This is a genomic window from Providencia sp. TYF-12, assembly GCF_041344805.1.
GTDB lineage: Bacteria > Pseudomonadota > Gammaproteobacteria > Enterobacterales > Enterobacteriaceae > Providencia > Providencia huashanensis.
In genome coordinates this window covers 2,305,165-2,535,850 of record NZ_CP166833.1, presented here as the reverse complement: position 1 = coordinate 2,535,850, position 230,686 = coordinate 2,305,165, and the positions used below count along the sequence as shown (strand labels likewise).

Sequence of the window (230,686 nt, the reverse complement as noted above, 5' to 3'; positions counted from 1 at the left end):
AAACAGAAGATGGTGAAATTTATAGTGGTGTGAGCATTGATTCAGCATGCTCATTGGGTTTTTGCGCTGAGCACGCTGCTGTCGCTGATATGTTAAAGGAAGGTAAGTCAGTAATTAAAGCTATTGTTGCTGTTGACTCATCAGGTTGTATCGTACCTCCTTGTGGACGATGCCGTGAGCTTCTTACCCAACTGTCGGATAAAAATAAAGAAACGATTGTGGGTGTGAGTGATGATGTGCAAGTGACATTAGCACAGTTAATGCCTTATGACTGGAAGGTAGCGCGTTGTTAATCTAATAAAAGAATGGTTACAAAATGAATAATGAAGTGAAGCACTATACAGCTACTGCGATGATCCGTAATGATAAAGGTGAGTTTTTATTACATGAACATCGTAAATTAGGGTTTTGGTTACCCCCCGGTGGCCATATTGAAGCGAATGAAGAACCACAGCAGGCTGTTTTTCGAGAGGTTCTTGAAGAAACGGGGTTGGAATGCAAGGTTATTGATTGTAGTTATCCTTTTAAATCAAAGGTAAAGGGTGTTCCTCCGACACAAGTATTGCCTTTACCTCTCGCGATTTTAAAAGAATTTATTGCTGATAAAACGCAAGGGGATCATTGGCATATTGATATGGTGTATTTGTGCGAATTATTGTCGCCAGCACAGCCTCCCATTGCGCCATTCAAATGGGTTGCATATGAGCAACTCGCCAAACTCAATATTCCTGAGGATGTGATTGAGTTGGCGAAAATGGTCAATGAATATTATCAACAGTGACTGGCAAGCCAACGCAAAATTAGCTCACGTTGAAAAACAACAAAGATAACCCTAACACGATAAGTAAAAGACCAATAACCTTATCCATCACAAGTTGGTAGTTAAGTACTTTATTACGTACAGTTGGGGTTGCAAAAAATAGGGCGATTAAACTAAACCAGACTAAATGGGCAAAAGAGATAAATAACCCGTAGCCTAGGTTTAACCAAACAGAGTTATTCACTTGGATGACTTGGCTATAGACAGAAACAACAAAAAACATTGTTTTGGGGTTTAACGCATTAGTTAAAAAGCCCGTTTTAAACGCGACAAAATGTGATAGCGACTGACCTTGGGAAGCACCTGTTGTTATCTTTGTTTTATTTATAAATGACTTAAAACCTATATAAACCAAATAAAAAACACCAAGAAGTTTCACCACTAAAAATAAAGTGGGTGAACTCATAATGATCACTGTAATACCGAAAATAGTGTAAAAAACATGTACTTGTACACCGATAGCAATCCCTAACGCACAAATTAACCCTGTCTTAACCCCATAGGTATAGCTACTGCGCGTCACCATAGCAAAATCGGGGCCTGGACTAATAACGGCCAAAATCGTAATAGTGGCAACAGCAATAATTTCATTCATATTAATTCCCTAAATGAGTAATAAAAACTTACTGAAAAGTCTTTGTTTTATCTTTCTAAGCTGGCTTATTATTTTTTATTATCAATAGATTGATTAAAACTAAAAAGCGATTTATCCTGACATAAATCTGTCAGTTTTTATTACCTATATGAAACTACCACCTTTAACTTCATTACGTTTTTTTGACGCTGCAGCTAAAGCAGGCAGCTTTGTTAAAGCTGCCGAAGAGTTAAATGTCACTCACAGCGCAATTAGCCGGCAAATTCGTTTATTGGAAGAACACCTTAATGTCGAGCTATTTGAGCGCAGAAACCGAGCTGTTTTTTTAACTGCAGAAGGGGCATTATTACTACAAACAACCACTTCTATATTTGAGCAATTGCGAGAAAGTGTCGAAAAAATCACCGCAAATAACACCTCTAATGTGGTAAGTTTATCTTGTGAGCCGACGATTGCGATGAAGTGGTTAATTCCTCGGTTGACTGATTTCTATCAACATTATCCAGATATTACGGTGCACTTGGTTGCCGCTGGAGGGCCTATTGATTTTACTAAAACCAATGTTGATTTAGCGCTTAGACGAAATGATTTCACATGGGATATGCACATTAGTGCGGTAAAAGTGTGCTCTGAACATATGGGGGTGGTTATTAGGCCCGAAATAGATTTTGCAGGGGGAATTGGCGACGCGACATTGTTATCAACAGCGTCGCGGCCAAATGCATGGCAAACTTGGCAGAAAATGAAAGGGGTATCTTTTCAAGGGAATAAGGTAATCACTTATGAACATTTTTATCTATGTATTCAAGCCGCATTAGCAGGGCAAGGTGTCGCATTGGCATCATTTTTGATGGTTGCTGATGAAGTTAAATCGAAGCAACTTTGTGCTCCAGATGGGTTTATGCAAGATAGCTCAGCGTATTATTTATTGTCGGTAAAACCCATCAAGCCTAAGAGTGCAGCAGATATTTTTACCCAGTGGTTAATCGACCAAGTGAATACAAGTATTAAAACAATCATAAATTAATATAGTTAACTATCAAAAAAGGATATTTTGGTTATTAATTCACCGAACCCCCCTGTCATATAAAGATTTTATGACATAACTATTTCCGTGCGTGCTATATTTCTCTGCTGGGTTTTATGTCTTATGTTGGAGCAGATAATGAGCAAAATACGGGTAGGTGTTATTTTCGGTGGTAAGTCAACGGAGCATGAAGTTTCTTTACAGTCCGCTAAAAATATTATCAATGGGCTAGATCGCAATAGGTTTGATGTATGCCTTTTAGGTATTAATAAAGAAGGGCAATGGCATGAATATAACGAAGCCGATTTCTTATTGCATGGTGATGACCCATCTCGTATTACATTAAATACACCAAAGCGTAGTATTGCGATTGTTCCAGGCAAGACTTCCGAACAATTTATTTCTTTAGAAGACGCAAAGCCGCTCCCTCAAATCGATGTTATATTTCCAATTGTCCATGGTAATTTAGGTGAGGATGGGTCTTTACAAGGCCTTTTACGTATGGCTAATTTACCCTTTGTTGGGCCTGGAGTATTAGGTTCTTCGGCTTGTATGGATAAAGACGTAACGAAAAGGTTACTAAGAGATGCGGGTTTAAAAATTGCACCCTTTGTTACCGTTTTAAACAGTGAGCGCACCACAGTTAACTATGATGAAATAGTGGCTCAGTTAAGCCTACCTCTGTTTATTAAACCCGCTAATCAAGGCTCTTCAGTGGGTATTAATAAAGTCAGTAATCTAGCTGAATTTAACCAAGCCCTCGATTTTGCATTTTTATTCGATACTAAAGTGTTAATTGAAAGCGCAGTAAAAGGCCGCGAAATTGAATGTGCAGTGTTAGGCAATGAAAACCCACTAGCAAGCCCATGCGGTGAGATTGTTTTACATGATAGCTTCTATGCGTATCACACTAAGTATATTGATGAAAATGGTGCTTCTGTGGTTGCTCCAGCTCAGCTAGATGAAGCCGTTAGTGATAAAATTCGTGAGATTGCGTTATCGGCATACAGGGCATTAAATTGTAGCGGTATGTCGCGTGTTGATGTTTTCTTAACAGAAAATAATGATGTAGTTATTAATGAAATCAATACATTGCCAGGCTTTACGAATATCAGTATGTATCCTAAGCTATGGCAACAAGGCGGTATGACATATCAGCAATTAATTAGTCGTTTGATTGAGTTAGGCATTGAAAAGTTCCAACAAACGGCGATGCTGAAAACAGCATGTGATGAAATTTAATCGTTGATTTATACTACCTCGGTAGTCTTTATGGCTACTGAGGTGATCCCAGACTACCAGCGTTAACCTATTAATCTCTCCTAAATTTGCGACTTTATATGTTCAAAAAATAGGCGGGTCTCCTTTGGCGAAGTCAGCCGAACAAACTGAATATGGCGCAAATTGATATTAGCCATATGTTTTAGGTTTCTTCTTTTATTTGGGTAGTATGTTTTTAGCTGCCATAAAATAATCGAATCACGGCTGAAAAAGGCGTTCTTCCAGCTTTCTTTATTACCTGTATTTTCCCACAGTTCTTGCCCTGAACGAATACGTGATAACGTGCGTATAATAGACTGATAAAGGGTTCGAGGTAATGAGTAATCCAGCCAAACCACCATATCAACCTCTTTCCATTTAATGGGTTGAGTCCGTGTATAGTTTCCATCGAGCACCCAGCCTGATACGGATTCATTCAAGGCTGCGCTTAGTTTCTGGTTAAGCGCTTCATCCGAAGAACCTTGCCAATTTTCCAGCCAATATAGGCTATCCAATTCGATTGAAGGCACGTTTAATAGCGATGCAAGTTGTTGGCAAAGAGTCGTTTTACCGCTGCCACTGGTACCAATGATATTAATTTTCATGCAATGTAACTGTCAGATATATTTGTGGTAAATACGTAGAGAAGGCTGACTTAATGATAAATTTAATTGCCATCCACAGCGAATAAGTAAGTTATCAGCCACTGTGGTTGCACAAAAAATATGAGGGTATTGCTGTTTATCAATAACCCATTCAAGTTGTTCAAACAAAAACTTCCCGATACCCTGATTTCGTTTTCTGGGGATAACAAAGGCAGCACCAACCCATGGAAATGCGGTGTTATCAGAAAAAAAAGTATCACTTTTCAATGCAATAAAACCACAAGGTATATCATGTTCAAAGGCGATGATCCCCATACCGACCCCTTCACGATGGCGATAGGAAGCAATATCTTGCCAAACATCACCTTTACCTAGAGGACCATAATGGGAGGGCCACTCTTGAAGGAACCACTGTACAAGCAATGGTTCCAGCTCAGGGAGGTCGTGCAAATAACGCCAATGACGTGAACTATTTACACCAGACATAGTTAATATAGCGGAACAAGGGCTCAAAACCGAATTTTTTATACAGGTCAAACCCTGCTTCTGAGGCATCAAGGAAGCAATGTTCGACACCTTGCTGGCGGCAAAATGCTAAGGCGTAATCAATAAGTTGTGAAGCATACCCATGGCCTTGGTGCTTCGGCTCAGTACCGATATCATCGAAACGAGCAAGGGTACCTTCTATGGTCACTGTCATTGAAGTCGCTGGCTCACCATTGACGAGCAATACGAGGTGAAATTGTGGCGCACCTTGCTGTAATGCATCTTCATGGTAACGAACATACTCTTTAATGACTTCATCGTGTTCTTCAGATAAATAAAATGCAGCCACGAGAGGAGCGGCCCAGAGCGATAAGTCATGATTAGCCAGTACGATATCAACTTGGTTATTGGGCAGAGTGACCTCATTCTGTTTTGCAAGGGTCAACGCCATAGCGGTTGTGACACTGTCACGTTTGTAGTTTAATGATTCAGCCTGTTGCACAATTTGTGGCAACATTTCTTCAGGGATAACTAATGTGTGGTTTTTTCTTTGTGATATAAATAAGTTATGTGCCTGCATAAATGCATGGCTGGTGGAATCAGGTTGCAGATAAATGAAATTAAACGCAGGGGAGTTTAAGGGCGTCAAGTAGCAAATGGTATGCTGTGCTATTTGAATGCTATGTTCACAAATTGAAGTCCAAAACGTTTTTTCGATCGATTGGTAGTGTCTTAAGTAATAAAGCGGAATATTCATTTGTCAGTTACCTGATGCAAAACGAGTTAATCGATATGGGCCTAAAGCAGCGTGTTTTACACCATGTAATATTTCACTTTGAGCTAACTGGCATATCAAAGGCGCTAATGTAATTGCTGCGTGCATACTGATAATATATAAACCTTCAAAATCAGCAACATTTCCAACAATTGGCATCTGATCTTTAGGCATAGGTCTCATTCCTATGAAAGTGTTATCAAGAGTTAGTGTATTACTACCTATAAATGAATTCTTGATTGTTGTAAGGGCATTTTGTGCGATATTGACTGCACTATGTATAGGCTGCTCATCAATATAATCTTCAGCGCAAACAATTTTACCAGAAGTCTCTGGGCGAAGCTCCATTGCGGGTGTTGAAATGATATGTTGAACCATTTTGACGGTATCTTGTTTCGTAAAATGGACAATAATTGAAGGAGATGCTGAAACTGGCAGCGTTATTCCTAATGAATTAATGATACCAGTTGCTCCAACTCCCGCAGTGACGACGGTTTGATCTGCGATGAAATTACCCTCGCTAGTCTTGACTCCTAAAATACGTTTATCACTAACATTTAAGGATAATACTTCGTGCTCAGGTAAGTATGTTACACCTTGTTTAATAGCAAGTTTTAACAAGGTTTGTGTGGTATTGACAGGGTCAATGCTACCTTCATCAGGGCAAAAAGCAGTAATAGCAGGTGAGATTTTTAAGTTAGGTTCCATCGCTTGCAACTCAATACGGTTTAACGCTTGGATGTTAAAACCTTGAGATTGGTGGCTATTGATGAATTCTTGGGTTTCTTTATCAGTCTTGTGCCAACTGATAGCACCAGACCAATTAATTTTTATCTCACCATGGGTTAATTTTTCCAACTGATGCCAACTCGCTAAAGCTTGCTGACGAAGCTGGCTATAACCATCTGGTCGCCCATATGAAACATTCAACCATGCGAAAGAGTGCTGTGTTACCCCTTGAGCAACATGGCCTTTATCTAGCAAAATAATTTTGCTATCACTCTCTTTTGATAAATACCATGCGAGTGTCACTCCGACAATGCCTGCACCAACGATAACAATAGTTTTTTTATGTTCAGAATGCATAAATTACCCAGACAGTCGCCATATAATGAAAACTACTATAAAGTTAAGGCAACAATTAATAAGCTATTATTTTAATTATATCCGATTAATTCATTAATGGCGCATTATTATTCGAACATTGATGCAGCATAGAAGTAAAATAGGGAAAGTAAATGAAGTACATTTTTGAGCAAGTAACGGTTTTTTCATCTAAAAAAATGGATGGCAATGCTTTGGCTGTTGTTGTAGGGGCTGACGATTTAACAGAAGAGCAAATGAATAAATTTGCAAAATGGACTAACTTAAGTGAAACCGTCTTTTTATTAAAACCAACAACACCTAAAGCGGATTACCGTGTGAGGATTTATACCACGGAAGGTGAACTCCCTTTTGCTGGGCACCCAACTTTAGGCAGTTGTTTTGTATGGCAGCAAACTTATGGTCGACCGCTAGACACCATAGTCCAAGAGTGCGGAGTGGGCTTAGTAACAATAAAACGAATAAATGGTAAGCTGGCATTTATGGCGCCACCACTAATTCGTGGTGGTGAAATAGAACAACAAGAAAAAAATAAAATTTTTAAAGCACTTGGGCTTACAGATGATGATGTCGTTGGCTGCAAGTGGCTCGATAATGGCCCTGGTTGGCTTGGTATTGAACTTAAATCTGTTGAAAAACTATTGCACATTGAACCTGACTATTCCCAATTAAAGGGATATGACATTGGATTATGTGCCATTTGCCCTGAAGGTCATGATAAACAATTAGAGGTTAGGGCATTTTGTTGTTCCATTGCCGAAGAAGACCCTGTGACGGGAAGTTTTAATGCGGTGGCTGCACAGTGGTTAATCCCTCAGGGGAAATTACCGCAACAATATACTGCTGGTCAAGGTCAGTGCATTGGGCGCAATGGGTTAATTTATGTAACCGCTGATGATGAAGGGATCTGGGTTGCCGGTGATGTTGTTAACTGTATTAGCGGGACAGTAGAACTGGATTAAGAATGCATCATAAGGTGACTGACTTTGGTCAATCACCTTATGATGTTAAATCGATTACACGCGAATAAAACGTGTCACGAAAGCGATAATAATAAGTAATGCAGAGATCATCAGTAATGAGGTGGCTAATGATAGATGAAAGGCAACAAAACCGATTGCGGCAGGGCCTGCAAGAATACCTAAATAACCTAAGGTTGAAATTGCCGGGACAGCTAGTGATTCAGGCATAGTTTTTTGTTTCCCAGCAGCGGAAAACATGACAGGAACAATATTGGATGAACCAGCACCGACTAAAGCAAAGCCGATGATCGCCAATGTTAAAGACGGTGATAAAACGGCAATAACAAAACCAGAGCAAGCAATCAAAGCCCCTAAAAAAACCACACGTGCAGAACCTACTCGCATAACAATCTTGTCGCCGAATAACCGGCCAATAGTCATCATGGTTGCGAAGGCTGCAAAACCAAGTCCCCCTAGGGTTTCTTTTAAACCGTGATGCTCAATAAGAAACACGGCTCCCCAGTCTAATACTGCACCTTCAGAAAGAAAAACGGCAAAGCAAACAATCCCGATGATGAGCACAATCCCTTTAGGGACCGCAATGAGTGGCCCTGACGGCGCATTGGCATAAGGGAGCAGACCGTTATAGCAAACCATGAGTAAAATGAATGCAATTACAGAGATAATAACTGATGCAAGCACTGCTGAAGCGCCGAGGAGTAATATTAGGCTCATCGTACCGGCCCCCGCAATACCACCAATACTATAAAACCCATGAAATCCTGACATGATGGGTTTATCGGATGATTTTTCGACGATCACGGCTTGTACATTCATGGCACAATCTGTTAAACCGATAAAAATACCAAACAGTAATAAGCCGATTACTAACAAATTAATTTGCGATATGAAAGATAAAATAGGGAAGAGTAAACAAAATGCAATTGTTGAAAAAACCATTAATCGCCGACAACCATATTTTGCAGCCAGAGCGCCAGTCATTGGCATGGCAACGAGAGCACCACCCCCAAAGCAGAGCAGTAACATACCAAGGGTGGCATCATTTGCTGCCGTGTTAATCTTAATATAAGGCACTATAGCGGCCCACGCAGCGGTTACAAAACCTGCAATAAAAAAGATAATTCGTGTAGAAACTTGTTCTTTTTTGGCTGGCGCAGCGTGAATATTAACGTTTAATTGTTGGGTAGAGTGCATTTTTAATTACTTTACAATAAGATAAATAAAATTAACCATTATTTAAAATAGCGAGAATTTGCTCGTGGAGAATAGAGCAATCAAAGACAATAATGGCTCTTTTGCCATCAAAGTACTTGCCTTTAAGTGTACATCAGTAGGTTTAATCATAGGGACTAATGAAACAATATCATAAGGTTCTAGTGCGAATTTAACGCAAAAATAAATTTTTTTGTGGTTAGTGTCATCACTGAATAATATTCTCAGGTATTATGAGTCAATAAGACTAGTTAGGTCAGTATGAACAATAATTAGGCGGGAAAAACTATTTTGGGAACTCTGGATAGAAGATAGCTTGCTTAATCAGTGGCTAGACTTTTATTGTTATTTATCATTTTTTCTAAATTCATATCTTTATTAAGGCATTTTTAGCACCTAATTTACAGGATGGTTTAATATAATCACCTGACTAAAATTTATTTGGGCATATTATGAAGCTAAAAATTGTTGCTTTCTTGTTTTCTATTTACAGCTTAAATGCATTTGCACAGGGAGATAACTGGCAAATGCAAACTTTACTCCATGAAGGAAAAAAAGTTGATTATTACGTTATTAAGCAACAAGCACTAAACTCAAATGATTTGTTAGTATTATTGCAAGGGTCTGATTGCATAAGCGTGACAAACAACCCTAATATGGTAAAAAATTTTGCTATCGCATTCCCTAAGAATGATATTTTATTAGTTGAAAAAACAGGCTTGACTCGGCAAGTTGGTATTGATGGAAACCCAGTTTCGGAAGAAAATTGCCCCGTTGAATATATGTCCCAAGATTCCCCTTTAGAAAGGGCGGATAATTATATTGCGGTGTTACAGCAGCTAAAAAATGATTACCGGAATATTATTTTATTAGGAGGGAGCGAGGGGGCAACAGTCACTAATTTGATTGCGTCTAAAGTAGATTTTATAACTGCCTCCGTCGCTATTAACGTTGGAGGGCAATTTTTTATTAATGACGTTTTATACAGTATTAAGAATAATACCCCTGCCGACGAAGTCGATAATTCCATTGAGGGTTTTAAACAGTTTGCAGAAGCCGTCAAACAAAAGCAATTAAGAAAAGACCAGTTCGTGAGTGGTCATGGAGCCATGTGGTGGTATGAAATGTTAACCATTGATAATTTAAAATTAATTCAATCGATAAAAACGCCGCACTTAGTTATCCAAACTATGGCCGACACCAACGTTGATGCTTATGCTACGGAAAAAATGATACAAAAAAACCATAATACCAATGTGAGCTTTAAGCAATATCAAGGGTTAGACCATTTTTTCCAAGATAATAAAGGGCAATTACATACCAAGGAAATTATTAGGGATATTCAGAGTTGGTACCAAACAATCAATAACTAATCTTTTCCTATGATGAATAGTTACACCTTAATTTTTAAAGTGTAACTATTAGATTACTCAGCAATAAAACTGTAGTAATTGAATATAGGTTCGAAACCTAATTTCTTATAAATAGATAGCCCATCTGATGATGCTTCGAGTACACATTGCTCTATACCTTGCTGATGACAGAAGAAAAGAGCATGTTTAATTAATTGAGTCGCTAGCCCTTTGCCTTGGTATTGAACATCAGTTCCAATATCATCAAGGCGAGCAGTTTTTTCATTTATAGTTAAGGTTAGAGTAGAAACGGGTTGTTGCTTATCAAATAAGACGAAATGCATCATATTTGTATTTTTATCCATAGCTCTTTGGTGATAACGAATGTATTCGTTAATGACGGTTGAATCGTTTTCCTCTCCTTCAGCTTCAATTGGGAAAGCTGTAATTAAAGGTTGTGCCCAATTAGTTAATTGTTCATTACAGGTTTCAATTCGGTAATCTGCGGCAAGCGGTAGTGCTATAGAATATTGAGATAATGATGCTTGAGGAAGAAACATGGCCGTTGATTCACCATCAGCAATTAAACTTAATTTGGCAATTTCAGATTTGACTTGATGAAGTGCTTGTTCATGAACGACTAGTACATAAGGCTTAGAGCGTTGCTTAAATAAATGTCGTGCATTTTCAAAGCCTGTAATAGTTGCGTCTTTATGTAAATAAATAAAATTAAAAACAGGCAGAGGAAGCTCAGAAAAATAAGCGATGACATGGTCGTCAATATGAGCGGTTTCTAAGCAAATTGCTGACCAAAAATGATTTTCTTGTTGGTAAAATAAACCTTCTTTGTTATTCATTGTAGACCCTGTGATTTATTACGGCTAGTTGCTTTTGGGTTACATTGTATATAATACAATTCAATCGCTATAGTGCTTGAGCCTCTGACAGCACGATTGGAACCATTGCATTTACTGATGGATTTAAAAATTGGTTTTTATGATAAGGTATTTCACTGACAATATAAGGAGAATAATATGAAGAGTGCAGCACCAGAGACCATCACGTTTTTTGAACGTTTACTGCCATTAGTCGTATCAGGAGAAAAAGTTATCACTATTCGTGATAAAAGCGAAAGCCATTATGTGCCAGGTAGTTTTGTTAAAGTATATGCATTAGAAACAAATAAATACTATACGGATATTGAAATTCTTTCGGTACAGCCTATCTCTTACGATGATATTTCTGAATACCATGCTCAGCAAGAAGCGATGACATTAGATACATTGAAAAAACTGATTAGAGAAATTTACCCAACAGAGCAATCTTTGTATGTTATTAGTTATAGGCTAATAAAATAGAGTTATTAATTATGAGTTAGAGTTGCTTACTATTTTAATCAAAAGCCTCTTTTGGTTGTAGCGAATACCATAGGCCATTTGCAAAAGAAATTTTTGTGATTTCTGCTGCCTCTGTTAGCTGGAGGAAGGGCATCGTTATAGGTAAAATGTTCACTAATAAATGTTAGCCCACTATTACATAGTGAGCTGGGTGAGGCTCATATAAAGTATCTTTGGTGTTTTAAAATAAACTGCTTTAATGAGGTTGGGGGCTTACCAGTGATGGTTTGAAAATTATCAAAAACAATACCTGTGCGATCTAACTTACCATTTGTAAAATCTACATAATGGTCATAGATACTTTTCATATAGGCAAGCTCTAGATTGTTATTTAGGGCATGTTGCCAAAATTCATCTGGGTTTTCTGCTTGATACTGAAAAGTTATACCTAATTGTTCTGTAATGAGTTCAGCAATCTGAGTGTAATTTTTATTTTCGTAACCAAGACGATAAATATGACCAGTATGTTTTTCAGGAGCAAGTAAACAATGTGCAGCTAATTCGGCAACATCTGCGCAATCAACCCAACTTAATACAGCATGGCCAAAATAAGAACGTAATATCCCTTTTTGTAAGTTATTATCCCCTTGGTATCCTAATAGATTTTGCATATAAGATTCAGGGCGAAGATGAGTATATTGCATTCCAGACCATTCAATATAACGCTCGATTAACTGATGCCAAGCCCAATGAGCAACTTGCGCATTATCATCGCCACAAGCACCTAAATGAACGATATATTTAACCCCTGATTTTTTTGCCGTATCAATAAAAATTTTACTTTGTACAAGCATATCAATGGTATAGCCAGTCATCATGAAAACAGAATCAATACCCTGCAAAGCATTTTCAATGGTTTCAGGCTTATCGTAATCCATGACAACGGTACGATAGCTGGTGTTAGTTATTTTGTTTGGAACCCTAATAGCTAAAACGACATCTTGGTATCCTTTTTCATGTAATGACTGGGTCAAATAACTACCGACTTGACCCGTAGCACCGGTGATGAGGATAGTATTTTTCATAAATATTCCTGATTAAATAAATTAAAGTGTTTTACTCATAATATATTCAAGTGTTTGCTGAGTTTTACTTTTGAATAACACTTCCTTCAGGATGTGTAATCCATTTGACTGATAAAGTTTGATGGCTCTCGCGTTGCTAGCCAAAACATCTAACCATAATGCTGTGCTGCCAGATTGTTTGGCAATATTTTCAATTAATCTGAAAACGATCATTCCATAACCTTTACCTGTGACGTCGGGTGAGAAATAGAGTTTGTTGAGTAATGTTCCAGTTATTGAGGATTCAGGTATGGAAGATTGGTGAGTTAACTTAACTAACCCGATTGGAGAACTATGTTCTATTAGGTACCATTCAATATTTTGTTGGTTGATATCATTAATAATTTTAACTGGGCTATATTCTTGGTCTAAATAATCTAATAGCTCATCTTGATTATTCCATAAAGCAGCAAAATGGTGGCAATAGCTGTTGATACCTATATCACTAAGTATTGATGCATCTTGTTCAGTGGCTTTTCTCAGTGTAATAGAAACTTGAGTCATAAATATTATCTCCTGTATATCATCAGTTTATAGCAATATGCAGTGAGATAGCTACAGAGGTGAGGGGGAAGAGCATTTTTGGATATAAAGGATTATGCAAGCAAGATAAAAGGGCAGATAAGCCCTTTTGCACAAAGTAGGTTATTTAATTTTTTGGCTAATATCTGAATAAGCAAATAAGGCTTGAGCACCGCCAGTATGTATAAATAATACGGGGGTATTTTCGGTTGACGTTTCTAAGTAATGAATTAACCCAGCCATTGCCTTACCCGTATAAACGGGGTCTAACAAAATACCTTCTTGTTGAGCTAACAGTCTAATTGCCTCTAACCCTTGGCAATTTGGCATTCCATACATAGGCGCAAAAAAATCATCCCATAATTGGATTTCTGGTGTTTGAGTAAGCGCAAACATTTGCGCTAGCTCATTTTGTAGCTTCTCTACTTTAGGGGATTGGTCTTGTTGCTTTCTTGAAACGGTGACACCGATAACCTGGCTTTGAGATAATAATTCTTGTATCCCGATAGCGAGGCCAGCGTGGGTTCCCGCACTACCGGAAGCGACGATAATTTTATCGAATTCAATATGTTTTGGCTTTTGTTGCGCGATTTCAATAGCACATTGAATATACCCTAATGCACCTAATGCATTTGAACCGCCTACTGGAACAATATAGGTGTCTTTAAGCGCTAATGTTTCAATTAACGTTTCCATCTGTGACTGTGGGTCAGTTAATTCATCACACATGACGCAACGGGCGCCAAATAGATCAGTTAGTAATTTATTCCCATTATGCAGAAAATTAGGGTTATCACTTTGAATTGGGTTCTCTAATAATGCGACACACTCAAGACCGTACATTGCAGCAACAGCCGCGGTTTGCCTAACATGATTCGATTGTATCGCCCCTGCAGTTATGATGACTTTAGCCTTTTTTGCAAGGGCATCTGCCATCAAATATTCAAGCTTACGTAATTTATTACCTCCCATCGCTAAGGGGGTCATATCATCTCGCTTAATATAAATTTCACGATGAAATTTACGCGATAAATTGTTAAGCCGGTTAAGCGGAGTTGGTGCGTTGAGTAAATCTATTTTTGCATATTGGCTTAATTGTTGTTGAAGAGACATTTAAACTCCCAATAAATTAATAAGAGAAACCAAGGTAAAGGTAAATGGCGAGCACAATGCTGGCAGTGACTAATGCATATGGCATTTGAGTGCGGATATGCTCAATATGTTCACAGTCTGTTGCCATCGAAGCAACAATTGCATCGGCAGAAATTGGTGATGTCATATCACCAAAAATAGAGCCTGAAATTGCAGCGCCAATCATATACTCAACAGGCATTCCTACGGATAAACCTAATTGAACCCCAATGGGGATCATAATGGCAAATGTTCCCCAAGATGTTCCTGTCGCTAACGACATGATGGCACTGATAATAAAGATAAAACCAATAGAGAAACCTGGCGCCATAACGCCATGAGTGACTTCGGCAATATAGGCGCCAGTATTTAATTCAGCGGAAACATTCCCCATTAAGAACGCTAAGATCATAATAGAACTAATTTTCAGCATATTGGCATAGCCGATAAAGAGCTCTTTAAAGAAATCATCAATAGTTAGTAAGCGACGGCCAATAAACCAGCAGAAAGACACTGCTGTTCCAAACATAACTCCCCAATATACAGATGTTGAACCACTTCCTTTACTAAAGTCTCCATCTCCTGTGATATAAAGCGCAATAGGTACCATAAGCACAGTAGATAAAATGGGGATAAAAAAGTTTAATGAAGAATGTGCGTTTGGGTGATCAATAATTTCATCTTCGTCATTTTGCCCTTGGTGCTGAGAGATATTCCCTGAGGCAAAATCTTGTTGATATTTATCTTCTGCTTTTTTCATGGGGCCCCATGAAATATTAGTAAATACATAGAACAAGATTGTGATAATGGATAACCATGCCATCAAGTTATAACCAATAGAGGTAATTAAAATATCAAAAGGTTCGCCACTAATTAGGCCTTGAGATATTTGCACACCGATTAACCCCATAATGACTGCACCCCAGCCATTAATTATGGCTGATGAACACACCGAAACACAGGCTGTTTGAATGATGTAGGACATTTTTTCGGGAGCAACACCATACTGCCTTGCTAAATTTTTAGTCGATGCTCCGGCGACGAGTTGGTTTATTGAACTTTCTATAAAGATAAGAGATGTGATGATTATCGCTAACAGTTGTGTGGCTGTACGGTTTTTAATTAATTTAGTTTTATTGGTGAGTAATTGAACTAGGGCACGAACACCACCAGTGACAACTACCAAGCGCATGATACCGCCTATCATTACCATAAAGACAATGGTGCGAGTATTACCTGCGGATGAAAAAGTATGAATAATCCCATCGACAGTGCCTTGAACACCTAAAAGTAGATTGTGGTCATGAATAACTGTAAAACCGACTAAAATCCCCAACATTAATGAAAGCATTACCTGGCGAGTTAATATAGCCAGAATAATGGTCACAATGGGAGTTATAATTGTCCAAATACCATAGTCCTGCATGTGTTTACCTGTGATCCTTTATAAAATAAAAATGTTATAACTTTATAATTATCGAAAAATCATAGCATTAATAACAACAGGGTAGAATAATTTTATGCAGTTTGAAAAACGTGGGGAACAGTAACCAATGAAAAGCAGCCATATTGAATTTATGGCTGCTTGGTGAGTAATAAACAATTATTGTAATGATAGCCATTCTTGGGCTGTAATTCGGCTAATATTTTCTGTTTTAGTTTCTGCAATGAGCTCAATATACTGTGGGGCGAGGGTTGAATGATATTTGAACCCACATTTCTCTTGGGCTATTTTAGATTGTTGATTGCCTTGAAAATACCCGCACCATAAATTATCTAATTTCAAGTCAACAAAGGCATGGCGCATGATTTCAGACATTGCTTCTGGGATCAAACCTTTTCCCCAAAATGGTACACCAATCCAATAACTCACTTCTGCATCATTATCACCAATCGGGAAATTACTTTCGTGGTTAAAGGATAGGCCAATTAAACCGATAGCTCGATTATCATTTTTTAGCGTAACAGCATAGATCTCTTCACGCATAAAAATATTTTTTATAATTATTCGACTTTCTTCTTCATTTTGATGAGGGGGCCAACCAGCTATTGGGCCAATTCGTTTATCTTTTGCATAAAAATATAAATCACTTGCATCTGTTTCTTGCCAAGGGCGCAAAACTAACCTGTTGGTATTAAGTATCATCCTAAAGCTCCTTATCATGCTTATTTGATATTGGAGGCTATTTTAGGTATTTATGAAAAACATAAAAGGGCAATACATCTCCAATTTGGGTACAAATGACAACTCATTTGCTATGATTTAAACAAATCGAAGGTGAAAGAGGAAAAAGATGCTTCGTATAAAAAAACATCAAATTGAATTATTGGATGTGATTTGTTTGGGTAATACGAATATGGATGAAATGCAATTGACCCCAATAAGGCCATCTTATGTCACTGTATGTATATGCAGGCAAGGGGCAGCGGTATTTAATATTAACTTCAAACATTACACTGTTGGCAAAAGTGATATCATGGTGTTATATGATGATACTTTTGCGATGTTAAAGGCTAAATCACGCAATTTTCAGATTGAGTATCTATTGATTGAGAAAAAATTTGCAACTGAAATCGCTTATTCATTGCCAAACCAATTGTTTTCATTTTTTAATGAATATCCGATTATTACTATCCCAGCTGGGAAAAAAATAGTACTTGAAAGCTGGCGGCATATTTTATTTGAAATCGTATCAAGCCGTGGCGAATATTGGCAATTGCAATTAAAAAATCACCTACAAAATCTATTTTTAGAGATTAGCAATGGGGCTCAAAATAAACTAAATAAACCGATGGAAAGAAGCCGACAAGAACAGTTGTGTTGGCGCTTTTGGGATTTAATTACGACTCATTGCAAACAACATAAAGAGGTGAAGTTTTATGCGAATGAATTAGCAATTACCCCTTTTTATTTATCGAAAATCAGCCAAGCCTTTTTTAATGACCCACCTAAGGCATTGATTGATAGACAAGTTACTCTAGAAATCAAAGCATTATTAGAGGTTGGTGAATTATCTATTAAGCAAATAGCGAGTGAATTAAACTTCGAGGATACGTCCTATTTATGCCGTTATTTTAAACGCCATACGGGTATGACGTTAACAAGGTTTAAAAACGCATTACATAAAAAAGACAAGGTTGCTGAATAGAGGATTCAGGATTCAATTTTAGTTGAATATTTTTTTATAAACTCAATAAAACAGCGTAATCGAGGGGAAACGGTTTGGTTGCGATAATACACGGCATTAATGGGTTGCCGAGTCACCACAGTTTTACTTTCTAAAATTTGTAATAATTGCCCACTTTCAAGCGCATCCGCCGTAACAAAATCTGCTGAACATAAAATACCGGCCCCTTGAACAGCGAGGTGAAATAGGACCTCGCCACTTGCAGCTGCAATATTAGGCGTAACTTTCAACAATTTTTCATCGTTGGTTTTTATCGGCCATACATTCAAGGTATCAGGCTGTGTAAAGCCTAATATGCAGTGTTTATTTAGTTCATCAATATTTTGTGGTACGCCATATTGCTTTAAATAAGATGGGCTTGCGACTAACCGTTTTTGGCTATACCCAAGTAAGGTGGCGTTAAGGGAAGAGTCTTTAAGCGTACCAATACGGAAGGCAACATCAATCCGTTTTTCTAATAAATTTGTTATCCCTTCATAATTATGGATTTCAAGTTCAACTTGTGGGTAATGCTGATAAAACAAAGGGACTAATGGTGCAATAACATGAGTGAGAAACGGGGTTGATGCATCAATGCGTAATACGCCAGAGGGAATAGATTGGCGGGCAGATAGCATTTCTTCCGCTTCTTGAGTGAGGTTAACAATTTCTCGCGCTTTTCGCAAAAATGCAGCACCTTCATCACTGAGTTTTATTGAGCGTGTTGTGCGATATATTAAGGTGGTGTCCACTTTTTCTTCAAGCCTAAGTAATAGACGACTTGCAGTTGAGACAGTGACGTTTAACTGCTCAGCAGCAGCGGTAATTGAGCCACAATCGACAACACTAATAAAGGTTTGCAGTTCTTCAAATGTTATTTTCATTATTGCATTTCCGGCAAAAGTCATTTCCACCTTAACGCCTTTTTCATTGTGTTTCAATATGAAAGAATTCGGGTTATTAATCAGCACTCATAATGTATTTTAATAAGGGTTTTGAATGAGAATAAACACAGCATTATTGGCTTTGGCGATAGGTGCGTTTGCTATTGGAGCAACAGAGTTTTCACCGATGGGAATGTTATCTTATATCGCGCAAAATATTCAGGTAGACATACCATCAGTAGGTTCTATTGTAGTGATATATGCATTAGGGGTGATGATTGGTGCGCCAATCATGACATTACTTTTAGCAAATAGACGACCGAAAATGGCTTTAATATTTTTAATGTCAATATTCACTATAGGGAATCTATTATCTGCCATGTCACCTGATTTAGTGACACTGTCACTTTCTCGTTTTATTACCAGCTTAAATCATGGCGCATTTTTTGGGTTAGGCGCAATGGTGGCCGCTAGTGTAGTACCAACGGGTAAACAAGCCAGTGCAATAGCAGCGATGTTTATGGGGCTAACAATAGCGAATATTGGTGGTGTACCATTAATGACTAAATTAACTCAAATGATAGGCTGGCGTCAGGCATTTTATTTGATTTCTGCTTTAGGTATATTGACGATTATTAGCTTGGTTTTGGCATTACCTAGCCATTTGACGGGTAAAAAAGTGAATGTGAAAAGCGAATTAGCTATTCTGCGACGACCTCAGGTATTGCTAGGGATGCTTTCAACAGCATTAGGTGCCAGTGCGATGTTTACACTTTATACCTATATAACCCCAATGTTAATGGAATTTATCCAAGCTTCAGATCAAATGATCACCATAATGTTAGTAATTATTGGTATTGGCTTTACCATTGGTAATTATATTGGAGGGCTGTTTGCTGATAAATCATTGTTTGGTACCTTAATTGTATTTTTTATTATGTTAGCGTCCAGTATGGCTATATTTCCATTTATCGCGGTAAATTCAATCGGGGCTGGTGCTGGTTTATTATTTTGGAGTATTTTTAGTTTTGGTATTGTACCACCAATCCAAATGCTTGTTATGAATGCTGCGACGGGGGCACAAGCTTTAGCTTCTTCTGTTAACATTGGGGCTTTTAATTTAGGTAATGCGATTGGAGCCGCTATTGGGGGAGTTATATTATCTCATGGTTATAGCTATTCAATGATTAGCTTTATTGGGGCGTTAATTGCTGTTTTAGGCATCAGTGTTATTCTGGTTATTTCTCGCAGAAATGCTAATACAAAACTCGTAACGGAAGTGGCGTGTAGTTAGCCAGTAGCGATTGAATAATTAAAAAGCAAGGTTCGGAGTTTCTGTGCTAGCCCAATGTTGATAATTAACGCAATAATTCTAAAGTGGAATAGGGGTCATAGCGATGGTTAATATGTGGAAATCTCCAGAGCAACGTTGGCAAGCCGTAGTCGAACGTAATAAAAATGCAGATGGTCATTTTGTTTATGGTGTGAAAACATCATTAATTTATAACCATCCTTCTGCTGCGGGGCGTTTACCGAATAGAGATAATGTTGAGTTTTTCGATAATGAACAACAAGCCATTAAGCAAGGTTATCGTCCCGGTAAACGTCAGCGTACAGAAACGGCACAATTAAACCAATTTTATAAGGAAAAAATAGAAAAGGCCTGCCGTTACATTGAACAGCAAAATCGGCCGTTGACACTGACTGAACTTGCAGAATACGTTGGAATTAGCCGTTACCATTTTCATCGCTTATTTAAGGCGCACACAGGTTTAACGCCAAAAGCTTATGCAAACGGTCTGCGACACGAAAAATTACAAGGTCAACTTCAGCAACAAGAACGAATTACTGATGCTATCTATGATGCAGGATACCAATCAAACAGCCGCTTTTATGAAACGGCAATACAGCGGCTAGGAATGACCCCAAGCGCTTGGAAATCAGGAGGGGGTGGCAGCAAAATTTATTTTGCTCTCGCTGCTTGTTCATTAGGAACTGTATTGGTTGCTCAAAGCCCAATAGGTGTCTGTGCTATCTTACTGGGAGACGACCCTGAGCAGCTATTGAGAGACTTACAAGATAAGTTCCCTAAGCTGATCTTATCGGAGGTGATGATAAGTTTGAAAAAGTGATTGCGAAAGTTTTGGGGTTTATTGAAGCACCCGAAATTGGTTTTGACCTACCATTAGATATTAGAGGTACTGCATTTCAGCAACGGGTATGGCATGCATTACGTGATATACCCGCTGGTAAAACAGTAAGTTATAGTGAGATAGCAGAAAAAATAGGCCAACCTAAAGCGGTTAGGGCAGTTGCGAGTGCTTGTGCTGCAAATATATTAGCTGTAGCGATACCTTGCCACCGCGTGGTCAGAAATAATGGTGACCTTTCCGGTTACCGCTGGGGAATAGATCGTAAACAAGCACTATTGTTAAAAGAATCTCAACGTAAATGATTTAAATAATAAGTCATTTAGTATTGGTCATCTTTTATGATGAGTTAACTAAAGCTTAATGTGAGTCGATGGTGTAAAAGACGCCCCCAAAAAATTAATCAGTACTTTAAAATTAAAGTACTAATCGCTTAGCTTATCGTTCTACAGCCCATTAGCAGTCATGAGTAAAGTTGATTTAGGTTTATCTTTGGGAGCTTGTGATTATGAACAATTACATAGATTCAGCCTTATTATGTTTAGTGAACAACATATAGATAAGGTATAAAGCCGTAAAACTTGCTGTGTACCCGGTAAATATTAGCCAAAAAGTTTTCCAATCTACAATACCTTCAACTGTATTGAGTTCAATTGCCCAACCACAAAGCACTGCGCCTAAAAAAGTACCGAACCCATTAACTAAAGTCGTGAAAACGCCCTGTGCTGTGGAACGAAATTCAGGGGCGATTTCTTTTTCTAAAAATAGGGCTCCCGCAATATTGAAGAAATCAAATGCACAGCCATACACAACCATTGATAAGAAGAGGGCGATGGTGCCTATGGAGGTGAAGTCACCATAAGCAAATAATCCTAAGCGTAAAATCCATGCAATCATACTGAGCAATAGGATCGTTTCAATTTTAATTTTTTTCAGCAAAATAGGTAAAAGGAGAATAAAAATAATTTCAGAAAACTGTGATATTGATAAGAATATGGTTGGATACGCAGAGAAAACAGAACCCTTAGCCTCAGGAGCTAGAGCCATATCTTGTAAAAAAGGAACACCAAAGGTATTGGTTATTTGCAATACAGAACCGAGTAGCATAGCAAAAAATAGAAATACAGCGACTCTACCTTTTTTAAATAGCTGAATAATATTTTGGCAGCTAATTTTTTTATTTTTTGATGTATTAACTCTTTTAATCGATATAAAGAAAACAGAAAAAATACTTAAAACAATAGATGCAGCAGCACTGATATATAATTGATAAAAACTCATTTCAAGTTTTAATAGACTAATAGTCCACATAGCGACAATAAAGCCAACTGTGCCATAGACTCGTATTTTAGGGAAATAGATATCAGAGCTAAACTTTTGCTCCTCTAACATTTCAAAAACAATACTGTTACAGATTGAAATTGTTGGCATATAAAACATTAGGTGGATTAATGTCATAATGAACAGTAGGGTTATTGAATGACTATGAGCCATCGCGAGTAAGAATAAAGCAGAAATAAAATGAGAAGCGATATAAACTAGTTTACGGTTATTAATTTTATCTGCAATAAACCCTATGATAACTGGTGAGCATAGAGCGGATATCCCTAATGCACTGAATATTAACCCAATTTCACCACCTTTAAAGTGTAGGGTGTTGAAAAGATAGGACGCAAATGTAACTAACCAAGATCCCCATATAAAAAACTGTAAAAATGAAACTATCTTTAATCGAGTTGTTATATTCATATTTATACATCCTTGCCTAGTCTAAATATACTTTCATGTAATTGTTAAATCAATCACTTACACAAATTCATTTAATAATCATGTATACAAGCATCTATTGGTTATTTCTTGCATATTATAAAATATAATTTTGGGCTTTTTTTTGATGTAAAAGCGGCTTATTATAAATTAAATATTACATTGTTACTTTTATAAGCATTATTACATACTCACCGAAATGTTAATAATTTGTATTTAAGAAGAGGGTTATTTAGGTAATTAAATATAAGAAATAGTTAACAATAAGGTTAAACTAAAAGTTGCATTAGCCTCGTAATTAGTGTTAAATTAGATGAAACCTACCTAATTACTAACCTAGAATACCCCATTTCACTCACCTCAAACTATGTGACTTTAGCCGAGTTGCGTTCATTTTGACATCTTATAGCCCAAAATCTAATTTCTTCGATTCATTAAATTTAGACTCAATTTATTAAATCTAAAACTCAAATCATATTAATTACTTCACTCGTAAGGGGATACTATGACCTCTAATCGTAATGTATTATTTTTATCTGCTGTTATTGTATATCTAGTTGGGACTACAGAATTTATGTTGTCCTCAATAATGTCGCCACTAGCACTGGCATTTGAAGTTTCGTCTGAACAAATTCCTTGGCTGATATCGTCCTATGCATTGGCATATACACTCACAGCACCTCTAATTGGTTACCTTTCTGACCGAATAGATAAGCGAAAAATTTTACTCACTGCAATATTGTTATTATCACTAGATAGTTTGGCGATTATTTTCTCGCCTAATTTTTCGGTTGCTGTAATTTTCCGCGTTATAGGGGGAGTGGCATCAGCGGCATTAGTTCCCGTTATTTTTTCCCTTATAGCCGATGTGATAAAAAGAGAAAACCAAGCAGCCGCGATGGGGAGTGTCATGATGGGAATGACCGTTGGCATTGTGACTGGGCCAATGTTAGCGGGTATTTTAGTTCAATATTTTTCGTGGTATTCGCCTTTTATATTAACGAGTTTATGTGGCTTATTCGCATTTTCTATATCATGGTTTATCTTGCCGAGTTCTAAAAAAAACCATACCTATCCCCACTCATTGAGCTGCTTAATACAAGCAAATATTTTACGTTTGATCATAGCAAAGGGATTATGGAACGGGGTTTCAGTTAGTATCTTTTTATTGTCAGGGGAAATTATAAGACAAAGAACTGCATTAGAAACAGCTGAGATTGGTATCATTATGGGGTTATTTGGTATTGGCTTGTTCATTGGTAATGCTTTGGTTGCGAAAATAGCAAAATATAAACTACAGGATGCGGCTAAACTAATCCTAATTTTATTAGGAATATTGGTTGCTTTAGTGTTATTTATTACAGGAAAATTACCCTTAGTTGGTGATTGTATCTGCTTGTTATTTATAGGGGTAGCATTAGGGGTGGCTTCACCGGTCAGTACCTCGTTATTGGCTAAAGAGAGTACTAAAAATAAAGGATTAGTATTATCTGTTTCAGAAAGCATAAATAATTTAGCTTTATTAATTACAATACCTGCATTTTCACTGCTGGTGACTGAAAATAATCTCTCAACTTTAGTACTTTCAGTCATCTTAATAATTAGTAGTGCAATTTTTCTCGTTATGGCTACGCTAAATTTACGGGTCAGGAAAAATAGGCGTTACCGTTAATGATGGAGCACTAACGGTAACGCACTATACGGTGCGTAATAATTGTTTTTTGCGTAATCGCATCCCGTTTAACATGGATAACCATGCCAGAAAGGTAATAAACATGAGAATAATAAAAATGAAATGTGGCTGAAGCTCAGTAAGAACAACACCAGTTAACATAGGGTTAAATGCACCGCCCAATAGCCCAAGGGATTGGGCTGAAAAATAACTCGCTTTCATGCCTTCCGGTGCAATACTGTCAATTAACATATATTCTCCTGGGGCATAAATTAATTCACCTAATGTAAAAATAAAAGCGCCTGCCGCCCAGAGGTATAAATTTTCATGTGCATTCATAAAAGTTGCTAAGCCTAAAATAAAGAATAAGCTGCCTAAGGTCATTAATTTTTTTAGGTTATCCGGGGTGATACGCTTCCCTACGGTGTATTGTAATGTAACGACCACGACTGCATTCACAGGTAAAATTACCCCAATAACAACCTGAGCAAAATCACTGCTTGCCACAGTAATTGCATATTGCGAAATCCAAGTGGTAAAAGTACCAAAAACCAATGAACCCAAAAATGTGGATAAAATAAACCATGCTAAGACTTGATCACTTAGCATACTCAGTGGGTTCCATTTACGTATGTTTCCGTTTTCTAATGGCGTTGGTTTTATGCTTTGTACAAAACGTTGTATAAAAAATATTGGTAGAGCAGCTGATATAGCGGCTAAATAGAATGGTAAGTTAATACTGTACATTAATAACCAAGTACCAATGGGGGGGCCAATAGTCCAACCGATATTGATAAAGGTATAATTTAAGGAAAATATCTTTGCCTTTAAAGAGACTGTGAGTGTATCCGCAAAATAGGCTTTTAAGACCGTAGAAAACACAGAATATGAGCAGTTAATAAGAGAAAAGAACGCGATAACTAAAATAGCATTATTTACTGTGGGGATAGCGATAAACCCCAAAATAAAAGCTAACACAGCAAATAACATGCAGCGTTTCTTATCAACCCGGTCAGCAAGCATACCAAAGCCCATACTGAATAAAACACCTATAACCATTGCCAGTGACATGGCTATACCGACAATATCAATTGCCATTTGGTATTCTCGAGTTAGGTAAATTGCCATGAAGGGCAATGTTGCGCCACGTCCTATCGTTAAGAGTAGTGACGATGCAAGTAATGCGCTGTTTGATATATTAAATTTAGAAAGCATTGGCTCACAACCTAACTCATAATTGTTGTTAAAATTTTGTATAAAAGGGTCTGTAAGCTATAAAATACATAAATTTAGAGCAGTGAGAAATGGGGAATAATGCTCTGAATCGAAAACAATATTTTGCTAATGCTAATCTACCATTCACAATTAAAAATCTGGTAATTAAAGCGCCCTTATATCTAATTAAACGTTATATGCTAGATAGATAAATATGAGTAACTTAGGCTAATTATGGCCGATGTAGTTTTATAGGTATGGATGCAAACAAATGGGCGTTCAATCAAGGTAAATGATTAACCTAATTATGATTAATAATGGCTTTAGCGAGTTTGATGGGGGGTGGTATTACAGTAGTTCACTGATTAAAAATCTCCCCTCCAAATAACCGATAAACCTAGATTGAGTCAATCTACAAGGTTAGGTGGTTAGCGCAAAGAAAATCATGTAATACTGGTTTGGACATACTTGAAATTACAATTAAGTAGGTGATTATTTTGTTTATTAGAAATAATCACCTATCAATGCAAATGTGGTCAAGAAAACATTAACGGGCTTCATTAAAAAGGTTGAAGGTACAACCTTTACATAGCCGTTATAAGGCTGCGGTATACACTCGGCGGCTAACGTCCAAAGTAATATCTTGGTGTTCACCCAGCTTGACCATATCATGTGCTTTTAGACTGTTGACTAATGGTTCAATGACATCTTGGGTAAGCTGGTAATCACTAAAGCGTGTGCCTACTTGCATTTTTTCAAAAAACGCTCTTGTCAGCTCAATAGCTTTGATGGCTTTCTCTGATTGAGAACCAGCGGTAACCCCCCACACATTTTCTGCGTACTGGGCTAATTTTTCCTGTTTTTGTGGTAGTTTTTCGAGCAGCATTGAAGGAAGTACGATAGCTAATGTTTGTGCATGGTCTAAACCATATAACACTGTAATTTCATGGCCTAACATGTGGGTAGACCAATCTTGCGGTACGCCAACCCCAATCAACCCATTTAATGCTAATGTTGCAACCCACATTAAATTAGCGCGAATATCATAGTCATGAGGTGTTTCAAGTGCTTTAGGACCAATGTCTATTAACGTTTTTAGTAAACCTTCAGCAAATGAGTCTTGTACTTTAGCATTAACAGGGTAGGTTAAATATTGCTCAACAATATGTACAAAGGCATCAACAACACCATTACTGACTTGTCGAGGAGGTAAGGTAAATGTTTTTACAGGGTCAAGAATCGAGAACTGAGGAAAAACATAATCGCTCATAAATGCTAACTTTGAGTGTAATTCTTCCCTTGTAATGACGGAGCCTTTGTTCATTTCTGAACCTGTTGCTGGTAATGTCAAAACGGTACCAAAAGGTAAAGCTGTTTTGATTGTAGAGCCTCTGTTGGTAACAACTTCCCACTTATCACCAGGGTAGTTAACCGCTGCTGCCACAAATTTAACACCGTCAATGACAGACCCACCACCAACGGCAAGTAAAAAATCAAAGCCTTCTTTCTCTATTTTATCAACGGCCTTAATTAACGTTTCATAACGAGGGTTAGCTTCAATTCCACCAAACAGATCAAATTGACGCGTGCCTAATGCTTGCTCAACTTCATTCAATGTACCTGTCCTTCGGGCGCTTTCGCCACCAAACAGGATGAGAACTTTTGCATTTTGTGGAATGAGCCTGTCAAGTTCAGCGATTTTATCTTTACCAAAAACGATACGTGTTGGGTTATAAAATTCAAAGTTATTCATAGATAAACCTTAGCCTTAAAAGTGGGTGGACTTGGTTTTTGTTAACTAATCAAGTTTAGCGCCTAAATGTATTAGATACAAATTATATAGCTATGGTAGTGATATATAACCAGCATATAATTTCGACTTGTATGATATAAGCGAAACCGCTCTTCAATATAATTATTTTTACATGCTGATGATAAGTAGAAGTAAAAAATAAAAAAGTTAGTCTTATTTAACCTCAGCGAATTTTGATTTTTATCTTCATTTGGTATTTTAAATGCCAACTTTATCAATAATGATGAAACCAAATAAAAGGGATACAATATGCCAAATAATTTAAATTTTATGACAAAAGAAAAATTTATTTGTTACGTCAATGACATGATTGAAGGTAAAAATACAGATAAATATTCAGTAAAACCTGTAATGAAGTTGGATTCACAAGGGCGGTTTTTACTCAGCTTTGAAAATTATGATATTAAATCTAAAACTATTAAATATGAAATCCAAAAAAAAGAACAAATTATTTGTTTACAAACAAGGATTAAAAATCAAGGGAGAGTCATTAACCTTATTGAGGCTAATTCAGCTGAGTTAATGCAATATAAAGAATATTTTTATATAAGCAAAGATAAGTTTGTTTATATGTTTAAAGATCCTAAAATTATGGAGGAAATATATACTAAAAATGAAGATGAAATGAAAAAACTATTCCTTAGATGTGTCTTTGAATTAAATGAGGTAAAAAAAGATGAATATGAAAGGCATAGAACTAATTCAAATGTAAACTTATCAGAGACTGAGTACTTAGACTATAAATATAACCCTGAAAAATCTATTGTAGGGTTAACTCATAAAAATCTAAGCTCTAATTATGATCATCATATTGTTATTCAATTAGGTAGTGATGAAATTACAGCAGATGTTATTTCTGGGCTATACGTCAAACATTCGGAAAATACTACATTAGTCCAATTTGATTTGGAGAGCAAGCAAGCACGTATTTTAAAATCAGCGATTGAAGTAGGTGAAAACAAGAATATTCGTTGGACGTTTGTAGGGCATGGTTTACATGTAAAGAACACAAATAATATAGGTAGTAAAGTAACATTTGAAGGTGCGCTACCTGAAGAGTTCGCCAGTGGAGTCTCTTTTTTAAAAAATAACACATTAAAAAATTTACAGCCAAATAAAATTATTCTATATGGTTGTAAATTGGCTCGAGGTGGCATTAATGAAAATTTTGCATTAAATACTCATTTGGCTTTAAATAGAAAAGGCATCAATATTCCAATAGTGGCTTATAATAGGTCCATTGGAGAGAGTGGGAACTATATAGGGGTAAAATCAATTAAAATTAAGGGTGAGGAATTTTCAACTAAGAATTTTAAATATGAATATAAAACACATCCTTCATCGAAAAAAACATATATAAATGGGTTTCCTGCACCATTATTTTTTATAAATGAAGTTCGACGTGGGGAATTAAAAATTTCGCAAATTTTGGAAGATAAAAATACTAATCTACTGGCTTTTTATAAAAAAAATGGAGTGGTTAACAGTGATCTAATAAAGACATTAGCATTTAATCATAAAGCAAACGCTATTTTAGAATCAGAGCTCAAGGGGTATGAGCGCATTATTGATGAAGATTTTTACGATAGGATCTGTCACCTACTTGCCAGTGCTGGTATTGAAGAACCCCCATTATGGCGTATGGTAAATGATGAAAATATTAATAATCGAGTAAATAAAGTTGTTGATGATGGCCTAGCGACCATTGTATTACGGGTAAATGGTAGTGAGAGTGGTAGGCTACAGGCAGAGAAAATAGCTTCTAACAATCCTAAAAATACCCTTATTATGCAAGTAGGTAAAGGTGTGGCTGATGGCTGTATTGAATATGGTGATATTAACAAGCTTACGGGGCTGAAGCAAAAAAAATGGGTGTTTATTACTAGCGCATTAGAGATAAATGAATCATTATTACCCCTAACTGATGTAATGGAAAAATTAAGAAAAGATTATAATTCGGATTTTAATAATTCGGTATCCTTAGTTTTAACGGATAATCCAAATGATTTAACCTCCGAAGGGGTTAAAGTTGCTTCTGAAAAGTTAAAAAATACATTAATTAATGCGGGGCTATATGAGCCAAATAAGTTAACAGTAAATACTAGATGGACATTAAATGAGAAGGAGTTAAATGATAACGAAAGATTAGAAAGTTTAATATTAAAACTAATTAATAAAAAAATGGTTCCAAGCCAGATAGATATAGAAAAAGATAAGTATATAATAGGTTATTTAACCCATGATGATGGAAAACTAAATCATGAAAAAATATCAATAATTAGAATGGACCCGATAATTAATAAAAGAGTGATGAGCTATTTTAAAAGTGAGGGTAATGTTAAAGGTTTAAAAGAGTGGAATATTCTATTTCAGGATAATGAAAAATATTCTTTGGTACAACAAGCACAAGAATCAATGATATTATTAGAAGCGCTAAAATCTAACCCTGAAATTAATGCATATTTGGGTGAGTCTTCAAAAAATAGATTGAAATCACTATTTCCACGAGGGAATAAATATGATCACAAAGAATTATTATTTACGTTAAAATCTAATGATAGACTAGGGATAGTTAAAAGAAGACTTCGAGATTTAATATATCTTTACCAAGAAGATAATGAAGCATTTAATAATGGCTCGTTGAAAAAAGCATATGGGTTAATGTGTAAGTTGGAGTATGAACGAAAACTTACAGTAAATTATGTAAAGGAGATGAGTAGGGGATTGTTTTATCTTGATTATGTGAAATTTAATGAATTTCATTATGAAGGTAAAAAAACATCCACATCATTATATAATGTTTATTTCAAAAATGAAAAAATGGCAGAAGATTGTTATAATATTTATGAAGAAATTAAATATAAGCATAGACTAGGTAATGCATCTAGGCATGAAATGGAAATTTTAAAAAGTTATAATGATATCTACCAGTTAAAAAATGAGGGAATAGAGAAAATAGCTTCAACATCAAGTAATCAATCTTTTGAGACTATTTTTAATCAAATAAATAACGATTATTTAGTTTGTATTAAAAGTCCTTTATCTAAAATTATGATTAAGTGTGAATATAAAGTGGAGAGTTATACTTTTCACTTGATGGATGAATCAGGCATTGAATTAGTAATATCTGACCCTAACCTTGCCGTTGCTCGAGCTAGATTATTGAAAATAACTCAACACTATATGCAACAAGAACTTCAACAACTTGATGGTAGGGTGATAACTAGAGGCAAACAGTTGGGTTTTTTAACTGATTCAGATGAAGGGCTAAGAGCAACAGCATTATATATTGATGCGAGCGGAGAGGGTTACCGTACGTTAGTAAAACAAAGTGAAGAGAAACTGGAAAACACGGTATATAAAAAGAACTTAGAGATCAATAGAAATGTGGCCCTTCAACTGGGAGAAGTTACAACATCGATAAAAGAATTACGCTCACTAGGGGCGATGATAGACAATGTACCTATTCACGCAAAACACGTGGAGGATAAAGGATGGGTGCAGAAAATTAAATTTAATGCTGATGTATTAGTAGAAAAATTAACCTTATCGACAGAACTAGAGGCAGACATTAAACCTCTTGAGGTGACACAACAATTAATCAAAGATAGTAATATTGAGCAAAAAATACACTCAAATGACATGATGCAAAGTCAACAAATTGCTTTAAAGCAATTAAAAATTATTCAAAAATTAGATTTTGGAGATAAGCGTACTGTATCTAAAGGGGTTAAGTCATTACATAATGAAGGAATAAAATTACCCGCTTATGCCCGTATTGCTAATGGTGCCGGTCAAGTTACGGGGGGAGTCGGTGTTTTTATTACACTTAATGGGATTTATCAGTTGATTGATGGTTTAGATAACCCAGACCTTACGGAAGATGAACGTTCTTTAATTACCAAAAAACTGACCATGGCTTGTGCATCCGCCTGTTTTAATTATGGTGACATGATTTTGCAGCCTATTTTATTGAGATTATCATATAAACAGGCTGGGTCATTTAATTCAGGAGCTAAATTAGCCGCTCGAGTCACAATCATATTTAACTTAATTGGGATCGGATTAGACATTTATCAGGCTTATGAAGCTTTTGAGCAGTTAGACAAAATAACGGATGCAAAAGAGCGGCAAGATTTACTTGTTAACGGCTCGTTGTCTATTGCAAATATAGTTGTTGGTAGCCTGACCATCATTGGTATCATCATAGGGTCATCAACAATACCTGTTGTTGGTTTAATTGTTGGTGGTGCATTATTAATAGGTGGAATGGTTTATACAGGTATACGAGCCGTAGAGAGAATCGAAGAGGAATTAGGAAGCTCTTTAGATTGGGATGAAAAAGCTAGAGAAGGGATACGCGCGGCATTTGGTTTTTCTCCTTCTGACGATATATTAAATCGAATTAGCTATAAGCAGCATCTAGCACATTTTAAAAATGTAAATTGGCAACAGGATCTAGATAATTTTAAATCGAACAATCTTTACCAAGGGTTTGAAGAACATCTGCAATTTGTAGGTGAGCCGATACTTACAGAACATAAAAAATATTATATTTATTATCGGCCAAAATTTAGAATCATCAATAGCACTGTATTTGAAGGGGGTGATGACAACCATATTCTTAAAAACATTGCACGTGATGATACTGGCCCTCATTATACGATAGAGCAAATTAATTATATTTGTAATAATTATGATTATGATTCACACTGTAATATATGGGTAAAAATCAGAAAAGGAACACGTAAAATTCATTTTTGCTGTAAGTTTAGTCTTATTAAGAAGAAGGCAGGTGTCTCTTATAAGGACATTGGTGAGAAAAAAGCTGATGACATTCTTATACTCAATACAGAATATGATAGTGATTTATTAAAAGAGTTTCTGTATCGATTTAAATTAAATGAAAAATACAAGAGTAAAAAAAAGCAACCAGTCGTTACTCAATTAAGCACATTAGCTGCCTCTGAATTAAGGTTCTTTAGGGCAAGGAATCATCATGGTAATATTTATCATCCAGACTTTGACAGTCACGTACCAATTGAAATTTTAGGTGAACAAATTATTGCTGATCCAGTTCAAATTGCAAAAAAAATACTAGGTGAAGTTCCTGATATTATTTATGAAGGCATGCAAAATATTGGATTACAATATGAGGAAGAAGCTAAGCAAAAAAATATTAATTTTAATTCGGGTAATGGGACTGATATTACTATTGGTAAAAAAAATGCAAGAAATTCTTTTACTATTAGTTCCGGTACTAAGTTTTTAGCTGGTGGAAATCATGATGATGTGGCAAATTTATCACTATTATTTGATTCATCAAGTAATGAAATCAATGATTTATATTTTGATGGAAATGGTGGGAATAATACTTTAATTATTAATGACATACGAATTGGGAGTTATATCTATATAGACCTTAACTCACTTAAATCAAAAATTACCTTTTACAATAAAAAACAGAAAGATCTTGTTTTACGTAATATTAGTAATGTTTTTTTAGTAGGAAGCCGAGATTCAAAAGCGACTCTAGTGGGCAATGATGAAAGTAATACATTAGATGCTGCTTCAGCTTGTGCTTTTATTAATGCTATGGGGGGGGATGACCATTTGGTATTTGAACACGGCGTAATAAATGGTGGAGAAGGTAATGATAGCTACTTTTTACGACGTTTTGATTGGGGAAGTATCCCTGAAAATGAAGCCAAAAAAATATTTAATTTAACAGCAACGATTACGGAAACAACAAAAAGTAGAAGTCGAGTAACCTTAGGTTATTTGTTAAGTGAAATTGAAGAGGTATATGTTAGTGGTAATGATATAATAATAGTCATCTGTAGTAAATCATCAAATTTTAAAGATAAAATAGTAAGCGTCAAAGTTGAACTTAAAAATGTATATTCTAAGTATGAAGATACTAGAAGAATAAATCATCAATACCAATTACATACCAAAGATGGTTTTTTATTAAATAGTAAATTAAAAGACTTAGATGCACAGAAACCCCTTATCCTTAAAGAAGATATTTTTGACATCACCTACCAACAAGAACAAGATGCCATATATAAATACAGTAATAAAACTGTAAATATAAATGATGAAACAAATACGTTAAGTATTGGCGACCGTATATATACCCCTCGTAAATGGGGAAGTTTTAAACTTCATGGTTCTATTCGAAATTTGACTTATCAAGGGACCTCTGGTGATAACCAACTATTGATGGTGAATAGAAATAGCCGGATTATTGTTACTGAAGGTCAAGATTTTTATCAGGTAAGCCCAGAACAATATTTTCAAGGTCAGTTGGTTTTTGACTATTCGAATATAAATAAAGTAAGTGATAACATTGGTGCTACATATATTTCGCTACCTTATGAGAATGGGTTTAGGTTAAAGGTTATAGGCCAATCTATCCTATTATATAACCGATTTAATGATATTAAGTTAGAAATTAAACTTATTAATTATTCATTAGAAAAACACGGTAGTATTCGTATTCAAGATGGAAATAATAACTATTTCCATGTGGACTTTAGTAAAAAAGAACAAGAAATTGTCTCTGCAAAAGTAATAAACTTACCGACTGAACAAGACGATTATATTGATATCCCAATGGGATATCAATTTCCTTTTCCTATTATCGATGCATCCGATGGTAATGATTTCATTAAAAATGATAATATCACTGGATGTATCGTCAATGCAGGAAAAGGTAACGACATAGTAGTCGTGACTAGTGGGGCAAATGTTCTATATGGTGGGGAGGGTGATGACCATATTTATGGTGGAGATCAAAATGATTTATTCCTTTCAGATTTAGGTAATGATATTTTAGATGGTAAAGACGGTAATGACCATTACCTTATAAATGGGGATTTAGAAGCCGGCCAAACTACAATACATGATGCTAGTGGCGAAAACCATATTCATTTATTTAATTTCCAATCAGAATACGAAGTTATCAGTGAAGATGATGTTATTTTTCATCTTTATAAGTCCAAATCAAATCTTCGGTCTGTGAAAATAAAGGTATTACCAGATAGTGATATGAATATAAACCACGCTCATCATTATGACAGCTTACCTACACACCTGCCAAATTATGCTAAAAAAGATATGGTTTCTTTAATCCGTTATTTAGCAGAACAGAGAAAATATAAAAACGACTTAAATTTAAACACTCCATGGCAGCCAATGGATGAATTTAAAGGCATGCTTAACGGGTGGAAGTCTTTACCAACTATTGATCTCAAGTCAATGGATATTCGTATTTCTGAAAACTCCACATTTAGTCAGCTTGTTGTAAAAACTAAAGGTGCAAAACAAAATATTTGGGACCGAAGCGGGTATGGGCGGGTGTTTTATGCCGAAGCGGAAGAGGGTGTCGTTTCCGTACCGGATAAAACGCCTGGAAATAATGTTATTTATGCAAGTAAAGGTAAAAATGACTTATCGGCAGGGGATGGAGATGATGTTTACATTATCAACGGGGCAAATGGTTTGCTAACAGAGTTAAAAGGGAAAAATAGCTTTCTCATTAATGGTGAAATAGAAGGTTGGAATACAATACATAGTCGCGGTGGTGATAATGCGATTCATCTGATCGGTTTTGACAAAAAACCTACCCGAGAAGAGCCTAATCATCTAAGTAATGCAACTCAGTTTATTTATCAGTCAAAATTGGGAAGGAGGGTAACAATACTTCAATACCCCAATACTAAAGCACCGGAAATTCGCCTTTATAAAAGTCTAGGTGGTCAAGATGAACTTAGTACACAACAAAAGTTGGAGTATTTAGCTAATACAATTGCAGGGATGCGTATACAAGATGAAATCAGTAGTTTTGGTCGTAAAAGTATTGCGCTAATACAAGCTGGCTGGGACCCAGTCACGCACGTTGAAAGTTATATGAGAAATGCACTGTTAGCAGCACCAATAAACTAGTACTGTATAAGTTATTATTGCTAAAAAAACATAAAGTTTTTAACTATAAATGAGTTCCCGCCCTACTAGGTGGTTGAAATAGTTAAATCTTTATGTTTTTTGACATATTAGTTAGCCTAAATCATCTTTATCTACAATGTGTTGTACTAAAATAAACCTTAGATTAATGGTAAAATGTGAGCGTTGAGTAGGTGAATGTTGATTTTTACATTCGTATTTATTGCTACGATGGGAGTGCAGAATGATGAGACGTTTTATTAATCTAGAACTTCCACCAGAGCCAACAATTAATAATAACTGTGTCAGAAAACGATTAAAAAATAGTATTTGTGACAATTGTGCGACGAGTTGTCCGGTTGGTGCGGTGTCTTTTAGCCATATGGCAGCTGCAATTGATAATGAACTGTGCTTTCAATGTGGTAACTGTTTATTTTCTTGCCCTGTTGACGCTATTGAGAATATTGCTCCTCATGAACGAACCTATCAAGGTGACTTTTTGGTGGTTAACCACGATGAACCTGTCGCCAATGCAGATGAGTTAATTGTTTGGCACCGGCAATATGGCATTCGCGGCATACAGATAGCAGAGCCTTTGGTAGACAAGTGGCTGCCAACAGTTGCCTCATTGAATTTAAAGTTAAAAACGCTACAAGAACCGATTTGGCAATTACGTATTGTACAGCCGGCACAGGTGGATACTGGGCGTCGAATGATGTTATTCCGTCAAAAATTGGACGAGAAACCGTTAGATAAAGGCCAAGTAAAAACGGGGTTAAATGCAAGGAAACAATTTTACCCTGAGGATAGCTGGTTTAGAGTAGAGCTTGATACAGCAAGCTGTATTTTATGTGGTGCTTGTGCAAAAGTTTGTGATGAACATGCGATAAACATCGAAAATAACCAATTTTTAATAGATGAAAAGCGGTGTACGGGGTGTATGAGCTGCCAAGTAGTTTGTTTCCCGCAATCTATTCATGTCCACGCGCATACGGCTAAAAATAGCGAACCGATTAGTTTTAACTATTATGATGGTCAGTGCCATACTTGCCATCTACCATTTTCATCTTGGGAAGAAAATATCAATATTTGCCCCATTTGTGCGCAACATAAAAAACAAGGATGGTTATAATCACCTATATTTATGGCTCAGTTATAGAGCCATAAATAGGTACTAACCAAGCTAAACTTGGTTCTGCTTTAAATGAGTAATAATCAGAGTTGCAATTTGTGAGTTTAGAGCCGGAGGTGTTTCATGCCCCATACCCTCAATGATTTCTAATTTTGCATTCACTATATTCTCTGCGATATCCTGACCTGCAGCTAATGGGAACAAAGGGTCAATGGAACCATGAATAACTAATGTTGGTACATCTATACTTTTGATATAAGGCCGAAGATCACCCGTCATAGCCACAGCAACCATTTGCCGTTTAGTTCCTTCTGGGGAATAATTTCGAGCAAGCGCTTGCAGTACATAATCCCGATAATAATTTTCATCAAATGGGCAAATAGAGGAACTAATGCGTTGGTAAAATGCTAATTGACCGCTTAAGTACCCCTCTAAATTTTCTTTAGGGTTGGGGCTTGGGCTCATCAGCATTTGCATTACATCGGGTTCGCTTTGTGGCAGGTCGGGGTTCCCTGATGAAGACATAATTGGGCAAAGGGATAGTATACGTTGCGGGTAATTCGCAGCAACCAACTGTGCAATCATCCCCCCCATTGAGCGGCCAATTATGTGTGCTTTATCAATAGATAATAAGTCGAGTAGGCGAATTATATCCTCAGCCATATCTAATAAAGTGTAAGGAATAACAAATTGTTCCCCAGTTTGCATTTTTCCAATCAATTCACTTAAAACGATTGGTGGAAAATGTTCGATGTGGGAAGATAATCCTGAATCACGGTTATCAACACGTATAACATAAAAGCCTGCATCTGCAATTTGTTGGCAAAACGCCGAAGTCCAGCTGATATTATGGCCACCCAAACCTGGGATCAACACAACAGCAGGGTTTTTCGCTATACCAAATGAATCATAGAAAAGAGAAATTGAGGAAGGATTGGTCATTTTGTTTCCGATATTTTGAATGTTGTATTATTTATGCCGCAATTTCGCGTCCAATGCGAGTGATAAAAACAGATAAAAACTATCAACAATTAACGCTAACCTCTATGTAGGAGGAATTGGATTTTTAGGTCAATTCTGTAAGGTTATTAATTACAAGTACGTTATGATGTAGGGGATAGCGCATATTTATTTGAATACTATCATTTTTAACATAATGACAATTAATATCTTTTTTCGGGTTTTATATGATTTACTTTATTTCAGATACGCACTTTTGTCACTCTAATATAATTAATCTTTGTGATCGACCTTTTCGAAGCACTAACCACATGAATGATACTTTAATTCATAACTGGAATGCTTATGTTACGGACTATGATGAGATCTACATATTGGGTGATTTTTTATATAAAGGGAACGGCAGTGATGCAAATAAAATATTACGTCGTTTAGCTGGGAAGAAATATCTCATACGGGGCAACCATGATAAATTTTTGGATGACCCAGAGTTTGACACGTCCTTATTTGAATGGGTACGAAGCTACTATGAATTGGAATACCAAAAGCAAAAATTTGTGTTATTTCACTACCCAATTTTAGAATGGCAAGGTTTTTTCCGTGACGCTATTCATTTATATGGGCATGTACATAATTCAGGTAAAGACCCTGAGCAACGTAAACGCTTAGAAATATTGGGTTCACGTGCAATCAATGTGGGTGTTGATGTAAATGATTTTTACCCAATAAGCATTAAAAGTATTTTAAAAAAAGTAAATGGCTAAGGAAGCAAAACTAACTTGCTTTCTTAGCGTATAAATACACCGAGGCTCTTGAAATCCCAAGGTGTTGAGCAACAGTCTCCATTGCTTTTTTTACATCCAGTAAGCCTTCATTTCGTAATATCTCAATTAAATTTTTCCGTTCCTCAGCTTTTAAAGTACGCGCTGTGGTAGCTAACGAAGCTGCATATTGGTCAATACGGATGCGAATTGCCTCTGTGCCATTGGGTTCAATATGTTCTTTTATAGGGCTATTTCCCACTTCGATAAATTGAGACAACATACTTTGCATTCCCCTGAATAGCGTCATATCTAAATTAAGACAAAGCGCAGCGACATATTGCCCAGAATCATCCTTTATACCAATCGAGGTACTTTTTACTGGGCGTCCATCCGTAAACTGGTTGGTATAATTGGCTATGATATTTGGGAAATCAGGAGACTCTATTCTTGCAAGGCCTAACTCTGTTGTAGGTTCACCGATTTGGCGACCAGATAAATTGTTATGAATAGAGAGAATAGAATGTTCAGGTTTTTTAAGATCATGAACCACTACTTCACAAAAAGGGGCAAATGTTTCGCTTAATCCTTTTGCTATAATATCTATTTGCGCAAGTAATGAATTTTCTTTTAGGTCTGACATTATTCTCCCTTATTTATCTTGTATCGAAACCCTAATTTTAAACTATTTTTAATGTATCTAATAGGTGATAGGCAATTATGGGGTTAGGATATTAACTGAGCAAAGTGATGAATATCCACATTCCCTCCACTGACAATAATCCCCACTCGTTTACCTTGCAGTCGTTCTTTGTTAGCCAGAGCTGCTGCATAAGATAAGCAACCCGTTGGTTCAACGATAATTTTCATGCGTTCAGCATAAAACTTCATACAGTCGATTAATTGCGGGTCAGTAACGGTAAAAATATCATTGACAATATTTTTAATAATTTCAAAAGTATAATGGCCTAAATGTTGGGTTTGGGCACCATCTGCAATGGTTTTTGGGGTATCAATATGTACAATTTCACCGCGATAAAATGACTGTTGTGCATCATTACCCGCAAGTGGTTCGACACCATATATTTGGCAATCAGGGAGTAGTTGCTTTGTGGCAATAGCACAGCCTGAGAGCAAACCACCACCACCTAAGCACACAAAAAGGGCATCTAATGGCCCAACTTCGTCTATGAGTTCTTTAGCAGTAGTACCTTGGCCAGCAATAATATGTGGATGGTCATAGGGCGGGATAATGGTAAACCCATGTTGCTTAGCGAGTTGTTGGCAAAGTAGCTCGCGGTTTTCGGTATATCTATCAAAGTGTATAACTTTAGCCCCGTAGCCTTGGGTGGCAGCTACTTTGACTGCAGGGGAATCATTTGGCATTAGAATTGTTGCTGGGATATCGAGTAACTGTGCGGCCAAAGCAACACCTTGAGCATGATTACCTGATGAAAAAGCAATAACACCTGCTTTTTTTTGTTCTGGACTTAATTGTGCTAACGCATTGAATGCGCCTCTAAATTTAAATGCACCCATACGCTGGAAATTTTCACACTTAAAAAATAATTCAGCCCCAAATTGTTTATTTGCAGTGGTTGATGTTAATACAGGCGTTTTATGGGCAAAACCTAAAATACGTTGGGCGGCATCTTCAATATCTTGATAGCTTGGCAAAGTTAACTCAGTCATGATATTACCTCAATAAATTATCAAATTTTAAGCGTATACAGCGGTGGCTTCGATTTCTAATGCAGCGCCAAAGTGGAGCTCTGCAACCCCAGCAACAGCACGAGCGGGGCGGTAATTACCGATCCACTCAGCATAAATTTGGTTAAAACTATTCCAGTTATTCATATCGGTAATATAAATACGGACTTGCACCAAGTTGGCTTTAGTACAATTGACGGTATCTAGGCAGGCTTGCAAATTATTGAGCACAAGCTTGGTTTGCTCGGTAAAAGATATGTTTGTGGCGGCATTACCCAAAGCATCAATAGGTAATTGCCCCGATATAAAAACAAACCCATTAGCGCTAACACAATGAGAATAATGCCCTTTAGGGGGAACTAATGTAGAGGCATTCGCATATTTAATTGATTGGTTCATATTTACCTTGTTATCTATCACAACGGTGGTCTTGAATTGGAATTTTAGTCTAATATTAGATTATATGTTTAGTCAATGTTTTCCATCTAAATAACATGAGGTCTGCGTTTAAACGTGAGCAAAGCTATTCGAGTAATGTAAAGAACATCTTTCAGTAACATGGTTAGCAAAAGCGACACTATCCGGTGTTAACGAAAGTTTTGGGGTAGTATAGCGGGCAGCAGTATTATTTTTATTAGCAGCTAATAATGAGAAGTGGTCGATATGCTATTTTCCGAAGAAGAAAACACCATTCAGATTGCCCCTGATGCTTATTTATTAAAAGGCTTTTTATTAGGGCATAGCCAAGGGTTATTGAAGGATTTGAACCTTGTACTCAAGGCGAATCCTTTAAGGCACATGAAAACACCAAGTGGTTATCACATGTCAGTTGCGATGACTAATTGTGGGGATTGGGGATGGGTAACGGATGAACAAGGTTATCGTTATAGTCAGCGTGACCCTGTCACTAATTTACCTTGGTTATCAATGCCAGCTATTTTCCGTCAGTTAGCGACTTCAGCTGCAAATAGCGTCGGTTTTGATGGGTTTAAACCTGATGCTTGCCTAGTTAATCGTTATGCTATCGGGGCAAAATTATCTTTGCACCAAGATAAAGATGAAGCCGATTATTCTCATCCAATTGTCTCTTTTTCTTTGGGGTTACCTGCGCTATTTGACTTTGGAGGGATAACAAGGGATGCCGCTAAACAAGCTATCCATTTAGAACATGGCGATGTGGTGGTTTGGGGAGGACAATCACGGTTAAATTACCATGGTATAAGGCGTATTAAAGCAGGGACTCACCCACTACTTGGCCCTTATCGCTTTAATTTAACTTTTCGCCGTACCCAAAACTAGAGTCGGTTGTATTCCAACTAAAGGGGGGAAATAGGTGATAAATAGCTGCATATTTAGCTTCAGAAAATTGAAAGCTACGTAAGCAACTTGAAACGCATCCCAATAAAAATTTTGTTGAATAATTAATAAGATACACCTATAAATAGTGGCTATAAAATGGTTTTGTCCAGTATTAATAGGTGAATGAATGTATAGCTTCTTAAATGATTACAATGAAATAGCCCATCCTGCAGTGATGAAAACCCTGAATGACTTAACAGGAAAACGTTTTAAAGGTTACGGCACAGATGAAATTTGTTCTCGGGTCACTGAGCAAGTTAAAGCACGTATTGGACAACCTAATGCGGATATTCATTTTTTTAATGGCGGCACTGTTACCAATTTAACCGTGATCTCCCATGCTTTACGCCCGCACCAAGCGGTGATCGCTGTTGATAGTGGGCATGTAGCTACGCATGAAACTGGTGCGATCGAAGCAACGGGGCATAAGGTGATTACGGTGAGCTCACCATCAGGGAAATTAACGCCAACACTGGTTGCGAATGTGTTGGCTGAGCATAATGATGAACACAGTGTGCAGCCAAAATTAGTGTATATCAGTAATTCGACAGAAATAGGCACCGTTTATCGTAAACATGAGTTACTTGCATTACGTGAGGTTTGCGATAAGCATGGGTTACTCCTTTTTTTAGATGGCGCACGTCTTGCATCGGGGTTAATGTCTAAAGCAAGTGATTTAACCATTGAAGATATTGCTGCAGTCACAGATGTTTTCTACATTGGCGGTACAAAAATAGGGGCTTTAACGGGGGAAATACTGGTTATTTTGAACCCAGCATTAAAATCTGATTTTCGTTATAGCATCAAGCAAAAAGGGGGGTTACAAGCTAAAGGTTGGTTATTGGCCGCACAGTTTGAGCCACTGTTTAATAATGAGCTATATTTTGAGCTTGGTCATCACCTTAATGAGATGGCATCTCAGTTAGCCTTATTTTTTGAGGAACAAGGGTTTGAGTTTTTAGCTCCCGTTGAATCAAACCAAGTTTTCGTTATTTTACCAAACAGCCTTGCTGATAATTTATTAAAGCATTACCAACTGAGCAAAATTGGTAACCCCACAACGGAAACAACGTGCGTACGGTTTTGTACGGCTTGGTCAACAACCCAGCAAGATATCGATAAATTTAAACAAGTTTTTCATACATTAAGTTAAAAATACAGTCAGTAAACCAGTCGATAACCTTATTTATTGGTTGCTCTATCCTGTTATTTTTACGTGTAACGGGCTGTTTAATGGGCTACTTTAGTTAATGTTATCGGTTGGTGTTATCTGTTGTCGATATACTATCTGAGACTTAAAAGAAGAGGCCACTGTGACTGGCCGCAACAAAATTATGATGGCGTAGACACCAATACAGAAAATAAATACGTTTATTTTTAAAACCTTGAGTATGGTGGGGTAACCTGACATAAAATAGTGATGAAATTGTCAATATTGTATCCTGTTTTCATCTGTTCTAGTTGACTCGCTTATAAATCCACACTCGTTGTTTCTATTCTCTGTTATAATCATGAGCCCTATTTTTTGACTATTCTGGATACAATAATGGTAATTTGGGTTGATGCGGATGCCTGTCCTAAAGTAATTAAGGAAATTTTATACCGTGCGGCGGATAGGGAAAATGTGCAAATAACGTTTGTTGCCAATCAGCGCTTAACAGTTCCACCATCACCGTTTTTAAAAACGTTGCAAGTTTCTGCAGGTTTTGACGTTGCGGATAATGAAATTGTCTTACGTGCACAAGTAGGCGACCTTGTTGTTACGGCGGATATACCGTTAGCCGCAGAGGTGATGGAAAAAGGAGCTTCTGCCTTGAATCCGCGTGGGGAGCGTTATAGTGAGGCGACGATCCGTGAACGCCTTAATATACGTGATTTTATGGATACCATGCGGGCAAGTGGCGTTCAAACAGGGGGGCCTACAAGTTTAAATCAACGTGATAGGCAGCAATTCGCAAATGAGTTAGACAAATGGTTATTACACCGTAAAAAGTCATTAAGTCTATAATGGGAAATAAATTTGCTGATTTAGCTCAGAAAACATGCAAATTAAAATAGAGTTGCTAATAATCTTATGTCTATAATGGTTATCCCTAAATTTTTGAATACAAAATTATGGACCCTTTGCACAGCATTATTATCACTCTATTTTTGTTTGTCTTAACTTTTTTTAACCCTGGCGCAAACCTGTTTATTGTTGTGCAAACAACATTAAGTTCGGGTAAAAAAGCGGGGTTAACTTGTGGTTATGGTGTTGTATTGGGTAATGCGATTTATTCCGGGTTAGGTCTATTTGGTTTAGTTACCCTAATGTCTGAATTTGGTTCATTATTTTCATTGATCAAAATTCTTGGTGGTTTATACCTGTTTTACTATGCCATAACCGTTTTTAAAAATAGGACGCAGCTTAATTTATCTACAGAAAACATTGTCGAAAGCTTTCCTTCCGGTGTTTATTTCAGGCGGGGGGTGATTTCTGATTTATCTAATCCGCAAACAGTTTTGTTTTTCATGAGTATTTTCTCAACAACTATTTCACCTTCTACTCCTTTATGGACCAAGCTCGTCATTTGGTTCGGCATTATCATCGCATCATTAATATGGCGAATCATTTTATGCCAAACTTTCTCGATGACGTCAGTCAGAAGAATGTATTCACGCATTCATAAAATAGTAGGAAAAGCGGTTGGTATAGTACTAGGTACGCTAGCATCAAGGCTCATTTACCAAGGTGTAACTGAACTTGTTGTTAAAAGATAGCAGATGACAACTATACAGTTTCACCGTTTTGAGCATGGGATTTGTATGATATGGATCTAAAATCAGTGCTGAGACGTTAGCCAATATTCAACTTCTTCATAAGTTCCACGGAAAATAATCCGCTGTTGTTTTTTGCTTAATTGGTAGAGATACATAGGGTCATAATATTCATTGAGTAAAGGGCATAGCCAAGAATAGTGTGCTCGAGTGTCACCTGTGACTTTTTGTTCTGCAAGAGCAAGATCTAATAAGCGAGTTAATTCAATTGCACACTGTGAACCTAAACGCTTACGAATAGCAAAGAGACCGTGGTGTAAATATTCGCTGTATTCTTGCCAGCCTTTTTCCTCCCCAAATACATTAAGAAATTCATGTGTCATACGGTCGAAGTATTCCTGTTTAAGGCGTTCGAGCCGTACATCAAAGGGGTCTTCAACCACCGCAATAGTAGCAGAGTCCATTTGACTTTTGAGTACACTGGGTAGGCTATTAGAACCAATTGCACGACCTTCATCCTCTAAAACCCAGCGGTTATGATGTTCTGCTTTTTTTAGTAGCATAACTGCCAAATGATTTTCAAATGTGGCTTGAGGAAATTGGGGTTGTAATGTGCGACCAAAAGACGACCCGCGATGATGAGCAATTCCTTCTAAATCAATCCCATTTGCTAAGTTATGAACAAGCGTTGTTTTGCCATTACCAGTACAGCCACCAATTAAAATTATAGGCCGTAGTGTTAATTCATTGATTGCATCAATTGCGGCTTGCCGTAATACTTTGTAGCCTCCTGCAACGAGAGGGTATTCAATACCAATGTCTTTTAACCATGATTGAACGATATGCGACCGCATTCCCCCCCTAGCACAGCAAATATAGCCACTTTTATGGCTGAGACAGGCTTCTTTCCAAGCAGCTAAGCGTGCTTCTTTTATCTCACCACTCACAAGCTGATGCCCTAATGTGAGTGCTTGATGAGACCCTTCTTGTTTATAGCAAGTGCCAACTGCTTTGCGTTCATCATCATTCATTAAAGGGATATTAATCGCACTTGGCATCGAACCTTGTTGAAATTCGATAGGAGCCCTGACATCAATTAACGTGCTGTCAGTCGCCAGTAATTGCCGAATATTTTTTGAAGAGGGAGTTAATTCCATAATAACTGTGGTATTCATTAAAGTTGCAATAAGGCTAACTATACTCCTAATCTTATCACTTGGCACTTAATGTTAAGATTAAAAAGGCTTAATAGTACTTTGGCGTATAATGATGCTATATTGATGTTGGGTATTTCAATATGAGTAAGGGGCGAGACAATGAAGATGTTAACCATCCAAGAGATGACCGAAACTCAAAAGATGCAAGTTCGTAGTAAGTTGGCGCAAGAAAGAAAAAAACTTGGCCGTGAATTAACCAACTCTGAGCAAAATAAAGTCAAAAAGCAAATCATTACCGAAATATCTATTGAAGTTGATAAGCAAGCAAAGAAACTTCGAGCACAAAAGAAAAAAGATAAATTAATACCAAGTGACCAAACTTACAGTTGGTCTTCGGCAAACCATAAAAAAGGTTATCGATAACTAATTATTAGTAAGAATAGTTAGTAGGTTATTTTATTTGTTAGTGTAGTTAAAAATAAAAAATCGCGTATTTGAGCATGAATAAATACGCGATTTTTTATTAGGTTAAAACGTTAAATATAATTCTATGAATCTAATCGAGAGACATCACAAATGATTTTTTCTTTTAACGCTTCGATTAGATATGAAGAGAAGGAGAGGGAGGTATACCCTTCATTTTTAATATTTTCAAATGCATCAATATATATCATAGGAACTTGTATTAATTTTGCCTTTTTCAAATCTTGTTTAGCAATTGGTGCAGGTTTTGAATTAATAGTAGACTCATGATTAGAGCTAAATGAAGTGCTAGTAAAGGATAATTTTGGATATGTCATGTTTATAGTCTCATATCAGGGCTATTTACCATACAACTAACGATAGTAATAGCGGTAATTGGTAGTAAAAGTAGTGTTTCGACTAAAAAACAGAATTACTCAAGTGATAATAAATAAGCAATATACAAAGCACGTTTATTATCCCGAATGGGAGTATTTAGCCGAATAAAGAGTAAAATATATTAATATTATTTAATTGTATATATTTAATCGGTAGTATTCGCATAAATAATGTAACTGAATATTTCTTATTAAATTAAAAGAGATTAGGAATAATCCTAATCTCTATGTTTTTATATACTGAATAGATAAATAGCGCATACATATTAAATATGCTTTATGTATAAGATATTAAATAAAAGTTAATAAAGATTACAAGGTGATTACGACAATTAAATTTATAATAATAAAACCATGTTGACTGAAAAATAATTTGAACTAATAATTATTGCAATGAGAGGTAGTGATAAAAGGATACGGCCAATAAACATTTAATATAAACAAAATAAAATCTTGAAAGGTAATAAATAGAGTTACTATTAATAAAGAGAGTAACTAATTTAAATAATATATAATTTATCAATGTTATTGAATTTATAAAAATATATCAAATCAATATTTGAGGAATAACTATGTTCAAAGTGTATCAGCAGACTCAAAATTTAAAAATGAAACTCCTAAAAAAAGTATCTAAATATCACGAAGTAAAAAATCAGCGTGGTATGACATTACTCGAAATTATCATTGTATTAGGCATTGTCGGAACAATTGCAGCAGGTGTCGTCGTATTAGCACAACGTGCATTCGATAGCCGTGCAATCTCAGACTTAGTGAGCAATACAAACTCAATACGTATTGCAGCTAAAGAAGCTTATCAACGCGCTCCAGGTTACCCAGCAGAGGCAGGAACAGATTCTGCGAACTATACATTTGAGTCAATTAAAGACGCAAAAGAATCTACAGCAATTGTGGCACGCTTAGTTCAGTTAGGCAAAGTTTCGACAGACGAAGCGCGTAATAATATTTCTAATAACTTTATTGCGATCTCTGGAGCCATGACAGTAACGGGGCAGCCAGCAACGGGGCTGCGTGGGTTTGTTGTGGAATTAAATGGACTTAATCAAGAGCAGTGCCGTGCGGTTATTTCCCAATCAGGAAATTTATGGGATTACGTTGAAGTCGGTGTAGCAGCAGCTGGAGCAAGTAGCTTGACTGCAACACCAAAAAATCTCGCTGTAGAAATAACAGATGATTCACCTATCCTGCGCTCATTGCATGCCGATGGTAATAAAAACATTAAGCCAGATGACATCGCAACAGTTTGTGTCGATTCGCCAACTAACGCAGTTATTTTAGGTAGTCGTTAATAAATAGAGACTAATAACTCGCTAATAAAACCTCTCTTTAATTAGAGAGGTTTTGAGAAATAAAGATGAAAAAAAGTAAAATAGCAGGTTATTCATTACTTGAAGTTATTATCGTCCTTGGAATTATTGGTGTGATAATGGTTCCATTGAGCCGCTTTATTATTAATAGAATTGAAGATAACCGTCGCCAACAAATTTCAGATACAATCGTTGATGAAATGTATCGTTTTATAGACTTTGTTAATAGTGACGAACTAGAAACAATAGATGGGAACCTCAAGCGAAATCCTTTATTTCAAATAGGAAATAAAAAGCCAGAATACAGTAAGCGTGTGAGTAACTATAAAATTGAAGATGAGTTAACTCATGATAATTTACACTTTAATTGGGGAAGTGGCATTGGAAGTGAACGTAATTACTTTACCGATGAAACTTGTCAAGGAAGCCTACTTGAATTATCACTAAAAAAAGAATTTTTGAAATGTACAATTGACCCTTTAATTAGCCAACAGCCTGTTTTATCTATAGAAAGAATTGATCTTATTGGTGACACCAAAAGAAAAACAATTGAAAGAACTGATTTTATCGCAATGTACCACCCACAGAAAGAAGAAGAAAATTTATATGTTGATAATTTATATAATAATTTCATGCAATCATTTAAAGATAAGTCTCTATATTTAATTCAAGCAGATATGGTTTTTAAAGAAAAACAAGATAATGGAAACACTAATTGGCAGTTATTAAAGAGAAATAATAAGAATATCAAGTTTGGGGAGTTAGCGCTAAATGCTGATGCTTTGAGTAATGATAATTATAATTATGGAATACGTTTTAGCTTCAATAGTAAAGCAGGGAAATATTTAAAATCAGATGGTTCCGTTAATACTGACAAATTGTGTTGGAATACGAAAAATAGTCAATATGGTCCTTGCTTGATGGCAAAAGATGAAAATAAACTTGTACTAACAAGTGGCGCTCTAGATAAAAATGAAAAAATGCCTGCTTTATGTTGGGATACTCAAAATAAAGCAAAATCTGTTTGTTTAGAATTGAAAGAATTACCCGAAGACTTCAGTATAACGGATGCTCAATATTTAGATGACAGTAATTTTATACTCACCAAAGAAGATAATAAAGGCAATCAAGTAGCAGGAACATTAGTCGCTAATGTAGTTATTGAAGATAGTCATTATGAAGGCTCTAAATTAGTCAAAGAATATCGTACCGTCCCTGAAGTAAGTTATCACAGTTTTACAGGCAATAATAAGAGCATGATTGTTGGTGAGAATTATGTTGGAGATGATCTCAAAGAGGATGGGGTCATTACTATACCAAGAAAGTTATGTCCGGTAGTTAATGACGTAAGGTTATGGCCAAGGTTGACAGTCGCAGTTTCATCAATGACGCCAGTTGTATTTGATGATGAAAAAAATATTTTAGATGTTGACCTCTCTCACGAGTCGAGTACAAGAATAAACAAAATAAAACACGTAGGGCTATCGGCAGGCGTCGTATTACAGGCTAGACACGGTTATGTTGTAGGTACAGCAACGACACCATTTCAACCGACTTGGATTATAAGTGCATCATTAGGTGTAAATAATCCAGAGAACGGGGATTCCAGTACTTATGTTAACCCTAAATCATTATCAATTATGGCAGTTGAATGGTGCAGTTCAATTAAAGGGGATTATTCTACTTCATATGATTAGTAATAAGGTATTCATATAATGAAATATAAAATGAGCGTGTTTATTTTATGTAGTTTAGCTTTCTCTTCTATTGCTAACTCAACAATAGGTCAACAAGGATGGGTTAATTTAAAACCGATGAAAGAAATTAAATCGGTTTCTGATTCATCAAAAACTGAACAGCAAAATATCAATATAGAACAAATGACTGGTGATAAAAAAGAGGGTGAAGAGCAACGGGAGGTTATGAGTCATTTAATACTAAAGAAAAATGAGCTTTTAAGCCAAAGTATTGAAGAGTGGACAAAATTCAATGGCATTGATTTTATTTGGAATAGCCCAAAAGATATTGTCATTTTTAATGAGATCACAATTGATGGTACAGATAGGATACAAGTTTTAGAAAAATTAGGTAAACAACTGTCTTACCAAAAAGCAGGGTTTTATTTGAAGTTTTATGAAGAAAACAATGTTCTCGTGATTGATAATTGATAAGTAGAAAATAAAATGAAAATGTGTAAATTGGTTTATATTCTATTGCCATTACTACTTCAAGGATGTAGTAGTTTTTTTGAAGAAAAATATAATGACAAAGAATTATTTGATAGAGTAACTGACCTTCAAGATATTGATAGTAGCAAACAAGAGACATTTTTATCTCTAGGTACATCATATTTAGGAAAAGAAGTCAGTTACGATCGTCAGCAGAAAAAAGTACTCGATAAAGAAATTAATTTGACAACTTATGCACCTGTTAACATTTATACCGTATTAGAAATGTTAGGTGAACAAATGGAAATTACCTATAAAGTTGATGCGAGTACTCCTCAAGAGTTGGCTGAGAAAGCTACGGCTGGTGAGGATATATTAAAGAACACAGTATATACTATTAATTTTAAAGGTAATCTAGACGAATTTATTGGTTATTTATCAAATTTGTATGATGTAAGTATTCAACTGAAGAAGAATAATTTACTAGAGGTTAACTTATATTCAAACTTTGCGATCAACCTTGATTATTATGGGACAGATAATAACTATGAAGCTAGTTTAGATATATCAAGTAATGAGGCAGCCTCATCTAGCGGATTAAAAGGTAAATCAACAACCTCATTTAAATCCTCGTTCTGGGCAGATGTGAAAGATATGATGGATAAATATATCTCTTCAGGGGTATATAATATATTTCAAGACTCATCTATTTTGACGTTTGTTGGAAGGCAATCAGAATACAATCATGTCAATAAGGTTCTAGAGCAATACAAACAAGCAAATAGCCGTCAATTTGTTGTTAGCTATAAAATTTATATACTCGACAAGTCAAAATCTAAAAACTTAGAAGCAGAGTTGGGTTTTTCTTACAACAGTGGTGGTACGCAAGTCGGGTTTAATCAAAGTTTGCTGACTAAGTTAACTGGAAGTCTTAATGCTAATTCAAATTTTCATGGTGGTGAAAATGCCAAATTTCGCTTAGCCGCACAACTTGACGCTGTTTATAATTTAACTGGAAGTAAAATTTTGCAAAGTGGGTCTTTTATTACTCGTAATAATATGCCAATCCCGCTAAATTTAACTAAGACTCAACATTATGTATCTGGCATGACTTCAACTAAAAATGCCAATATGGATATTACTGAGAATCAGTTAACAACCGATCAAATTGTGACAGGGAGCAGTTTTATTATTACTCCGAGAGCCTTATCTGATGGGAAAATTGAAGTTGCTAGTGGATTTACACGTAAAAATCTGATTGGCATAGAAAAATTTGATAATGTTCAACTGCCTAATTATACAACAACGGAAATGTTTAATACTTCTGTAATTAAACCGGGTGATTTACTGATCGTTGGTAAATATGATGAAAATACAGAATCTGATGGACAAAAGGCAGGTATTTTATCAGCTATCTTAAAAAGTGAAGATGCGAATTCAACTATTATTATGATTGTAGGGATAGACAATTACTTTTCAATTAATGAGTAAGCCATGACATTAGCAGAGTTACTGAAGAATAAGCTGACTATTGGTGGTATATGGATTGATTCGAGCCAAACAGAAGAGCATCGGCATCGATTTTGGCTTGAGTCAACCAAAAAAAAATGTAGGAAAATTAGGTATAAAACTCGTAATGGTATGAAGGAAGTGTTATTTCCTAAGCAAGTGAAATTACACGAAATATTAGCTTTATATATTAAAGAACTTTATGGCGATGGCATGTTTTATGCTCCTATAGTTGAGGGTGATATTACACATTATTATTTAATATGCATTAAAGATGATTGTGTAATCTCTCCAATAGATACAATCATAACGGAGGGAATGCTCTCCTATATTTTGAGTCAAAAAGATACATCAATATATGGCTCTTTAGATGTGACGGTTATTAATGATGATATATTTGATGCAATTTATGAAGAGTATTTGAATCAGGAAAAAAAGTATCGTAATACAATCATTAAAGTTTCAGCGGCAATTGCTTGTGGTATAAGCATATTCACAATCATTATTTATATTCTATCCTTATATTAGGGTTATTAGTATGAAAGATATTCTTTCTGGCTGGCGTGAGCATGGCTTATTGAAAAGTAAGTATATGCTAATCATTAGTATTGTAATAGTATTAATTATCACCATTTCTGGTGTAATGTATTATTTACATTATAAAAAAACAGAAAAAGAGGCATTAGAAAAACAACAGCAGCAGTTAGTTCTCAATGATAAAAAGAAAATTACAAATTTTTATTTATCTCAGTTTCATGGGTATCAAGCTGATGATCTTATCATTATATTAAAACAAATTTTACTCAGTAGTTATGCATTTACAGCAAGTGGCTTCAATGAGGATATGTTTACTTGTAATGAAGATAACTGTCAATTTTCATACAAATTAAAGCCTGGTGCTATTTTTAATGTTCAAGATAAATTTTTTTTCAATGAACGCTACGAAGGGATTATTAGCCCAGATAGCTTGGATTTTTCTAATTTACAATTGAAATATACTGATAATAGATTGGAAAATAAAATAACTTCTCCTGAGGCAAAATTGTATGTACCTACTTGCAATGATTATATAAACTATGTTTATGCGTACAATTCATCAAAAGATAACGAGAAAAAAAAGATAAAATTAAATGAATTACCATCTTCCTCTGTGTCAAATATAGAAAGTAAATATTCAGGGTATCCAGATAGCCATAATTTGTTATTTGCAAAATTTGAAATGACTTTTAAAAATAACCCATTGGAAATTAGTTACTTATTAAACGGTCAACCTTATATTGATTATTATGTTTTTAAATCAATAGAGAAATTAGATGTTAACAATATTAAAGTTACAGGAGTTTTTGCATGCAAAAGATAATGTTTTCTATTTTAACATTAGGTATAAGCCTACAGTTCGCTTATGCAGATCCGCAAGCAGAAAGTATGGAATTACCAAACATTGAAAATAAAGAAGTATCAATTGAACAAAAAAATATTGTTGACTTAATGCAACGAAATCTTCAATTTGAATCAGAAAAACTACATATTGAAAATCAAATTACGCTAGCTAAGTTAAAAAAAGAACTAAAAGAGGTCAATGAAATTTTAAATGAGTCTCCTAGTCAAGAAACTGTAGCAACCAAGGAACTGGATAATGATGTCGAGGAACAACGAATTAATGAACTGATGGATACTCCCGTTAAACCAATGGATAAGCCAAAAGTTATTATGATTTCTTATGTTGCGGGTATAAAAAAAATAGGGGTGGTGAATAGTGAGAATAGCCGAATTTCTTTTGTTAGTGAGAATAAACCATTTAGTATGAATGGAATGCGATATCGAGTTATTCTAAAAAACAATCAATATAAAGTTGTAGATTAATAATGTTCCAATCAATTGATTTTATTAACATAAATTGTATTGAAGGTGGGATAAAGGCATTAGAAAAATGCCACTTTGAGTTGCTTGAAAAAAATTTAATCATTGTTGATTATAATAAATCCAAGTATTTAGTTATCAATAAAATTAAGATTGATAAACTAGAGAGTGTATATATGGATTTATATTATACGCGTTCAGTTTATAAGAAAAATATTTGTGGGTTTATGTTGAGTACTGAATCTCAATATTACCAAATTATTGAAAAAGCAACTCGAGACAAGAGCAGTAACCTATTATATGAAACCAGTGATGTCCAAAAAGAACTAGAAAGTTTATTGCAGGTTGCCGTTGATACTGGGGCGAGTGATTTACATATTACTCGTGGGGATGTTATTTCAAAAGTAGAGTTTAGGGTTAATGGCTCTTTAATTTTATATTCTCAGTTAACATCTGCTAGTTGTGATGAATTGGTGTTTGTATTGTATAACGTTGAAGCGACGACTAAAGAGACAACATGGAATCGCCAACAACCGCAAAGTGCCAATATTTTGTATGATTTGAAAGGTAAAAAATACCGGTTTCGTTATGCACATTTCCCAATATTTGGAGAGACAAGTGATTGTTATCATTGTGTACTGAGAATTATACCTGCTTCCATAGATACTAACCCTAACCCTCAATTGGAGAGTACAGGGTTATCTGAGGTAGAAATTGAAGATATTAAATCAATACTAAGTAATCCATATGGTGCTTATTTTATTGCAGGAACAACGGGGTCGGGGAAATCAACAACATTAAAGACAGTTATTGAATGGCTACAAATAAATCGGTTTAACAACAAAGGTTGTTTTTTAACGGTGGAAGACCCCGTTGAATATTATATCTATGGTACCAAACAAAGTTCAGTATTAGATGTCGATGGTGGAGGGTTTCATTCCGCGATTAAATCCGCATTACGTCGTGATCCAGATGTACTTATGATAGGTGAAATACGAGATAAAATTTCAGCTAATGCATTATCTGGTGCAGTTGAAAGTGGCCATTATTGTTTCACAACCGTTCACGCAGGGAGCATTGTAACATTATTACAGCGGCTATCGGCACTCGGTATTACAGGAGACAAACTGTGTACACCTGGTTTTATTGCGGGCCTACAGTGTCAAAAGTTAATGCCAGTACTATGTTCGCACTGTAAAAAATCAGAGCTTGCCATTTTCGGTTCCCGGGAAATTGAAATATCAGTGCTTAACCAAGATGGCTGCCAGAATTGCAAATATACGGGTATCAAAGGACGTAAACTCGTTATCGAATATATGCGGCCATCAATTGATGAATTATCTGCAATAGCGAAAAATAATTGGCTTGAAGCGTATATGCACTGGCGTAAAAAAAGGCTAATTGGAAAAGGAATTGGTGAGGGGTTTCAAATTAAAGAAAAAACGCTGTTATTAGTAATTGAAAATAAAGTTTGTTACCACTGGTTTACTCATGAATTTGGCGCTATTCCAGCAGAAGATATGGAGGTAATTTTTGAAAAAATTCACTAAATCTCAGCGATTATATTTATATCAATTTTGTGCTGATATGATTAACTCTAACCTTCCGATTTATGATTCAATCATAAAACTAAAAAAAGAAGGGGAAACGGTTATAGGCAAAGGGTTTGTCAATAAATTGAATTATTTATTAGACAAAATGGCGAATAAAGAATCTATTGCATCCGTTTTTGATGGGATGGTACCAAAGAGTGAATTAAGTTTAATCTATTCTTCAGAGAAAAGTGGGGCACTTGCCAATGGCTTTACCAGTATCGTTGAGGTTATTAAATATAAAGACCAATTAATGTCAAAAGTCATCAAATCAATAACATTTCCTTTGATTATGTTGGCTTTATCTTTAATTGTGATAGCAGGTTATGCGGTCAAAGTTTTCCCTGCCTTTGAACGAGTACTACCGGTTACGCGTTGGCCTGTTGTGACCAGTTCATTATATGAATTTGGCTTGGCTTTATATAATGGGTTATGGGTTTATATTTTAGTAGCAGTCATCCTATTAACGATAATAACTAGGGTTATTATGGCAAATGTAACTGGGTTATTTAGGGATAGGTTTATGGACAGAGTAGTACCATTTTCTACTTTCAAACAATTAAATGCTTCTATTATATTAAATAGTTTGTCAGGGATGTTAAAAAATAAAATCCCTATTAATGATGCATTGACAATATTGAGTTTAAACGCCAATAGATGGTTAAAAAGTCATATTAATATTATGAAAGTTAATATGGCCAAAGGTCAAAACTACGGAGAAGCGCTGAATACAGGGTTATTAAATGTACATGAGCTTTTGAATATTAGTTTGTATTCCGCATTACCATCATTTCATGATGTATTAACATCAGTATCTGAAAAGTCAAAAATTAATATTAATGACAAAATGGATAAGCTTGCAGGATTATTAAAATCATTTTCAACATTAATATTAGGCGGTTGTGTCATCTGGGTGTTTATTGCACTATTTTCGTTATCAGATCAGTTATCTAAGATGTCCCAAATGTAAGTGAGAGGTTAATAATGAAAAAAGTAATTTTTTGTACCGTGTTGCTGCTGCCCATAATAGCGGTTGCTAAAACAACAAAAGGTGTTAATTATATTAATAACACTGCTTCTAATCCAATAATGTCGGTTTGTGCTAATACATCGACGCCATTACCTATATTTATTTCTACATTACGTGATTTTGGTTTAACATCTAAATTTAGTAATCGAGTAAATGTATCGGTTACCGCAGAATATTGGACTGAAGAAGAACGGGGTATTCCTATAAAAATTGCTAACTTTTTTGCAATGGATACGATACGGAAACCTGATGGTAGAACGCCGTTACTTGGGAATTATTCTACAAAAAAAGAGGTTTCGCCCATACCGATGAGCGCAAGAGAGTACAGTGGTATGTCAATCTCGGATGCAGGTTTGGGAAAACCGACAAAAACTGATCGGAAACGTACTTTTGAGTCTTATAATAGCCAAATACTCTATATCAAAAATCGAGGTGTTTACAACGCTAACTATTTTCCAAGGCAGCAAGCTGCACCAACTACTTATGGCGGTGGTGAATACTTTCGACAACCTGACGATATTATTTGGTTACCCGGACGCGCAATAAAAAAACTGACAATTCATATTTATGATTCAAACCCACCAGCATCTCCACCCGAACTAAAAGGGAGACCTGCACCTACAGTTATATTTGAGTGGAAAGCCAAAACAGGTTATAACCCAAAATCATCTGTTCCACCTATACTGGAATTAACAAGTGTGACTTATTCTGGCCAAGGTAATAGTTCTTGGGGGGAGGAATCTGCATCAGATAATGAGATTGACAAGATGCTATACGGTAATGCAAGTGTATTAAGTAGCATAACATTAGGGGAAAAATACACATTAGCAATGGACTGGAACCGAAGCCCTATTATTAGAGACCTTGCGACTAACCCATTTTATTCTAGAGCATACCAATTAGAACGGGATGCATTTAAAGCGGGAGATCTGGATTTTGCTCAATTAGTCAATGCGATAAGTCAAAATAAAAAATTAAGTGCTTATGATATTAACCTTAAAAAAACAGATTTTATTTATACCAATATTGATGCAATAAATAGAGATCTGGGATGGGGGCATGGAGGAAAATATAAAATAACCTATTTTAGAGGCAGTATCAACGCTTATAATAATGTATATATTGATCAAAAAAAATATGAAAAAGACGGTTCAATAATGAAGATTTGTGACTAGTATGTTAGAGTTTATTCATTATTATTATACTGTGATTGCCATTATTATAGGCTGTTGTGTTGGTAGTTTTATCAATGTAGTAATATATCGTTTGCCTATTATAATATTTACACGGGGAAAGGCGGGGAATTTTTCATTAAGTTTTCCTGGCTCTCGATGCCCAACTTGCAAAAATAAAGTATATAAACGGGACAATATTCCTATATTAAGCTGGTTAATTTTAAAAGGGAAATGTCGACATTGTCATTGCCCTATATCGAAACTTTATCCTCTTTCAGAATTTATTTTTGGCTTTTTTTTTGGTTTGGTTATTTTCTACTATTATTTTGATAGGGAACTCGCTACATTGGTGATGTTTTTAGGGTTATGTTCCGTTTGCTATGTTATATTTTTCATTGATCTTAAATGGTTAATTATTCCAGATGAACTGAACTATTTGTTAATTTGGCTCGGGTTATTAAGTTCTGTAATGAGCTGGACAAATATAACTCCTTTGCAATCTGTCACAAGCTGTATGCTCGTATGGTCAGTGATTAAAATAGTTATTTGGGGGTTCAAATTGTCGACAGGTAAAGATGGGCTCGGTGATGGTGATGCCAAACTGTTTGCTGCAGGCGCCACTTTTATTGGGTTATTTGCGATCCCTTGGCTTATTTTGTTATCGGTATTATTTGGTTTATTAACTTATTTAGTTGTTAGGTCTGTTAATTATAGACCGGATAGAGGAGAGTTTTCTGAGTACTATGATATTGATGAAAAAAGTTACATTCCATTTGGACCTGCTATTTGTTTAGCTATAATGGTATTAGTTTTTTATTTCCATATAATGATGTGATTCTCCACATAAACTCCTCGTTTATATAAACGAGGAGTTTATCAACTAATTAGAATTGATAGTAAAGGTTAGGTCATCATTACCTAAATTAATCTTACGGCTTGTAATCACTGAGCCATTATGTATGACCCTAGCTTCTACAGGGTGTAAACTTCTTTCGATATTCACGTGAAATTGGTTCATTTCATTTCTATTAATTTGAATGGGGGCTAACTGAAATTGTAAACATCTTCCAGTTATAAGGCTGACTTCGAGGTAATCTAAATCTGTATCGAGTTTATTACTATCATCTGGATAGACCATCCCATAAGAACCATTAAGGGCAGGGTAAATATAACTTGGCAATTTATTTTCGGGGTCATGTAACCCTAATAAGGTTATCACCTTAACACCTTGCTTGTAAGGGACCAAATCCTTAAGAAGTGCATCATCATCATGCATAATCCATTCGCGGCCATCAGAGATATAATGTAGTACTTCATTATTATGTATAATTTTCTGAGTATCATTTAGATGAAGAGTAATACTATAACTTGCTGAAGTATCAATAGTAATTAAATAATCCGGGTAATTATTGGGGGTAGGGAAAATAATATTAGGTGCGTGTCTACCATTATAACAGTGGATCATAGCTTCTTTATTAAACTGGAAAATATTTATTAATTGCTCTTCGGTGATATCTTTACCATTTTCTATGGGGACATCACTATAAATATATTTTGATGTGGTATGACGGTACTCTCTCATTTGTTGTAATTCTTCATCCCAGCGAGAAAACCCTGTGGCCGAGTTAACATTAAAAACAGCTTTACTTTCAAGAAAATGTTGAATTTGGTTAAGGGAATGAGGAGTATGTAAGGTAAATGCATTGTATTTTTCATACATAGGTGACCCCCCAGCCATTGCATCATGGCCGAGAGAGTGTTCCTTATAAGGGAGTGCGAATAACCCTTCACCTTCATTTTCTAAATACGTGGGTTTATTTCGTGTTGCGCTTTCAAAATTGGGAATAAAAAAATTATTGTGGCTATCCCATCCCCATGTTGAATTTCGCTGGCTAGGAACGGCGTTGACAGAACCATAAAATCCACCGGGGTAGTGCCCTAAGCCATAATTATGTCCAATTTCATGACTAAATTCATTACGAATAGTGTCATCTAATGTCGCCATACCTGCACCACCAGAACCGCCGTGCACTTGTAACCCATTTTCATATTTTCCTATAGAGGTGTGTACGGTTATTTGTGGTGTTACCATGTTACTCGCTTTGTCTCTTCCTGCATTGAAAAAGCCGTAGTTGGCAAAATTAATTCCAGATGCAATTAACGATTTTGCTATGTATTCCCGCATAATGCCGGTGTGCCAACCCCCATCACCAGGAGCAATACCTACCAGTAGCCGGCCATCATGCAACATAAGTTCGGTTAAATAAATAGGATCGTAGGTTGTTACCGTTAAGCGAGATAAGGGGACTTGTTGAAAATATTGCTGATGATATTCATGCATTTGTTGAAATTCGAATTTGTCCCTATAGGGTGTTAACATACCAATAGCAATAGTATGGAGAAGTAACTCATTAGGTGCACCAATATCTATATATTCAATATCTCCTTTTTTATCTTGATGTGTAAATTGTAAGGTAATATTAGGCTTAATAAATTGGCTTGGCACTATAATTGACCAACAATTACCAATATAGTCTATTTTTGATAGGAATTGGTCACAGTTATTTTCTGTATTTATTTCGAACCAAGTGCCATCTACATTAACGAGTGTAAGTTCGTCACCTGTAGCTAACTCAACATTTCTACCATTGAAAAATACTGAAAATCGATAAGTTGATTTACATTGAAATATGATTTTTTTTCGCGAATATTTTTCATCTGACTCAACTTTGAATGATGAATTGTAGTGACCATCGCTGGTGATTATTTTAACCGTATCATGATTAAGAATAATATCATTAAAATAATCGGGGTCATCTAACTGATGCAATTGTTTATCATTACTAACAATGATAGTAACTTCATTAGGGTGGGGTTGGGGAGGACTAATATTGGCATAGATTGGTTCACAAGTTGACGTTAGCTCATTTGGATTTTTCATCTTAGCTTCAAATATAATACGTTTTTGTTTATCAAAAACAAATAACTTGACGTCATCATTATGCGCTATGAATTCTCTAGGTTGGAATAGAAACATAGTTTTTCGATTAGATATTATTCTTGGTTGAATATCATCAGGAATATGCTTTCCCGCTGGGATTATACAATTCTGTACATAATGAACTGAACCTGCCAATGTACCGCTTGTATCACTTTTATATTTGTTATTATTAAAATGAGAGTTATTTCCTTTAGAAACAATAAGTTTATTGAAGTAACCTAATGATTTATTATTTTGTAATATTATAGTTTTGTCATGTGCCATTTTAGTTTTCTCATTTATAAAGCATGATTTTATTTCATGCGAGGTTGTTTGGGGGGTTTTAATAATAGATATATAACCAAAATTGAATCTATATTATTATGATTTTTTGTGTATATGGATATGATATATTTAAGTATATAATTAATTTTTTTAGTTAATAAATAAAATTCAAGTGACATTGTTTTAAATGAAGATGTGGTAAATTAATTATTGTTATGTTTATTCTGTTAAGCTATATTTATTAGGTAAGTAAAGTTTAACTTTCATTTTCATGATTCGCTAATTAGGAGGCAGTTTATTGCCTCCATTTTTTTACTATTTCAACATTAGTCTTTATGGCTCCCTCATGTTAATTTTCAGTGTATTATTATTTATACACATTAGAAAATAATGAACTCAATTACCTTTATAATTAATGTTATTAATGCAAATTAATATTATTAAGGTTATGTTTATCAATATGACAACTTGGTGAAAAGTATCTGATAGTATGTAAGTGAAATTTTAACTGGTGTTTTTATTAACCCTTAGAATACTCCACTTTAAATCATTACTCTTATGAGGAGTAATAGATTGTATTGACCTAAATATTTAAATTTTTAGATGTGTTAAATCAGTAAAACAATATTTCTAATTGTTAATATTTATATATATCACTCATGAAATTAGTGAAAAATAAAAATAAATACAATTATCTGATTTTACTCCAATGCTGTCATCATTCCAATATTTAACCTGTGATAAATGATAGGGTGGAGTTAAGTAATAACCAAAAAACTGGTTAATCCCTAATAAGGATAATTATAACATGAATATAGGCAGGGTTTAGGATTGAATAGCTACCCATTAAATTGAACTTATATTATTGTTATGCATATAATCCAAACCGCCTTATTGGCTACTTAGTCAAAATTATTAAGGCGAAATATTTAAATTGATTTTATCTAATAGCTAATAGTTAATAGCTAAAAATAAATAAGGAAATTATATGAAATTGTTAAATACAGTAGATGCATCAAAAGTTATTGGTGGAACAGCGCCAGTGTGTGAAACATCATTTGATACTGTAAAAGTAGGCGCTGGCCTGACAACCTGCCAACAGATCACAAAATGTACTGATAAGCACGGTGAAGTAAGTTATAAAGCACAACCTGCAACAGGTAAATGCCCTTTATAATCTAGTTGTTATGTAATAATTATAAAGCATGCTGAGGAGGGATTCTTTGCATGCTTTGCTTTCAATCCAATGGTAAAACTGTAATGAATAATAGAAAAATATCTAAATTAACGATTATCATATATACCTTGTTTGTCATTATGATTTCTGTGCTTACAACAGTCATGTTTTATCATGTTTTTATTTTTGAGACCTTTAAAGATAATAGTCAAAGTCAGCAAACATTTTTTGAAATTTCTGCCGAAAAAGTATTGTCGAGCCCAATAAAAGAAAATAACAGTATTATTGAGGTTATGTCATATGGATGTTATTACTGCGGTATAAATAATGATGCCATCATGAAGTTTGCAGAAGAACTGCCTGATGATGATAATTTCAAAGCAATACACTTAGCAAGTAAGTATACTCCACTAGCGGCCTATGCACCTATTTTTGCGACTTTAGAAGAAATGAATATTGAGCCTAGTTTACGCTCAGCCATTTTTAATTCTGTTTTAAATGATAATGTTGATTTTAAAAATCAAGTCGAACTATTGGCATGGTTGAAAAAGCATAATGTTGATACTGAAAAGTACCTTGAAATTAGCAATACCCAGCTGTAGCTGAAAAACTTGATTATATGGAGAGCATTGCTGAATTCTACAATATTACGGCAACACCCGCTTTCATTATCAATAAGCGCTATGTTGTTTATCAAGACCGTGATTTTCCTGAATTTACTAAGTATATGGCAGAACTTTTAGAAAAGAGTAAGCAGGAGTAATTGTGGGCCGCTTTATTATTGTATGGCTAATTTTTGGTATTAGAAGTGTCGTTGACGCAGCACTTGTAGGTATTGTGAAATTAAATACCTGTGCGGTGACTCTATTTAGGTGGTTACTGCGTTATATATCTACACCACTATTATTAATAGTTAGTTATACATTATGCCGCCTTGGGGTTATCGGTAGGAATTATCGTAATAGAACTAAGGTCGCTACTCAAAATTACCAGTGTTTAATGGATAAACCAGGGCGTATTGATACCGCATGGATCGCGGTACGTCGGTATATTTTAGAAGAGGGCGCAACTTGGGGGCAAAACAGACAAATCATGTCACAAATAGAAGCGTGTACACACAAACTTAATCAAATTGTTGAGCCTCTGCATGAACAACAAGTCCCCGTTATTCTAGCGCCATTGCATATGGTTTCTGATGTATTAGCTACTATCGTAGGGGCAGGAACATCACCTAAAAATGCGACGGTTATTGTGTCTTCAAGTGCTGAGCAAACTAAATTTGATGATACCGCCCGTATTCTTGGGGGAATTAATTTATCTTATTGCTCAATACATCAAGAGGATAAGTCATTAGCAAAAAATTTAATGACTTTAATGACTGAAACGGCATCAGGACAGAAAAATATGATTATTTTCCCTGATATTACCCCAGATTATACGATTCATACGGGGGAAGGGATAAATAATAAATTAGCTTGCCGTTTATTTAATCGTCCAGCGAAATTACATAGTGGTGTTGTTCGGTTATCCAAAGTGATTTCAGCGCAAGTCGTTTTCTATAACTTATATTGCAAAAATGGAATACAAATCAATATTTATCCTCCTGTGCACGCAACAGATATTGCTAAGCAATTGCCAATCATTATTGAAAAAACGATTCGAGATTACCCTAATGATTGGCTTTTGTGGCATAGCCATTCACTTTATTTTATTAATCATTGACCTCTTATGAACAAGATTATCCCTAATACTGTTTATCAAGAAGAAACGAATGAATGTGGTTTAGCATGTATTTCTATGTTAGCCCATACGCAAGGTGTTACTGTTTCACTTGATACTCTGCGTGAACGCTATCCTGCGACAGATCATGGCACTTCTTTGTTAGAACTTTCGACAATACTTAAAGACTTCGGTATTGCAACTGCTCCCGTTCTTTTTGAACATGATGAGCTAAAAAGTATTCCGCTTCCCGCAATTTTGCATTATGGCGCTAACCATTTTGTTATTTTAGCTTATCGGAAAGGGAATAATGTCTGTGTGATCAATCCAGCGATTGGTCAGCAATGGTTACCGTATTCAGCGTTAAAGCTAGAAATTAGTGGTTATGCACTTATTTTAGACCCGAATAACCAAAGCCAATCAGATGAGGCAAATACGGTAGGCGGCAAAGAGCAACAAACAATTCAAAAACGCCCTTTGGGGATAATGAGTTTAAAAGAAACCAGTGCTATTTCGGGAATTTATTGGTTAATGCTACTGACTTTTTTAGTTGGTTTAACATTATTTATTATGCCAATAATGGTAAGTAATGCTGTTAATAAAGCATTTTCTGATATTGAAAATGCGGATTTCCCCTATGGGTTATTTATTGTTGCTTTTGTACTTGCCTCTTTACTGGCTCTTGGTGTTAGAGCGGTAACTGAACGGTTTATTAAGCACTTTGTATTAGTCAATAGTGGAGTGGGTTTCTCTAAATTACTGAGTAATTCATTACGCTTTTTTGAAAAGCGTGCACCAGGCGATGTTTTTAGTCGTTTTATGGCTTGGCAATCGGCAATGGCACAGAAAATAGAGCTTGATAACCAATTACGTACAGATTGGGTTATTGGCATTATTGCGCTGGCAATTATGTTTTGGATAGCGCCTGTGTTAGCTGCAATTTCATCTGTTGGTGTAACTGTGATGGGGTTAATCAGTGTTTGGGCTATTATTCGTGACCGCTGGTATACCCAACAATTGCAATTAAAAACAGCTTCATTGAATGATTTTTTCATGGAAACCCTTCAAGGGATACTGACTATTAAAGCAGGGGGATTGGAAGAGCAACGTAAAATACAATTTGCATGGTTAAGTCGGGATTTATTCACTTGTATTCAAAAAAGAAATGTTTATGAGCAAGTTAAAGGGACTCTTTACCAATTGACCGGTAGCCTAGAAATGGTGGTATTTATGTTAGTCATACTCCCAATGGTCGCCAGTAAAATGATATCCCTTGGTGATTTTTTTGCTTATAGCTTTATTCGCCAAATTTTTACTTCCTATATTACCCGAATTTTTTATTCGATTATTCATAAATCTCAATTACATATTATTGATACACGTGCGAATAGCTTATTTCCAGAGCGAATTGAACCTGCGGTAGCGGATTTCCACGCTAAGTCGCACCTTGGTGGCGCTCCGCATTTAACATTTGAACATATTGATTTTAGTTATGATCCGGCCAAGCAAATTTTAAAAAATGTTTCTTTGGATTTACCTACAGGCGCTCAAATAGCTATCGTCGGGGAGTCTGGCGCCGGGAAAAGCACACTATTGCGTGTGATTGCAGGGTTAATTCCATATCAACATGGCCTTTGTCATTCTGATGGGGATACGATTGTGTATCAACAATTGGCGCAGTTAGTGTGTTTACAAAGCCAAGAAGACATTTTATTTAATACCTCAGTTTGGGAAAACATCACACTGTTTGCACCGAATATTCAGGAAAAAGAACAAAAAATCATTAATAAACTGTTAAAAAGCCTAGTATTAGATTCAGTGGTTAATAACCTCCCTGGGGGAATAAATGCCCTTATTCGCGAAAGCCATAGCGCTTTATCTTTAGGCCAACGGCAGCGTTTATTATTAGCTCGCTCTATGTATAGCACTAGGCCGATATTATTACTTGATGAGCCAACCGCTAATCTAGATGAAGAAACCGCCGCTAAAGTTATTCAAGCTATTCAAAAGCATTGCCATGAAATGGGCAAGACGTTAGTTGTCGTGACACATAGTGATAAGATAACTTCAAGGTTTGATGTGGTTTATCAAATCATTGATGGTGAGCTAACAAAGACTATTGATAACAACCGTGGTCAGCAGGAAGCTCAGTTGAACAATCCACTTTTATTCGCTGAGTCAGTGCCATGAAACAGTGGGCTCAGCGATTTAAATTACGGGGTTCCAACCTACTGATCGTGCTCGGTATTACCGCTGCACTATTTGCTATCGTGTATTTCGCTACAACACGCACTGAGTCGAATATTGCTCAAGAAATGACGGTGATAACAGCCGACCGTGGTGATATCGAAAAAATCATTATGGTAACCGGGACGTTAAAGCCTTCTGTACAGGTGAATGTAGGTGCTCAGGTTAATGGGCAGATAAAGTATTTGTATGCTAAACAGGGAGATAAAGTCTTCAAAGGACAAATACTTGCTGAGATTGACCCCGCCATTCAAAAATCTGATTTACGTAATGCAATAGCCAAGTTATCGAGTGTTAGAGCCCAAAAAGCGTCTTCAGAAGCTATATTAGTTCAATATCGAAAAGCCTTTGAACGACAAAAAAAATTACGTAAAGACGGTTCTGGCATCGACAGTGATTATGAACAAGCACAAGCACAATATGAAGCGCAGCAGTATCAAGTCAAAATGAATGAAGCATTAATTGTTCAATCAGAAATGGAAGTTGAAACAGCAAATGCAAATTTAAGTTACACACAAATTTTAGCGCCAATTGCTGGGGAAGTATTAGGGATTGTCGCAAATGAAGGGCAAACGATAGTATCTTCCCAAACGGCTCCAACGATTTTGGTATTAGCTAACCTGGATAAAATGCAAATTCAAACGCGTATTTCAGAAGCGGATATTCAATCCGTACATTCAGGCCAACCGTTATATTTTTATGTGCTTGCAGACCCAGATAAACGTTATGAGGGAACGATGGGGTATGTTCAACCAGTGCCTCAAGAAGCTTTAGAAGAACGGAATATGGCGAGCGCAAATAACCAACAGAATAATGCCGTATATTACTCAGGGACCTTTGAAGTTGATAATAAAAATCGCGAATTAAAAACGTCTATGACAGCACAAGTATTTATTCGTGTTGCTCAGGTTAAAGGGGTTGTGCGTATACCGGTTAATGCTTTAGGTCGTTCAATTGCCGCCAATGAATATGAAATCACGGTACTTAATGGTAATCAACCCGAGACTAAAACGGTTGTTGTTGGGATCACCGATCGCCATTTTGTTCAAATTATTCAGGGTCTTGAAGAGGGTGAGCAGGTTATTGTTTCAAATAATATAGGAGTAAGCTAATGGCTCCTATGATCACTGTAAAAAATATTTATCGTGAGTTTCTTGCCGGCACTCAGAGAATTCAGGTACTGAAGGATATATCGTTTTCTATTAACCAAGGCGAAATGTTAGCGATTGTTGGTGCGTCAGGTTCCGGAAAGTCCACACTAATGAATATTCTCGGCTGTTTGGATAAACCAACACGCGGGGAAATTTATATTAATGGTATTGCAGTGCACTCGGCGGATAGCGAAAAGCTCGCTGAACTGCGTAGTCAATATTTAGGCTTTATATTTCAGCGCTATCATTTGATGCCGTATTTAACGGCTGAAGAGAATATTGCTATTCCTGCATTATATACTGCAATGCCAGAACAAGAACGCCAATCACGCATACAGTTATTAGCCCAGCAACTGGGAATAGAAACGCGGTTAGCGCATAAACCGTTTCAATTGTCGGGGGGGCAACAACAACGCGTAAGTGTTTGTCGAGCACTGGTCAATGGCGCAAAAGTCATTTTGGCGGATGAACCCACAGGGGCTTTAGATAGTACTAGTGGTAAAGCGTTGATGAGTGTACTTCATCAGCTTCATCAAGCGGGACATACCGTTATTATTGTCACACACGACCGAAATATAGCCCAACAGACTCAGCGGATCATCGAAATTAGCGATGGGGAAATTATTTCCGACAATGCGAATAATGTGCTGAAAGATGAGGCAATTTCCCCGTGTTTACCGGTTGTTAACAGCAATGGGCGCGCTTCATTATGGCGTAGAGGTTTAGAGTCAGTACGCATGGCTTTTCGTGCCTTATTAGGGCATAGGATGCGGGCATTTTTGTCTATGTTAGGCATTATTATCGGCATATCCTCGGTCGTTTCTTCTGTTGCTGTTGGCGAAGGCGCTAAACGTACCATTATAGAAGAAATTGGTAAGTTGGGTAAAACGACGTTAGAGATCCGCCCTGGCTTAGGCTGGGGGAGTAAACGCCCTGATTTAGAAAGGGCGCTTTCTTTAGATGATGTCAACAGTCTTGCGACACTTCCATGGGTTACTACGGTCTCACCCGTTATTACAAGTGTCCCTACTATTATTTATAAAGGGCTAGATTCATCTATTATGTTAAATGGAGTATCCGATTCCTATATAACCGGACAAGGGATCACCATTATACAAGGGGATAGCTTCCATCAGTTAGACATCGTCAATAAAGAACCTGTTTTTATTTTAGATGATAATAGCCGTCATATTTTGTTCGGTCCAAATGAGGAACCATTAAACCAATTGGTTCAAATTAATGGGACACCTTGGCGTATCATCGGTATAGCGAAAAAAGCAGGCCCAAAAATGACCAATAATTTTATGATTGGCTGGGCACCTTATACCGCCGTTTCACAACGAATAACCGGTGATAAGCCCTTCGAAGCCATTTCGGTTAATTTTGTGGATACGCTAGATCTTAAACAAGCGACCTCTCTAGTTGAATCCCATTTAATGAAAACCCACGGCACAAAAGATTTTTTCATTGAGTCGGACGACCAAATTGCGATGACCTTGCAAAAAACATCAGATTCAATGTCATTGTTGATCACCTCGATTGCGGCGATATCTCTTTTAGTTGGAGGCGTCGGTGTGATGAACATTATGCTGGTTTCAGTTACCGAGCGTACACATGAAATTGGCATCCGTTTATCCGTTGGTGCGAGACCTTCCGACATTATGACTCAATTCTTAATTGAAGCTGTCATGATTTGTTTGTTAGGGGGAGTAATTGGTATTGCTGGAGCATTAGCGAGTGGTGCGGTTTTTTCTTATTTAGCAGTTGAATTTCGGATGGTTTTTACGCTCACGCCAATCTTATTTGCTTGCGGTTTTTCCGTTTTAATCGGTTTTATGTTTGGATATTTTCCCGCATACAGAGCCGCGAAGCTTAACCCAACTGAGGCATTGGCCAGAGAATGAAAATAATCAAGGCTATTGGCTATGGCGTAATATTTCTACTGACAGGATGCGGTAGCTTAATGCGGACTGAATATCAGCGTCCTCAATTGGACCTGCCAGACCAGTGGCAACAAAATGTACGGATAATTAGCTCGCAAAAGCCTCTTAATAGCCAGACTCAATTACTTAATTTTCATGACCCAGCATTAATGAAACTTATTACGTTAGTATTGGAAAGTAATAATGATTTGGCATTAGCAGGCATTAAATTGAAATTGGCGCGTGCCAGTGCAGGGTTAACAAATACCAATCTTACCCCTGATTTTTCATTTACAGGCAGTGCTTCAAATACTAAATCTATTAAGCATGGTAGCCGCCCACAAGAAAATTATAGCTCAGGGCTTTCATTGAATTATGAATTAGATTTGTGGGGAAAGCTTGCACGTATACGTGAAAAGGATGAATGGGAAGCCGTTGCTAGTGAATATGATTACCAAGCGACAAGACTAACGCTAATCAATACCACCTCTCAACTTTATTGGCGTATCGCCTTACTCAACCGGCAAATTGATAACCAAATAGCGGGAAAGGTGATTGCTGAAAAAATATTAGCACAAACAGAATCTTGGTACCACGCTGGGAAAGTCGGACAGTTGGATGTATTGCATGCGAAACAAACTGTAATTAACCGGCAAAATGAGTTAGAGCAACTTATAAATCAACAACAGAATACAAAGAATTCATTGACCTTATTGCTTAACAGTACGGTATTGCCTGAATCTATTGATATTAAACCGATTAATCTTCGTCAAAATGTGCTTGTTGAGTATTCAGCACCGTTAAGTGTGATCTCGACCCGACCGGATGTGCGTGCCATCGAATCAAGGTTACGTTCTATGCTCGCCAACTCAGATGTGGCTAGGCTCAGTTTTTATCCAACCTTATCACTGCAAGCTGCACTGAATGCAGGGAGCCAATTGTTTAGTCAATGGTTCAGCGACCCAACTCGGGTAGTTGGTAGTGCCGTTTCATTACCTTTTATTCAATGGAATACCGTGCGGTTGACAATCGAGCAATCAGATTTGCAAGTGCAGCAAACGGCAATCGAATTTCGTAATAGCGCCTATAACGCCATTATGGAGGTTAATAATGCCATTAATGCTCGAACAATGGCTGAGACTCAAAAATCACAGCTTTTCGAGGCATTATCACTCGGCCAGCAGCGCTTAGCACTGACCACAAACCGCTATCAAGCAGGCGCTGTTAATTACCAAACTTTGTTAACGGCTCAAGATGATTTGTTGTCCATCGAAAATTCATTAGCACAAAACCAATACGATTATTTATATGCCACGTTACAGCTTTGGTTAGCCCAGGGTGGTGAGAATTAATATGAGAGGATATCAAGCCAATGTCACAATTTAAGCGTGTTGTCGTTACGGGATATGGCGCTGTTACACCATTAGGTGAGACGGTAACTGAATGTTGGCAAGCCATAATGGATAAGAAAATAGGCTATCAGTATGTTGATAAAACAGAAAGTAATATTTCTAGTCATTTCTTAGGCTTAATTGATAAAGAGCCTAGTATGAAAGGTATACCCGCTGCTATTCGTCGGCGCCTGCCTCGCTATGCGCGTTTAACAATGGCAGCAGCACGCGAAGCCATGCAAATGGCTTTTGGTCAGAGTGAACCTAGTGAGCACTATGACCCGTTATCCTGCGGTGTCATTATGGGGACGGGATGGGCTGGGTTAGATGAAAGTTACCTGTCCATTGATGAGTTTAATAAGACAGGCATGACATCCCCATTTAACTGTTTTTTTTCAATGCCTAATGTAACGACGGCAGCTTGTAGCCAATATTGGAATTTACGAGGCTATCAAAATACCTCTATTGCCGCTTGTGCTACAGGAACGATTGCCATTGGTGATGCATTTGAAGTTATTCGAAGTGGTAAGGCTTCTATGATGCTAGCAGGCGCAGGAGAGTCACTACGCAGTAATTGTGCTGTGTGGAATATTGATATTTTAGGCGCACTATCCCATGAATCAGAAAATATCGAACGAGCTAGTTGCCCATTTAGTGCAGACCGTAGTGGGTTTGTGCTTTCAGAAGGCGCGGCAGTACTATGCCTTGAAGAGCGGGAAAGTGCTTTGGCTCGGGGTGCAACCATTCTCGGCGAAATTACGGGCTATGCGAATTTTTCTGATGCTTTTGATTTTACGTCACCCGCGGATGACTGTGTTGCGCGTACTCAAACGATTCAAACAGCGTTAAAACAAGCCAATATTACCCCAGAACAGCTCGATTATATTAATGCCCATGGTACATCAACTCAGCTTAATGATTTAAATGAAACTGAATCATTGAAGAGGGCTCTAGGATCTGCAGCATATAAAATCCCTATTTCAAGTACCAAATCCTATTCAGGGCATTTGATTGCTGCGGCAGGCAGTTTTGAAGCCATTGTTTGCTTGAAAAGCATGCAAACAGGGGTGATGCCGGCAACAATTAATTTAAATAACCCAGATCCTCATTGTGACCTTGATTATATCCCGAATGAACATCGTGAAGGGGCAGTATCAACAACGTTGAATCTAAGTTTTGGATTTGGTGGCGCAAATGCCGCACTTGTTTTGGAAAAATAAAATGAAAGCCTTGTGTTATAGCCTACAAGACGCCCACAGTTGGGCAGAATTTTCAGGGGATTATAACCCGGTCCACTTTGATTTACCTTGGGTTCAAGCTAACGGAGGGGAGCGTCTTAGTGTACATGGCATGCGTGCATTATTAGATATAAAGCATTTTTCAAGCCAACAAGTTTCTGTCAGTGAGATTGATGCGAATAGTGATGTTAAGTGTGTGGTCCGAATTCGCCAACCATTATGGAACAATATTGAATACTCGTTAGTTGCAGGGAGTAAAGTGGGGACTTCAGCGATTTTAACGGCAGATGACCAAAAATGCATAACCTGTAATTTATCAATCACAGAAAAAACTGAGGTTTATTCAATTAAAAATGCAAAGAAAATCAATGCAATTGAACTGGTAAAAAAGCAGGAGTTGTTTGATACCTATTTTCAACAGCTGCCATTGTGGATGTTTTTAGATGCGGTACTTTTTCAATACCTTATTGAGGACCAAACACTTTTTCAACAGGAGAATATTGCGGTTTGGTTACCTAAAGACACCACATTTAAAACCCTTTTTTCTGATTACTTCGTTGTGCAAACACACCAAGAGCTGCGGTTTGATCCTACGCTTTTACAACCACAAATGCTGGAAGACAAGACTGTGGCTCTTAATATTGATATTCAGCCAGCGATTGTAACAGGGACTATTGATTCTGGTCTGTTGGTTTGTCTATCGCTGGTGGCTGAATACCAACGTAAATTTATAACGAGTGCGATTACATTGAAAATAAGTTCAACCAATAACTTAAATGAAGGGATGACTAATGAGTGATTATCAAACAATTTATCTTAAAATTAATGAAATGATCTGTGATGCAAAAGATTTAGATGAAGACATTGACGCTAACCAAACACTCGATCAAATTAAATTTGATAGTTTAGATTATGTTGAGTTGATGGTTTTAGTTAAACGTGAATATAACGTTGCACTCACTGCCGATTTTTTCATCGAAAATTCAACGATGACCATCAAGGAATTAATTGAGTATATTAGCAAGGAGTCTAGCTCATAATATGTCTACTAAATGGATTTTAATTACAGGTGGTAGCCGTGGGATAGGCCAATCACTCGTAATAGAGTTACATAAAAATTGGAATATTGTATTTACAGGCCGAAGTGAAGAAGGCTTGGCTGAGACGTTGAACATCGTAGAGAATAACCCTTCAGATTTATGGGTTAAAGGTTACGCCTGCGATGGGAAAAATGAACAACAAGTTCAAGAACTTGCGCTAATGTTACTTGAGTCACTAGGCCCTCCAAGCGCCATCATTCATAATGCTGGTATTACTAGGGATGCTCTTCATATTCATCAAGATGCCGCTATTTGGCAAGATGTTATGGATAATAACCTTATTTCAATCATTAACTGGAACCGGCACCTTGTTCCTGCCATGTTACTTGATGGGCATGGCTCTATTGTGTTGATGTCTTCTGTGACTGGGCTAAAAGGTAATATCGGGCAAACGGCTTATGCGGCTAGTAAGGCTGCAATGTTTGGTATTGCGCGTTCTTTAGCACATGAGGTAGGCCGGTTTGGAGTCCGGGTAAATTGTGTAGCACCAGGTTTGATTGAAAGTGATATGACTAACGCGATCCCTGATGCAAAACTGAAAGCAATCCTAAAAAATATTCCATTACGTCGCCTTGGTCAACCAGACGAAGTGGCTAAAGCGGTTGAGTTTTTAATCAGTGATAATAGCCAATACCTTACAGGGCAAACCCTTGTATTGGACGGTGGTTTTACGGCTTAAAATTTGAAATTTATTTCACTTATAATTAATTTACCGCTTTTGGGATCGTATATATGGCAGCATTCAATGTAGGCAAGTTAACTTATTGCCTACATTGTTTAAAAAGATGGTAATTTATAACCCTATATTTGGATTGAAAAAATATTCTAATATATTTTTATTAAAATTATTTATCTCTTTTTTTATCAACGGCTAAATTAAAGTTAATCTTTTTGTTTTGGTTACGAATATGTTCTTTGATTTCTTTTTCTAAAACAGGCAAATCACCCGCACATATTTTATCAAGTAAGACTTTATGTTCCTGGATGATTTCTTCCATTGGTTTAGTAAAAGTTGATATTCCAATGATAATCGTTAATTGTTTTGATACGTTTTCCCATAACGAGGTGAGTGTTTTATTGCCACTCAATTCACAAAGAGTACGGTGAAAATTGACATCACTAAGGGAAAATAAATAACTATCTTCTAATTTTGCCGCCATTGTCATTTTATCAATGCACTCTTTTAGTTTTTCAATGCATTGATTATCGAGATGCTTTTTCCCAGTAATGAATTTTCTTATGACGTGTAATTCGAGTAAAACACGAACTTCAATAAGTTCATCAAGGCGTTCCTCAGAAACTGGAGCCATGCGAATGCCTTTAAATGGTTCATTGATAACGATGCATTGGCTTTCGAGAATGCGTAGAGCTTCCCTTACAGGGACCCGGCTAACATTCATTTTTTCTGCGATTTCTTTTTCGACAATTCGATCGCCGGGGAGAATATAACCTCGAGTTGCTGCCTCAACAATTTTATCTACAACATCATCGGTTAGTGTTCTTGCTTTAATCGGTTGCCAATAATCGTCTTTTGAAGGCGTATCAAAAGGGCGATTTTTGTTTTCGTCAATCATAGTGAAAGCCTATAAAATTTTTATTAATCAAAAGATTAATTATCTTCTTTATGTTAAATCCTACCCAACAAAATTACCACATCATCAAATAATAGACCACTAAAAAACAAAAAATTACCTATGTGCTGGTGGGTTTACAAACCAGACTTAGATCACAATTCACTCTATTGAATATTGTATACAATTATACAATCATGTTTAATGCATTGAAAATCAGTTCTGCTTAAAGAAGGAAAAACCATGTTAAATCTGTTGGAAGATATAAAAATTACCGAAATTGTTGCTGTGCCATTATTTGGCGAGAGCCCTAAAGGGGGGTGGTCGAATGAAATAAAACCTGAAGATCCTATTCATGCCATTGTGGCAATACATACGGACGCAGGTATTACAGGGTACGGCAGCGTGTTTACCGATGGACGACTTGTAGAGGCAGCCATTCCCATTTTGGCATCATTATGTATTGGTGAAAGCGCACTGCAACCAGAGCGTGTCTCTGAAAAATTAAGACAAAATACTTTTTGGATGGGGCGTGGGGGAACATTAACGCACACCATCAGTGGGATTGATATTGCCCTATGGGATATTTTAGGGAAAGCAACTGGGTTACCTGTAAGCACATTGTTAGGCGGGAACTACCGTACCAAGGTACAACCATACTGCTCTTTGCTTATGGAAGAGCCAGAGACCATGCATCAGGTTATTTCTGAGTATAAAGCACTTGGATTTAAGGCATTTAAAATTGGTTGGGGTCCATTTGGTCGTCGTAATGATCATCAATTAGACCGTGCAATAGTAGAGTCTGCAAGGGATGCGGCAGGGCAAGATTCCCAGCTATTTATTGATGCAGGAGCAAGTGATGCTTACTGGCCAAATGGGTTGAAATGGGCTATTCAAACAGCTCATATGTTGGCTGAATATCAAGTGGGTTGGTTTGAGGAAGCCTTGCGACCTGATGATATCGAAGATTTTAAAGTGTTACGTAAAGAAAGCCCTGTACCAATAGCCGGTGGTGAAGTGCTAACTCGTCGCCAAGCATTTTTACCTTGGTTATCCCAAGGCGCTTTTGACATTGTACAACCCGATGTGACAAAAGTTGGCGGTATTTCTGAGCAGCGCCGGATTGCATGGTTAGCCGATGAATTTGGCGTTAAATATGTTGGGCATGGATGGAATACAGCGATGGGGCTGGCTGCCGACCTGCAAATGGCGGCCGCTTTCCCTCAAGTTGATTTTGTTGAGTTTATTGGCGGTAGCCAATATATCGATGGCATTGTTAAAACTCCATTTAAAGTTGACGAGGAGGGGTATCTCACTATTCCGAATAAACCAGGGCTTGGTATTGAGCTTGATGTAGCTAAATTAGCTAAGTTTACAATAAATCCAGAACGTTTATTTAAATAACTTATATTATAAGCCAGGTAGTCATAATATTTGCCTGGCTTTCCATTCTTTTAAAAAGGTTTGGTTATTATGACATATAAGAATAAGGGTACTAAAGTCAGATTTTCGATAGCGATATTAATGACTCTTGCTATTGTCATTAATTATCTAGATAGAACAGTAATGTCGGCAGCTGCGCCAACTATTTCAGAAGAGTTACAGATTTCGCCTGAAATGATGGGCTGGATTATGTCTGCATTCTTTCTTAGCTATGCACTTTGCCAAATACCTGCGGGGTTTATTGCAGATAAATATGGCCAAAGAAAAACGTTAGCAGGGTCAGTCTTGTGGTGGTCTCTAGCTACAGCTGCAACTGCGTTAGCAAAAACACCGCTGAGTTTTATTTCTACTCGTATTTTAATGGGGATGGGGGAAGCAGGGGCTTACCCATGTAATAGCGGTATTGCGGCAAAATGGTTTCCAGACAGAGAACGTGGCCGCATTACAGCATTATTCGATAGTGGTTCAAAATTCGGAACAGCTTTTGCCATGCCGTTAGTTGTTTGGATCATTGCAAAATGGGGCTGGGAAGCTGCATTTATTATTTGTGGTGCGCTTGGTGTACTTTGGGTATTTGCTTGGCTTAAAGTTTATCACGACCCAGAACAACATCCTAAGATTAGCCCTGAAGAACTTGCTTATATTCGCGAAGGTCAGGTAAAAAAAGAAGGCATTGATAATATTCAGCCAATGAAATGGTACCACTTAATCCGCTATCGCAATGTACAAGCAATGTGTATTGGGTTTTTTATGTTGGACTATGCCATTTATTTCTTTATTACATGGTTCCCTGCTTATTTAATGATGGAAAGGGGAATGAGTTTAGAAGAAATGGGCTTTGCCGCAATGTTGCCACCTCTTTGTGGTATCGCTGGGCAATGGTTAGGTGGGTGGACAACAGATTATTTATTTATTAAATATAATAACGTCAGTCTTGCACGTAAAATACCTATTGTCGGCGGAATGTTAATTGCAACCAGTATTGCATTCTCCGGTCTCGTAGAGTCTACAACACTGATGATGGCATTATTATGTTTATCTTATGCAGCCCTTGCATTTGCTGCATCCGCGATTTGGTCACTACCAGGAGATGTTGCACCTCGTAATATGACTTCGGTACTCGGTGGAATGCAAAGTGCGGTATCAAATTGTGGTGGAATATTAGGGCCTATCGTAACGGGTTATATTATTGCTGCTACAGGGTCATTTATTTGGGCATTAATCGTATCAGGGATTGCTTGCGCTATCGGTGCTTTAGTCTATTTGGTTATGTTAAGAGATATTAAGCCAATTGTGCCAGCAGATCATGAAATCGAACAAACTAATTAACTCTAAATTATAATTATTATTTGGATATATAAAACATGTTTATTTTTGATAAAGACATCATGGCGAAAAATATTGCTCCGGGTACGTTAAGGAAAATATTTTTAGGTAGTAAAAATATGATGACAGCAAAAATATCCTTAGCTACAGGAACATTAGGTGAGTTACACCAACATCAACATGAACAAATGAGTTATATTTTATCTGGCTCATTTAACTATCGCGTAGGGGCAATAGTTAAAGTAGTAAGCAGTGGTGATGTTATATATGTACCTTCAAATGAAGAACACCAATGTGAATGTTTATTGGATGGTGAAATATTAGATATCTTTGTTCCTATGAGAGAAGGTTTTATCAATTAATTAGCTAAATATCTTTTATATTATATCACCGATAAATAAAGCGGCCGCATTATGCTGGCCGTTTTTTTATAAAAACATTATTAAATTTTTTGTATTATAGTAAGAATATGGTGTTTGAGGTGAATTTTACCAACCGATTGTTTGAACACTCATCAGCACCCCAAGCTTGAATAAGGTATGGTAATTGAGTATTTTCATTACTAATTTTTAAGCTAATCTTGAGGTATTTCAATTTAACATTGTTTTTCAACCCTAGCTTCACATTCAAGGCTTCACCTAAGGTAAAACTAGTTGACCATTATCTCTGGCTATACCAAGTTCACGGCCTTTTTTATTCTAAATTTTTGAAGAAAAAGGTGGGTTCTTGGCGCGTTAAAGCTGACACTGATTTTTATTTTTCTATAGAGGTCAATTAAGCTTTTATAGCGTATCATTATTGTATTGAAATGATAATCACCTTAACCTACACTTGGCAGGGGTAAAGTTAGGAGTAAACATGCACAATATACACCAAGTCATATTTGATGGGATTGTTTTATATGATAAAGATACTGCACAACTTACGAATTTATTAAATACAGATAAAACAGCAACATTGACAGTACCAGCCAATGAATGTTTAGCGATTATAATCAAGAATTCACCTGAAATTACGACTCAAAAACAGTTGTTTAACGATGTTTGGGAAAGTCATGGTATTCCGATTAACTCTAATACATTTTATCAAAATATCTCAATAATCAGAAAGGCTTTCAAACAAGTAGATTATGAGCCAGATGTCCTTGTGACTATACCTCGCCGTGGGATTGAAATATCAAAAGCAATTCAATATGAAATAACGTCTCTTTATGATAATGAGAGAGAGCCTAGGTCACAATTAGTTTCACCGGTAACAACTGTAGTAAATACAAAGTCGAGAAAAAAGCCCCATTATTTTATAGTATTACCATTTTTTTTGACGCTATTTGTGATGGTGGCTTGGTTTTTTTATTCTTACCATATAAAAACTACAAGTCCATTTTATAATTACAAATATATCGAAAAATATAATGGATGTAATATTTATGGGAATGAGCGTTACTCACACGAATTTCTAGGGAAAATATTAACAACGATTGATCTAACCAGTTGCTTTAATGATGAAAAAATATACATTTCAGTGTATGCTAATTTGCCTAGAATATCTATGATTAAATGTGATAATGATATTTATTTACCTCAAAGTATTTGTAGCTCTTCTTATTATTATTTGGAAAACGAAGTGAAATGAAAAAAATTTTACTACCCACGCTAACACTTGTTTTTTTCTTAACCTCAGTTTTTTTTATTACAGAGGAAATTATAATAATATCCCAGAGCTTAATTGCTATGCACAGGTTAGATATAACTATTATAGCGATAACGGTTTCGATGTGATGGACTCAGGAATTGGTTTTTCTTTAGAAAATGGGCAGGGTACTATTTTCTATTCAGCAGCATTAAAGAGAGGGAAAGAAGTTTTCAATATAAAAAGAGATGTGAAAGTGTCATATAAAGTAACTGAGAATAATTCTTTTTTAATAACTGTTTATGATATAAATATCTCACCTTTAGATAATCTACCTGAAAGCCTAGCTAATAAATATATGTATAGTTATACAAGAGAAAAAGGTGGTTGGTTTAATATAAATGTAAAACCAAATGGGGGGAATGGTTACATTATGTATACACCAACAATACCTCAGTTTTTTTGCAAAAACATATAAATATAAAGTGGCTTAAATTTAAATTAGAGTATTTTTCTTTAACAAACTTAAGGTAAATAAAAGTTTTTACGTAAGGTTTATTCATGCGTTATGAAAAATAGACTCTAATTTAATTAAGTTAATTATGATTTTTTAGTGTTATTTATATCTCATTTTATACCATTAAGCACAGTTCTTCTTACTCAAGACTAGCTATTTAGTAATTGTTAATGAAATTTTTCATTTGAGTTTCAGCATTAATATGCTCTAACTCAATACGGCTTGTGTCCATAGCAATACCTTCAACACCAATAAAAGTGGTGTGCTCAATTCCAACAAAACTGAGTATATCCCTTAGATAATCAACAAAATAATCAGATTTATTAGCATTTTTTAATCCACCTTGACTTGTTAAAATTAAAGCTTTCTTATTTTTAAGTAAACCAATGCGTTCGTTATTTACATAATTAAACGTTAAACCTGCTCTGATAATAAGGTCAAAGTAGTTTTTTAGTTGACTAGGAATTGATAAATTATACATCGGAGCTGCGATTACGATTAGTTCCGAAATTTTAAGTTCTTCAATAAGCTTATCTGATATAGCTAGAGCTTCTTTTTGTTTTTCACTTTGTTGCTGCTCTGGTACCGAATAGTACGCAGAAAAAATATCTTCATCCATAATTGGTAGAGGAGATGCTATTAAATCTCGTTGAATAATGGCGGTATTCTTATGATTTTCAGTCCATGAGTGCTCAAAAGAATCAAGCATACGTTTAGTATGGGATTGCATTCCCATAACCGATGATTTAATGAGTATAATTTTTTTCATTATATTGTTCTGCTTATTCACTTATTGTTTTAATAATCTTGTCGTATATTTCTTTAATTACGTTTTCTTTGTTTTGGTTGTATACCTGTACATTGGTTACTTTAACCGAGGCCATTTTTTTCGCCTCTTCGTATAATCTTCTATCATCGGCATGTGTACGTAACCAATCTCTAAATAAGATATGACGTAGGTGCTCAGGGCAGTCAGGCCCGAATACATGTAAATTAACTCTTGGTTGTTCAAGGCGAAACATGCGATGTTGGTACCACGAAGGTTCTCTTACAGTTAGTAAAAAACCAAACTCTTCTAATATAGGAGCATAATTAAGTTCTTGTTCCGGATTTTTGACAATTAAATCAATGTCAATTACTGGCTTTGCTGATAGATCTGAAACTGCGGTAGAGCCCACATGCTCGATAGCAAGCGCCTTATGACCTAACTTATTTTGTATATTTTGTTTAATCTGTTTAAATTGCGCCTGCCAGTTTGGGTCATAATCAACCACATCAATTATTTCTGTTTTGGGTTTTCCTAGTACCCATGGGTTTTCATTTGGATTACTCGTTTGAAAAGAAGTAATTTGTTCTAAGTGTTTTTTATAATACTGTCGTTTTGAGTTATCCATATATGACCTTATAATGTAATTTCATCTTCGATAAGAATAATATCGTCTATGGTTTTTTTATTAAAATGAATAATTCGAAATTTATAAATTCGATTTACGAATGGATTGGTTATGAAATATACAGACTTACAAATTGACTGGTTAAAATGTTTTGTCGCTGTAGTAAATACAGGGTCTGTCTCTGCTGCTGCTTTGGAGATTCATCGCTCACAATCTGCAGTCAGTATGCAACTAAAAAAGCTTGAGTCATCACTCGGTTGTCAATTGTTAGTACGTAATCCTCGGCAACATCAATTAACCTACGAAGGTCAAAAATTATTGGGTTATGCAAGGCGGATACTGGATATACATAATGAAGCTATTATTGCATTTCATGGTGGTGAGCTAGAAGGGCGAATCAGACTTGGTGTTCCAGATGATTATGCTGAAAAATATCTGACCCCTGTATTAAAACGTTTTGCCGCATACCATAGCTCCGTTGAAATAGAGCTTAACTGTGAGCAATCTACCTCATTGATACCAAAGGTAGAAAAGGGTGAAATAGACTTAGCTTTAGTCTCAAGAGAAAATAATACTCAGGGAGCATTATTATTTTATGAGCCTATGGTATGGGTCGGTTCTTCACAATTTGAAATTTGGCGACGTGACCCATTACCGATCGCGGTATATGAGCACACCAGCTTGGCAAAACGAAGCGCCATCAATGCGCTCTCATTACAGGGGCGTAGATATAAAATTGTTTATAATAGTTCCAGCTTGCCAGGGCAGGTTGCTGCTGTTGAAAGTGGGCTGGCCGTTGCTGTACTGACTCAATGTAGTGTTCCCCCCAATCTGGAAATATTAGGCGCATTGCATGGGTTAGGGCCTTTGGAACCAATGGGTGTCGCAGCATATAGAAGTAATCAGTCTCTTGGAGATCAAGCTGTTGATAGCCTCTATAATCTCCTAATCCAAACTCTAAGAGTAGCTAAATGAGTTTGAAAGATAAAACACGTATACTTGGTTAGTTAAAGGGAGCCTCCATTTTTTATGTTTTACTACTTTTTTAACTAACATGGCTAAGTGTCCCCTTTTTAGGCTTATAGAAAACCAATATAATCCCCAGTATAATTGCAGCCATGCCAAAGATGCCAAATAATGAAGGTTTATTCCCAAGAATACAATAGTCAAGCAATGACGTAACAATCGGAACAAAATAAAATAAGCTAGTTACATTCACTACATTCCCCTTACTTAATAAATAATAAAGTAATATTTGAGCGATAACGGAAATAAATATACCTAGAAATAGGATGGATATCAGAAAATTCAAGTTAAAATTAAAATGTACAGTTTGCATTGGAATGAATAACAAACATAGTACCAAACTGACAGCGTATTGAATCGGTAACACTCTATATGGAGATTGCTTAATTTTTTGCTGTGAAATAGCTCCGATAGTCATAAATAACAGTGCCATTAGCGAAAGTACAATGCCCATAATAGGTAACTGGGAAGTTATTAAACTATGCCATACAAGCACAATTAGGCCGGATAACGCCATAATTAACCCAACTAACCTGTAGCCATAAATTTTTCGTTCTGTAATACAGAGTGAAAGTATTGGTTGTACTCCCATAATAGTGGCGATAAGACCAGGAGTAACACCATTTTCCATTGATAAAAAATAACAAATAGAGTAGCCACCGATTAAAATAATTCCTACCAATGCCGTTTGTAATATCATTCCTTTTTCAGGTAAATATTGTTGTTTATATCTGCAAAATATCAAAATGACAATTAGTGCGATACTAAATCTAAATACTAATAAAATCATAGAAGAAGCATTATCGATTCCTAGCTTAGTAAAAATTGCAGCACTGCCCCAAAGTAAAACAAAAGCACCAGTGATAACTAATGATTTTAGTTTGTCTACTCCCATATATTCCTCTTTATTGCTTATAATATTTTTTCATATACTGAAATTCATTCACTTGCCGGTATTTTTAGATATTAAAAATAGTCAGCAATATTTTTAATATTCAGAGTGATATCATGCTATTGAACTTAACTTACTGAACTTGATTATAAAATCAAATAAATCAGTGTGATGGCATTCGAAAATCGAATAATACAATAATATCAATAGAGTTCTATGGTTTTAATCAACATTTATCTTTAGCCAAGCTAAAAAATGAGTCTTTCCTGAAATGTAGATAGGTGGAGTAGGAGGGGTAGTAAATGCCATTAACAACGGGTTATTTAAAATAAAAATTTTTTAAGTTTTACGCCATTTAAAATTAATTTATTGAAGTTTAGATTATTTAACCTCTCTCCAGATATGGTGCCACCAATTAAACTAAGATGTACTAATTTACCAATTGTTTGAGCATGTTGAGCCGGAATAGGTAGGCTTCCTAATTTATTAATAACAAAATTTAAACGCTTCTCATCAACAATCGTTTGATACTCTGCAACGATAGGGTCATGTAATGCCCAAGCTCTGATGGAAATTTCTCTTGCTGTTTTTTTTCTTGATGTGAAATTAATATACTCTGTAAGCACCTTATTGATACTCGTTTCTTGTTCTAGTTCATTTAATATTTTATCAGTATATTCAACAACCCAACAAGAAAGCATTGAACGGATAAAATCTTCACGGTCATTAAAATGATGATAAAAGGAGCCTCGGGTAACATCTAGTTTCCTAGCAACTCTCTCAACAGAACAACGTGTATATCCTTCATTATCCAAAATATTAAAACCTGCGTTAATCCAAGATGTTCTCGTTAATTTTTTCATTTTCAATACAGTCTGTGTATGGTGATTCAAGTTCTGATACGTTAAAGCTTAATTTGTATTTCCGCTAAAAGGAATAAATTTATGAAAAAAATTGTGATTGTTGCATTTGATGATTTTACGGATATAGACCTTTTTTTTATGTGGGATATTCTTGGCCGTAACCATATAGATTGGCAAGTCAAAATATTAGGGAACAAATCAAGCTTACGATCAGCACATGGCTTAAACATACATGTTCAAGGGGCATTATCTGAAGCGAATTCAGCTGATGCGGTATTATTTAGTAGTGGTAAAAATGGCGTACCAAAGGCGATTGAAAATGCAGATTTTTTATCCGAATTTAAATTAAACCCTGAAAAACAGTATATCGGTTCTATTTGTGCAGGCGCTTTAATTCTTAATGCATTAAACCTATTACCTGAACGAAGAGCCACCACTCATCCAGATGCTAGGAATGCATTATTAGCATCACAACTTGAGCCAGTAGGGCAACCTCTTGTATGTCATGGAAGGGTAGCTACAGCAGGTGGTTGCCTTTCCGCCCTTTATCTAGTTGGATGGCTAATAGAATCGCTATACGACAAAGAAAAAAGAAGGGAAACATTATTACCAGTCTTACCAACTGGACAACAAAGTGTGCTCGAATCTTTGATTGAATTTAGTATACAACAGGGCAGAATGTAACGAATATATTATGTAAATATCAGCTAGGAAGGTTAAAGTACATAGGTATGACAAGGATGTCTTAAAATAAATTAGCGGTAGTTATATGAAAACCATTTCGGATGATAGAGTGAATTTGGTATTTGGCAGTTATCCTATTCAATACCAAAAAGTGTTATTAATGATTAGAGAGCTGATTTTTAGAACAGCAGCAGAAAATAAAAAAGTAGGAACAATCACTGAGACTCTGAAATGGGGGCAACCAAGTTATCAAACAATTGAAACGGGCTCAGGAACAACGATACGAATAGGCCGGTTCAATCAGAGCTCCGTTGCTCTTTTTGTTCACTGTCAAACCACCTTAATTGATTCATTTAGAACGCTTTTTCCTGAACTTAATTACTCAAAGAACCGAGCAATTATCTTAGATATCAATGAAGCGCTGCCAATAAAAGAATTGGCCATATGCATTGAGATGGCTCTTACTTATAAGCTAAGAAATAAAACAGCTTAAGTTTCAGTAGCCAGTTAATTACAGTTTATTTTTAATGTCGTGAATTACACCAAGGGTCATCAGAACCTAAGTCAGTATTATCAATCGAATTATTTTCTATCATATCCAAATAGAGTAATTCGACTTGAGTTCTTGCCCAAGGTGTTCGGCGCAGAAACTTTAAGCTGGATTTAATACTTGGATCTTTGTTAAAGCAGTTTATTTTTATAGTACGCCCAAGTTGGTTCCAACCGTATCTGTCAACCAATGCATTAACTTGCATTTCTAGTGTAACTCCATGTAAAGGGGATTTCGATTTAAATTCACTCATTACGGCATATCCGAAGTTATAAGTTAGGTTATCATTGAGCGCATATAAATAAGCTGAACACGGCTCTAAGTCAATAGGGAACTAACAATGCTTGATCTATCAAGACCGATTCTTAATTCAATATCCTATTTAACATAATATGTATTATGCGAACCTAGGTATGAAATGAAGAAATCCAGCGTTCTGGCTGGTTAATCATGTTGGCTTTTTTATCGCTGAATTGGTTAATCGTAAGGATTGAATCTTAGCTCAACTCAACTTCATAAATCTTACGTTTTGCTATCATTTTTACTGGGGTTTCAATAGCTCGGATATCAGTTAGTTCCCAAGCTAGCCAACCTGCTTCATAGTAAGATGCACAGGCTGCATCAATATCACTTTCAACGAATGGCCTCACATTTTTCACTTTAACAATTGCGACTGCTTTCCCCATTTCTTCATCGCCATCTTTTAAAAGATAATGGTGATTTTCAACAATTAGTAAGTCTTCATTACAATCGATGTTTGGTGCCCATTTTCTTATTTCTAACGTTTTTATTCCTAACGCAATATTTTTACCTGCTGGAAAAACTATAGATATGGCTTTCATTGGTGTGATTTTTCCTGTTAATCAAAATGTTATTGTTTGTTGTTTTATAAATTATTTTTTTCCTGGGCTTGTATGTATGACCGCCGGCTAATAGCCCTATCAATGTAATCATTAATTGTAGGACTAAGGTTAACATGGCATAACCTAGCCCACAAAAGCGTATGAGATAGAAAAATATCAGCTAAAGTGAAGTTGTCACCAGCGACCCACTCGTTATCTTTATCAAGCTTAAATTGCCTTGTTACATTTTCAGATTCTATTTTAAAGTAATCAACTAACGATAAAGAACGCTTCTCTTCAGGAATAAAAACAAGTTGCTTTAGTAGATTCCAGATAGGAGATTCTAAATCTGTTAAAGCAAAGCTTATATAAGAATAAATAACTGATTGTTCTTTTATATCAGATGGATAGAACGTTTCCTTTGGGTGTTTATTACACAAATAATGACATATCGCAAATGTCTCTTCTATTGAAACATCCCCATCTACCATTAACGGAACCTTACCTCGTGAATGAGGTGATTTAACTTTAGGTTTATCGCTGAACATATCAACTCTAACTGTTTCATAGTCAACACCAAGTTCTTCTAATGTCCATAAAACCCTCAGAGAACGACTTCTAGGAAAAGTATATATTTTCATAAAAAATAACCTATGTAGTTAAATGCTCGCTGCATATTTAATACGAACAAAACTAAATCAACACTATGGTGTTGATTCAAATTTTTAAGCTGTAGATATACCCATCATTTTATCGATGAATAAGTGACAGCGTCACATAAAGTGTTATTTATACATCTAAGATTAAGGTTTTGCTGGCCGGAGTTCATCATACGAAATAGCAACATGCTCGCGATATGCAGGCCTATCAAGAAGACGCTTATAGTAAGCCTCAATGTAAGGAAGCGATTTTCTTTTTATATCAATATCATAATAACGATACAACACATGCCCGAATTGGATGTCAGCCAGTGAAAAATCATCACTGGCCAAGTAGTTTCTGGATGCTAATATCTCTTCTGCAATCATTAAATTATTTTCAAATTTGTCGATAGCAAGTTTGATGGAATTAATATCTTGGGATTCCTTTGGAGTGCGTGCTACTTGCCAAAAGATAGGCGCCGTAAATGCCAATGCTACATTTAACTTTGACCATTCCATCCAGCGATCAACCTCGGTTCTTGCTAATATTTCATCAGGCCAAAAATTCCCTTTTGCATATCGGTTAGCAAGATACCTAAGTATTGCCCCAGTTTCCCATAATGGAGGGTTGCAACCATCCTGAATAACAGGAACAGTACGATTAGGATTTAAGCGGTAAAATTCGTCAGTATCAGTACCGCCATAGCGATGCCCAAAATCAAGCCTCTTATAAGGTAATTCTAACTCACCAATACACCACATTAGTGCTTGGACGTTAGATGAAGTTTTACGACCCCAAACTGTTAGCATGAATTCTCCATAAAGGCTTTCTTAATGTTCTTCTAATACTACATGCTTAAAATAGGATATTTCAATCTTAGTTTGAGGTTTTGACGTTTAGCCTTCTATTGCTAATATTATCACTACCCGGTCCATATACCATCTAATTGGTCGTCATAGCGCTGATTAAGGTTACCATAGAGCACTGATTTATAATCTTCTCTTAATTGGCCAGTACAGTTGTTATTTTTTAAACTCGCAAGCATATAACGAAAAGACGGTAAATCATCTGTCATTTCCTTTGATGCATTGCGAAAGTTTTCATAACTTGAAGCATCAAGCCTAAATGCAATATTTTGTTTTAGCTCAAGTGGGAGATTGCTGATATGGTTAATTTTTTGGTGTATGTTTGGTTCGTGCTCCGAGAGCGTAGATTCTGCATCTGTACCTTGATGTGATGAAAATGTTTTAATATCAAAAATGTTATTTATCATTTGATTATCCACCATTTTTCTATTTTATAATTCTATTAATAATGATCAATGAGCTAGTGATTCGGTAATTTCCTCATTAAATCCCCCCAGTATTCATCTTGCTTTTGCCCTTCTCTCCTAACTCCATAAAATTGGGCTATATGCTCTTCATTTTTATTAAATAACTCTAGGCTTGTAATAAACCCATCACGAGAGTTTTTATTAACAACCCAAGCTTCACCAACCTCATCTTTTGCTATTCTTATTACTGATTTCCCTCCTTCTTCAGTTGTACCGTGGATGACTATTTTTTTGCCATTCATTATTTCAGTAATTTTATCTATTGGGCCTGTATAGATCTGGATTGCAGAATCATTACCCACAAAAATCATCATTTTTTTATTGTCGTTATGTATCTTATTTAAAGTTGTCAATAAACTTTCTGTACTTACTTTTCTTGCCAAGTCATTTGGTACTTTTTGGAATGCTTCAAGTTTGCTTATTCCAAGTTGTTGTAGCATTGGATAAAAATGGTGTACATCAGCCATGTTTCTCCATAAGTTTTCAATATCATTACTTTTATTTATTGTTTTCATTGTTGATTTTTGAGAGACGATTTCACTTGAGCTTATGTTTAAATCTTCTTTTGAATAAAAACTTAATGACAATACTTTATTTCCATCATGAGACATTAAATTAGCTTTATATCTATTATCACTAATTTTTTCGTAATTAACGTTTTTAATTTTCCCAGGGATAACTCGTAGGTCAATCCCACTTGGATTAAGTATTAAATGACCATTTGCTGCAGGTTGCTTTATCTCACCATTTGTATAGATTATTGAATGCCCTGATGGCCCACTAGTGCTCATTTCTACATTGTTATTTGATATGTTTTTTATGTTTTCTAGAATATGTTTTAATGATGAATATTTGGTATTTTCTTCAAGATTAATACCATATTGACTACTGGTATCCTTTACTGAATAAAGCCTAGAACTGAGCATTTCTTCTTCCTTAATATTATTTAATTAATACCAAATTTTTCTTTTATTTCAAAAGGTAAGTAAACTGACAAATTTTTGACTAAAAAAAATGCATCAGACCTTATGTCATCATTTAAATCAGCGGAAGGCGTATTTATATAATCATGATAGAACTTATTGAGTCTTAATGTTGTATTCATTAATATATCAGATGATTTCTGTTGCTCAGTTAATGAGGATTTACATAAATTTTCTGCACACTTTGCATTTGCTGCTGCGATTGCAATATCGTTAGAAATATTACTTCGGCTACATTGTTCAAAATGATGATGAAAATCATTCTGTGTTAGATCACTTGGTGCAGACATTCCTTCATAAACAATGTTATAAGCAAAATTATATTGACAGGTATTCCAGTACGTAAGTCTTTTTTCTATATCTATCTTTTGTTTTAATTGTTCACTGGTACTAAGTAAACAATCTGTAGAGTTAAAGAATTTCTCATTATTTTCAAAAACCTCTTTGGATAACCCAAAGCTCTCCCACTCCGTATCTCCACTTTTCATTGCTGCCATACCATACATAACGTTTAATTCTTGTAACCTTTTGATTGATGTGATATTTATCTCTTCCTTATTCTTTAAGATATCTTCTATTATATTGATATTTTTAAATGCCTTACTGTTCAGTTCATTTTTTCTTTCGGGGCTAGGCTCGTATTGATTGTAAAGCTCCTTTTCAATTTTTAATAATTCATTATTTAGCGTCTTTATAACTGTAGTGGCATCATTGTGATCAGCTTTGTAATAAAATGTGGAGCTAGTCGGGGCTATATTCATAAAATACACCTATTCTCAATTTAAAAAAATTTGATGTATTATTTTTCCACAAAAGTAAAAAACATCTTTCAATATTTACCTTAATCTTTTTTATTTTCCTTTAGCTATTTTCTGTTTATGGATATTTTTAGGTTTAATAACTTAATTTTTATAATCAACTTTTCGGTTTTATCTGCTATCGCTGAAAAGATCAGTTAAATAGGATGGTTACATAATTTCGTGTGTAATAACTTTATCATTATTGGAGTTCACATATGACCGTATCTACTCGACTGGCAAGTAGTTTGATATTGACGGCACTTTTTACGTCTCAATATGCGTTTGCTGAAGCTAAAAACAATTTAAATCAACCAGTTAAATTAAATCATGCCACTGTATTTCTACACGGGGCTGAATTAGATAATGATGTGACGCTGTCACTTAATAAGGGGCAAAATAAGGTAATTTTAACGAATATAGCCCATAACGTTGACCCACGTACGTTATCAGTTAACCTAAATGATAAAAATGTAATAATTCGTTCTGTTAATATTCAAACTGTCCCTACTGAAGTTGTTTATCCCGAAAATATCAAGGCACTTCAAACTCAACAGAAGCAATTAATGCAGCAAATAGAAGATGCTATTATTGCGATTAAAGTCGGAGAAGAACAATTAAGCTTATTGAAAGACCAACGCTTTTTTGGGGAAAATAATGCTCAATCTTTAGAGCAATCATCCCAAAAGCTAGACTTTATACGTCAGCAAATGACGAAAATTTTACAAGAACAACAAAAATATCAACTCACTATCGATGAGCTTGAAGAAAAATCAGCACTGCTACAAGCTCAAATTGACCAAAATATGCCGGCTTCCCTAGGCAAACAAACACAGGTTGTTATGTCGATAGACGCACCTGAAGCCACAACAGCAAAACTACAGCTTTCTTATTTAACACAGGATGCCGCTTGGTCACCTAGCTATGATATACGCAGTGAGAACACAGAATCACCTATAGTTTTAACTTATAAAGCGGATGTCATTCAAAATACAGGTATTGATTGGGAAAATATTGACCTAACCTTATCGACCATTAATCCATCAAAGAATATCACCCCTTTTGATTTACAGCCTTGGCGTCTGTCAATTTATGATGAAAATAAACAGTTGGAACGTCAAGTTCGTATGAAACCAATGCCAGCTGCACCTGTTGCTATGTATGAAGAAAGTATGACTGCTAGCAAAAAAAAGGTTGGGTCAGGTATTGCTGATTTTGTGACCACCGCAAATAACGGTATTAGCCTAAACTATCAAATCACCCTTCCTTTCACACTGAAAAGTACATCCAAGCCAAGTTCATTGACGATTAAACAAGAAGATATTGCGGCTAAGTATAAGTACACTGCAACACCAAAACTTGCAGAGGATGTCTTCTTACAAGCAGATATTGAAAATTGGCAAGCTCTAAACTTATTGAACGGAAATGCCAATATTTACTATGGAAATACGTATATTGGAAACGTTAAAATCGATGCAAATCGACTGACTGATACTTTACAAGTTCCTTTTGGTATCGATAAAAATATTCAGATTTCCCGTGAAAACAATGAAAAAATGAAGAAAAAACCAAGCTTCATTGGTTCAACGGTAGAGCAAAAAGAGAGTTATCTCATCAAAGCTAAAAACATACATCCAACCCCTGTTAAATTAACTATTTATGACCAACTGCCTATTAGTGAAGACAGTGATATAAAAGTGTCAGATGTAGATAATAAAGACGCTGTGATCAACAAAAAAACAGGGAAAATAACTTGGAATGTTGGGCTAAAACCGAATGAAGAGATTCAGATCCCATTTAGTTACACATTAAGTTACCCTAAGGATAAACATATCCTAGGATTATAACAGCTTTTGTAGTTCACATTAGAAAGCGTTAAAATCGCTACATGCTGACACAACAATAACAATTTGAGGTTCTCATGATTATATTAGTAACAGGTGCTTCATCGGGCTTTGGTGAGTCTATAGCTCGCAAATTTATTCAACATAATTATACCGTTATTGGAACGGGCCGTAGAACAGAACGTTTAGAAGCGCTACATCAGGAACTAGGTGAAAAATTTTATCCATTAACTTTGGATGTCCAAGATAGAAAAGCAATTCAATCAGCTGTTGCAAGTTTGCCTGCTCATCTCAAAAATATTGATGTACTAGTTAACAATGCTGGTTTAGCGCTCGGTTTAGAACCTGCTTTTGATGCTAACCCTGATGATTGGGAAATTATGATTAATACCAATACTAAAGGTTTAGTTAATATGACTTATGAGGTACTACAAGGTATGGTCGCTAATAATCATGGTCATATCATTAACATCGGTTCAACGGCTGCGAGCTGGCCTTATAAGGGCGGTAATGTATACGGCGCAACTAAAGCCTTCGTAAAACAATTTTCTTTAGGTCTACGTGCTGACCTTCAAGGCAAAAAGATCCGGGTTACTGATATAGAACCAGGCTTAGTGGGTGGAACAGAGTTTTCCAATATTCGTTTTAAAGGTGATGATGATAAAGCCGCTAATACGTACCAAGGTGCAGAAGCCTTGACGCCTGAAGATATCGCTGAAACGGTTTATTGGGTGGCAACATTACCTGCACATATGAATGTGAATACACTTGAATTGATGCCAGTATGCCAAACCTTTGCAGGTTTAACCGTACATAAACAACTTTGATTTTTAGTACTATTCTATACTGACGCAATCATATACTTTTGGCTATACTTTGGTTATTGCCCCTACTCAAGTAAGGAATTTTTACATGAGCCCACATAAAACTTTGAAAACTGGCTTAACTGCGTTTTGTTTTTGTCTCCCTTTATTTTGGGTAACATCCTCTTTGGCAGCACAAGCAACCACATCCTGTACCGCCGGAAGCACATGTGTTTCTGTTGGTAAAGGTGATGATTCCCTTAACAAAGAGCAAGCGCGTCAGGAAAAAGAGCAATGGGATAATACCCGTATGCTACGTAATAAAGTCAATACTCGTACTGAAAAAGAATTTGATAAGATAGATGCCGCTTTTGATGCAAAAGATAAATGTGAAAAAAGCCTTAATCTGAATGCTTATTGGGAACCTAGCACCAAGCGCTGTCTTGATGTCAGTACAGGCCGTCCAATCAATCCATAATTTCTAGCTTGCTGTTTTATGGATTGATTACCAAGGAGGTATAATGCAAAAGAAATTATTAGTTCCATTATTAGTATTAACGCTAGCACCGGTTTTTGCACAAGCTTCATGTGAAAGCGTAATTGAAGAGATCAAGCAGAAAATCATCAATAACGGTGTACCTGCTGACAATTTTAGTTTAGTCGCAGTCCCTAATGATGAGGTCGATTCATCTAAAGGGCAAGTTGTTGGGCACTGCCAAAATGATTCGTATAAAATTATTTATACACGTCATTGATTGATTTCTAATGGCTAAAATAAAGGGCGCGATATTTTTACGCGCCCTTTATTTATTTTGCGAGTTAGGCGGGTATAGCAATAAATTGTTGAAGTTTTTCCACATCTAGATAATGCCCAAGTTCTTTCTCTTCAGGGCGCAATAGATAGGGTATCTCACCAATTAGTGGGGCCTTAATGTGGTGTTGTAATCTTTCAATGATTTGAGCGTAATGTGCGAGCCCAGGGTTAATGCGATTTGCCATCCAACCAACCAAAGGTAGTCCGTCAGCTCTAATCGCTTCCGCAGTTAACAAGGCATGGTTAACACAGCCATGTTGAATACCTACAACAAGAATAACACCTACTGGTTGCCCTTTTAGCCAATCTGCATAAAACGTATTATCATCAAGAAGATATCGCCATCCTCCATTACCTTCAATGACAACCATGTCACATTGGCTGTGTAAATGCTCTAAGCCTTGTTTGATTTGATTGAAATCAATACTGTTTTCGTGACTATAATTATCGCTGATCCGCACTGGATTGACTTCATCATAGGAAACAAGGTCTTTAGATACACTTTGGATTAATAATGCATCTTTGTTTCTTATCCCCTCTGGCGTATCAATGCATTGATCCGCGATGGGTTTATATCCGACGGCTTTAATTCCCTGGCCATTTAGTGCCTGCAATATGGCAAGCGTCGATACTGTCTTCCCGACATCTGTATCTGTCCCGGTAATAAATAGATTGATCATGGTCTTTTTCTATCCTGAAGTGACAGACTTACACAGCAATAAGCTGCAAAAATGATATGGATTCAGTTTATTGGAATGGGAAAGTGATAAGTTTGCGTTAGCTCAATTTTGTGTGGGATAATGTAAAGATTATCGAATTAATTTAACCTTGTAATAACTGCATCAATAGCGAACCATCATATAAAGCACGTTGTATTAATGATGATTCACTATCACTAACACTTAATGTGGATTTTTCTATTGTTATTTTTGATGAGTAAAGAGGAATTGACTGTTGGTCGATGTGGTGATGAAGTTTATCAAAAAATAATTCTGAGATTTGATTAATAGGTGAATTGATTAAGATTAATTCGGTTCCGAGTACATTGACCATTAAAGCTAATGGTTTTGCCAATAACTGCGCAATATTGTCGATAAGTTGAATGCAAAGAGTATCGCCTAATTTTACGCCGCTACAAATGCTATCAATAGAAATAATATTATGTTGTAAGTAAGAGTCAGAATAATTACAGAGTAAGTTATTTGCTTGTTGCAATATTGCAGGTAGGGATGTGTGTGTTTCTAAGCAACCAACACCTCCACAATAACAGGGGATGTTTTGCGTTTTTTTATACTGGGTATGAGCAAATAAATTGGGGCGCTGAGTATTAGCATCTAACGTTATACCATGGTTTAGAACTGTAATATTGACAACATCTTGTAGTTGAAGATAAATAATGTTTTTTGCTTTTCGTTTTGCCAAATGGGAAAAATAATCTTTTAATGCCAAAGCATCCACTGATGGATGTAAATAAATAGGTAGCCCTGTATGTTCAGTTAAGTATTCGCCAATAGCTAATTGGTTAATATTAAAGTGAGCATGATGATGGATAACGCCAGTATAAGGATCTAAGACGCCATCAGACAGAATGCTTATTGCTGTAACTCTTTCTAATATACTCTGGTGGCTCGCAAAAAAATGACTAATTAATTCAGATAATTTATTTATAAATTGTTCATTATTAATAGGTTTAAAAGGATATTCTGTTTGAGCTAATGTTGTAGCGTTAATTTCCTTTAGTGAAATAGTGATTTTCTTGTCTTGTATACGGATTGCTAAAAACTGCCACCCTTCACTTTCAACGACTAAGCCTACTGCTGGGCGACCACGCAACCCGAGAACAGGAAACTCTAACTCTTTTATTATATGAGCATCCATGAGTTCACGCGTGATTTTAGTGATACTGGCTGGGGCAAGTTGTGATTGTTTGGATAATGCAATACGCGAAATAGGACCATGTTGATCAATTATTCGATATACGATCCCCGTATTTAATTGTTTTATCTGGTCAATATGACCTGTTTGATTCACCATGGCAATAATTGAAATCCTTTATAAAGCAATTAGTTATTATGCCTTAATCTGCATATTAATGATTTCGCATACAGCATAAGTGTGATATTAATCACACTTATTCACCAACAATATTAGACATTAACAGGTTGGTTAACTTTTTAGCCGCAGCAGGTAAGGTTCTACGCGTATTGTAAACTAACCAAACCTCAGATGAAGCATTAATATTAGCGAGTTTTATATATTTCACACCATCAACTTTCATACGTGTAAACGACTCAGTAATAATTGAAATCCCCATCCCTGCAGAGACGAGGCCTAAAATAGTCATTGCCTCACCTGCTTCTTGAGAAATTTTTGGTACGACACCAGCAGAAGTCAATAGCTGGTTTATCTCATCGTATAATGCAGTCCCGACATCGCGCTCGAAAAAAACTAATGGGTAATTAGCAAGTTGTTCTATATCAATGCCGACATCAGCATATTCGAGCAATGGGTGTCCTTCATAAACCGCCACCATAAAAGGTTCTTTGAATAATAATTTGTAATCTAATTGCTCTGGTAACCCTGTATTTCGCATAATACCGAAATCGATACGGCCAGTAATTAAAGGAGCTATCTGCTGCTTAGTATTCATCTGATGCATATGAATAGAAACTTCAGGATAAGACTCCCGATACTGACGTAAACTCATTGTAACCTTATGCATAAAGGGTGTGGTGGAAGTAAACCCAATAGATAATTCGCCAAGTTCGCCTTTTTCCATTCGCGCTGCTTTAGTCGCCGCAGCATTAACCTGAGCCAAAATTTGATAGGCTTCTTTCAAGAACATCGTTCCCGCAGGTGTTAATGCGACGTTACGATTATTTCTTTCTAATAATTTCGCATGGATTTTTTCTTCAAGTATTTGTATTTGTTGGCTTAAAGGTGGTTGTGACATATGCAACCGCTCTGCTGCTCGGCCAAAGTGTAGTTCCTCGGCGACAGCAATAAAGTATCTAAGGTGTCGAAGTTCTATGCTCATAGTTCATTTGATATCTTTAAAGTATTATTGTGTATAATTAATATATTAGACAAAAAACTGAAAAATTTCTATTCTTTGATCGAAATCAAACCAGTTGGTATGACAAGGAATACATATGGAACATTCATCAAATAGTCTGACTTCTGAGCAACCAGCCAAAGGGAAAAAAACGGACGCCCCTGCCCATACCGAACCTAAAAAGCATTATATTCAAAGAGATGATGCTCTATATTTACGTGTCACTTTATCTTTCTTTACCGTTGGGTTCGCTACATTCGCGCTGTTATATTTTGTTCAACCTATCTTACCAATGTTGTCTGCGGATTTTAATGTTTCTCCTGCAACCGCGAGTTTGTCGCTATCACTCAGTACAGGTTTAATGGCTCTAGGTCTATTAATTACAGGGCCAATTTCAGATGCCATTGGTAGAAAAAACGTCATGGTCATTGCACTGATGTGTGCTGCGCTATTTACCTTATTAAGCTCTGTAATGCAAAGCTGGAATGGTATTTTGATAGCTAGAGCATTGGTTGGGCTATCACTTAGCGGAGTCGCAGCCGTTGCAATGACTTATTTAAGTGAAGAAATTCACCCGAGTTATGTTGCGCTCTCCATGGGGTTATACATTAGCGGTAACTCTATTGGCGGTATGAGTGGGCGGTTAATGACTGGGGTAATTTCAGATTATTATTCATGGCGGGTCGCTGTTGTTCTTTTAGGGGCATTAGCGTTGATCGCTGCAATTGGCTTTTGGCGGTTATTACCTCCATCTCAACATTTCCGTGCAAGCTCATTAAAACCTAAAAATTTATGGGTAAACTTACACCTACACTTTAGGGACCGGGGTTTGCCTTGGCTCTTTGTAGAAGGCTTTGTACTGATGGGTGGTTTTGTGACAATGTACAATTATATTGGTTACCGCTTGCTTGACGCCCCCTACTATTTCTCACAATCCACTGTAGGCCTTCTTTCTGTCATTTATTTAACGGGAACATATAGCGCAACTAAAACTGGTAGTCTCACACAAAAATATGGTTTAGGTAGTGTACTAATCTCTGCAATTTGTATGATGTTAGTAGGTATATTATTAACATTACACCCAAATATTTGGGTGATCCTATCTGGTATGACGGTATTAACGGCGGGCTTTTTTGCAGCACATTCAGTTGCAAGCAGTTGGGTTGGGCGAAGAGCGAAACGGGCTCGCGGCCAAGCATCATCGATGTATCTTTTTAGTTATTATGCCGGTTCAAGTATTGCAGGCACCTTAGGTGGAGTATTTTGGACTTATTTTGGATGGAACGGTGTTGCTTTATTTATTGCTGGAATATTACTTATCGGTATTATCATCGCCTATCGTTTGAAATTAGGATGTTATGATTAATTATCTTAGTATTTAATAAAGGTTGAAATTTCGATCCTCCTCGTTGTTAGTGATGATAGTTATTCTATTAATGACGAGGAAATTCTATGAAACAACAATTACTACTTGTACCTATCCTTTTTTTCTGCAGTTTTTTGGCCTACCCCCACGGATATGTAAAGTCTCCAGAAAGCCGTTCGTATTTGTGCCGCAAAGAAGTAAATACCAATTGTGGTCAAATTCAATATGAACCTCAGTCACTAGAAGGTCCAAAAGGTTTCCCACAACAAGGCCCTGCTGATGGTGAAATTGCTAGCGCTGGCCTTTCTCAGTTTTCACCGCTCGATGTACAAACAGCTGAGCGATGGAAGACTGTTCCCCTGAAGACCCGTAATGTAGAATTTGAATGGTATTTAACTGCAAAACATAAAACGACCAAATGGGAATATTTTATGACTAAACCCGATTGGGAGCCCAATATTCCCTTATCTCGTGCTCAATTTGAATTAACCCCTTTTTGCGAATTTCACCGTATAGAAACCCCCGATAACACAGTCAAACACAACTGTGTGTTGCCTCAAGAACAAACAGGATATCAGGTTGTTCTTGCTGTTTGGACGATAGACGATACGTCAAAGGCATTCTATCAAGTTATTGATTTATCATTGGATTAATGTTTTTCATATAATAAAAATTGAGTAATAGGCTAAACTGTATATTTATATCTAAAACCATTTCAATACTATATGTTATGTATATTGAAATGGTATTTATTGACATCATCCACCGTTACCTTGCTACTCCTTGTACCTTCAGTAAATGTTAATCCACTTTCTCTTTCACTTATTGCGGGTAATCGAAAACGTTCCATAAAGTCTTTGGCTCGACGTACTTCTGGTCTCAAATAACTATTAAAATTATTAGCATGCTCAGCTTCTGCTAATAACGGATTAATAAATTGCATAACTGAGTGAATTGGTTGTTCAAAAGCGTTAATACTTCCATCTTGTAAGTTCAATACAACCCCATAGTTATGTGGTATACACGATGAAATCGCCCATTGTTCCCAAGATGAATTTACCCCATGATTGTTTAATACCTTTTTTACCGGCTCACCAATGTTATCCCCACCCATAAGCCAAATTCCTCCCGTAAGCGTTGATACAACATCGCTATTATTCTGAGGAGCTATTTGTGATAAAGTTGCAGTAACTGCTTGGTCTATCAAACTTATTATATTATGGTCAAAATGAATAACGGCTCCAGTCTGATTATTTTTATTGTATAGCGTTGCGACCACACAGGTTTGCGCATTCACAGAACATAAATAATTATTTTCATTATTAGTACTGTAACTAGATAAAACGCCTTCCCCTTGTAAAGCACAACGAAGATGACTTGGTGTTGCCCCTTCGGGTAAAGCATCTTGAATATGTTGAATGGTACCAAGGTATTGGTAATTAGCTTGTGTAGTTGTATTTTTTTGAAAAAGGTCAACAAACGGTTGGATCAGCGGTGGGATAGTCAGCATACCTTACCTTTTAAAATTGAGTGAGTATTACATCATTTATAATGTTTAATATTTCCATAATTAAGACATTAATACTTTCAATTTAATATATAATTTACTGAATTTTATTCGAGGATAATGGCGTATTCCAAAGCCTTATATCGAAAAGATATCGATGGTACTGCTATCGTGAATACTCATCCTGAAGTACCAATGAAGAGAAAAAGCTACCAGTTCCCCAGCCCGTTAACGTTAAGTTTCGCTAAAATCCCCCGTAGTCTGGTTAAAAAATTGCTAATAATGATTGTTAATGCTACATTTTATTTATCACAAACAGAATGTTGTAACTAAAAATGAACCCTAGACAAAAACTTATCGACACTTTCAATAACTTAGAGATTGAAATAAAACAACTTAGTCATTTATTATTAGAACAAGCTCAACTCGTCCCATTTGTAGCAAGTACATTTATTTTACCTAATATAATCAAAGGTGAAGAAAATAACGAGATTAGCCATATTCCGGTTCAAAAATTAACTAGTCATAGTGCTATTGAAGCAACAATTAAGTTAATTAACCTACTGTTTATCCATAATAAATCTGAAGAAATTAGCAATAAATCGGCTATCCGACTACCTGGTGTTATCTGTATCCAAACTGAATTAAAAACATATCGGGAATTTAATGCGTTAATATCAAAGATTAATGAATTAAAAGTACAGATAAAAACAATCGTTACACAAATAAATGAAACTCAACGTTTTGAATTTATAAGAGAAAGCCTTCATGGGTTATTAACATTAAATACCTATCGCACCCTCACCTCACTAGTCGATATTGATACCATTAATTTTGGATGGGCCAATAAAAAAATCATCAATAAAGTGACCAAAGAAACCGTATTAAGCCGTTTACAAGCAAGTTTAGAAAGTGGTCGCTGCCCTTTACATATCCCTAAAGAACATTGGCAATTACAAATAGAAAGCGATATTCAATTGATCTACTCGTTACCCCATGATGCGATTTTAAAAACTCAACGCCCTGTAAAAGTTCAGCCGATAGCGCGAGTCTGGGATAGTTCTCAACAAAAACAAACCCAATTTGCTTGCTCTACCCCCTTATTTGTTTTTGCCCTAGAGAAAACAGTTGCCGAAATAAAAGTTGGTGAATTACACGATTACCATGTAGATAATATCCCACTACGTAACCGGCCAAAAGCTAAGCCAGTAGAATTATTAATCCCACGTTTAAATTTATATATAGAACGTTAAAAAACACCCAATTGTTACCAATATGGGTGTTTCCTCAGTTTATTACATGATATTAGCAAGCCATAAAGTTTATGACTTCATGCTTCCAACCATGTCTTCTGGGCGAACCCATTCATCAAACTGTTCTTCTGTCAGATAATTTAATTTCAATGCTGATTGTTTTAGTGTTAACCCTTCTTTATGAGCTTTCTTAGCAATTTCAGCGGCTTTATCATAACCAATATGGGTATTTAAAGCGGTTACTAACATCAATGATTCATGCAGTAATTTTTCAATGCGCTCACGATTTGGTTCAATACCAATAGCACAATGTTCATTGAAACTACGCATACCATCAGCTAATAAACGGACAGATTGTAAGAAGTTATCAATTATCATTGGGCGAAAAACGTTAAGCTCGAAATTGCCTGATGCGCCACCAATATTAACTGCAACATCATTTCCCATCACTTGCGCACATAGCATTGTTAATGCTTCACACTGTGTAGGGTTAACTTTCCCTGGCATGATTGAACTGCCTGGTTCGTTCTCTGGTATCGCAATTTCACCAATGCCACAACGAGGACCTGATGCTAACCACCTAACATCATTCGCAATTTTCATTAATGAAGCCGCTAAGCCTTTCAGTGCACCATGAGCATGAACTAAGCTGTCACACGTTGCCAAAGCTTCAAATTTATTAGGTGCAGTGATAAATGGCTGACCCGTTAATTCGGCAATTTTTTTAGCAACACGAACTGCGTATTCAGGATGAGTATTCAACCCTGTACCGACAGCAGTACCACCCAGAGCAAGTTCACAAACATGAGGTATTGAATTCTCAATATGTTTTTCATTGTGTGCTAACATTGCAGCCCAGCCAGAAATTTCTTGGCCTAACGTCAATGGGGTTGCATCTTGTAAGTGGGTACGACCAATTTTGACGATATCTTTGAATTCTTTTGCTTTTGCATCTAAAGTTTTGTGTAAAACTTTTAGTTCTGGTAGTAGATGTTCGCGAATAGCAACCACCGCAGCGACATGCATGGCTGTTGGGAAAACATCATTTGAACTTTGGCTTTTATTAACATCGTCATTTGGGTGAATAAGGCGATCATTACCACGCTGGCCACCGAGGATTTCGCTACCACGGTTAGCTAATACCTCATTCATGTTCATGTTACTTTGCGTACCAGAACCCGTTTGCCATATAGCCAGTGGGAACTCTGTAGGGTGTTTGCCAGCTAATACTTCATCAGCAGCAGCAATGATTGCATCGCCACGCTCTTTGGCTAATAATCCTAGATCCATATTTACACTAGCGGCGGCTTTTTTTGTGATAGCGAGTGCGTGGATTAACGCGACAGGCATTTTTTCTACAGATATACGGAAATGTTCTAAAGAACGCTGCGTTTGCGCGCCCCACAAGTGGTCAGCAGGTACTTCAATAGGTCCCATTGAGTCTTTTTCAATGCGAGTGGCTGCCATTACTATCTCCTTAGGTACATATACAGAATAATTGATTTTAGAATCATCTGCTTGCAGGTAAGCAAATAACCGAGCAGTATAATGCCACAAATTGAATTTCATTTATGAGACTTAGTCGAGCTTATTGTACTGTAATGAAAAGGAAATGAGTTGATTTTTATAAAAAAGAGAATTTTGCTATGCTTAAAATGATAAACAAAGTCCAAAATTATGATTGGGGTAGTAAAACGGCCCTAACTAAGCTATATGGGCTCCCTAACCCTAACCACCTACCAATGGCTGAGCTTTGGATGGGGGCTCACCCCAAAGCGAGCTCAGAAGTTCTCGATGCGCAAAAAAATCAAACTGTCCCCCTTAACACCTTGATTGAGAGCGCCCCTGAATATTATTTGGGTTCGCATATCGCACAAACTTATCATCGATTACCGTACTTGTTTAAGGTACTGTGCGCTGCTCAACCGCTGTCAGTACAAGTACATCCCAACAAAACCTATGCTGAGGTCGGGTTTGCTAAAGAGAATGCAGCGGGTATTCCAGTAGACTCACCTATTCGCAACTATAAAGATGATAACCATAAACCAGAATTAATTTATGCCTTAACACCTTTTAAAGCAATGAATGCATTTCGTCCATTGAATGAAATAGCACAATTGCTTGATTTTGTTTCAGCGGCTCATCCGGACATCCAACTATTTGTTCAAGACCCAACAGAAGAAAAGCTATCACGCCTATTTGCACAAATTCTTAATTTAACAGGTGAACAAAAAGAGCTCGCACTTGGAGTACTAAAAGCAGCTTTAAATAGTCGCCAAGGTGAACCGTGGAACTCAATAAAGCAAATGGCAAGTTTATACCCTGAAGATAATGGTTTATTTACCCCACTTCTTCTTAATGTTGTTGAACTGCAACCCGGTGAAGCGATGTTTTTATATGCAAGAACACCGCATGCTTATTTAGAAGGGGTTGGGTTAGAGGTCATGGCTAATTCAGATAATGTTCTGCGTGCAGGGTTAACAAATAAACACATAGATGTCCCTGAACTGATTGCGAATATTGACTTTAACCCTACGTCAGCAAAGGATTTATTAAGTATCCCCGAAAAATCTGGAAATATCTGGAAATATAATATTCCAGTAGAAGATTTTTCATTTAATATATATTCTATAAACAACTCGGAGGTTACTCTATCTAACGATACAGCCTCAATTTTATTTTGTATTGAAGGTCAGTTAGTTTTCCGTTCAGGTAATGAAGAAATATGCATAGATTCTGGTGAGTCTGTTTTTCTACCTGCTTATGAGAAAAGTATTACCATTAACGGCAATGGTAAGCTTGCCCGAGTTTTTAATAAGTAGTGTCATATTCTGTATTTAACCGTTTATTTTGTTAAAAAACGGTTATTTAAAACTTATATAATTTTATAAGTACGTTTATAACGTACTGAAAGGATGGATGTTTATAATGAAAAAGTCATTAGTCGCGGTTGGTGTTATTGTAGCTCTGGGCGCTGTATGGACGGGTGCATCGTGGTATACAGGTTCAAAAGTAAAAGATGAACTTGACAGAGTGATCCTCAAAACCAACGATTTTTTTGCTGTAAATGTGCCTGAAGCAGGTTTGAATTTCAAAGTAGAAAACTATGAAAAAGGCGTTTTCTCTTCTAAAGCTGACATCGTAATTACTTCAGCTGATTCAGTAACACCTGATGATTCTATCATATTTAAGACAAATATTGATCATGGCCCATTCCCATTATCACAAGTTGCTAAGTTTAATTTGTTGCCAAAACTGGCTGCTACTCAAATAGAATTAGCAAATAATGCAACAACTAAAGAGCTTTTTGAAGCAACCAAAGGAAAGCCGTTTGTTAATGGTTCTGCTGTCATTGGTTATAGCAAAAGTATCGATACTAACTTAGAGCTTATCCCAGTTGAATATAGCAAAGATGATATTTCGCTATCGTTTAGCGGCTCTAAATTTGATGTTTCAACTACAGCAGACTTAGAGTCTGTCGATGCATCAATAATCACTGATAACTTTGTGATGGGTAAAGCAGATAAATCAGAAACAATGACCGTTAAAGGGTTAAAATTAGTTTCTAATGTCAAAAAATCACAATATGGTTTCTACACAGGAACACAAGAATTTGTGATTGCAGATACAGACTTCAATATCCCAGAAACAAAATTCTCATTTAAAGATTTTAAAATCGCCAGTGATACTTCTATCAACGGTGAAGATGTTAAAGGCAACATTTCTTACAGTATTGGTGACATTAAAGCATTAGAACAAAATTTAGGTTCAGGCCAAGTCACTGTTGCAATTGAAAAACTAGATGCTAAAGCATTAGGTAAATTTGTAGAACAATACAACAAAGCCTTAGCAGAAGGTTTAGCAACTGGTGACCCATCAGAAGCTACTGAACGTTTAGCCATGGAAATGATGTCAACCACATTGCCTGAGCTAATGAAAAGCAAACCTGTATTCACAGTTAGCCCGCTATATTGGAAAAATGAAGCTGGCCAAAGCTCTGTTGACTTAAATGTCACTTTCAATAAATGGAACCAAGACGAAATCACCGCGTTGGCAATGTCTAATAAAGTTGATGAAGCATTCAAACAATTGATTTCTTCTTTTGATTTTAACCTGAAGCTGAATAAGCCAATGGTAATTGAATCCATGACACAAGCCATGATTTTAGACCAAGGCGTTCCAGTTGATGCTGAAACTAAAAAAGAAATGAAAGGTATGGTGACATCTGAATTTGCAGGTGTACAGCAAATGTTGACTTCGGATATGTTCTCTTCCCCGTTTGAAGAAATGTTTATGACCGATGAAGAACGCGCTGAAAAAGCTAAACAGAAAAAATCACCTTGGATGATTGATAGCGAAAATGATTTAACAATGACGATCAAATTCGCTGGTAACGACCTGACATTCAACAATGATAAGTACACCTTAGCTGAGTTCTTGACTAAGATGAAAATCATGTCTGGACCTGAAGACGAGTTAGAATATGACGCTCAACCAGCTCCAGGTGCGGAAATCGCACCAGAAATTGGTAATGAGCCTGAGTTAGCACCACAAGCTGAAACACCTGCTAACTAATCAAACTCAAGCTAATAGAAAAAACGCTAGTCAATTATGACTGGCGTTTTTTTTACCACCAACATTTCGGTGATGCACATCACAAATTAAATGTAATCTTTTATCATGTTTCACATTTTACGTGATTTACAATTGCTTTTAGCTAAATAACGGCCAAAATAAGGAAAGAAAACAGATAAAGGATCATCCCGTGATAAATACCCGTCTCCCTTTAACCGACTTACACCGTCACCTTGATGGTAATATCCGACCGGAAACTATTCTTTCACTAGCTGAACAGCACCATATTCAATTACCCGCAATAGAACTTGAGGCATTACGCCCTCATGTACAAATTATAGGACAGGAAGCTGATTTAGTCGGTTTTTTGTCAAAATTAGATTGGGGGGTTTCAGTACTCGCTGATTTAGATGCCTGCCGCCGTGTTGCATTTGAAAATGTAGAAGATGCGTTTAATGCGGGGATTGATTATGCAGAGCTTCGTTTTTCACCTTACTACATGGCGATGAAGCACCACTTACCTGTCGAAGGTGTCGTGGAAGCGATTATTGATGGTGTACAAGCAGGTTGCAAACAATTTGAAATCAAAATTAATTTGATCGGAATTTTAAGTCGCACGTTTGGGCAGCATGCTTGCTCTACTGAATTACAAGGGCTTTTAGCTCATCGCCATCATTTGTGTGCTTTAGACCTCGCTGGAGATGAACTTGGTTTTCCAGGGGAATTATTTGAGTCTCACTTCATAAAAGCCAGAGATGCAGGTTTAAATATTACCGTTCATGCAGGTGAGGCTGCGGGAGCAGAGAGTATTTGGCATGCAATTAATGTATTAGGTGCGCAACGAATTGGCCATGGTGTAAAAGCAATTGAAGACCCCGCTCTAATTGATTATTTAGTGAAGCACCAAATCGGTATGGAAAGTTGCTTAACTTCCAATACCCAAACTAGCACTGTCTCATCATTAGCTAAACACCCGTTAAAAGCCTTTTTACAGCATGGGGTATTAGCATCAATAAATACTGATGACCCAGCAGTGCAAGGAATTGAGTTACGTTATGAATATGAAGTCGCTGCACCACAAGCAGGCTTGACCGCTGCTGAAATCGAGCAAGCTCAACGTAATGGCCTTGCTATCGCATTTTTATCCACAAATGAGAAAAATGCACTGTTAGAAAAAGCAGCTAAACGATAAAAACTAAAGGGCATCACACTGGGTGCCCTCATTCATTCCATTCACTGCATTTTGACCCGCCCTTTTTCCCTAGTAAGCCATTAATTAGAACCGAGTTAATGTATGTTCTTTATAAAAAAACACCCAAAGTATGTTGTAACTAAAATAGAATGAAAGTAAACAGCATTGACTTAAGGTGGTGCCATATCCTCAAGTCAATAATATATTATTTAGTTAATAACCGTTTAGCGTAACGCTGAGCCAATACAGCACTAACCATCAGCTGAATTTGGTGGAAAATCATTAAAGGAAGTAAGATCACCCCTACCGTTGCCGCAGGAAACAATACATTAGCCATTGGAACCCCATTAGCTAAACTTTTTTTAGACCCACAAAATACAATAGTAATCTCATCTTCTTTACTAAAACCAAGCAAGCGTGCGGCTAATGTGTTAACCACTATGACAATAAATAAAATGACACAAGTGACAACCACTATCATCAGTAAAGAAAATGCGTCGATTTTCTGCCATATTCCCTCAACGACAGCTTCACTAAATGCAACATAAACAACTAATAGTATAGAGGAACGGTCAGTTATATTGACTAATTTACGGTGGCGATTAATCCAATTAACAATTAAAGGTCGCGCTAAGTGCCCTACTACAAATGGTAACATTAACTGTAATAATATAGAGCCAATTGCATTAAGCGTATCGACCGCCTGGCTACCATCTGCATCCATTAAAGCACCGACTAAAATAGGAGAAAGGAATACGCCAAGAATACTGGATGCTGAAGCGCTACAAATCGCCGCCGCTATATTACCACCTGCAACTGAAGTAAAGGCAATCGCGGACTGTACCGTCGCAGGTAATGCACAAAGGTACAAAAACCCCATATAGACAGTGGGTGACATCCATTCAGGAACGATGACAGCGAGCCCTAATCCTACAATAGGAAATAAAATAAACGTGCTCGCAAAAACTAACAGGTGCAGACGCCAATGGCCTATACCTGCCACTATTGATTCCCTTGATAACTTTGCACCATGCATAAAGAACAACAATGCGATTGCGGCAGTTGTTAGATATTGAAAGCCCGTTTTTATTTCCCCTTCACAAGGAAAAAGGCTAGCAATAATTACAACGCCTATCATGATAAGTAAAAATGGGTCTATTCTTAGTTTAGCTAGCAGGTTCATTCTGTTTTCCATAATAAAAGCCAGTTACATAGACTGGCTTTATGATAGGTCGTGGACTCAAAAAATTGATTCAATAGTACGCTTTTCTGTTGCTGAACGTATTCCTGCTTCGATAAGCTTCATGATATCAATGGCTTCACTTGGTGTGACCGGATTGGGTTTATTATGGCGTATCGCATCATAAATAGCTTGGTAATACCCACCATAATTACCTTTTTCGTTAGGCCAAGGTTGTGTGATAAGCGCCTCACCTTGTGACAGGGTCACGATTCCAGTGTTGTCATCTACGCCCCACTTTTCACCTTCTGGTTTCATTCCACTTTTTAGACAATCTTCTTGCGGGTCTAAACCATACTTTACATAGCTACCATTCATACCATGAATAACATAAATTGGCATAGGTGCGGCTGCTAACGTGGTCGCATGTAAAACCACCTTTTTAGTTGCATATTGTAATATGACATGAAAGTAGTCTACCGCTTCCGCATTCGGGCGGATCATAGCAAGATCAGCGGTGATCCCCATCGGCTTACCAAAATATTGCAGTACTTGGTCTAATAAGTGGGGTCCTAAATCATACCAAATACCTGAGCCCGGAATATTCGCTTCACGCCATCTTTGCCTTACCATTGGCCGGTAGCGATCAAAGTGTGACTCATAATATTTAATATCACCAAGACAACCATCTTGAAGTATTTTTTTGACAGTTAGAAAGCCAGAGTCCCACCGACGATTATGATAGATAGAAAGCAATTTCCCTGACTGTTCTGCTTGTTGTTTAAGTTGTTCTGCTTGTGCAACGTCTAGAGTAAATGGTTTATCAACAACCACATGTTTGCCCGCGGATAATGCCGCTTTAGCTAAAGGAAAGTGAGTTTCATTTGGCGTTGGGATCACCACTAATTCAATGTCATTATCAACAAAAATAGCTTCTGGAGATGCAACAACATTGACATTTGGCCAATCCGCCTTAACTTTGTTAGGGTCACTCGTTGAAATTGCAGTTAAATCATACTCTTTTAGAAAACCTAAGAAAGGCGCATGAAAGGTTTTACTTGCATAGCCATAACCTATGACCCCTACTTTAATCGGTTTAGACATATTGACCTCATACAAAAACAAACTCAGAAAGATATAAAAAGTACCATCAGAATGAATTAAATGGCAAATATATCTATGATAGGATTATAAAATACCCTAGGATCTTCTACCGCTATTTTGCAAAAATGGATGTTTACTTATGTCTTCAGTTTATAATGCTAACCGTATCACTGGCTGGTTACTGCTGCCAGCTATGTATCTGTTGCTAACGTTTTTAGCCGTATGCAGTATGACAGTCATGTATTGCATTAAATTTTATGAAATTGTGAGCACAGTTGATAATTGGGCAAGCTATATTCCCTTGGCATGGTATCTATCATTTGCTATCGCAATTGCCATGACATTATTTAGTATTCATGTACTGCAACTGATGTTTGCTCATTCAAAACATTTTCCACGTCGTTTTATTATTTGGTTACTTATCTTATTGTTATTAGGTATAAAAACATTTGCATTTTCACCTATTGATGATAATACCGCCTTACAAGTGCTTGCCTGGCCATTACTTGGAGCCGGTTTCTTCGTCCCTTACTTAAAACGTTCACAGCGTGTAAAAATGACTTTCACACAAGATCGATAAGCGCCAGATAAATTGCTTGATATCATAATGATAGTTTAGCTGGCTTAGGTCAGTTTTTGTTCTTTTTTCATTTCAGGCAATAGCATGACTGATTATCTACTACTCTTTATTGGAACGGTGTTGGTTAACAACTTCGTCCTTGTAAAATTTCTTGGTTTATGCCCCTTTATGGGGGTGTCAACTAAGCTTGAACCCGCTATAGGAATGGGGTTAGCAACAACCTTTGTTCTAACATTAGCTTCGATAAGCTCATGGTTGATTGACACCCTGATACTTGTTCCACTCGATCTTATCTATTTACGCACGCTAAGCTTTATTTTGGCGATAGCTGTAGTAGTTCAATTTACTGAAATGGTTGTCAGAAAAACTAGCCCTACGCTTTATCGCTTATTAGGTATTTTCTTACCACTAATTACGACTAACTGCGCGGTTCTTGGCGTTGCATTACTAAATATCAACATGTCCCATACTTTTATGCAATCTGCCGTCTACGGCTTTGGTGCAGCTGTTGGGTTCTCATTAGTAATGGTGTTATTTGCCGCAATCAGAGAGCGGCTAGCTGTTGCCAATGTCCCTGCCCCGTTTCGTGGCTCATCAATTGGCTTAATTACTGCCGGCTTGATGTCACTCGCATTTATGGGCTTTAGTGGTTTGGTGAAATTCTAATGATGTCAGTCTGGATTGCTATCGGTATATTAGCCGTTTTTGGTCTTATATTTGGCCTTATTTTGGGCTATGCCTCTTTGCGTTTTAAAGTTGAAGCTGACCCTATCGTTGAACAAGTCGAAGCGATTTTACCCCAAAGCCAGTGTGGTCAATGTAGCTACCCAGGTTGCCGCCCCTATGCAGAAGCCGTGGCTAACAATGGGGAAATGATCAACAAATGTGCACCTGGTGGTGAGCAAGTTATGTTAAAAATTGCTGAGCTACTAAATGTTGATCCACAACCTATTGATGGTGACGAAGCGGCACAAAACCCTGTGCGTAAAGTGGCTATCATTGATGAACAAAACTGTATTGGTTGTACCAAGTGCATTCAAGCTTGCCCTGTTGATGCTATTGTTGGCGCGACCCGCGCTATGCACACTGTGATTGAAGATTTATGTACGGGCTGTGACCTGTGTGTTGCCCCGTGCCCTACTGATTGTATTGAACTTGTTCCTGTGAAAACGACTACCGCTAACTGGAAATGGGATTTAAACGCCATTCCCGTTAAAAATATTAATGTTGAATCCAATGAACAGCCATTAACGCAAGCGAGAGGTAATACTCATGCTTAAGCTGTTTAGTTGGTTAAAAAAAGAGAATATTTGGGATTTTAACGGCGGTATTCATCCGCCTGAAATGAAATTGCAATCAAGTCAAACCCCCATGCGTATTGCTTCAGTGCCTAATGAGTTAATTATACCATTACAGCAGCATCTAGGCCCTGAAGGTGAATTAATTGTGCAAGTGGGTGAATATGTCCTAAAAGGCCAGCCCCTCACTAAAGGATTGGGTCGTACAGTACCTGTTCATGCCTCTACATCTGGCGTAATAACAGCCATTGAACCGATGGTAACAGCGCACCCATCAGGTTTGAAAGAGCTATGTGTTCGTATTCAATCGGATGGCAATGATACCTGGTGCACATTGAGTCCTGAAGCAGATTACACACAATTGTCTCAAGCTGAATTACTGCAAAAAATAGAGCAAGCGGGTATTGCGGGTCTTGGTGGTGCTGGCTTCCCTACTGCCTCAAAATTAGCAGGTGGAAAAGAAGCAATTAAAACCTTAATTATTAATGCTGCCGAGTGTGAACCGTATATCACTGCAGATGATAGGTTAATGCAAGAACATGCTCAGGAAGTTATCGAAGGTTGCCGAGTATTACAGCACTTATTAAACCCAGACCAAGTCTTAATTGGGATTGAAGATAATAAACCAGAAGCGATCCGCGCTTTAAAACACGCGCTGAGCAAACAAGATCAACAGATATTCATACGGGTTATACCAACCAAATACCCATCAGGTGGTGCTAAGCAGCTCACAAAAATATTAACCGGTAAGGAAGTCCCTTCTGGTGCCCGTTCATCACAAATTGGCGTATTAATGCAAAATGTAGGCACCGTAGTGGCGATAAAACGCGCGGTTATTGATGGGCAACCATTGATTGAACGTGTAGTGACCGTTACTGGTGATGCTATTAGCAAACCGGGGAATTTTTGGACTCGTTTAGGCACTCCTGTTAAACACCTATTACAACAAGCAGGTTTTAATCCAGAGCTGGAACAAATGGTAATCATGGGCGGGCCATTAATGGGCTTTACCCTACCGGATCTAAATGTACCTGTTGTTAAAATTTGTAATTGCCTGTTGGTTCCAACATCTGAAGAAATGGGGGCTGAATCTCCCGAAGAAGCTTGTATCCGCTGTGGGCTGTGTGTAGAAGCATGCCCAGCTGCTTTGTTACCCCAACAGCTTTATTGGTTTAGCAAAGGCGAAGAACATGAAAAAGCACAAAAGCACAATCTGTTCGACTGTATTGAGTGTGGAGCATGCGCCTATGTTTGTCCTAGTAATATTCCGCTAGTTCAATATTACCGCCAAGAAAAAGCAGAAATTCGTGAAATTGCCCAAGAGGAACGCCGAGCCGCAGAAGCAAAACTTCGTTTTGAAGCTAAGCAATTACGGATGGAACGAGATAAGAAAGCACGTGAAGAGCGGCATAAGAAAGCCGCCGTACAAGTTGATAGCGCTGGTAAAGACGCTGTTAATGCGGCTTTAGCTCGGGTCAAAGCAAAACAAAGTACCGCCTCTGATCCGGTTAAAATCATTTCAGGCGAATTACCAGATAATAGTGCTGTCATTGCAGCCCGTGAAGCACGTAAAGCACAAGCTCGAGCTAAACAAGCTGAGAAATTAGCAGCGGCTCAAGTTGAGCAGAACAATCCAGACACTCACGATGACCCACGCAAAGCAGCGGTAGCGGCTGCTATTGCCCGCGCTAAGGCCAAGAAAGCGGCTCAGCAACCTACTGCGGCTGAACCGGTGGCAGACACAACTCCCGATACAGGTGTCGACCCGCGCAAAGCGGCGGTAGCGGCTGCCATTGCCCGCGCTAAGGCCAAGAAAGCGGCTCAGCAACCTACTGCGACTGAACCGGTGGCAGACACAACCCCCGATACAGATGTCGACCCACGCAAAGCGGCGGTAGCGGCTGCTATTGCCCGCGCTAAGGCCAAGAAAGCGGCTCAGCAACCTACTGCGACTGAACCGGTGGCAGACACAACCCCCGATACAGATGTCGACCCACGCAAAGCGGCGGTAGCGGCTGCTATTGCCCGTGCTAAGGCGAAAAAAGCGGCTCAGCAACCTACTGCGGCTGAACCGGTGGCAGACACAACTCCCGATACAGATGTCGACCCGCGCAAAGCGGCGGTAGCGGCTGCCATTGCCCGCGCTAAGGCCAAGAAAGCGGCTCAGCAACCTACTGCGACTGAACCGGTGGCAGACACAACCCCCGATACAGGTGTCGACCCACGCAAAGCAGCGGTAGCGGCTGCTATTGCCCGTGCTAAGGCGAAAAAAGCGGCTCAAGCAGAGCAAGTTGCCCAAGAAGAGTTAACTCCAGCCGCAAAACAACCTATTGAAGAAGAAACTGACCCGCGGAAAATTGCGGTTGCTGCTGCTATAGCTCGAGTAAAAGCGAAGCAGGCTCAAAAACAAAATGAACAAATGACGACAGAGTAAGTGATAACCAGATGAAATTTAGGCCTATTGACGCAAAAAATCGCCGTTTAAAAATTGCGAGTGCACCATTTACTCATAACAAACAAAGCACGAGTTTAGTCATGCTTTGGGTACTTTTAGCTGCAATACCCGGTATCGCAGTTCAAATTTATTTTTTTGGGGTTGGTACTCTGTTCCAAATATTGTTAGCCATGTTAACAGCCGTATTAACGGAAGCTGTTTCTATTAGGCTACGTGAAAAGCCCATTGTTCCTGTATTGAAAGATAATTCAGCGATTGTCACTGCCTTATTATTAGGGGTTAGTCTTCCCCCCTTAGCCCCTTGGTGGCTTATCGTCTTAGGGACTTTCTTTGCGATTACTATTGCTAAACAATGTTACGGTGGTTTAGGTCAGAACCCTTTTAACCCAGCGATGGTGGGTTATGTGGTGTTATTAATCTCTTTCCCTGTCCACATGACAAATTGGCTTCCACCACATGAGTTACAGAACCTTTCTATCTCCCCCTTAGATAGTTTGTCCGTCATTTTTAATGGTCATACCTTAACGGGTATCTCTCTTGAACAGCTTCGAACAGGAGTTGACGGAATGAGCCAAGCAACCCCTCTGGACAGTTTTAAAACCGGTTTGCTGACCCATTCAGTCACCGAAGTACTACAGCAACCTATTTTACAAGGGTCACTAGCAGGGATTGGTTGGCAATGGGTCAACGTTGCTTACCTGATTGGTGGTTTAATTATGATCAACCGCCGGATAATTAGCTGGCACATACCGCTTTCGTTCTTAGGGACATTGGCAATTTTAGCCGTAGTTAGCTATTTAATTGATGACAGCCGCTTTGCACCACCACTGGTTCAATTACTTTCAGGTGCCACGATGTTAGGCGCATTTTTCATTGCGACAGACCCAGTGACTGCCTCAACAACCCCTAAAGGTCAAATTATTTTTGGTGTAATAATTGGTTTCTTGGTTTGGGTGATCCGTGTATTTGGCGGCTATCCAGATGCTGTCGCATTTGCAGTGTTATTGGCGAATATAACCGTACCGTTAATTGATTACTATACGCAGCCACGTGCGTACGGTCATGGACATAAATAAGGGCCACCGATGTTAAATACAATGCGACGCCATGGTGTCATCTTAGCTATCTTTGCAGCAGGAACTACCGCTCTGAGTGCAGTTGTCTATACGTTAACTAAAGATACCATTGCTAAACAAGCTGCTATTATGCAGAAAAAGTTACTCGACCAAGTTATACCTAGCAATTTATATGATAATGATTTAACCAAAGAATGTTATTTAGTCAAAAATGAAGCCATACTGGGCAATACGCAACCAAGGCACCTCTATATTGCCCGTAAAAATGGTGAACCTGTTGCTGCTGCTTTAGAAACAACGGCTTTAGATGGTTATTCAGGTGCAATTCATCTATTAGTAGGTACCGATTTCAACGGGACAGTCCTTGGTGTTCGAGTCACTGAACACCATGAAACGCCTGGTCTAGGTGATAAAATTGAGACACGCATTTCAGATTGGATCACCTATTTTAGTGGTAAAAAGATTAATTCAGATAATGACCCCAAATGGGCAGTTAAAAAAGACGGCGGCGAGTTTGACCAATTTACAGGGGCAACCATAACCCCTCGTGCGGTGGTCAAGGCCACTAAACGCACCGCCGTTTTTATGCAACATGTTCCGCAACAACTGTCGAATTATCCGAGCTGTGGAGAAGAATAATGAGTGAAACTAAAGACCTGTTACTGCAAGGGTTATGGAAAAATAACTCAGCTTTGGTCCAATTATTAGGGCTTTGCCCTCTCCTTGCTGTTTCATCAACAGCAACAAATGCCCTAGGCCTCGGTTTAGCGACTACATTAGTTTTAGTTTGCACTAATATTGCGGTGTCTGCGCTGCGACGTTGGGTACCATCAGAGATCCGTATTCCAATCTATGTCATGATTATTGCTTCGGTGGTGAGTGCAGTACAAATGTTAATTAATGCGTATGCATTTGGGCTATATGAGTCTCTTGGTATTTTTATCCCGCTGATCGTCACTAACTGTATTGTCATTGGCCGTGCAGAGGCATATGCATCGCGTAACCCTGTTCCATTATCAGCGTTAGATGGGTTCGCCATGGGATTAGGAGCAACAGCGACCTTATTTGTGCTTGGCTCTATTCGTGAAATTTTAGGCAATGGAACTTTATTTGATGGTGCTGACCTTTTATTAGGTTCTTGGGCAACATCTCTTCGTATTGAGGTATTACACCTTGATTCTCCTTTTTTACTCGCTATGCTACCTCCAGGCGCCTTTATTGGCCTAGCCTTGCTATTAGCGGCAAAATACCTAATTGATGAAAAAATGAAGAAAAGAGCTGCTTTACAATTGGGCCAACAACCCACTCGTGAGTATGAAAAACAACAAGGTTGTGGCAGCCATATTTCTTAATAATGATATTATTGTGAGCAATGAATAAATCAAAACGTATTGAAATACTAACTCGTTTACGCGATAACAACCCACATCCTACGACAGAGTTACAATTTAACTCCCCGTTTGAGTTACTGATAGCTGTTTTGCTTTCCGCTCAAGCGACTGATGTGAGCGTCAATAAAGCAACGGCAAAACTATACCCCGTCGCGAATACCCCCGAAGCCATAATGGCTCTCGGCGTCGATGGTATTAAAGAATATATTAAAACTATCGGGTTATTTAATACCAAAGCAGAAAGCGTATATAAAACCTGTAAGATTTTAGTCGAAAAGCACCACAGCCAAGTACCCGAAGATAGAGATGCACTCGAAGCCTTGCCCGGCGTAGGCCGTAAAACAGCAAATGTTGTGCTTAACACCGCGTTCGGTTGGCCAACTATTGCGGTTGATACTCATATTTTTCGGGTATGTAATCGCACTAATTTTGCACCGGGGAAAAATGTCGTTGAAGTCGAAGAGAAACTACTCAAGGTTGTTCCTGCAGAGTTTAAAGTCGATTGCCATCATTGGTTTATTTTACATGGCCGTTATACCTGTATTGCACGTAAACCTCGTTGCGGCTCCTGTATTATTGAAGATTTATGTGAATTTAAAGAAAAAATATACCCTGAAGATTAACTTAGTTATGGCTCTATTTGGTTATAGGAAAAACAGTCTGTTAGCGACTAATCTTGTTTGTAACGCATTTTTTCCTTGCTCTAAGACTTTGTCTTACGTAACAATAGAGCCAAACTCAACCTCAATTAAACGGTAAGTATGTTTCAAAACAACCCACTGCTCGCGCAACTTAAACAGACGTTACATGCCCAGACCCCACGCGTTGAAGGGCTGGTAAAAAGCACAGAAAAAGGTTTTGGCTTTCTCGAAGTTGATGGCCAAAAAAGTTACTTTATTCCACCTCCACAAATGAAAAAAGTAATGCACGGTGACCGTGTAATTGCCAGTGTTCATACAGATAAAGACCGTGAATTTGCTGAACCGGAAGAGCTTGTTGAGCCTTTTTTAGATAGGTTTGTTGGGAAAATTCAGAAAAAAGAAAATGATAATCGCTTATTTGTCATTCCCGACCATCCTTCACTCAAAGATATGATTTCCTGCCGTCCCATTAACGGCCTTACCCACGAATTTAAGCAAGATGATTGGGTTGTTGCCCACATGCGCCGTCACCCTTTAAAAGGTGATAAAGGCTTTTATGCAGAAATTACCGAATACATTACTGAGGGTGATGACCATTTTGCACCTTGGTGGGTAACGTTACGGCGTCACCAATTAGACCGTGACGAACCGCAAATGGTTGATAGTGAACGTGACGATCAAGGCATTGAACGGACTGACTTAACCCATTTGCATTTCGTTACTATTGATAGCGCAAGCACTGAGGATATGGATGACGCCCTGTATGTTGAAAAAACAGCAGATGGCGATTTAAAACTTTTCATCGCCATTGCCGACCCTACAAGCTATATCCACGAAGGGAGTGAACTTGATAAACTGGCATTAGCGCGCTCTTATACCAACTATTTGCCCGGTTTCAATATCCCGATGCTGCCGCGTAAATTATCTGATGACCTGTGCTCCTTACGCCCAAATTTACGTCGCCCCGCTTTAGTTTGTACAACGTTAATTAAATCAGATGGTAGTATCGATAATAATATTGAGTTTTTCAGTGCTTGGGTTGAATCAAAAACAAAACTGGTTTATGAGGAAGTCTCTGATTGGCTTGAAAATGTAGGTACTTGGCAACCAGCAAATGATACAGATAAACAGCAAATCGAACTACTCAAAGAAATGGCTGATAAACGGTTACAATGGCGTGAAAATAATGCTTTAGTCTTTAAAGACCGCCCAGATTATCGTTTCGTGCTAGATGATAAAGGAAATGTAGTAGATATTGTTTCTGAACGTCGTCGCAGCTCAAATCGTATTGTTGAAGAAGCAATGATCACCGCTAACCTCTGCGCAGCTGCTGTATTAAAAGAAAAATTAGGTTTTGGCGTATTCAACGTGCATATGGGGTTTGAACCTCTGCAAATTGAACAGGTTGTCCAAACACTCAAAGACCATGGTATTGAAACAACTGCTGAGTCTTTGCTATCCCTAGAAGGTTTCCGCCAACTACGTCGTCAGTTAGATGCACAACCAACCCAATTCCTTGATAGCCGCATCCGTCGTTACCAAACCTTTGCAGAGGTTAAAGCGGACCCCGGTCCACACTTTGGTTTAGGTTTTGATGCATATGCCACATGGACTTCCCCAATCCGGAAATATACCGATATTGTTAACCATCGGCTATTAAAGTCCATCATTGCAGGCAAACCTTCACCTGATAAACCCTCAGAGGAACTATCAATAAAACTAGCCGAACGCCGTCGTGCCAACCGCATGGCGGAACGTGATGTTGGGGACTGGTTATATTCTCGATACTTAAAACCATTTGCAGGGACTGACACAAAGTTCCCAGCAGAAATCATTGATATCACCCGTGGCGGTATACGAGTTCGGTTAGTGGATAATGGCGCAGTCGCATTTGTTCCTGCACCGTTTATTCATAGTGTACGTGATGAAATCCAATGTAGCCAAGAAACCGGGGCTGTACTCATTAAAGGTGAACAAGCCTATCAATTGAACGATATTATTAACGTTACTATCGCAGAAGTTCGTATGGAAACACGTAATATTGTTGCACGCCCAGCAGAATAACTATTCTTGTGCTAATATTTAAAGACCATAAGTTAATGCTTATGGTCTTTTCTTTGTCTAACAATCCGTCATTTGGTTAAAGTTCGCATTAAACGTTAAATTTCGCTGTCCTTGCAAAACATTTTCCTGATTATTCTTATTCGTAATTGTACGTGTCATGGTATTTTATGATTTGTCTAATACGCACTAAGGGTTATAAAAATGAAAATAGTCAGCAAACGTATTTTATCATTCATGGTGATCGCCACTGTCGCTATTAGTGTCAGTGCGTGTTCCAACATGTCTAAGCGTGATAAAAACACAGCAATTGGTGCAGGTGTAGGTGCTGTTGGTGGTGCTGTCCTAACGGGAGGAAGTTCATTAGGTACCGTAGGTGGTGCTGCTATTGGTGGGATTATCGGTCATCAGGTTGGCAAATAAGGCACTACTGACTACACTTTGCCCGCACTTTCATTCACGCTCCTTAGTTTTTAAATAGCGCTCTTTACGAGCGCTATTTTATGGCTTTAGCCACCCGCTAATTTAACTTGAAAACCTTTGGCTTCGAGGTGTTGTTTTATCACATCGCGCTTATCACCTTGAATTTCGATATTACCCTCTTTTACTGCACCACCACAGCCGCATTTTTTTTTAAGTTCTGCAGCCAGTTTATTTAGTTCAGTATCGTCAAGATCAGTTCCAGTGATCACACAAACCCCTTTCCCTTTACGTCCAGAAGTCTCACGGCGTATCCTTACCACTCCATCACCTTTGGGCCTTTCGATTTGTGGTTTTTCTTCTGCTATACGCCCTACATCTGTACTGTAGACCAATCGGCTGTTGTGTTCACTCATACTAAACCTTTAATAGATTGATTGATTTGCTGTAAGGTCAATGCGGGGTTTTCACTACGCGTTATAGGCCGGCCAATAACCATATAATCTACCCCTGCTTTTATTGCATCTTGTGGCGTCATAATACGACGCTGATCACCAACCTCACTCCCAGCAGGACGGATACCTGGGGTGACTAATTTAAAGTCAGAGCCGCATAATGTTTTCAGTCGTTGTGCTTCATGGGCGGAACAAACCACACCATCAAGACCACATTCTTTAGTGAGCAAAGCCAATCGTTCTGCATGTATAGCAGGAGATATGTTAATACCCACACCCACTAAGTCAGACTCATCCATACTGGTTAACACGGTCACAGCCGTCAACAACGGTGCCTCTTTCCCATAGACCTCAAGTGCTTGGCGGGCAGCTTCCATCATTCGAGCACCGCCACCAGCATGAACATTTACCATCCATACCCCCATTTCTGCAGCAGCCGCTACAGCACGAGCAACGGTATTCGGAATATCATGGAATTTTAAATCTAAAAAAACATCAAAACCACGCTCATGGAGCGATTTAACAAATTGAGGACCATTAAAAGTGAACATTTCTTTGCCTACTTTTAAGCGGCAATCACGAGGATCTAAGCGCTCAACAAACGCCAAAGCTGCGTTAGCATCTTCATAATCAAGTGCCACAATGATTGGCGAATATGTCTGGTTCTCAGTTGACGAAATCATTTCTTAGCCTTTAAAAAGTCATATTTATTTGAAAAAAGTGACGCTGTCACTGCCCATCTAACCCGCGAATTGGTTTTATTGTGTCCCAAGAGCGACAAGATGGGCAATGCCAATATAATGAGTGCGAAGTGAAACCGCATTTATGGCAGCGATAATCCGGTTTTGTGCGAATTTGTTCCCCGACCATTTTACGTAATAAGATCAAGCTTTCTTTTGCTCGACCTTCTTCAGCTTCTTGTAAATGGTAGTCCATTAAGCGATAGAATAAGCGCATGGTTGGGTGACGTTGAATTTGGTCATTAATGTAACTCGCCGCAGCTTCATGATTTTGTTGTTCAACGATAATATCTGCAAGATAGAGTTCGGCAATTGCACCTGAATTACCCGCAACACATTGACGAAGGTAATTCTCCCATTCATTAGATTGCCCTGTATGTTGATAACAGTCATAAAGTAAAGGAAGAGTATCTGCAACAAGTTCTCTATCTTGTTCATAGACCTGTTTTAGCACATTAATTGCTTTATCATAATTACCTTGCTCAATAAATAACCGCCCTTTCATTATTGAGACACGAGCACAGTTTTTATCCGCTTGTTCTGCTTTATTTAATAATGTAAGGGCATCGTCAAGGTCATCACTGGCTAATTGTTGAGTCGCTAACTCACAGTAAAAATGTGCAATCTGTTCACGTAATTCATTATGACCTAACTTTACCAATTTACCGGCGGCCTCAATGGCATTTGTCCAGTCACTCGTTAATTGATAAATATTTAAAAGCGATTGTAATGCACTGAGTTTGAAATCCACCTCATCAGTGAGTTGTTGGAACATGCTTTCAGCACGGTCATAAACCCCCGCCGCCATATAATCACGACCAAGTTGCTGAGTTGCCAAAAGACGCTGTTCAAAAGATAACGCCGCACTTTCCACCAGCGATTGGTGAATACGAATGGCGCGTTCAACTTCCCCGCGTGAACGAAATAAATTACCGAGAGTAAGGTGGGCTTCAAAAGCGGAGCTATCTTCATTTTTTAGCATATCGAGGAATAAATCGACAGCTTTATCTTGTTGATTAGATAATAGAAAGTTCACGCCTGTCACATAATCACGTGACAAGCGATTCGCATGTTGTTGCTTATCTTGTTGAGCACTTCTGCGCCCCATGTACCAACCATAAGCAGCAGCGACTGGTAGCAGCAGAAACAGCAACTCGAACATACAGGATTATTCCTTGTTCTGAGCCGTCACTAATGAGGTTGAGTCAGAAATATTACTTTCTCCAGCACCTAATTGTGATTCTAAACGTCTAATTTTACGACGTGCATTTTTTAGACTAACCACCATGCGCAGATAGAATACCGCACACACCAACCAGCCTAGCACAAAACCGACACCAAAAAGTGATGCAAGCAGGGTCGATAATGAGAAATCCCCTTTTGCAATCAGGTAGTTAAATGTAATAACCTGATCATTGCTTGAACCTAGCGTAATCGAAATAATAAAAAATGCGACAGCTAGTAATAAAATCAGAAAGTATTTCACATTTTTTCCCGTTATCAGTTCTTATTCATTCAATAATATCTACCTGATAAGGTAGCATTTCCAGCGCATTCAGACAAAGTAATTTATTTTATACAACGCTTAATTCAACCTAAAAATACCCTATCTATCACTGCTTGCTGAAAGATTAGTCTGCTTTGCTTCTAAACCAACGAAATTGCAATACCCCGTACCCTAATATTGCAAAGCTAGCGCTGATGACTACTGAAGCAATAATGTCAATTGGCCAGTGCATTCCTAATAGCATACGACTAAATGCGATACCTTCCGCCCAAACAGCGAGGCCTATCGCTAATATATACAGACGTTGCTGCCAAAAAAGAGCAATCAGCAATAAAGCCCAACCAGCAGCAAATAACATGTGCCCTGATGGAAATGAATACCCTGTTTCAGCTTGCCAATGCTTACGTTGCCATTTAGCAACAGTGTTATCCTGCTTAACGGTATTTTTAACTAATGCTGCCCGCTCAGACCTTTTTAAATCATAAAATTCGGTTGTTGGAATATGATGTTCAGTTGCTAACCAGGCCACATAAGGCCGTGGCTCTTTAAACGAATTTTTTAGCAGGGTTTTTACCCCTTGTTGAAGTAAGATCACACTAATAACAACCAGTAAAACTTTTAGCAGATGCGTTTTCTCTGTACGAAACGCGAAAATGACAGCCCCGATAAATAATAAAGAAGTCAAAATGCTGTATGGAGCGCCAGCAGAATTAGTTAACCATAGTAACCATTTACCGACGCCTGATTGGTTTTCTGGTGACCAATGCCAGCCCGCCATAATCATTAACATGGGTGGAATAATCAACAACAGCGCAAAAGCACAAACGACCAAAATAGTTTTTCTCATTTAATGCATTCCATAAATATAAATCTAACTAAATCAATAAATATTACATTCACCCATTATTAACTCTGTTATAGTAATACACCATTGGTAGTGTGCAAAGAAAACCAACCTCTATATGCTAAACGTCATATATCGTCGATACATTATACTCACTGTACTTTATATCGATAAACGTTATTAATTAAGCAAGAGTTACTTTAACTAATGAATGAAAATATGCAGCTAAAACGTGTTGCCGAGGCAAAGCTACCCACACCTTTCGGTGAATTCTTAATGGTAGGTTTTGAAGAAATAGCAACTGGTCGTGATCATGTAGCGTTAATTTTTGGCGATATCTCTGGAAATGAGCCGGTACTTAGCCGGATCCATTCCGAATGTTTAACAGGAGATGCGCTATTTAGTCTACGCTGCGATTGTGGTTTTCAATTAGAAGCCGCGCTTTCTCAGATTAGTAAAGAAGGCCGAGGGGTATTACTTTACCATCGTCAAGAAGGACGAAATATTGGCTTACTAAATAAAATCCGTGCTTATGCTTTACAAGATCAAGGTCTTGATACCGTTGAGGCAAATATCAAATTAGGCTTTAAAGCTGACGAACGTGATTTTACCTTATGTTCTGATATGTATAAATTACTCGGTATTAACGAAGTCCGTTTATTGACCAACAACCCACAAAAAATCGAAAAGATGCGTGACGCGGGTATTAACGTTATTGAACGTGTACCACTTATTGTTGGGCGCAACCCTAGTAATGAGCATTACTTGGATGTAAAAGCACAAAAAATGGGTCATATGTTGTTTAAGCACCAATAGCCCCCTCACAGGAAGAGCGTCATGCTCTTCCTTATAATACCTTTTTAAATTTTAACCAAATATAACAACCCTGATGGTTGCATTTATTAACTGCTATATTCACTTTCTTTCTATAAGGTTTATACTGTTAGCAATATTATTACCTTGATAAATACGCTTAATCATTTAAGTTTGTTTTTCAAACAACAAGGAGATATTGTGAACAACCTGCCAACCATTCAACGCATGAGAAGACTGCGTAAAACAGAAAAGCTCCGCACTTTATTCCAAGAAACTCAGTTAACTATTAATGACTTATGTCTACCTATTTTCGTTGAAGAAGAACTTGATGATTATATGCCGATTGCCAGTATGCCCGGCGTGATGCGTATTCCTGAAAAACGTCTTGCTTATGAAATTGAGCGGATTGCCAATGCAGGTATTAAATCTGTGATGACTTTTGGTGTTTCTCATCACCTTGATGATAATGGTAGCGATGCATGGCAAGAAAATGGCCTTGTTGCGCGAATGTCCCGAATTTGTAAAGAAACGGTACCTGAGATGATTGTTATGTCAGACACCTGTTTCTGTGAATATACCTCACATGGTCACTGTGGTGTGATGCATGGCCATATTGTTGATAATGATGCAACTATCCATAACTTAGGGTTACAAGCTGTTGCAGCTGCACGGGCTGGTGCTGATTTTATAGCTCCATCCGCAGCAATGGATGGTCAGGTAGCCGCTATTCGTCGAGCTCTTGATGCAGCCGGCTTTACGGATACAGCAATTATGTCTTACTCAACAAAGTTTGCTTCCGCATTATATGGCCCTTTTCGTGACGCCGCGGGTTCTTGCTTAAAAGGTGATAGAAAAACCTACCAAATGAACCCAATGAATCGCCGTGAAGCGTTACATGAGTCATTAATTGATGAGCGTGAAGGTGCTGATGCATTAATGATTAAGCCTGCAGGAGCGTATTTAGATATCATCCGTGACTTGCGTGAACAAACCCAATTACCGATTGGGGCTTACCAAGTAAGTGGGGAATACGCTCAAATTAAATTTGCAGCTCAAGCGGGAGCAATTGATGAAACTCGCGTGGCACTCGAAACGTTAGGTTCTATTAAACGTGCAGGAGCTGACTTAATTTTTAGTTACTTCGCCCTGCAATTAGCCGAAGACAAGGCGTTATAATTTTCATCAGTCTATAGATGGCAACAAGGTTATTTGTTGCCATCTATACCCTATTTATATTTAGGTCCTACCCAATTAATGACTAACAAAAATACTGTTGTAGCCCCTTTTGTTGCTCTTAATTACTTGTAATGCTTGTTTCTAATCCAGCAAGCTGATTTTGATACATATCTTTTGTGTTATTCTGCTTATCTAACTCAGTTTGCAATTTATTTAAGCTAGTTGTACATGAATTCATTTTTTCCTGTACGTAATTTTGCACTGAAACATTCAATTCTTTACTATAATTCTGGATTTTATTTTCATGTTCTGTACTGAGTTCATTCTTTTTGTTTTGTAATTCTTGGATTTTATCTAATGCTACAAAATATTGTTGTACGTTTTCCGTAAAATTGCGACCCTCGAGATTTGGAACCTTGGTTTTTCCTGAAAACTCTTTGTGTCCGTCCTTTAACTCGAAACCAAATTTTTTCATCGCAAAGGAATCACTGGTTAGATAGCTTTTCCATGTAGTCTTTATCTCCCCGAAAAAACCACTATTCTCTACCTTAAAAATTTCTCCCTTTATCGCCTTATCTAATGAATCTCCTATATCTGGAATTTTTTTAACCAGCTCGTTTCTTTTAGTTAGTGATTTATTTTTGTTATTTTCAATAGCCGTATCAAGTTGCTTAATGCCTTTATTATAGTTTTCAATTGCCGTTGCTATTTTTTCAGTAACTAGCCCTTGATGATCCTCAGCCAGTAAAGAAACAACATCAGGTGTTTTAAGAAATTCAATTTCTAATTTCTTCTTATTTATTTTTTCTTCAGTCTTGATAATGTCATTTTTAATTCCGTTAAGTTCATTCTTTGTATTATTATATTTTTCTATTAAATTCGATTTTTTTGTTTCTAATGTGCATTTCTCTTTTGCACCTATTGATGCTAAAAGCGTTGTTTTGACAAAATTTAATTTTGTACTCTTCTCTTGATACATGCCTGAGTTCTGTGATTTAAGTTTTTCGATAAGTTTATCTATGCGGGACTCAAACATCTTCGTCCCGTCACTCATCAGTCTATTAAATTCGGAGCTATTAGTGCTATCCTTACTATTAGTGATGTTTGCAATATTACCGACTAACTTATTCAGTTCGTTGAGCGGTTTTTTTGATACCTTACCTGACTTCTCTAATTGATTGAGTGCGTTAATAAAACGCTGGGGTTGGCTTATCGTTGCCATAATATTATGTTCCTTTATTAAGTAAATGATATTTTTACAGATGCATTGCACCCTCAAGAATATTTACCTAACAAACATGAGACAATTCACTTATTTTGAAAAATTATTATTTCTTCGGAATATATCAGAATGACAATATGGAAGCCTCTTATAATGCCACATACAGCAACACTGTATATAAACACAGTGTTGCCGTTTTTGGTCATTTTAGAAGAATAAATAAACAGAAAAAGCCCAAAACACTTTCAATCGATTATTTTTCAAGCTGTAACTCTAGCTGTTTCGATAACCCTTGTGCATATCTCTGCGCTTCTTCTGGTGTTAACAAGCCCGCAATCAATAAATCCGGTTTCCCTGAGGACGTTTCTGCGACCACTCCCCAATACTCGACCTCAAAGGTAATACTCTTAGGGTCTTGATCAGGCATTGGTAAAATATCAAAATAATCTTTTAATGGAGCAATGGTGATAGCGGTATAATCTGCATTTAAACCGAGTGGAAATTCTTTATCCGCGTACAAACGTAAGTCATGCACTTCCGTTTCTGGTGTTCTCATAACGATAGAATATAAATTAGGGATATGCTCTAAAATGTCACGAACCTCTTCATTTGCCCCATCAAAATGAGAAGTCGTCAATAAAATGTCTGCTGCCCACAATGCCCCTTTATAGAAATCGGTTTCATTGATATCTGCCATATTTATTTCCTTTATAGTGTTTTCGATAAGTTCAATCACTGTATGGTTGATGCAGAAGCGATTACATTTATATTATTTTCAACAAAGAAACTGATTTATAGCGAACTACACCCTATTCTTAAGCAATAATGATAATCGTGTTCCCCTTTAATTGGTCATCTATTTATTACCATAGCCCAGAATCGAAACGAAAAAATTGAGAAAGAACAAGATTAATAAACAAGATAATATATTTAAAAAAAACGTCTGCTGGGCGAACCATGCAGACGTTATTGCAGTAAAAGTTAGTGTAACATTTGTCTTATTACATAATGTAAAATACCGCCATGACGGTAATAATCCATTTCTGTCGAGGTATCAATACGACAGCGCATGGTAACGTCCTTTACCTCACCATTGCCGTAAGTAATTTTAACGACAATGTCTTGCCCTGGCACAAGTGACTGTAGACCATTAACATCAATACGCTCATCACCTTTTAACCCTAGTGTTTTACGGGACTCGCCATCTTTAAACTCTAAAGGAACAACCCCCATTCCAATTAAGTTAGAGCGATGAATACGCTCATACGACTCAGCAATCACAACCCTAACACCTAACAAATTGGTCCCTTTAGCTGCCCAGTCACGGCTAGAGCCCGAACCATACTCTTTACCCGCAATGATAGCCAAGGGACGTTTGTCTTGTTGATATAACATCGCTGCATCATAAATCGCCATTTGCTGCCCTGTTGGGATATGCAATGTGTAGCCACCCTCAACCCCTGGCACCATTTCATTACGAATACGAATGTTTGCAAATGTCCCTCTCATCATCACCTCATGGTTACCACGACGTGACCCGTAAGAGTTAAAATCCGCAACCGCAACACCATGCTCTTGCAAATAACGTCCTGCAGGGCTCTCTTTTTTGATGTTACCCGCAGGTGAAATATGATCTGTTGTAACTGAATCGCCAAGGATAGCTAAAATATTTGCACCATGAATATCTTTGATTGGTGCGGGTTGAACTGACATCCCTTCAAAAAAGGGTGGATGGCGAATATAGGTTGAATCTGCCTGCCAATGGTAGGTTGATGAACTTTCAACTTCTAATGCACGCCAAGCCTCATCACCGTCAAATACCGCATTGTATTCTTTACGGAACATATCCGTTTTAACTTGCTGCACTGCCTGAGCAATTTCGACACTAGAAGGCCAAATATCTTTCAGATAGACATCATTGCCCTGCTTATCTACACCTAGTGGCTCATTCTTCAAGTTAATATTCATATTCCCCGCTAATGCATACGCGACTACCAAAGGCGGTGATGCTAGCCAGTTAGTTTTCACTAATGGATGAATACGCCCCTCAAAGTTACGGTTACCTGACAGCACCGCCCCAACAGTTAAGTCTGTTTGCTTAATCGCATCTTCTATCGGTTCTGGTAATGGCCCTGAATTACCAATACAAGTCGTACAACCATAACCGACAAGGTTAAAACCTAATTTATCAAGATAAGGGGTTAAGCCCGCGACGGCCAGATAGTCAGTAACAACTTTAGAACCTGGTGCTAATGAGGTTTTCACCCAAGGCTGGCGCATTAACCCTTTTTCAACCGCTTTTTTCGCTAGTAACCCTGCGGCCATTAATACGCTTGGATTAGATGTATTAGTACATGATGTGATTGCGGCAATCACAACCGCCCCATCTGTGAGTTCAAAAGTCTTATTTTGATATTTCACTGTCGGTTGTGCATTTTTTTCTTTCTTATTAACTTCTAATTCAACTGCACCGCGAAAAGCTTTAGGGACTTGGCTTAGCTCAACTCTGTCTTGTGGACGTTTAGGCCCAGCAAGGCTAGATTCAACTGTCGACATATCAAGTTCTAGCGTACTGGTGAAAATTGGTTCATCACCAACGTGACGCCATAAGCCTTGCTCTTTACTATATGCTTCCACCAGCGCGACTTCATCATCGCTACGGCCGGTTAACCGCATATATGACAATGTAATGTCATCAATAGGGAAAAAACCACATGTTGCCCCGTACTCCGGTGACATATTCGCAATGGTCGCTCTATCCGCTAACGGCAAATCGGCTAACCCATCACCATAAAACTCAACAAATTTACCGACAACACCATGTTTACGTAGCATTTGTGTTACCGTCAGCACTAGGTCTGTCGCGGTGATCCCTTCGGATAATTTCCCTGTTAATTTAAAGCCCACGACATCAGGGATCAGCATCGAAACTGGCTGACCTAACATAGCAGCTTCTGCTTCAATCCCACCCACACCCCAGCCAAGTACACCTAGCCCGTTGATCATCGTAGTATGGGAGTCAGTTCCTACTAAGGTATCAGGATAAGCGTATAACTGGCCGTCAATTTGTTCGTACCAAACCGCTTTACCTAAATATTCTAAGTTAACTTGGTGGCAGATCCCCGTACCTGGTGGAACCACTCGGAATCGATTAAAAGCCTTTTGGCCCCAACGCAAAAATAGATAACGTTCATGATTACGTTTCATTTCAATTTCGACGTTTTCACCAAATGCAGATTGTGTGGCAAATTCATCCACCATAACAGAGTGGTCAATGACTAAATCTACCGGAGATAATGGATTTACTTGTTCAACATTCCCCCCAAGAGACTTAACGGCTTCACGCATCGCCGCAAGGTCAACAACTGCGGGAACACCCGTAAAGTCTTGCATGAGTACACGAGCAGGTCGGTAAGCAATTTCCCTGTCTGCGTGCCCCTTTTTTTGCCAATCAATAATCGCTTGTAAGTCTTGTTCTACCACCGAGGTTCCATCAATATGACGCAGTAGATTCTCAAGTAGGACTTTTAAAGATTTAGGTAACTTAGAACCGTCACCAAGTTTTTTAGCAGCACGTGCTAAGCTGAAGTAATGATACTGCTTGTTTCCAACAGTGAGCATGGAAGCACTGTCTGATTTTAGGCTCAACGACATAACTCCTCCTTGGTTTTTATAACTATAACGATAGGTATTAGCTACCGCCCTTATTTTTTGTTAACCAATTGTAATCATAGTTGCTTTAGAAATTTGATTTATAGATTTTGTGCCAAATTTTGAATTCCTATCTATTTATCATAGGAAATTTAAGTTAAGAAGGGAAATTGATACATTGAAAATATGTGGTCAGTGAACAGTTGCGTAGGTAAAATAAAGTGACTAGCCTTCTTGAATAGCAAATTGTAGCTAGGTAGATAGCGCTATTAGTAACCATCGCCCTAGCTACAACAAAGAATTAAATAATCGGCAACTTCATATCTTTAAAGAATTCTTCGATATCCTCATTATGCCTTAATGCGACTGCTTTATCGACGACATCACGCGTTAAGTGAGGTGCAAAACGCCAAATAAAATCATACATATAGCTACGAAGAAATGTGGTTCGTTTAAAACCAATTTTTGTTGTGCTATAGCTAAATTTATCGCGCATATCAATAACAACTAAATCACTGTCACTAATTGGGTCAACAGCCATACTGGCAATAATTCCGATCCCTAGACCTAACCTTACATAAGTTTTAATAACGTCTGCATCCGTAGCAGTAAAAATAATTTTTGGTTCTATGCCGACTTTTTGAAATGCAACATCGAGCTCTGAACGCCCTGTAAAGCCATGGGTGTAAGTCACAATTTGGTATTGGGCTATATCCTCAATAGTGACATTTTTTTTCGCGGCTAATGGATGGTCTTTTTGTACCACAACACAACGGTTCCAGTGGTAACACGGCAACATTATTAAGTCACTATACAAATGCAATGCTTCCGTCGCGATAGCAAAATCACTATTCCCCTTACAAACTTCCTCTGCAATTTGTGTCGGTGAGCCTTGTTGCATATGCAAAGAAACATGGGGATAACGCTCTATAAAACCTTTGATTACCGGCGGTAATGCATAACGTGCTTGAGTATGTGTGGTTGCAATACTCAAACTCCCTCTATCAGGATAGGTATGTTCCCCTGCCACCGACCGGATTGCCTCTATCTTAGACAATACCTCACGAGAAATACGTATAACTTCTTCCCCTGCTGGGGTTACGTGAGTTAAGTGTTTACCACTGCGGGCAAAAATTTGAATCCCTAACTCATCTTCAAGCATCCTTACTTGCTTACTGATCCCTGGCTGTGAAGTAAAAAGCCCCTCCGCAGTCGAGGAGACATTTAAGTCATGGTTAACGACCTCAACAATATAACGTAATTGCTGCAATTTCATATTTCAGTCTACCTCTTGCTTAATTATGTGGCTTTCACTATAGCTAAATAATATTAGTTATAACCAAAAGATATATATAACCAATTTGATATAACTAATATAACATTATTCAAACAAGAATAAACAGTATGATGATAAAATTTCATCTATACCTTACTTCTATCATTAGGGTCGTAAGAAATTGCAAAGACGGGTTAATTTAATTTCATAATGTGATTCAATAGATAAAATCAAACTGGAAAGATTTCCACTGCATTACCAATATTAATGAGTAATAGTGAAAATCAATATTCTCAACGAAGAGAGGTTGCTACATGCGTATAAATATTTTGGCTTTAATTATTGGTATGTCTACTATTTCTTTTGCCCCCCAATTGCTGGCAAAAGAAGTCTCTTATGGGCAACAAAAAATTGTCCTATCTGATTCAATCAACCCAGGGAATGACTTTTACCGCTATGTAAATGAGGATTGGATAAGCAAAGCCAAAATTCCAACAGGTATGCCACGTATAAACTCTTTTGTTGACTTGTATTTGAACACCGAAAAACAGACCCAATCTATTATTGATGAGTTACAAAAAATACCAGAAAACTCATTGAGTCATAATCAACGTAATATTCGTAATTTATATCTCAGCTACCTTAATGAGGAAGCCATCGAAAAATCAGGTCTCAGCCCAATACAACATGACTTAGACGCCATCAAAAAAGCTAAAGATCATAATGAAATAAGTGCGTTAATGACTCAGCCTGACTATAAATCACTGATTTCCTATTGGGTCGATTTAGATGCAAAGGCTCCTGATACTTACGTGTTATATCTTGGTCAAGGCGGGTTAGGGTTGCCTAATCGAAATTATTACCTTGAAGATACTCCTCAAATGAAAGATATTCGCCAAAGTTATATTGCTTATATCGGGACAATGTTGAAGTTAGCAGGTGAAACAGGTGTTGAGCAAAAAGCACAGAAGATTTTTGACTTAGAAAAGTCTCTTGCCACCGTTCATTGGAGCCCTGAGGCACGCCGTGATACTCTAAAAAATTACCATGCGATGTCCCTTGATGAAATGAAAAAATATACCCAAGGTTTTGATTGGGATGCATTTATTAGCAGTAGAAAATTAACGGATAAACAACTTGAAAAAGTCATTGTGGAAACAGACAGCGCTGTTGAACAAACAGCAAAAATTTTCGCAGATACGCCTATTTCAACATTAAAAGACTATTTAACTTTTCAATATATTAGTGAGCATGCTCGCTATTTAAATAAAACCGTTGCTGATGCCCAGTTTGATTTTTACTCAAAAAAACTCAATGGCGTAGAGAAACAAAGAACTCGCCAAGAACGCGCACTACAAACAGTTAATTCCCTACAAGGTGAGCCATTGGGTCAAATTTATGTCGAAAAATACTTTGATCCACAATCCAAAGAAAAAATTAAAGATCTCGTCAGTTATGTCAGGGGAACATTTAATGAGCGCCTGAAGGATAATGACTGGATGGATGACACCACTCGCCAAGAAGCATTAAAAAAACTAGAACAATTCACAGTAAAAGTCGGCTACCCTGACCAATGGAATGACTTTAGTACAATCAACTTAAACCCAAATACCCTCTTAGATAATTACAAACAGGTTCTAGCATGGTCATACGATGACATGATCAGCAAAATTGGCCAACCAGTGCGTAAATGGGAATGGGGCATGACACCGCAAACGGTTAATGCCTATTTTAACCCTGTACAAAATGAGATAGTGTTCCCTGCTGCAATTTTACAAGCGCCATTCTTTGACCCAAATGTTGACCCTGCTTATAACTATGGTGCCATCGGGGCAGTTATTGGTCATGAGATGGGACATGGCTTTGATGACCAAGGCAGCTTATATGATGGTACTGGCCAGTTACGCAATTGGTGGAGCGATAGCGCAAAAGAGCATTTTAAACAAAAAACTGAGAAGCTTGTTGAACAATATAATGGTTTTGCTGTTGACGATTTAAATGTTAATGGGCAACTCACATTAGGCGAAAATATTGGCGACCTTGGCGGGCTCAATATTGCCTTAAGTGCTTATAAACAATTCGTTAAAGAAAATTACCCGAATGGAGAAGCCCCTATTATTGATGGAACAACAGGGTTACAACGTTTCTTTATTGCTTGGGCGCGTACATGGCAAGAACTGTCAAATAAAGAGTCTGAACGTAACAAAATTATGACAGACCCACATAGCCCTAACCAGTTCCGTGCAAATGGCGTGGTACGAAATATTGATGATTGGTACCAAACTTTCGGTGTTGATAAAGATAGTGCGCTGTATTTAGCGCCAGAACAACGTATTCGTATTTGGTAATACAAAAATAAGGTTCGGGATACTACCCGAGCCTTATTTTTCTAACCTTCATCTAAACCGAAAACAAGGTTCTATCTTTTCACTAAAATACGCTAAATAATTCGAGTTGTGACTAGCGAGCAAATGCTGTAAGCCCTAAGAGCATAACAAAAAGTATGTGATTAGGGTTAACAACCGTAGCCAACAACGCCACAGCTCGAAATATAACGAATATTATTTAATAACGCCGCAAGCCATCCTCGCCCCGCCGCCACCTAAAGCTTCAGGGTTGTCAGAATAGTTATCACCACCAACATGCACCATGAGAGCTCTTTCTTGGACATCTTTCAGTGATTTTAAGCGTGGTGCTAATACCGCATAGTTTGCATTGCCTTGGCTATCAGCAACTAAACCGGGTAAGTCACCTAAGTGACCGCTATTATCGTATGGGCCTTTATGAACCCCGGTTTTTGCAGGGTCTAGATGACCACCAGCTTTTAATGCAGGGACAGATTTGCCATCTTTGTCTGCGGGTTCACAACTTGGGTTTTCATGGACGTGGAAGCCATGAACTCCCGCTTGCAAGCCAGCCAATTTAGGAGTAAACAGTAATCCGTATTCTGTTTCTGTGATAACAACCTCACCTATTGCTTTACCATCGCCAGTCGGCGTTGCCTCTTTTAATACTACGGTAGATTGAGCCGCATACGCAGTGCCCGCAGTAAATAATGCAGCCAGTAAACACATTTTTAACTTCATTTTGCCTCCGGTGGATAACGTTTATCTATCATTCCATCGACTTACCTTAATACATTCATAAGATAAGAATTGTACTGTTTTAATCATCATTATTAATGACAATATCTAAGTTAGCACAAATCTGTTATCGCTTTGGTGCTGTATTTGAGTTTAGTTAATAATTGGTGGTTATATCACAATAGTGCCATTCAATAAGGCCAAAGATCGGTATTCACCTCTAAATAACAAAGCCAGTCATTTCTGACTGGCTTTGATTTTTTAACGTAAAAGTAACCTGTTACTTTTCTTTGACGACCCATTTACCATCAACATAAAAAGCACTCCAACCCGTTGCTTTTCCGTTCTTTTCGGAAGAAACATACTGCTGTTTAGTCTTGCGACTAAAACGCACAACAGTTGGATTACCTTCACCATCTTCAGCAGGCGCTTCTGCTAAATAGGCTAATTTTTCAGGCAGACGGTCTTTAAAGCGTTGTAGCTCAGCCACTAGAGGCGCACGAGTTTCCCTAGATTTAGGGAAAGTATTCGCGGCAAGGAATACCCCAGCTGCGCCATCACGCAATACAAAGTAAGCATCTGATTTTTCACACGGCAATTCCGGTAGTGGCACTGGATCTTCTTTCGGCGGTGCAACTTCACCACTTCTTAAAATTTTACGTGTGTTTTTACACTCTTCATTGGTGCAGCCCATGTATTTACCAAAACGCCCCATTTTCAGGTGCATTTCAGAACCACATTTGTCACACTCAATAACTGGGCCATCATAGCCTTTAATACGGAACTCACCTTCTTCGATTTCATAACCTTCACACGCAGGGTTATTACCGCACACATGTAATTTACGCTGGTTATCAATCAAATAGCTATCCATCGCAGTGCCACATTTCGGGCAACGACGCTTAGCTCTTAGCGCGTTAGTTTCCGCATCATCCCCTTCAAGCACGTTAAGAACTTCATCTTCAGGGATTAAATTGATCGTTTTCTTACAACGCTCTTTCGGTGGTAATGCATAACCGCTACAACCAAGGAATACCCCTGTTGACGCTGTGCGGATGCCCATATGCCGCTCACAATCAGGACAGGTTATTGATGTAATAACCATCGGATTAGTGCGCATTCCCCCTTCTTCTGGATCTTTTTCAGCAACATCGAGTTGCGTACTAAAGTCAGAGAAAAACTCATCGAGAACCGCTTTCCATTCCGCCTCATGATTAGCAACATGGTCGAGCTGATTTTCCATACGTGCGGTAAAATCGTAGTTCATCAAATCGTTGAAGTTTTCTTCTAAACGATCAGTAACAATTTCACCCATTTTTTCCGCGTAAAAACGGCGATTTTCTACTTTAACATAACCCCTATCTTGAATAGTCGAGATTATGGCTGCATAGGTAGAAGGACGACCAATTCCCCGTTTTTCTAATTCTTTAACTAATGATGCCTCACTAAAACGCGCTGGTGGCTTGGTGAAGTGCTGGCTAGGCAATAATTCGATTAATGATAGTTCCGTGCCTACTTGGATAGGTGGCAACGTTTTATCTTCATCGTTTTTGCGCAGCGCAGGCATCACTTTCGTCCAACCATCAAAACGTAACGTACGCCCTTTGGCTTTCAGTTCAAACTCTCCCGCTTTCACTGTTAAGGTCGTAGAGTCATATTTCGCAGGCGTCATTTGACATGCAACAAATTGGTTCCAAATTAATTGGTACAATCTTTTGGCGTCATTTTCCATATCTTTTAGTGAATCAGGTAACACATCAACACTAGAAGGACGGATAGCTTCGTGCGCTTCTTGAGAATTATCTTTGCTGCTATATACGTTGGCATCTTTAGGCAGGTATTTCGCGCCAAAGTTGTCATTAATATAGCCACGAACCATATCTAATGCATCTTGACTCAAGTTAGTTGAGTCGGTACGCATATAGGTGATGTAACCAGCTTCATACAGGCGCTGTGCCATCATCATGGTTTTCTTCACCCCAAAGCCTAAGCGCGTACTCGCTGCTTGCTGCAAGGTTGAAGTAATATAAGGCGCACTCGGTTTACTCGAGGTTGGACGGTCTTCGCGGTCAATAACCTCAAAGCGTGCTTTTTCAAGCAATTTTACCGCCGCTGTAGTTTGCGCTTTATTAACAGGCTTGAACGATTTACCAGATTGCGACGTAACTTCCATGCGTAAATTTGCAATGTCTTTATCCGCTAAATCAGCGTGTAATTCCCAATATTCTTCAGGAACAAACGCTTTAATTTCCCTTTCACGCTCAACAATCAGTTTCACTGCGACTGATTGAACACGACCGGCAGATAAGCCACGAGCCACTTTTTTCCACAAAAGTGGTGAGACCATATAACCCACAACACGGTCCATGAAACGACGAGCCTGCTGCGCATTAACCCTATCAATATTTAATTCACCAGGGCTATCAAAAGCTTGTGTGATGGCATTCTTTGTAATTTCATTAAACACAACTCGACTAAAACGAGATTCATCACCACCTATCACCTCACGCAGATGCCATGCGATAGCTTCCCCTTCACGGTCCAAGTCCGTTGCTAGGTAGATATGATCAGCATCTTCTGCCAGTGATTTCAGTTCAGAAACAACTTTTTCCTTGCCTGGCAGAATTTGATAATTCGCTTCCCAACCATGGTAAGGATCAATCCCCATACGCTTGACTAACGCATCACGAGGATCTTTTTTAACTTTCTTTGTTTTGTCGGTAGATGAGCCTGTACTCTTTTGTGAGCCGGTTTGTGAACCAGAGCCGCTTTTCGGCAGATCACGAATGTGGCCAACGCTGCTTTTCACAACGTAGCCACTGCCAAGATACTTATTGATCGTTTTGGCCTTTGCCGGGGACTCCACTATAACAAGAGCTTTACCCATATTTACCTTTACCTAAATATCAACAATGGCGCATTTCTACATTAAAATGCGCAAAATGAGAATCTCTTTTTTATATTGCGACACAATCACAATATATCAATAATTTTTTAAACAATTATTTGTGCTGAAACAAAACTTATAAACTCAGTCACGTTATTCTAAAAGAACACAAAGTCTTCTAGTTCACTGATTTTAACCAAATAAATGTGTTTAGCTGTCATTGAAAAACACACACTCTACCTGATAAAATGCTAGAAGCAACCAATTATTTTTTCAAGGAAGCCATGTTATGCAAGATAATCTACCAATCATTACAAAAGAAGAGTTACTTGAAAAAGCTAATGATATCATAAAGAAACATGATGACTATATTCATGGCATGTTTGTCAACGCTGTTGAGCAACATCGGGGTACTTTTGTGTTTAAAGGGGAATTTTTTCTAGATGAAAATAATATTCCCACATTAAAAAGTACGGCTGCTTTTAATATGTACAAACACCTAGCTCATGTTCTATCTGAACAATACCAACTAAGTAATAACAATTAGTTAACTATTAAGCTATTTAATAAAAATTACCGGCGATTAAGGCCGGTAATTAATTTTAGGACTAAAATGATTTATTTACGAGGTTACAGTTAAAATTATAATAATGGCTTTTGGCCTCGTTGCCACCAGCGGAGTAACAATTTATCAACACTATTTGCCGCACTCCCCATAAATTTATCCATCATTTTTTTGTTTAATACATAACGAATACTCACCACTTCTTTGGTGTCTATAGCGTTAATAATGACATCATCACTCACACCAATTTTATCAACCAAGCCCTTATCTATGGCTTTTGAACCATACCAATACTCACCAGTAGCCACAGATGTTATGTCTAAGGTAGGACGATTTTGATGTACAAACTGCTTAAATAATTCATGAGTTGAATTTAAGTCTTCCACAAATTTCTTACGCCCCTGCTCCGTATTTTCACCAAGCATGGTTAGCGTTCGTTTATATTCACCAGCAGTGTGCAACTCAACATCTACATCGTGTTTTTTGAGTAAACGGTGAATATTAGGTATTTGTGCAACAACACCAATTGACCCAATGATAGAAAATGGTGCAGCAATAATTTTATCAGCAATACAGGCCATCATATAGCCACCACTTGCAGCAACCTTATCAACAGCAATGGTCAGTGAAATATTTTTTTCTTTTAGCCTTAATAATTGCGAGGCAGCTAAACCATAACCATGCACCATCCCACCAGGGCTTTCTAACCTTAACAAAACTTCATCTTGCTGGTCAGCAACGGCAAGGATTGCACTGATTTCTTCTCGTAAAGAAGAAACTTCTCTCGCATCCATACTACCTTTAAAGTCTAAGACATATAAACACGGTTTTTTAACGCCGGTTTGCCCCAGTTTTGCCCCAGTTTTCTCACTTTTTGATTTAACTTTCTGCTGTTTTTTAAATGCTTTCAGCCAGACCTTATGTTCTGATTCATTCATTTTTACTTGCTGCATTTGGCGCTGGCGTTCACGATAGCTTTCACCTAAATCAGTGATTTTTAATGCCCCTTTTGTACCTTGACGGCGCATACCAACACCAAACACAAAAACAGCTAGCAAAACAACAGCCACAAGGATTGTTATGACTTTTGCTAAAAATAACCCATACAAAGAGAAATACTCCACAACTTGATCCTTCTGATATTTATCTTCAATACAAAAATAATCTCACGATTGTCAGTAAACAACCAGAAAAAAACAGTCATTAACACAATATAATTAGTAGATATCTGTGTTAGATTAGCCAATAATCGTAATCAATGCGATGATAAGAATACATGTTAAACATAATGATAGGAAAGAATATGCTCCTATATCAACCTCGACAAGACCTACTGAAAGGAAAAACCATACTCGTAACCGGTGCCGGTGATGGTATTGGTCGCGAAGCCGCTCTCACTTACGCACGTTTTGGTGCATCCTTAATCCTAGTTGGTAGAACACAGCACAAGTTAGAAACCGTTAGCGACGAAATCGCCGCTTTATCTGGGAAGAAATCCCCTTGCTATGTATTAGATTTACTCACTGCTACTATCGATGACTGCCATGCATTGGCTGCAAAAATTTCTGATACAAAACCCTATTTAGATGGTGTTTTACATAACGCAGGGATGCTCGGTGTGGTTGCCCCAATCACTGAGCAGCCGACTGACCTTTGGCATGATGTCATGCAAATTAATGTCAATGCTACCTTTATGTTAACCCAAGCATTACTTCCTCTGCTACTTCGCGCACCTAATGCCTCATTAGTCTTTACTAGCTCAAGTGTTGGTAAACAAGGGCGTGCTGGCTGGGGTGCTTATGCCGTATCAAAATTTGCGACTGAAGGTTTAATGCAAGTTTTAGCAGAAGAATATAAACAAAGTAATCTTCGTGTAAACTGTATTAATCCTGGAGGAACAAGAACTAGCATGCGTGCAAGTGCTTTCCCAGAAGAAAACCCTCTTAAACTGAAAACCCCTGCTGATATTATGCCTATTTATATTTATTTAATGGGTGATGATAGCCTCCGTAAAACAGGGGAAAGTTATGATGCACAACCAGGTCGTAAGGCTGGTGCAGCGGAGTAATAATTTATGTCTCAAAGCCGACACGAAGAACGTCAACAACGTTTGAAAGACAAGGTGGATGCGCGCATTGAAGCGGCGCAAATTGAACGTGGAATATTAATTATTTTCACAGGGAACGGTAAAGGTAAAACGACCGCTGCTTTTGGTACTGTTTGCCGCGCAATTGGGCATGGTAAAAAAGCGGGTGTCATACAATTTATCAAAGGTAGTTGGGATAATGGCGAACGCGAGCTATTAGAACCACAAGGCGTACCTTTTTACGTGATGTCCACTGGGTTTACATGGGAAACCCAAAATAAAGAAACAGACACCCTTGCCTGCCTTGAGACATGGCAACATGCCAAACAATTACTCAGTGACCCACAATACGATTTGGTGGTTCTAGACGAGCTAACTTATATGGTGAGCTACCACTACCTTGATCTAAATGAAGTCACCCAAGCACTACAAAGCCGCCCAGAAAACCAGTCAGTTATTATCACTGGCAGGGCTTGTCATCGCTTTTTGTTAGAATTGGCTGATACAGTAACTGAAATGCGGCCTATCAAACATGCGTTTGATGCAGGGATTAAAGCACAAAAAGGAATTGACTGGTAATTTGTAATATTTAAATGGTCATAGTCCAATCATTTTTTGGGCTATGACCCCTGCAATCTAGCCACCCCTTATTGACACTCAAAATAAGAGTGCAAAATAATAATAAACTTATAAAGTTTTCCATTTATTGTTAACTTGCATTGTTGTTTTTCCTCGAATAATTACATTTCAGACTTATCATTAAATAATGATATTTTATAGCATAAGCTAAGAATATAAAAATTATTAATGCAGCCGACTTAATTTAACCTATCAATTCCAATTCATTAAGTATAATTTCCTGAGTAAAAATACCATGCATTACAGAAATAGAGTAACTATAACAAATTGAAAATTAAGAGTTTTGATTGAAGTTAATAGATCATCATCTATATTTATGCATTTTTAGTTATTTATTGAAAAACAATAAACAATATATTCACGTTAATATTATTAATTTTATTAAAATCAATATACCTGCATAATTAAACAGCCAGAAAGGATTATTAGTTTAATTAAAACTTACCTATTTTAAGGGATATATATGCAGAATATTTTAAACCATAATTTCAATATTCCCACATTGAAATTTAAGCCACTCTTTTTATGCGTTTCCATGATCGTCGGTTCAACAACAGTAGCCCAAGCTGAGATTGTCTCAACGAATGGTGCAGGTATATTAAATCAAGGTAATGGCCCTACCGTTGTTTATATTAATAAACCAAGTCAAGGCGGGGTCTCTCATAATGTGTATAGTAAATTTGATGTTGACCAAAAAGGCGTTATTTTAAATAACAATGGAGGAAACTCTAATACCATTCTTGGTGGCAAAATCGGTAGTAATGGTAATGTTGCTGGTGGTAATAGAGCTAAAGTGATTTTAAATGAAGTAAATTCTAATACAGCAACCACCCTAAACGGAATGATTGAAGTAGCCGGAGGGAAAGCACAAGTTATCGTTGCTAACGCTTCAGGTATCACCTGCAATAACTGTGGCTTTATCAATACCAATCACGCGACTCTGACGACAGGCAAAGTCAACCTAGCCAATGATGGTTCTATTGCTAACTATAATGTACAGCAAGGAAAAATCGCAATTAACGGCAGTTTTAACGCTAATTCTCCAACTGATATCATTGCTCGTTCCGTAGCGATTAATGGTATTGTTGATGCCCAGCGTCTCAACGTTGTTGCTGGTAATAATCAAGTCAATGCCTCTGGTGAAGTTATTGGTTCAACGACAGCTATTGGCACTAAACCTAGTGTCGGCATCGATATTTCTGCTATGGGTGGCATGTATGCAAATAAAATCTCATTAATTGCCACTGAAAGCGGAGTGGGTGTTGCTAATGCGGGGGATATCATTACTCATAATGGTGCCATCACGATTGATAGCGCAGGTAGCGTCAATAATACTAACGCAAGGGTCAATGCCGCTAAAGATTTAAACATTAAAGCAACAGCTGTAACGAATAACGGCCATCTGGTTGGTAATAAAAACGTCAATATCACCGTTGCAGGTACGGGTACCATCAATAATGATCAGGGTGAAATCACATCTTACAACAATGATATTAATTTAACGACATTGGGGCAATTAAGCAATAATGGAGGAACAATCACCGCATTACAAAATATAAATTCAACGTCTGATACTTTGATTAACGATAATGGCTCATTCAATACCTCAAAAGGCGATATGAATATCCATTCCATGAATATTATCTATAATCGAGATAATCAAGGTAACCCTAATGACCCATCTAAAGGGTTCAATTCTGCTCGTGATATCAATATCAGTGCAGTGCATGTTGTAAATCAAAACTCCAATATCACTGCAGGTAGAGATGCCGTTATCAGTTCACAATCATCAATTGAAAACTTAGCAGATAGCAAAATCATCGCCCAACGGCGTGCGGAGATCAGTACCATGTCTTTGACTCAAACTAACTCTGAGATAAAGACAGCTAATGGTCGTATGGATATTGATGCATCGGTATCATTAAACAATGATGCATCATCAAAAATAGACAGTGGTCGGTTAATGAATATCAATGCTAACCAAATCAATAACTCTGGCACTATTATTTCAAATAATGGTCAAATGGCTATCAATTCGAATATATTAAATAATCGCTCAGGTTATATTAAAGGAAATAATCTAGCCATTAAGGCATTTAATATTGATAACCAAGCTGGATTAATTCATTCAGAAAACAATTTAAACATCGAAACCAGTCATCTGAATAATAACAATAGTGCTGACTTTAAACAGGCTAATGCTAAGTTTGGCTTGGTGGATCAGAACGGTGGTCTGCAAACCAATAATGGTACTGTAAAAATTCAAGGGGATACTCTCTACAATATTAATGGTTCTATTGCTGCAAACGTGAATAATATTTCAGCTTCACGTAATGATGTTGATGTTAAGCTTAAATCAACACTTAACAATAATTATGGGAAGATCTTAGGCGCTAATAACCAAAAACTTGATGTGGGTTTATTAGAAAATTACTCAGGAAGCATTGATGCAGGTAGAAACCTGACAATTGATTCAAAAAATCGGGTCAACAATCAATATGGTACTTTGCGTTCTTCAAATACAACTAAGGTCACAAACCCTATCGTTACTAATAGCACAACAGGTACCATCACAGGCAATCGAGTCATTATCGATTCTATTGTAACCAACTAATTTACTTAAGTTATAAGAAAGGAGACGATAAACGTCTCCTTTTTCATTAATTGTCGTTCAGAATTAATATTCTGAGTTAATCACCACTTCCTCACCAAAACGCCCTGCTTTCGGCAATGGCTGATAAGAGGAATTTGCCGCTCTTAAAATACGGATACCACGAATACCTAATTCATGAGCTGCTGCAATATCTGCATCTGCATCACCATAATAAATAGTCAGCTTATGGTCATGCATCCAGCTTACTTTATTATTTTGACCAGGTTCATCACCTGCAAAAATAACTTTCTGCATTTTATCTTCAGGAATAGCTAAACCTTCTTGAACATATTGAGTGACGGTTTCAGTTTTTGTTTTAGTACGGCCAGTAATGAAATAAACAGTATCTCCACGGTCTAAGTGCATTTTGACTAAGTCAATACCCACCTGTTTTGGCATACTAAACTTATCCCATTCATTGTTCATTTTTTCCCAAAACTGTTGGTTTTTTAGATAGCTAAAATCATTTGGTGAAAACTCTAATTTACCACGATAAAAACCAGGGCTCGAAAATAACACTGTATCATCAATATCAAAACCAACCGCCATTGGGGCTTTGCCTTCTAAGCTTTGTTTGATTTGCTCAATGGAAACCCAATGAATAGGCTGCTGTTGCGCTAATTCAACGACTGTCACACCAGGGCTGACTGTTTCTGGCATTGGTATTTTTGCCTGAGAAGTTGCAGTAAAACTTAATGCCAAAGCAACCGCGCTCAGAGTTAGTGTTATTTTTTTCATTTCTTATCCTTATTCAAGGTTTATCCGCTTAAAAACCATTCTTTATTCATCTGGATAAACTGTCTAGCTAACGTGTAAGTAAAATGTTTAACTGCTTATTTTTCTATTACTATCAATAAATAATGCAGAAATTATGTGAGGGATATCTCACATGGGAGGTAATACTAAGTTTTTTAGTTACATTAAAATGAGACACATATCTCATAAATGTTATCTATTCTTGATGGGTTTAATAATAATGTGAGCTAGACCATTAATTTAATAATTGATGGTCTTATGACGAAGTTAGTTCAATAAGTGATAAAACTTAATATTTCTTTAAAGTAGTGCTAACTGTAACCTTCTACACACTTAACATAATTATTTTTGCGAATAAAAAAGCGCATCGGTATCCCTTAGCGCTTTTCTTTAATAATGAAATAATGAAATAATGATTATTACGAAATTAGATACGTGTACGACGCTTCGCTGTCGGCCTTGATGATTGACGCTTAGCTGCAGGGCGTGCTGTAACTTGTGTATGGCGTTTCACCGCACGACGAATTTGGTTCGCTTTAATTCGGCGTTGGTCTCGTTCAACAGCAACCTTACTTTCTGTTTCAGGTGCTAGTTCAACCAATTCGCGAAGATAATTGGTTTGTTGTAAACCAAGCTCTGTCCACCCGCCACGAGGAAGCCCTTTTGGTAAATCAATGTCGCCATAACGAACACGGATCAAACGGCTAACTTGAACACCGACTGATTCCCAAAGACGTCGAACTTCACGGTTACGCCCTTCTGTTAACGTCACGTTATACCATTGGTTCATCCCTTCACCACCGCGATATGAAACCGTTTTAAAAGAAGCAGGACCATCTTCTAATTGCACGCCAGTGGTTAATTGGCGAATTTTAGCATCGTTAATTTCACCAAAAACACGTACCGCGTACTCACGTTCGACTTCACGGCTTGGGTGCATTAACCGATTCGCTAATTCACCATCTGTCGTAAATAATAATAACCCACTCGTATTGACGTCCAAACGGCCAACGGCAATCCACCTAGCCCCTGTTAACTTCGGTAAACGATTAAAAACAGTAGGACGGCCTTCAGGATCATGGCGAGTACATAATTCACCTTCTGGCTTATAATACGCCATAACACGGCAAATCTCTTTCTCAGGCTCTTTAATCGCTAATAAACGGCCATCTAAACGGATTTTTGTTGCTGCTGTAACTTCTACTCGGTCGCCTAATGTTGCAATTTTACCATCAACACTAATACGACCTGCCTGCAGGAATGTTTCGATTTCACGACGGGAACCATGCCCAGAACGGGCAAGGATTTTTTGTAATTTTTCAGTTTTTTGCGGTTTAGCGCTCATGTAACCCTCTACTGTCGCCTTCACAGGCGTCAAATGACTTTTGGGAGTGATATGTTTACCCTCTCCAAAAAGTATTGAATTTGTAAACCCGCGTATTATACACAGGTTTATCTTGAAGCCCTATTACTTATCAGAATATCGCACTTTCAATACATTTTCATATAATTAGCTATATAAACACAGTGTTTTATTAGCTAAACATTACTCAAAAGGCGATGGGTCTCCAGTACCGACCCGAGCAACTACTGGCGTGTCATCCGTAAAATCAATGACTGTTGTTGGTTTTTGCCCGATGTAACCACCGTGGATCACTAAATCGACCTGTTTATCCAATAAATCCCTAATTTCCTCAGGATCAGATTGAGTAAAATCATCACCAGGCATGATTAAACTGGTCGACATTAACGGCTCTCCCACCGCTTCAAGTAGATCCCTTGCAATAGGATTAGAAGGCACTCGTAAACCAATTGTTTTACGTTTTTCATTCATTAAACGGCGCGGGACTTCTTTGGTTGCACGTAAAATAAACGTATAATTACCGGGTGTATTATTTTTAATTAAACGAAATACCGTATTATCAACATGGGCATAATTGGATAATTCAGAAAGGTCACGGCACATTAGTGTGAAATTATGATTGGTATCGAGTTGGCGGATACGGCAAATGCGTTGCAATGCATCTTTTTCTTCTAAACGACAACCTATTGCATAACCTGAGTCTGTCGGATAAACAACAACACCACCTTTATTTAGGATTTCAACGCTTTGGCTAATTAACCGCGTCTGAGGGTTGTCCGGATGGATATAAAAAAACTGGCTCATACATACCTCTACTTTTCGTAGTATCGACAGCATCACCCGGCAAAATACCTATAAATGGTACTATCTATTTATTCAATTAAATGATTTATGTGAAATAAATCATTATCCATACTGGTTATTTTACACCGCATTGTTAATACATCAAAGTATTAGGTGTTTTTTACTTCAGCCCACTGCGCCCAAACGGCCTGTTCATCATCAGGTAACCATAAATTGCGCCCCAGTTCTATCCAAGAACATGGTCGATGAAAATCGGAACCAACTGAGGTTCGTAGCTCAGCAACTTTTGCAAGCTCAGCTAAATACTGCTTTTCATTTGGAGGTTGTTGGCAATGGGAAACTTCCATAGCATCACCATTACATTGCTTAAAATAAGCAATAAGGCGTTTCAACCACTTATTTGATAGTTGATATTTAGATGGGTGCGCTAAAACAGCGACCCCACCTGCGGCGTGAATGGCTTCGATAGATTCGTGAATAGAGCACCACTTTGCAGGTACATACCCTGTTTTGCCTTTTGATAAATAACGTTTAAATACATTGTTAATCGTTTTTTCTTTACCAATTTTAACAATATATTGTGCAAAATGTGCACGAGTCACTTGCCCACCGGCAGAAATATTTCGTGCATTTTCCCATGCATCGTCAATGCCAGCTTTTTGCAAACGACGCCCCATCTCTATTCCACGTTCTAATCGACGAGCTGATTGTTCTTCCAGCAATTTAATCATTGCGGGGTGCTCCGTAGAAAAGTTTAGCCCCACAATATGTATTTCTATATTTTCCCAAAGAGTGGATATTTCTACGCCGTTGATAAGTTCAATTGGCCGATCATTTTCAGCCAAATAACGTCTCGCTTGCAATACACCATCGCAAGTATCATGGTCTGTGATAGCCAAAATATTTACGCCCATGGTTATCGCACGTTCAATTAACGCTTCAGGGGTTAGCTCCCCATCCGAAGCAATCGTATGACTATGTAAATCATAACGAGTCAATAATGACGTTGCTGCTTGCGGCATGGTGGTATCTTCTCCAATTTCCATTAACAACTATTTTCCTAATAAATTAACAAAGTGCTTGACACTAAAGACACGATCCAGTTAACTAGTACGCAAGATGGCTTGGCGCCAATAATTAATCAGTTTATCCAGTGAGGCATATCATGACTTTATTTAACCTAACAAATCGTTGGTGGCGTGACTTCCCAAATTGGGCGGAAGCCGCACGCGCATAGTTATTGTATGTCTCAGTGCCGAACCCGCCTTTCTACGGCGGGTTTTTTAATGTCTAAAATTAGCGTAAGGCAACAAAATGAACAAACAAAACACCACATTAGCACATTTTAAGTATCTGGATAGCCCAATTAACTATCAGCCAGACCCAACATTATTATTTAATCACCTGTGTCAGCAGGTTCCATCCACGATGTTATTGGAATCTGCCGAGGTTAATAACAAAGCGAATTTACAAAGTTTGCTGATTGTTAATAGTGCGCTACGTATACGCGCATTTGCTCAGCGTGTTGAAATAGAAGCTTTAACTCCTAATGGTCAATCCCTATTACCAAAGCTATTAACTGAGCTTAATGGACGAATAGCTCATCACGACCTTAGTGACAATCTATTAACGGTATCATTTAACCAACCGAAACAAGATCTGGATGAAGATAATCGCCTTAAAGCCCCTTCTAGCTTGGATGTTTTAAGAGCGCTACCGACAATTGCTCAAACTTATTCGACTAAACCTGAAACACTATTTGTTGGTGGTCTGTTCGCATACGATTTAGTTGCAGGATTTGAAGATTTACCTGAGGTTAAGAGCGTTAATCAATGCCCCGACTATTGTTTTTTTGTCGCCGAACATTATTTAGTGATCGACCATCAAAATCAGGCTGCACGGATCAAAAGCTGTATTTTTTCTGATAATCAACAGAATATAGAAACCGTAAAACAAAGACATGAACAAATTATCGTTTCATGCCGCCCTTTTTTACCTGAGCTTCCCCTTGAGTCGGCGCCCAATTTTACCGTGACAGTAAATAAAAGCGACCAAGAGTATGGTGCAATCGTTACGTCTTTAAAAGAAGCTATTTACCGTGGTGATATTTTCCAGGTTGTCCCCTCACGTAAATTTACCATGCCTTGTGCACACCCATTGATTTCATATCAAAAACTGAAGTTGCAAAACCCAAGCCCATATATGTTTTACATGCAAGATCAAGATTTCACCCTATTTGGTGCTTCACCAGAAAGCGCACTGAAATATGCCACCCAAACCCGCAAAGTGGAAATTTACCCAATCGCTGGAACGCGTCCTCGTGGGCGTAATGCGCAGGGAGATTTAGACCTCGATTTAGATAGCCGTATTGAACTCTCAATGCGCTCAGATGAAAAAGAATTAGCAGAGCACATCATGCTAGTAGACCTTGCTCGTAACGATTTAGCGCGTATTTGTGAAGCTGGCAGCCGTTATGTAGCTAATTTAACTAAAGTTGACCGCTATTCCTTTGTTATGCATTTGGTTTCTCACGTTGTAGGAACATTACGCCAAGACTTAGATATTTTTCATGCTTATCAAGCTTGTATGAATATGGGCACCCTTACTGGGGCACCAAAAGTAAAAGCCATGCAGTTAATTGCCCAAAATGAACAGGAACGACGCGGCTCATACGGCGGTGCCGTTGGTTATTTCCAAGGAAATGGTGATTTTGATACTTGCATTGTTATTCGCTCCGCCTATGTCGAAAATGGAATTGCAACGGTACAAGCTGGCGGAGGCGTCGTATTGGATTCTTCACCACAAGCTGAAGCAGATGAAACCCGTAATAAAGCACGAGCGGTGATCCGCGCAATTGCCCAAGCACACCAAGTAAAGGAGTTATTTTAATGGCGAATATTTTACTGCTCGATAATGTAGATTCCTTTACTTATAACTTGGTAGACCAGCTACGCTCTGGCGGACATCAAGTGGTTATTTACCGTAATACCGTCAGCGCATCGCATATTCTGTCAGTATTAAACAATATGGATTCCCCTATTTTAGTTCTGTCTCCTGGGCCTGGGAAACCAAGCGCGGCGGGCTCAATGCCAGAAGTCTTACAGCAGGTAAAAGGCAAAATTCCAGTTATTGGTATTTGTTTAGGACACCAAGCTATTGTTGAAGCTTATGGTGGGACTGTTTCTGCTGCTGGTGAAATATTACATGGTAAATCCTCTATCGCAACTCACGATGAACTCGCCATGTTTGCTAATCTTGAAAACCCAATTTCTGTAGCCCGTTACCATTCATTAGTTGGTAGCCAAATCCCTAGCAGCCTGACAATTTGTGCGCAATCAAATGGCATGGTTATGGCAGTCCGCAATGATAGTGACCGAGTCTGTGGGTTCCAATTCCACCCTGAATCTATTTTAACAACCACAGGCAAACAGTTGTTAGAAAATACCGTGGCATGGGCTCTTTCTACACCCAATGAAAATACCACCACTCATTCGCACTAACGGGATACTAAAGAGCCAATTATGCAAAATATTTATGACAAATTATTTAAAGCACAACCACTGACTCAACAAGAAAGCCAGTTTTTATTTAACGCTATTATCCAAGGTGAGTTAACTGAGCCCCAATTAGCTGCGGTGTTGATCAGTATGAAAATGCGTGGTGAGCAGCCCCAAGAAATTGCAGGTGCTGCACTGGCTTGCTTAGAAAATGCACAGCCATTCCCTCGCCCTAATTATACATTCAGTGATATTGTTGGTACTGGTGGTGATGGGGCTAATAGTATCAATATTTCGACGGCCAGTGCCTTTGTCGCCGCAGAATGTGGTATTAAAGTCGCTAAGCATGGTAATCGTAGCGTATCAAGCCGCTCCGGTTCTTCTGACCTACTCGCCGCATTTGGTATTGCTCTTGATCTAAGTGCTCAAAGTGCGCGCGATGCACTAGATGAGCTTGGCGTCTGTTTTTTATTTGCACCACAATATCACAGCGGTTTTCGCCATGCGGCCCCGGTACGTACACAACTTAAAACACGCACTTTATTTAATGTACTCGGTCCGTTGATTAACCCAGCTCGCCCACCAATCGCACTTATTGGCGTCTATCAAGAAACACTAGTCAAACCTGTTGCTGAAACATTACAGATGCTTGGTTTTACACGCGCAGCTGTGGTACACAGTGGAGGGATGGATGAAGTATCACTACACGCGCCCACACAAGTGGCTGAATTAAAAGATGGTGCTTTACACTATTATCAGTTAACCGCTGAGGATTTTGGCTTAACGCCCTATGCGTTAACTGATTTAGAAGGGGGAACCCCAGATGAGAACCGCGTATTGCTAAGCAACTTGCTTCAGGGGCACGGTAAAGCTGCTCATGAAGCCGCTGTTGCGGCTAATGTCGCGATGTTAATGCGCATTAATGGCCATGAAAATCTAAAACAAAATAGTGAACATGCACTCGCAATTATCCGTAGCGGTAAAGCATTTGACCGCGTCACTGCACTAGCGGCAAGGAACCAATAACATGAAAGCAACCGTATTACAAAAAATTGTTGATGATAAAGCCAGCTACCTCATTGAACGTAAAGCGAAACAACCTTTAAGTGCCTTTATCGATGAGGTTCAGCCTAGTCAACGTAGCTTCTATAATGCGCTCAGTGCAAAACGCCCTGTTTTTATCTTGGAGTGCAAAAAAGCGTCTCCATCTAAAGGCCTAATCAGAGAAGATTTTGACCCAGAAGTGATCGCCAAAACCTATGCACCTTATGCATCTGCGATTTCCGTACTTACTGATGAAAAATATTTTCAAGGTAATATGGATTACCTGACTATTGTTAGTCAGGCAGTAAAGCAACCTGTATTATGTAAAGACTTTATCATTGATTCATATCAAATTTATCTAGCTAGATATTACCAAGCAGACGCTATCTTATTGATGTTATCAGTCCTAAGTGATGATGAATATATCGCTTTAGCTCAAGTTGCTCATCAACTCAATATGGGCGTGTTAACAGAAGTCAGTAATGAAGAAGAATTAGAAAGAGCGATTGCTTTAAAATCTAAAGTCGTGGGTATCAATAACCGTGATTTACGTGACCTTTCCATTGATTTAAACCGGACACGTGAGCTTGCCCCTCGATTAGCGCAAGGCACAATTGTTATCAGCGAATCAGGCATTCATCAACACCAACATATTCAATCGCTTAACCAATTTGCTAATGGTTTTTTAATTGGCAGTGCGTTGATGGAACAAACTGGTCTTGATAAAGCGCTACAACGTTTATTAGTTGGTGAACATAAAGTTTGTGGTTTAACTCGTGAACAAGACGCAAAAGCAGTATTAGATGCGGGAGCTTGCTTTGGGGGATTAATTTTTGCTGAAGGTTCCCCACGTAAAGTGACACTGTCACAAGCACAAAACATTATTCATGCTGCCCCCTTAAAATACGTTGGGGTTTTTCGCAATCAGTCAGCTGATTTTGTTGCTCATATTGCTCAGCGCCTTGCGTTATCCGCGGTTCAATTACATGGACAAGAAAATCAAGAGTATATAGCAACGCTGAGAAACCTGCTCCCCAGTTATTGTGAAATCTGGAAAGCAGTCGATATGTCACAAGTGGATTTGTCTCACTATGACACCCAAGGTGTCGATGTTTTGTTGCTAGATAATGGCCATGGCGGTACAGGGAAAACTTTCGACTGGAGCACCATCCCGCAATCTGTTAATCAACGTTTTATGATCGCAGGCGGGCTAAATGCCCAAAATTGCCTTGAAGCATCGAAATTACTTTGTAATGGACTTGATTTTAATTCAGGGGTGGAAATTGAGCCCGGAATTAAAAGTGAACAAAAAATAAACTTAGTGCTATCAACTTTATTCGCGGAATCAACACATAGCTAACCACTAGATAACGATAGCCTTATTAGTAATAAACAATATTTAGACCCAATTTAATTGACGAGATGGATAACAAACAATGAGCAAATTAGATCCGTATTTCGGCGAGTTTGGTGGACAATATGTCCCAGAAATTCTTATTCCCGCTTTAAACCAATTAGAAGATGCTTTTATTGAAGCGCAAAATGATGCTAGTTTTTTGCAGGAGTTTCACGACCTTCTTAAAAACTACGCAGGTCGCCCTACGGCCCTGACACTTTGTCAAAACTTAACCGCTGGTACAAAGACCAAATTATACTTAAAGCGTGAGGACTTATTACATGGTGGTGCCCACAAAACCAACCAAGTATTAGGCCAAGCTTTACTCGCCAAACGAATGGGCAAAACTGAAATTATTGCGGAAACAGGCGCAGGACAGCACGGCGTGGCAACTGCTTTAGCTTGCGCATTATTAAATATGAAATGCCGTATTTATATGGGGGCTAAAGACGTTGAACGCCAATCGCCTAACGTATTTCGTATGAAATTAATGGGAGCTGAAGTTATCCCTGTGTACAGTGGTTCCGCCACACTCAAAGATGCATGTAATGAAGCATTGAGGGACTGGTCTGGTAGCTATGATAATGCCCATTATCTATTAGGGACAGCCGCAGGGCCTCACCCTTACCCAACCATTGTACGTGAATTTCAACGCATGATAGGCGACGAAGCAAAACAACAAGTTCTTGAAAAAGAAGGTCGTTTACCTGATGCCGTTATTGCCTGTATTGGTGGTGGCTCCAATGCGATTGGTTTATTTGCCTTATTTATACCAGAAGAAAACGTCAAATTAATTGGTGTGGAACCCGCAGGGTTGGGAATTGAATCAGGCCAACACGGGGCACCATTAAAACACGGTCGTGTAGGTATATATTTTGGTATGAAGTCCCCAATGATGCAAACCAACGAAGGGCAGATTGAAGAGTCCTACTCCATTTCGGCGGGGTTAGACTTTCCTTCTGTTGGCCCTCAACACGCACACTTAAATAGTATTGGTCGAGCCGAGTATGTTTCCATTACCGATGATGAAGCACTTAATGCCTTCAAGTTATTATCTCGTAAAGAAGGTATTATTCCTGCATTAGAATCATCGCATGCACTCGCTTATGCATTAAAAATGGCAGAGCAACAACCAAATAAAGAACAATTACTCATCGTAAATTTATCAGGCCGTGGAGATAAGGACATTTTTACAGTGCATGATATTCTGGCCAGCAAAGGAGAAATTTAATGGAACGTTATACCCAACTTTTTGAGCGTTTAAGCCATAACAATCAAGGTGCATTTGTTCCATTTGTTACATTAGGCGACCCTGATGCTGAGTTATCGTTAAAAATTATCGATGCATTAATTTCAGGTGGCGCAGATGCTTTGGAAATAGGCATTCCTTTTTCTGATCCTCTCGCTGATGGCCCTACGATCCAAAATGCCAATTTACGCGCATTTAAAAGCGAAATTACTCCGACTATCTGTTTTGAGTTATTGGGCCGTATAAGGGAAAAGCACCCTACTATACCAATTGGCTTATTGGTATATGCGAATTTGGTGTTTACTAATGGGATTGAAAACTTTTATATCCGTTGTGAGAAAGCAGGTGTTGATTCCGTATTAGTTGCAGATGTTCCAATGAATGAGTCAAAGGCTTTCCGTGAAGCAGCTTTAGCGCACAATATCGCCCCAATTTTTATTTGCCCGCCAAATGGTGATGATGCATTGTTACAACAAATTGGGCAATATAGCCGTGGATACACTTATTTATTATCTCGTGCAGGTGTAACAGGTACAGAGAAACGTGCGGAAATGCCGTTAACTCACTTGATTGATAAGTTAAATCAGTATCAAGCAGCGCCTGCATTACAAGGCTTCGGTATTTCAGAACCGGAACAAGTTAGAGAAGCGATTAAAAATGGTGCGGCCGGCGCTATTTCTGGCTCAGCTATAGTAAAAATCATTGAAAATAACCTAAATAAACCTGATGTTCTGCTAAAAACATTAACAGAATTTGTATTTAAAATGAAATCGGCAACACAGAAATAACTTTAACTATCTTTTAAGAGACCGTTATTAAAAATAACGGTCTCTTATTTAAAAATGAAAATTAACTTTAATGATACTTATAATACATATCTACTATTTATAAATCCCCCCACCCCAATTAAAAATATATTTCTTTAAAATTAGGAATGATTAGATTAAATATTAACCTCGTTTTAATACGCATAAATAACTTTCACCAATCAATTAGTTACGGAAATTTAAAGCTAGGTATTACCACTTTAGTATATTCACTTAATAATCTGTAGCAGAGTAAACGTTATTTGTTGTTTTTATTTGTTATTATGTTTTATTTGTTATAAAAGACTACACTTTCTTTCATTATGGCATTTAAATCTCCCACCTCCTGAACAATTAGACTTAAGCACAATTAAATTTTAATAAAAACCAATATAACGCATAATTTTCACGCTTTAATAGCAATAATTTTAGCTATTTTATTTTATCTATAGTCTATATTTAGGAATATTTTATGAAAAAACATTCTGATAAATCAATCGGACATCCGATACTAAAAATCAAACCACTCTTTTTAAGTGTATCTGTTATTTTAGGCTCTATTTCCGTTGCTCAAGCTGCTGTTGTAAATACTAATGGCGCAGGTGTATTAAACCAAGTTAACGGCCCAACAATTGTTCATATTAAAGGAGCAAGTGATAAAGGCGTTTCCCATAACATTTATAGTCAATTCGATGTTGACCAAAAAGGTGTAATTCTAAATAACAGTGCTGCCAATACAAATACCACTCTAGGTGGTCAAATCAATGGTAACCTAAACTTAAATAATGGTAATGGACCTGCTAAAGTTATCTTAAATGAAGTCAATTCAAATAAAGCCAGTGTACTTGGCGGTGTAATTGAAGTGGCTGGAACTAATAAAGCACAAGTCATCGTTGCTAATGCATCAGGTATCACATGTGATAATTGCGGCTTTATTAATACTGACCGTGTGACTTTAACAACAGGTAAGCCAATCGTTGCAGGTGGTGATCTCCTCGGTTATAACGTAGAAAAAGGCCAAATCATTATTAATAGCCGTCTACAATCTGATTCACCAACTGACATTATTGCCCGTTCAGCAGTAATCCGTGGAGATATCCACGCTGAAGAAGTTAATGTTGTTGCTGGTAATAACTTTGTAGATGCGAGTGGCAAACAAGTCACTAAAGTACAAGGTGTTGGTTACCCAACTAGCGTAGGTGTTGATATTGCCGCTATGGGTGGTATGTACGCAAATAAAATTACCTTAGTTTCAACTGAAAGTGGTACAGGTGTTTCTAATAAAGGTAGTTTAGTTGCAGGCGCTGGCGGAGTTAATATTGATTCTACTGGTTTAGTATACAACCAAAGTTCTAGAATGAATTCATCTGGTGGTATTAATATTAAAGCAAATGGTTTGTCTAACTCATCGACTATCCTTGCTAATGGGGATATTGACATTATTACTAATAATTCAGATCTGAATAATGTTAATGGTCAAATCACATCAAATGCAGGAAACATTAAATTAACTGCTTCAAGAGTAGATAATAGAAGTGGTATTATCAACGCACGACAAGCAATGAGTATTGTAACATCAGGTAATATCAACAATAGTAATGGTTCAATTAGAACGAATAACGGCGATCTTAATATTAAGGCTTCTGGTACAATAGATAATATCTATAATCTACGCAACAACGTCATAAATGTTGATGAGCGTGGAATTAGAGCAGGTAATGATTTAACAATAAACACCTCGAAACTCTATAATAATAACTCTACTGTATCTGGTCGCGATGTCACCATTAATGCTCGCGATTCTATCTATAATTCTAGTGATAGCCAGATCATTGCTAAAAGAAAAGTTACCCTTGATGCAGCTTCGCTGCAAAATTACAATTCTCTGATCAAATCAACGAATGGTCTAACTAATATTAACCTTTCTGACACTTTGACAAATGATAGCTATGCTGCAATTTCGAGTGGTAGAGCTTTAAATATTGATGCTAATATCATTAATAACAAAGGTTCTCTATCTGCTAGTGCTGGAAAATCTAAATTTAATGCTTATACCCTAAATAACCAAAATGGATATATTAAAGGAAATAATTTAGATATTAAAACTACAAACTTATCAAATAATGAAGGATTAATTGCTGCGGACTCTAATGTTGTTATTAATACTACTAGCTTAAATAACTCTAGATCTACCGGATTTAATAGTTATGCAAGCAAGTTTGGAGTAGCAGGACATTCTGGCGGAATCTATGCTAAAGATGGCTCTGTCACTATCAAAGCTAATAGCGCAAATAACTATAGCGGTATTATCGTAGCTCACAATAAAGATGCTCTATCAAATGGTGGTGATGTTAATATTACCTTAAGAAACGATCTTGATAACCGTTATGGTACAATTCAAGGTGCAAATACTATTAAATTAGACGTGAATAAATTAGACAATTCTAATTCAGGTCTAGTTCAAGCGGGTAAAGACCTTACTATTGATGCATTTTCTCGTGTTGATAATTACTCCGGTGGTCGTTTAACTTCATTGGGTACAACGACTATCACTAGTCCAGTTATTAGTAATAGCTCTAATGGAACAATCTTAGGTTCAATGGTTGTTTTAAACACTTATAACTATTATTAATTAAATTAACAAGGGGGGCATAAGCCCCCCTAATATTAACTCCAAATTAGAGTGTAGTTTAAATTAAAAATACCTAGTTGACCATCTAGTCATTATTTCTTATACCAACACAATAATCTTAAGGCAATCTGATAATTAATATTATTCCAACTAAATACCCCCCTCTCTTACATTAAGTAAAAAAACTTATTTAAGCTGATTTAGTGTAAATGCAACCGATTGATTCATTTAAAATTAATGAGTTTCACAATAGATTTATTGCATATTGAGTGAAATATCGGAACTAACTACTTTTTTATTTCCTCCGTTCTCAGTTAGTATAATTAATTATTAATTATTAAAATTTTATCGCATAATTTATAGCAAATGAAACCATACGTAAATTCGATTAATACTCAACAATAAATTTATTATAGGGATATATATATGGAAATAATATTAAAAATAAAAAAATACAAGATTACTCCGATATGAAATAATGAAATACTTTTCATACCTTTCTAATTAACAATATTTAATCATAAGAACAATTTTATTGTTTCAATTTAAAAAATGTGGTGCTCATGAATTTTCGATTTCTTTTTTTATCGGCAACCTTGTTGTCTTTTCCTTTATACGCATCAGGAAATGCCTCTCAGGTGTTAGACCAACAAATCAATAATCAAAATAGCCAAGATAGGTCTCGGCAACAACAAGTTCAACTAGAAACAAAAGACGCATTAAGCAAAACAAGAGAACGAGATAATAATATTCTAGTTTTTGACGATGAAAAAGATTGCTTTGACATGAAGCAGGTCATTTTGCTTTCTGAACCTAAACTCCCTTCCATGCGACCTTTAGAAACTTATGCTAATCAAGTGGTAGGAATTTGTCTAGGTATCAATGGCGTCGAAACCTTAGCTAAAGGCTTACAAGATAAGATTATAAGATCAGGTTATGTCACTACCCGTGTGACTATTCCTGAACAAAATATTAGTAATGGGACTTTAACCTTACAAATAATTCCGGGTAAAGTCTCAAACGTACAACTGGCGAAAGACAGTGATAGCTATATTACCTTAGGTGCAATTATGCCCGCAAAAGAAGGTGACCTTCTCAATATTCGCGATATAGAACAAGGACTAGAAAACCTTGAGCGGATCCCTGGCGCCAAAGCTAATATTGAACTAAGACCAGGCAAAGAGTTTTCCACAACGGATATTGTTATCCAACGAGAAAAATCGCCCCACATCAATGTCGGTGGTTATTATAATAACTCAGGAAGCCGCCAAACTGGTAAAGATCAGGTTGGTGTAACGGTATATGGCAATAACTTAACCAGTTTAAACGATACCCTCTATGTCAGCGCGGGTAAAAACCTAAAAAACCAAGCTCGCAATAGCACAAGTAACGCGGCTATCTATTATGCTGTCCCTTACAATTATTGGCTATACTCACTTTATGCAAGTAAAAGTGAGTATAAACAGACAATTAATGATACTATGGCCAGCTATAAATATTATGGTGATAGCAAATACTTTAATGCTACAGCAAGTAATGTATTTCTTAGGGGGCAAACTTTTAAAGATACCGCATCACTTCAGCTTATAAAGCGTAAGTCTAAATATAAATTAGAAGATGTTAGCCTACTCTCACAACAACGGGATCTAACTAGTATTAAACTCGGTGTTAACCATAGACAAAATATTGATAATGCGACTGTTGATGCTTCAATATATTATCAACGCAATGTTCCTTGGTTTGGTGCGGAAGAAAGCTGGGATATGCGTTATGGTGATGTAAGTACAATGGGACGTGTCTTATCCGCTGATATTTCAGGTATGATCCCTATTGTTTTTGATGATTTCATTATGAGCTATAACCCGCAATTATTTGTACAATATTCACCGGATCGCCTAACTATTCAAGACCAGTTTTCATTAGGTAACCGCTGGACTGTACGTGGGTTTGATGAAGAATTCTCATTAATTGGTGATAAAGGCTTCTATTTGCGTAATGAGTTTAATTTCTACGTACCTGGTTTTTCTTTCTACCCTTATTATGCGATTGATTATGGCCGTATATTGGGCGGTGTTTATCCTTTGGGCTTATACTCTGATGACCAACTATTAGGGACGGCTTTAGGGGTTAGAGGAAATATCAAGATATTCAGTTATGACCTATTTTTAGGCGTCCCACTGTATAAACCTGATGAATATGAAACCAATAGTGTCAATGCTGGTTTAAATGTTCAATGGTTCTGGTAAAATTAATTTAATATTTAAGGTTGACTGTAAATCACTACTTTCAGCCTTTTTTATTTTATGCCCTACTATTTAATTTATTCGTTTTCATCTTGTATTTTAAAAAATTCAACAGCACCAAAATAATCACATATCGAAAAAGTCCCCCTTTGCTATCACTAAAAATATTATACTGATTATAACTTAGCCTCCTTCATCTACGTGTTAATTATTTTTTATTTTTGCTTTCATGTAATTTTATTAAATATAAGACGTCATTAAAAACAAAAAATCCGAGAATATAAATATTCTCGGATTTCCTACTGCAATCTAATCCATTAGAATTCAGGTACTACCCTGCATTGCATCCTATCAAAAACTTAGAAGCGATAACCTGCTCCGAACATAAATACAAATGGGTCTAAACGAGTGTCAACTTTATACTTCTCACCACCCGCTTTAAATTTCACGTCTGATTCAATATTCATCCACCACAGTGATGCGTTTAACATCCAGTTGTCAGTCAGCATATAATCCATACCAGCTTGTGCTGCAAAGCCCCAAGAGCTTGACATGTCTAGATCAGATAAACCTGCATTTTTTCCGGTAGAATTGAATTTCTCATCAAAGAAAAAGGTATAGTTAACACCTGCACCTAAATAAGGACGTAATTTATCTTCTTTACTACCAAAATAATATTGAGCCATTAAAGTTGGTGGTAAATGTTTTACTGTTGCAATATTACCCGTTGGGCCGGTTCCTACTTTATGTTCAAATGGAGTTGCAGCTAATAATTCCACACCAATATTATCGGTGATCATATACCCAAAAGTTAAACCTAATTGAGTATTATTATTAGCACCAAATGTACCTAGGTTACCTAGACCATTAATTTTTACATCATCTCCTCCAACATTTGGTCTGACTGTTGCAGTACCAGCGCGGAAAAGAAAATCGCCAGCTTCATGTGCAATAGAAACTGCTGGAGCTAAAGTTGCAGCTGCTAATACAAGCGCAGTGAGTTTTTTCATTATCAATCCCATTCCTGTGTTTTTATTTTAGGAAAATATACCGTATTATTTAAATTGATGTTCAAATCAAGATCACATCTTTTGCTTATTTATAGGCAACCCGATAAATATGAGTTTATTATTTCATTTATATTTTTTTTAATTTTGATTTAAATCAATTTTTAGGAAATAACCAATAAAATATAAAATTGATTATAATTTATTTATATTAATCCTGCATTTTAAACATGCATTAAATATACAACATAAGTAATTATCTTTAGATTTCGCGCATTAACTTACTTATATTGCTCCAAATATCTTACTGATTAGAGTTGTTAACATTCCGAATTTTCTTATCTTTCTCTACCTCTAGCCCTGATACTCGGTTACAATTGGCTGAAACTCTTGACCCGTTTGTAGATAGGAGCAGTTAAATGTCCATTTCGGCCAACTCACTCATCAGTGATAGCGTCAATTTTTTTAAAAACCAATTGAGTGGCCTGTTTACTATTGTGTTGTCAGCAACCGTAGTAAGCCTTGCGATTTACGCAATGATGATCCCTAGCGAGCAAATGATAGGCGTGCTAGCGCAAGCACAGACTAAAATGATTGAGTCTGGTAACTCCGGCTTACAAGACTGGATACTAGGCCTTTCAGAAGAAGATAAAAGTAGTATCTTACGCGTTTCTTTTGGGTTAATTCTCTCGGTTACTCTGTGCAGTTTAGTCCTTATTTGCGGCACTCTATCTTATATTGCTGGTCTGTCTCGTGGTGAACACCTATCGGGTATTCAGGCGCTCACCGCATCTTTAAACAAAGCACCATCAATGTTTCTTCTATTAGTTGTTTGCTCTTTACTTATCCAATTAGGTATCACCATCATGGTGCTACCTGGAATTGTATTAGCTATTGGCTTCTCTTTAGCCCCTGCTATCTTAATGAGTGAGCGTACAAACCCGTTTAGTGCTATGGGTAAAAGTTGGAAAATGGCTTATGCAAACTGGCGCATTGCATTGCCAATGGTATTAATTTGGATGGCTGCACAAATGCTGGTTAGCGTTCTCTTGGGTAGCTTAAATATGAATCATATTGCTGTTAACGGGGTTTCCTTCTTACTTAATAATTTCGTTGCAGCCTTTGCTTTAATTTATTTTTATCGCCTATACATGTTAGTCGCTAAGAATTGATCTAAAGGGTAAATGGGGGAGCTAATCCCCCATTTATCTTTGCGTTATTAAACACCGAATAAGGCCCATCAAGTATTTTATTCCTAAAAACACCCTACCAACACATTAATCATACTTCTTTGGGCTGTTCTGGCTCTAGGTCAATTTTTGAATTCAGTGGTTCAGTTTTTTCACCATCGAATGTCTCTAACGATTTTCTGTCTGCTTCAGACTTTCTATCTTCAACTGTTTTTATTTGTACTTGCTGTTTACTCTGAATAAGTCGAATAGCAAAATAAATATCAGGCACAACCAATAAATCATCATCAGAGCGACTGATTTTATTTTGTTCCAACCACCGTTTTACCGAAGTCCTACGACCTGCAAGTACAAGAGTTACCCCTTTTGCTTTCAATGAGGTAACAATATCATTTAGCGCTGAAAATACGCTCACATCATTATGCGTGAAGCTAACTGCCGCATCCACAATTACCCAAGCAGGCCTTTTTAATTGATTATCTATATGCTTGTTTAATCGTTCTTTAAAATAATTCACGTTAAAATAAGTTAATGGTGAATTAAACCGATAAATTAAAACCCCATCAATTTGTTGAATACCATTCTCAGGCGCCATAGAATGCAGCATTCCCTGTTCATCGACACCTAATAACTGGTCTGTAGGCCTAAATATTATCCGAATAAACTGCAACAACCCCAATAATACCGCCAACCCCACACCACTAATTAACCCGACAACAAGTACAGCGCACAGCGTAAACACGCATAAGAAAAATGCCTGTCGATTGCGTTTACGCATCGAAAAAATACTACGGAAGCTCAATAAGGAAAATGTCGAAATAATCAGTACCATACCCAATGCAGGCATCGGAATATATTCTAATAAGTTTATTGAAAAAAGTAAGACAGCTAAAATAGTTAAAGCCGCGACAATAGAGACTAACTGAGTTTTCCCCCCCATCATATCATTCACTGCAGTACGGCTGCTTGCTGCGCTTACCGCAAAGCCTTGGGCCAAAGCGGATGCAATATTCGCTACGCCTAATGCCCTAAGTTCTTGGTCTGCATCAACCGTGTAGCCATTTTTACTGGCAAAACTGCGGGCAGTCATCATAAAACTCACAAAGCTAATCACCGCTAAGTTTAAAGATGGGATAACCAAATCACGAATTAGCCCCGGAGGGAAATCAGGCAGCGGAACATACGGAAGCCCATCACCTAAATCACCAACAGTACTCACGCCATATTGCTCAAGATTAAATGCAACACTAGCCGCGGTGGCTAAAATCATTGCAATGAGTAAAGAAGGCCATTTACTGCGAACACGCTTAATCGCAAGCGTAATCGCTAACGTCGTCACCGCAACTAATAATGTCGGAATATGTGTCTCTTTTAATGCTAAAGGTAAAGCGACTAAACGTTCAATAAAACCGGCTGGTAATGTACTGATACCAAAAACCTTGCTAATTTGACTAACGATAATAGTTAATGCAACCCCATTTAATAACCCTTGCAATATGGGGCGAGACAAAAAGTCAGCGAATGTTCCCAAGCGAAATTTAGCTGCAATCAAACACCAAATCCCTGTCATGAAGCTCATTACCATGACCAATTGCCAACGGACATCATCATCCCCCATCGCAAGCGGTGCAACTGCTGCTGCAATCACCGCACAGGTTGCTGCATCGGGGCCGATAATCAATTGTTTGGATGTCCCAAATAATGCATAAAAAAACATGGGTAAAATACAGGAGTAAAGCCCAACGATTGCATTCATCCCCATTAATTCGGCATAAGCAATTGCGACAGGCAAAGCAACAGCAGCAACAGACAAGCCTGCTTTTACATCAGGGCCAAGATCTGAAAGTTGGTAATTAAACAGCGTTTCTAACCCTGGCATCCAAGCAAACAGCTTCGCCTTTATCATTGATGAAAAATACCTATAAATTAGTAAGTTAAATTAGCTTTAACACTATATATAGCTGAACTAATAAAGTTTATCTAGAAGTAAGTCAAATAATAGTAAAATAGTGCAAATATCTTTGGTAACAAAGCGTATTTATTGGTAAAAAGGTGCAAACTTTTAACAATTATGGTCAAAATCAGTTAAACTACTCCATTATCTTTACGTTGAGGCGCTTTATTCACTGTTATGAAACAACTTATTGATTTTATCCCTTTAATCATATTTTTCATCGTCTATAAAAGATATGACATTTTCTACGCAAGTGGCGCACTAATGGTAGCAACACCTCTTGCTTTGTTAGCGACATACCTTATTTATAAAAAAGTTGAAAAGGTGGCGAAAATCACCTGTGCAATCGTAATGGGGTTTGCAGCTTTAACCCTTATATTTCATAGTGATGCCTTTATTAAGTGGAAAGTCACCATCATTTATGCAGCCTTTGCAGGGGCATTATTGTTTAGCCAATGGTTTACTGAAAAACCATTAATTCAAAGAATGTTAGGTAGTAATCAAGAAATTAAACTTGCTGACAGCTATTGGACTAAACTAAATAGCGCTTGGGCTATTTTCTTTATTTTCTGTGCTCTTCTCAATATCTATGTTGCATTTTGGATGGCACAAGATATTTGGGTAAACTTTAAAGTGTTTGGTCTTACTGCTGGTACGTTGATATTTACTGTACTGAGCGTTGTCTATATTTTTAAAAATATGACTAAAGAGCCGATAGAAAAACACGAAGAGTAATACTGGTGATAAAACACAAAAAAAACCTGCAAATATTATTTCGCAGGTTTTTTTTTACTCGTTAAATATTAATATCGCTTCTCACCAAATGCTTTTTCAATTTTTTTATCTGTATTGTATTGCGATAACGCATATACTGACCAAATTGCAGCCGGTAGCCAGCCAATAAGTGTTATTTGAAGAACCAAGCAAATAATGCCAGCAAAAGGACGGCCTATCGTGAAAAACTGTAACCAAGGTAATAATATTGCTAATAACAGTCTCATGTTATCTCCCACAGTGAGTTACCAATATTAATTTATTATAGTATAAACAATCTAATCAGTTGACTAAACGTAAAACACACTTCTTGTTTATTCTTTGCATAACTATATCTTTTTGGTGAACTTAGAAGCAACATGGCGGGTTTCCCCCCTTATTTTTACATTAAATCAATTATAGGTGCGTAAACAATGGATAACTTAATGGTTATTGTTTACGACTACATATGTAATTTGCTATAAATGCCAAATCAATATGTTTATCCTTTTTAATAAGAGTCAAATATGCAATTACCAAACGGTGAATTGGTTTTACGAACGTTAGCCATGCCCGCAGACACTAACGCAAATGGTGATATTTTTGGTGGCTGGTTAATGTCGCAAATGGATATTGGTGGTGCTATTTTAGCTAAAGAAATTGCACTTGGCCGTGTGGTCACCGTCGCTGTAAATGGTATTAAATTCCAAAAGCCTGTTGCGGTAGGGGATGTCGTTTGCTGTTACGCCCGTTGCTTAAAAACAGGCAAAAGCTCAATCACTATTAATATCGAAGTGTGGGTAAAAAAAGTGGCTACAGCACCTGTTGGTCAACGATATCAAGCCACTGATGCGGTATTCACCTATGTTGCTGTCAATGACGACAATACAACTAGGGCACTCCCCATAGAAAAACAACATTTTCAGTTAGCAAGTTCAGAACAACAGTTTGATTAATTGATATTATTTATAAAAAAGCACCTTGCGCAGTAATGGCATAAGGTGCTTTTTTTATGAAAAACGAGTGCCTAAACTTGGCTCACAGTTCCATCCAATTTGAAGTAAATCTCCGTTACATACCCTTTAGCAGGTTGTTTTTCATAAGCCCAGCGGTTCATGGCACGTTTAACTTCGCGTTCAAATAAACCTTTCGGTGAAACTTCAACAAACTCAATATTGGTAACCCGGCCTGAGTCGTCGATATCATAACGTACTTTAACATACCCTTCTTTACCTAAACGACGGGCGCGGTCCGGATACATTGGTGGCTGTTTATGTAATGCTTTTGGCCCACTTTTATTCGAGGTTTTGCTGCTTGTTCCTGCATTTTTTGCTGTAGTAACCGCATTATTATTAGTTTTAGGCGCATCTGCATCAGACTTTAAGTTGCTCATCGCCAGTTGTTTTTCTACTGGCTTGACCTCTTCTTTAATTTTTTTCTTTTCTTCCTGTTTAGGTTTAGGTTTCTTTTTCACCTCAGGTTTTTTCTTTGGTAATGCAATGACTGGCTCAACAACAGGCTCCGGTTCGGGCTCAACAACAGGTTCTGGTTCAACAACCGGCTCTGGCTCTACTGGCATCTCAACAGGTTGAGCAGGCTCAGATGCAGGTTCAGGGGCAGCAAAACTAATCATTGCTATCGTCATTGGTTCAGGATCTCTGGCCAAATTAGGTTGATTAAAAATCCATGCCATCGCAAGGCCTGCATGAATAGATAATGAAATGACGATAATTAAAGTCCAACGGATCCAACGCATATGCAATTTCTACCTACACCAGTCTAACTATAATAATATGCCCAATAGTTTAAATGCAAATAGCAATCATATTCAATAAGCTTTGTCATACAAAGTGAAAAATGTGAATGTGCGCTTTAATAACCTTATTCAATCCATTGAGTAAAAAGTAGCGAATGGCGACGACGGTACACATCGATTTTGCGCATTGTATAAATGTGCATATTCCGTCTAGAATGCCCTTCCAGCCAGCGTCTACGGCGACGAAGGGTCTGCCTTAACATCCGCCAGCGCCCCACTTCATGCCTACTACGTCTCATTTTATTTTGTCCTTTTATCATCAAAAAATAACGTCAAAAAAATATTATATTCTTTTGTAAAAAAGAACCAAGGGGAACTTTTTGAGACAGTTTCTCTTACAATTTAATATCTCATTGATATTATCAATATATGCAATCATTATTTCCTAATGATTTTGCCTATTTCACAAAGCTTTTACTGCAAAATTTTGCTAAATTCTATTAAGTTGATATTTTACTAACGGTTTTTTTAACTAGGTCGTCTTTCTTTAACCCGATTCCCTTATCAGTGAGGCATGTGATCCACTATGGCAACCGTCTATACACTTATGAGTTGGCTTTTATTTTTCCTTTATTGGCTAATCATTGCAGCAGTCACTGTCCGCATTTTAGTCAAAAGAAGGCCTGTCACCTCTGCCATGACATGGCTTCTGATTATCTATATTCTCCCTTTAGTCGGTATCATTGCTTATGTGGCTTTTGGTGAACTCCACCTCGGAAAACGCCGTGTTGATAAAGCGCATCATATGTGGCCTTCTGTTGCTACATGGCTGGAAAATTTACGCAGTTCAAAACACATCTTTGCAACCGAAAATAGCCGTGTCGCTGAGCCACTTTTTCAATTAGTGGAAAAACGTCAAGGAGTTGCTGGTGTTAAAGGCAACCGAATCCAGTTATTAACTACATGCGAAGATTCACTGAAAGCGATTGTCAATGATATCAACAACGCCCAGCACTCTATCGAAATGGTGTTTTATATTTGGCAGCCGGGTGGCTTAGTCGATGGTGTTACCGAAGCTTTATTGAATGCGGCAAAGCGTGGCGTTAAATGCCGTATTATGGTCGACTCAGCAGGAAGTTGGCATTTTTTCCGGAGCGACTACCCAGCAAAAATGCGAGCTGCTGGCATTGAGTTTGTTGAATCTCTTAAAGTCAATTTAATGCGTTTTTTCTTACGCCGCATGGACTTACGTCAGCATCGTAAAATAATCGTTATTGATAACTATATTTCATATACTGGAAGTATGAATATGGTTGATCCTCGTTATTTTAAACAAGATTCGGGCGTCGGTGAGTGGGTTGATATTCTCGTTCGCATGGAAGGTCCTGTCAGTACAACCCTCGGCATTGTCTATGCCTTTGACTGGGAAATGGAAACAGGCCAACGTGTTCTCCCACCGCCACCAGACAGCAATATAATGCCATTTGAGCAAGCAAACGGTCATACTACCCAAATTATCGCATCAGGCCCTGGTTTCCCCGATGAACTGATCCAACAGTCCTTAATGACAGCAATGTTTTCCGCTCGGAAACAACTGATCATGACGACCCCTTATTTTGTGCCAAGTGATGATTTACTCCACGCGATTTGCACTGCAGCAATGCGCGGTGTAGATGTTAGTATCATTATGCCGCGTCAAAATGATTCTTTTCTTGTACGCTGGGCAAGCCGTTCATTTTATAGTGAATTATTAGAAGCAGGTGTTAAAATTTACCAGTTTGAAGATGGTTTGCTGCACACTAAAAGCGTCCTTGTGGATGGGGAGCTCAGTCTAGTTGGTTCGGTTAACTTAGATATGCGTAGTTTATGGTTAAACTTCGAAATTACCGTGGTCATTGATGATAAAAGTTTTGGTAGCGATCTGACACTAGTACAGTATGATTACATCGCTCGTTCAACACGGTTAGAAATTGAAGAATGGGAACAGCGCCCTTTCTGGAATCGTGTCGTTGAACGTATTTGTTACTTCTTTAGTCCATTGTTATAAATTGAATTAATTAGGAAAGGTCATGACAGAAAAACAATTTACCCAGTTAATCGATGAGGATGACATCATTGAAATTGCTTATGACCTGTTTCTTGAAGGTGCAATGACCCATTTAGAACCCGCAGATCAACTCATTTTTGCGTTACAGTTTGAAGAATTAGGGGCGGCAGAAATAGCCCCTTTGAGTGATAATTGGCAAAATATCATCACGGAACAAGTTGATTTAAATGCATTAAGTGAAGTGGTTATTGGGCTGGCTGAAACCCCTGATGCAGAACTGAATGATATTTTTGCCCGTATTTTAATTAGCCGTCACCCTTCTAAACCATTTCATCACATTTTATGGAAAAAATAGCGCAATAACCGCTATGGCTAACAAATAAAACAGAGCAAAACGCTCTGTTTTATTTACAACAAAATTAATGTTATCCCTTAAAGCGGGTCAATTTTCAAACAAGATACCGCATGTTTAAAGCTCCCTTCTAGCAAGGGTCGTGTTTTTGCGCACTCTTCATCTGCTAATGGGCAACGGGTTCTAAACACACACCCGGAAGGTGGGTTTATGGGGGATGGCAACTCCCCTTCAAGTAGCTCAATTTCTTTGTTTTTTTCTTTATCGGGGTCAGGAACTGGCACCGCAGACATGAGAGCCCGAGTATAAGGATGCAAGGGGTTATTATACACCTCATCATATGTACCAAGCTCTACCGCGTGCCCCAGATACATAACCAATACACGGTCAGAAATATGCTTAACGACAGCTAAATCGTGAGCAATGAATATTAATGATAACTTCATTTCCCGTTGTAATTCTTGCAACAAATTAACCACTTGTGCTTGAATGGAAACATCCAATGCAGATACGGGTTCATCACAAATCACTAATTTAGGCTCTAAGATCAGTGCCCTAGCAATACCTATTCGTTGACATTGCCCACCTGAAAATTCATGAGGATAGCGGTTAATCAAATTTGGCAACAGCCCTACACGCATCATCATTTTTTTCACTTTTTCGGTGACTTCAAGCTGTGACATTTTAGGATGATACGTTTTCAACGGCTCAGCAATAATATCCCCAATCGTCATACGCGGGTTTAACGACGCTAATGGATCTTGAAAAATCATTTGGATATCACTGCGTACACGCCGCCATTCTTTATCGCTTTTACCTAATAAGTTTTGCCCTAGCCAACTCACCGTGCCATCTGTGGCTTTGACTAAGCCAATCAATGCCCGAGCAAATGTCGATTTACCACATCCCGACTCACCCACAACACCTAAGGTTTCGCCTTCATACAGCCGCAATGTTACCCCATCAACGGCCTTTAAACTTTTATTAGGTTGCCAAAACCATTGTTTTTTATCCCTAATCTCAAAATGGACTTTTAAGTCGTTCACCTCTAATAAGACCGGCCTATTCTCATGAGTGCTCATACAAGTTCCTCCATAGGCTTAAAGCAGGCGCGTAAACGTGTTTGTTCAAAGGTTGTTAATACGGGTTCATTATCCACACACTGCTGTGTGGCATATTGGCAACGCGGTGAAAATGGGCAACCCTTGGGTAACCTTAATAAGTTTGGTGGATTACCCGGTATTGTTGCTAGGCTCTCATCATCACCGTCAAGACGGGGAACCGCAGCTAATAAACCAAGAGAATACGGATGAGAAGGATGATAAAATATATCTCGAGCGGTACCATATTCCATCGTTCGCCCAGCATACATCACAAGAACTTTATCGCAAACGCCAGCTACTACCCCAAGGTCATGCGTGATCAGAATAATCGCAGTATCAAATTCTTGTTTTAATTCATTAAGCAACGTCATGATTTGTGCTTGCACAGTAACATCAAGCGCCGTTGTAGGCTCATCTGCTATTAACAACTTAGGCTGACATAATAATGCCATAGCAATCATCACTCGCTGGCGCATTCCCCCTGAAAATTCATGAGGATACATATTCATCCGTTTACGCGCTTCAGGCATTTTAACTGCATCAAGCATCCTAATAGACTCTTCAAAAGCCTCATTTTTACTCATACCCTTGTGAAGCATTAAAACTTCAGATAATTGAGTGCCAATTTTTAAATAAGGATTGAGCGATGTCATTGGGTCTTGAAATATCATTGAAATTTCTTCGGCCCGCATCCGGTTTAATTCTTTCTCCCTTAAATTCAGTATTTCACGTCCATTAAATACCGCTGACCCATTGATCCGGCCATTTTTAGCTAATAGACCCATTAATGCAAAAGCAGTTTGTGATTTACCAGAACCCGATTCACCGACAATGCCGAGTGTTTCCCCTGCACTTAACTCAAAATTTAATTTATTAACCGCCGTTACACTGCCATCTTGAGTGGCAAAATTAACGCTGAGATCTTTTACTGATAACAGAGGGGTTTTTATTACATTATTTGACATGTGTTTCCCTCTAGCGATCTTTCGGGTCAAGAGCATCGCGCAGCCCATCCCCGATAAAGTTAAAACAAAATAGTGTAATGACCAAGAAACCCGCTGGGATCAGCAATAACCATGGAGTAACCTCCATAGAATTAGCCCCATCACTGAGCAAAGCCCCCCAACTACTTAGTGGTTCTTGCGTTCCTAACCCCAAAAAGCTTAAGAAAGATTCAAATAAAATCATACTTGGTACTAATAATGAGGCATATACCACAACAACCCCCAAAACATTAGGGACAATATGGCGTAAAATAATCTGCCGCGTACTGACACCACAAACAAGGGCTGCCTCGATAAACTCTTTACGTTTTAATCCCAGTGTTTGCCCACGCACAATACGTGCCATATCGAGCCATGAGACCATACCAATCGCCACAAATATCAATAAAATATTTGCACCAAATAAGGTCACTAATAAAATGACGAAAAACATAAACGGAAATGAGTTTAAAATTTCTAGCAAGCGCATCATCAGGGAATCAACCTTCCCGCCAATATAACCTGCCAATGAACCATACAAAGTACCAACAATAACTGCAACTAACGCAGCTGCAACCCCAACCATTAAGGAAATTCGCCCACCAATCGCAACTCTGACGAGTAAATCTCGACCTGATGCATCAGTGCCAAAATAGTGCCCCGTCGCCATATCTGGTGGCATGGACATCATTTCCCAATCGGTATCATCATATAAAAATGGGGATAGCATAGGGGCAAAAATCACAAACATTGTGATTAAAAATAACACAAACAAACTGACGATTGCGGCTCGATTATGGATAAAGCGACGCCTTGCATCCTGCCATAAACTGCGCCCTTCAATATCTAACTGCTCCGAAAAATGCTCCAGAGCTTCACTATTTTGCTGATTCGATATCATAGCGTTTCTCCGGCTTAGTAACGAATTTTAGGGTCAATAACGGCATACAACACATCAACAATTGCATTAAATGCAATGGTTAATACACCCACTAAAATTGTTAAACTTAGTACTAATGAATAGTCACGGTTAAGTGCTCCATTAACAAAAAGCTGGCCAATGCCCGGTAAGCCAAAAATTGTCTCAATGACCATTGACCCCGTAATGATCCCAACGAATGCTGGCCCCATATAAGAAAGCACAGGAAGCAAAGCCGGTTTCAATGCGTGACGTAGAATAATAGTTCTTAGGGGTAACCCTTTCGCGCGTGCAGTACGAATAAAATTTGAGTGCATAATCTCGATCATCGACCCGCGAGTTATACGGGAAATACTAGCAATATAAGCTAATGACAATGCAACCATGGGTAAAACCATGTGTTTAAGGTTACCGCCATCCCAGCCACCACCAGGGAGCCATTTCAAATGAATGGCAAAAATCAGCACCAATAGTGGTGCTACAACAAAGCTGGGGATGACAACCCCCGTCATGGCAAACCCCATGACTGTAAAATCCCATTTAGTATTTTGGTTTAGCGCCGCAATAACCCCGGCTGAAACACCAAAAAGAACCGCAATAATAAATGCCGTTGCACCTAACTTTGCTGACACTGGGAAAGCCTTAGCGACGAGGTCATTAACACTATAATCTTTGTATTTAAATGATGGGCCAAAATCCCCTTTGGATAACTGAATCAAATAATTGAAATACTGTTTATACATTGGGTCATTGAGATGATATTTCGCTTCAATGTTGGCCATAACTTCAGGCGGGAGTTTACGTTCCCCTGTAAAAGGGCTTCCTGGCGCCAAGCGCATCATAAAAAATGAGATTGTAATAAGGATCAGTAACGTCGGGATCGCTTCTAGCAACCGACGCAAAATGAATTTAAACATTGCTCTTTCCTACATCTATTGCCTATTAGGCTAATATCTGGCTCCACACTAAATGGAGCCAGAACAAGTTTATTAGTGTTTGATAATATATAAGTCTTTAGTATGCAGGTTATCTAACGGGTCTTTGCCACTGTAACCACCAACATAAGGTTTTACCAAACGCGTATTAACGTAGTAGTAAAGAGGAACAACACCTGAGTCTTTATCGAGTAATTCTTCAGCCTGCTGATAGAGCGCCGCCCGCTCTTCATCTGTTTTGACTTGCAATGTTTTTTTCATTACGGCATCAAAATCTGTATTTTTATAGTGAACGGTATTATTACTGCTGTAGGAAAGTAACATATTGAGGAAAGATGACGGTTCATTATAATCAGCACACCAACCAGCACGAGCAACATCATAATTACCTTGATGTCGGCTATCTAAAAAAGTTTTCCATTCTTGGTTTTCTAATTTAACTTCCGCGCCTATATTCTTTTTCCACATAGAAGAAGCGGCTATTGCGATACGTTTATGTAAATCTGAAGTGTTGTACAGTAAATTGAATTTTAATGGGTTCCCTTTATTGTAGCCAGCCTCTTCAAGTAACTGTTTGGCTTTTTCATTGCGTTGCTCTTGGGTCATATTCGCATACCAGTCAGGCTTTTCAGCTTTCATTCCGCTGGTAAATGGAGGAGTAAAGCCATACGCTGGGATATCTCCTTGCGCCTTCACTTTATAAGTAATGATATCTCTATCCATGGATAATTTTAGAGCTTCACGGACTTTCGGATCATTAAACGGTGGTTTCTCATTATTGATTTCATAATAGTAAGTACACAGATATGGGCTCACTTTTAACTCATTTGGCATATTTTGTTGTAAGCTTTTAAACTGCTCAATCGGTAAATTACTATAAGTCATATCGATTTCACCACTACGATAGCGGTTAACATCAGTCACTTCGGAAGATATCGGTAAGAAAGTCACTTGGTCAATTACAGTATTCGCATTATCCCAATAACTAGGGCTACGCTCTAACACAATACGTTCATTCACCGTCCAACCTTTTAATTTATACGCGCCATTACCCACGAAATTTTGTGGCTGAGTCCATTTTGCTCCATGCTGTTCGATGGTTTTTTTATTCACTGGCGACATAGATGAGTGAGCTAATAGCTTAGGAATATAAGGTACGGCTTCGCTAAGTGAAATAACTAATGTTTTATCATCAAGAGCCTTAACACCAAGCTCTTGAGGCTTTTTCTTACCTGCAATAATATCGTCAACATTTTGAATATGTGCATACTGTAAGTAACTTGCGTAAGGTGATGCCGTATCAGGGTCTGCTAAACGTTGCCAACTATAGACAAAATCCTCTGCTGTGACAGGGTCACCATTGGACCATTTTGCATCATCACGTATTTTAAACGTCCACTCTTTAAAATCTTTATTTTCCCAGCTAACTGCTGAGCCAGGTAAAATCTCACCGTCAGGGCCGACAATTGTGATCCCCTCAAAAAGGTCCCGCGCTAATGCTGACTCAGGTACCCCTTCAATTTTATGCGGGTCTAACGATTGAGGTTCCGACCCATTATTACGCACCATCACCTGCTTCTCTGCAAGTTCCACACCCGCAGGAACAACTGCCGCAAAACTCGTCGCTATTGACCCCACAGCCAGCCCTGCGGTCACGCTAAGTGCAATAATCGATTTATTGATTAATTTACTCATCTTATCGGTTACTCCCGTTCATATTTATTATGATTGTGTGTTGTTCATATTCACTAAAACCTAGAATAGTGAACACTTTTTATAATTATTTAGATATTATTAATTAGGTTCATTTATATATAACCGTTTAATATCCGTATAATCAAGAGGGTCTTTGCCTTTAAATCCATTAATCGTAGGTTTTATCATGCGCGCACTAACGCGATAATAAACAGGAACTATGGCCGAGTCCTTGTCCAACAAGGCTTCAGCTTGCTGATATATATCATGACGAGATTGGTCATCAGGAGCAGTTAAAGCCTGTGCAAGTAACGCATCAAAAGCAGAATTACTATAAAATGCAGTATTATTACTATTTTGTGACAACATCATGTTTAGAAAAGCAGTAGGCTCATTATAATCTGCACACCAAGTCGCTCTAGCGACATCATAATGGCCTTCATGACGGCTTTGTAATGACGTCTTCCATTCTTGGTTTTGTAAAGTCACCTGCGCCCCTATATTTTTTTTCCACATAGAGGCTGCGACGATAGCTTGCTGTTTATTCTGATCTGAAGTGTTATAGAGTAATGAAAATTTTAACGGGTTTGCTTTATTATAACCGGCTTCTAAAAGTAACTCTTTGGCCTTCTTATAACGCTGTTCTTGGGTTAAATCGGCCCATTCAGGTAACGTAAAATTCCCATTATTGATAAAAGTTGGTGTAAACCCATAAGCTGCGACTTGCCCTTGCGCCATAACTTTATTGGTTATTGTCTCTCTATCTAACCCTAACTTAATTGCCTCACGTACTCGTGGGTCATTGAATGGCGGTTTCTGGTTATTTATTTCATAATAAAATGTACATAAATAAGGGCGAACATACAGTTCATCCGGCTTTTCTTGCTGCATTTTTTTATACAGAACAGGCGGGATTGCAGAATTGCTGATATCTATCTCACCACTACGGTAACGGTTAATATCACTGACCTCTGAGGTAATCGCTAAAAATGTAGCTTGGTCTATACGGCTACTGTCATTGTTCCAATAATATGGGTTACGTTTTACTACAATACGTTCATTAACGACCCACTTATCAAGTAAATAAGCCCCATTGCCTACAAAATTTTGTGGTTGAGTCCATTTTTCACCGTGCTGCTCTATTGCCTTCTTATTAACAGGTTTCAATGATGTATGAGAAAGCATATCGACAAAATAGGGAACTGGATGGCTAAGTGTCACTTGTAAATGCTGAGGATCAAGCGCTTTAACACCCAACGCCGTCGGAGGTAATTTACCGGCTAAAATAGCATCGGCATTTAAAATATACGCATTTTGTAAATAACTCGAATAAGGAGACCCTGTACTTGGGTCCGATAACCGCTGCCAGCTATAAACGAAATCTTCAGCAGTAACTGGCGTACCATCACTCCATTTAGCCCCTTGCCGTAAAGTGAAAACCCACGTTATATAATTGTCATTTGTCCAACTTTCCGCGACCCCAGGCGCTACTTTTCCGTCGATATCGCTGTAAACTAACCCTTCAAGTAAGTTTAAAATAATATTGCTTTCTGGTACCCCTTCCACTTTATGAGGGTCAAGTGATGTGACTTCTGAGCCATTGTTTATCGTGATCACCTGCGGTGACTTAATTGCCGTATCTGTCGCATTAGCCTGAAGCGTAATAAATAATATCGAGAGTGCACCAAAACCCATTTTTGATTTGATCATCATATCCCTCATGATTAATTGATGGCGCTATCACTGCATTAGCAGCCTTCTCTACAAAATTAGTTGATTGTTATAACTATCAAGTTTGCTGTTTATTAAAGTAAATAGCGCTCTCCCCAATAAATATCAATAACAAGTTTTTAACATTTTTACGCATAAAAACTTTATATGAATATTCAAATAATCATGCAAAAGTAAAAAATATACTTTAATAACATTATGATAAAAAAATTACTGCACCCAAAAAGCAGTATCGCCTTTTTTGTGGTTCCAAACATATCATTAACAAACACTAATTAGAATAGTGAATAAATTTACGTAGCTCACAATTTCTTACTTTTTATCCCTGCTTTAGCAAAAAATGCGACATATAATTACAGTTAACATATTTGTTATCCGTAATTGTTAATTACTCTAATTTTGAGGACATCTGAGGGTAATAAAAGTAGTCTGTATATGAATGGTTAGTATTCAGAAGTAGAAAATACAATTCGAGGGAATGTTGGCTGCAACAAACCACTGCAACCAACAAAGATAGCTAGATAGGCAAAAGAATAAAAATTATAACAACCCAGGAAATAACGCCTTAACCCCTGTCACGATAAACTCAATCCCTAACGACATAAGCAACAGCCCCATAATACGAGTTACAACGTTAATCCCAGTTTGGCCAAGGTAACGAACAAGTAAAGATGCTGAACGAAATAGCAACCAACAACAAAATGCAAAGAGAATGCTGGTCAGCGCTAAACCCAAAAAGTTTTGCCAACCGTGCCAACGAGATGACCATACAATACAAGAACTAATTGCCCCCGGACCGGCCATTAGTGGTAGTGCTAACGGGACAACACCAATACTATCTCTTACTGCAGTTTCTGTTTTTTCTTGCTTATTCTGTTTATCTTCACCAATTTTTCCACTAATCATCGACATTGCGATTGTCACAATTAATATCCCCCCTGCGATGCGAAATGAATCGATGGAGATACCAAACAACTGAAGTATTGAGTCACCTATGAGTAGTGAAGTACATAAAATAATAGCGACTGAAGTATTCGCTACAGTATTAGTTTTATTTCTCCCTGCATTACTTTGATAGTTAGTCATACTAATAAACACAGGTAGAATGCCTACTGGGTTTACAAGTGCAAAAAGACCAATAAAAAATTTAATGTAACCAGATAAATCGAGTAATGCGATGCTCACTCAGCCATTTCCTTAAATAGTTCTCTTAAGAGATGCATTGATACCTTTTCTAATTTTATCACCTCTGGTGCTAATTTCCTTGCGCGAAATAATTTTTTCTATAACAAACTAAATTTCCTTGTTATTTTAGTGAGTAATGAATGAATTTTTCCCCACAAATGTATTAGTCATATTAAATTAAGTCATAGAACAATAACACTTACATAACGTATATGAATATAAGCCTGCTGAAAGGTGTCAGCTTGGCATTTTCGTGATTTAGATCACTTTATTTAATTCCTATTTTGTTAATCTATTCTTAACTGATAGACAGGATTAATAAGATTTTTAAGCCAATAGGCGATGATGAGCAGCGTTATTATTAGAATTATCTATACTTTCACTTTTAGGCAGTCTTTTTCGCCCAGTTTGTCGATACATTGCTCATTGGCTTAAAAAGTTTAACATTTATCAGGAGTAATCTATATGTCTGTAACTAACGTTACCGAACTCAATGAACTCGTTGCTCGTGTCAAAAAAGCTCAACGCGAATTCGCGACTTTCTCACAAGAAAAAGTTGACGAAATATTTCGTGCTGCTGCTCTCGCTGCCGCTGATGCACGTATCCCCCTAGCAAAACTCGCTGTTGAAGAATCTGGAATGGGTATTATTGAAGATAAAGTGATAAAAAATCATTTTGCTTCTGAGTATATCTATAATGCCTATAAAGACGAAAAGACCTGTGGGACTTTATCTGAAGACCCAACATTTGGGACAATAACGATTGCAGAGCCTATCGGTATTATTTGTGGCATTGTGCCAACCACTAACCCAACCTCAACTGCAATTTTTAAATCATTAATTAGTCTAAAAACACGTAATGCCATTATCTTCTCTCCACATCCACGTGCGAAAAATGCAACCAATCGTGCAGCTGAAATAGTACTTAATGCCGCTATTGCTGCAGGTGCACCAAAAGATATTATTGGCTGGATTGATTCCCCTTCCGTTGAATTATCCAATGCATTGATGCACCACGCTGATATTAACCTGATTTTAGCGACAGGTGGACCAGGTATGGTTAAAGCAGCCTATAGCTCTGGTAAGCCAGCGATTGGTGTCGGCGCGGGTAATACCCCTGTTGTGATTGATGAAACAGCAGATATCAAACGTGCTGTTGCATCGATTCTCATGTCAAAAACCTTCGATAACGGCGTTATTTGCGCCTCAGAACAATCCGTTGTTGTTGTGGATGAGATCTACAACCAAGTTCGTGAGCGTTTTTCCAGCCATGGCGGCTATTTACTGCAAGGTAAAGAACTTAAAGCGGTTCAAGAAATCATTTTGAAAAATGGTAACTTAAATGCTGCCATTGTGGGCCAACCTGCTGTTAAAATTGCCGAAATGGCGGGCATCACTGTCCCTATCACGACTAAAATCTTGATAGGTGAAGTTAAAGTTATTGATGATTCAGAACCCTTTGCCCATGAAAAACTGTCCCCGCTCTTAGCCATGTATCGTGGTAAAAACTTTGAAGATGCCGTCTCCAAAGCTGAACAATTAGTCGAAATGGGAGGGATTGGCCATACTTCTTGCTTATACACCGACCAAGACAATCAACATGAACGAGTGAACTACTTCGGCCAAAAAATGAAAACAGCACGTATTTTAATTAATACGCCGGCCTCGCAAGGTGGTATTGGTGACTTATACAACTTCAAACTAGCTCCTTCTCTCACATTGGGTTGTGGCTCTTGGGGGGGTAACTCTATTTCCGAAAACGTCGGGCCAAAACACTTGATCAACACTAAAACTGTGGCGAAGAGAGCTGAAAACATGTTATGGCATAAACTACCAAATTCAATCTACTTCCGTCGTGGTTGCCTACCTATCGCCCTTGAAGAGATTGCAACTGACGGTGCGAAACGTGCCTTTATCGTCACTGATGGTTATTTATTCAATAATGGTTATGTTGATGAAGTAGTCAATGTACTCAAAAAACACCACATTGAAACAGACGTATTCTTTGAAGTTGAAGCAGACCCAACATTAACAGTTGTACGTAAAGGCGCTGCCCAAATGCAAGCATTCAACCCTGATGTTATTATTGCATTAGGTGGTGGTTCACCGATGGATGCAGCGAAAATTATGTGGGTCATGTACGAACATCCTGAAACACACTTTGAAGAGCTCGCGCTACGCTTTATGGATATTCGCAAACGTATTCACCGCTTCCCTAAAATGGGCGTTAAAGCGAAACTAGTTGCGATTACAACTACTTCAGGTACTGGCTCTGAAGTTACGCCGTTTGCGGTTGTGACTGATGATAAAACAGGTCAAAAATATCCATTAGCGGATTACGCACTCACCCCGAACATGGCTATCGTTGATGCAAACTTAGTCATGAATATGCCTAAATCTTTAACTGCCTTTGGCGGTCTAGATGCAGTGACCCATGCATTAGAAGCTTATGTTTCAGTGCTAGCTAACGAATTTACCGATGGCCAAGCGCTTAAAGCATTAAGTTTATTAAAAGATTATTTACCTGCCAGCTATCACGAAGGTGCTAAAAACCCTGTCGCTAGGGAGCGTGTACATAATGGGGCTACCCTTGCAGGTATTGCATTTGCGAATGCGTTCTTAGGGGTATGTCACTCAATGGCACATAAACTAGGTTCAGAGTTCCATATTCCACATGGCCTCGCCAATGCCCTATTGATTTGTAATGTCATCCGTTTCAATGCGAATGACAATCCAACTAAGCAAACAGCCTTTAGCCAATATGACCGTCCTCACGCACGTCGACAGTATGCTGAAATTGCTGATCATCTCGGTTTAACTGATTCAGGGGATCGTACAGGCGCTAAAATTGAAAAATTATTAGCATGGCTTGATGAAATAAAAGCAGATTTAGGCATTCCAAAATCTATTCGTGAGACAGGAGTACCTGAAGCAGACTTCTTAGCTCGCGTAGATAAACTGTCTGAAGATGCATTTGATGACCAATGTACTGGTGCTAACCCAAGGTATCCATTAATCTCTGAAATTAAACAATTATTATTGGATTCCTATTATGGTCGTGATTTTGTTGAGCATTCAACAGCACCTGTTACCGAACATATAGAAAAGAAAGTTCCTCAGAAAAAAACAGCTGAAAAGAAAACCACTAAAAAATAATTTATTTATAGATTATTAAATTAGCAAAGGCACTGTTATAGAAACAGTGCCTTTTTTGAGGACTTAAAATGAGTTGCGACGTACTAAATATTAACGTTGATATATATGATTTTTCCTAATAGCTAGTTTTATATCACCTTCTACTCGCATAACGAGATTATAATAATTATTTTATTTCCATACACGTAACTATATAAAACTACCTAAAATGAATTGGTTTTTTAGGAATTATCCCTTCATTCATCATTTGCGCTTGTTTTATTGCTTCTGAATAGTGTTTACGACAAACAGATATATACTTTTCATTACCGCCTATATCGACCTGAGCACCCTCATATACAGCAATACCATCACTTCCTATACGTAATACCTTATTAGCCTTACGCCCACAGTAGCATACGGTTTTTAGCTCAACCAATTTATCTGCCCATGCGAGTAAATATTGACTGCCTGCAAATAGTTGCCCAGCAAAATCAGTGCGAAGTCCATAGCACAAAACAGGGATATCCTCGTTATCAACGATGTCACATAATTCTTCAACTTGTTTTTTTGTTAAAAACTGACATTCATCAATAAGGACACAATGCACTTTCTGTAACTGATTTTCGCGCTTAATAACCTCTGCCATATCCGTCGTTGTTGAATAAACCAACGCTTCAGCAGATAAACCAATACGCGAGGATACTTTCCCCTGAGCAAAGCGATTATCTATCTCTGCTGTGAAAATAACAGTACGCATCCCTCTTTCATTATAGTTATACGATGATTGCAATAACGACGTTGATTTGCCTGCATTCATTGCTGAATAATAAAAATAAAGCTGAGCCATCTGGCTGTTTCCTCACAATTAATATACGCAATAATTTTACCATAAAACATATCGTTAGATTAACAAAATGACACTATCTCACTTTACTTATTGAAAATTTAACCCTTTTTACAATTATTTTGCTTCTTATCGCTAATAAAGCTTACCTTATATACAATAAAAACCAATTTGATATTAACTATAAACCGTATCAGCTAAAGCATGTTAAGCTAAAATTCATCATCAAAAAAAGAAAATTTAAGTTAGTATCCCCCTTCAATTCATTCTGAGTAAAAGTAGAATGCGACTTTCGACAAGCACTGCGAAATATTAAATCACAAAGTTTTTTTCTTATTGCTATTTTTTTCATTAGTTCAGTTATTGATAATAGCGGTATATATATCTACGAAAGTTTTATTTTTCTTTTGTAAAAAAATTGCATTCGTAAAAGATAACTTTTAAACTAGAGAAGTAATTTAGCTATTGCAGAATTTAAAATAGCATTCTATTATTACTGTACACATGCCAACAAATAATTTGAGACCAGGAAAATGAGCGAATCATTAAAAGCGTTAAATAACATCCGTACTCTTCGTGCTCAAGCTCGCGAAGTAACTTTAGAATCGTTAGAAGAAATGCTGGAAAAATTAACCGTCGTTGTTGAAGAACGTCGTGATGAAGAAAACCAAGCTCGTGCAGAATTAGAAGAACGTAACCGTAAACTGGAAAAAGTTCGTGAAATGATTCTTGAGCAAGGCGTAGATTTAAATGACCTTCTGCAAACAATGGATTCAGGTAAAGGCACAAGCACTCGTGCTAAACGTGCAGCTCGTCCAGCTAAATATAAATATGTTGATGAAAATGGTGAAACTAAAACGTGGACAGGCCAAGGCCGTACTCCAGCTGTAATCAAAGTTGCCATTGAAGAACAAGGCAAATCATTAGATGATTTCTTGATCTAATCGCCTAATCTTTTATTCCAAACACCCTTTTTAAAAGGGTGTTTTTGTTTGTACCTTTATATATTATTTTATATTAGTCTCTAGCTACAAAGTCTCTTAACCATTATAACCACTAGCTCCCCCTGCAATTCTTGCTTAATTTATAGCCTCTAATAGGTATTGCACTAATCATCAAATATTTACAATTAAATAAAAACGCCAAGGTAAAGATTTGTAATTTTAATTAGACATTATTAAATTCAAAAGCAATTGTTTAATGTGACTGAGTGCTATTTTTATCGCACTGCATGGAGGTAAAATTAACAACGAGTCGAAAAGCCGCTTCTACTCCTTAATACTTAGTCTTTATAGTTAATAGTTCATCTCTATCTATAAAAAAGGCTAACTTGTCTAGTTAGCCTTGAATTAATTTACTGAAATAAGTTTTCTATTTCGGCGCGTTCAATGAAGCCGACAATTCTGTCAACCACTGGGTAAAGTCATCTCCTAAAGTGTCATGTTGCATTCCATATTCAACAAATGCTTTCATGTAACCTAGTTTATTTCCACAGTCATGACTTTTACCACATAAGTGGTAAGCCTCTACAGGTTCATTATTTTCCATCATTAATGCGATTGCATCAGTTAGCTGTATTTCATCACCAGCACCTGGGACTGTTTTTGCTAATGCGTCCCATATTTTTTCAGATAAAACGTAACGACCAACAATAGACAAATTGGAGGGGGCTTCTTCACGACTTGGTTTTTCTACCATGCGAATAATTTTTTTGCTGTCCCCCGGTTGCAGAACTGCGCCATTGCAATCAACAATACCGTAATTGGAAACTTCTTGCTCGGGCACAGGTTCAACCAGAATCTGGCTCGCCCCCGTAGATTCGTACTGTTCTAGCATTTCACGTAGATTAAATTTTGTTAAATCCGTGCTATAACGGTCTAAAATCACATCAGGTAAAATGACAGCAAATGGCTCTTCACCCACTAATGGTTTTGCACATAAAATAGCATGCCCTAACCCTTTCGCAATCCCTTGACGTGTTTGCATGATAGTAACATGACTTGGGCAAATAGATTGCACCTCATCCAATAACTGGCGCTTAACACGCGCTTCCAATATGGCCTCTAACTCGAAGCTAGTATCAAAGTGGTTCTCAATTGAGTTTTTTGATGAATGGGTAACCAAAACTATCTCATTGATCCCAGCAGCAATACACTCATTGACTACATATTGAATGAGCGGCTTATCAACAATCGGTAGCATCTCTTTTGGAATAGCTTTTGTTGCCGGTAGCATCCGCGTCCCTAAGCCCGCAACAGGTATTACAGCTTTACGCACCTTGCGTTGTGTCATTTGTCATAACTCCAGATAATATCTACGCATCTTAGCCCCATAGTTCAAATATGTTAGCGATGCATTTCAAGTGCGCGGAAGTATATCAGGAAATTATCCCAAATAAATAGTGACGAGTCCGAATGCGGCAATTTAAAACGCGTCATCAACACTTTTTAAGAGTAAATTAATTTTCAGGATTAAACATTAGTTTTATTTTTTGGCTATTATTGCGTATTAAACACTGCCAGACAGCCCCTTTTATCTCCAAATGATTCGATTGATAAAACTTGAGTGTCCCAAGTGGCAGGTTTCTTGCCAATTTAAAATGAGAGTTTTCTGTCGTTATATCGGCTTCTAACCCAGCACTAGCCATAATGATCGAATTATTTTGCGTGTTAAAATACCCCAACAGTAAAGGAAATTGCCCATTAAAACCGGAATCTTCCAATAAATGATTTATCTGATTAATAATCCTATCAATATTTGGTAGTTTTTTATCTGGATAGCTAACGGCGCTTTTCAATAAATCATTAAATACAACCCGGATTAAAAAAGCAGCCATGACGCCTTCTTGATGAGACCGCTCCGTATCTATACAGTAAAAACCAATTTGGCTATCTGAAATAGCGGCTAAGTCTAACAACAGACCAAACCGATTAGCTTCATTAAGTTGGCGATAATTAATTCTATAACCATTAATTATTTGGTGTACTGGCGGCTGCAATTGCTTCAAGACGGTAAGCATGTCTTGCGGATTGTTTTCCATCAATGCAGAAATATTATCGCCGATTTGTTCGGATAAGTCGTCTTGCTCAGGATACAACGCTGAAAGGATGGTAACTTTAACTTCATCTAAATTTTTTATCGGTTTTAATAACGCATCTGTCGCCCCTAAACGGAACATTCTGTCTAATTGCGTAAAATCAGTGGTTGCTGTAATGACTATCACCGGAATGTTAATATTTCTAGCAACTAACTCCCGCATAAATGCTTCGCCATCCATAACTGGCATATTTAAATCACAAAGAATGATATCAGGTTCTATATGGCTTATTGTGATCATTTCTATTGCTAATTGACCATTTTTTGCGGTATAGATCTCTATCCCTAATGTCTCAAGGTAGTTTTTTAAGATTGTACAGAAGGTGATTTCGTCTTCTACTATCAGTATTTTTCTATTTTTCATAAGATACCTACTGCAATGACCTGGTTTAATTAACAATACTATTATTCATACTATAAAATTATTTTTCACCCACAATTTAAGTATAGTGATTTTTCAATCTTATACTTATTTTTATCGAGAGTGTTATGCCATCACAAGCAAAAGATAGATGTTGCTGCGGTAATGAAGCACAATTTGAACATTGTTGCTCACCTTTTTTGCGAGGCTTGTCAATTCCTCAGACACCTGAGCAACTCATGCGCTCACGTTACAGCGCCTATGTACATCACAATGTTGATTACCTTATTGAGACATGGCACCCCGATTGCCATGCCGAGGAATATCGTGAAGAGCTAATCAATAGTTTTATACAGACACAATGGCTAGGACTTTGTGTTATTAGTTCTTCTTATGCTAAAAATCCTGATGAAGGCTATGTCGAATTTTCGGCTTGCTTTATTGATGAAAAAGCTGATCATAAACAACTTATTCATGAACGTTCCCGTTTTATTCGGATAAATTCGCGTTGGTATTATATAGATGGCATAACACCAAAAGTGGGTCGTAATGACTTATGCCCTTGTGGTTCTAGCAAAAAATATAAAAAGTGCTGTAATCCAAGTTAGCTATCGCTCGTTTATTTACTTGTATCAACGCAAATTTAACACTCAGTTTGTCATTAGCTTTATTATATAAGCTTTGCTAGTTAAGGATTAGACAGTTTCATGCAACACAAAAATGTACAAAAGAAAATTCTCAGGACAATTTGCCCTGACGCGAAAGGACTTATCGCGAAAATCACCAATATTTGCTATAAACACCAGCTCAACATTGTACAGAATAATGAGTTTGTCGATCACCGCACAGGCCGTTTCTTTATGAGGACCGAACTGGAAGGGATTTTTAACGATGAAACTCTATTAGCAGACCTTGACGATGCATTGCCTGTGGGTTCTAAACGCGAATTAAACGCAGCTGGGCGTCGTCGCATTGTTATCATGGTCACCAAAGAAGCTCATTGCCTTGGTGATTTACTCATGAAGAGTGCTTATGATGGCTTAGATGTTGAGATTGCCGCTGTTATAGGTAACCATGACACCTTGAAGAACTTGGTCGAGCAATTTGGCATTCCATTCCACCATATTAGTCACGAAGGTTTAACCCGTGAACAACATGATGAAAAAATGACAGCTCAAATTGACCAGTATCAGCCTGATTATGTGGTTCTGGCCAAATATATGCGTGTTTTAACACCAGAATTTGTTCAGCATTATCCAAACCAAATTATCAATATTCACCACTCATTCTTACCTGCGTTTATTGGTGCTAGACCTTACCACCAAGCCTATGAGCGCGGGGTAAAAATTATTGGGGCAACAGCGCATTTTGTAAATGATAACCTTGATGAGGGACCAATCATTACACAAAACGTGATTAATATAGACCATACATTTACTGCTGATGACATGATGCGTGCTGGCCGAGATGTTGAAAAAAATGTACTTAGCCATGCATTATATTGGGTATTAGCTCAGCGTGTATTTGTATATGGTAACCGAACGATTATTTTATAAGTCAAAAACTGGCTTAAACAACAATAAATTGTTGATATTACAAGCGTTAAGAACAAAAAAACAGCAAACGAGTATTTTATTGTAAATTAATGCTTTACAGCGGCGCGTCATTTGATATGATGCCGCCCGCTGTGAACGATTACAGCAATACAAAATTAGGTGGGATACCCAAGCGGCCAAAGGGAGCAGACTGTAAATCTGCCGTCACAGACTTCGAAGGTTCGAATCCTTCTCCCACCACCATTCAGTTATACTCACCTCCCAGTTTATCAACAACGCCCATAAAGCGATTTAACACACTAGAATGTGATTTTGACTTATAGACATAACATTCACTTTGCCCTAGAAAATTATTTATTGATACGTATATCAATGACTTATCAATTAACTCTTCTTCAGGATAATGGTCAGTAATGCCAATAAAGTCACCATCTTGAATAAAACTTTGACAACAACCGATATTGTCCATTTGTCTTACGCTAATCTTGTTATCGGTGGTCTCAATTTTTTTTAATAACCCACTCATTAGCGAACTTTTATAAAATGCAGGATCACATAACCAAGTGTTTTTTTGTAATAGCTCAATAAGGTTATAATGGTATTTTTCATATAGTTCTTTACGACAATATATACCCAATGGTGAGTTCTCTATTTTTTTTTGTAATGAGAAACGCTCACTAACAACTTCCTCAGAACTAAGAATAAGTGTATTACCATCATAATCAACAATCTCATCCACTTCATCATAATTAAACCTCAATATATTAACTTGTACATTATTGAGGTGAGCTGCTTGATATAAATTGATTAAGTGCCCTTCTTTTCCCCAGTCATAATAAATATTAGCCTCATTAACAATGTAGCCTGAAAAATGTTTTTTAGTAATTTCTTTCTCCTGTAAATAAAGATCCCTAAGATCATTATAAAGTTCCTGGCCATCCTTAGTTAATGTCATTCCAAATTTTTCTCTCTTAAAAAGCCGTTTACCTAAACTGGTTTCGAAATCCTTGATTGACTTCGCTATGGGAGGTGTCGTACGGTTCATCACCCTAGCAGCCTTGCTTAACGAGCCATTTTCCACAACCGCCATAAACGCCTCTAATTTTCTTGAAAAGAACATATCTATGACCCCATTCTATTATTAAAATGTTAATCAACAAGAGTAATTATATAAGTCAAAAAATGTTGATTAGCCCATAATTCAACTCACCAAATAAAAAGACAATCTTAATTTTTTTATTGAATGAGTAACAATATTTCATAAAGGTATTTTTATAATTTCCAACATAGCAAAGCAATATATTATACTGTTTAGCTTAATTATTTTTTATGGCTAGACTATTAAATCACATTAAAATACAAATAACCAACTGACTTTAAATGAAATTAAATATACTTAATTAAGATATTATTTAACACACCTTAATTTTCAATAAAAAATAAATTAGTCATAACTCACCCAATTAACAATAATAGATAATTAAAATTGTTGATATTAATTTATATAATATACAGTATCAGTCAAATGTATTACCTACTGCTATTATTACAGTAGTCTACATAATTTATTTTTGAATTAAAGTACGCTATGTAGGGTTATACAGTGTGGTCATCATCTGTTAGAATCTGAGGCAATAATCATTAAAGCATAGGTGATAAAAAAACCATGAAATTCATATCATTCAACATTAATGGCCTGCGAGCTCGCCCTCACCAACTTGCCGCTATTATAGAAAAACATCAACCAGAAGTCATTGGTTTACAAGAAACCAAGGTCCATGATGATATGTTCCCTTATGAGGAAGTGAGCCAACTGGGCTATCATGTTTTTTATCACGGTCAAAAAGCACATTACGGTGTTGCGCTACTCACTAAAAATGAACCTATCGATGTACGAAAAGGTTTTCCAACTGATGATGAAGATGCCCAACGCCGTATTATTATGGCTGATATTCACACAGAGCGAGGGCCATTAACGGTAATTAACGGTTATTTCCCTCAAGGGGAGAGCCGTGACCACCCAACGAAATTCCCAGCCAAAGAAAAATTCTATCAAGACTTACAGCACTATGTAACGTCGACACAAACAGCTGACTCCCAATTATTAATTATGGGGGATATGAACATCAGTCCAACCGATTTAGATATTGGTATTGGAGATGTTAATCGCAAGCGCTGGTTAAAAACAGGTAAGTGTTCATTTTTACCAGAAGAACGTGAATGGCTAGATAACCTACTGGGCTGGGGGTTAGTCGATACATACCGCGCGAAGAACCCGGATGTCAATGACTGCTACTCCTGGTTTGATTACCGCTCAAAAGGTTTCGATGATAACCGTGGCTTGCGGATAGACTTATTACTCGCCTCTAACAAGTTAGCTGAGCGTTGTATTGCAACAGGGATTGATTATGACATTCGTGGAATGGAAAAACCGTCAGATCACGCCCCTGTATGGTCTGAGTTTAACTTAACCAAATAATTCTTTAACACCGTACACGGCAAGTAAAAGGTGCTATATAGCACCTTTTACTGTATTAGTTACTCGACTTTCTTTTTAGTTTTCTTGCTTGTTTTCGTTGCTTTCTTCCCGCTTTTTGAAGGCGGTGGAGGTAACTCTCTAAATGTACGCAAATTCGTAAATTGGCGAGCATGATGAATTAATTGCACCAGCGTTTGGCTTAGTGGCTGCATGAAATCATCATAACGTGATTGTTTTTCACTGATTTGAGTCAGAACAGACTCCCAATGTGCGGTCATATCCGGTAAAGTCGCCATATCTGGCAACACATGAATTAATGCTCTCCCAGCAGGCGATGAATGAATATAACGCCCTTTTTTATATAAAAATTGCCGTTTAAATAATAGGTCAATAATTCCAGCACGCGTCGCTTCAGTACCAAGGCCATCAGTTTCTCGCAATACTTTTTTTAATGCTTTATCTTGTACAAAACGAGCAATTCCTGTCATAGCAGACAATAAAGTAGCATCAGTAAAAGGCCTTGGTGGTTGTGTTTGCCTTTCGACAACCTCCCCTTTTTCACACAGAAGTTCGTCATTTTTACTCACGATGGGTAAAGGCATACCATCATTTTCAGCGTCCCGCTCTTTATTTCCTAAGACAACTCGCCAGCCTGCTTCAGCTAAAAAACGCGCTTTAGCGATAAACTTACCCTTTTCAATTTCTAAATCAATTGTACATTTACGATAAACCGCATCAGCCATAAATTGAATAATATACTGCCGCGCAATCAGTTGATAAATATTACTTTCATTCTCTGTAAGTTTTACCGCAGTGGCTTTTGCTGTAGGAATAATCGCATGGTGAGCATCGACTTTTTTATCATCCCAACAACGGTTTTTTTTATCTAACTCTGGGAGTTCAAATTCAGTGAGTAACGGCTGATGCACTGCTATTGCATTTAATACACTATGGCGACCAGCGAAATGTTCATCAGGTAGATAACGACTATCTGAACGCGGGTAGGTAATTAATTTATGCGTTTCATATAAACGTTGGCAAATATCCAAGACTTCCTGTGCACTGAGTGCATATTTTTTGGCTGCTTCAATTTGCAGAGCTGACAAAGAGAAAGGTAAAGGAGCAATCTCAGTTTCACGTTTATCTTGGTACTGTGTGACTATCGCCGGCTTACCTTCAATACGCGAAACGACATGCTCCGCTAAAGGCCGATGAAATAAGCGCCCTTCTTCATCCTGAAAATCGACACACGACTCACTAGGTTGCCATACAGCAACAAAACGCTCATCTTGCGGAGTCACAATGTGTGCTTTAACTTCAAAGTAGTCTTTCGGAACAAAGTTTTCTATTTCTTCATCGCGCCTGACCACCAGCCCTAAAACTGGTGTTTGCACCCGACCAACAGAGAGAACACCTTGATAGCCCCCCCGTTGCCCCAATAAGGTATACGCTCGAGTCATATTGATGCCGTAGAGCCAATCAGCTCGTGCTCGTGCCAATGCTGACACACACAGAGGGATAAACTCACGATTTTCTCTTAAGCGGTCAATGGCCCGCTCAACAGCCTGTGGATTAAGGTCATTAATCAAGCAACGTTTTACGCTTTTGCGTTTTTCTGAATCAAGCTTTAAAAAGTCGAGTACCTCATCAACCAGCAACTGTCCTTCTCTATCGGGGTCTCCTGCATGAACAACGACAGTTGCTTGTTTAAGCAGCGCTTCAATCGTTTTTAATTGTTTGGTTACCGCGGAGCGCGGCTTTAATTGCCACTTATCGGGGATAATCGGCAAATCTTGCAAATTCCAACGCGCATACCTAGGTTCATAGGCATCGGGTTCTGCCTGCTCCAAAAGGTGCCCTATGCACCAAGTAACAGTTTGACCATCACCACATTGAATAAAACCATCACCACGCTTATGTGGTTTCGGCAGTACATCAGCAATAGCCCTTGCAAGGCTCGGTTTTTCCGCAATAAACAAACGCATGAATTAATCTATCACTTCAACTAAAGGAACATTGTCCTGATGGGGTAATAATTTCCCGATAGACTGTAACAAAACACCTTGTTGCTGTGCAATCTCTTTAATTTTAGAGACTTCTGAAGGTTTGACGGCAATAAGTAAACCGCCAGATGTTTGAGGATCACACAGTAAGTTACGTTGCATATCACTCATTGGGCCAATAAGATGCCCATAACTGTCAAAATTCCGTGATGTCCCACCAGGAACACAACCTGCCTCGATATATTTCTCAACATCCGTTAATTTAGGTACTTTGTTAAAAGCAATCTCAGCGCGGACACCAGAACCTTCACAGATTTCACTTAAATGCCCCAACAAGCCAAAACCCGTCACATCAGTCATCGCGGTTACTCCATCAAGAGGAGCAATCTCAGCACCCAGCTTATTCATCTGGCACATAGTTTCAGCTGCCAAATGTTGGTGCTCCTCAGCAAGAACCCCTTTTTTCTCCGCAGTAGTTAATACGCCAATCCCCAAAGGTTTCGTTAAAAATAGCTCACAGCCTGCTATTGCTGCGCTATTTTTCTTCACGTACTCGGTATTAACGACGCCAGTAACTGCTAGACCAAAGATAGGTTCAGGTGCATCAATTGAATGCCCTCCAGCCAGGGATATCCCAGCATCCGCACAAGCGGCACGTCCCCCCTCGATAACTTCACGTGCAACTTCCGGTGGTAATTTAGCGATTGGCCAACCTAAGATTGCAATCGCCATAATCGGTTTACCACCCATAGCGAAAATATCACTTATCGCATTAGTCGCCGCAATACGGCCAAATTCAAACGGGGAATCAACAATTGGCATAAAAAAGTCAGTGGTACTAATGATGCCAATGCCATTGCCTAAATCATAAACAGCAGCGTCATCTTTAGTTTCATTACCAACTAACAAATGGGGGTCGTGAAATTTAGCTTGTTCTGTATGTAAAATTTGTTCTAAAACCTTTGGTGCGATTTTGCAGCCGCAACCTGCACCATGGCTATATTGTGTTAGTCTAATTTTCTCAGTCATTATTGTTCTCTTTAAAAATAAGTTACAAATCCTGTCATATCAGGGGCTTGTACTTTTGCAGGTGCTTTAAGTTCAGGTGTCCCCAAATAAAGAAAACCAACAATTCGGTCGTTTTCGCCACAACCTAAACCTGCACGAACGACCGCATCTTCAGTCCATGAACCAGAACGCCAAATTCCACCAAAACCCTGTGCAACTGCAGCCATTTGCATAGCTTGTACTGTGCAACTTGCTGCAACTAATTGTTCCCACTCAGGAATTTTAGGATGTTGTTTTAGCTTTGCAATCACAGTAATAATTAATGGCGCTCTAAAAGGTGCATTGCGAGCTTTTTCTTCAACATCCTCGCCTAACTGCCCTTCAATTGCCGCTTTCTCAAGCAGTTCACTGAAGCGTTTAATGCCATCATCTTTCATGATCACAAAATGCCATGGTTTCAATGCGCCGTGATCAGGTGCTCTCATCCCTGCTGCAAGTATATTATCAAGCTGTTCACCTTGTGGGGCTGGCGTTTTGAGTCTAGAAGCTGAACGGCGGTTCAACAAAAGGGTTAAAGCATCCATGGTTGTCTCCGATTAAGAGTAAACTGATATGATAATCATTCAATTAGATAATTATACCAATACTATATTTAGTTTAAGCCTAAGAGAAAATCGCCTACACTATATAACCATTAATTATTGAGTAAATTACGTTATAAATTCATTGAATTGTATCATTTGTCACTGGTGAAAAATATAATTGAGATATTGTACCTTGTGTAACACAATTTTGTTATGCATAAAAACCGCTTTCAGTGCCAAGTAATTGTATTGATTAATACTAACCGACTGAAAGTGAGAAATGATGATCGGGTTGTGGATTGGCTTTAAGACCATAGCTTTTCGTTCATCTAACAAAGGGCTTACACCTTATTTATACTAAATACAATTTTTAATAGTATCCAAATAGTTTGTCCTCCAAACTGGCAGTCAGTGAATTAATGTCACCTTGGGGAGCAAAATAGGCAGGATAGGAGAGAAAATGCGTCAATTATGGGACATCATCGCTACCATTTTTAAAATTAGCTGGCGAGCGTTAAATTTTATCCGAGAATTTGTTTTCAATGCTATTTTCCTAGTGTTGTTTTTTGTTGTGATTGGCTCAATTGCCCTTTATCAATCAGATTCTCAACCCGAGAAAAACTATTTCGGGGCATTGTATGTCGATTTACAGGGTGTGATTGTTGACCAAGTCTCCGCTCCTGATCCATTCGGCCGTATGAGTCGTGAGTTATTAGGCACCTCAAATAGCCGTATGCAAGAAAACTCCTTGTTTGATATTGTCGATACCATTCGTACCGCAGCTAGCGATGACCGCATTACAGGGATGGTATTACGTTTAGATAACTTAACGGGGGCTGACCAGCCTTCTTTGGCTTACATCGGTAAAGCCATTAACGAATTCAAAGCTGCTGGGAAATCTGTCTATGCTGTTGGGAACAGTTATAACCAGTCACAATACTATCTCGCAAGTTTTGCTGATGATATTTATTTAACACCACAAGGCACTGTAGGGCTTTATGGCTTTGCGACTAACAGCATGTACTATAAGTCGCTGTTAGAAAGGCTTAAGGTTAGTAGTCATATATTCCGTGTGGGGACTTACAAATCTGCTGTTGAGCCACTCATGCGTGACGATATGTCACCAGAGGCACGCTTAGCCAATCAACAGTGGTTAGATGCCTTATGGAACAACTATTTATCTGAACTTGCCACAAATCGCAAAATGACCAGTGCTCAAATTTTCCCGGGTGCAGATGCGATATTATCGCAATTACGTGCTGTTAAGGGCGATAACGCTCAGTATGCGTTAAAACAACGGTTAGTGGATAAACTATATACAAATGAACAAGTTGAAGATTTGCTCTCTAAGCATTTCGGTTGGAATAAAGAAGATAAGCAGTTTAATAATATCAGTATTTACGATTACTCAGCGAAAATAGCCGATACAACTGCAAGCCAAGGGGGGAATATTGCTGTAATCGTTGTTCAAGGTGCGATTATGGACGGCCCTCAAACTGCGGGTATTGCAGGTGGAGACACCATTGCAGCTCAAATTCGTGATGCTCGTCTAGATGATAATATTAAAGCCATTGTATTACGCGTTAATAGTCCTGGTGGTAGTGTTAGTGCATCTGACCTGATCCGTAGCGAACTCGCTTCTGCTCATGCGGCAGGGAAACCTGTTGTAGTCTCAATGGGGGGCATGGCCGCATCTGGGGGCTATTGGGTATCGACGCCTGCTGATTATATTATTGCGAGCCCTAGTACTTTAACGGGTTCAATTGGTATTTTCGGTGTTATCAATACGTTTGAAAAATCATTAGATTCTATTGGCGTCTATACCGATGGGGTATCCACATCTCCCCTTGCAGATATTTCACTAACCAAAGGGATTAGCCCACAATTTGCCGATATGATGCAAATTACTATTGAAAATGGTTATGATACATTTATCGGTTTGGTCGCTAAATCACGTCACAAAACCCCTGCTGAAATAGACAAGATTGCTCAAGGCCGTGTATGGATAGGTCAGGATGCGCTCAAAAATGGCCTAGTTGACCAACTCGGTGATTTTGATAATGCCGTTGATAAAGCCGCAGAACTAGCTAAACTCACTGATGTTAAGCTAGATTGGATGAAACCTGAGCTGACTTTTATGGATCAACTGCTACTTGAATTAACCACCAATGTTCAAGCCGCAATGCCGGATGTACTACAAGTATTCCTACCTCCCGCAGTCGCGACGGATATTCGCCAGCAAGCACAATTTTTCCTAAAAATGAATGACCCGCAAAATCGCTATGCATTTTGCCTTAACTGTGCTGAAATCAACTAATCGCCCCTTTTCCCCTTCAACTTGTTTGAAGGGGATTTATCTCACAATCTAGTTAACTACCTAATTTAAACCTAGCAATTAGCAACTTAACGATAGTAATACACCAATAAATACGTCAAAATCCTAATAATCATTTTTCTTCACTGCGCAGTGATAATTTAGGTAATAAGATGCAAAAAAAATCAATTTATGTCGTCTACACAGGTGGAACCATTGGCATGCGCCATTCGCCACAAGGCTATATTCCTGTTTCTGGTCACCTACAAGCGCAATTGGCACAAATGCCCGAGTTTCACCGCCTTGAGATGCCTGAATTTACCATTCGCGAACATCAACCTCTGATAGACTCCTCGGATATTACACCAGAGGACTGGCAACTTATCGCCGATGATATTTCCGAGAATTACCCCCTATATGATGGCTTTGTGATTTTGCATGGTACGGATACCATGGCATTTACGGCTTCTGCATTATCATTTATGTTTGAAAACTTGAAAAAACCGGTGATAGTGACAGGGTCACAAATACCCTTAGAGGCACTGCGTTCAGATGGGCAAACTAACTTATTAAACGCCCTATATCTCGCCGCAAATTATCCAATAAATGAAGTTGGGTTATTTTTTAATAATAAGTTGTATCGTGGTAACCGTACCGTCAAAGCACATGCGGATGGTTTTGATGCCTTTAGTTCCCCAAACTGTTCCCCTTTAATGGAGGCAGGGATAAATATTCGCTCATTTAATACATGTCCAGCTCCCATTGGCATAGGCGAATTTAAAGCTCACCGGATTACCCCTCAACCTATTGGTGTTGTTACTCTCTATCCTGGCTTATCCATTGAGATTGTGCGTAATATTCTTCAACAACCCGTCAAAGCACTTATTTTACGTTCTTATGGCGTGGGTAATGCCCCTCAACAGCCCGAACTCTTGCGAATACTACGCGAAGCAACTAATAGAGGGATTATTGTGGTCAACCTGACACAATGTATTTCTGGCCGAGTCAATATGGAAGGGTATGCGACAGGTCACGCACTAGCAGACGCCGGGGTGATCAGTGGTTATGATATGACATTTGAGGCAGCATTAAGTAAATTGCATTACTTACTCAGCCAAAATTACACACCTGCATTAATTCGTGAATTAATGCAAAATAACTTACGCGGTGAACTGAGTTACGCTGATGACTAAATACTGGGGGCACAATGAAAACAGCTTTATTGTTAGTCGATTTACAAAATGATTTTTGTACTGGCGGGGCATTAGCCGTTAATGAAAGCGAACATGTCATTGAGGTCGCTAATAAAGCCATTGCACACTGTACACAACAACGCATCACCATTATTGCCAGCCAAGATTGGCACCCCGCCACACACTTGAGCTTTGCTGTTAATTCAGGCACAAAAGTCGGTGAGATAGGCAAACTCAATGGCCTTGACCAAGTTTGGTGGCCAGTACATTGTGTGCAAGGTGAGCTTGGCGCTAATTTTCACCCACGATTGAACCAGCAAGCCATTGAACAGGTGTTTACCAAAGGTGAAAACCCGCAAGTCGATAGTTACAGTGCTTTTTTTGATAACGATAGAGTCAGCCAAACCCAGTTACATGGGTGGCTACAGACTCAGAATATTTCCCATCTAATAGTCATGGGGATTGCCACTGACTATTGTGTGAAGTTCACAGTATTAGATGCATTAAAATTAGGCTATACGGTTGATGTCCTCACCGATGGGTGCCGAGGCGTTAATTTAGCTGCTGATGATAGCTTAAAAGCACTGCAAAGTATGGAAAAGGAAGGTGCGAAGTTAATCACCCTTGCCGACCTAAATTAAGACAATATTTGTGTATATACAAGTTTTCTCAAATACTTATCACAATGATAATGCTGAGAAAACTTGTTGTGACCCTGTCACTCGCGCAATGGTATTTTTATTATTCTTTCGATGACTAATTCTTACCTACCCTATTCATCATTATTTTGTGGCTTCAATGTTGCTAACATTTCACCTTGGAATAAGGCTTTCAGTTCTTGTTTGCTTTTCATCGTAATTTCACCATCAGTCCCAACAGTCATATGCTCTGGGTTATGGTTGTTCCGTGATTGCCACAATAATACCATTTGCAAACTGTGCTCTTTTTGCTCGCGAGTCAATGCAACGCCATCAGGCCATTTACCTAACTCAACCGCTGTCACTAGACGCTCATAAATCTCTGGGGTCATCGCCGCTAGTAGTTGCTCAAGTTGTTCTGGGTTTACTTCAACACTCACCGTAATGCTCCTTAAAAAGATAATGTATTCGTATTTGGTTATTATTATTTTTGCCCATATAGCTGAATCGTTATTGCTATGGTATTTTTTTCAACTTCAGCTTGCTTCAGCTCACTAACCACGTACCTTTTCGCCTCCCTCATCATCCAAAAAGCTTAATGATGCTGAATTAATACAATAGCGTTGGCCCGTCGGCTCTGGACCATCAGGAAATACATGCCCCAAATGCGCATTACAGTTCTGACAACGTACCTCAATACGGTGCATCCCGTGAGAAAAATCCTCAATGTATTTAATGGCGTCATCATTGATGGGTTGGTAGAAACTTGGCCACCCGCAGCCCGCGTCAAATTTAGTCTCAGACATAAATAAAGGTGAACCACAGCACAGACATTCATACACACCATCTTTACGGTTATGCAATAATTGCCCACTAAATGGGGGCTCGGTGCCCGCCTGTTGCGTGACATAACGCTGCATTTCATTTAGCTCTGAAATATCAATGCCTTGTCTTTCTTTACTTGACATAATTTACCCATGTATTTAAATAAATAGAGAGTTTAATTACTATCATACATCAATTTCAATCAACAAAAAATTAACAACATTTTCTGTAAAACTATTCTAAACTAAGAAGCATCTTACTTTCCGTTTTGATTTGTGAACCCTATCACATATATCACTGATAGATGGTTTCATTATGCTGCACAATCCCGATAATACGTGCGGCTGTATTTGTCACTAAAGTGGCTGACAAATAAGCAGTTAGTGGTATCAGAATTGATTTTTTTCAATAATTGACACGATTCCGCTTGACGGCTGGCAAGGTTTTGGTAACTTTAACTACAACTTAATTCACGAATAAATAGCTGGTGGAAATACTATGACTATCAAAGTAGGTATTAATGGTTTTGGTCGTATTGGCCGTATCGTTTTCCGTGCTGCACAAGAGCGTTCTGACATTGAAATCGTTGCTATCAACGACTTGCTTGATGCAGAATACATGGCTTACATGCTGAAATACGACTCAACTCATGGTCGTTTCAACGGTACTGTTGAAGTTAAAGATGGTCACCTAGTTGTAAACGGCAAAAAAATCCGTGTGACTGCAGAAAAAGATCCTGCAAATCTGAAATGGAACGAAGTCGGTGTTGATGTAGTCGCTGAAGCAACAGGTATCTTCCTGACTGACGAAACAGCGCGTAAACACATCCAAGCAGGCGCTAAAAAAGTTGTTCTAACTGGTCCTTCTAAAGATGACACCCCAATGTTTGTTATGGGCGTTAACCACAAAGCATACGCAGGTCAAGAAATCGTTTCTAACGCTTCTTGTACAACTAACTGCTTGGCTCCACTGGCTAAAGTTATCAACGATAAATTTGGTATCGTTGAAGGTCTAATGACAACTGTTCACGCAACAACTGCAACTCAAAAAACCGTTGATGGCCCTTCACATAAAGACTGGCGTGGTGGTCGTGGTGCTGCTCAAAACATCATCCCATCTTCAACTGGTGCTGCTAAAGCAGTAGGTAAAGTTATCCCTGAACTGAATGGCAAACTGACTGGTATGTCTTTCCGTGTCCCTACTCCTAACGTATCTGTTGTTGATTTAACTGTACGCTTAGAAAAACCAGCAACTTATACTCAAATCTGTGATGCTATCAAAGAAGCAGCAGCAGGTGAGTTAAAAGGCGTTCTGGGTTATACTGAAGACGATGTTGTATCAACTGACTTCAACGGTGAAAAACTGACTTCAGTATTCGATGCTAAAGCAGGTATCGCTCTGAATGATAACTTTGTTAAGTTAGTTTCTTGGTATGACAACGAAACTGGTTACTCTAACAAAGTATTAGACTTAATTGCTCATATCTCTAAATAAGCACTGTTAAGCAACAAGTCTGATTGAGCCGCCAATATGGCGGCTCTTTTGTATCTGTATTGAATATAAAATTAACGCTTCATAATTTTGCCTTCTTCGCTTATCGTTAATACCATTATTCGATACGCTATCAATATGACTTGTTTTAAAATGAATGTTATTCACTACGCTTGAAGTATGCGAATAGATACTCTAAATAATCTAAATTGCAGCAAAGCAACAAATAAGTCGCTAAACGCATACACACGTTTATGACTAGATGTGAATGAGCGTAGTCAACAATACCGCAGTTTGAAGTATGGCGAGTATTAACTCTGTTCCACTAACACAGGTCTAATACCATGCACGACAAAATTTTTGCTCTACCTGTTATTAAGCAGCTGTCTGCTTATATCACACAACGCCAACTTGGCGATCTCCCCCTAATTGTCGTTTCACATCCTAAAGTTTGTGGCGCTGTCAGTTTACAAGGTGCTCAGCTCATTGATTGGCAACCTGCTGGGCAAAAACCATGCCTTTGGTTAAGTTCCGAAAGTGCCTTCAAAGAAGGTGTCGCGATCCGTGGTGGTATCCCCATTTGTTGGCCATGGTTTGGTCCGGTTTCCCCACCTAGCCACGGCTTTGCTCGTCTCTTACCTTGGCAGTTCACCGCACATAATGAACATGAAGATGGTGTAATTTTAACCTTTACACTCACAGATACCGATTATACCCGTAAATTATGGCCTCATGAATTTACCTTAATCCTGAGAATGAAGCTTGGTGAAACCTGTGAGCTCGAATTAGAAAGTTATGGGGACTTCGAAACTACAGCGGCACTTCACACCTACTTCAATATTAGCGATATTCAAAAGGCTACCGTCTATGGGTTAGGTGGTCACTATTTTGATAAAGTCGCGGATAAAGAAGTATATGAAAATGAAGCGCTTAAATTCAATAAGCATATTGACCGCATTTACTCTGAACCCGAAGAATACAGTTTATTACGTGATGACGGCTGGGCTCGTACTATTGAGATTCACCATTATCATAACAGTGATGTTGTCTGCTGGAATCCTTGGGCTGAATTATCATGTAGCATGCAAGACATGCCAAATAATGGGTATAAACAAATGGTATGCGTTGAAACTGCCTGTATCAATGTGCCAATGAAAAGTGATGCACAACACCCTGCCCGTTTATCCCTTGTGATAATTACTCGTGAGAATAAACCACAAGATTAATAATCTAATTTCAAAAAAATACCCCCTGATAGAAATTACCTTTCAGAGGGTATTTTTTATTCATAGCAATCTTATAAGGTAAAATTAGAAAGTATAAGTTACCCCTGTCCATAAGATCGCAGAAACATCTTTATTTACCATTGGGCTGTCTTTAACTTCACTCGACATGAAGTCTACACGTCCCATAGCGAAAGCCGTCCAATTTTCATCAAAACGGTAATTACCTGACAACTCTAAGTACGGTGACCAGCTGTCACTTGGTTTATAACGTTTTAGCCCACTATTACGAGACTCTTTGGAAGAAACCCCATACTCATAACGTGTTTGATTTTTACTATCCCACTTAATACCTACACCTGGAGTCAGAGACCATTTGTCACCTTCAAAGCCATATAAATAAGCTGCTTCAGCGCGTAAGCCATTACTGATCCCTAAGATATCACCGGAGCCATTAAACCTTAATGTCCCCCAATCCGCTTTATGTCGATAGGTTAAACCCGCCATGACAGTATCACGACGGCGGTTTAGCTCACGCATGGCATCGTTATCATTTTCTTTAGGCTTGAAAAATTGTGGGTAATAATATGCATCCAATGATAATTGGTCTTGCTGATCATTCCACAAATAGTAACCTGCAGCTAATGTATGAAAGTAAAAATTTTCACTATCATAATTCACGATAGGAACTGGAGTTAGATAATCACGGGATTTAATCCCTTTATAAGGTGTCGATTGCGCCAATACTGAAGCACCTACTGACCATGTACCGGCAAGTGCAGTACTTGATAACACACTCAATGCAACTGCAAGTGTGGTTAACTTAATCGTTTTAGACATATAAAAACCTAAAAAAAATGAGAAATGGATCACTGATATATTATATCAATCCGAAACTATTCCCAATACTCATAACCTAAATCACATTTAAAGCTAAATATGTGAATTAAACAGCAAAATTGGTTAACATTCATTCTACGCTGTTTTGGTAAGATACAGGAACTCTTTTTGCTAATGCACACAATAATTCATACCCAATAGTCCCCGCTGCATGAGCAACATCATCAACAGGTAAATTTTGCCCCCACAGTTCAACCTTATCCCCTAATTGCAAATTGCGGCAATCACTCACGTCAATTGTTAGCATGTCCATAGAAACAGCCCCAAGCAGTGCACAACGCATTCCTTGGCACCATACTGGCGTTCCATTAGGCGCATGGCGGGGATAGCCATCGGCATAACCACATGCAACGGTTGCAATACGCATTGGTTTAGTCGAGGTAAACCTGCTTCCATAACCAATCGACTGCCCGGCTTCAATTTCATGGATTGCAATCACTTCTGATTGTAAACTCATCGCAGCTTTCAGGCCTAACCCTATAATATCTGCCGATTTGCCACTAGGTGAAGCGCCATACAATAAAATACCAGTTCGGATCCAATCATACTGCGTGTATTGGTGCCATAATGCAGCCCCTGAATTAGCAATGCAGGTTTCTAATGATAAATGTTGATACTGTTGAATAAGTTGAAAAGGTACTGTTACACCTGTTTTTGTATCTGAATTTGCGAAATGACTCATTAAGGTTAAGCTTTTTACATGGGGGATAGCTGCTAACCGTTCGACTACAGTTTCATAGTCAGTATGAGAAAAACCTAGCCGGTTCATACCACTATTCAACTTGATATATACTGAAATTGGCGCAGAAAACTGTGCATTTTCAATAGCCGCTAATTGCCAGTCACTATGGACACTGGTCGTCAAATTGTATTGGTCAATCAGCTGTAAGTCTTGTGGTTGAAAAAAGCCCTCTAATAACAAAATTGGCCCTTTCCACCCCTCATCACGCAATAAAATTGCCTCATGAAGATCTAACACAGCAAAACCATCGGTTTCTTTTAATGCTGGCCAAATATGCTTTATACCATGACCATAACCGTCCGCCTTCATGACTGACCAAATTTTACACTTTTCTGTGTGCTGCCGTACTATAGATAAGTTATGTTGCAAATTTTGTAGATGAATAACCGCACTAATTGGGCGTGGCATCTTAATTCCTTAAATACATTATTTTTTAATCAGCGATAGACTGTAATTGCAACTTCATGTACTCCCATTTAACGCACTGGCGTCAAATGACCGCTGCTTACAAGCTTGGTATTAAAACCATCAAGATACCTAAATACAGACAAATCATCCGAAGCAATATCAGGCGTGTTACCTGAAATTAAATCCGCCAGCAGTTTTCCAGAACCACATGCCATTGTCCAACCTAAAGTGCCATGCCCCGTGTTTAGATATAGATTATTGTATGCCGTTGGCCCGACTATTGGTGTGCCATCTGGCGTCATAGGCCGAAGCCCAGTCCAAAACTGAGCCTTTTCGATATCACCACCACCTTGATATAAATCTTGTACCACCATTTTTAAGGTTTCGCAGCGTTTTTTAAGGACATCAAGATTAAAACCGACAACTTCGGCCATTCCACCGACACGAATGCGATCATCAAAACGCGTTACAGCAATTTTATAAGTTTCATCAAGTATGGTAGAAGCGGGTGAACGCTGCTCATCAATAATCGGCATTGTTAATGAATACCCTTTTAATGGATAAACCGGAATTTGCACAAGACCCTGTAGTATTGATGTTGAATAAGACCCCATAGCAACAACATACTGATCCGCTTGCACGATTTGGCCATCAATACGGATACCACTAATACGTTTACCATCCGTTAAAATTTGTTCAACCTGTTGACCAAATTGGAATTTAACCCCAGCTAGTTGTGCCATTTTAGCGAGTTTTTTAGTAAATTGCTGGCAATCACCGGTTTCATCATTCGGCAACCTCAACCCACCAGTTAGCTTATGTTTAACAAATTCTAATGCAGGTTCAGCTTTAATGAGTTGGTCGGATGTTAAAAGCTCATAAGGCACGCCTTCCTGTTGTAACACTGCAATATCATTAGCAGCATTATCAAACTGTTTAGCTGTACGGAACAGCTGTAATGTGCCCCCTTGACGGGCTTCATAGCCAATCCCCGTATCAGCCCTAAGTTGCCGAATACAGTCGCGGCTATACTCCGCAATCCTTACCATGCGGCTTTTATTCATCGCATAATGTTGAATATCACAGTTTTTCAGCATCTGCCACATCCAGCGCAACTGAAATAACGTACCATCAGGCCGAATAGCTAATGGAGCATGTTTTTCAAACATCCACTTCACTGCTTTTAGTGGTATGCCTGGTGCCCCCCATGGCGTTGCGTAACCAGGGGATATTTGCCCTGCATTAGCTGCGCTGGTTTCTTCTGCTACATCATGCTGCCTATCAACAACCAGTACTTCATGGCCTTCTTGAGCTAAATACCATGCTGTTGTAACACCAATCACTCCTGCCCCTAACACTAGAACTTTCATAAGCACCCCAGATGCAAAGTATTCAATTATTATTTAGGATAATATTCTAGAAATCATTTGCCAATGTGGTGAATTAACACTTTTAACAAAATAGATAATAAAACCAACACTTGATGATTTTTATTTACAAAAAAGTTAATTATTCTAGTGAAATTAGAGCCAAAAAACAAAAAAGAACATATCAAATTGATTTTAAATAAAAATAATTAATCTCAAAAAAACCAAGTTCGATATTTTATACTTTAATTTAATGAATACTGTCTTTTATGGGTGGGTTTACAAATTACGTGACTTAAATTTTTATACTGAAAATATATTCTTTCCTAGTTTATTTATCCAAATAATAATCCATTATGAAAAAAACGATTAAAAATGTTAAAGGAAAGTATATGACTAAAAAGATCATCCCTATTATTTGCGCCCTGAATGTAATTTTTCTATCTATAGCCCCAAGTATTGCAGAAGAGTATTGCGAACCCACCATGAAAAGAAATTTGATAAAAGATAAAGGGAAAAATATATGCTTTTCTATAAGGCCCCTTCCTATATGTACCCCCCCAGCAACGGCAGTTTCTTATGTTAAAACTACAGTTCAATTCAATTGTGTAACTAAGGGTGAACATTTGGTTTTAAGCGAAAGTGAGCAATTAAACAAAATAATTACTCGGTTAGAAAATAAAGATGTAGATTATTCCGAAGATATTGCTATCCCTCGCTACTGTACATGTCCTAGCAAACTCTAGTTAATACATATTGTATTTACTAATCTAGTCAATCATTCACTTGTAAAAAAGCCAGCCGACATAAGATGCGGGCTGGCTTTTATGCCTTATCGATTACCTAATTTAGCGAGTGTGTGCTAAATCTGAAGGCATATTACCCTGCATACTATGCCAAATTAAGCCACTTTCCTTCCCGTAATTTCGGACACAATCCATAATGCGATCGTATGCTTGCTCACGGCAAAGATTACTCAATTGTTGGTAAAAACTTAATGCAAGGCGTCTTGCTTCAGGATTAGAGAAATAATAACGCCCAACACGCGTATATAGCCCTCTTAAGCCATTAATAATCAAACCGTAGATAGGGTTACCTGATGCGAATGCAAGCCCACGGAAGACGTTATAATCCAAATCACTAAATGCATCTGAATTATCATCAACTTTTTCTCGGCCAGCTAACACTTCTAACGACTTTTCAGGGTTATTACGAAATGCAGTACGAATAAAAATTGCAGCAATATTAGTCCGCACAGCTAATAAATTATCAATTAGCTGAGGCACTCTATCGTGATCCAATCTGGCCAGTGTTTCCAAAATATTGAGGCCTGATGTTTCCCAATAATTATTCACTTTTGTTGGTTTACCATGTTGAATAGTTAACCAACCGTCACGCGCTAGACGTTGCAACACCTCGCGAAGAGTTGTGCGTGTTACACCGATTAACTCGGAGAGTTCACGCTCAGCGGGTAGTATTGAACCTGGTGGAAAACGGTTGTTCCATATGCTCTCAATAATGTACTCTTCCGCGAAACCTGCCGGACTTTGAGCTTTAATAACCATATTTTTATTATTCCAAACATTTAGACGGATATTGGGGAAATCATACCAGATTGTCGTCTCCTGATATAGTTAGACTCAAAATAAAGAGTGAGACGAATCATAGAATTCCCATATAATTCATACATTATCAATTAGCAAATGGGCTTATAATCGATAAAAGATCAGAGTAGTATGTAATAGAACGTTACACGACATCCGTATAAAGAGGATAACGAACCATAATGGATTTTAGTTTAAAAAGTGCTTTTTTGAAAAATTTTCTTGGAAATTCACCAGATTGGTACAAATTAGCAATTATCATATTTCTAATAATAAACCCTGTTGTTTTCTATTTTATCAGCCCTTTTGTGGCAGGCTGGTTATTGGTAATTGAATTTATATTCACCTTAGCAATGGCACTTAAGTGTTATCCATTGCAACCTGGGGGGTTATTAGCAATCGAAGCCGTGATCATCGGCATGACGACACCAAAACAAATTTCACATGAAATAAGCAATAACCTTGAGGTTATTTTACTGTTGATCTTTATGGTCGCCGGTATCTACTTCATGAAGCAATTGCTCTTGTTCGTTTTTACCAAACTGTTGATAAACGTGCGTTCTAAACGCATCCTTTCCCTTGCATTTTGTATGGCGAGTGCATTTTTATCTGCATTTTTAGATGCCTTAACGGTTATAGCCGTAGTCATTAGCGTCTCAATTGGTTTTTATTCTATTTACCATCAATATGCTTCTAACCAACACAGCGATACCGACTTACAAAATGATGGTTTTATTGATAGCACAGAAAAAAAACAAACACTTGAACAGTTCCGTTCTTTTTTGCGCAGCATAATGATGCATGCGGGTATTGGTACTGCCCTTGGTGGGGTGATGACAATGGTGGGGGAACCACAAAATCTGATCATCGCTAAACATGTTAACTGGGACTTTATCACTTTTTATATCCGTATGGCGCCCGTCACTATTCCTGTCTTTATTTGTGGGTTATTAGTGTGCTTTCTTGTCGAGAAGTTTAAGTTATTTGGTTATGGAGCTGAACTCCCTGCTTCCGTGCGCCAAATATTAACCGAGCACGATAAAAAACTAACTGAAAAACGCACCAAAAAAGAGCTGGCACAACTGATTGTTCAAGGTTTAATCGGTATCTGGTTAATTGTGGCTCTTGCTTTCCATTTAGCAGAAGTTGGCTTAATTGGGTTATCGGTCATTGTGATGGCAACCGCTTTTTGCGGCATCACAGAAGAACACGCTCTAGGTAAAGCTTTCGAGGAGGCGCTACCATTTACCGCATTACTTACGGTGTTTTTTAGTATTGTAGCGGTTATCATTGACCAACAGCTATTTACTCCGTTTATTCAATTTGTATTACAGTCATCTGAATCGTCGCAGTTGTCATTGTTCTATCTGTTCAATGGCCTATTATCTGCCGTTTCAGACAATGTATTTGTTGGGACTGTGTATATTACCGAAGCCCTAAAAGCAGCAAATGACGGCTTAGTATCAATGGAACAATACCAATTTCTAGCGGTTGCAATTAATACAGGGACAAACTTACCTTCTGTTGCCACCCCTAATGGTCAAGCTGCTTTCTTATTTTTGCTGACTTCAGCGTTATCACCTTTGATCCGTTTATCATATGGCCGGATGGTATGGATGGCTTTGCCTTATACCATTGTCATGACAATTGTCGGCTTATTAGGCGTTGAGTTATGGCTAGTACCAATAACCTATTGGATGGAAAGTATTGGTTTGATTACATTTGCACAATAACTATACTGATAAACTATGAGCCGTATGCAAATACGGCTCATTTGTAATTTTGCGTAAAACCCTATCTAAAATTGCATTATTTCACTTTAAGTGCTTTTTTTATCCGTCTGATAAGGGCAAAATGTGCGCATCACTCAATTAGGATATTAAGTATGTTCAGATTTTTTAACTACTGCTCACAAGGAAGAGGTGCATGGCTATTGATGGCCTTTACTGCCTTCATGCTCGAGTGTGCTGCTCTATATTTTCAACATGTGATGAAACTACAACCCTGTGTAATGTGTATCTATGAACGCGTTGCATTACTTGGTGTTATGGCTGCCGGCTTAATAGGCGCAATTGCACCACGTAATATTATCATTCGTTGGGTTGCTATCATTATTTGGGTTTATTCTGCTTGGCGTGGCTTAGAGCTTTCTTGGGAACATACCATGCTCCAGCTCTATCCTTCTCCATTCGCATCTTGTGATTTCTTTGTGAACTTCCCTGATTGGCTACCATTGCAAACTTGGGTTCCAGCAGTATTTGAAGCGACGGGTGACTGCGCGGTTAGGCAGTGGGCATTTTTAGGGCTCGATATGCCTCAATGGTTGATTGGTATTTTTGCTGTTTATTTTGTTATCGCCATTATTGTTGCCATTAGCCAATTCTTCCCTGCTAAAAAATGATTTAAACCTTCTTATTGTATCCCCCTAGCTTTAATTTCAAACTAGGGGGATATCTTACATTTAATCTGATTGATAAATATAAATACACATAATTACTGTATTACGTGTTCTAATTTGATTGGGATATTTTTATAGGCAGGTATCCCACATTCCGGGTCATAACTATCCAATGAAATTAAATTATTGGCTTCAGGGAAATAAGTCGCAACGCAACGGTCAGCCATATCATAGATAACCACCGTTAAATTATCTAAACGGCGCTTAGTCGGTTTTTGGTTGCTATCTAACGCAATTAAGTTAACTTTATCCCCCGCTTTTAATTTCTGTTTTTGCGCCTCAGCACCGCTAATAAAAACGACATCCCTTTGCCCAAATACCCCACGATAGCGGTCATTTAACCCGTATATGGTCGTATTATACTGGTCATGGCTGCGCAATGTCGCAAGAACTAGCTCACTATTTACCGCTGAATTAGGGTCTTCAATCACCCCAACAGTTGGAATGAAATTAGCTTTACCTGATTTAGTTAACCAACGCCGCTCAGAAGCCGCATTTGTAAGGTGAAAGCCTCCCGGTATTTTGATGCGGGCGTTAAAGTTATCAAAACCGGGTAATACTGCTTCCATTGCATCACGGATCAGGTCGTAATTACCAATGAAAGCATCCCATTCAACTTTACTATTCGGTATTGTCGCTTTGGCAATCCCTGCAACAATGGCACATTCAGATTTCAAATAAGGGCTACAAGGTTTTAATAATCCCTTTGAGGCATGTACCATTGACATTGAGTCTTCCACTGTCACGCATTGCACTCCACTACTTTGCCTGTCGATTTCACTTCGCCCCAGCACTGGTAGTATGAATGTATTTTTGGCTGTTAATAAATGAGAACGGTTAAGTTTAGTCGCAGTATGCACAGCCAAATCAAGCTTTTTCATGCCTTCAAAGCAGGCATCTTTATCAGGCATGGCAACCGCCAAGTTGCCCCCCATACAGATTAATGCGTTTGCACTCCCATTATAAATCGCTTGCATACTGGCAACTGCAGCATGACCGAACTCACTCGGAGGACGAAAACCAAAACGCTGTTCAATTTTATCAAGAAAACTTTTAGATGGTTTTTCTGTGATCCCGACCGTACGGTCGCCCTGTACGTTAGAGTGCCCCCTTAGTGGGCAAATCCCTGCGCCTTCTCGCCCAATATTACCTTTCAGCAACAATAAGTTGACTAATTGCTGTACGTTTTTAGTTCCATGCTGATGCTGAGTTATCCCCATGCCATAGCAAATTATGGTGCTTTTCGCTTCAATATAAAGGTCTGCGATTTCATCAATAGACTCATGCGATAAGCCTGATACCCTTAAAATATCGTCCCAACTGGTCGTCAATAAATCATTTTTTAATGTTTCATACCCATCGGTATGGGCTGATATAAACTCGGTATCTAGGAGCGCTTTTTCGCCTGAGTCAATGGCCGCCTGATGTCGCTCAATCAGCCGCTTCATGACCCCTTTGATTAAAGCTGTATCTCCCCCAATCCGCACTTTATAATAATGACCAGCAAGTGGGGTTGATTCTAATGTCAGCATTTCTATTACGTCTTGCGGATATGTAAAACGTTCAAGACCACGTTCTCTTAACGGATTAATCGCTATAATTTTAGCTCCCCGTTTAGAAACTTCACGTAACGAACTAAGCATTCGTGGATGGTTAGTCCCAGGGTTATGGCCGATACAAATAATTAAATCCGCTTTATCAAAATCCTCTAATAATACCGTTGCTTTACCAACCCCTATCGAAGCAGCTAGCCCAACACTTGTGGGCTCATGACACATATTTGAACAGTCAGGAAAATTATTTGTTCCGTATTCTCTGGCCAGTAATTGATATAAAAATGCCGCTTCATTCGAAGTTCTACCTGACGTATAAAATTCAACAGTATTTGGATCAGAATAACTCCGCAGACGCTCTCCTATTTGTTGAAATGCATCATCCCATTCGACCGGTTCATATTTATCTGTTAATGAATTATATTTCATTGGGTGCGTTAAACGTCCTTCATTCTCTAAATGAAAATCATCCCAATCAAGTAATTCAGTTACTGTATGTTTTTCAAAAAAATGGGGGGTAGTACGTTTTGATGTGGCCTCCCAAGCAATGGCTTTGGCTCCATTTTCGCAGATATCGAAAGAAGCGGTATGTACTGGATCTGGCCACGCACACCCCGGACAGTCAAAGCCGTCGACCTTATTCATATCAAACATTGCAATAATATCATGACCCACTTTCATTTGTTCGCGCAATGCTTCTGCAACAGCTTTAACTGCCCCCCAACCGGCGGCAGGTCCAGTGTATTCTTCAATTTTCTTTTTCATTTGTCATTACTCTTTAATAAATAGAACATGTATTTATCTGCGTTTTTATAATTATCTAAATTGCTTTTACAATTTAATACTAGTAATTAAAAAATTAAATATCAATAATTAAATTAAGGACTTAAATAGATGCTCGCAATTAGATGATGGACAAATGAATGTTTTAAAATAAAAATAAAACCTAATAAATAATTATTAAAATTATTTTATGAATTTAATGTTTAATATTTAATAAGTAATCAACCTCATATTAACGATTAATAAGAGGTTAATACATTTCATAAAAAGATGAGTTATATGCAAGCACCGGATTGAATAATATCAGCAGCGCAACGTTTACCATTGGCGAATTGACAAACCGCAGTTTGAGTTCCATTTAACTCTAGAGTAAGTGCAGGTAAACCGCCAGCCGAAACACAAGCTTCTTGTACACCTGGGCCCAAATTAACAATTTGTTGAGCATAATTTGCAGCTACGGTATCTGCTTGGTCGGTTTTATTTCCACCAGAACTGCTACAGGCGGATAAAGTGAAAACGAATGCCCCAGCAGCAACCATTGACATTATCGTTTGTAACCGCAAATTGATTCTAAGTCTCATTTCTTTCTCCGCTAACACTCGCTCTACATAATGATTTTGTAGCACTTATTAATGCGTACCACTCTTTGAGAGTAGATTGATGATTAAAACACCAACTATAATAAACAGCATACCAATAATTGCAGGTAAATCGAGCTTTTGGTTGTAAATATAAATTGCAGCAATAGAAACTAACACAATCCCTAACCCTGACCAGATCGCATAAGCTATCCCTAATGGCATTACTTTGACTACTTGCGAAAGTCCCCAAAAAGACACCGCATAACCAATCACCACCACTAAAGAAGGCCAAAAACGACTAAAACCATCTGAAGCCTTAAGCGTTGTCGTAGCAATAACCTCAGCGATAATAGAAATAAATAAAAAGCTCAGCCCTTTCATACATTTTCCTTATTATTAAAATTATTAACGGTAAAATTTACCCTATACCTTTTATTCATACAAATAATGAACAATAAAAAGCCCCATCTTTCTTTACGAAAGACAGAGCGTTATTTTTATAAATTTTCTTACAAAACTGACTAATGGCTTGTTGCAACTGCAGTTTTATCTTCCAGCGATTGACTATAGCGTTTAAATAAGTAAATACACAAAATCAATGTAATTATACCAATACACCCGCCAATATAACCAATATTAGTCATCCCCATATGAACAATAACTAGGTTCCCCAGTAGCGCACCGCCACCAATACCTATATTAAAAATCCCTGAGAAAATTGACATTGCCAAGTCAGTTGCATCAGGAGATAAATCAATCACTTTAACCTGTAGACCTAAGCCGATACACATCATGGCGATACCCCAGAAAACGGATAGCATAATCAACGACCAGACATCTGAGCCTAAAGGCATTAGCAATAATAAACACACCGTCATTAGGGCAATTGCTGTTGGTAAGAAAAACAACGAAAACTTGCTACTATAACGACTAAATATAACACTCCCGATAATGCCAGCCCCACCAAAAATCAGTAACAATAATGTCGCAAAATTTTGGCTTTGCAATGCGATTTCACGGACAAAAGGTTCAATGTAACTGTAAGCAGTAAAATGAGCAGTCACAGCTAGAACAGTTAACGCAAACATCCCCACCAGTGCGGGACGTTTAAATAAGACGGGGACACTTTTTAACGAACCGGAGTGTTCACTCGGTAAACGAGGTAGGAAACGTATTAACACTATCATGGTAAATAAGGCAATAACACCAATACATAAAAAGGTGACCCTCCACCCTAAAAATTGCCCTATTACACGCCCAATTGGTAGCCCTAAAACAGTTGCTAATGCGGTACCTGTTGCTAATAAGCCCAACGCTTGCGCCTTCTTGCCTGCAGGTGCAACACGAATAGCTAAAGAAGCCGTTATCGACCAAAATACCGCATGCGATAAAGCAACGCCAATTCGCCCACCAATTAGTATTTCAAAGCTCCATGCAAACCCTGAAATAATATGGCTAACAATAAAAATGACAAATAAAAAAGCTAATAATTTACGACGCTCAATTTTACTGGTTAATAACATTAAGGGTAACGACATCAATGCTACGACCCAAGCATAAATCGTAATCATTAACCCTGTATGAGCGACTGACATGTCAAAACTTTGTGCAATATCACTAAGTAGTGCAACTGGGACAAATTCTGTTGTATTAAAAACAAACGCTGCAACCGCAAGAGCGACTACGCGGATCCACGCTGTTCTTCTAGAAACCTGAGTCATATTCATCTTAGCCTTCATTTCCCACAAGTAAAATGCACTAACTGATTAACAGCTTGTGAAGGTTGCCGCGAAAGGATATTAATATTCGATATGGGTTTGATTAACCATTCAGCTCTTATTTAAGCTAAAACCCATTTTTGTGAATTATATCACAACTTTCAGTGGGGCTTAAAGGTCAGGCTTCCGCCAGCGAGCACAAAAACAGGAAGGTTTCCCTGTTATATCCCCCCCTTAACGTATATAGGTTCCCCTTGTTTAGCAAATAACTATTACGCTCATTTATCTGAAAGCACATATCATTCCTTTTTATGCTACAATCTCACGATTATTTTTTATTTTTAAAGGACCTTGTTAATGAAAAACCATTTCCCTACTGATCCTGACGTGAATACTTTAGCTGATGAGATAACTTGTTTAAAAAATTTACTCACTCATATGCTTAAAGCTATTGGTCAAGCTGATGCAGGTAAAATTTTAATCAAAATGCAACGTGAAATCGCACTCATAGAAGATGAAAAACAAGCAGAAACCTATAAAAACACGTTAGAACAAATAAAAACGGCCTATCGCCAATAGATTATTTAGCGATAAATGCTATTTTAAGGATATATATTCTATTGAATGGTTTAAACTGCACAAATAACTAAGTTTTGAATTTTTAAATCAACTATCTTAGTTCTCGAATTAAACCATTCTTTATTCATTTAGCTCCCCCTTCAGACCCTATGAAGGGGGCTTTTTTTATCTACCAACACAGTTTATTAATTAAACATTATTCCGCTTATAAATATCTTGGCAGTACTGCACGTACTCATCGAGTGTTGTAGTTGAAGTTTGTTTTTCCCAACATTTTTGTTCTTCAAAGGCCCATACTTTGAACAATTGACCAAGATTGGCTCCTGACATCCCAACCTCTTTATAGATCCTATGATAAAAACCTTGTTCAGAACGGTAGATTTCAAATTTAAATGCAACTAGTCGTGCGGGATTTGTCGTTGTCATAAAATCATTACCAAACACCAACGTTTTTTCCAGAATATCCATTTGGTCTCCTTGTGAATAAGTCAAAAGTTAATAGATAATATTTCATAAGTGAAAATTGATTAACTATTCTTAGCATAGCGCATTTAAACCTATTGCGTAGTTTGGTTTACATAAAACCCATTGAAAGCACTTAGAGATGATTAACCAAAAAGGGGTAAGGATACACACTAATTTAATGAAGAAGCTTCACCGAAGTGAAGCTTTTTACGGGGGGTATTTATGATTTGTTATCGTATAACTGTTTAGCCATATCAATACTATCCGCATTAACATCTTTTATATGGTCTCGAGTTAATCGATACACTACAGGGCTCAATAACAACAATGCAATTAAGTTAGGGATTGCCATCATCGCATTTAGCGTATCAGCCAATAACCAGACAAAATCAAGTGATTGGGTTGCACCGATTGGTAAAGCGATTAACCAAAGCACTCTAAACGGTTTGATAGCCCTTAATCCAAATAGATACTGCACACATTTTTCACCATAAAAACTCCACCCCAAAATGGTGGTAAATGCAAAAACAGCTAACGCAATAGCGACAATATAATTCCCACCCGGTATTGCTGATTGAAATGAAAAAGCGGTCAGCGTTGCGCCTGTCTGGCTAGTCAACCACCCTCCAGTGATAATGATCGTCAAACCAGTGACTGAACACACAATAATAGTATCAATAAACGTACCAAGCATTGCAATTAGCCCTTGGCGAATAGGGTTCTGTGTTTTCGCCGCAGCATGGGCAATAGGAGCACTTCCTAAGCCTGCTTCATTGGAAAAAACCCCTCTCGCAACCCCAAAGCGAATCGCAGCCCAAACAGCAGCACCGGCAAAGCCACCTTGTGCCGCCACAGGGTTAAACGCAGACGTCACTACTAAGGAAATTGCAGCAGGGATTTGCGTAAAATAAATACCAAGTACAATTAACCCTGCACCAAAATAAGCGACAGTCATAAATGGTACTAACTTACCAGCGACATCAGAGATACGGCGTAATCCACCAATCAACACTGCACCAACAAGTAAAACCAATACCCCTGCTGTTAACCACTTATGCACTCCAAAGTTACTTTCTAGTACATCCGCCACTGAGTTAGCTTGTACCGTATTACCGATGCCAAAACTTGCACATGCACCAAAAAAAGCAAATAGAGTACCTAACCAAATCCATTTAGGCCCCAATCCATTTTTGATGTAATACATTGGGCCACCAATATATTGCCCATATTTATCCACTTCACGAAAACGAACTGCAAGTACAGCTTCAGAGTATTTAGTTGCCATTCCAACCAACGCTGTCATCCACATCCAAAAGAGTGCTCCAGGCCCTCCCATCACAACAGCAGTTGCCACCCCTGCAATATTCCCAGTCCCAATTGTTGCAGACAATGCTGTCATCAAAGCATTAAATGGCGATATTTGCCCTTCACCGCGTGACTCGTTTTTTTGAAATAATAATCTAAAACCTGTTCCTATTTTCCTTATTGGCAAGAACGCGAGCCTAATTTGCATGTATATACCAACGCCTAAAATCCCAACTAGCATAGGTACGCCCCATACTATCCCGTTGAGTTCACTTAACCACGTAGTTATTAGCTCCATCTTACCCCCAAGTTAATCACTCTTATTTTTTAATTAACATTTATTAAACAAATCACCATCAATTTAATAAAGATTAAAAATGAAATAAAAGCGAACAAAAATTTAAAAAATTACCACTTACGATGCAAGATTGTGAGAAAGCTCACTTGTGATTAATATGTTTTAATTACCGATACAGTTAAATTGTGAATAAATCTTAAGCTTAAAATTTCTTACTGATTAACAGCTTTCTTGGTACAAGTGAGAGGACTTTTGTCCATAAAAAAAGCCCAGTAATAAAATGATTACTGGGCTTAGTTTTTAGATTTCGACTAAACAGTTAAGTTAGACTATTTTAAATACTCACCTGAACGCAGCGCTTCGATTCGTTTATCTAATGGTGGGTGAGATAAAAACAATTCACTAAATGCTTTTCCTCGGCCATTGATACAAAATGCCATTAAGCGCCCTTCTTCTTGCGGCTCATAACTCGTTTTCAGTCGTTGTAATGCGGCGATCATTTTTTCGCGCCCGACTAGTTTTGCCGACCCGGCATCTGCATGGAATTCACGATAACGAGAGAACCACATAGTGATAATGCTGGCTAAAATACCAAAAACAATTTCCAACACCATGGAAACGGCGAAATACACCATAGGGTTACCGTTACTACTTTCACTTTCATTATCGCTGTTTGACATAAAGCCTGCCGCGAGTTGTGCGATAATACGTGAAATAAAGATAACAAAAGTATTCACAACCCCTTGTAATAAGGTCATTGTTACCATGTCACCGTTCGCAATATGGCTAATTTCGTGAGCAATAACCGCTTCCGCTTCGTCACGGCTCATATTTTCTAATAAACCAGTACTTACTGCGACTAACGAAGCATCACGACGGGCTCCCGTAGCGAACGCATTGATATCCGGCGCATGGTAAATAGCCACCTGTGGCATTTGGATACCAACTTGTTGTGCTTGGCGCTCTACCGTTGACATTAACCATTGCTCTGTTTGGTTGCGAGGAGTTTCAATTACCTCACCACCAACTGATTTCAAAGCCATCCATTTAGACATCAGCAGTGAGATAAATGCACCACCAAAACCAAATAACCCCGCCATGATCATCAAGCCTTGGACACTACTACCTCTAATACCGGTTAAGCTTAAGATTATTCCAAACACAAACATAACGGCTAAGTTTGTGAGTAAGAATAAAGCAATTCTCATCATTTTTTTGTATTCCTTGGTAAAAACTAATATCACGTAGAATTTACTTTATAAATAAGGTTTTTTCACACTATTTCAAGTCAATTAACATCAAAATATTAAAAAACAACATAACTTTACATTGAAACCACTAAAACGGGTTACTATTTTCTCTATTCAATCACAATAAAGAATGATTAAATTTAACCAATTGTTTTTAAAGGCTCAATTTATAACCAGCTCACATTAAATTGTTCCAATATTAAAATGATAATGCTGGTTATTATACGTATGGAAATTTATTCGTGCATTTAATTATATTTCCAGCAACTTTATTCGCTAAATCGATAAATATCAGTCTTTATTAGCCTATTTCAGAAAAACAAAGCCACCTTAAGATGGCTTTGTTTTTTAACTAACCCATTATTATACAGTTAGTTGCAAACACTTTCAGTTTAATTTGATTTTTCTTTCGTTGTTTTCGCTGATTGTTTATCTGCTGCTTTGGTTACTTTTTCTTTTGCTGCTTTTGCCGAATCTTTATCGGTGGCTTTAGTTGCTTTTTCTTTTATCGCTTTTGCCGAATCTTTATCGGTGGCTTTGGTTGCTTTTTCTTTTACCACTTTTGCCGAATCTTTATCGGTGACTTTAGTTGCTTTTTCTTTTACCGCTTTTGCCGAATCTTTATCGGTGGCTTTAGTTGCTTTTTCTTTTATCGCTTTTGCCGAATCTTTATCGGTGGCTTTGGTTGCTTTTTCTTTTATCGCTTTTGCCGAATCTTTATCGGTGGCTTTAGTTGCTTTTTCTTTTATCGCTTTTGCCGAATCTTTATCGGTGGCTTTAGTTGCTTTTTCTTTTATCGCTTTTGCCGAATCTTTATCGGTGACTTTAGTTGCTTTTTCTTTTATCGCTTTTGCTGGATCTGATGCCTTATCACTCTTTTTAGCCACCTTTTCATTTACCGTTTTATTTGCTCTATCTCCCGTTGCCTTTACTGGATCAGAAATAGAGGGCTTACTTGATTGCTTGGTAACACCAGAGCCAATGGTTGCTCCTGCAATACCCGCTTTACTGTTAATATCATTTTTCAATGATGTGGTGCACACTTGTTCTGAGCGGCTAGTGGAGCCATCATTACAAATGAACTTACCGCTTTCACAGCGATCGACCCCACCTTTGCTCCCTGAACAAGGGTAGTTTCTTGCTGTTGCTGTGTTTATTGATGAAGCCATCATGATACTAACCGCGATTAAACCTATAACTAATTTACCCATGGTATTGCCTCTTTGATTAAGAACCCTTATCAAAAGTTTAGAATAAATTAATTAAAGGTAAAGAAATCTAGAATGACACGATTATTTTAGGCGATAAAAACTATCTAATACCTGTTTTAACTTTTTCTCAGACATTAAGTCATCATCGATGACTTTAAATAAAAGAAAACCCCATACAAATCATAGATAAGTATGGGGTCTGTTATTTAAAATGAGCTTTAACTTTACTTAATTATTGATTATTACCTGATAGCATCTTGGTATTTTGACTTGCCAAGTCAATCGCCATTTTAACCGTTTCATCTAAGTACGGATCAGGGCCTTCATAATCCTTTGGTAAGTCATCAATTGATTTTAGTAATGGCTTACCTTCACGTACATTTCGTTCATTTATACGTTTAAGTTTAGTTGCTTCGATTTCATTATCTTCTTTTTGACGCTCAGCATAATTAAGCGAAATTAGATTCTTACTCTCTTTATGCGCTTTATAGCGCGCAATATCTTCATCGATATAATTGAATTCAGGGTCTTGGCTAATCCGCGCTAGATGCTGAGTTTTGATTGGCGATAAGTCTGATGAAATATCACCGACACGTGCATAGTTTGCTGGAGGAATGCTATCCCATGGCAATGCATTGTCTTCAAAACTTTCACCTGTTTCAGCAGGGTCTTGACCTGTTGGCATCACGACATCAGGTGTCACACCCTTACGCTGTGTACTCCCACCATTAACACGGTAAAACTTCTGGATGGTATATTGTACTGAACCCAATGAAGGCCATTCTGGCTTTAACATTTGGTCGTACACACGACTTAAACTACGATGTTGTTGTACCGTGCCTTTACCAAAAGTTGGTTCGCCCACGATTAATGCACGCCCATAATCCTGCATCGCTGCTGCAAAAATTTCAGATGCAGATGCACTAAAACGATCAACTAAAACAACCAGTGGGCCTTTATAGTAAATAACGTCGTCATCATCGACATCTTGACGAACTTGACCATTGTTATCACGAATTTGAACCACTGGGCCTTTTGGAATAAATAAACCAGATAAAGCAACAGCTTCAGTTAATGCCCCACCACCATTTCCGCGTAAATCAATGACCAACGCAGAAACATTATCTTTCGCGATATTTTGCAGTTGTGTTTTTACATCATTAGTTAAACCAACATAGAAACCAGGAATATCTAACACAGCAACTTTATCTTTGCCTTGCTGTTTGATAGTCAGTTTTACAGCACGGTCTTCAAGGCGGATTTGCTCCCGAACGATGGTGATGATATGAGGCTTCGCCCCTTTGGTATCAGAAATAACTTCTAACCGAACTTTACTTCCTTTTGGCCCTTTAATTAACGCAACCACGTCATCAAGGCGCCAACCAACTACATCCACAATCGGTTTGCCCGTTTGCCCTACACCAATGATTTTATCACCGACTTTTAACTCTTTGCTCTTCGCCGCAGGCCCACCCGCCACGAGGGAGTTAATCACCGTATTTTCATCATCTTGCTGTAAAACCGCGCCAATTCCTTCCAATGACAAACTCATTTCAGAATTGAATTGTTCAGTATTACGAGGTGAAAGATAACTCGTATGTGGATCAATTTCGCGTGCAAATGAATTAATAATCAGTTGGAAAACGTCTTCACTTTGTGCTTGCGTTAGACGTCTCAAAGCAAAGTTATATCGCTTGGTCAGTTTTTCTTTGATTTCTTTATCGTCTTTACCTGAAAGCTTTAAATTCAACCAGTCATAACGTACTTTTTGGTCCCAGAGACGATCAAGTTCTTGTTTATCTTTAGGCCAAGGGGACTTAGAGCGGTCAACTTCAATAGAATCCGTCGCGTTCAAATCAATAGGTTGTTCTAAGCGAGCTAATGCATATTTAAAACGCTCAAAACGCCGTTCCTGCGATAGGTTATACAGGTCATAAAACGTATCTAATTTGCCTTCCTCAAGCCATTGACCTACTTTACCTTTATCTTTGGTATACTGATCAACGTCGGATTGAAGTAAAACATTGTGACCGAAATCTAACATATTGAGATAGCGGTCAAATATTTTCCCAGAAAACGCTTTGTCTAAATCAAATTGACGATAATGTGAACGAGTGAACCTTGATGTGACCCTTTCACTCACAGTGCCGTGCTGAGCGCTCTGTTTTAAGACAGGTAACTGAGCCGCAGTGACCGGAGCCACTGCTTGAGTATTAGCAATTGCACTACCGAAAGTAGCCAAACTGACAACAAGTGCAATTTTAAGAAGTTTGTTCATGACCTGATTGACCTCCGTATCAGAACTTTAAATGTTCCGCGCGTACAATCATTGCCAGTCCAGTTGGCAATTGAACCCTAACACCGTCTTTTGCAATTTCCAGCACAGAGGCATCCATCACACTAGTACCCACTTTCACTTTCAATGATTGACCAATTTGAAGTGTGTTGATATCAGTGACTGATTTCAGATTCTGTTCTGGGGCTGGATTATTACGACGGGGGGGTTTAGCTGATGTAGTTTGCGAGCGTTCTTTATTGTCTGATGGGCGACGGCGAGGCGCTTTCTCTTTAGTGGTATCTTGACTACGGGTGTTTTTTTCACTCGGCTTTTTCGCTGCTGGGCGCTTTTGCGCTTTTTGTTCAGCACGTTGCGCTTGAACACGAGCTTTAGCTTCAGCTAATTGTTGACGCGCATGAGCAATATGCTCTGCGTCTAATTCACCACAGTCTTCACCATTTAGGTCAACGCGTTTTGCGCCTTCTTTAACACCGTAGAGATAACGCCAGCTAGAGGTATACATACGCAACGCAGAACGTAATTGCGTTTTGCTAATACCGTCTTCTTCAGTTAAACACCCTACGATATCTTGAAAAATTCCGACTTTTAACGGACGTGCTTCGCCTTCAGCGATAAAACAGCGAGGAAAACGCTCTGCTAGAAATGCGATAACTTCTTTACTACTATTCAACTTAGGTTGATTTTCCATGAAATTTCCTGATAACAACGATTTTGCCAACCTCACGGGCATGAACAAGCCGACATTATAATCGTGTTGCTGACAATTGCCACGTTACTATTAATTTAACTGACCAATATTTAGTAATATTTTGGCATAGAACACATTGCCAGATGTTGACACAACTGGTTTACAAGGTGCTTTAAGCCTTTTTCATCCTCTTGGTCGAATTGGCTAATATTTGGGCTGTCGATATCTAAAACCCCAATAATTTGCCCATTTACCACCAAAGGAAACACAATTTCAGCGTTACTTGCCACATCACAAGCGATATGACCTGGGAATGCATGAACATCTTCTATACGCTGAATTTGGTTGTGACTAAAAGCCGTACCACAGACCCCTTTACCAAAGGGTATTCGAACACATGCAACTTTACCTTGAAACGGACCTAATACTAATTCTTGCCCATTACTCAGGTAAAATCCAGCCCAATTAACCCCCTCTAAGCGCTCATACAGTAATGCACAAGTATTTGCTAAGGTGGCAATTAAATCATATTCTCCTGCTAATAATGCAGAGAGATTATCTGAAAGTTCAAGATAATACTTCTTTTTATCCATAATTATTTTTAGTAATAATCAAGTAATTAATGAAACATCTGTAAGAGTAACTCTAAGGTTACCAATTTGTCACTTTGAGGTAAATTTTTTTACACTAGATTACATCTAAGTGAAACCCTAAAATGAGTAAATATGAACAACATTAACCACACTGACTTGATTTTACAGCGTTGTAGCCATTGCAACCAAAAAATCCTCGCTCCGCGATTTAGCTTACGACAAGTCGTTATTTGCCCTCGTTGTTCTAGTCAACTCAATGATGGCCGGTCATGGTCAATCAAGCGGTTATCCATATTGTCTATCACATTATTGATGCTAGCACCGATCGCTTTTTTACAACCACTAATTTCTATTCATCTGCTGGGAAGTCAAATTAATGCCAATGTAATAGAAGGTGTTCGCTTAATTAATCATCAAGGTGACCCGCTCACAGCAAGTATTGTGGCTTTTTGTGCGATAGCTGCTCCACTATTATTGCCAATATTAATTTTAATGTTACTTATTGGTCAGCGAATAAATTTAAACCTTCGCCCTATTTTACTGGTTCTGAAACACATCAAAGAATGGGTTATGTTAGATGTTTACTTAATCGCTCTCGGTATAGCGGCAATTAAAATGCAAGATTACGCCAGCGTGTTTATCGGTAATGGTTTAGTTGCTTTTATCACGATGGCTATTTTAAGTTTATTGATCCTCATCCACATGAATTTAGACGAACTATGGCGTCGGTTTTACCCTATTGATGACCAAGGGGAACAACCACATGCGTTGGCCTGCACCGCTTGCCACTTTACAGGGCCTTCTAACGCCCAAGGGAAGTGTCAGCGCTGTCATCGGCCATTACAATCTCGCAACCCCTATAGTTTACAAAAAACATGGGCTGCGCTAATTGCCGCCATGGTGTTATTGTTTCCCGCTAACCTGCTACCCATTTCAGTTTTTTATCTGAATGGGCAGCGTTTGGAGGACACAATTTATTCTGGTGTTGTAGCCTTAATTGACTCGGGTAACTGGCCTATTGCCATTATTGTCTTCATTGCCAGCATATTAGTGCCCTTCATCAAGATTATCATCATGATATTATTACTATTTTCTATACAGTTAAAAAGCAATACCGACCCTGTTCTTCGTATGAAACTACTAAAATTTGTTTCATGGATAGGCCGCTGGTCAATCTTAGATTTATTCGTCATTGCCTTAATGATGACATTAGTTAACCGTGATCAATTAATGTCTTTTACTATGGGCCCTGCCGCATTTTACTTTGGTACAGCAGTTATTCTAACAATCATGGCTGTTGAATGGTTAGATAGCCGCTTAATATGGGATTCATATGGAAAATCAAAACCTGCAAAATGAGCCTTCTGAAGAAGCTACAGAAGCCACACTACGCAAACGAGGGCGTATCTCCCCTTTCTGGTTATTACCGCTGGTAGCGATTTTTATAGCTGGTTGGCTTCTTTTCCAACATTGGGTTGAGCGTGGAACTGATATTACGATTGAGTTCTCTTCTGCCCCAGGTGTCGTCGCAAATCGAACACCTATTCGCTACCAAGGCGTTGAGGTTGGATTAGTTCAATCAATTGCTATTAGCAAAAATATGAAATCCATTATTGTTACTGCCAGTGTTAACAAAGACATACGCTCTGCGTTAACTTCAGGCACAAAATTTTGGTTAGTTACACCTAAAGCCTCATTGGCGGGCGTTTCCGGCCTTGATGCATTGGTTGGCGGTAACTATATTGGAATGCTGCCAAGCACTGGGACAGAGCAATTCTCGTTTGTGGCACAAGACACGCCACCACAACTAAATATTGACGAAGGTGAACTTCTAATCCACTTAACCGCACCTGATTTAGGTTCATTAAACGAAAACTCACCCATTTATTACCGAAAAGTCCCCGTGGGTTATATCTCGGATTATACCATTTTACCGGATAACCAAGGGGTATCTATATCTGCGGTGGTCAAAAAACACTATGCCAAACTCGTTCGTAAAGACAGCCAATTTTGGAATGTATCTGGCTTACAAGGTAGTTTTGACCTTAAATCCGGTGCTAATATCAAAATGGAAAGCCTTTCTGCTGTCATAAATGGCGCTATTACTTTTGACTCACCGCAAGGCAGCCCCCAAGCGGAAGAAGGCCAACGTTTTGTGTTACAATCTAGCCGCGCCGTTGTCAAAGCTGCTGAACAAGAAGGTAAATCCCCTTTAACTCTTGCCTTATGGGCCAATGACACCTATGGCGTAAGCAAAGGGCAACCTGTTGTTTATAAAGGTATTCAAATCGGTGAAGTGTTACAACGTCACCTATCCGCCGATAATGTCAATTTTAAAATAGCCATATATGATGAGTTTAAGCACCTCATTCGTGAAGACAGTAAATTTGTCGCCAATAGCCGTGTTGATGTCCAATTGGGGCTTGGTGGACTACAGTTCCAAGGCGCAACACCGCAAGAATGGTTAGATGGCGGCATACACTTAATTGCGGGGCAAAGCCAAGGGAAATTACCAGAGAAATTCCCTTTATACCGCAGTGATGACAATGCGAAAGCCGGTATTTTAGGGTCATCTCCACCAACTACAATTACTCTTAATACAGCGACTTTACCAGATATACAAGCCGGGTCGGTTGTACTTTATCGTCAATTTGCAGTAGGCAAAATTACCACCATTAAACCCACTACATCCGGTTTTTCCATTGATGTATATATTTCAAGTGAATATCGGCATTTACTGACTGATAACAGTGTTTTTTGGGCTGAAGGTGGAGCAAAAGTTCAGTTAAATAGTAATGGTTTAACAGTCCAAGCTGCCCCATTGAGCCGTGCGATCAGTGGAGCAATAAGCTTTGACAACATAGGTAATGGCACAGCGAATACTGCACGCCAACACATGCTTTACCCTAATGAAACATCTGCTAAGGCTATTGGTAGTGTAGTTACCTTAACAACATTTGATGCCTCCAAACTTTCTGAAGGCATGCCTATCCGTTATTTAGGCATAAACATTGGTCAGATAGAGTCGTTAAAACTGTCCTCTGATAAAAGAGAGGTGCAAGCGAGGGCTATTCTCTATCCAGAGTATGTCAGCACATTCACAAAACTAGGGAGCCGCTTTGCTGTTGTAACCCCTGAGTTATCACCCGCGGGCTTAAATAACCTTGACAGTATATTACAACCTTATATTAGTGCAGAGCCTGGACGTAGTAATAAAAACCGTTATCAATTTGAACTACAAGCTGCCAATATAACTGACTCTCGTTATTTAGATGGTTTAACCATTTACCTTGATGCCACTGATGTTGGTTCTGTTCAGGTGGGTACGCCGATTTTATTTAGAGGGCTGGAAGTCGGTGTGGTGACAGGCTTATATTTGGGAGAGCTTTCCGACCGCGTTTATGTTGCCACACGTATTGGCAAGGAGTATCAATATTTAGTACGTGATAACACTGAATTTTGGCAATCATCCGGCTTTAATTTCTCCTTTGGTTTGGCTGGTGGAGTTATGAAAAGCGGTACATTCAAGCAGTTTGTCCGAGGTGGTATCACTCTCGCCACCCCGCCAACAGTGCCTTTAGCGCCGAAAGCCAAGCCGGAACAGCATTTCATTCTAAAATTAGAAGCCCCTAGTGATTACTTAAACTGGGGCACATCAATACCTAAAAAATAAACACTACAAGGGTGCATATAAGTAACATAATGCACCCTCTCTTGCTTATCGGTGAAAATTTATTTTGGAAATCAATTCCATTTATACTATGATTAATTCTGTTGAGCTTAGTATATATAGATAACGTCGATAAATGAGGTGCTATTATGTGTTTTGTGAAATTGAAAATATCTTCCTATGAAATTAATGATGCGGTTATGGCTTCACATAAAAGTGATACGGTAAGTATCCCTTGTGATTCTGATACCGATTTCTGTATGCAATTAGATGGTTGGGACGAACATACCAGCATCCCTGCCACCTTAGATGAAAAACCTGTTTTACTCTATCGTCATCACTATGATAAAGAAAATCATCATTGGGTCATGAAATTAGCATAGTAGGTTAATCATGTTATACAGCCTATTAGCTCGGGTATATAAATGGGTAAGAACAAATAGAAAGGTGATTACTAGTGTGTTAACAAACAAACCGATAGGCAAAAAAAGAGGCCTGGTAGATTCCGATTACCGGGCCTTGGGAAATGGCTCTGGCAGAGCCGTGCGCTAAAATTGCCATTGAGACGTAACAAAGTACACCCTAATACTAGCTTTCAACTCACGTTCTTACCACATTTATTATCAATTATTTCACATATTATTAACACAATTTATTGTTTGATTTTCTAATATTGAACTATTTGTTCAATAGGTTATACCTATACCAGTAATCAACAAAACCTTTCAATGTTGTATCGTGCTGATTTATATAAACAAATAATAGAAAACACCATTCCCTCTGCGTAACCAGCCCTATTTCCAGTAACCTTACTTACTGGGGCATAATTTTTCAGCGGCCTCTTTTAATGGCTGTATTCTTTCTTTAACACTTTTAGTTGTTTCAATAGGTGCTAATAAAACATCAATCGGCTGAGCCTTAATCTCTTTTTTCTCCATTAATTCCGTCGCTATCTCATTTAATGGATATTGCATCAATGTTGCAGGGTTAATGACGACCAATGCACCATTGTTACGGCACTCAAGCATCACCTCCTCACGAATAAACGGCCAGTCCTGACCAAATTGTTTTTTACTGACTGTTGCCAATGGTGCGGAGTATGCTGCACTCATTGTTCCAACAAGTAATAATGAGCAAATAATGAGTTTATATTTCATTAAAATGACCTTGTTAAATATTAAAAATATCTTCACTGTATTATCAAATAAATACTAACATTTGGCTATATCGGTTGATAAGTAGCAAAAATAGCAACGGCTAGAATTGCCATAGTACCCAATAACAATTCAACCCAACTATTAATGATCAAATAGTTCAAACGCCCTCTGTGTTTTAGGCCTGGAACGATATAGTAGCGATTAATCAAAGCTAACATTACCATTCCTAGAACTAAAATAATTTTAAACCAAAGCAATGATTGGTACTCAGAGCCCGAAAATGCCAAAGGCCATTCTGGCAAAATCGTTATTGCACTAATAACCCCGGTTAAGATGACAAGCACAACTGCAACATGCCCAATTTTTGAAAACAACCGCATAGTACTGATTATTTGTTTATCCATCCCCTGCACCAGCTCTTGTTTATGACGCAAAAACTGAATACAAATTAAGAATGGCCATAAACCACCAAACCAATAGGCTGCACTAATGAGATGAATGAACTGATTAATACGATGAAAAGCCCCAATAACGCCATCGGTCATGGCTGCATGCCCAATAAATGCATGGAGACCAAGCAGGACAATAGAAAGAAGTAATACTAGGTTTAGACGTAGCTTTATGGATTTTATACATAAAACCAGCAAGAGGATAACAGCAAACAGCAGTTGCCAGCGCCATATTTGACCAAATGACGTGCCAAGCACCCCCTGCCATATAGCCCAATCGATACTATCTTCCCAACCATCCCCCATCAAACCAGCTTGAGCAAGCAACCAACCAAAGGTTGTTAATGAAGTGATAATAGCGCAAAAGAAGATACCTTTATTAAGGTAACGGACTAATAAATAGCGAAACTTCCCACGACTGAGAAGCACTGCAAATATTGACATACCACACATCAATATTGCAGCGATAAAATGGATAAAACGAATTAACGTATAAAAAGCTTCTAGTGACATATCATTTCACTGTAAAGCTATAAGTCCCTTTTGTTTTGTGCCCATCCACAGAGACCACACTCCAATTAACATCATACTTACCGGCAACGAGTTTATCCTCAACAGGAACAATAACTTTAGTGTCATTACTTGGGTCTAATGCTGCCTTGCCTGTTTTGACAATATTTTTTTCAGGGCCAACAATATTGACTTTAGTGAAATTAACTTCAATCCCCTCAGAAAAGCTTAATGTAATTGATTCAGGTGCTTGCTCTACCGCGGCACCTTCAGCTGGTAGTTGGTCTTTAAGATGAGCATGAGCAAAAGCTTGTTGGAAAGACATACCTAAAAACAAAACGGCAATAGCGCTAAGTTTACGCCATGAAGATTTAATATGGTGGATTGGCATAGTAACCCCTTAATTTGCAGGTGAATTTAGAATTATTACCAATCATTATACGGAAAAAAACCAGTTTTACCGCTTAAAAATAGGTTTTGACCCTCTATCCTGTGAGTTTTCACACAAAATGAAAAGAAAAAGGCTTGTGGTCATTGAAATAAACTTTCATAGCCACAAGCCTGATAAGGTCTTTATACTTCAAATAGATATATTAACTTAATGAATACCGATAGTGCTTCAAATTAGATATGTGTTGCTGCAGATAAGCTTTTTAAGTCTTTATCTAACAAGAATAACGCCTTGCCAGATTCACCAACCATATCAAGTTTATCCAATACTGATTTAAATAGTTTTTCTTCTTCGTGTTGCTCAGCAACATACCATTGTAAGAAGTTAAATGTTGAATAGTCTTGGGTTGTCATGGCTAAATGAGCCAGTTTGTTAATTTCGCGTGTGATTAATTGTTCGTGCTCATATGTTTGGGTGAAAACATCTGCAATCGATTTGAAAGCAACAGGAGGCGCTGCAATTTGCCCTAATAAAGGTAATGCACCTGTATCGCTAAGGTAATCAAATAAACGCTGCATGTGCTCCATTTCTTCTTGTGAGTGCGACTTTAGAAATGCAGCTGCACCTTCGTAGCCTTTATCGCTACACCAAGCACTCATTTGCAAATAAAGATTAGCAGAATAAAATTCAAGATTTAATTGCTCATTTAGTTTATTGACCATGTCTGTAGTTAACATATTTATGCCTTATCAGTTAATCGTTCATTCTTATATTATGCACAGTATTACAATAATTAAAACCCTAAAACAATCTTAAAACAAAAAAATCCAATTTACTGATTATTAATAACTTTTGTTAAAAACAATAATAATCAATCTCATTATCTTTTCTTGGCTTATATTTTAATTATCACGATAACAATCATTCGTCTTTATTTTTCCGACATCATTTTTTAATATTCTATTGAGATTTTTTCTCATTAACCCATTATAATAAATCAGTGAGAATTAACTTTTGAGAACCAAAATGAACTACAACCTTGCTTTATTACCTAAAGATGAAATGGATAAGATCAACGTTGACCTTTTAGCCTCCGGTGTTGCATTCAAAGAACGCTATAACGTCGCCGTCATCGCCGAAGCCGTCGAACGGGAACAGCCCGAGCACCTAAGGGAGTATTTCAGAGAAAGGTTGGTTTATTACCGCCAACTTTCACAAAATTTTGCGCGTATGCCTTATGAACCCAGAAATCGCTAAATTGATTACTCGGTTTACTACCCAATATTTTTATTTGGTCACGAAGTAAATTTATTATCCATACACTAAAAAAGGGAGCCTTTTTCGGCTCCCCTTTAGTTACATTAATACGAAAGAAAATGGGTCTTTTCTTTGTTAACTAATATTAACTGCCTATTTAGTTGCGTTATAGGTAACCGTATTATTTTGGCAATCGACCGAAACAGAATAACGTAGGTCAGATTTTGCCCCTCTCACCACCAATGGAACAGTATAGCCTGTTTCAGTTTTAGTCACTTCACTATCATTGACCCATGCAACTGCCTTTTTACCTAACGTGGCCTTCTCTTCTGCCCAACGCGGTAACCGATTATGCATAAAATCACTTTTAACCTGAGCCGCAATCTGTGGTTCAGTTAATGTACCACAACTGACAAAGGGTTCCGCTTTACCTTCTTCATCGTTTGCGCTTAAAGCAAACGAACTAAAAACCAATGCACATGTCCCCAGAACAACAGCAATTTTATGATTTGCTTCCATAGCACCCTCCGATACCCATATAAGGTAAAGATTTTTGATTAGTTTAGCTGCCCATTTAAGCCTATTAGAATATGTTAAATTTACCAGTTACTTACTGGTCATTTTCTAACTAGTATCAATGAATAAAATGACTTAACTAATATTAATCTATCAGGTCTGTGCATAAATGTTAATAGTATGTTTACTAATTATTAATTTTCATCATCGAATAATACGTGAATTTGCTCTTTACCTTGGTGGCTTTCCCTAATTTCTTGAGCTACTATTGCAATGGCCTCCCCACTACTCATCCCTTGCGCCATCAACTGATGAATTCTTTCAACCGCTTCTTGTTGCTCTTCATGATTAAGTGCTGGTATTCCAGAAAGCATGGTTTAAACCTCATAAGTAAAATACTAAAATCAATAATTAAGATTTTAACATCTCTTCGATTATTAAGATAAGAATATATGTTAACCTGTTCAAATCCACTTGTTGCGGAATATTATATTTATCGACATGACTATCAATAAAAAACAGTTACCTTATCGCCCAACTGCGGCAATCGACTATTTTGCGCCTATTGCACATCTGCCATGGGCAATGTTATTACATTCAGGAAATGCAAAACATTCACATAATCGATTTGATATTATTGTCGCTGACCCTATTGCGACACTGACTACCTACCACAGCGAAACAACCATCACAGAGCAAGGTCAACCTTCAACGACTTCGGGTTCAGACCCCTTTGATTTGCTAAAACAATTGCTCAATAAATACAGGTCGAACAATAATGAATGCATAGATTTACCCTTTAATGGTGGTGCATTGGGCCTTTGGAGCTACGATTTAGGTCGTCGCATTGAAAAACTCCCTAACCTCGCCAAAACAGAATTACAATTTCCTGATATGGCCATCGGGATCTATTTATGGGCACTCATTATTGATCATCACACTAAAACAACTACATTAATTAGTTATGATGATATTGAAGCTAGGTTAGCTTGGTTACAGGCACAAAAAAAACCACGTAAGAATAAATTCCAATTAACGTCCCCTTGGCAATCAAACATGTCAGAAGAGACATATCACCAAAACATCGCGCATATTCATGAATATTTACGTAATGGTGATTGCTATCAAATCAATTTAGCTCAAAGATTTAAAGCTAAGTATAAAGGGGACGAATGGAATGCATTTCTAGCTCTGTTAGAAAGTAATGAAGCCCCTTTCTCTTCCTTTATTCGTTTACCTGAAAACGCAGTCATTAGCATGTCCCCTGAGCGGTTTATTTTTTTACAGGATGGCGATATTCAGACTCGCCCAATTAAAGGAACACTTCCCCGTCTAGAAAATGAACAGGATGACCTTGCTCAAGTAGAAAAATTAGCAAACTCAACCAAAGACCGTGCAGAAAACGTCATGATTGTCGATTTATTACGTAATGATATTGGCCGAGTTGCCCAGCCAGGGTCAGTGAATGTCCCTGAGTTATTTGCAGTGGAGTCATTTCCTGCTGTACACCATTTGGTTAGTACGGTCTGCGCAAAATTAGATGCTCAGTATTGTGCTGCTGACTTATTAAGAGCGTGCTTCCCTGGAGGGTCAATCACCGGAGCACCTAAAATACGAGCAATGGAAATCATTGAAGAATTAGAACCGCATCGTCGACATGGATATTGTGGTGCAATAGGCTATATTAGCTTTTGTGGAAATATGGATAGCAATATTACTATTCGTACTTTATTGACCTATAAAAAACAAATTTACTGTTGGGCTGGTGGTGGTATTGTTGCTGATAGCCAAGCTGACAGAGAATATCAAGAGACATTTGATAAATTAAGCCTGATTTTACCTGTATTAGGAGCACTAAATAAAGATGACTGAACTGAATAACTTTATCAATCGTTTTCAGTTTACTTTGCCGACAACCCGCCAGCCTGTATTCAAGGCGGGTAAATCGGCTGCGGTTCTTTTGCCAATAATCAATAAACCGCACCCAACGTTACTTCTTACGCAACGCTCCCCTTTCTTACGTTCTCATGCAGGAGAAGTGGCTTTTCCTGGGGGGGCAAGTGACCCCGAGGATGGCTCACCCATCAACACCGCCTTACGTGAAGCTTACGAAGAAGTGGCGATCCCTCCGGAAAAAGTTAAAGTACTTGGCCAACTCGCCCCACTCCAAAGTTATGGTGGCTACGAGGTCACCCCTATAGTTGGGCTTTTACCTAATAATATTCGATATCAAGCGAACCCCAGCGAAGTGGCTTCTATCTTTGAAGTTCCATTGTTTGATGCACTTTCACTTCAACGCCATAAATTCGTGGATATAAAGCGTTCAGGGCGGCACAGTCGCATCTTTTTTTACTGGTATAACGGGCGGTTAGTTTGGGGTTTGACTGCCTCAATAATCCACCAATTAGCTTTACAACTAGATTGAGCCTTTCATAACTATTCACCATATAGCGCCGTTATTACAGTGTGATATTTTTAGATAGCCGTTATATAGCGTCAGATCTTACAAAATATCCATCTTTATACTGGCTACTTTTTAGACAATTCACAGACATTTTGTGCTATTTACCTTCAATTCACACTCCTCAACTACCTTATTTCAAAAAATACTTTAAACTTACTGGTTAACACTACTAAATAACAGTAAAGTAGCGCCTTTTAAAATAAAGCACTATATTTTCATCTTTTTTTTAAGGAGTCCTGCGTGATAAGCGTTTTCGACATGTTTAAAGTGGGCATTGGCCCTTCAAGCTCTCATACCGTCGGTCCGATGAAAGCTGGGAAAGAATTTGTCGATGATTTGGTAAGCAAAGGCATATTGCCTAACGTTACTCGTATTTCTGTGGATGTTTACGGGTCATTATCGCTTACTGGAAAAGGGCACCATACTGATATCGCCATTATTATGGGGCTAGCAGGTAATATGCCTGCCACCGTTGACATTGAATCTATTCCAACTTTTATCAAAAATGTGGAAGAGGCAGAGAAACTCCCGCTAGCTAATGGAACTCAGGTTGTTGACTTTCCAAATGAAGGCGGCATGAATTTTCGTCAAGATAACCTGCCTTTACATGAGAATGGCATGACAATTCATGCATTTAATGGTGATAAAGAAATTTATACCAAAACTTATTATTCTATCGGCGGTGGTTTTATCGTCGATGAAGAACATTTTGGTCAATCCATCCTTGATAGCAAACCTGTGTCGTATCCATACAATTCTGCTGACGAATTATTATTGAATTGCAAAAAATCAGGTCTTTCTATTTCTAGTTTAATGATGAAAAATGAGCTAGATCTCCATACTAAACAAGAAATTGAAGAATACTTCGCTGATGTGTGGCACACGATGCAAGCTTGTATTGAGCGTGGCTTAAATACTGAAGGCGTCTTACCGGGCCCTCTACGCGTTCCTCGTCGAGCACCGGCACTAAATCGACTGGTCACATCATCAAGTAAACTTTCAAATGACCCGATGAATGTTATCGACCTTATCAATATGTATGCCTTAGCCGTTAATGAGGAAAATGCCGCAGGAGGCCGCGTTGTCACTGCCCCTACTAATGGAGCATGTGGTATCGTCCCCGCCGTATTAGCTTATTACAATCATTGTATTGAGCCTGTTACCCCTGAGCTGTATATGCGCTATTTCTTAGCTTCAGGCGCAATTGGCATTTTATATAAAATGAACGCATCAATTTCAGGAGCTGAAGTTGGCTGTCAAGGTGAGGTCGGTGTCGCATGTTCAATGGCTGCGGCAGGCCTTACCGAGCTATTTGGAGGCAGCCCAGAGCAAGTGTGTATCGCCGCTGAAATTGGCATGGAACACAACTTAGGACTAACCTGTGACCCTGTTGCTGGGCAAGTACAAGTGCCTTGCATTGAGCGTAATGCAATCGCATCAGTCAAAGCCATAAATGCAGCAAGAATGGCATTACGCAGAACCAGTGAACCTCGTGTTTCTCTCGATAAAGTGATTGAAACTATGTACGAAACAGGGAAGGACATGAATGCCAAATACCGTGAAACTTCCCGCGGTGGTTTAGCTATCAAGGTGCAATGTGATTAGTTTTAACCTACGGTAAACACGTTAACGCCCTCTTTATTCTATTATCAAGTCGATAGCATTGAGGGCGTTTTTATCTGCAATTAAGCGCTCATTTGGTTAGCACTGTCTTTTCCTACCACAACCTTCAAGTTTAATTAATCATTTCCCCCACAAAAAACCTTGTTTTTTACTGTTTATTATATATTTCATCAACAGCATCAAAATGGAAGCTATGCTATTTTATGCTAAAAGTGCTTCTTTACATTATTTATCAACAATCAAACCCCCCGCCAACCCGCCCATTTTTTAACCAAAAAATCAATGGCAGCCTATTTTTGCTTAATTTTTTGTTACCTGTAACACAACAATAATCTACTCAATTAAAAATTGATAAAAATAAAACACAATAAAAAACAAATAAAAAGATAATAATCGCAAATTAATAAGTGATTTTAGGTATATTCTTATTTTTCTGACGCGAAACAAGTTTTTAGGTTAAAACAAAATGTTATGCTACATATGGACTCGATACTAACAAGATAAGTAGCTGGCTTATGGATACCATGAGTAATTTGTAATTATTCAGCTAATATTATGATACAGGGGAAATTGATAAAGAGGAGTCTAACTTTAGCATCCGTTTTATCTACAGATAATATTTCGTTTTATCTATCTATGAGGGAAAAATAGTGAGTATAGCTATTATGATTGGTACACACGGAGTCGCTGCAGAACAGCTTCTTCGAACAACCGAGATGTTAATAGGCGAACAAGACAATGTTTCGTTTATTGATTTTATCCCTGGGGAAAATGCAGACACCCTGTTTGATAAATACACTCAAAAACTAACTGATTTAGATACTTCAAAAGGCGTACTGTTTTTAGTTGATACATGGGGAGGTAGCCCATTTAATGCCGCAAGTCGTATCGTTAATCAACATGAAAACTATGACATCATCACTGGCGTAAATGTTCCAATGCTAGTTGAAACCTTTATGTGTCGTGATGATAACCCCACCTTGAGCGAACTGATCACTGTAGCATTAGAAACTGGTCGTGGTGGCGTTCGTTCATTTAAGTTCAAAGAAGTTGAAACAGCGCCCGCAGCAGCGGCACCAAGTACTCCTGCTCCAGCGCCAATCAAAGCTGGTCCGGGTGAACATATGGTAATAGCCCTTGCCCGTATTGATGACCGTCTAATTCATGGCCAAGTGGCAACTCGCTGGACCAAAGAAACGCAAGTTAAGCGAATTATTGTTGTCAGTGATGAGGTAGCAAAAGACCAAGTCCGTTCAACATTACTCAAACAAGTCGCTCCACCTGGGGTAACCGCTCATGTTGTTGATGTCGCTAAATGCATTCGCGTTTATAACAACCCGAAATATGCAGGTGAGCGTGTTATGTTGCTGTTTACTAACCCAACAGACGTTAAACGTATTGTCGAAGAAGGTGTTGAAATCAAGTCCGTTAATATTGGTGGTATGGCTTACCATGATGGTAAAACCATGGTAAC

At 38.0% G+C, this 230,686-nt stretch carries 211 protein-coding genes, 1 tRNA gene, 1 pseudogene and 1 other annotated feature (2 of these 214 running past the window's edge); of the genes and pseudogenes, 113 read left to right on the top strand and 100 right to left on the bottom strand.

The window, feature by feature from the left end; genetic code table 11:
• Both ABE954_RS11475 and ABE954_RS11470 read left to right on the top strand, forming a co-directional pair.
• Positions 1–293 carry the 3' portion of a cytidine deaminase gene (locus ABE954_RS11475; RefSeq protein ID WP_048607185.1) on the top strand. Its footprint begins 94 nt before the window's first position, so 293 of the gene's 387 nt are visible here — the last part of the coding sequence; the start codon falls outside the window, past its left edge; the stop codon is at positions 291–293.
• A gap of 23 nt (positions 294–316) precedes the next feature.
• The gene (locus ABE954_RS11470) at positions 317–781 is read left to right on the top strand and encodes an NUDIX hydrolase (RefSeq protein WP_042843800.1); all 465 of its coding nucleotides are present in this window, start codon (positions 317–319) and stop codon (positions 779–781) included.
• A gap of 19 nt (positions 782–800) precedes the next feature.
• On the opposite strand, the gene ABE954_RS11465 is transcribed toward ABE954_RS11470, so the two are convergent.
• On the bottom strand, positions 801–1,415 hold the full coding sequence (locus tag ABE954_RS11465) for a LysE family translocator (RefSeq protein WP_071548077.1): 615 nt from the start codon (positions 1,413–1,415) through the stop codon (positions 801–803).
• Positions 1,416–1,563: 148 nt separating this feature from the next.
• Between ABE954_RS11465 and ABE954_RS11460 the strand changes: the two genes are divergently transcribed.
• A complete protein-coding gene (locus ABE954_RS11460) occupies positions 1,564–2,442 on the top strand; it encodes a LysR substrate-binding domain-containing protein (protein WP_166686524.1) in 879 nt (292 codons plus the stop codon).
• Between the two features lie 138 nt (positions 2,443–2,580).
• Positions 2,581–3,684: a D-alanine--D-alanine ligase gene (gene ddlA, locus ABE954_RS11455; RefSeq protein ID WP_042843797.1), complete on the top strand. Its 1,104-nt coding sequence runs from the start codon at positions 2,581–2,583 to the stop codon at positions 3,682–3,684.
• Between the two features lie 80 nt (positions 3,685–3,764).
• Here the strand turns inward: ddlA and ABE954_RS11450 are convergent, their stop codons facing one another.
• From ABE954_RS11450 to ABE954_RS11435, 4 genes are read right to left on the bottom strand one after another with little or no spacing between them, the layout of a single operon-like run.
• Complete coding sequence (locus tag ABE954_RS11450) at positions 3,765–4,307, bottom strand: AAA family ATPase (RefSeq protein ID WP_042843796.1); 543 nt, start codon at positions 4,305–4,307, stop codon at positions 3,765–3,767.
• Positions 4,308–4,319: 12 nt separating this feature from the next.
• A complete protein-coding gene (locus ABE954_RS11445) occupies positions 4,320–4,793 on the bottom strand; it encodes a GNAT family N-acetyltransferase (protein ID WP_048607191.1) in 474 nt (157 codons plus the stop codon).
• The gene (locus ABE954_RS11440; RefSeq protein ID WP_042843795.1) at positions 4,777–5,550 is read right to left on the bottom strand and encodes a GNAT family N-acetyltransferase; all 774 of its coding nucleotides are present in this window, start codon (positions 5,548–5,550) and stop codon (positions 4,777–4,779) included. Before ABE954_RS11440 ends, ABE954_RS11445 begins: the two co-directional genes overlap by 17 nt.
• Positions 5,551–5,553: 3 nt before the next feature.
• A complete protein-coding gene (locus tag ABE954_RS11435; RefSeq protein ID WP_048607193.1) occupies positions 5,554–6,654 on the bottom strand; it encodes an FAD-binding oxidoreductase in 1,101 nt (366 codons plus the stop codon).
• A gap of 152 nt (positions 6,655–6,806) precedes the next feature.
• On the opposite strand from ABE954_RS11435, the gene ABE954_RS11430 reads away from it, so the two are divergent.
• The gene (locus ABE954_RS11430) at positions 6,807–7,634 is read left to right on the top strand and encodes a PhzF family phenazine biosynthesis protein (RefSeq protein ID WP_042843793.1); all 828 of its coding nucleotides are present in this window, start codon (positions 6,807–6,809) and stop codon (positions 7,632–7,634) included.
• Between the two features lie 54 nt (positions 7,635–7,688).
• Here the strand turns inward: ABE954_RS11430 and ABE954_RS11425 are convergent, their stop codons facing one another.
• A complete protein-coding gene (locus ABE954_RS11425; protein ID WP_048607195.1) occupies positions 7,689–8,849 on the bottom strand; it encodes an MFS transporter in 1,161 nt (386 codons plus the stop codon).
• Positions 8,850–9,319: 470 nt separating this feature from the next.
• Here ABE954_RS11425 and ABE954_RS11420 point away from each other — a divergent pair, with 470 nt between their 5' ends.
• Positions 9,320–10,240 (top strand): S9 family peptidase, encoded by a 921-nt coding sequence (locus ABE954_RS11420; RefSeq protein WP_166686525.1) that lies wholly within the window; start codon positions 9,320–9,322, stop codon positions 10,238–10,240.
• A 53-nt stretch (positions 10,241–10,293) separates the two neighbouring features.
• Here the strand turns inward: ABE954_RS11420 and ABE954_RS11415 are convergent, their stop codons facing one another.
• Positions 10,294–11,076 (bottom strand): GNAT family N-acetyltransferase, encoded by a 783-nt coding sequence (locus ABE954_RS11415; RefSeq protein WP_071548082.1) that lies wholly within the window; start codon positions 11,074–11,076, stop codon positions 10,294–10,296.
• A gap of 177 nt (positions 11,077–11,253) precedes the next feature.
• Here ABE954_RS11415 and yqfB point away from each other — a divergent pair, with 177 nt between their 5' ends.
• Entirely contained in the window at positions 11,254–11,577 is a 324-nt protein-coding gene (gene yqfB / locus ABE954_RS11410; protein WP_042843790.1) for a N(4)-acetylcytidine aminohydrolase, read from the top strand.
• Positions 11,578–11,774: 197 nt separating this feature from the next.
• On the opposite strand, the gene ABE954_RS11405 is transcribed toward yqfB, so the two are convergent.
• The 5 genes from ABE954_RS11405 to ABE954_RS11385 all read right to left on the bottom strand — a co-directional run bounded on the left by ABE954_RS11405 (position 11,775) and on the right by ABE954_RS11385 (position 16,479).
• Positions 11,775–12,641 (bottom strand): SDR family oxidoreductase, encoded by an 867-nt coding sequence (locus tag ABE954_RS11405; protein WP_042843788.1) that lies wholly within the window; start codon positions 12,639–12,641, stop codon positions 11,775–11,777.
• A 21-nt stretch (positions 12,642–12,662) separates the two neighbouring features.
• Entirely contained in the window at positions 12,663–13,184 is a 522-nt protein-coding gene (locus tag ABE954_RS11400; RefSeq protein ID WP_042843786.1) for a GNAT family N-acetyltransferase, read from the bottom strand.
• A 141-nt stretch (positions 13,185–13,325) separates the two neighbouring features.
• Positions 13,326–14,315 (bottom strand): D-cysteine desulfhydrase, encoded by a 990-nt coding sequence (locus ABE954_RS11395; RefSeq protein ID WP_206226921.1) that lies wholly within the window; start codon positions 14,313–14,315, stop codon positions 13,326–13,328.
• Positions 14,316–14,331: 16 nt separating this feature from the next.
• Positions 14,332–15,759, bottom strand: a complete 1,428-nt coding sequence (locus tag ABE954_RS11390) for a Na+/H+ antiporter NhaC family protein (protein WP_048607201.1) — start codon at positions 15,757–15,759, stop codon at positions 14,332–14,334.
• A gap of 177 nt (positions 15,760–15,936) precedes the next feature.
• Positions 15,937–16,479, bottom strand: coding sequence for a GNAT family N-acetyltransferase (locus ABE954_RS11385; protein ID WP_166686527.1), 543 nt, complete (start codon positions 16,477–16,479; stop codon positions 15,937–15,939).
• Positions 16,480–16,627: 148 nt separating this feature from the next.
• Here ABE954_RS11385 and ABE954_RS11380 point away from each other — a divergent pair, with 148 nt between their 5' ends.
• Positions 16,628–17,482 (top strand): helix-turn-helix domain-containing protein, encoded by an 855-nt coding sequence (locus tag ABE954_RS11380; protein WP_129465909.1) that lies wholly within the window; start codon positions 16,628–16,630, stop codon positions 17,480–17,482.
• A gap of 5 nt (positions 17,483–17,487) precedes the next feature.
• Here ABE954_RS11380 and ABE954_RS11375 read toward each other — a convergent pair whose 3' ends face one another.
• Positions 17,488–18,384 (bottom strand): LysR family transcriptional regulator, encoded by an 897-nt coding sequence (locus ABE954_RS11375; RefSeq protein WP_071548845.1) that lies wholly within the window; start codon positions 18,382–18,384, stop codon positions 17,488–17,490.
• A 115-nt stretch (positions 18,385–18,499) separates the two neighbouring features.
• Here ABE954_RS11375 and ABE954_RS11370 point away from each other — a divergent pair, with 115 nt between their 5' ends.
• On the top strand, positions 18,500–19,678 hold the full coding sequence (locus ABE954_RS11370) for an MFS transporter (RefSeq protein ID WP_371025453.1): 1,179 nt from the start codon (positions 18,500–18,502) through the stop codon (positions 19,676–19,678).
• A 103-nt stretch (positions 19,679–19,781) separates the two neighbouring features.
• Positions 19,782–20,839 (top strand): annotated as a pseudogene (ada, locus tag ABE954_RS11365) (bifunctional DNA-binding transcriptional regulator/O6-methylguanine-DNA methyltransferase Ada).
• Positions 20,840–21,050: 211 nt separating this feature from the next.
• On the opposite strand, the gene ABE954_RS11360 reads toward ada, so the two are convergent.
• Positions 21,051–22,283, bottom strand: coding sequence for an MFS transporter (locus ABE954_RS11360; RefSeq protein ID WP_131680008.1), 1,233 nt, complete (start codon positions 22,281–22,283; stop codon positions 21,051–21,053).
• 523 nt (positions 22,284–22,806) lie between these two features.
• Between ABE954_RS11360 and ABE954_RS11355 the strand changes: the two genes are divergently transcribed.
• Entirely contained in the window at positions 22,807–23,973 is a 1,167-nt protein-coding gene (locus ABE954_RS11355; RefSeq protein ID WP_129465911.1) for an MFS transporter, read from the top strand.
• Positions 23,974–23,997: 24 nt separating this feature from the next.
• Here ABE954_RS11355 and ABE954_RS11350 read toward each other — a convergent pair whose 3' ends face one another.
• On the bottom strand, positions 23,998–25,188 hold the full coding sequence (locus ABE954_RS11350) for an MFS transporter (RefSeq protein WP_105881025.1): 1,191 nt from the start codon (positions 25,186–25,188) through the stop codon (positions 23,998–24,000).
• A gap of 595 nt (positions 25,189–25,783) precedes the next feature.
• Positions 25,784–26,941 (bottom strand): iron-containing alcohol dehydrogenase, encoded by a 1,158-nt coding sequence (locus ABE954_RS11345; protein ID WP_071548089.1) that lies wholly within the window; start codon positions 26,939–26,941, stop codon positions 25,784–25,786.
• Positions 26,942–27,250: 309 nt separating this feature from the next.
• Between ABE954_RS11345 and ABE954_RS11340 the strand changes: the two genes are divergently transcribed.
• Complete coding sequence (locus tag ABE954_RS11340) at positions 27,251–34,951, top strand: C80 family cysteine peptidase (RefSeq protein WP_371025452.1); 7,701 nt, start codon at positions 27,251–27,253, stop codon at positions 34,949–34,951.
• 244 nt (positions 34,952–35,195) lie between these two features.
• The gene (locus ABE954_RS11335; RefSeq protein WP_071548846.1) at positions 35,196–36,080 is read left to right on the top strand and encodes an ATP-binding protein; all 885 of its coding nucleotides are present in this window, start codon (positions 35,196–35,198) and stop codon (positions 36,078–36,080) included.
• A 51-nt stretch (positions 36,081–36,131) separates the two neighbouring features.
• On the opposite strand, the gene ABE954_RS11330 is transcribed toward ABE954_RS11335, so the two are convergent.
• Complete coding sequence (locus ABE954_RS11330) at positions 36,132–37,022, bottom strand: alpha/beta fold hydrolase (protein ID WP_129465913.1); 891 nt, start codon at positions 37,020–37,022, stop codon at positions 36,132–36,134.
• Between the two features lie 245 nt (positions 37,023–37,267).
• Between ABE954_RS11330 and ABE954_RS11325 the strand changes: the two genes are divergently transcribed.
• On the top strand, positions 37,268–37,804 hold the full coding sequence (locus ABE954_RS11325) for a metallophosphoesterase (protein WP_071548091.1): 537 nt from the start codon (positions 37,268–37,270) through the stop codon (positions 37,802–37,804).
• A 10-nt stretch (positions 37,805–37,814) separates the two neighbouring features.
• Here the strand turns inward: ABE954_RS11325 and ABE954_RS11320 are convergent, their stop codons facing one another.
• From ABE954_RS11320 to ABE954_RS11310, 3 genes are all read right to left on the bottom strand, one after another.
• Entirely contained in the window at positions 37,815–38,444 is a 630-nt protein-coding gene (locus tag ABE954_RS11320) for a transcriptional regulator (RefSeq protein WP_042843776.1), read from the bottom strand.
• 83 nt (positions 38,445–38,527) lie between these two features.
• The gene (locus ABE954_RS11315; protein ID WP_071548092.1) at positions 38,528–39,493 is read right to left on the bottom strand and encodes a threo-3-hydroxy-L-aspartate ammonia-lyase; all 966 of its coding nucleotides are present in this window, start codon (positions 39,491–39,493) and stop codon (positions 38,528–38,530) included.
• A gap of 27 nt (positions 39,494–39,520) precedes the next feature.
• Complete coding sequence (locus ABE954_RS11310; protein WP_206226917.1) at positions 39,521–39,910, bottom strand: RidA family protein; 390 nt, start codon at positions 39,908–39,910, stop codon at positions 39,521–39,523.
• 264 nt (positions 39,911–40,174) lie between these two features.
• On the opposite strand from ABE954_RS11310, the gene alkB reads away from it, so the two are divergent.
• From alkB to ABE954_RS11290, 4 genes are all read left to right on the top strand, one after another.
• Positions 40,175–40,810 (top strand): DNA oxidative demethylase AlkB, encoded by a 636-nt coding sequence (gene alkB / locus ABE954_RS11305; protein WP_071548093.1) that lies wholly within the window; start codon positions 40,175–40,177, stop codon positions 40,808–40,810.
• Between the two features lie 187 nt (positions 40,811–40,997).
• The gene (locus ABE954_RS11300; RefSeq protein WP_166686533.1) at positions 40,998–42,023 is read left to right on the top strand and encodes a low specificity L-threonine aldolase; all 1,026 of its coding nucleotides are present in this window, start codon (positions 40,998–41,000) and stop codon (positions 42,021–42,023) included.
• 393 nt (positions 42,024–42,416) lie between these two features.
• Positions 42,417–42,878 carry a YaiI/YqxD family protein gene (locus ABE954_RS11295; RefSeq protein ID WP_210815298.1) on the top strand — a complete coding sequence of 154 codons (462 nt, stop codon included), beginning with the start codon at positions 42,417–42,419 and terminating at the stop codon, positions 42,876–42,878.
• A gap of 107 nt (positions 42,879–42,985) precedes the next feature.
• Positions 42,986–43,630 (top strand): LysE family transporter, encoded by a 645-nt coding sequence (locus tag ABE954_RS11290; protein WP_129465918.1) that lies wholly within the window; start codon positions 42,986–42,988, stop codon positions 43,628–43,630.
• Between the two features lie 62 nt (positions 43,631–43,692).
• Here the strand turns inward: ABE954_RS11290 and mnmH are convergent, their stop codons facing one another.
• On the bottom strand, positions 43,693–44,784 hold the full coding sequence (mnmH, locus tag ABE954_RS11285; protein WP_371025899.1) for a tRNA 2-selenouridine(34) synthase MnmH: 1,092 nt from the start codon (positions 44,782–44,784) through the stop codon (positions 43,693–43,695).
• Positions 44,785–44,943: 159 nt separating this feature from the next.
• On the opposite strand from mnmH, the gene ABE954_RS11280 reads away from it, so the two are divergent.
• A complete protein-coding gene (locus tag ABE954_RS11280) occupies positions 44,944–45,207 on the top strand; it encodes a DUF3811 domain-containing protein (protein ID WP_042843769.1) in 264 nt (87 codons plus the stop codon).
• 125 nt (positions 45,208–45,332) lie between these two features.
• On the opposite strand, the gene ABE954_RS11275 is transcribed toward ABE954_RS11280, so the two are convergent.
• Entirely contained in the window at positions 45,333–45,584 is a 252-nt protein-coding gene (locus tag ABE954_RS11275) for a hypothetical protein (protein WP_371025451.1), read from the bottom strand.
• A gap of 632 nt (positions 45,585–46,216) precedes the next feature.
• Here ABE954_RS11275 and ABE954_RS11270 point away from each other — a divergent pair.
• The 11 genes from ABE954_RS11270 to ABE954_RS11220 all read left to right on the top strand — a co-directional run bounded on the left by ABE954_RS11270 (position 46,217) and on the right by ABE954_RS11220 (position 57,138).
• Positions 46,217–46,951 (top strand): type IV pilus major pilin, encoded by a 735-nt coding sequence (locus ABE954_RS11270; protein ID WP_042843767.1) that lies wholly within the window; start codon positions 46,217–46,219, stop codon positions 46,949–46,951.
• Between the two features lie 65 nt (positions 46,952–47,016).
• Positions 47,017–48,666 (top strand): prepilin-type N-terminal cleavage/methylation domain-containing protein, encoded by a 1,650-nt coding sequence (locus ABE954_RS11265; protein WP_166686534.1) that lies wholly within the window; start codon positions 47,017–47,019, stop codon positions 48,664–48,666.
• An 18-nt stretch (positions 48,667–48,684) separates the two neighbouring features.
• On the top strand, positions 48,685–49,137 hold the full coding sequence (locus ABE954_RS11260; RefSeq protein ID WP_052219277.1) for a TcpQ domain-containing protein: 453 nt from the start codon (positions 48,685–48,687) through the stop codon (positions 49,135–49,137).
• A gap of 15 nt (positions 49,138–49,152) precedes the next feature.
• Positions 49,153–50,628 (top strand): hypothetical protein, encoded by a 1,476-nt coding sequence (locus ABE954_RS11255; protein WP_042843765.1) that lies wholly within the window; start codon positions 49,153–49,155, stop codon positions 50,626–50,628.
• 3 nt (positions 50,629–50,631) lie between these two features.
• Positions 50,632–51,174 (top strand): hypothetical protein, encoded by a 543-nt coding sequence (locus ABE954_RS11250; protein ID WP_071548096.1) that lies wholly within the window; start codon positions 50,632–50,634, stop codon positions 51,172–51,174.
• Positions 51,175–51,184: 10 nt separating this feature from the next.
• Positions 51,185–52,006, top strand: coding sequence for a hypothetical protein (locus ABE954_RS11245; RefSeq protein WP_166686535.1), 822 nt, complete (start codon positions 51,185–51,187; stop codon positions 52,004–52,006).
• A complete protein-coding gene (locus ABE954_RS11240) occupies positions 51,994–52,509 on the top strand; it encodes a hypothetical protein (RefSeq protein WP_131680014.1) in 516 nt (171 codons plus the stop codon). Before ABE954_RS11245 ends, ABE954_RS11240 begins: the two co-directional genes overlap by 13 nt.
• A gap of 173 nt (positions 52,510–52,682) precedes the next feature.
• Positions 52,683–54,056 (top strand): ATPase, T2SS/T4P/T4SS family, encoded by a 1,374-nt coding sequence (locus ABE954_RS11235; RefSeq protein ID WP_226619193.1) that lies wholly within the window; start codon positions 52,683–52,685, stop codon positions 54,054–54,056.
• Complete coding sequence (locus ABE954_RS11230; RefSeq protein WP_042843760.1) at positions 54,040–55,068, top strand: type II secretion system F family protein; 1,029 nt, start codon at positions 54,040–54,042, stop codon at positions 55,066–55,068. The genes ABE954_RS11235 and ABE954_RS11230 overlap by 17 nt, the downstream gene beginning before the upstream one ends.
• Before the next feature lie 14 nt (positions 55,069–55,082).
• A complete protein-coding gene (locus tag ABE954_RS11225; RefSeq protein ID WP_206226915.1) occupies positions 55,083–56,303 on the top strand; it encodes a hypothetical protein in 1,221 nt (406 codons plus the stop codon).
• A 1-nt stretch (position 56,304) separates the two neighbouring features.
• Positions 56,305–57,138, top strand: a complete 834-nt coding sequence (locus tag ABE954_RS11220) for an A24 family peptidase (RefSeq protein WP_371025450.1) — start codon at positions 56,305–56,307, stop codon at positions 57,136–57,138.
• Positions 57,139–57,183: 45 nt separating this feature from the next.
• On the opposite strand, the gene ABE954_RS11215 is transcribed toward ABE954_RS11220, so the two are convergent.
• The gene (locus ABE954_RS11215) at positions 57,184–59,568 is read right to left on the bottom strand and encodes a M66 family metalloprotease (protein WP_339871507.1); all 2,385 of its coding nucleotides are present in this window, start codon (positions 59,566–59,568) and stop codon (positions 57,184–57,186) included.
• A 988-nt stretch (positions 59,569–60,556) separates the two neighbouring features.
• Here ABE954_RS11215 and ABE954_RS11210 point away from each other — a divergent pair.
• From ABE954_RS11210 to ABE954_RS11155, 12 genes are all read left to right on the top strand, one after another.
• On the top strand, positions 60,557–60,745 hold the full coding sequence (locus tag ABE954_RS11210; protein WP_042843756.1) for a DUF4762 family protein: 189 nt from the start codon (positions 60,557–60,559) through the stop codon (positions 60,743–60,745).
• An 83-nt stretch (positions 60,746–60,828) separates the two neighbouring features.
• The gene (locus tag ABE954_RS11205) at positions 60,829–61,347 is read left to right on the top strand and encodes a thiol:disulfide interchange protein DsbA/DsbL (RefSeq protein ID WP_371025449.1); all 519 of its coding nucleotides are present in this window, start codon (positions 60,829–60,831) and stop codon (positions 61,345–61,347) included.
• 17 nt (positions 61,348–61,364) lie between these two features.
• Entirely contained in the window at positions 61,365–61,508 is a 144-nt protein-coding gene (locus ABE954_RS11200; protein ID WP_226693198.1) for a hypothetical protein, read from the top strand.
• Between the two features lie 2 nt (positions 61,509–61,510).
• The gene (locus ABE954_RS11195) at positions 61,511–62,467 is read left to right on the top strand and encodes an ABC transporter (protein WP_042843755.1); all 957 of its coding nucleotides are present in this window, start codon (positions 61,511–61,513) and stop codon (positions 62,465–62,467) included.
• A gap of 6 nt (positions 62,468–62,473) precedes the next feature.
• Positions 62,474–64,654 (top strand): peptidase domain-containing ABC transporter, encoded by a 2,181-nt coding sequence (locus ABE954_RS11190; RefSeq protein WP_166696732.1) that lies wholly within the window; start codon positions 62,474–62,476, stop codon positions 64,652–64,654.
• Positions 64,651–65,823: an efflux RND transporter periplasmic adaptor subunit gene (locus ABE954_RS11185; protein WP_129465927.1), complete on the top strand. Its 1,173-nt coding sequence runs from the start codon at positions 64,651–64,653 to the stop codon at positions 65,821–65,823. The genes ABE954_RS11190 and ABE954_RS11185 overlap by 4 nt, the downstream gene beginning before the upstream one ends.
• Positions 65,823–67,766 carry an ATP-binding cassette domain-containing protein gene (locus ABE954_RS11180; protein WP_129465928.1) on the top strand — a complete coding sequence of 648 codons (1,944 nt, stop codon included), beginning with the start codon at positions 65,823–65,825 and terminating at the stop codon, positions 67,764–67,766. The genes ABE954_RS11185 and ABE954_RS11180 overlap by 1 nt, the downstream gene beginning before the upstream one ends.
• Entirely contained in the window at positions 67,763–69,136 is a 1,374-nt protein-coding gene (locus ABE954_RS11175; RefSeq protein WP_042843752.1) for a TolC family protein, read from the top strand. The genes ABE954_RS11180 and ABE954_RS11175 overlap by 4 nt, the downstream gene beginning before the upstream one ends.
• Before the next feature lie 20 nt (positions 69,137–69,156).
• Positions 69,157–70,395, top strand: a complete 1,239-nt coding sequence (locus ABE954_RS11170) for a beta-ketoacyl synthase (RefSeq protein WP_071548103.1) — start codon at positions 69,157–69,159, stop codon at positions 70,393–70,395.
• A complete protein-coding gene (locus tag ABE954_RS11165) occupies positions 70,370–71,212 on the top strand; it encodes a protein dehydratase (protein ID WP_129465930.1) in 843 nt (280 codons plus the stop codon). Before ABE954_RS11170 ends, ABE954_RS11165 begins: the two co-directional genes overlap by 26 nt.
• A complete protein-coding gene (locus ABE954_RS11160) occupies positions 71,205–71,453 on the top strand; it encodes an acyl carrier protein (RefSeq protein WP_042843749.1) in 249 nt (82 codons plus the stop codon). Before ABE954_RS11165 ends, ABE954_RS11160 begins: the two co-directional genes overlap by 8 nt.
• A gap of 1 nt (position 71,454) precedes the next feature.
• Positions 71,455–72,192, top strand: a complete 738-nt coding sequence (locus ABE954_RS11155; RefSeq protein WP_198860635.1) for an SDR family oxidoreductase — start codon at positions 71,455–71,457, stop codon at positions 72,190–72,192.
• 166 nt (positions 72,193–72,358) lie between these two features.
• Here the strand turns inward: ABE954_RS11155 and ABE954_RS11150 are convergent, their stop codons facing one another.
• Positions 72,359–73,087, bottom strand: a complete 729-nt coding sequence (locus ABE954_RS11150; protein WP_052219276.1) for a GntR family transcriptional regulator — start codon at positions 73,085–73,087, stop codon at positions 72,359–72,361.
• Positions 73,088–73,327: 240 nt separating this feature from the next.
• Here ABE954_RS11150 and ABE954_RS11145 point away from each other — a divergent pair, with 240 nt between their 5' ends.
• From ABE954_RS11145 to ABE954_RS11125, 5 genes are all read left to right on the top strand, one after another.
• Positions 73,328–74,488 (top strand): mandelate racemase/muconate lactonizing enzyme family protein, encoded by a 1,161-nt coding sequence (locus ABE954_RS11145; RefSeq protein WP_187550312.1) that lies wholly within the window; start codon positions 73,328–73,330, stop codon positions 74,486–74,488.
• Between the two features lie 69 nt (positions 74,489–74,557).
• Positions 74,558–75,856, top strand: coding sequence for an MFS transporter (locus ABE954_RS11140; RefSeq protein ID WP_131680018.1), 1,299 nt, complete (start codon positions 74,558–74,560; stop codon positions 75,854–75,856).
• 35 nt (positions 75,857–75,891) lie between these two features.
• Complete coding sequence (locus ABE954_RS11135; RefSeq protein ID WP_371025448.1) at positions 75,892–76,215, top strand: cupin domain-containing protein; 324 nt, start codon at positions 75,892–75,894, stop codon at positions 76,213–76,215.
• Between the two features lie 496 nt (positions 76,216–76,711).
• Entirely contained in the window at positions 76,712–77,485 is a 774-nt protein-coding gene (locus ABE954_RS11130) for a winged helix-turn-helix domain-containing protein (protein WP_131680019.1), read from the top strand.
• A gap of 145 nt (positions 77,486–77,630) precedes the next feature.
• A complete protein-coding gene (locus ABE954_RS11125) occupies positions 77,631–77,960 on the top strand; it encodes a hypothetical protein (protein WP_240133418.1) in 330 nt (109 codons plus the stop codon).
• Between the two features lie 196 nt (positions 77,961–78,156).
• Here ABE954_RS11125 and ABE954_RS11120 read toward each other — a convergent pair whose 3' ends face one another.
• On the bottom strand, positions 78,157–78,768 hold the full coding sequence (locus tag ABE954_RS11120) for an FMN-dependent NADH-azoreductase (protein ID WP_129465932.1): 612 nt from the start codon (positions 78,766–78,768) through the stop codon (positions 78,157–78,159).
• A 13-nt stretch (positions 78,769–78,781) separates the two neighbouring features.
• Positions 78,782–79,393, bottom strand: coding sequence for a GrpB family protein (locus tag ABE954_RS11115; protein ID WP_042843742.1), 612 nt, complete (start codon positions 79,391–79,393; stop codon positions 78,782–78,784).
• 111 nt (positions 79,394–79,504) lie between these two features.
• Between ABE954_RS11115 and ABE954_RS11110 the strand changes: the two genes are divergently transcribed.
• Complete coding sequence (locus ABE954_RS11110; RefSeq protein ID WP_042843741.1) at positions 79,505–80,368, top strand: LysR family transcriptional regulator; 864 nt, start codon at positions 79,505–79,507, stop codon at positions 80,366–80,368.
• A gap of 70 nt (positions 80,369–80,438) precedes the next feature.
• Here ABE954_RS11110 and ABE954_RS11105 read toward each other — a convergent pair whose 3' ends face one another.
• Positions 80,439–81,314, bottom strand: a complete 876-nt coding sequence (locus ABE954_RS11105; RefSeq protein ID WP_210787306.1) for a DMT family transporter — start codon at positions 81,312–81,314, stop codon at positions 80,439–80,441.
• 320 nt (positions 81,315–81,634) lie between these two features.
• Positions 81,635–82,174 (bottom strand): TetR/AcrR family transcriptional regulator, encoded by a 540-nt coding sequence (locus ABE954_RS11100; protein ID WP_071548109.1) that lies wholly within the window; start codon positions 82,172–82,174, stop codon positions 81,635–81,637.
• A gap of 81 nt (positions 82,175–82,255) precedes the next feature.
• Between ABE954_RS11100 and ABE954_RS11095 the strand changes: the two genes are divergently transcribed.
• Together ABE954_RS11095 and ABE954_RS11090 are read left to right on the top strand one after the other, a co-directional pair.
• Positions 82,256–82,858 (top strand): DJ-1/PfpI family protein, encoded by a 603-nt coding sequence (locus tag ABE954_RS11095; RefSeq protein ID WP_164975496.1) that lies wholly within the window; start codon positions 82,256–82,258, stop codon positions 82,856–82,858.
• Between the two features lie 85 nt (positions 82,859–82,943).
• Positions 82,944–83,351, top strand: coding sequence for a DUF1801 domain-containing protein (locus ABE954_RS11090; RefSeq protein WP_105881029.1), 408 nt, complete (start codon positions 82,944–82,946; stop codon positions 83,349–83,351).
• Positions 83,352–83,382: 31 nt separating this feature from the next.
• Here ABE954_RS11090 and ABE954_RS11085 read toward each other — a convergent pair whose 3' ends face one another.
• The 7 genes from ABE954_RS11085 to ABE954_RS11055 all read right to left on the bottom strand — a co-directional run bounded on the left by ABE954_RS11085 (position 83,383) and on the right by ABE954_RS11055 (position 87,969).
• Complete coding sequence (locus ABE954_RS11085) at positions 83,383–83,661, bottom strand: VF530 family DNA-binding protein (RefSeq protein ID WP_042843736.1); 279 nt, start codon at positions 83,659–83,661, stop codon at positions 83,383–83,385.
• A 244-nt stretch (positions 83,662–83,905) separates the two neighbouring features.
• On the bottom strand, positions 83,906–84,250 hold the full coding sequence (locus ABE954_RS11080; protein ID WP_048607213.1) for an ASCH domain-containing protein: 345 nt from the start codon (positions 84,248–84,250) through the stop codon (positions 83,906–83,908).
• Positions 84,251–84,294: 44 nt separating this feature from the next.
• Entirely contained in the window at positions 84,295–84,891 is a 597-nt protein-coding gene (locus tag ABE954_RS11075) for a glutathione S-transferase family protein (protein ID WP_206227451.1), read from the bottom strand.
• A gap of 162 nt (positions 84,892–85,053) precedes the next feature.
• Complete coding sequence (locus tag ABE954_RS11070; protein WP_042843723.1) at positions 85,054–85,701, bottom strand: glutathione S-transferase family protein; 648 nt, start codon at positions 85,699–85,701, stop codon at positions 85,054–85,056.
• 113 nt (positions 85,702–85,814) lie between these two features.
• Complete coding sequence (locus ABE954_RS11065; RefSeq protein WP_166686544.1) at positions 85,815–86,165, bottom strand: hypothetical protein; 351 nt, start codon at positions 86,163–86,165, stop codon at positions 85,815–85,817.
• A gap of 53 nt (positions 86,166–86,218) precedes the next feature.
• A complete protein-coding gene (locus ABE954_RS11060) occupies positions 86,219–87,151 on the bottom strand; it encodes a ChuX/HutX family heme-like substrate-binding protein (protein WP_166696726.1) in 933 nt (310 codons plus the stop codon).
• 20 nt (positions 87,152–87,171) lie between these two features.
• Positions 87,172–87,969 (bottom strand): hypothetical protein, encoded by a 798-nt coding sequence (locus tag ABE954_RS11055; protein WP_210786873.1) that lies wholly within the window; start codon positions 87,967–87,969, stop codon positions 87,172–87,174.
• A 254-nt stretch (positions 87,970–88,223) separates the two neighbouring features.
• Here ABE954_RS11055 and ABE954_RS11050 point away from each other — a divergent pair, with 254 nt between their 5' ends.
• From ABE954_RS11050 to ABE954_RS11035, 4 genes are all read left to right on the top strand, one after another.
• Positions 88,224–89,852: a DUF4139 domain-containing protein gene (locus ABE954_RS11050; protein WP_071548113.1), complete on the top strand. Its 1,629-nt coding sequence runs from the start codon at positions 88,224–88,226 to the stop codon at positions 89,850–89,852.
• 74 nt (positions 89,853–89,926) lie between these two features.
• Positions 89,927–90,676, top strand: a complete 750-nt coding sequence (gene ydfG, locus ABE954_RS11045) for a bifunctional NADP-dependent 3-hydroxy acid dehydrogenase/3-hydroxypropionate dehydrogenase YdfG (RefSeq protein WP_042843718.1) — start codon at positions 89,927–89,929, stop codon at positions 90,674–90,676.
• A gap of 85 nt (positions 90,677–90,761) precedes the next feature.
• Positions 90,762–91,130: a DUF1283 family protein gene (locus tag ABE954_RS11040; RefSeq protein WP_042843717.1), complete on the top strand. Its 369-nt coding sequence runs from the start codon at positions 90,762–90,764 to the stop codon at positions 91,128–91,130.
• 43 nt (positions 91,131–91,173) lie between these two features.
• Positions 91,174–91,407: a DUF1161 domain-containing protein gene (locus ABE954_RS11035; RefSeq protein WP_042843716.1), complete on the top strand. Its 234-nt coding sequence runs from the start codon at positions 91,174–91,176 to the stop codon at positions 91,405–91,407.
• Positions 91,408–91,471: 64 nt separating this feature from the next.
• Here the strand turns inward: ABE954_RS11035 and bioD are convergent, their stop codons facing one another.
• The 3 genes from bioD to ABE954_RS11020 form a co-directional block, all read right to left on the bottom strand.
• The gene (bioD, locus tag ABE954_RS11030; RefSeq protein WP_048607224.1) at positions 91,472–92,146 is read right to left on the bottom strand and encodes a dethiobiotin synthase; all 675 of its coding nucleotides are present in this window, start codon (positions 92,144–92,146) and stop codon (positions 91,472–91,474) included.
• A 142-nt stretch (positions 92,147–92,288) separates the two neighbouring features.
• Positions 92,289–93,500 carry an ROK family protein gene (locus tag ABE954_RS11025; protein ID WP_166685982.1) on the bottom strand — a complete coding sequence of 404 codons (1,212 nt, stop codon included), beginning with the start codon at positions 93,498–93,500 and terminating at the stop codon, positions 92,289–92,291.
• Positions 93,501–93,597: 97 nt separating this feature from the next.
• The gene (locus ABE954_RS11020) at positions 93,598–94,503 is read right to left on the bottom strand and encodes a LysR family transcriptional regulator (protein ID WP_042843713.1); all 906 of its coding nucleotides are present in this window, start codon (positions 94,501–94,503) and stop codon (positions 93,598–93,600) included.
• A 115-nt stretch (positions 94,504–94,618) separates the two neighbouring features.
• Here ABE954_RS11020 and ABE954_RS11015 point away from each other — a divergent pair, with 115 nt between their 5' ends.
• On the top strand, positions 94,619–95,887 hold the full coding sequence (locus tag ABE954_RS11015) for an MFS transporter (RefSeq protein WP_371025447.1): 1,269 nt from the start codon (positions 94,619–94,621) through the stop codon (positions 95,885–95,887).
• Positions 95,888–95,973: 86 nt separating this feature from the next.
• A complete protein-coding gene (locus tag ABE954_RS11010) occupies positions 95,974–96,540 on the top strand; it encodes a lytic polysaccharide monooxygenase (protein ID WP_048607228.1) in 567 nt (188 codons plus the stop codon).
• Between the two features lie 68 nt (positions 96,541–96,608).
• Here the strand turns inward: ABE954_RS11010 and ABE954_RS11005 are convergent, their stop codons facing one another.
• Entirely contained in the window at positions 96,609–97,397 is a 789-nt protein-coding gene (locus ABE954_RS11005) for a hypothetical protein (protein WP_166685985.1), read from the bottom strand.
• A 332-nt stretch (positions 97,398–97,729) separates the two neighbouring features.
• Between ABE954_RS11005 and tus the strand changes: the two genes are divergently transcribed.
• The gene (tus, locus tag ABE954_RS11000) at positions 97,730–98,647 is read left to right on the top strand and encodes a DNA replication terminus site-binding protein (protein WP_071548117.1); all 918 of its coding nucleotides are present in this window, start codon (positions 97,730–97,732) and stop codon (positions 98,645–98,647) included.
• A gap of 69 nt (positions 98,648–98,716) precedes the next feature.
• On the opposite strand, the gene fumC is transcribed toward tus, so the two are convergent.
• The gene (fumC, locus tag ABE954_RS10995; protein ID WP_371025446.1) at positions 98,717–100,114 is read right to left on the bottom strand and encodes a class II fumarate hydratase; all 1,398 of its coding nucleotides are present in this window, start codon (positions 100,112–100,114) and stop codon (positions 98,717–98,719) included.
• A 179-nt stretch (positions 100,115–100,293) separates the two neighbouring features.
• On the opposite strand from fumC, the gene manA reads away from it, so the two are divergent.
• The 3 genes from manA (at position 100,294) to add (ending at position 104,414) form a co-directional block, all read left to right on the top strand.
• A complete protein-coding gene (gene manA / locus ABE954_RS10990; RefSeq protein WP_042843705.1) occupies positions 100,294–101,469 on the top strand; it encodes a mannose-6-phosphate isomerase in 1,176 nt (391 codons plus the stop codon).
• Between the two features lie 106 nt (positions 101,470–101,575).
• A complete protein-coding gene (locus tag ABE954_RS10985) occupies positions 101,576–103,222 on the top strand; it encodes a YdgA family protein (protein WP_042843704.1) in 1,647 nt (548 codons plus the stop codon).
• 190 nt (positions 103,223–103,412) lie between these two features.
• The gene (add, locus tag ABE954_RS10980; RefSeq protein ID WP_371025445.1) at positions 103,413–104,414 is read left to right on the top strand and encodes an adenosine deaminase; all 1,002 of its coding nucleotides are present in this window, start codon (positions 103,413–103,415) and stop codon (positions 104,412–104,414) included.
• Between the two features lie 205 nt (positions 104,415–104,619).
• Here the strand turns inward: add and ABE954_RS10975 are convergent, their stop codons facing one another.
• Both ABE954_RS10975 and ABE954_RS10970 read right to left on the bottom strand, forming a co-directional pair.
• Entirely contained in the window at positions 104,620–105,597 is a 978-nt protein-coding gene (locus ABE954_RS10975) for a bile acid:sodium symporter family protein (protein WP_042843702.1), read from the bottom strand.
• A 57-nt stretch (positions 105,598–105,654) separates the two neighbouring features.
• The gene (locus ABE954_RS10970; protein WP_371025444.1) at positions 105,655–106,698 is read right to left on the bottom strand and encodes an oxidoreductase; all 1,044 of its coding nucleotides are present in this window, start codon (positions 106,696–106,698) and stop codon (positions 105,655–105,657) included.
• 139 nt (positions 106,699–106,837) lie between these two features.
• Between ABE954_RS10970 and ABE954_RS10965 the strand changes: the two genes are divergently transcribed.
• The 10 genes from ABE954_RS10965 to osmB all read left to right on the top strand — a co-directional run bounded on the left by ABE954_RS10965 (position 106,838) and on the right by osmB (position 116,623).
• A complete protein-coding gene (locus tag ABE954_RS10965; RefSeq protein WP_042843700.1) occupies positions 106,838–107,278 on the top strand; it encodes a DUF2569 domain-containing protein in 441 nt (146 codons plus the stop codon).
• 84 nt (positions 107,279–107,362) lie between these two features.
• Positions 107,363–107,944 carry an electron transport complex subunit RsxA gene (gene rsxA, locus ABE954_RS10960; RefSeq protein ID WP_042843698.1) on the top strand — a complete coding sequence of 194 codons (582 nt, stop codon included), beginning with the start codon at positions 107,363–107,365 and terminating at the stop codon, positions 107,942–107,944.
• On the top strand, positions 107,944–108,558 hold the full coding sequence (gene rsxB, locus ABE954_RS10955) for an electron transport complex subunit RsxB (RefSeq protein ID WP_166696722.1): 615 nt from the start codon (positions 107,944–107,946) through the stop codon (positions 108,556–108,558). Before rsxA ends, rsxB begins: the two co-directional genes overlap by 1 nt.
• Positions 108,551–111,010 carry an electron transport complex subunit RsxC gene (gene rsxC / locus ABE954_RS10950; protein WP_371025443.1) on the top strand — a complete coding sequence of 820 codons (2,460 nt, stop codon included), beginning with the start codon at positions 108,551–108,553 and terminating at the stop codon, positions 111,008–111,010. The genes rsxB and rsxC overlap by 8 nt, the downstream gene beginning before the upstream one ends.
• Positions 111,011–111,021: 11 nt before the next feature.
• The gene (rsxD, locus tag ABE954_RS10945; RefSeq protein ID WP_371025442.1) at positions 111,022–112,107 is read left to right on the top strand and encodes an electron transport complex subunit RsxD; all 1,086 of its coding nucleotides are present in this window, start codon (positions 111,022–111,024) and stop codon (positions 112,105–112,107) included.
• A gap of 9 nt (positions 112,108–112,116) precedes the next feature.
• The gene (rsxG, locus tag ABE954_RS10940; RefSeq protein ID WP_371025441.1) at positions 112,117–112,746 is read left to right on the top strand and encodes an electron transport complex subunit RsxG; all 630 of its coding nucleotides are present in this window, start codon (positions 112,117–112,119) and stop codon (positions 112,744–112,746) included.
• Complete coding sequence (locus ABE954_RS10935) at positions 112,746–113,459, top strand: electron transport complex subunit E (protein WP_048607238.1); 714 nt, start codon at positions 112,746–112,748, stop codon at positions 113,457–113,459. The genes rsxG and ABE954_RS10935 overlap by 1 nt, the downstream gene beginning before the upstream one ends.
• A gap of 20 nt (positions 113,460–113,479) precedes the next feature.
• Complete coding sequence (gene nth, locus ABE954_RS10930; protein ID WP_042843692.1) at positions 113,480–114,121, top strand: endonuclease III; 642 nt, start codon at positions 113,480–113,482, stop codon at positions 114,119–114,121.
• A 138-nt stretch (positions 114,122–114,259) separates the two neighbouring features.
• A complete protein-coding gene (locus ABE954_RS10925; RefSeq protein WP_071548123.1) occupies positions 114,260–116,203 on the top strand; it encodes an exoribonuclease II in 1,944 nt (647 codons plus the stop codon).
• A gap of 201 nt (positions 116,204–116,404) precedes the next feature.
• Positions 116,405–116,623, top strand: coding sequence for an osmotically-inducible lipoprotein OsmB (gene osmB / locus ABE954_RS10920; protein ID WP_042843689.1), 219 nt, complete (start codon positions 116,405–116,407; stop codon positions 116,621–116,623).
• A gap of 86 nt (positions 116,624–116,709) precedes the next feature.
• Here the strand turns inward: osmB and yciH are convergent, their stop codons facing one another.
• The 5 genes from yciH to ABE954_RS10895 all read right to left on the bottom strand — a co-directional run bounded on the left by yciH (position 116,710) and on the right by ABE954_RS10895 (position 120,169).
• Positions 116,710–117,036 (bottom strand): stress response translation initiation inhibitor YciH, encoded by a 327-nt coding sequence (gene yciH, locus ABE954_RS10915; RefSeq protein WP_042843687.1) that lies wholly within the window; start codon positions 117,034–117,036, stop codon positions 116,710–116,712.
• A complete protein-coding gene (gene pyrF / locus ABE954_RS10910) occupies positions 117,033–117,758 on the bottom strand; it encodes an orotidine-5'-phosphate decarboxylase (protein ID WP_371025440.1) in 726 nt (241 codons plus the stop codon). Before pyrF ends, yciH begins: the two co-directional genes overlap by 4 nt.
• A gap of 46 nt (positions 117,759–117,804) precedes the next feature.
• The gene (lapB, locus tag ABE954_RS10905) at positions 117,805–118,977 is read right to left on the bottom strand and encodes a lipopolysaccharide assembly protein LapB (RefSeq protein WP_042843685.1); all 1,173 of its coding nucleotides are present in this window, start codon (positions 118,975–118,977) and stop codon (positions 117,805–117,807) included.
• A gap of 6 nt (positions 118,978–118,983) precedes the next feature.
• Positions 118,984–119,301 (bottom strand): LapA family protein, encoded by a 318-nt coding sequence (locus ABE954_RS10900; protein WP_042843684.1) that lies wholly within the window; start codon positions 119,299–119,301, stop codon positions 118,984–118,986.
• A gap of 145 nt (positions 119,302–119,446) precedes the next feature.
• Positions 119,447–120,169 (bottom strand): phosphatase PAP2 family protein, encoded by a 723-nt coding sequence (locus tag ABE954_RS10895; protein WP_105881032.1) that lies wholly within the window; start codon positions 120,167–120,169, stop codon positions 119,447–119,449.
• 216 nt (positions 120,170–120,385) lie between these two features.
• Between ABE954_RS10895 and ribA the strand changes: the two genes are divergently transcribed.
• Together ribA and hemB are read left to right on the top strand one after the other, a co-directional pair.
• A complete protein-coding gene (gene ribA / locus ABE954_RS10890; RefSeq protein WP_042844326.1) occupies positions 120,386–120,982 on the top strand; it encodes a GTP cyclohydrolase II in 597 nt (198 codons plus the stop codon).
• A gap of 225 nt (positions 120,983–121,207) precedes the next feature.
• Positions 121,208–122,158, top strand: coding sequence for a porphobilinogen synthase (gene hemB / locus ABE954_RS10885; RefSeq protein WP_208292457.1), 951 nt, complete (start codon positions 121,208–121,210; stop codon positions 122,156–122,158).
• 118 nt (positions 122,159–122,276) lie between these two features.
• Here the strand turns inward: hemB and ABE954_RS10880 are convergent, their stop codons facing one another.
• The 4 genes from ABE954_RS10880 to cysB form a co-directional block, all read right to left on the bottom strand.
• The gene (locus ABE954_RS10880) at positions 122,277–123,380 is read right to left on the bottom strand and encodes a hypothetical protein (protein WP_166696719.1); all 1,104 of its coding nucleotides are present in this window, start codon (positions 123,378–123,380) and stop codon (positions 122,277–122,279) included.
• 253 nt (positions 123,381–123,633) lie between these two features.
• Positions 123,634–124,077 (bottom strand): hypothetical protein, encoded by a 444-nt coding sequence (locus ABE954_RS10875; protein WP_129465950.1) that lies wholly within the window; start codon positions 124,075–124,077, stop codon positions 123,634–123,636.
• A gap of 284 nt (positions 124,078–124,361) precedes the next feature.
• Positions 124,362–127,034, bottom strand: coding sequence for an aconitate hydratase AcnA (acnA, locus tag ABE954_RS10870; protein WP_129465951.1), 2,673 nt, complete (start codon positions 127,032–127,034; stop codon positions 124,362–124,364).
• A gap of 298 nt (positions 127,035–127,332) precedes the next feature.
• Positions 127,333–128,307 (bottom strand): HTH-type transcriptional regulator CysB, encoded by a 975-nt coding sequence (gene cysB, locus ABE954_RS10865; protein WP_042843677.1) that lies wholly within the window; start codon positions 128,305–128,307, stop codon positions 127,333–127,335.
• 314 nt (positions 128,308–128,621) lie between these two features.
• Between cysB and ABE954_RS10860 the strand changes: the two genes are divergently transcribed.
• Entirely contained in the window at positions 128,622–130,655 is a 2,034-nt protein-coding gene (locus ABE954_RS10860; RefSeq protein ID WP_129465952.1) for a M13 family metallopeptidase, read from the top strand.
• Between the two features lie 213 nt (positions 130,656–130,868).
• On the opposite strand, the gene sodC is transcribed toward ABE954_RS10860, so the two are convergent.
• Together sodC and topA are read right to left on the bottom strand one after the other, a co-directional pair.
• Entirely contained in the window at positions 130,869–131,393 is a 525-nt protein-coding gene (sodC, locus tag ABE954_RS10855; protein WP_042843675.1) for a superoxide dismutase family protein, read from the bottom strand.
• Between the two features lie 277 nt (positions 131,394–131,670).
• Positions 131,671–134,277, bottom strand: coding sequence for a type I DNA topoisomerase (gene topA, locus ABE954_RS10850; RefSeq protein WP_042843673.1), 2,607 nt, complete (start codon positions 134,275–134,277; stop codon positions 131,671–131,673).
• Between the two features lie 289 nt (positions 134,278–134,566).
• Here topA and ABE954_RS10845 point away from each other — a divergent pair, with 289 nt between their 5' ends.
• Entirely contained in the window at positions 134,567–134,824 is a 258-nt protein-coding gene (locus ABE954_RS10845) for a DUF2498 family protein (RefSeq protein WP_042843671.1), read from the top strand.
• A 95-nt stretch (positions 134,825–134,919) separates the two neighbouring features.
• Here the strand turns inward: ABE954_RS10845 and sohB are convergent, their stop codons facing one another.
• On the bottom strand, positions 134,920–135,966 hold the full coding sequence (sohB, locus tag ABE954_RS10840; protein ID WP_371025439.1) for a protease SohB: 1,047 nt from the start codon (positions 135,964–135,966) through the stop codon (positions 134,920–134,922).
• A gap of 179 nt (positions 135,967–136,145) precedes the next feature.
• Between sohB and ABE954_RS10835 the strand changes: the two genes are divergently transcribed.
• The 3 genes from ABE954_RS10835 to ABE954_RS10825 all read left to right on the top strand — a co-directional run bounded on the left by ABE954_RS10835 (position 136,146) and on the right by ABE954_RS10825 (position 140,181).
• Complete coding sequence (locus ABE954_RS10835) at positions 136,146–136,910, top strand: YciK family oxidoreductase (RefSeq protein ID WP_042843669.1); 765 nt, start codon at positions 136,146–136,148, stop codon at positions 136,908–136,910.
• 6 nt (positions 136,911–136,916) lie between these two features.
• The gene (cobO, locus tag ABE954_RS10830) at positions 136,917–137,507 is read left to right on the top strand and encodes a cob(I)yrinic acid a,c-diamide adenosyltransferase (protein WP_042843668.1); all 591 of its coding nucleotides are present in this window, start codon (positions 136,917–136,919) and stop codon (positions 137,505–137,507) included.
• Positions 137,508–138,030: 523 nt separating this feature from the next.
• Positions 138,031–140,181, top strand: coding sequence for a filamentous hemagglutinin N-terminal domain-containing protein (locus ABE954_RS10825; protein ID WP_371025438.1), 2,151 nt, complete (start codon positions 138,031–138,033; stop codon positions 140,179–140,181).
• A gap of 63 nt (positions 140,182–140,244) precedes the next feature.
• Here ABE954_RS10825 and aphA read toward each other — a convergent pair whose 3' ends face one another.
• The 4 genes from aphA to ABE954_RS10805 form a co-directional block, all read right to left on the bottom strand.
• Positions 140,245–140,958 (bottom strand): acid phosphatase AphA, encoded by a 714-nt coding sequence (gene aphA, locus ABE954_RS10820; protein WP_042843666.1) that lies wholly within the window; start codon positions 140,956–140,958, stop codon positions 140,245–140,247.
• 445 nt (positions 140,959–141,403) lie between these two features.
• The gene (rluB, locus tag ABE954_RS10815) at positions 141,404–142,321 is read right to left on the bottom strand and encodes a 23S rRNA pseudouridine(2605) synthase RluB (protein WP_042843665.1); all 918 of its coding nucleotides are present in this window, start codon (positions 142,319–142,321) and stop codon (positions 141,404–141,406) included.
• 201 nt (positions 142,322–142,522) lie between these two features.
• A complete protein-coding gene (locus tag ABE954_RS10810; protein ID WP_042843664.1) occupies positions 142,523–143,143 on the bottom strand; it encodes an L-threonylcarbamoyladenylate synthase in 621 nt (206 codons plus the stop codon).
• A gap of 149 nt (positions 143,144–143,292) precedes the next feature.
• Positions 143,293–144,165 (bottom strand): PHP domain-containing protein, encoded by an 873-nt coding sequence (locus ABE954_RS10805; protein WP_048607286.1) that lies wholly within the window; start codon positions 144,163–144,165, stop codon positions 143,293–143,295.
• A gap of 164 nt (positions 144,166–144,329) precedes the next feature.
• Positions 144,330–144,431 (top strand) — a sequence feature (Trp leader region).
• Positions 144,432–144,457: 26 nt separating this feature from the next.
• On the opposite strand from ABE954_RS10805, the gene ABE954_RS10800 reads away from it, so the two are divergent.
• The 8 genes from ABE954_RS10800 (at position 144,458) to ABE954_RS10765 (ending at position 156,013) form a co-directional block, all read left to right on the top strand.
• Entirely contained in the window at positions 144,458–146,032 is a 1,575-nt protein-coding gene (locus ABE954_RS10800; RefSeq protein WP_131680775.1) for an anthranilate synthase component 1, read from the top strand.
• Entirely contained in the window at positions 146,032–146,643 is a 612-nt protein-coding gene (locus tag ABE954_RS10795) for a gamma-glutamyl-gamma-aminobutyrate hydrolase family protein (RefSeq protein ID WP_042843662.1), read from the top strand. The genes ABE954_RS10800 and ABE954_RS10795 overlap by 1 nt, the downstream gene beginning before the upstream one ends.
• A 21-nt stretch (positions 146,644–146,664) precedes the next feature.
• Complete coding sequence (gene trpD, locus ABE954_RS10790) at positions 146,665–147,666, top strand: anthranilate phosphoribosyltransferase (protein WP_042843661.1); 1,002 nt, start codon at positions 146,665–146,667, stop codon at positions 147,664–147,666.
• A 1-nt stretch (position 147,667) separates the two neighbouring features.
• Entirely contained in the window at positions 147,668–149,044 is a 1,377-nt protein-coding gene (gene trpCF, locus ABE954_RS10785; protein WP_371025437.1) for a bifunctional indole-3-glycerol-phosphate synthase TrpC/phosphoribosylanthranilate isomerase TrpF, read from the top strand.
• Positions 149,045–149,120: 76 nt separating this feature from the next.
• On the top strand, positions 149,121–150,311 hold the full coding sequence (trpB, locus tag ABE954_RS10780; protein WP_371025436.1) for a tryptophan synthase subunit beta: 1,191 nt from the start codon (positions 149,121–149,123) through the stop codon (positions 150,309–150,311).
• The gene (trpA, locus tag ABE954_RS10775; protein WP_042843658.1) at positions 150,311–151,117 is read left to right on the top strand and encodes a tryptophan synthase subunit alpha; all 807 of its coding nucleotides are present in this window, start codon (positions 150,311–150,313) and stop codon (positions 151,115–151,117) included. The genes trpB and trpA overlap by 1 nt, the downstream gene beginning before the upstream one ends.
• Before the next feature lie 490 nt (positions 151,118–151,607).
• Positions 151,608–153,767 carry a filamentous hemagglutinin N-terminal domain-containing protein gene (locus ABE954_RS10770; protein ID WP_166686554.1) on the top strand — a complete coding sequence of 720 codons (2,160 nt, stop codon included), beginning with the start codon at positions 151,608–151,610 and terminating at the stop codon, positions 153,765–153,767.
• Between the two features lie 563 nt (positions 153,768–154,330).
• The gene (locus ABE954_RS10765; RefSeq protein WP_071548129.1) at positions 154,331–156,013 is read left to right on the top strand and encodes a ShlB/FhaC/HecB family hemolysin secretion/activation protein; all 1,683 of its coding nucleotides are present in this window, start codon (positions 154,331–154,333) and stop codon (positions 156,011–156,013) included.
• A gap of 356 nt (positions 156,014–156,369) precedes the next feature.
• On the opposite strand, the gene ompW is transcribed toward ABE954_RS10765, so the two are convergent.
• Positions 156,370–157,020 (bottom strand): outer membrane protein OmpW, encoded by a 651-nt coding sequence (gene ompW, locus ABE954_RS10760; protein ID WP_042843655.1) that lies wholly within the window; start codon positions 157,018–157,020, stop codon positions 156,370–156,372.
• Between the two features lie 416 nt (positions 157,021–157,436).
• Between ompW and ABE954_RS10755 the strand changes: the two genes are divergently transcribed.
• Positions 157,437–158,189, top strand: coding sequence for a YciC family protein (locus tag ABE954_RS10755; RefSeq protein ID WP_371025435.1), 753 nt, complete (start codon positions 157,437–157,439; stop codon positions 158,187–158,189).
• Between the two features lie 109 nt (positions 158,190–158,298).
• On the opposite strand, the gene ABE954_RS10750 is transcribed toward ABE954_RS10755, so the two are convergent.
• Positions 158,299–160,113, bottom strand: a complete 1,815-nt coding sequence (locus ABE954_RS10750) for a SulP family inorganic anion transporter (protein WP_080750848.1) — start codon at positions 160,111–160,113, stop codon at positions 158,299–158,301.
• 225 nt (positions 160,114–160,338) lie between these two features.
• On the opposite strand from ABE954_RS10750, the gene ABE954_RS10745 reads away from it, so the two are divergent.
• Complete coding sequence (locus ABE954_RS10745) at positions 160,339–160,896, top strand: septation protein A (protein ID WP_042843653.1); 558 nt, start codon at positions 160,339–160,341, stop codon at positions 160,894–160,896.
• 68 nt (positions 160,897–160,964) lie between these two features.
• On the opposite strand, the gene ABE954_RS10740 is transcribed toward ABE954_RS10745, so the two are convergent.
• Positions 160,965–161,162, bottom strand: a complete 198-nt coding sequence (locus ABE954_RS10740; protein WP_042843652.1) for a YqaE/Pmp3 family membrane protein — start codon at positions 161,160–161,162, stop codon at positions 160,965–160,967.
• 279 nt (positions 161,163–161,441) lie between these two features.
• Here ABE954_RS10740 and yciA point away from each other — a divergent pair, with 279 nt between their 5' ends.
• Positions 161,442–161,870 carry an acyl-CoA thioester hydrolase YciA gene (yciA, locus tag ABE954_RS10735; RefSeq protein WP_042843651.1) on the top strand — a complete coding sequence of 143 codons (429 nt, stop codon included), beginning with the start codon at positions 161,442–161,444 and terminating at the stop codon, positions 161,868–161,870.
• 71 nt (positions 161,871–161,941) lie between these two features.
• Here yciA and ABE954_RS10730 read toward each other — a convergent pair whose 3' ends face one another.
• Both ABE954_RS10730 and ABE954_RS10725 read right to left on the bottom strand, forming a co-directional pair.
• Positions 161,942–162,670: a TonB family protein gene (locus ABE954_RS10730; RefSeq protein ID WP_371025434.1), complete on the bottom strand. Its 729-nt coding sequence runs from the start codon at positions 162,668–162,670 to the stop codon at positions 161,942–161,944.
• Between the two features lie 125 nt (positions 162,671–162,795).
• On the bottom strand, positions 162,796–162,969 hold the full coding sequence (locus tag ABE954_RS10725) for a YciY family protein (RefSeq protein ID WP_129465958.1): 174 nt from the start codon (positions 162,967–162,969) through the stop codon (positions 162,796–162,798).
• Positions 162,970–163,256: 287 nt separating this feature from the next.
• Between ABE954_RS10725 and cls the strand changes: the two genes are divergently transcribed.
• A complete protein-coding gene (cls, locus tag ABE954_RS10720; protein ID WP_048607274.1) occupies positions 163,257–164,717 on the top strand; it encodes a cardiolipin synthase in 1,461 nt (486 codons plus the stop codon).
• Between the two features lie 22 nt (positions 164,718–164,739).
• Entirely contained in the window at positions 164,740–165,072 is a 333-nt protein-coding gene (locus tag ABE954_RS10715) for an HI1450 family dsDNA-mimic protein (RefSeq protein ID WP_129465959.1), read from the top strand.
• 77 nt (positions 165,073–165,149) lie between these two features.
• Here the strand turns inward: ABE954_RS10715 and oppF are convergent, their stop codons facing one another.
• The 7 genes from oppF to ABE954_RS10680 form a co-directional block, all read right to left on the bottom strand.
• A complete protein-coding gene (gene oppF, locus ABE954_RS10710) occupies positions 165,150–166,151 on the bottom strand; it encodes a murein tripeptide/oligopeptide ABC transporter ATP binding protein OppF (protein WP_042843647.1) in 1,002 nt (333 codons plus the stop codon).
• Positions 166,148–167,137, bottom strand: a complete 990-nt coding sequence (locus tag ABE954_RS10705) for an ABC transporter ATP-binding protein (protein ID WP_187550279.1) — start codon at positions 167,135–167,137, stop codon at positions 166,148–166,150. Before ABE954_RS10705 ends, oppF begins: the two co-directional genes overlap by 4 nt.
• 10 nt (positions 167,138–167,147) lie before the next feature.
• Positions 167,148–168,056: an oligopeptide ABC transporter permease OppC gene (gene oppC, locus ABE954_RS10700; RefSeq protein ID WP_042843645.1), complete on the bottom strand. Its 909-nt coding sequence runs from the start codon at positions 168,054–168,056 to the stop codon at positions 167,148–167,150.
• A gap of 14 nt (positions 168,057–168,070) precedes the next feature.
• Entirely contained in the window at positions 168,071–168,991 is a 921-nt protein-coding gene (oppB, locus tag ABE954_RS10695; protein ID WP_042843644.1) for an oligopeptide ABC transporter permease OppB, read from the bottom strand.
• Positions 168,992–169,063: 72 nt separating this feature from the next.
• Entirely contained in the window at positions 169,064–170,704 is a 1,641-nt protein-coding gene (oppA, locus tag ABE954_RS10690; RefSeq protein ID WP_042843642.1) for an oligopeptide ABC transporter substrate-binding protein OppA, read from the bottom strand.
• 99 nt (positions 170,705–170,803) lie between these two features.
• Positions 170,804–172,417: an ABC transporter substrate-binding protein gene (locus ABE954_RS10685; RefSeq protein WP_042843641.1), complete on the bottom strand. Its 1,614-nt coding sequence runs from the start codon at positions 172,415–172,417 to the stop codon at positions 170,804–170,806.
• Positions 172,418–172,975: 558 nt separating this feature from the next.
• The gene (locus tag ABE954_RS10680) at positions 172,976–173,620 is read right to left on the bottom strand and encodes a YchE family NAAT transporter (protein ID WP_042843640.1); all 645 of its coding nucleotides are present in this window, start codon (positions 173,618–173,620) and stop codon (positions 172,976–172,978) included.
• Positions 173,621–174,085: 465 nt separating this feature from the next.
• On the opposite strand from ABE954_RS10680, the gene adhE reads away from it, so the two are divergent.
• Positions 174,086–176,776, top strand: coding sequence for a bifunctional acetaldehyde-CoA/alcohol dehydrogenase (adhE, locus tag ABE954_RS10675; protein WP_042843639.1), 2,691 nt, complete (start codon positions 174,086–174,088; stop codon positions 176,774–176,776).
• A 199-nt stretch (positions 176,777–176,975) separates the two neighbouring features.
• On the opposite strand, the gene ABE954_RS10670 is transcribed toward adhE, so the two are convergent.
• Entirely contained in the window at positions 176,976–177,605 is a 630-nt protein-coding gene (locus ABE954_RS10670; RefSeq protein WP_048607277.1) for a thymidine kinase, read from the bottom strand.
• A gap of 530 nt (positions 177,606–178,135) precedes the next feature.
• Here ABE954_RS10670 and hns point away from each other — a divergent pair.
• The gene (gene hns, locus ABE954_RS10665; protein WP_042843638.1) at positions 178,136–178,546 is read left to right on the top strand and encodes a histone-like nucleoid-structuring protein H-NS; all 411 of its coding nucleotides are present in this window, start codon (positions 178,136–178,138) and stop codon (positions 178,544–178,546) included.
• A 427-nt stretch (positions 178,547–178,973) separates the two neighbouring features.
• Here the strand turns inward: hns and galU are convergent, their stop codons facing one another.
• Entirely contained in the window at positions 178,974–179,894 is a 921-nt protein-coding gene (galU, locus tag ABE954_RS10660) for a UTP--glucose-1-phosphate uridylyltransferase GalU (RefSeq protein ID WP_042843637.1), read from the bottom strand.
• A 166-nt stretch (positions 179,895–180,060) separates the two neighbouring features.
• The gene (gene rssB / locus ABE954_RS10655) at positions 180,061–181,062 is read right to left on the bottom strand and encodes a two-component system response regulator RssB (RefSeq protein ID WP_042843635.1); all 1,002 of its coding nucleotides are present in this window, start codon (positions 181,060–181,062) and stop codon (positions 180,061–180,063) included.
• Between the two features lie 125 nt (positions 181,063–181,187).
• Here rssB and ABE954_RS10650 point away from each other — a divergent pair, with 125 nt between their 5' ends.
• The 3 genes from ABE954_RS10650 to ABE954_RS10640 all read left to right on the top strand — a co-directional run bounded on the left by ABE954_RS10650 (position 181,188) and on the right by ABE954_RS10640 (position 182,858).
• Positions 181,188–181,667, top strand: coding sequence for a YchJ family protein (locus ABE954_RS10650; RefSeq protein WP_129465960.1), 480 nt, complete (start codon positions 181,188–181,190; stop codon positions 181,665–181,667).
• A gap of 99 nt (positions 181,668–181,766) precedes the next feature.
• Positions 181,767–182,615, top strand: coding sequence for a formyltetrahydrofolate deformylase (gene purU, locus ABE954_RS10645; RefSeq protein WP_042843633.1), 849 nt, complete (start codon positions 181,767–181,769; stop codon positions 182,613–182,615).
• A 158-nt stretch (positions 182,616–182,773) separates the two neighbouring features.
• Positions 182,774–182,858, top strand: a tRNA-Tyr gene (locus ABE954_RS10640).
• Between the two features lies 1 nt (position 182,859).
• On the opposite strand, the gene ABE954_RS10635 is transcribed toward ABE954_RS10640, so the two are convergent.
• Entirely contained in the window at positions 182,860–183,735 is an 876-nt protein-coding gene (locus tag ABE954_RS10635) for a LysR family transcriptional regulator (RefSeq protein ID WP_042843632.1), read from the bottom strand.
• A gap of 546 nt (positions 183,736–184,281) precedes the next feature.
• On the opposite strand from ABE954_RS10635, the gene xthA reads away from it, so the two are divergent.
• Positions 184,282–185,094 carry an exodeoxyribonuclease III gene (gene xthA / locus ABE954_RS10630; protein ID WP_042843631.1) on the top strand — a complete coding sequence of 271 codons (813 nt, stop codon included), beginning with the start codon at positions 184,282–184,284 and terminating at the stop codon, positions 185,092–185,094.
• 59 nt (positions 185,095–185,153) lie between these two features.
• On the opposite strand, the gene ABE954_RS10625 is transcribed toward xthA, so the two are convergent.
• From ABE954_RS10625 to ABE954_RS10615, 3 genes are read right to left on the bottom strand one after another with little or no spacing between them, the layout of a single operon-like run.
• On the bottom strand, positions 185,154–187,079 hold the full coding sequence (locus tag ABE954_RS10625) for a DNA topoisomerase III (protein ID WP_042843630.1): 1,926 nt from the start codon (positions 187,077–187,079) through the stop codon (positions 185,154–185,156).
• Positions 187,080–187,082: 3 nt separating this feature from the next.
• Complete coding sequence (selD, locus tag ABE954_RS10620) at positions 187,083–188,126, bottom strand: selenide, water dikinase SelD (protein ID WP_131680773.1); 1,044 nt, start codon at positions 188,124–188,126, stop codon at positions 187,083–187,085.
• A gap of 11 nt (positions 188,127–188,137) precedes the next feature.
• Positions 188,138–188,689 carry an NAD(P)H nitroreductase gene (locus ABE954_RS10615; RefSeq protein ID WP_042843627.1) on the bottom strand — a complete coding sequence of 184 codons (552 nt, stop codon included), beginning with the start codon at positions 188,687–188,689 and terminating at the stop codon, positions 188,138–188,140.
• 460 nt (positions 188,690–189,149) lie between these two features.
• Here ABE954_RS10615 and sppA point away from each other — a divergent pair, with 460 nt between their 5' ends.
• From sppA to pncA, 3 genes are all read left to right on the top strand, one after another.
• Positions 189,150–191,006, top strand: a complete 1,857-nt coding sequence (gene sppA / locus ABE954_RS10610; protein ID WP_042843626.1) for a signal peptide peptidase SppA — start codon at positions 189,150–189,152, stop codon at positions 191,004–191,006.
• A 170-nt stretch (positions 191,007–191,176) separates the two neighbouring features.
• On the top strand, positions 191,177–192,196 hold the full coding sequence (gene ansA, locus ABE954_RS10605; RefSeq protein ID WP_042843625.1) for an asparaginase: 1,020 nt from the start codon (positions 191,177–191,179) through the stop codon (positions 192,194–192,196).
• Between the two features lie 14 nt (positions 192,197–192,210).
• Positions 192,211–192,837 (top strand): bifunctional nicotinamidase/pyrazinamidase, encoded by a 627-nt coding sequence (gene pncA / locus ABE954_RS10600; RefSeq protein ID WP_371025433.1) that lies wholly within the window; start codon positions 192,211–192,213, stop codon positions 192,835–192,837.
• A 131-nt stretch (positions 192,838–192,968) separates the two neighbouring features.
• On the opposite strand, the gene ABE954_RS10595 is transcribed toward pncA, so the two are convergent.
• Both ABE954_RS10595 and msrB read right to left on the bottom strand, forming a co-directional pair.
• Positions 192,969–193,226 carry a YeaC family protein gene (locus tag ABE954_RS10595; RefSeq protein ID WP_048607291.1) on the bottom strand — a complete coding sequence of 86 codons (258 nt, stop codon included), beginning with the start codon at positions 193,224–193,226 and terminating at the stop codon, positions 192,969–192,971.
• Between the two features lie 162 nt (positions 193,227–193,388).
• Positions 193,389–193,802, bottom strand: coding sequence for a peptide-methionine (R)-S-oxide reductase MsrB (gene msrB, locus ABE954_RS10590; protein WP_042843621.1), 414 nt, complete (start codon positions 193,800–193,802; stop codon positions 193,389–193,391).
• A gap of 355 nt (positions 193,803–194,157) precedes the next feature.
• Here msrB and gapA point away from each other — a divergent pair, with 355 nt between their 5' ends.
• Entirely contained in the window at positions 194,158–195,153 is a 996-nt protein-coding gene (gene gapA, locus ABE954_RS10585; protein WP_004911198.1) for a glyceraldehyde-3-phosphate dehydrogenase, read from the top strand.
• Positions 195,154–195,494: 341 nt separating this feature from the next.
• Entirely contained in the window at positions 195,495–196,376 is an 882-nt protein-coding gene (locus ABE954_RS10580) for a D-hexose-6-phosphate mutarotase (protein ID WP_371025432.1), read from the top strand.
• An 84-nt stretch (positions 196,377–196,460) separates the two neighbouring features.
• Here the strand turns inward: ABE954_RS10580 and ABE954_RS10575 are convergent, their stop codons facing one another.
• The 3 genes from ABE954_RS10575 to ABE954_RS10565 all read right to left on the bottom strand — a co-directional run bounded on the left by ABE954_RS10575 (position 196,461) and on the right by ABE954_RS10565 (position 199,793).
• Positions 196,461–197,213 (bottom strand): MipA/OmpV family protein, encoded by a 753-nt coding sequence (locus tag ABE954_RS10575; protein WP_129465961.1) that lies wholly within the window; start codon positions 197,211–197,213, stop codon positions 196,461–196,463.
• A gap of 130 nt (positions 197,214–197,343) precedes the next feature.
• The gene (gene alr, locus ABE954_RS10570) at positions 197,344–198,423 is read right to left on the bottom strand and encodes an alanine racemase (protein WP_210787139.1); all 1,080 of its coding nucleotides are present in this window, start codon (positions 198,421–198,423) and stop codon (positions 197,344–197,346) included.
• Between the two features lie 68 nt (positions 198,424–198,491).
• Entirely contained in the window at positions 198,492–199,793 is a 1,302-nt protein-coding gene (locus ABE954_RS10565) for a D-amino acid dehydrogenase (RefSeq protein WP_048607295.1), read from the bottom strand.
• 389 nt (positions 199,794–200,182) lie between these two features.
• Between ABE954_RS10565 and ABE954_RS10560 the strand changes: the two genes are divergently transcribed.
• Positions 200,183–200,536, top strand: a complete 354-nt coding sequence (locus ABE954_RS10560; protein ID WP_048607296.1) for a hypothetical protein — start codon at positions 200,183–200,185, stop codon at positions 200,534–200,536.
• A gap of 102 nt (positions 200,537–200,638) precedes the next feature.
• Here ABE954_RS10560 and fadR read toward each other — a convergent pair whose 3' ends face one another.
• Positions 200,639–201,355, bottom strand: coding sequence for a fatty acid metabolism transcriptional regulator FadR (gene fadR, locus ABE954_RS10555; RefSeq protein WP_042843613.1), 717 nt, complete (start codon positions 201,353–201,355; stop codon positions 200,639–200,641).
• A 221-nt stretch (positions 201,356–201,576) separates the two neighbouring features.
• Here fadR and nhaB point away from each other — a divergent pair, with 221 nt between their 5' ends.
• The gene (nhaB, locus tag ABE954_RS10550) at positions 201,577–203,127 is read left to right on the top strand and encodes a sodium/proton antiporter NhaB (protein ID WP_042843612.1); all 1,551 of its coding nucleotides are present in this window, start codon (positions 201,577–201,579) and stop codon (positions 203,125–203,127) included.
• 152 nt (positions 203,128–203,279) lie between these two features.
• A complete protein-coding gene (dsbB, locus tag ABE954_RS10545) occupies positions 203,280–203,795 on the top strand; it encodes a disulfide bond formation protein DsbB (protein WP_048607298.1) in 516 nt (171 codons plus the stop codon).
• Positions 203,796–203,887: 92 nt separating this feature from the next.
• Here the strand turns inward: dsbB and ABE954_RS10540 are convergent, their stop codons facing one another.
• The 4 genes from ABE954_RS10540 to ABE954_RS10525 form a co-directional block, all read right to left on the bottom strand.
• Positions 203,888–206,170 carry an FdhF/YdeP family oxidoreductase gene (locus ABE954_RS10540; protein ID WP_042843610.1) on the bottom strand — a complete coding sequence of 761 codons (2,283 nt, stop codon included), beginning with the start codon at positions 206,168–206,170 and terminating at the stop codon, positions 203,888–203,890.
• Between the two features lie 293 nt (positions 206,171–206,463).
• Positions 206,464–206,769 (bottom strand): DUF333 domain-containing protein, encoded by a 306-nt coding sequence (locus tag ABE954_RS10535; protein ID WP_042843609.1) that lies wholly within the window; start codon positions 206,767–206,769, stop codon positions 206,464–206,466.
• A gap of 48 nt (positions 206,770–206,817) precedes the next feature.
• The gene (locus tag ABE954_RS10530; protein WP_042843608.1) at positions 206,818–207,150 is read right to left on the bottom strand and encodes a multidrug efflux SMR transporter; all 333 of its coding nucleotides are present in this window, start codon (positions 207,148–207,150) and stop codon (positions 206,818–206,820) included.
• Positions 207,151–207,290: 140 nt separating this feature from the next.
• Positions 207,291–208,490 (bottom strand): sugar transporter, encoded by a 1,200-nt coding sequence (locus tag ABE954_RS10525; RefSeq protein ID WP_370661192.1) that lies wholly within the window; start codon positions 208,488–208,490, stop codon positions 207,291–207,293.
• A gap of 354 nt (positions 208,491–208,844) precedes the next feature.
• Here ABE954_RS10525 and ABE954_RS10520 point away from each other — a divergent pair, with 354 nt between their 5' ends.
• On the top strand, positions 208,845–209,066 hold the full coding sequence (locus ABE954_RS10520) for a DUF2594 family protein (RefSeq protein ID WP_042843606.1): 222 nt from the start codon (positions 208,845–208,847) through the stop codon (positions 209,064–209,066).
• 189 nt (positions 209,067–209,255) lie between these two features.
• On the opposite strand, the gene ABE954_RS10515 is transcribed toward ABE954_RS10520, so the two are convergent.
• From ABE954_RS10515 to ABE954_RS10485, 7 genes are all read right to left on the bottom strand, one after another.
• Positions 209,256–209,534 carry a hypothetical protein gene (locus ABE954_RS10515; protein WP_042843605.1) on the bottom strand — a complete coding sequence of 93 codons (279 nt, stop codon included), beginning with the start codon at positions 209,532–209,534 and terminating at the stop codon, positions 209,256–209,258.
• A 217-nt stretch (positions 209,535–209,751) separates the two neighbouring features.
• Positions 209,752–211,134 (bottom strand): sodium:alanine symporter family protein, encoded by a 1,383-nt coding sequence (locus ABE954_RS10510; RefSeq protein WP_042843604.1) that lies wholly within the window; start codon positions 211,132–211,134, stop codon positions 209,752–209,754.
• A 329-nt stretch (positions 211,135–211,463) separates the two neighbouring features.
• Positions 211,464–212,345, bottom strand: coding sequence for a protease HtpX (htpX, locus tag ABE954_RS10505; protein WP_042843603.1), 882 nt, complete (start codon positions 212,343–212,345; stop codon positions 211,464–211,466).
• Positions 212,346–212,776: 431 nt separating this feature from the next.
• Positions 212,777–213,595: a cell envelope biogenesis protein TolA gene (locus tag ABE954_RS10500; protein WP_371025889.1), complete on the bottom strand. Its 819-nt coding sequence runs from the start codon at positions 213,593–213,595 to the stop codon at positions 212,777–212,779.
• Between the two features lie 232 nt (positions 213,596–213,827).
• On the bottom strand, positions 213,828–215,873 hold the full coding sequence (prc, locus tag ABE954_RS10495) for a carboxy terminal-processing peptidase (protein WP_240133477.1): 2,046 nt from the start codon (positions 215,871–215,873) through the stop codon (positions 213,828–213,830).
• Between the two features lie 19 nt (positions 215,874–215,892).
• Positions 215,893–216,582 (bottom strand): RNA chaperone ProQ, encoded by a 690-nt coding sequence (gene proQ / locus ABE954_RS10490; protein ID WP_042843600.1) that lies wholly within the window; start codon positions 216,580–216,582, stop codon positions 215,893–215,895.
• Positions 216,583–216,692: 110 nt separating this feature from the next.
• Positions 216,693–217,175 carry a GAF domain-containing protein gene (locus ABE954_RS10485; protein ID WP_206226972.1) on the bottom strand — a complete coding sequence of 161 codons (483 nt, stop codon included), beginning with the start codon at positions 217,173–217,175 and terminating at the stop codon, positions 216,693–216,695.
• A gap of 132 nt (positions 217,176–217,307) precedes the next feature.
• Here ABE954_RS10485 and yebS point away from each other — a divergent pair, with 132 nt between their 5' ends.
• The 3 genes from yebS (at position 217,308) to ABE954_RS10470 (ending at position 221,228) form a co-directional block, all read left to right on the top strand.
• Positions 217,308–218,534, top strand: a complete 1,227-nt coding sequence (gene yebS, locus ABE954_RS10480; RefSeq protein WP_272663848.1) for a membrane integrity lipid transport subunit YebS — start codon at positions 217,308–217,310, stop codon at positions 218,532–218,534.
• Complete coding sequence (locus ABE954_RS10475; RefSeq protein WP_371025898.1) at positions 218,524–220,848, top strand: MlaD family protein; 2,325 nt, start codon at positions 218,524–218,526, stop codon at positions 220,846–220,848. The genes yebS and ABE954_RS10475 overlap by 11 nt, the downstream gene beginning before the upstream one ends.
• 146 nt (positions 220,849–220,994) lie before the next feature.
• Positions 220,995–221,228 (top strand): DUF1480 family protein, encoded by a 234-nt coding sequence (locus tag ABE954_RS10470; protein WP_042843596.1) that lies wholly within the window; start codon positions 220,995–220,997, stop codon positions 221,226–221,228.
• A 426-nt stretch (positions 221,229–221,654) separates the two neighbouring features.
• Here the strand turns inward: ABE954_RS10470 and ABE954_RS10465 are convergent, their stop codons facing one another.
• From ABE954_RS10465 to ftnA, 4 genes are all read right to left on the bottom strand, one after another.
• Complete coding sequence (locus ABE954_RS10465) at positions 221,655–222,002, bottom strand: YebY family protein (protein ID WP_042843595.1); 348 nt, start codon at positions 222,000–222,002, stop codon at positions 221,655–221,657.
• Between the two features lie 65 nt (positions 222,003–222,067).
• Positions 222,068–222,964 carry a copper homeostasis membrane protein CopD gene (gene copD / locus ABE954_RS10460; RefSeq protein ID WP_129465968.1) on the bottom strand — a complete coding sequence of 299 codons (897 nt, stop codon included), beginning with the start codon at positions 222,962–222,964 and terminating at the stop codon, positions 222,068–222,070.
• A gap of 1 nt (position 222,965) precedes the next feature.
• On the bottom strand, positions 222,966–223,352 hold the full coding sequence (gene copC, locus ABE954_RS10455; protein WP_131680769.1) for a copper homeostasis periplasmic binding protein CopC: 387 nt from the start codon (positions 223,350–223,352) through the stop codon (positions 222,966–222,968).
• A 233-nt stretch (positions 223,353–223,585) separates the two neighbouring features.
• Entirely contained in the window at positions 223,586–224,089 is a 504-nt protein-coding gene (ftnA, locus tag ABE954_RS10450) for a non-heme ferritin (RefSeq protein WP_042843590.1), read from the bottom strand.
• A gap of 289 nt (positions 224,090–224,378) precedes the next feature.
• On the opposite strand from ftnA, the gene ABE954_RS10445 reads away from it, so the two are divergent.
• On the top strand, positions 224,379–224,609 hold the full coding sequence (locus tag ABE954_RS10445) for a DNA polymerase III subunit theta (protein ID WP_042843589.1): 231 nt from the start codon (positions 224,379–224,381) through the stop codon (positions 224,607–224,609).
• Positions 224,610–224,762: 153 nt separating this feature from the next.
• Here ABE954_RS10445 and yebF read toward each other — a convergent pair whose 3' ends face one another.
• Complete coding sequence (yebF, locus tag ABE954_RS10440; RefSeq protein WP_048607312.1) at positions 224,763–225,128, bottom strand: protein YebF; 366 nt, start codon at positions 225,126–225,128, stop codon at positions 224,763–224,765.
• Between the two features lie 191 nt (positions 225,129–225,319).
• Complete coding sequence (locus ABE954_RS10435) at positions 225,320–225,499, bottom strand: YoaH family protein (protein ID WP_042843587.1); 180 nt, start codon at positions 225,497–225,499, stop codon at positions 225,320–225,322.
• Positions 225,500–225,626: 127 nt separating this feature from the next.
• Here ABE954_RS10435 and pabB point away from each other — a divergent pair, with 127 nt between their 5' ends.
• The 4 genes from pabB to manX form a co-directional block, all read left to right on the top strand.
• Entirely contained in the window at positions 225,627–226,997 is a 1,371-nt protein-coding gene (pabB, locus tag ABE954_RS10430) for an aminodeoxychorismate synthase component 1 (RefSeq protein WP_042843586.1), read from the top strand.
• Positions 226,990–227,550 carry a CoA pyrophosphatase gene (locus ABE954_RS10425; protein WP_042843585.1) on the top strand — a complete coding sequence of 187 codons (561 nt, stop codon included), beginning with the start codon at positions 226,990–226,992 and terminating at the stop codon, positions 227,548–227,550. Before pabB ends, ABE954_RS10425 begins: the two co-directional genes overlap by 8 nt.
• 279 nt (positions 227,551–227,829) lie before the next feature.
• Positions 227,830–229,194, top strand: a complete 1,365-nt coding sequence (locus ABE954_RS10420) for an L-serine ammonia-lyase (RefSeq protein ID WP_371025888.1) — start codon at positions 227,830–227,832, stop codon at positions 229,192–229,194.
• A 668-nt stretch (positions 229,195–229,862) separates the two neighbouring features.
• On the top strand, positions 229,863–230,686 hold the 5' portion of the coding sequence (manX, locus tag ABE954_RS10415) for a PTS mannose transporter subunit IIAB (protein WP_206074965.1). It continues 139 nt past the right edge of the window; only the first 824 of its 963 coding nucleotides appear in the window; its start codon is at positions 229,863–229,865; its stop codon lies off the right edge, out of view.

Coding starts and splice junctions, on each gene's coding strand:
- ABE954_RS11470 (WP_042843800.1), top strand. CDS start 317: ATGAATAATGAAGTGAAGCACTATACAGCTACTGCGATGATCCGTAAT.
- ABE954_RS11465 (WP_071548077.1), bottom strand. CDS start 1,415: ATGAATGAAATTATTGCTGTTGCCACTATTACGATTTTGGCCGTTATT.
- ABE954_RS11460 (WP_166686524.1), top strand. CDS start 1,564: ATGAAACTACCACCTTTAACTTCATTACGTTTTTTTGACGCTGCAGCT.
- ddlA (WP_042843797.1), top strand. CDS start 2,581: ATGAGCAAAATACGGGTAGGTGTTATTTTCGGTGGTAAGTCAACGGAG.
- ABE954_RS11450 (WP_042843796.1), bottom strand. CDS start 4,307: ATGAAAATTAATATCATTGGTACCAGTGGCAGCGGTAAAACGACTCTT.
- ABE954_RS11445 (WP_048607191.1), bottom strand. CDS start 4,793: ATGTCTGGTGTAAATAGTTCACGTCATTGGCGTTATTTGCACGACCTC.
- ABE954_RS11440 (WP_042843795.1), bottom strand. CDS start 5,550: ATGAATATTCCGCTTTATTACTTAAGACACTACCAATCGATCGAAAAA.
- ABE954_RS11435 (WP_048607193.1), bottom strand. CDS start 6,654: ATGCATTCTGAACATAAAAAAACTATTGTTATCGTTGGTGCAGGCATT.
- ABE954_RS11430 (WP_042843793.1), top strand. CDS start 6,807: ATGAAGTACATTTTTGAGCAAGTAACGGTTTTTTCATCTAAAAAAATG.
- ABE954_RS11425 (WP_048607195.1), bottom strand. CDS start 8,849: ATGCACTCTACCCAACAATTAAACGTTAATATTCACGCTGCGCCAGCC.
- ABE954_RS11420 (WP_166686525.1), top strand. CDS start 9,320: ATGAAGCTAAAAATTGTTGCTTTCTTGTTTTCTATTTACAGCTTAAAT.
- ABE954_RS11415 (WP_071548082.1), bottom strand. CDS start 11,076: ATGAATAACAAAGAAGGTTTATTTTACCAACAAGAAAATCATTTTTGG.
- yqfB (WP_042843790.1), top strand. CDS start 11,254: ATGAAGAGTGCAGCACCAGAGACCATCACGTTTTTTGAACGTTTACTG.
- ABE954_RS11405 (WP_042843788.1), bottom strand. CDS start 12,641: ATGAAAAATACTATCCTCATCACCGGTGCTACGGGTCAAGTCGGTAGT.
- ABE954_RS11400 (WP_042843786.1), bottom strand. CDS start 13,184: ATGACTCAAGTTTCTATTACACTGAGAAAAGCCACTGAACAAGATGCA.
- ABE954_RS11395 (WP_206226921.1), bottom strand. CDS start 14,315: ATGTCTCTTCAACAACAATTAAGCCAATATGCAAAAATAGATTTACTC.
- ABE954_RS11390 (WP_048607201.1), bottom strand. CDS start 15,759: ATGCAGGACTATGGTATTTGGACAATTATAACTCCCATTGTGACCATT.
- ABE954_RS11385 (WP_166686527.1), bottom strand. CDS start 16,479: ATGATACTTAATACCAACAGGTTAGTTTTGCGCCCTTGGCAAGAAACA.
- ABE954_RS11380 (WP_129465909.1), top strand. CDS start 16,628: ATGCTTCGTATAAAAAAACATCAAATTGAATTATTGGATGTGATTTGT.
- ABE954_RS11375 (WP_071548845.1), bottom strand. CDS start 18,384: ATGAAAATAACATTTGAAGAACTGCAAACCTTTATTAGTGTTGTCGAT.
- ABE954_RS11370 (WP_371025453.1), top strand. CDS start 18,500: ATGAGAATAAACACAGCATTATTGGCTTTGGCGATAGGTGCGTTTGCT.
- ABE954_RS11360 (WP_131680008.1), bottom strand. CDS start 22,283: ATGAATATAACAACTCGATTAAAGATAGTTTCATTTTTACAGTTTTTT.
- ABE954_RS11355 (WP_129465911.1), top strand. CDS start 22,807: ATGACCTCTAATCGTAATGTATTATTTTTATCTGCTGTTATTGTATAT.
- ABE954_RS11350 (WP_105881025.1), bottom strand. CDS start 25,188: ATGCTTTCTAAATTTAATATATCAAACAGCGCATTACTTGCATCGTCA.
- ABE954_RS11345 (WP_071548089.1), bottom strand. CDS start 26,941: ATGAATAACTTTGAATTTTATAACCCAACACGTATCGTTTTTGGTAAA.
- ABE954_RS11340 (WP_371025452.1), top strand. CDS start 27,251: ATGCCAAATAATTTAAATTTTATGACAAAAGAAAAATTTATTTGTTAC.
- ABE954_RS11335 (WP_071548846.1), top strand. CDS start 35,196: ATGAGACGTTTTATTAATCTAGAACTTCCACCAGAGCCAACAATTAAT.
- ABE954_RS11330 (WP_129465913.1), bottom strand. CDS start 37,022: ATGACCAATCCTTCCTCAATTTCTCTTTTCTATGATTCATTTGGTATA.
- ABE954_RS11325 (WP_071548091.1), top strand. CDS start 37,268: ATGATTTACTTTATTTCAGATACGCACTTTTGTCACTCTAATATAATT.
- ABE954_RS11320 (WP_042843776.1), bottom strand. CDS start 38,444: ATGTCAGACCTAAAAGAAAATTCATTACTTGCGCAAATAGATATTATA.
- ABE954_RS11315 (WP_071548092.1), bottom strand. CDS start 39,493: ATGACTGAGTTAACTTTGCCAAGCTATCAAGATATTGAAGATGCCGCC.
- ABE954_RS11310 (WP_206226917.1), bottom strand. CDS start 39,910: ATGAACCAATCAATTAAATATGCGAATGCCTCTACATTAGTTCCCCCT.
- alkB (WP_071548093.1), top strand. CDS start 40,175: ATGCTATTTTCCGAAGAAGAAAACACCATTCAGATTGCCCCTGATGCT.
- ABE954_RS11300 (WP_166686533.1), top strand. CDS start 40,998: ATGTATAGCTTCTTAAATGATTACAATGAAATAGCCCATCCTGCAGTG.
- ABE954_RS11295 (WP_210815298.1), top strand. CDS start 42,417: ATGGTAATTTGGGTTGATGCGGATGCCTGTCCTAAAGTAATTAAGGAA.
- ABE954_RS11290 (WP_129465918.1), top strand. CDS start 42,986: ATGGACCCTTTGCACAGCATTATTATCACTCTATTTTTGTTTGTCTTA.
- mnmH (WP_371025899.1), bottom strand. CDS start 44,784: ATGGAATTAACTCCCTCTTCAAAAAATATTCGGCAATTACTGGCGACT.
- ABE954_RS11280 (WP_042843769.1), top strand. CDS start 44,944: ATGAAGATGTTAACCATCCAAGAGATGACCGAAACTCAAAAGATGCAA.
- ABE954_RS11275 (WP_371025451.1), bottom strand. CDS start 45,584: ATGACATATCCAAAATTATCCTTTACTAGCACTTCATTTAGCTCTAAT.
- ABE954_RS11270 (WP_042843767.1), top strand. CDS start 46,217: ATGTTCAAAGTGTATCAGCAGACTCAAAATTTAAAAATGAAACTCCTA.
- ABE954_RS11265 (WP_166686534.1), top strand. CDS start 47,017: ATGAAAAAAAGTAAAATAGCAGGTTATTCATTACTTGAAGTTATTATC.
- ABE954_RS11260 (WP_052219277.1), top strand. CDS start 48,685: ATGAAATATAAAATGAGCGTGTTTATTTTATGTAGTTTAGCTTTCTCT.
- ABE954_RS11255 (WP_042843765.1), top strand. CDS start 49,153: ATGAAAATGTGTAAATTGGTTTATATTCTATTGCCATTACTACTTCAA.
- ABE954_RS11250 (WP_071548096.1), top strand. CDS start 50,632: ATGACATTAGCAGAGTTACTGAAGAATAAGCTGACTATTGGTGGTATA.
- ABE954_RS11245 (WP_166686535.1), top strand. CDS start 51,185: ATGAAAGATATTCTTTCTGGCTGGCGTGAGCATGGCTTATTGAAAAGT.
- ABE954_RS11240 (WP_131680014.1), top strand. CDS start 51,994: ATGCAAAAGATAATGTTTTCTATTTTAACATTAGGTATAAGCCTACAG.
- ABE954_RS11235 (WP_226619193.1), top strand. CDS start 52,683: ATGGATTTATATTATACGCGTTCAGTTTATAAGAAAAATATTTGTGGG.
- ABE954_RS11225 (WP_206226915.1), top strand. CDS start 55,083: ATGAAAAAAGTAATTTTTTGTACCGTGTTGCTGCTGCCCATAATAGCG.
- ABE954_RS11220 (WP_371025450.1), top strand. CDS start 56,305: ATGTTAGAGTTTATTCATTATTATTATACTGTGATTGCCATTATTATA.
- ABE954_RS11215 (WP_339871507.1), bottom strand. CDS start 59,568: ATGGCACATGACAAAACTATAATATTACAAAATAATAAATCATTAGGT.
- ABE954_RS11210 (WP_042843756.1), top strand. CDS start 60,557: ATGAAATTGTTAAATACAGTAGATGCATCAAAAGTTATTGGTGGAACA.
- ABE954_RS11205 (WP_371025449.1), top strand. CDS start 60,829: ATGAATAATAGAAAAATATCTAAATTAACGATTATCATATATACCTTG.
- ABE954_RS11200 (WP_226693198.1), top strand. CDS start 61,365: ATGGAGAGCATTGCTGAATTCTACAATATTACGGCAACACCCGCTTTC.
- ABE954_RS11190 (WP_166696732.1), top strand. CDS start 62,474: ATGAACAAGATTATCCCTAATACTGTTTATCAAGAAGAAACGAATGAA.
- ABE954_RS11185 (WP_129465927.1), top strand. CDS start 64,651: ATGAAACAGTGGGCTCAGCGATTTAAATTACGGGGTTCCAACCTACTG.
- ABE954_RS11180 (WP_129465928.1), top strand. CDS start 65,823: ATGGCTCCTATGATCACTGTAAAAAATATTTATCGTGAGTTTCTTGCC.
- ABE954_RS11175 (WP_042843752.1), top strand. CDS start 67,763: ATGAAAATAATCAAGGCTATTGGCTATGGCGTAATATTTCTACTGACA.
- ABE954_RS11170 (WP_071548103.1), top strand. CDS start 69,157: ATGTCACAATTTAAGCGTGTTGTCGTTACGGGATATGGCGCTGTTACA.
- ABE954_RS11165 (WP_129465930.1), top strand. CDS start 70,370: ATGCCGCACTTGTTTTGGAAAAATAAAATGAAAGCCTTGTGTTATAGC.
- ABE954_RS11160 (WP_042843749.1), top strand. CDS start 71,205: ATGAGTGATTATCAAACAATTTATCTTAAAATTAATGAAATGATCTGT.
- ABE954_RS11155 (WP_198860635.1), top strand. CDS start 71,455: ATGTCTACTAAATGGATTTTAATTACAGGTGGTAGCCGTGGGATAGGC.
- ABE954_RS11150 (WP_052219276.1), bottom strand. CDS start 73,087: ATGATTGACGAAAACAAAAATCGCCCTTTTGATACGCCTTCAAAAGAC.
- ABE954_RS11145 (WP_187550312.1), top strand. CDS start 73,328: ATGTTAAATCTGTTGGAAGATATAAAAATTACCGAAATTGTTGCTGTG.
- ABE954_RS11140 (WP_131680018.1), top strand. CDS start 74,558: ATGACATATAAGAATAAGGGTACTAAAGTCAGATTTTCGATAGCGATA.
- ABE954_RS11135 (WP_371025448.1), top strand. CDS start 75,892: ATGTTTATTTTTGATAAAGACATCATGGCGAAAAATATTGCTCCGGGT.
- ABE954_RS11130 (WP_131680019.1), top strand. CDS start 76,712: ATGCACAATATACACCAAGTCATATTTGATGGGATTGTTTTATATGAT.
- ABE954_RS11125 (WP_240133418.1), top strand. CDS start 77,631: ATGGACTCAGGAATTGGTTTTTCTTTAGAAAATGGGCAGGGTACTATT.
- ABE954_RS11120 (WP_129465932.1), bottom strand. CDS start 78,768: ATGAAAAAAATTATACTCATTAAATCATCGGTTATGGGAATGCAATCC.
- ABE954_RS11115 (WP_042843742.1), bottom strand. CDS start 79,393: ATGGATAACTCAAAACGACAGTATTATAAAAAACACTTAGAACAAATT.
- ABE954_RS11110 (WP_042843741.1), top strand. CDS start 79,505: ATGAAATATACAGACTTACAAATTGACTGGTTAAAATGTTTTGTCGCT.
- ABE954_RS11105 (WP_210787306.1), bottom strand. CDS start 81,314: ATGGGAGTAGACAAACTAAAATCATTAGTTATCACTGGTGCTTTTGTT.
- ABE954_RS11100 (WP_071548109.1), bottom strand. CDS start 82,174: ATGAAAAAATTAACGAGAACATCTTGGATTAACGCAGGTTTTAATATT.
- ABE954_RS11095 (WP_164975496.1), top strand. CDS start 82,256: ATGAAAAAAATTGTGATTGTTGCATTTGATGATTTTACGGATATAGAC.
- ABE954_RS11090 (WP_105881029.1), top strand. CDS start 82,944: ATGAAAACCATTTCGGATGATAGAGTGAATTTGGTATTTGGCAGTTAT.
- ABE954_RS11085 (WP_042843736.1), bottom strand. CDS start 83,661: ATGAGTGAATTTAAATCGAAATCCCCTTTACATGGAGTTACACTAGAA.
- ABE954_RS11080 (WP_048607213.1), bottom strand. CDS start 84,250: ATGAAAGCCATATCTATAGTTTTTCCAGCAGGTAAAAATATTGCGTTA.
- ABE954_RS11075 (WP_206227451.1), bottom strand. CDS start 84,891: ATGAAAATATATACTTTTCCTAGAAGTCGTTCTCTGAGGGTTTTATGG.
- ABE954_RS11070 (WP_042843723.1), bottom strand. CDS start 85,701: ATGCTAACAGTTTGGGGTCGTAAAACTTCATCTAACGTCCAAGCACTA.
- ABE954_RS11065 (WP_166686544.1), bottom strand. CDS start 86,165: ATGATAAATAACATTTTTGATATTAAAACATTTTCATCACATCAAGGT.
- ABE954_RS11060 (WP_166696726.1), bottom strand. CDS start 87,151: ATGCTCAGTTCTAGGCTTTATTCAGTAAAGGATACCAGTAGTCAATAT.
- ABE954_RS11055 (WP_210786873.1), bottom strand. CDS start 87,969: ATGAATATAGCCCCGACTAGCTCCACATTTTATTACAAAGCTGATCAC.
- ABE954_RS11050 (WP_071548113.1), top strand. CDS start 88,224: ATGACCGTATCTACTCGACTGGCAAGTAGTTTGATATTGACGGCACTT.
- ydfG (WP_042843718.1), top strand. CDS start 89,927: ATGATTATATTAGTAACAGGTGCTTCATCGGGCTTTGGTGAGTCTATA.
- ABE954_RS11040 (WP_042843717.1), top strand. CDS start 90,762: ATGAGCCCACATAAAACTTTGAAAACTGGCTTAACTGCGTTTTGTTTT.
- ABE954_RS11035 (WP_042843716.1), top strand. CDS start 91,174: ATGCAAAAGAAATTATTAGTTCCATTATTAGTATTAACGCTAGCACCG.
- bioD (WP_048607224.1), bottom strand. CDS start 92,146: ATGATCAATCTATTTATTACCGGGACAGATACAGATGTCGGGAAGACA.
- ABE954_RS11025 (WP_166685982.1), bottom strand. CDS start 93,500: ATGGTGAATCAAACAGGTCATATTGACCAGATAAAACAATTAAATACG.
- ABE954_RS11020 (WP_042843713.1), bottom strand. CDS start 94,503: ATGAGCATAGAACTTCGACACCTTAGATACTTTATTGCTGTCGCCGAG.
- ABE954_RS11015 (WP_371025447.1), top strand. CDS start 94,619: ATGGAACATTCATCAAATAGTCTGACTTCTGAGCAACCAGCCAAAGGG.
- ABE954_RS11010 (WP_048607228.1), top strand. CDS start 95,974: ATGAAACAACAATTACTACTTGTACCTATCCTTTTTTTCTGCAGTTTT.
- ABE954_RS11005 (WP_166685985.1), bottom strand. CDS start 97,397: ATGCTGACTATCCCACCGCTGATCCAACCGTTTGTTGACCTTTTTCAA.
- tus (WP_071548117.1), top strand. CDS start 97,730: ATGAACCCTAGACAAAAACTTATCGACACTTTCAATAACTTAGAGATT.
- fumC (WP_371025446.1), bottom strand. CDS start 100,114: ATGGCAGCCACTCGCATTGAAAAAGACTCAATGGGACCTATTGAAGTA.
- manA (WP_042843705.1), top strand. CDS start 100,294: ATGCTTAAAATGATAAACAAAGTCCAAAATTATGATTGGGGTAGTAAA.
- ABE954_RS10985 (WP_042843704.1), top strand. CDS start 101,576: ATGAAAAAGTCATTAGTCGCGGTTGGTGTTATTGTAGCTCTGGGCGCT.
- ABE954_RS10975 (WP_042843702.1), bottom strand. CDS start 105,597: ATGAACCTGCTAGCTAAACTAAGAATAGACCCATTTTTACTTATCATG.
- ABE954_RS10970 (WP_371025444.1), bottom strand. CDS start 106,698: ATGTCTAAACCGATTAAAGTAGGGGTCATAGGTTATGGCTATGCAAGT.
- ABE954_RS10965 (WP_042843700.1), top strand. CDS start 106,838: ATGTCTTCAGTTTATAATGCTAACCGTATCACTGGCTGGTTACTGCTG.
- rsxA (WP_042843698.1), top strand. CDS start 107,363: ATGACTGATTATCTACTACTCTTTATTGGAACGGTGTTGGTTAACAAC.
- rsxB (WP_166696722.1), top strand. CDS start 107,944: ATGATGTCAGTCTGGATTGCTATCGGTATATTAGCCGTTTTTGGTCTT.
- rsxC (WP_371025443.1), top strand. CDS start 108,551: ATGCTTAAGCTGTTTAGTTGGTTAAAAAAAGAGAATATTTGGGATTTT.
- rsxD (WP_371025442.1), top strand. CDS start 111,022: ATGAAATTTAGGCCTATTGACGCAAAAAATCGCCGTTTAAAAATTGCG.
- rsxG (WP_371025441.1), top strand. CDS start 112,117: ATGTTAAATACAATGCGACGCCATGGTGTCATCTTAGCTATCTTTGCA.
- ABE954_RS10935 (WP_048607238.1), top strand. CDS start 112,746: ATGAGTGAAACTAAAGACCTGTTACTGCAAGGGTTATGGAAAAATAAC.
- nth (WP_042843692.1), top strand. CDS start 113,480: ATGAATAAATCAAAACGTATTGAAATACTAACTCGTTTACGCGATAAC.
- ABE954_RS10925 (WP_071548123.1), top strand. CDS start 114,260: ATGTTTCAAAACAACCCACTGCTCGCGCAACTTAAACAGACGTTACAT.
- osmB (WP_042843689.1), top strand. CDS start 116,405: ATGAAAATAGTCAGCAAACGTATTTTATCATTCATGGTGATCGCCACT.
- yciH (WP_042843687.1), bottom strand. CDS start 117,036: ATGAGTGAACACAACAGCCGATTGGTCTACAGTACAGATGTAGGGCGT.
- pyrF (WP_371025440.1), bottom strand. CDS start 117,758: ATGATTTCGTCAACTGAGAACCAGACATATTCGCCAATCATTGTGGCA.
- lapB (WP_042843685.1), bottom strand. CDS start 118,977: ATGTTCGAGTTGCTGTTTCTGCTGCTACCAGTCGCTGCTGCTTATGGT.
- ABE954_RS10895 (WP_105881032.1), bottom strand. CDS start 120,169: ATGAGAAAAACTATTTTGGTCGTTTGTGCTTTTGCGCTGTTGTTGATT.
- ribA (WP_042844326.1), top strand. CDS start 120,386: ATGCAGCTAAAACGTGTTGCCGAGGCAAAGCTACCCACACCTTTCGGT.
- hemB (WP_208292457.1), top strand. CDS start 121,208: ATGAGAAGACTGCGTAAAACAGAAAAGCTCCGCACTTTATTCCAAGAA.
- ABE954_RS10880 (WP_166696719.1), bottom strand. CDS start 123,380: ATGGCAACGATAAGCCAACCCCAGCGTTTTATTAACGCACTCAATCAA.
- ABE954_RS10875 (WP_129465950.1), bottom strand. CDS start 124,077: ATGGCAGATATCAATGAAACCGATTTCTATAAAGGGGCATTGTGGGCA.
- acnA (WP_129465951.1), bottom strand. CDS start 127,034: ATGTCGTTGAGCCTAAAATCAGACAGTGCTTCCATGCTCACTGTTGGA.
- cysB (WP_042843677.1), bottom strand. CDS start 128,307: ATGAAATTGCAGCAATTACGTTATATTGTTGAGGTCGTTAACCATGAC.
- ABE954_RS10860 (WP_129465952.1), top strand. CDS start 128,622: ATGCGTATAAATATTTTGGCTTTAATTATTGGTATGTCTACTATTTCT.
- sodC (WP_042843675.1), bottom strand. CDS start 131,393: ATGAAGTTAAAAATGTGTTTACTGGCTGCATTATTTACTGCGGGCACT.
- topA (WP_042843673.1), bottom strand. CDS start 134,277: ATGGGTAAAGCTCTTGTTATAGTGGAGTCCCCGGCAAAGGCCAAAACG.
- ABE954_RS10845 (WP_042843671.1), top strand. CDS start 134,567: ATGCAAGATAATCTACCAATCATTACAAAAGAAGAGTTACTTGAAAAA.
- ABE954_RS10835 (WP_042843669.1), top strand. CDS start 136,146: ATGCTCCTATATCAACCTCGACAAGACCTACTGAAAGGAAAAACCATA.
- cobO (WP_042843668.1), top strand. CDS start 136,917: ATGTCTCAAAGCCGACACGAAGAACGTCAACAACGTTTGAAAGACAAG.
- ABE954_RS10825 (WP_371025438.1), top strand. CDS start 138,031: ATGCAGAATATTTTAAACCATAATTTCAATATTCCCACATTGAAATTT.
- aphA (WP_042843666.1), bottom strand. CDS start 140,958: ATGAAAAAAATAACACTAACTCTGAGCGCGGTTGCTTTGGCATTAAGT.
- rluB (WP_042843665.1), bottom strand. CDS start 142,321: ATGAGCGCTAAACCGCAAAAAACTGAAAAATTACAAAAAATCCTTGCC.
- ABE954_RS10810 (WP_042843664.1), bottom strand. CDS start 143,143: ATGAGCCAGTTTTTTTATATCCATCCGGACAACCCTCAGACGCGGTTA.
- ABE954_RS10805 (WP_048607286.1), bottom strand. CDS start 144,165: ATGCCGCAAGCAGCAACGTCATTATTGACTCGTTATGATTTACATAGT.
- ABE954_RS10800 (WP_131680775.1), top strand. CDS start 144,458: ATGAACAAACAAAACACCACATTAGCACATTTTAAGTATCTGGATAGC.
- ABE954_RS10795 (WP_042843662.1), top strand. CDS start 146,032: ATGGCGAATATTTTACTGCTCGATAATGTAGATTCCTTTACTTATAAC.
- trpD (WP_042843661.1), top strand. CDS start 146,665: ATGCAAAATATTTATGACAAATTATTTAAAGCACAACCACTGACTCAA.
- trpCF (WP_371025437.1), top strand. CDS start 147,668: ATGAAAGCAACCGTATTACAAAAAATTGTTGATGATAAAGCCAGCTAC.
- trpB (WP_371025436.1), top strand. CDS start 149,121: ATGAGCAAATTAGATCCGTATTTCGGCGAGTTTGGTGGACAATATGTC.
- trpA (WP_042843658.1), top strand. CDS start 150,311: ATGGAACGTTATACCCAACTTTTTGAGCGTTTAAGCCATAACAATCAA.
- ABE954_RS10770 (WP_166686554.1), top strand. CDS start 151,608: ATGAAAAAACATTCTGATAAATCAATCGGACATCCGATACTAAAAATC.
- ABE954_RS10765 (WP_071548129.1), top strand. CDS start 154,331: ATGAATTTTCGATTTCTTTTTTTATCGGCAACCTTGTTGTCTTTTCCT.
- ompW (WP_042843655.1), bottom strand. CDS start 157,020: ATGAAAAAACTCACTGCGCTTGTATTAGCAGCTGCAACTTTAGCTCCA.
- ABE954_RS10755 (WP_371025435.1), top strand. CDS start 157,437: ATGTCCATTTCGGCCAACTCACTCATCAGTGATAGCGTCAATTTTTTT.
- ABE954_RS10750 (WP_080750848.1), bottom strand. CDS start 160,113: ATGATAAAGGCGAAGCTGTTTGCTTGGATGCCAGGGTTAGAAACGCTG.
- ABE954_RS10745 (WP_042843653.1), top strand. CDS start 160,339: ATGAAACAACTTATTGATTTTATCCCTTTAATCATATTTTTCATCGTC.
- ABE954_RS10740 (WP_042843652.1), bottom strand. CDS start 161,162: ATGAGACTGTTATTAGCAATATTATTACCTTGGTTACAGTTTTTCACG.
- yciA (WP_042843651.1), top strand. CDS start 161,442: ATGCAATTACCAAACGGTGAATTGGTTTTACGAACGTTAGCCATGCCC.
- ABE954_RS10730 (WP_371025434.1), bottom strand. CDS start 162,670: ATGCGTTGGATCCGTTGGACTTTAATTATCGTCATTTCATTATCTATT.
- ABE954_RS10725 (WP_129465958.1), bottom strand. CDS start 162,969: ATGAGACGTAGTAGGCATGAAGTGGGGCGCTGGCGGATGTTAAGGCAG.
- cls (WP_048607274.1), top strand. CDS start 163,257: ATGGCAACCGTCTATACACTTATGAGTTGGCTTTTATTTTTCCTTTAT.
- ABE954_RS10715 (WP_129465959.1), top strand. CDS start 164,740: ATGACAGAAAAACAATTTACCCAGTTAATCGATGAGGATGACATCATT.
- oppF (WP_042843647.1), bottom strand. CDS start 166,151: ATGAGCACTCATGAGAATAGGCCGGTCTTATTAGAGGTGAACGACTTA.
- ABE954_RS10705 (WP_187550279.1), bottom strand. CDS start 167,137: ATGTCAAATAATGTAATAAAAACCCCTCTGTTATCAGTAAAAGATCTC.
- oppC (WP_042843645.1), bottom strand. CDS start 168,056: ATGATATCGAATCAGCAAAATAGTGAAGCTCTGGAGCATTTTTCGGAG.
- oppB (WP_042843644.1), bottom strand. CDS start 168,991: ATGTTTAAATTCATTTTGCGTCGGTTGCTAGAAGCGATCCCGACGTTA.
- oppA (WP_042843642.1), bottom strand. CDS start 170,704: ATGAGTAAATTAATCAATAAATCGATTATTGCACTTAGCGTGACCGCA.
- ABE954_RS10685 (WP_042843641.1), bottom strand. CDS start 172,417: ATGATGATCAAATCAAAAATGGGTTTTGGTGCACTCTCGATATTATTT.
- adhE (WP_042843639.1), top strand. CDS start 174,086: ATGTCTGTAACTAACGTTACCGAACTCAATGAACTCGTTGCTCGTGTC.
- ABE954_RS10670 (WP_048607277.1), bottom strand. CDS start 177,605: ATGGCTCAGCTTTATTTTTATTATTCAGCAATGAATGCAGGCAAATCA.
- hns (WP_042843638.1), top strand. CDS start 178,136: ATGAGCGAATCATTAAAAGCGTTAAATAACATCCGTACTCTTCGTGCT.
- galU (WP_042843637.1), bottom strand. CDS start 179,894: ATGACACAACGCAAGGTGCGTAAAGCTGTAATACCTGTTGCGGGCTTA.
- rssB (WP_042843635.1), bottom strand. CDS start 181,062: ATGAAAAATAGAAAAATACTGATAGTAGAAGACGAAATCACCTTCTGT.
- ABE954_RS10650 (WP_129465960.1), top strand. CDS start 181,188: ATGCCATCACAAGCAAAAGATAGATGTTGCTGCGGTAATGAAGCACAA.
- purU (WP_042843633.1), top strand. CDS start 181,767: ATGCAACACAAAAATGTACAAAAGAAAATTCTCAGGACAATTTGCCCT.
- ABE954_RS10635 (WP_042843632.1), bottom strand. CDS start 183,735: ATGTTCTTTTCAAGAAAATTAGAGGCGTTTATGGCGGTTGTGGAAAAT.
- xthA (WP_042843631.1), top strand. CDS start 184,282: ATGAAATTCATATCATTCAACATTAATGGCCTGCGAGCTCGCCCTCAC.
- ABE954_RS10625 (WP_042843630.1), bottom strand. CDS start 187,079: ATGCGTTTGTTTATTGCGGAAAAACCGAGCCTTGCAAGGGCTATTGCT.
- selD (WP_131680773.1), bottom strand. CDS start 188,126: ATGACTGAGAAAATTAGACTAACACAATATAGCCATGGTGCAGGTTGC.
- ABE954_RS10615 (WP_042843627.1), bottom strand. CDS start 188,689: ATGGATGCTTTAACCCTTTTGTTGAACCGCCGTTCAGCTTCTAGACTC.
- sppA (WP_042843626.1), top strand. CDS start 189,150: ATGCGTCAATTATGGGACATCATCGCTACCATTTTTAAAATTAGCTGG.
- ansA (WP_042843625.1), top strand. CDS start 191,177: ATGCAAAAAAAATCAATTTATGTCGTCTACACAGGTGGAACCATTGGC.
- pncA (WP_371025433.1), top strand. CDS start 192,211: ATGAAAACAGCTTTATTGTTAGTCGATTTACAAAATGATTTTTGTACT.
- ABE954_RS10595 (WP_048607291.1), bottom strand. CDS start 193,226: ATGACCCCAGAGATTTATGAGCGTCTAGTGACAGCGGTTGAGTTAGGT.
- msrB (WP_042843621.1), bottom strand. CDS start 193,802: ATGTCAAGTAAAGAAAGACAAGGCATTGATATTTCAGAGCTAAATGAA.
- gapA (WP_004911198.1), top strand. CDS start 194,158: ATGACTATCAAAGTAGGTATTAATGGTTTTGGTCGTATTGGCCGTATC.
- ABE954_RS10580 (WP_371025432.1), top strand. CDS start 195,495: ATGCACGACAAAATTTTTGCTCTACCTGTTATTAAGCAGCTGTCTGCT.
- ABE954_RS10575 (WP_129465961.1), bottom strand. CDS start 197,213: ATGTCTAAAACGATTAAGTTAACCACACTTGCAGTTGCATTGAGTGTG.
- alr (WP_210787139.1), bottom strand. CDS start 198,423: ATGCCACGCCCAATTAGTGCGGTTATTCATCTACAAAATTTGCAACAT.
- ABE954_RS10565 (WP_048607295.1), bottom strand. CDS start 199,793: ATGAAAGTTCTAGTGTTAGGGGCAGGAGTGATTGGTGTTACAACAGCA.
- ABE954_RS10560 (WP_048607296.1), top strand. CDS start 200,183: ATGACTAAAAAGATCATCCCTATTATTTGCGCCCTGAATGTAATTTTT.
- fadR (WP_042843613.1), bottom strand. CDS start 201,355: ATGGTTATTAAAGCTCAAAGTCCGGCAGGTTTCGCGGAAGAGTACATT.
- nhaB (WP_042843612.1), top strand. CDS start 201,577: ATGGATTTTAGTTTAAAAAGTGCTTTTTTGAAAAATTTTCTTGGAAAT.
- dsbB (WP_048607298.1), top strand. CDS start 203,280: ATGTTCAGATTTTTTAACTACTGCTCACAAGGAAGAGGTGCATGGCTA.
- ABE954_RS10540 (WP_042843610.1), bottom strand. CDS start 206,170: ATGAAAAAGAAAATTGAAGAATACACTGGACCTGCCGCCGGTTGGGGG.
- ABE954_RS10535 (WP_042843609.1), bottom strand. CDS start 206,769: ATGAGACTTAGAATCAATTTGCGGTTACAAACGATAATGTCAATGGTT.
- ABE954_RS10530 (WP_042843608.1), bottom strand. CDS start 207,150: ATGAAAGGGCTGAGCTTTTTATTTATTTCTATTATCGCTGAGGTTATT.
- ABE954_RS10525 (WP_370661192.1), bottom strand. CDS start 208,490: ATGACTCAGGTTTCTAGAAGAACAGCGTGGATCCGCGTAGTCGCTCTT.
- ABE954_RS10520 (WP_042843606.1), top strand. CDS start 208,845: ATGAAAAACCATTTCCCTACTGATCCTGACGTGAATACTTTAGCTGAT.
- ABE954_RS10515 (WP_042843605.1), bottom strand. CDS start 209,534: ATGGATATTCTGGAAAAAACGTTGGTGTTTGGTAATGATTTTATGACA.
- ABE954_RS10510 (WP_042843604.1), bottom strand. CDS start 211,134: ATGGAGCTAATAACTACGTGGTTAAGTGAACTCAACGGGATAGTATGG.
- htpX (WP_042843603.1), bottom strand. CDS start 212,345: ATGATGAGAATTGCTTTATTCTTACTCACAAACTTAGCCGTTATGTTT.
- ABE954_RS10500 (WP_371025889.1), bottom strand. CDS start 213,595: ATGGGTAAATTAGTTATAGGTTTAATCGCGGTTAGTATCATGATGGCT.
- prc (WP_240133477.1), bottom strand. CDS start 215,873: ATGAACAAACTTCTTAAAATTGCACTTGTTGTCAGTTTGGCTACTTTC.
- proQ (WP_042843600.1), bottom strand. CDS start 216,582: ATGGAAAATCAACCTAAGTTGAATAGTAGTAAAGAAGTTATCGCATTT.
- ABE954_RS10485 (WP_206226972.1), bottom strand. CDS start 217,175: ATGGATAAAAAGAAGTATTATCTTGAACTTTCAGATAATCTCTCTGCA.
- yebS (WP_272663848.1), top strand. CDS start 217,308: ATGAACAACATTAACCACACTGACTTGATTTTACAGCGTTGTAGCCAT.
- ABE954_RS10470 (WP_042843596.1), top strand. CDS start 220,995: ATGTGTTTTGTGAAATTGAAAATATCTTCCTATGAAATTAATGATGCG.
- ABE954_RS10465 (WP_042843595.1), bottom strand. CDS start 222,002: ATGAAATATAAACTCATTATTTGCTCATTATTACTTGTTGGAACAATG.
- copD (WP_129465968.1), bottom strand. CDS start 222,964: ATGTCACTAGAAGCTTTTTATACGTTAATTCGTTTTATCCATTTTATC.
- copC (WP_131680769.1), bottom strand. CDS start 223,352: ATGCCAATCCACCATATTAAATCTTCATGGCGTAAACTTAGCGCTATT.
- ftnA (WP_042843590.1), bottom strand. CDS start 224,089: ATGTTAACTACAGACATGGTCAATAAACTAAATGAGCAATTAAATCTT.
- ABE954_RS10445 (WP_042843589.1), top strand. CDS start 224,379: ATGAACTACAACCTTGCTTTATTACCTAAAGATGAAATGGATAAGATC.
- yebF (WP_048607312.1), bottom strand. CDS start 225,128: ATGGAAGCAAATCATAAAATTGCTGTTGTTCTGGGGACATGTGCATTG.
- ABE954_RS10435 (WP_042843587.1), bottom strand. CDS start 225,499: ATGCTTTCTGGAATACCAGCACTTAATCATGAAGAGCAACAAGAAGCG.
- pabB (WP_042843586.1), top strand. CDS start 225,627: ATGACTATCAATAAAAAACAGTTACCTTATCGCCCAACTGCGGCAATC.
- ABE954_RS10425 (WP_042843585.1), top strand. CDS start 226,990: ATGACTGAACTGAATAACTTTATCAATCGTTTTCAGTTTACTTTGCCG.